This window comes from Rufibacter radiotolerans (genome assembly GCF_001078055.1).
In the GTDB taxonomy this organism is placed as follows: domain Bacteria; phylum Bacteroidota; class Bacteroidia; order Cytophagales; family Hymenobacteraceae; genus Nibribacter; species Nibribacter radiotolerans.
On the sequence record NZ_CP010777.1, the window covers coordinates 632091 to 862776 of the forward strand.

The following is a 230686-nucleotide window of genomic DNA, read 5'->3' on the forward strand; positions in this document are numbered from 1 at the left end:
AATGCGCTGAGCCCCCCACTCGGCACTAATCTGGTTGCAGGGCACGCCCCAAACCTTCTCCGTGTAAGCCTTGAAAAAAGTGCGGTACAGGTGTTCGCCAAAGCGGTTTATGAAAAAATCCTCCAGGTTTTTCTCATGTTTGATAGGCTTTACTACCTGTTTCAGGTAACTCAGAACGGCCTTCGTAGACCACCCCAGCCCTAATTGGGTAAGGGTGCCCACCGTGAAAGAAAGCGGGTAGTCAAAGAATTTCCGCCGGAAGAAGATGCGGGACCGTCGCTGACGTAGTAACATGACATCATCAGAGGCAGGAGAAGCTGTGGGGGAGGTGGCCGGGACCGTCCGGATTTTGCCCTGATACGCTAAGTTGCCCACTGTTTGCCCTGGCTCCAACTGCAGCGGAAGAATAGAAAGCCACCATTCCATTACCCTGTCTGATTTGGAAAAGAACCTATGGCCCCCAATGTCCATGCGGTTGCCTTTGTAGTTAATGGTAGCCGAGATGCCGCCAATGCGGTCAGTGGCTTCCACCACATAGGGGTGCACCTGGGTTTGCTGCAAAAATTCAAAAGCGGCCGTAAGGCCAGCCGGACCAGCCCCAATAATGAGAGCCGTGGAGGGTGAAGACATAGTGGCCAGTAAAGTCGTACTCCAAAGATAGCAGGAGAATACTGATTTTCCATTGGATCAAGCCTTTAAACACCGCCCTTCTGGCAATAAGGCCAATTTCATGGCTGGCAGAAATGACTGGAACAGAGAAAGGTTGGCTACTAGATGGGTGGCTTTTCTGGCTAATAAACCAGGAAGCCGTTTTAGGGTCGTTTTCAGGAAAACAGCTCTAAAACAGTTAATGCTTAAAGCAGAGGCAGGTCAGCAAGCTTTCAGCGTCTGGCAATCTGGTTTAATGTCCACGCTGATGAGTTTTCCTTGCCGGTCCATTTCAAAGTCGCAGCACTCCAGGAAAACAGCCTTCAGCTTCTCCCGGCCGCGCTGAATGCGAGATTTTGCCCCCGAAAGGGAAAGGCCAAGTTTGGTGGCAATTTCCTGCTGGGGTAAGCCTTCCAGGTCGCTTAACCTTAGAGGTTCTGCATATTCAGGAGGCAGTAACTGGAGTAGGGGCCCCACGCAGTTCTCCAACTCCTGCAGTGGGCTCTGCTCAGCAGGGGCCATGGCCAAGTCAGTGTCTTCCGTTAAGTAGGTTTCACGCTGGCGGGAGCGGTGAAAATCATTGACTACGTTCCGGGAGATCTCATACAGCCAGGCTTTCACGTTTTTTACCTGCGGAAGGGACTCACAATGGCGGTGTACCTTCAGCAATACCTGCTGCGACAGGTCTTCGGCGTCTGCCTGGTTAAGTACCCGCTTCCTGATAAAACCCTGCAGGGCATCCTGGTAAGAAAGAAATACGGGTGCCACTGCTTCGCAAGGATTGGCGGAATCATCCTTGGGGCTGCAGGTCGCTTTAGAAGAGCAGGAAGAAGTTTCTCCAGACATAGGTAAAAGCATTTTTAACTATAACGCGTTTCAGGCCTGTTTTTACAAAAACAGGCCTGAAACGCAAACTGTATTTTAAAACTCACACACCTACCACCGCACTGCGGCGCTCTAAAAGATAGGTGTCTCGCCACTGGCCGTTCAACTGCCCTATTCGCTCCCGAAGGCCCACTAACCTAAAGCCACATTTTTGGTGCAAGGCCACACTGGCCTCATTCTCCTTTAGAATGCCTGCCTGCAGGGTCCAGATTCCGTTTGCTTCAGAGGCAGTGATCAATGCCTCCAGCAGCGCTTTTCCTATCCCTCTGCCTTGGTAGGCAGGGTCCAGGTACACGCTTACCTCGGCCACCCCGCCATAGACGCACCGCCCGGAGACCGCGCTTAAGGCGGCCCAGCCTACCACTTCGCCCTCCGGGGAAACGGCCACTAAGCGGCTGTGGGATAGGTGTCCCTGGTCCCATTTGGCCCAGTCTGGGGCAGTAGTTTCTAAGGTCGCATTTTGGGTAGCAATTCCTTGCTCATAGATAGCTTTTACCCTTGGGTAATGGGTGGCTAAAAGCGGTACCAGATCAATGGAAGTAAGTGTTTCCATGGGTGGTTGAATTAATTTGCTTAAACAATGGCAGTGGCAGGAGCGCAGCAGGCTGGGCTGCAGCAGGCAGTTTCCTCCTGTTTGCCGTAAAAGGTGTCTGCCTCTCCAAATGTATAAAATGTTTCCCATTCTACGCCCTGTGGGTCTTGTATCCAGGCTTTGTTGGATTGGGCGTAGCAGCAGGTCGTGTTTCCTTCCTGCCGGATGGTCCCTTTGGCTTTCTCCAGGCGGGCGTACACTTCCTGCAGTTCTTCCGGGGTCTCGGCCTGAATGCCCAAATGCTCAATACCGTTGGTGGCACCGTTGGTGGAAATAGCGAAATTTACCCGCGGGTCTTCCAGCATCCATTTGGCGTAATCTGGTTTGAGCACGGTAGGATCCTGGGCAAAAAGGGCTGAATAAAAAGCAACAGACTCTGAGAGGTTGCTGACTCTGATGTTTACATGGAAATTTTTCATGGCCTTGGTCTTTAATTGGTTTCTGTACCGAAGACGGCCAGACCCGGGAAAAGACGCAGCATTTTAGAAATTTTCTCTTTCTTTTAAAAATAGGCTGGAATCTAACCCAATCTTTAAATCTAATTTCAGTGTAGACCGTTTTTTGGTACCTTGCTACCTAACGCCAATACCGTAGAAAAAGCAAGCGAAGCAGTAATGATGGTTGGTAAACAAGACCCTGCAGGAGAGATGCCTTATTTGATTGATTTCCCTGTTATTGGTGAACCCGAGGTAGGCTATATCTCCGTGGCAGAGAACAGCAACCATATTCCGTTTGAGGTAAAGCGGGTATTCTGGACCTACGGCACGCCTGAAAGCATAGTGCGGGGCCGCCATGCCCATTATACCACCCAACAAGTCATTGTTGCTGTAGCCGGCCGTATTCTAGTCACCACTGAAATGGCAAATGGCACCATTCAGTTATTTGTGTTGGAAGAGCCAGGCAAAGGGGTTTACATACCCCCTAATGTTTGGCATACCATGCAGTATTCTGCCAATGCTGTTCAGCTGGTGATGGCGTCTACTGGCTATACAGAAGAGGATTATATTAGAGACTACGCCCAATTCAGAAAAACATGGCACCGGGCATAGAGGGTTTACTGGATTACCGTAAAAGCCAATTGGTCTATTACAGCCCCTATGTCTTCGCGAAAGAGGTAAGCCTGGAGGAGCAGTATGAAGAAGTACTTGTGCCAAGGATTGCCCAATACGGGGCAGAAGAAAATAAATTCAAACGCGAGGTGTCTATTCAGGGGGAGGACTTTGTGTTCCTATACGAATTCCTGCCCTGGGACAGTCACTATTTTAGCCGTACCAGTTACCGCTTGTTTACAGTGTTATACCGCCTTGAGAATGCCCCTGCGCTGATAGAAGCCATTCAGGCTTTCAGGCAGGAGGTATTAGGTGCGGGTAATTGCTACTGCACCGCTGAAATTCCAGCAGAAGATATTTTTCTGATTCAGTGTCTGAATGTGGCGGGATTTAAAATGGTAGAAACCAGGCTGCATTACTATAAAACAGACTTGCAGGATTTTACGGGGGAGCGCTTTGCGGTGCGACCTGCTACTTCGGCAGATATACCGGTTCTTTCCAGTGTAGCGGCCACCTGCCGAAACAATTTTGACCGCTTGCATGCAGATTATGCTTTCTCAGGACAGGAGGCAGATAAGTACCTGGCTACCTATGCGGCATCGGCGGTAAACGGGTATTGTGACCAAGTGTTGGTGCCTGATCAAAAGGGGCTGCCGGTCTCCTCCTTCATTGCCATTAACCTGACCCCTGCCGTTTTTACAAAAGAAACCCTGACCTTTGCCAAAATAGGCTTGGCGGCCGTAGGCGAGGAGAATAGAGGCTGGTTAGTGAAGTTGCTCTCTGAGGCAATCTGGTTTGCGAAGGAAAACCAAGTCGCCTATCTCATCTATCCTACCCAAGCCACTAACAAAGCGGCCATTAGAACCTGTGAGAAATTGAACTTCCGGTTTGGGCAGGCCTATCACCTGCTGGCTTTTAGTTCTCATTAGCCTCCATTCCGTTTATGGCAAGGATTTTTAGCTGAGGAGTGAGCGAATGGGTTGCCTATGCTTTGCTATGCCGATTCCCATGCAGTATTAAAAAATTTGTAAAAGACCTTTAAATACAATGCCAACCCTTTCCGTCATAATTCCCTGTTATTTTAATGAGCAGAATATTCCTGTGACCATTCGGGAATTAACGGCCAATGAAACACTCTTCCCCCCAGAGGTGCAGTTTGAATACGTGTTTGTGGATGATGGCTCTAAAGACAATACCTTCCAGGAGCTCCTTAAAGCCAAGGAATTATACCCAGATAAAGTGAAAGTAGTGAAATTGGCTGGTAATGTCGGCTCCTACAACGCCATTATTGCTGGAATGGAATATGCCACCGGCGACTGCTCCGTTATCATATCCGCAGATCTGCAGGACCCCCCAGAGCTCATGGTTAAGATGCTGAGCTACTGGCGGCAGGGTTTCAAACTGGTAATTGGTAGCCGGCAGGAAAGGGATGAGCCCGTTTTGAAGAAGTTTTTATCCAGGGTTTTTCATTCCCTTATGAGAAAAATGGCTTTCCAGAACCTCCCCAAAGGAGGATTTGATTATGTATTATTTGACAGGGCGGTAAGAGAAGAAGTTCTAAAACTGAAAGAAGGAAACAGTAATGTGATGTACCTTATGGCCTGGTTAGGGTATGAATACGTGAATATCCCTTATAGCAGGGGCAGAAGAACCGTTGGTACCTCAAAATGGACCTTCTGGAAAAAGGTGAAGCTTTTCCTGGACTCTGTTTTAGCTTTTTCTTTTTATCCCATCAGGGCCATCTCGGTTACAGGCTTAGTAATGGGTTTGATCGCTTTTCTATATGGGGTTTTCGTTTTATTGGCGAAAGCAACAGGTCAGGTTGCAGTGGAGGGTTGGACAGCTTTAATGGTTGTCTTATTATTCGTCTCTTCTTTCCAAATGATTGCTCTGGGAGTAATAGGGGAGTATGTCTGGCGAACCTTAGAAGCCTCCAGGAAGAGACCTATGTATATAGTAGAAAGTGTTTCTTAAGCCCTTCTACTCTATTTATCCTAACCCTGGTGTTGCCCTAAAGTCATTCTCATGTATGCTATTCTTTTAATAGGGGTAATTCTTTCCTTAGCTTTTTACCTGGTTGGTTCTGTGTTCATAGAGGGCCGGCTTACCAGAGGTATCGGATTTTTACAAAATGTTATCAACCTCTGGGTTGGAATTCTTTTAGCGGTCTCGGTTTATGCTATAATCAAAACCGCCATGATCACCATCCTGGTCTTGCTTTTACTGGTCATTGTTTTTTTTAGGAAAAAATTCACTCTGGAGAAGGCCCAAAACCCATTTGGCAAACTACGTTTTGGGTTGGTATTGGCAGGTACCTATGTTTTGGTATTCTTCATTCAGGTCAATTTTCAACTGGATGTGTTTGCACATCCTTTGGACTACCTAAAACACCTGCATGGAGACGACGGTGAAAGGTACATATACAGCCATATAGTTAGTTTATTGTACTATGAAGGAGTAGAGACAATCAGTGTAGAAGCGGTTCTGAAAGGCTTTACAGGGGTTTCGCTTTACCATTTCGCAGAATTCTGGTTAGCCAGTCTCTTCAAGACAGTGCACAATGCCAACAGTGACCTGGTGCTGTTTTATTTTGTCTTCCCCTTATTGAAAACACTATGTGTTTTAACCATCTATTCTATCTACGCTGATAAACTAGATACCTATAAGAGAAAACTGCTGGGCGTTTTTATAGTCTTTGGTTTTTTGGTGCTGGGCTTAAGATGGATTTTTCCTCCACATGCCGTCGCAGACCTGCGGGCCATAGTTTTATTGCCTTTTCTGATCCTGATCGCAAAGCTTCTCTATGATAAACAATATGATGCAGCCTGTGGCTTCCTATTAATTGCAGGTATAGAGAATGTGTTATTTCTTCCGGCGGCAGGCCTGTATTTGCTTTTGTTTTTTGATAAGATAGAAAAGCGGACTCTCTATTTGTTTGGGGCTTATGTAGTTGCCTACCCCTTGTTCTTTCTTCTTTTTAAGGAAAGGGTAATGGACAAGTATATGACTTTGAGTCTGCTAGAGACATTTCAAACGATAATAGGTGACGCACCGGCTAAAAGGATTTTCAGAATTTTCTTAATAGCCTTTTTGTCGTACCAATTTAAGGTGCTTCTATCTTTTCTACTTTTAAACAATTATCCCGCTCTTACAAAAAGATTGTGGGTAAGGGATGTAGGATATTGGTTGCTCCTTTGCTTTGTAGTTTATCATGTGCTTTTCGGGGTTTTTCAAAACCTTTCAGTAGATGCGTACCAGTTCACGAGCGTAGGGGTAGGCTTGGCAGCAGTTAGCTTCTTTTTTGTATTAGCTCGTTTGATTGATCAAGGCAAATACATAGTTAGTTTAGTGATCATGTTACTGGTCACTGACTATACCTATCCATTTGGGCAAATAAAGACTTCTAGAGCGTATGAGGGTGTATTGGAAGAAAAGTTAAAGAAGATAGGGGAGGGAAAAGTTTTGAAAGGACTGTTTGTAGATGAGAATAGTAGTTTAAAAGATCAATTTTTCTTGTTCTTCTACCCAACTCATGTAACTGAGTACGCCAGGGCGAATGACTACCGTACGTACCTCTTTATCTATGATGTAACAGGGCAAAGAAAATCTCTTGACAAAATAGAGCCCGGGCCCCGCAAAATAGTTTCAAGGATAGTGCAGCCACTGTTTCCGGTTGACAGACCCATCCTGGAGAATATTCAAAAATATGGGATATCTGTGGTGTGGATTAGCAAAACCTCTAAATACCTGACCTCCTTTCAAGGGAAAAAACCGCTTTATGTCTTGCCAGACTTCTTGGTCTATTATTTGGAACCAGCCAATTAAAAAAGAATAAAATAGCACTTTTTCTGGCTGTCTGGGTATCCATAGGGAATACGCTGGCAGGGATGGCTGACATTTCTTCAGGGATTGGTAGTAGACTTATCCTGCATAATTTCTATATAATCCTAATAAGAATTGAAAAATGGGAAGGAGTTAGAATGTAATTTACTGGATTGGGTCTATTTTTAGGAAAATGGCCTTAATACCCGGCAATACATAATGGCCTTTTCACATGCTAAAAATTGGTTAGTTTGTTTTGTTAAACCATAATAAACGGGGAAGTTTTTTTGATAAGGTGTAAGTAGTCAATGAGTTATTTCTGTAGAAATACTGCTAAAAATTGAGGTTTTTATAGTCCTTTTAGACGTATGTTTAGTAATATCCTAAAACCATATCGGGGATAAAGCGTATCTTTGCGGCAATATGTGCGGAATATCAGGAATCTACGCTTTTAGCCCAGAAGGACGAGAGTCTATTCAAAACTTACCTAAATCTACGGAGGCCCTTAAGTTACGCGGTCCCGACTCGGGTGGCCATTTTACCCATGGAGCGGTAGGATTGGGGCACCGGAGGCTTTCTATTATAGACGTAAGTGAGGTGGCCTGTCAGCCCATGTTTGACGAGGCGCAACGGTATACCATTGTCTTCAACGGCGAGATCTTTAATTACCAGGAGCTCAAAAAGCAACTGCAGGAGAAAGGTTATTCCTTTTTCTCTACCTCTGATACCGAGGTGTTGCTGAAGCTGTACATAGAAGAAGGGCCATCTTTCCTGAAGAAGCTAAACGGCTTCTTTGCCTTTGCTATTTATGACAAAGAGGAAGAGACGCTCTTTGTGGCCCGCGACCGATATGGAGTGAAACCATTGTTGGTATTTCAGGATGAAGACAAATTGGTATTTGCCTCTGAGATGAAGTCCCTGCTTGCCTTCGGGATTCCCCGCAAACTAGACTATGCCTCTTTGTATGAATACCTGCAACTGAACTATATTCCGGGTCCGGCCTCTATTTTCAAAGGGGTGAAGAAACTGATGCCCGGCCATTACCTTCTGATCAATAAAAAAGGAAAAGTAGATAACAAGCGTTGGTACAGAATCCCCTACGACGAGAAAAAGGTTAAGAACAACCCCCTCTCTTATGAGGCGCAGCAGAAAAAGCTGGTAGAGTTGCTGGACGGGGCCGTGCAACGCCGCATGATAGCCGATGTGCCCTTGGGGTCTTTCCTGAGCGGTGGTATTGATTCCTCCGCTATTGTGGCCCTGGCCTCCCGCCATACAGATCAACTCAACACGTTCTCTATCGGGTATAAAGACGAACCGTTCTTTGACGAGACCAAATACGCCAAGCTGGTGGCCGAGAAGTACAAAACCAACCACACGGTTTTCTCACTTACCAACAATGACCTTTATGAGCACCTTTTTCGGGCGCTTGATTACATAGACGAGCCTTTCGCTGATTCCTCGGCCCTGGCCGTCAATATCCTGAGCTATTACACCCGCCAGAAAGTGACCGTAGCCTTGTCGGGCGACGGGGCCGATGAACTCTTCGCCGGCTATAACAAACACATGGCCGAATATAAGGTGCGGCAGGGGGGCTTTGTAGCCGAGACTGTGGCCGCGTTGTTGCCGCTTTGGGAAATGATGCCCAAATCACGTAATTCCGCCTTGGGCAACCGGGTTAGGCAGTTCCAGCGCTTCGGGGAGGGCATGAACCTCTCGGCCAAAGACCGGTATTGGCGCTGGGCCTCCTTCGCCACCGAGGAAGATGCCCGGTCCCTGCTTAGCGGAAAATCCAAACGTAATCTTTCCAAAGACGTTTACAAGAAACGCCGCCAGAAGATCCTAAGCCACCTGTCACAGAAAGGTGATATTAACGAGGTGCTGCTCACCGATATGCAGTTGGTATTACCCAATGACATGCTAACTAAAGTGGACCTTATGTCCATGGCAAACAGCCTGGAGGTACGTACCCCATTCCTGGACTATAAGGTGGTGAACTTCGCCTTCTCCCTACCTCAGTCTTCCAAGATTGACGGCGGCATGAAGAAGAAGATCGTGCAGGACGCCTTTAGGGGAATGCTCCCTCCGGAATTGTACAAACGCCCCAAGCATGGCTTTGAAGTGCCACTCCTGAAATGGTTCCAGAACGAGCTGCGGCCCATGATCATGGATGACCTGTTATCAGATGCCTTCGTGGAAGCACAGGGAATTTTCAGTGTAAAGGAAATCCAGAGACTGAAAGCGCAACTGTTCTCTAAGAACCCCGGCGACGTGCATGCCCGCATCTGGGCTCTGGTCGTGTTCCAGCACTGGTGGAAGAAGTGGATGGCCTAAGACGGCCGAATATAATCAGAGAAATCAAATAGAAACAGATCATCTTTTAGGTAAGAAGACTATATGAAAATTGCCGTTGTAGGAACAGGATATGTAGGCCTGGTAACCGGTACCTGCTTTGCTGAGGTGGGTATTGACGTAACATGTATAGATGTAAACGTCAAAAAAATTGAAGACCTGAAACAAGGAATTCTGCCTATTTACGAGCCTGGCCTTGAAGAAATGGTACTCAGAAATGTATCCAAAGAGCGCCTTCAGTTCTCTACAGATTTAGCTACTGCTATTCAGGGATGCGATGCCGCCTTTATAGCCGTGGGAACTCCTCCGGGCGAAGATGGTAGTGCAGACCTTAAATATGTATTGGGAGTTGCCCGTGAAATTGGGCAACACATGAACGATTACCTGGTAGTAGTAACCAAAAGCACTGTGCCGGTAGGTACTGCCAAAAAAGTAAAGCAGGCAATTACAGAAGAGCTGAAAAAGAGAAATTCAGACCTTCAATTTGATGTAGCCTCCAATCCGGAGTTTTTGAAGGAGGGCGCTGCCATTGAAGACTTCCTGAAGCCAGACCGCATTGTGATTGGGGTTGAGTCTGAGCAGGCAGAAGAGGTGATGCGCAAACTCTACAAACCATTCCTGCTGAATGGACACCCCATTATTTTTATGGACGTTCCTTCTGCAGAAATGACTAAATACGCCGCCAATTCTATGCTGGCCACTAAGATCAGCTTCATGAACGATATCGCTAACCTCTGTGAGATCATGGGAGCAGACGTGAACATGGTGCGCCGAGGCATAGGCAGTGATTCCCGGATTGGGAACAAATTCATCTACCCAGGCATAGGCTACGGTGGATCCTGCTTCCCGAAAGATGTAAAGGCCCTGATAAAGACTGCTGCAGAGAATGGCTACCAGATGCAAATCTTGAAGGCTGTTGAATCTGTGAACGAGAATCAGAAGGAGGTACTCTTTAATAAAGTTAAGAAACATTTTAACGGTGAACTGGCAGGTAAAACCTTCGCTTTATGGGGCTTATCTTTTAAGCCTAAAACGGATGACATGCGCGAAGCCCCTTCTTTGGTGATCATTGAAAAGCTTCTGGCGGAGGGTGCCAAGGTAAAAGCCTATGACCCGGTAGCCATCAAAGAAGCGAAGCATATGATTGGCGAGAATGAAAGAGTAGAATATTCCAAAGATGAATATGAAGCTCTGATTGATGCAGATGCCTTGCTTATCGTCACGGAATGGCCGGAGTTTAGATCTCCTAATTTCCAGGTGATGGGCAAACTGCTGAAGAATAAAGTCATCATAGACGGCCGTAACATCTATGAAGCAAGGGAGCTTTGTGACCTGGGCTTCGCTTACTACGGAATAGGAGTGCAGGAAGTGCTTCCGGTTATTGAAACCACAAACTAAGAAATGGCAAAAGATAGAAAACGCGTATTAATTACTGGCGGCGCCGGATTTTTGGGCTCGCACCTTTGCGACCGCTTTATAAAGGAAGGATACCATGTCATTGCCATGGATAACCTTATTACGGGTGACCTCAAAAACATTGAGCACCTGTTTAAGCTGAAGCATTTTGAATTTTATCACCATGATGTCTCTAAGTTCGTGCACGTGCCCGGGCATCTGGACTATATACTGCATTTCGCTTCCCCTGCTTCGCCTATTGATTACCTGAAGATTCCCATCCAGACCTTAAAGGTAGGTTCTTTAGGAACTCATAATCTTTTAGGGCTTGCCAAAAATAAAAGAGCAAGGATGCTGATCGCCTCCACTTCAGAAGTATACGGAGATCCGGAAGTACACCCGCAGGTGGAAGAATACTGGGGTCATGTGAACCCTGTAGGGCCCCGGGGCTGCTATGACGAAGCCAAGCGCTTCCAGGAGGCCATCACCATGGCCTACCACATGCACCATGGGTTAGAGACGCGCATAGTCCGTATTTTCAACACCTATGGCCCACGTATGCGCCTTAATGATGGTAGAGTGTTGCCAGCCTTTATGGGCCAAGCCTTACGGGGAGAGGAACTTTCCTTATTTGGTGATGGTTCACAAACACGCTCCTTTTGCTATGTAGATGACCTTATTGAGGGAATTTACCGGTTGTTGCTAAGTGATTATGCTCTGCCTGTTAACATTGGAAACCCATCTGAGGTGACTATTAAGGAGTTTGCTGAAGAAATCTGCAAACTGACAGGGGTGGAACTGAAGCTTGGGTACCAGCCATTGCCTGAAAATGACCCGCAGAAACGGAGGCCCGATATTTCCAAAGCCAAAGAAATTCTTGGGTGGGAGCCCCAGGTTTCCAGAGAAGAAGGCTTAAAGCGGACATTGGAATATTTTAAAGAGCATGTAGATACTGCACCAGTAGAGGCCAGAACTTTTTGAATTATTTAGTATTTAAAAACATAAAAGAATTTTAAAGAGTAAGATTCTTAAAATATAATCTATTAGAATTTTACATGATAGGTATAGTAAACGAGGTTAAGAGCCTGAATTAATTATTTAGCCAATTTAGGACAGGCTTTTATCTATCTTCTTACTGTCCTTTTAATATTTTATACTAAATGACAAGAGCCATTAGTAATAGTGCCGCCTCAAGCATTGAAATATCTTAAAAATCATAATACTACTTGCTAGCCAAAATTTGTAGCTTTGCAGGTCATTCCTTTAAAATGGCTAATTTTAAAGTGAATTTTCACTAAGAGTTTGGAGAAACTGATAAGTTTGGCCTGCCTTTTTAATTTTGTACAATTTTATACTTAGTTATACTACTTAGAAGTCAACAGAAAATGAGTCTAGATTTAAATAATAAATCAATCCTGGTTACCGGTGGAACGGGTTCATTCGGAAAGAAATTTGTGGAAACAGTTCTTACAAGATTTCCGGATATTAAACGCCTGGTTATTTATTCGCGGGATGAGCAGAAGCAGTTCCAAATGGCTTTTGATTTTCCAGAAAGCAAATATCCTGGAATCCGTTACTTTATTGGTGACGTAAGAGATTTTGAACGTCTTAAAAGAGCCTGTAACGGGATAGACTATGTTATTCATGCCGCTGCAATGAAACATGTGCATATAGCAGAATATAACCCTGATGAGTGCGTTAAGACCAATATTGGGGGTGCTGATAATGTAATTAGGGCTGCGCTGGAAACAGGAATCAAAAAGGTAGTAGCGCTTTCCACGGATAAAGCCTGTGCCCCAATAAACCTGTATGGTGCTACTAAACTTACCTCAGATAAACTTTTTATTGCAGCCAACAACATAAAGGGTAACAAAGACCTTATTTTCTCAGTGGTTCGCTATGGAAATGTAATGGGCTCAAATGGCTCGGTAATGCCTTTCTTCATGAAGAAGAAACAAGAAGGTGTATTACCAATTACCGATCCCAATATGACGCGATTCAATATTTCTTTGGAAGAAGGAGTAGATATGGTGCTCCATTCCCTGGAAACGGCTTGGGGTGGCGAGTTATTCGTGCCTAAAATCCCATCTTACCGAATCATGGATGTGGCAGAAGCTATTGGTCCTGATTGTGAGAAAAAGATTGTTGGTATCAGACCAGGAGAAAAAGTGCATGAAGAAATGATCACAAGCTCTGACTCCTTTACCACTTATGATTTGGGGAAATATTATGCCATTCTTCCTCAAACCCCAGCATGGGAGCTTCAAGACTTTATTAAACATTTTGGAGCCGTAAAAGTACCAGAAGGATTTAACTATAGTTCTGGCCAAAATTCTGATTGGCTTTCAGTAGAAGATTTGAGAGCCCTCATTAAGGACTATGTTGACCCTTATTTTGAAATAAAATAGGAATGATGCAGGAATAATGAAGATCAGCATTGTTGTACCTGTTTATAAAACAGAAATTTATTTAAGAAGGTGCATTGAAAGCCTGATAAATCAGACTATAGTAGAAAAGGAAATTATTTTAGTGAATGATGCTTCTCCTGATAATTCTTTGGAGATATTATTAGAATATAAAAATAATTATCCCGATTTAATTACTGTAATAGATTTGCCTGAAAATAGGTGTTTAGGTGGAGCAAGAAATGCTGGTATTAAAGCTAGTACAGGTAAGTTTATCGGGTTTGTTGATTCTGATGATTTTGTACATAAAGAAATGTATGAAGCTTTGGTTAACAAAGCCTTGCTTGAAGATGCAGATATTGTTGATTGCGATGCGTTAGTTTTAAATGAGAACGGAAAAGAAATTTCTGTTGAAATTTCTAATACAAAGGAACAAGTAGGTCTGCTGGATAAAGCGAAGCGTAAAAGTCTCATTCTGAATACCGGAAGAGTTTTTACAAAGGTCTTCAGAAGAGAACTGTTTTTTTCTAATAATCTTTTTTTTCAGGAGAAGGTATTGTTTGACGAAAATAACCTGATTCCTATTTTGCTGGTTTTTGCTAAAAAAATAGAAAAGGTTGATTATCCGTATTATAATTATGTGCTAAGTTCAAATTCTACCTGCAGGGGAAAAGTTGAAAAATATTCTCCTGAAGATAGATATTTTAATGAGCGTTTACTTTCCACTTCCTTTGTTAAACAAAGATTTATAGATAATGGGCTATATAGTGAATTTCAGGAAGAAGTTGACTTTGTAGTATTTAAATTATATTTAAGTACTTTATATGGTACATATGAAAGGTATAAAGTTTTACCTTATCATAGATTAAAAGAGCTTAAAAAGGTGAAAGATGTCCTGTCTAATTTGCATAATAATAGTTATTATAAAAATTTAGACTGGAAAAGTTTGATTTGGTTTCGGATAAATTCTATCCACCCAAAGATGTTTTCAATGCTTTATTCTTTAAACAAAAAAATAAATGATACCATACGGTAAGCAATATATAAATAATGAAGATTTAAAAGCAGTTACCGATGCTTTGCAATCAGACTTTCTAACTCAAGGGCCAAGAATTGCGGAGTTTGAGCAGAAGTTTTCAGAATATATAGATGTAAAACATTCTTTGGCTGTAAGCAATGGAACGGCTGCTTTACACTTAGCAGCATTAGCGCTTGGGGTAAATGAAAAGTCAAATGTAATTACCACGCCCATTACGTTCGCGGCTTCAGCAAATTGCATCCGGTATTGCGGCGGAAATGTTTACTTTGCTGATATAGATGAAGAATCTTATCTGCTTGATCTAAATAAAGTAGAGGACCTGATTAAGTCCAAACCTGCCGGATTCTTTTCAGGAATTATTCCGGTTGACTTTGCTGGTAGGGCAGTAAATCTGGAGAAATTCAGAACCTTGGCAGATAAGTATAACCTATGGATAATTGAGGATGCCTGTCACGCTCCCGGAGGATATTTTGTAGACTCTAAGGGCCAAAAGCAATTTTGTGGAAACAGCCAGTTTGCTGAAGCAGCTATATTTTCATTTCATCCGGTAAAGCATATCGCTTGCGGCGAAGGAGGCATGATAAGCTGTAATGATGACGATCTTTATAATAAGTTGCTGCTATTAAGAACCCATGGTATTACTAAAGATTCAAATCTACTAAAGGAAAACCATGGTGGCTGGTACTATGAAATGCAGGAATTAGGGTACAATTACCGGCTAACCGATTTCCAGGCTGCTTTAGGAACTTCTCAGTTAAAAAGAGCTGATGCAGGGCTTGAAAAAAGAAGAGAAATAGCTAGAAAGTATAACGAGGCCTTTACAGGAAATGAAAGAATTCTTGGTCACTCCGGTGTGGTGGAAGGTCATGCGTATCATTTGTACATTATTGAAGTAGCAGACCGGCTTGGATTATACAATTATCTGCGGTCCAAAAACATTTTCACTCAAGTGCATTATATCCCTGTCCATACCATGCCTTATTACCAAGGCCTTGGCTGGAAGAAAGGAGACTTTCCTGCAGCGGAGTTATACTATGAAAGGTGCCTTAGCTTACCAATGTTCCCTACATTAGAAAATGAAGAAATAGAATATGTAGTAAGCAGCATCAATGAATTCTTTGCAAAATAAGACCTATATTCTTAAGAATAAGTTTGAACTCACCATTCAGGAAGAAGAGCTAGATGTATCTAACCTTCTGGATAATGAAATTGTAGGTCAGACTATTTATTCCTGCGTTTCACCGGGAACGGAGTTAGCTGCTTACCAAGGCTTCCCTCCTTTGCGTCCAGGAATGCAGTATCCCAGATTAATGGGGTATTGCAATGTTGGAAAAGTTATTAAAGTTGGCAGTACCAGTACAGGAGTTAGCGAAGGTGATGTGATACTTACTTTTACTTCACATCAAAAGTACTTCAAAATTAAAGCCAACGAAGTAATTGCTGTTTTGGGAAGAAACATCGATTATAAACTTGCCAGTGCTGTTTACCTTTTCCATTTAGGGTATATGGCTACAATAGAAAGTGGTGCCCAGCCCGGAATGAAGGTGGGCGTAATGGGCACAGGTACATTAGGGTATGGCACCGCTTTGCTGTGCAACCAGTTCGGATTTAAAACCCACGTATTTTCAAATCAAGTCTATTTGCAGGATGAATTAAAGGCAGATGGTATTTCATTTTCTGCTAAAGAGAGAATTGAAACTCAATCTTACTTTAATTCCTTTGACATTATTATCAATACCAGCAATAGTTGGGAAGACTGGTTTTTGTCAATGGAACTCTTAAGAAAGAAAGGAACAATGGTTAATCTAGGTTTTCCAGGCAGAGGCCTGGCCTTACCTGAAATTAATCCACTTGACTCCCGGTTTTTCTATGATAAACAATTAACCCTTAAGTCTGCGGGCTATGTTTATGATGGTGAAGCTACAGTGTCAGATGTTCAATTCTCGCTAAAGCGGAATATAAACTATTTGCTAGGGCTAATTGCTGCCGGCAGACTTGATCCAAAAAGGCTAATTTCTAAGGAAGTTAAATGGGAGCAGTTAAGTGAGCTTTATGATTTCTTACTTATTAGAGGCACCAGAAAGTTTACAGGGATTTTAAATTGGACTGAGAATGCTTAAAGCTGGAATAATAGGTTTAGGAAGAATAGGTGCAGAGCCTAGTACCCGGTTAGCAGGACAGGTTCCTAATGGATGGCTGCCAATTTCTCATATTGAAGCCTTGCTGGCAACAGAGAACATTGAACTGAAGCATATCAGTGATGTGAATTTGGAACGGGTTAAATGGGTATCTGATTATTATAATTTAAGTGCAAAGGAACATCCTGATCCAAATACACTTCTGAAGGAGCAGCCAGATATTCTAACCATTGCTACCCGTACCCCAGAGCGGTACGATCTGATCATGCAGGCCCTCGATAATAATATAAAGGCGATTGTGGTTGAAAAGCCGTTAGCAAATAGTCTTAAAAGAACATCTGAGATAATTGAAAAGGTGGTGGGTAATGACTGCATATTAGGATATGGTGCAGCCAGAAGGGCAATGGGGATCTATCAGCAGGCAAAGGAAATATTGAATTCTGGTGAAATGGGAGAGTTGAAGAGTATTACCGCAGAATTCGGTTATACAAAGTTGTTATGGACCCTACCACATGCAGTTGATCTTTTCCTGTTTTTTGCAGGTTCTTCGGAGGTAGAGTATATCAGCGGGCATTGTGACTTGGAAGAGGGCCAATTGATAGCCCCGAATAATTTTGATGGCGACCCATTGGTTGAAACAGCAACAATTAAATTTAAGAATGGAGTGATTGGCAATATTTTGCCATGTGGTGGTTGGAATATAAGATTAGGATGTACTAAAGGATTTATTACTATTCATGGTGATGGAGACTATATAGAACTAAATTATTCTGGCAAGTACAATGCGTACTTTACTAGTTCAAAAAGAATTGAAAACAATTTCAAAGAAAGCGGAATATGTAATATTTATTCTTCTATTTCAAAGAGCTTGGGCAGTAATGTCCACTTTTCCCTCATCACACCTGCTGAAATTGAAATGAATCAAAATATTTTGTTTGGGATATTTCAATCCTCTTTAGAAGGAGGTAAAAGATTGTCAGTATCCTCGTTAAATGCAAATCTATATATTTCTGGAAGGACTGGAAATCTATATGCTTAGTTAAATAAAACTATTGTTGAACCGAAATTTTGAAATGATTACTAAGAAAAAGATTTTCTTCAGAGCTGATGGAAGCAGTGATATAGGTCTTGGTCACCTAGTTAGATCATCAGCTCTTGCAGATATGTTGAAAGAAAAGTTCGATTGCGTACTTGCTACGAGATGTGAGATATATACTGTAATCGAAACATTAAAATCTTCTTTTTCTGAAATCATTTCTCTGCCTGAACAGGAATATAGTTTGGAGGCAAAGTTAATGGCTGATATGATTCCTTCACAGAGTCTTATTGTCCTTGATGGATATAATTTCGATTCAACTTATCAGGAATTGTTAGTCAACAATGGATTTGATCTCTTTAGTATTGATGATATTCATGCTTTCCAATTTCATTCTAAAGTCATTATAAACCATGCAGGAGGCATTGATCCTCTTGATTATCGGGCTTTACCAACAACGCAATTCTTTTTGGGACCTCGCTATTCCTTATTGCGAGAACCTTTTTTAAAGGCTGCGAAGCAGAGAAGAAACTCTATAACAAATAAGAATTGTTTTGTTTGTTTTGGAGGTGCAGACCCTGATAATAAAACCTTAGAAATATTAAAGAATAAAAATATACGGGAGTCAGCTTACTTTGATAATTTTCATGTAGTTGTTGGTGGTGCATTCAAACATAAGGAAGCTTTAGAATCTTATATTCAGAACCAAGATATAACACTTTACTATGCCCTCACCTCTGAGGAAATGGTTAGTCTCATGCAACACTGTAGCTATGCTATCTGCTCACCCAGTTCAATAGTTTATGAATATATGTCAGTAGGTGGAATTGTCTTTTTAGAGCAAATAGCTGACAACCAATCTGATATTATTAAGTTTTTTCTTACCGAGGAAATGGCTTTTAGAATAAATGATTTAGAGTCACTTAGTACTGAAAAAATAGAAAATGCATTCAAGAAGCAAAGTTATTATTTTGATGGAAGCTCAGATGACCGGTTAAGAAGCGTTTTTCAGCAATACTATGATTCTAAAAAACTTTCCATACGAAGAGTGAATAAAAATGATTTGGATATTTGTTTTAGTTGGGCGAATGATGTTGAGGTAAGAGGTCAATCATATAACCAATCTGCAATCGATTTGCAAAGCCATATAATCTGGTTTAATAAAAAATTAAATGACCTCGATGTCTTTTTTTATATACTTGAAAAAGATGAGAAGCCAGTTGCACAAATTCGTTTCCAAAAAACAAATAAGAAAGCTGTTCTTAGTTTTTTAGCTGATAAATCAATTCGGCATAAAGGTTTAGGTTCAAGCATATTGAGTAAAGGAATTAATGCTTTTTTGCAAGAGGTTAAAGCTCCTATTGAGATAGTAGGATTTGTAAAAAAATCTAATGTAGCTTCTCAACGTTCTTTTGAGAAATTATCCTTTGTGAAGGAAGAAAGTGGAGAGTATGCAGAATCATATAAATATAGTTTGCATTGCTCGAATTAAGTGAATCTCAGGAATAAAATTATTATTTGGAATGGATATCTGTTTACTTGTTTCAGGTAATTTGGGTTATAAGATCTTGTTGGAGGTTTGTTTAGCATATAATGTTAGATGTGTTTTGACAGATAGGCAGTCTGAGGAAATTATTTCCTTCTGTAAATTAAAAGATATTGTTTTTTTTGCTGGAAACCCACGGAATGGAAAAATTAGCGACCTAATTAATAAGGTAAAGATTGATGTTATTCTATCAATTAATTACCTTTTTCTTATTGATCATCAAATTATACATTGGCCTAGAAAGTATGCCATAAACATTCACGGCTCCTTGTTGCCTAAATTCAGAGGCCGTACACCCCATGTTTGGGCTATCATTAACAACGAAAAGGAAACAGGTATAACTGCTCACTTGATAGATGAAGGTTGTGATACTGGTCCAATCATTAGTCAGCTTAGAATTAGCATAGAAGACAATGATACGGGTGCGTCCTTGTTGGAAAAATATAAGGAAAAATACCCTGAACTGGTTAGAAGGGTTCTAGAAGGTGCTTCAAATGGCACATTGGAGCTAAAGGCTCAAGATCATTCCAAAGCTACTTACTTTAGCAAACGTACTCCCGAAGACGGTGAAATAAACTGGAATTGGCAGAAGGAACGCATTTTTAATTGGGTAAGGGCTCTGGCTCATCCGTATCCGGGCGCTTTTACTTATTTTAATGAAAAAAGAATTAGAATTAACAAAGTAGTTTTCTCAAATATCGGTTATTCGGATAATGTTGATAACGGTTCTATCTTAATGATTGAGGATGGAAACCCAATTGTGAAAACTCAGAACGGAGCAATAAAAATTGTAAATTTCGACCTGGATCCGGGCTTTAAAGTAAACGGTAAATTTTATGGAAAATATTAAGATTGGAAATGTTACAATAGGTAAGGGTTCTACGCCTTTTATTATTGCGGAGATGTCTGGTAACCACAACCAGTCATTGGACCGGGCGCTGGCTATTGTTAATGCAGCAGCCGACGCAGGGGCACATGCTATCAAGTTACAGACCTATACCGCAGATACCATGACCATGCCTGGGGTATATACCATCCAGGATGAAGGTTCTCTCTGGAAAGGAAGGGAGCTTTATGATCTTTACACAGAAGCGTATACTCCATGGGAGTGGCATAAGCCTATTTTTGATTTGGCGAAACAAAGAGGTATTATTGCCTTTAGCTCTCCTTTTGATGAGACTGCTGTTGACTTCCTGGAGGAACTGGGTGCTCCGTTATACAAAATAGCTTCTTTCGAAAACACAGATTGGCCTCTGTTAAAAAAAGTGGCAGCTACCGGTAAGCCAGTCATAATGTCTACTGGGGTTACATCACTTAGTGACTTAGATGAATCCGTTAAGATACTTCGTGATAATGGCTGTACCCAACTTATTCTGCTAAAGTGCACCAGCACTTATCCCTCAAGCCCAGCAAACACAAATATTAGTACTATCCCTCACATGGAGGCATTGTTTAATTGCCCTATTGGCCTTTCTGACCACACAATGGGTGTAGGTGTAGCTGTAGCTGCTGTGGCATTAGGTGCTTGTGTGGTTGAAAAACACTTTACTTTAAGTCGGGCAGAAGGGGGAGTTGATTCTGCCTTTTCTTTAGAACCTGCAGAACTAAATGCCTTGGTCATTGAAACAGAACGGGCTTGGCAGGGGTTAGGTAAAGTTCAGTACGGAATTCAAAAGGCTGAGGAAAAAAGTAAATTCTTTAAGCGGTCCATATATGTAAGTAAAGATGTAGAAGCCGGAGATTTACTTACTGAAGATAATTTAAGGGTGATAAGACCCGGAAATGGAATGGCACCCAAACATCTTGACCAGGTAATAGGAAAAATCGCTAAGGTTCAGATAAAGGCTGGCACCCCCCTGTCATTTGATATGATTTAAATATGAAAAAAGCAATTGCCATTATTACAGCCCGGGGTGGAAGCAAGCGGATTCCTAAGAAAAACATAAAACCTTTCCATGGGAAACCCATTATTGCCTACAGTATTGAAGAAGCTCTGAAATCTTGTGTATTTGATGAAGTGATGGTTTCAACGGATGATGAGGAGATTGCTGCGGTTGCAATACAATACGGCGCTGTGGTTCCCTTTAAACGGTCAGCCAAAGCTTCTGATGATTATGCTTCTACAGCTGACGTAATTTCAGAAGTTCTAGAAGCATATAAGGGGCTGGGGCAGGATTTTGAATATGCCTGTTGTATCTATCCCACAGCTCCGTTCGTTTCTGCTGAAAAATTAAAAAATGCCTTACAGTTATTGATTGAAAAAAATGCTGACTCTCTGATCCCGGTCACTAAGTTTAGTTTTCCAATCTGGCGTTCATTTAAAATGGAAGGAGAAAACATTTCCTATAACTGGCCGGAGTTTGCACCTAAGAGATCACAGGATCTTCCGCCGGCTTACCATGACTGTGGCCAGTTTTATTTTTTTAAAGCAAACACATTCCTGACAACCAAAAAGCTGGTTACAGAGAATACAATTGGGCTAGAAGTTCCTGAAACAGAAGTGCAGGATATTGATAATGAAGAAGACTGGAAAATAGCAGAAATTAAATATGGTTTTATGCATAATATCGGAAGATAAGAATGCAGATTAATGCTTTATTAATTGGTTGTGGAAATATAGGCGCAGGGTATGATTTAGATACTCCTGAAAGGGTATGGACTCACGCCAAAGCTTTTTCACTTGACAAAAGAGTTAAGCTTTGTATTTATGATCAGGATACAGAAAATGCAACAAGAATTGCGTCAATTTATAGGGCTAACCATTTACAATCATTATCCGAAATAACTTTCAGTGATTTTGATATAATCAGCATTACCACTCCAACCCCCACTCATTTCTCATATCTTAAGCAATTACTTGAACAGGAAGTTCCAGTAATAATCTGTGAGAAACCGGTTGTAAATTCTTTAAGTCAGATAGAAGAGTTAATGGGGTTGTATAAAAATTCACGCTCTAAAGTTTTAGTAAACTACATCAGAAGGTTTCAACCAGCATTTATAGAGGCCAGGAACAAAATTAGGCAGTTTACAGATAATGGTTTGTTTAAAGGTTTAATTATAAAATATAACCGGGGGTTTTTGAATAATGCCAGTCATGCTTTTGATTTATTAGAATTTCTGTTTGGAGTACCTGTAACATTTAGCAGCTTTTATAGTGCCTCTGCTGTATATGATGCTTTTGAGTATGATCCTACTATTACCGGAACTTGTACTTATTTAAATCAGGCTTTAAATTTTGTAGGCTTAACCGGCACTCAGTATCCTATTTTTGAATTAGAGATATTTTTTGACAAGTATAAGCTCACGATAAGTAATAGCGGTAATGAGATCCGGTATTACTATTTGCGGGAAGGTAAGTTGCAGGAAAATAGAGAAGAGAGGCAGGTAAATATTTTAGATACGTATATGGTGCCAGTGCTAGAGGAGGCAATTAGGCTGCAATACAGAAAGAAGTCAGAAGATAACTTTCTTTCTTCATTGCAGTTAAACAAGCGAATATTAGAGATCATTGAACCTTAATTAGAAATTATTATGCCACACTTAGCCATCAAAGGCGGCGAGCCAATAAGAAAAGAGTTATTCCCTGCCTATAATACCATAGGGAAAGAAGAAAAGGAGGCTGTACAAAAAGTGCTTGACACAGGTAATCTTTCCCAGTTCCTGGGCGCCTGGACACCAGATTTCTTTGGAGGTCCAACGGTAAGAAAGCTGGAAGAAGACTGGTGCCAGGCACTCAGTGTTGGGTATGCAATCAGCGTGAACTCCAATACTTCTGGCTTATTCGCTGCTGTGGGTGCCTGTGGCATTCAGCCAGGCGATGAGGTAATTGTTTCACCCTACACCATGTCGGCGAGTGCTATCGCGCCTATAGTTTATGGAGGTGTTCCCATATTCGCAGATATTGACCCAGACACGTTTTGCATGGACCCCAAGAGTATAGAGGCTAAGATAACACCTCGTACCAAAGCAATTCTGGTAGTGCATATTTTTGGTCATCCTGCAGATATGGATACTATTATGCAATTGGCTAAAAAGCATAATTTAAAGGTGATAGAAGATTGTGCTCAGGCACCAATGGGTATGTACAAAGGAAAGTATGTAGGAACCATTGGCGATCTGGGAGTATTCAGCCTAAACTATCACAAACATATACATACTGGTGAAGGAGGAATTGTTGTGACCAACGATCCTATTCTGGCAGAAAGGATCCAGTTGATCCGAAACCATGGTGAAAATATTGTAGAAGCCAAAGGCATAACCGACCTTACCAATATGATAGGCTTTAATTACCGCATGACGGAAATTGAGGCAGCTATTGGAATAGAACAGTTAAAGAAGCTGCCTGCCTTGTTAGAGGAGCGCCTAAAGAATGCCGCTTTTCTACATGAGGCCATTGGGTCAATTAATGGTTTGGTTTCTCCTCCAAAAGTTAAAAGTCCATCTGTTCATACTTATTACGTTCAGCCAGTTAAGTATAATCAATCAGTTTTTGAAGTTCATCGGAACGACTTTGTAAATGCTGTGAAAGCTGAAATTCCCTCTGCGGTATTGAGAGAAACCGCCCCTCTAATTGGCGCTGGTTATGTTAGGCCTTTGTATCTACAACCTATCTATCAGCAAAGAGCAGCATTTGCTTTTAATAATGAAAAGTTCAAGAGTGATGTTAATTATAGCAAAGGCCTTTGTCCGGTCACGGAACAAATGCACTACTCTGAATTAATTACACATGAATACATGCGTCCGGGCATGAGCCGAAAAGATATGGAAGATGTGGTGCGGGCATTTGAAAAAGTGGCTAAACATATAGACGAATTAAAAATAAATGCTGCAGTTGCCGGGTAAGCATATCGGTTTTGTGTTCAGCGACCCGGCAGGTGCAAACGCCTGCCTGGCCCTGGCAGATATATGGCAACAGGAAACAGGTACTGAGCCGCTGCTATTTTCAAATAAAGAATTGGGTGTAAAACGAAACGGCCGATTTTATTTATCGGCAGATACTCCTGCATTTAAACAGTTTAAGATAGACTGTATTTTTACCGGTACATCTCACCCGGTTTCTTCAAAGTACTTTGAGATCAATTGTATTATAAAAGCAACAGAGGAGGGGATTTACACCATAGCCTTTATTGACCATTGGGTTAACTTTAAGTTGCGTTTTACAGGAAAAGATGGCCTGCAACATTATCCGGATGAGATTTGGGTATTAGATGAAACTGCCAGAAATTTAGCCATTGCTGAAGGTTTGCCGGTAGAAAAGCTTTTTATTCATGAGAACCCATATCATGTTTTCCTGAAAAACAATTGGCAACCTGAGTATGAGGAGAAGGCCTACCTGAAAGAGTTAGGCATCAGGCAAGACGGCTGTCATGTTTTGTTTGCCCCGGATCCGTTATCGCTGCGGAATGGAAAAGAGATTCAGGGTTTTACTGAAGATGAGGCACTGGATGATCTGCTGGCAGTTGCTGGGGGGGTGAAAACGGATTTAAGTCTAATTATCAAAATGCATCCGCTTCAGCCGCTGGGAATCCTTGAGGAAAAAGTAAAGGTAGTGCCAGGACTTGAGGTGTTTTTTATTAAGGATGCTAATACCCTGGAACTAATAATGGCATGTGATGTTGTAATAGGATTTTACTCCAACCTTTTGTTAGAGGCTGCCACCTTGGGTAAAAAAGTAATCAGGTATTTTCCTGGGAAAAATGAAGCAGACCTGCTCAAGCATAATAGTTCGCTTATCAAAGTGGTTGAGCGGCAGGAACTACGAAGAGAATTAAAAAAAGCTATAAATGAGTGAGATTGTTTTTTTACAAGGAAGCAGAATTCATCTGCGGGCTTTGATGGAGAAAGACTTAAGTCCAGACTACCTGCAGTGGCTAAATGATGAAGAAGTATGCCGGTTTAATTCTCATGCGACCCTTCCTAATACGGAGTATAAAATGAGAACTTATTTTGAAGCTTTAAAGAATAGCCAGAGCAATATAGTTCTGGCTATTATTCATTCTGAAACCAACACGCATATAGGTAATGTTTCCTTGCAGGGCATTAATTGGATTTCAAGGAATGCTGAATTTGCCATTCTTCTGGGTAATAAAGAATTCTGGAAAGGTGGCTATGGAGAGGAAGCAGCAAGGCTTATCATAGCCTATGGTTTTGAAAGGTTAAACCTACACCGAATTTATTGCGGGACCTTAGAAGGTAACGTAGGGATGAAAAAGCTAGCTGCAAAATTAAACATGAAAGAAGAAGGTGTAAGAAGGGAAGCAGTTTATAAAAATGGTTCTTATTATAGCATTCTAGAATATGGAGTGTTAAAAAGTGAATTTAATAACTAATGAAATACTGTAAAAATTGTTTGCAGCCGGATACCAGGCCTGGGACAAAGTTTGACGAAAAGGGCGTTTGCCCTGCCTGCAACTATTTTGAAACACTTCAGGCTGTTGATTGGGAGGAACGCAGGGAAGAATTAAAAGATATAGTTGCGTTTGGTAAAGCTAATAATCATTCTGGTTATGATTGTATTATTGGTGTGAGTGGAGGAAAGGATTCTCTCCGGCAGGCTGTTTTTGTGAAGGAGGTGCTGGGAATGAATCCTTTGCTGGTTTGTTTGAGCTATCCACCTGAACAGGTAACACAGCGGGGAGTTGACAATATTTCCAATCTCATAAAACTAGGTTTTGATTGTATAACCATTAATCCTGCTCCCGATACCTGGAGGGACTTGATGCGGAAAGCTTTTCTGGAACATGTGAATTGGTGCAGGTCTACTGAAATGGCACTTTTTAGCTCCGTTCCCCGGCTGGCAATTGCTTACCAGATTCCGCTTATCTGGTGGGGTGAAAATACCGCTCTTCAACTAGGTGACTTGAATGTTATGGGAAAGACTGGTAGTGATGGAAATAGGCTAAAACATATGAATACCCTGGCTGGTGGTGACGTCACTTGGTTGTTAGGCGAGGAGATAAAAAAGAATGATATCCTACAGTATTGCTACCCATCTGATAGAGAGATGGAGAATGCTGGGCTTAGAATCGTATTTTTAGGCTACTTTTGGAAGGACTGGTCCCTATTAAACAATGGTATATTTGCAGCTTTACGAGGATTAGATGTCAGGGAAGAACCACCAGAAAATATTGGGGACTACATGGGGATAACCTCTCTGGATGAAGATTGGGTGACATTTAACCAGATGATCAAATACCTTAAGTTTGGATTTGGCCGGATTACAGATTATGTAAATGAAGATATCCGGTGGAAACGTCTGACCCGAGAAGAAGGTATTGAACTTGTAGAAAAATATGATGGCAAATGTTCACCCCAATATATAGAATCTTTTTGCCGGTATATAAATATCAGTGTAGAAGAATTCTGGAGAATAGTAGATCAGGGGGTTAATAAAAAACTCTTCACAAAAAATGAATCAGGAGAGTGGATGCCAACATTTGAGGTAGGTAAGTATGAAGAAGAGTATAGCAATAATTGATTACGGCGTCGGGAATATCCAGTCAGTAAAAGAGGCCATAGGATCTTTGGGATATAATTTGTTTGTTTCTAATGATACAAATAAACTGGCCAAGGCAGATGGACTGATTTTGCCAGGTGTAGGAGCCTTTGGTGCCGCTATGGAAAGCTTACACGAGCGGCGGTTGATTGTTCCATTAAATGAACTGGTGTTGGAGCAGAAAAAGCCCATCTTAGGTATTTGCCTTGGTATGCAGCTTCTGGCTGATTTTTCTGAAGAAAATGGATACCATAATGGGCTTGGTTGGATAAGTGGCGGAGTAATCAGGATAGAAGGGGGCCAGAATCTTAGGGTTCCTCACGTAGGTTGGAACGATGTGGATATTAGGCAGAAGGAGCCCTTGTTTGATCGTATGCAAGGGACATCTAACTTCTATTTTGACCACAGCTACCATTTTGATGCCAAGAATGAAGAAGATGTGGCAGCAAGAGTAAACTATGGACTAGGGTTGGTGGCGGCTGTAAAAAGGGGAAATATTCATGGGGTGCAGTTTCACCCGGAAAAAAGTCAGATCACCGGACTCAGGTTATTAAAAGGGTTCTTAAATTCCATTGGGTAAAATGTTAAAGAAAAGAATAGGTGCAGCCTTAATTATAAAAGATAACTGGGTTGTGCAGAGTATTGGTTTTAATAAATACCTGCCTGTAGGAAAGCCCGAAATTGCAGTTGAATTTTTGAATAAATGGGGTATTGATGAGATATTTCTAATCGATATTTCAGCTACAAAGAACAAATCAACCATCTCCCCTGATTTGGTAATGAAGAGTTCAAAATATTGTCGCGTTCCGCTTGCGGTAGGTGGTGGCATAACTTCCGTGGAGCAAATGGAAATTATGCTTCAATCAGGAGCTGATAAAATTTGCCTTAATCAGGCTTTACATAAAAATCTGAATTTACTGACCCAGGGGGCAAATAAATTTGGAGATCAGTTTATGGTAGCGGTGGTTGACTTTGTGAAAGGACAGGACGGTTATGAAGTCTATGATTATATAAGAAAGCAGACTACAGGCAAAAAGGTCATTGATTTTGTAAAAGAACTGGAAGTTGCCGGGGCAGGAGAGGTGGTCCTGCAGTCAGTGGAAAGGGATGGACGATATAATGGTTTTGAAACCGACTTATATGAGCAGGCCTGTCAGGAAGTAACCATTCCAGTTATTGCTCTTGGGGGAGCAGGTAAAGCTTCGCACTTTATTAATCTGCTACAACAAACGCAGGTATCTGCTGCCTGCGCCGGAAATATTTTTCATTTCGCGGAACATAGTGTTAATATGCTTAAGGCACAATTGGTGGAAGCCAAAAGTACAGTCAGGCTGGAAACATTTGCTAATTACGATCACAGTCAGTTTGATGAGAGGGGCAGGCTTTTAAAAGCAGATGACCAGTATCTGGATGACTTATTATTTATACGTATTGAAAAAGAAGTAATATGAAGATTTGTAAGCGTTGCCTCTATTCATCAAAACACCCGCTAGGGCTTACTTTTGATGATGAAGGCATCTGTAGCGGCTGTAGAGTACATGAAGAAAAAGATCAGTTAAACTGGGAAGAAAGAGGAGAGAAGTTACGGTCCATTTTAGAACAGTATAAGAATAAAAGCGGCAATAACTATGATTGCATAATTCCTGTAAGCGGAGCCAGAGATTCATATTTTATTGTGCATACCGTAAAAAATGTATATGGTATGAACCCCTTACTGGTTACTTATAATAAACAGTATAATACGGAAATAGGTATCCGAAATCTGGCAAATCTGCGGATCAAATTCAACTGCGATATTATGACGCTCACGGTTGATCCTGAAAAGGTTAAGAAAATAACCAGGGCAACTCTGGGCAAAAAAGGCAGCATGTATTGGCATTGCCTGGCCGGTCAAACTGTTTTTCCTGTTCAGATGGCTGTTAAATTCAAAATTCCTTTAATTATCTGGGGTGCCCACCAGGGAGTAGATCAGGTTGGGATGTTTTCGCACCTTGATGAGGTGGAAATGACCCGAAAGTATAGGAAGGAGCACGATCTGATGGGGCTTGAAGCCGAAGATCTTGTTAGTGATTTCGATAATATTTCCCTTGATGATGTCAGGTCCTTTGTTTATCCGGATGACAAAGAATTGGAGCGGGTAGGGATAAGGGGTATTTACCTCAATAACTATATCAGATGGGACTCTAAGTCGCAGCACGAACAAATGATTGCGCAGTACGGATACGAGTCTAACTATCAAACCCGTACCTTTGATACCTATAATGATATTGATTGCTTTAATTATTCTGATGTACATGATTACATAAAATTCTTAAAGCATGGGTATGGTAAAGTAACAGATCATGCTAGCCGGGAAATACGCCTTAAAAGGTTAACCCGGGAAGAAGGAGCGGAGCTTGTTAAGCAGTATGTTTATAAAGAGCCGCAGAACCTGGGCCTTTTTCTGGATTGGATTGGAATGAAAGAGTCCGGGTTTAATTTTATTATTGATCTGCACCGGAGCCCGGACATCTGGGGCCGAAATAATAAATGGGAATGGGAGCTAAAAACGGATCTCTTGCCCGAAAAAGAAAGTGCTGAAGATATAGATCCTTACAGATTAGAGAAAGTTGATAGTTGTGATTTTATAATTACCGACCACGAGGCTGCTTATAAAGAAGACCATTATATTCTGATTGGAAAAGGTTATTACAAATAATACACGGAAACAATCATGAGGGTTTTGTTAATCGTTCAGCCAGAGAGGTTTGATTTTTATTCATTTTTAGCAGCAGGAAAAGATATTGAATGGGTGCTTTTATGGTATGAAAAGCCATCGCAAATGGTATTATCTCCTGTAGATCTTCCTTTGGATTTTAGTTCCGTTAGATATTGGAATGAGTTTACAACTCCTCAAATGCTATTAGATACGATTAAACCCGATCGAATTATTTTTTATGAAATAATTGACCTGCGTCAAATTGCTCTGAATGTTACAGCTTTAAAGAATAAAGTTCCTACCTTCTTTATGGAGCATGGAGCTGCCGGAGATAAGGATGCAGCTGCAGAAAGGATAGAGGTATCAAAATTTGATAAAAGCAAATTAATTTATTTGCTTACTAGATTCAGAAGTTCCTTTAGTGATATAATTCGTTCTAAGGTTTTTTATTATTCCGCCTTAAGTGGATTAGGTTCTTTAAATTCATTTGTAAAATATTCTTTTTTGCCCTTAAAAATGTTAAAGGGGTATCCTAATAAAACCCTGAGTCAAAATATTTTTGAAGAACGCATTCCATTAAGATCAATAGTATTTAATAAAGCAAACTTTGAAGAGTATGCCTTATATAGTGGTGCAAGTACTGAGAATGCGGTATTTGGAGGTGTTCCTTTTTTTGATAAATATTATAATAATTCAACTGCGGAAAAAGACTACATTATTTATAATGAAGCGTGTTATTTAGAAGAAGGGTTAGCAGGTTGGACGAAAGAACATCATAAAGAAGTTGCGCAAGCACTTTTTGATTTTGCTGAAAAAAATAAAATTACACTATATGTTAAGCTTCATCCTAGGTCAAACCCTGTATTATGGGAGAGCTATGAATTTAATAAAGATTACGTAACCATACTCCACTCAGGTGATTTTACTGATCTGTATTTACAGTCAAAGCTTATTCTTAGCTATAGTTCCAGTATGCTAAATGGATGCTTATGCGCTAGGAAAAATATTGTTTTACTTGGTTGGCATCCAGTGCCACATATATTTGGGGCTGATTTTTCTGACTATGGGTTATGCCATGTTTCGTTGTCCCCAACAGAATTATTAACAAATTTTGATTATTGGGTTAATAATAATTTATCGTATTTGAACGAAGGAGCATATAATGCTTTTTTAGATAGATTTAATACCCCATTTGACGGGAAGGCTAGTGAAAGGATTTTAGAACGAATTAAAAATTGTTAACAGTTTCTGAATTATATTTTTTTTCTGAATTGATTACTCAGGTACAACTGTAATTGCCAACTTCCTTTTCAAAAGTAAATTTACTGCTTTTTATTTTAGGGATAATTGTAGCCTTTTTACTTAACAAATTTTAAACTGAAGATTTATTTTGAAGATTTTGTTAATTGTTCAGCCTGACAGGTTCGATTTCTATTCGTATTTGCAAAAAGCTGAAAATGTTGAATGGGTTCTGCTTTGGTATGAGAAACCTGCGCAAATGAAACTGTCAGTGAAAGAGCTTCCTCTTAATTTCAGTGAAGTTTATTCCTGGCAAGAATTTGCAACGCCTAAAGAATTGATTCAGAGAATAGCTCCGGATAAAATTATTTTTTTTGAAATAATAGACCTGCGTCAGATAGCTCTCATTGTAACAGCAAATAATCTTAAGATTCCTACTTTTTACCTGGAACATGGTGCAGCGGGTGATAAAGGCACTGCTATTGAACGTTGGAAAGAGGTTGAATTTAGCAGGCATAAATTGCCTTACCTAATAAAACGGTTCAGAGAATCATTTTTTGACGTTCTGAAGTCGAAGTTCTTTTATTATTCCGTCACCAGTGGCTTCCATTCTGCTGATTCGTTAAAGAAGTATGCTATGCTGCCTTTCAGGATGATGCAGGATGGTCCAAATAAGGTATTAGCGCATAACCATTTCAAAGAAAGGGTACCTGCAAAATCAATTGTATTTAATAGAGCCAACTTAGAAGAGTATTCAGTTTATACGGGTACTCAACCAGAGGATGCCTTGTTTACGGGGGTACCCTTTTTTGATAAGTATTTTAAAGAAAGAAATGTAGTAAAAGATCACATCGTTTATATTGAACATCCACATTTAGAGGAAGGATCTGTAGGCTGGACCAAAGAGCACCATAAAAACGTGGCGGAGGCTCTCTTTGACTTTGCCGAGAAGCGAAACCTGCATCTTTATATAAAGCTTCACCCCAAGTCCAACCTCTCTTACTGGAATAGTTACAAATATAATAAAGACTTGGTAAAGGTAATACAAGCCGGTGATTACACCGACCTTTACCTAGAATCTAAGCTTATCCTAAGCTATAGTTCAAGTTTATTGACAGGGTGCTTGTGTGCCCGAAAGAACATCGTTTTGCTGGGTTGGCATCCGGAACCAAGGGTTTTTGGTGCTGACTTCTCAGCATTTGGTTTATGTCATGTCTCTTTGTCACCTTCTGAGTTACATGAGAAGTTTGACTACTGGATTGATAATAATCTAACCCTTGAGAGTGAGGATTCGTACAATGCTTTTTTAGAGCGGTTTAATGTCCCTTTTGATGGTCAGGCCACATCAAGGGTGTTGGAGGTAATAAGTACTTAATGAAGTTAATAAAGTCTTTTTCTGCCTATACCTTAGCAGGTGTTTATGGGGCAGCAGCAAGTTTTTTTGTTTTACCTATTTTATCTCATTATCTATCTACGGCAGATTATGGTATTTTATCAATATTTAACTCTTATGTTTTAATTATAATGCCGCTAATTGGCCTCGTGGCCTCGGGAATAATAAGTGTCGAATTTTTTAAAATCCAGGATAAAAAGGAGTTTGCTTCTTTTTTTACTTCTGTTCAGTTAATCCCGATTATTCCATTTGTCTTTTTTCTTGTTATTTCTTTTCTATTCGGGGGGTATTTGAGTAGGCTTTTAGAGATTCCAACTGAATTCTCTAATTATCTATTTCTAATTCCTTTAATTGCTATTCTGACAATTTATATAGAATCTTATTTAGCATATCTGGTTGTAAAGAAAAGTGCTTACCATTATCTGGTGGTCAATATAGTTAAATCATCTGTAGAAATTGGTTTGACTTTGTTATTTGTTGTCTACTTTGACATGGGTTGGTTTGGACGAATACTATCCTGGCTTATTGCGTCTTTGCTATTTACCTTTGTGGCTTCAATTTATTTTTATAAAGAAGATTTATTTTCATTAAAAGTAACTAAAAAGTATGTCATGGCAGGGGTGTGGTTTGGATTACCTTTGATACTACACACGTTAGGTAAATTTGTGATAAACCAATCTGATAGGATTTTTATTGCCAAAATGGTGAATGTTGATGAGGTAGGCGTGTATAATATTGCCTATCAGCTGGCAAGTATATTGCTAATTTTTGTTTCTGCCTTTAGCAATCTGTATGTGCCTTACTTGTATGAAAGATTAGCTGATTTTAATAAAAAGACTGAAAAAGAAATATTGCAAATTAGCTACTTATATACGGTGATATTAATAGCCGGGACTGTTATTATTACCTTTGGTAGTCGGTTTCTATTTGGGTGGTTTATTGATGTTAAGTTTATTGGTGCAATACCTTACATCTTCTGGATTAGTTTTAGTTATTTTTTGTGGGGAATGTATGCCTTGTTCTCTGCATATATTTATTATTTTAATAAGAATAAGTATTTAGCTTATCTTTCTTTTATTAATGTAATTACAAATATTGCATTTAATTATATATTTATAAAACAATTTGGGGCGCTTGGAGCTGCATATGCCACTTGTTTGTCATATTTTATAACATTGGTTATGATAATATTTTTTGCCACTCGGCTTGTTTCTATTTCGTGGTTTAATGTAGGCTTTGTTTTTAATGGTTTTTTTAAAGTGAAGGACGGTAAATAGAGTAAGTGTATTTTTTGCTATTGATCTAGAGTTTGTTTGATTAAATTAGGAGTGGTATGGAAAGATGCCCTATTATGAGCTCATAGAGATTTGAGAAAAATAAAGGTTAGAAAAATGTATTTAAATTTTAGACACATCCCTTTTTTAAAATTATACATGGGAATGAAACCTTTTCTAACCCAACTATAGAGGAGAAATTAAATTTAAATTAGTCTAATGCTATATTCTTTAGGTTTCCTTGTTGCTGTTTAATATAAGTTTGTAGTATGATATAAGTTTGTAGTATGACTAAAAAGAACGTTTTATGTTTGATTGGTAGTTTGGGTGTAGGAGGGGCTGAGGTTCTACTTGTTAATACTATTAAATTACTTAATGCTAAATATAACTTTATAGTTGTTTACCTCAATAACCCAGATACTCTTCTTGCGCAATTATCTGGGGTTGAAGCTATCAATCTTAATTTTAAAGGGAAATTAGATATATTCTCTTCCTCACAAAGATTGAAGAAAATTATTTCTGATAGAAAGGTAGATATTGTTCATGCTCATTTGTATTGGCCTACTCTGATTGGTAGGCTTGGTACCCCTAAAAAAGTTAAATTCGTTTTTACAGTACATAGCATATTAAGTCAAGATGCGTTTTCAGCTAATAAGTTAAGTTTACTAGCTGAAAAACTAACTTATTCACAGAACCAGGTTGCTGTTTTTGTATCAAATGCAGCAAGGGAAGATTATAGGAAGTATGTAGGCTTAAAAGGAGCAAACTATGTGGTAAATAACTTTATTGCAGATGATTTCTACCTGCCTGAAAATAAAAGAGGACCGGAATTTTTGCCTCAATCCCTTAAATTGGTTTCTGTAGGAAACTTAAAAGAAGCAAAGAACTTTCCATTTTTGCTTGCTGCTTTTGAAAAATTAAAGGAGTACAAAATTACTTTAGATATTTATGGAGAGGGGCACCTGCGGGATGAGCTTCAACGGCAGATTAATGAAAAGGGATTGCATAATGTACGGCTTTGTGGAAGCGCCAACAATGTTCCGGAGATATTAAAGAACTATGATATGTTTATCATAAGTTCAATATATGAGGGTTTTGCTCTAGCTCCTTTAGAGGCAATGGCCGTGGGCCTTCCATGCATGCTTTCAGATATTCCTTCACTTCATGAGGTTGCCGGCACATCTGCCTTATTTTTTGATTTGAAAGATGATACTGAATTTAATGAAAAGGTTCTGGAAGTTTATAACAATCCTGAAAGGCTGGCCTTTCTTTCCAAGGAAGGATATGAAAAAGCTAAGAAATACCGAAAAGTGGTTTTTGAAGAAGCACTTTCTAATGTTTATAATAATTGTTTTTTATAATAGAGTGAATAAGCGCCTTAAGGGAATAAATAAATTTTATATTATTTGTATAGGTGGTCATGTTGGATTATTTATGACATTATAAATTCTATTTTAGAAATTATTGATTAGTATTATTAAGTAAGTTTTTGTAAAAAAATCATTGAATTAATATTCTTGCAAAAACAACTATCTTTGTGCTGGTTAAAAGTAGTTGCTTGAAAAGCTGTTTTTTGGTTGGTTTGATTTTGTGATTTTGCTGGCCTTATAGTTTTTTAGTGTATTTGTTAAATTGTAGATTGTAATATAAGATTCATTTTTATTAATTTCTTGATTATGAGTTAGGCTTTAATTTTATGTAAAAGCTATAAATTAGTTCAAGGAGATATTAAAAGAATCAAAATTTAAAATAGGTGCCAGATGTGCGGTATAGCAGGTTTTGTTGATTTTAATAATAATAGCAATGAGCAAACCTTGGCTTCAATGGCTCAATGTGTTTCTCATCGCGGTCCTGACGGCCAGGGTATTTTTTTTCGGCAGGCAGCTTCTGCTCAGGTAGGTCTTGGCCATCGGCGATTATCTATCATAGATTTGAGCACCTCGGCTAATCAGCCCATGTCTTATCAGGATCTGCATGTGGTGTTTAACGGGGAAATCTACAATTATAATGAGATCCGGGAGGACCTGATATTAAAGGGCCACCAATTCCAAACTCATTCTGATACGGAAGTTATATTGCACGCCTGGAAAGAATGGGGGGAAACATCCATTCATCACTGGCGGGGCATGTTTGCCATTGTGCTATTTGATGAAACAGCGCAGGAAATTATTTGCATCCGTGATCGGGCAGGTGTAAAACCTTTTAATTATGCCTGGCAGAATGGGGCTTTCATTTTCGGGTCTGAGTTAAAGTCGATCATGTCATATCCCAGGTTTGAAAAAATGATCGATCAAGATGCCTTGGGTTCGTTTATGCAATATGGGTATGTTTCTCATCCACATACCATCTTAAAAGATACCTATAAACTTTCACCAGGGCATTTGCTCAGGATAGATCTCAAAACCCGCGAAATCAAAATCAAGCAGTATTGGAATGTATATGACTATTACAACAAGCCAAAACTAAAAATTGATCTTCCGGAAGCCATCTTAGAAACTGAAAAGATTCTAACAGAATCATTTCAGTACCGTATGGTGGCTGATGTTCCGGTTGGGGTGTTTCTTAGCGGAGGTTATGACAGTTCCTGCGTTACAGCCCTGTTGCAAAAGAACAATACTGAAAAGATAAAAACCTTTACCATTGGGTCTACCGATAGCAAATTAAATGAGGCCCCCTTTGCAAAACAGATTGCTGAGTTCCTAGGTACTGACCATACAGAATATTACTGTACTCCTCAAGAAGCCCTTGATATTATCCCAGAGCTACCATATTTCTTTGATGAGCCTTTTGCTGATAGTAGTGCCATCCCTACTATTTTGGTGAGCCGTTTAGCAAAAAAACAGGTAACGGTAGCCTTATCAGCTGATGGAGGAGACGAGATCTTTGCCGGTTATAACCGGTATGACTATATTTCAAGGTATAGTAAGAAGATTAGCTCTATTCCTGGTCCTTTCCGGAAATTGGCCGTTTTGGCTATGGATACCATTCCCGCGGAACATGTGCCCTTCTTAAACCAGAAAGCAAATTTTCAATCACGCTATGCAAAATTAAGAAACCTTCTGGCTGATCCTTCGCCTCTGGAGTTGTTGAATAACCTCAGCCAGGTATTTACCAGAAATGAAGTTAATCAGTTGCTAAAAGAGAAATTCTCAGATCTGAAGACAGCCCATTTAAGCAGAGAATTAGAAGGTGGGTATGAAGATGCTATGGCTTTTATGATGGCCATAGATTATCAAACTTATTTGGTAGATGATATCCTGCAAAAGGTGGACAGAGCTGCTATGTCTGTGAGTCTGGAAGGCCGAGAGCCTTTTCTGGATCAGAAAATCATTGAATGGGCAGCACAACTACCAGGCGATTTTAAGTACCGAAACGGTGATAAAAAATTTATTCTCAAGCAAATTGTTCATAAACATATTCCCAAGGAGATAATGGAAAGACCCAAAATGGGCTTTGGTATTCCTTTGGCAGAATGGCTTACAAATGAACTGAAGGGACTGGTCCTGGATTATTTAAGCCCTGAAAAAATAAGTGCCCATTCCTTATTCAACGAGGAGGCTGTCAGGAGAATAGTAGATGAGTTTTACAAGGGCAGAAGGGAACATCACTTAAAAATATGGCATTTGCTTATGTTTCAGATGTGGTATGAGAAATGGATGAAATCCCTTTAACAAGGCCTTGAAGTAAATCAGGAAGCGAACCATGGTTCGCTTCTTTATTATAAGAAAGCGAGAACGTAATTATATGAAAATAGCTGTATTTGGGGCAAATGGTTACATGGGCCAGCATATAGTACATTACCTGATAGAGGAAAAACAGGTCCTTCCCTTGTGCTTTGATATTCAGGGTGATTTCATGGGGAAGCATCAGGTGAAGTACCAACAGATGGATATTTCAGATAAGGCTCAGGTGCAGCGCCTGGATCAGGATTTTGATTATATCTACTTCTTCTCAGGACTAACCGGCACAGATATTTCCATTGACAGGTATGAAGCCTATATAAAGGTCAATGAAATAGGGTTTTTAAACCTGTTGGATTTCCTGAAAAACCTTGACCAGAAGCCAAAATTGATTTTCCCTTCTACCCGCCTGGTGTACAAGGGGGTAGAAAACTCACCTTTGCCAGAAGAGGCAGAAAAAGAATTCAGGACTATATATGCCTCTTCTAAATATAACGGAGAGATGTACCTGGAAATGTTCCGTAATTTATATGGTATTGAATATACCATTTTTAGAATCTGTGTCCCTTACGGGAATATAGTGGGCGGCCAACTGTCTTACGGGACCATTAGCTTTTTTCTTGGGAGAGCTATGAAAAAGGAACCCATTGTATTATTTGGTGACGGAAACCTAAAAAGAACCTTTACTCATGTAATGGATGTTTGCCGACAAATAATTGAAGTATCTGAGATGCCTGAAAGTAATGGACATTGTTACAATATTGATGGTGAAACATTTTCCTTGAAAGGTATTGCCTCTATTATTGGAGAAAAATATGACGTGCCGGTGCAATATTCCCAATGGCCAGAGAAAGCATTAAAACTAGAATCAGGAGATACTATTTTTAATGCTTCTAAAATAATAAAAATATTCCCCCACACACTTAACTTCTCTCTACAGGAATGGATAAACGGTTAATACGTCAAAATACCAAAGGAAAGGATCAAAACATTGAGTTAGCGTTTTTGAAATCTGCCTTGACTTTCCATAATCCATTTAACTCTACAGAAAAGGTTCTGGAGTGGGTACAGGAAAGAAACAGACAGGTACATGTTAACATTGAACAGATCCGGTTTGATGAAATGCGTAATTGGTTTATAGATAAAGACAGGGTAAAACTTCAACACAGTTCCGGTAGTTTTTTCTCCATTGAAGGGATAAACGTAAAAACCAATAGGGGAGCCGTGACAGATTGGGACCAACCTATCATTAACCAGCCTGAGATTGGTTTCCTGGGAATTATCACGAAAGAGGTAAATGGGGTTCTGTATTTTTTGTTGCAGGCAAAAATTGAGCCCGGCAACGTGAACAATGTTCAACTTTCGCCCACCTTACAGGCGACCAAAAGTAATTATACTAAGGTACATAAGGGGAAAGCGCCAGATTACCTGGAGTATTTTACCAACCATACCAAAAGTGAGGTGCTGTTGGATCAGTTACAATCTGAGCAGGGCGCCAGATTCATGAAGAAAAGAAACCGGAACATCATTATAAAAGTTCAGGAGGATATTAAGGTTCTGGAGGATTTTTGTTGGTTAACACTTGGCCAGATAAAAGATCTGATGCTGCTGGACAACGTGGTCAACATGGACACCAGGACGGTTATTTCAGGTATTTCATTTGGAAATCATTCTGAAGAAACGGTAAGCTTTTTTAATCTGATAAATGACGGTCTATCAGGCCTTGGCTCTAAGTTCCTGGCCTCTGATTTAAACAGTGAAGTTTCGTTGTACAGTTTTGATGAAATTATTCATTGGTTTACAGAACTTAAAACCAAATATGACTTGAATGTTGAGTCAATTCCCCTGCACACCGTGCGAGATTGGATTATTGAGGAAAGTTCTATCCGGCATATTGATAACAAGTTCTTCAAGGTAATAGGGGTGCACGTTGAAATTGATAACCGGGAAGTTACCAGCTGGGACCAGCCATTAATTGCTCCGTTACAGGAAGGCATTTGTGCTTTTATTGTCAAAGAGATTGACGGTATTCTGCATTTTCTGGTGCAGGCAAAGCTGGAAAGCGGTAATTTTGATATTCTGGAAATGGCGCCTACTGTCCAGTGCCTTACAGGTAGTTACCTGAATGAAAATAGTTTGCAGACTCTACCTTTCCTTGACTACGTTTTGAATGCAAAAGAAGAGGAGATAATTTTTGATACCCTGCAGTCTGAGGAGGGTGGAAGATTTTACAGAGAGCAAAACCGCAATATGCTTTTATTGGTAGGGGAAGAGTTCTCTATTGATGTGCCAGAGAATTACACCTGGATGACTTTAAACCAGTTGAAAATATTTATAAAGTTCAATAACTACCTGAACATCCAGTCCAGGAGTCTGATTTCTGCTATTTCATTTAAATAATATCTCATGAATTGGGGCGTGTTGGGTTGCGCAGGTATTGCTCAAAAATCTGTAATACCTGCCATTTTATCTATAGGTGAAAATAAGTTGGTTGCAGTTAGCAGCCGAACTAAAAAGAATGCTGATGATTTTGCTCAGCAGTTTGATTGTGTAGCTGTACAGGGGTATGAAGAACTCCTGAAGCGGGACGATTTGGATGCTGTCTATATTCCTTTGCCAAACGGCCTTCATTATGAATGGATAATGAAGGCCTTGGAATATAACAAGCATGTGCTGGTAGAAAAGGCAGCCTTTATTTCTTTGGCCCAGGCACAGGAGGCGGTAGAAGTCGCCAGAAAGAAAGGGCTTGCCATTGTGGAGAACTTCCAGTTTCAACACCACGCTCAAAACAGTTTTGTTAAGAGGTTGCTCAAGGATAAGGAGATTGGAGAAATCAGGTGCTTCAGAAGCTCTTTTGGTTTTCCTCCTTTTGACCCAGAAACAAATATAAGGTACAAGCCAGAGTTAGGAGGAGGAGCTTTACTGGATAGTGGTGCGTATGTGCTAAAGGCAACCAGTTTCTTTTTTGGAAACGGATTTGAGGTGAAAGCAGCCCGTTTGAACTATCATGAAGAATACGGGGTAGACTGGTATGGAGGTGCCTTTTTGTTACATGAAGAAAGCGGCATATTTTCTGAGGTAGCCTTCGGTTTTGAAAACTACTACCAGTGTAACTATGAGATATGGGGAAGCACAGGAAAGATTACATCTACCAGGGCTTTCACTGCAAAAGCGGATTTCGCACCAACCATCATCCTTGAGAAAAATGGAGTAAGTGAACAAATAGTAATAGAGCCAGATGATCATTTCAGGAATATGCTCTTGTATTTCAATGAAATAGTAAAGGAGAAAAATTTTGAACCTGAGTGGACCAATATTTTAACACAAACCAGATTAATTGAGGAAGTAAGAAACCTGGGTGGTAAGCACTAGGTTAAATTAAGATGACGAGAAAAAGAAATGTATTAGTACTAGTAGAGTTTTTTGGGCAGGGCGGAGCAGAAAGAGTTGCTGCCATGGTGGCTAAAATGCTGGCCAGCGATGGGAGTTTCAACGTTTGGTTGTATTCTATTCAAGGGGGCGGAGTAATTCCTCATTTGGAAGGAATCACCTCTGGCTCCTTAAACGTTTCAAATGGGCAAGGTTTAGCTAAGAAAATCAAAAATTACTACCTGAAAGTACATAGGCTAAGCCAACTGAAGAAACAGCTTGCTATTGATGTTTCTATCAGTAGCCTCTGGCCGGTAGACTGGATAAACGCCTTAACTGGTCATGAGAAAAAGGTAGCGGTTATCCAGATCAACATTCTGAACAATGTGCAGAATGAGAAAATGGTAAAACTCAGGAAATTGGTTACTGCTGTTTATTCCCGGTTTGATAAAGTGGTGCTAGGCGGAGGGAATTTAATAGAGGAGATGAACGGGTTTTTCAAAATTGAAAAACAAAAGCTTTTGGTAATTCAGAACCCTGTAGAGACCAAGCGTGTAGCAAAAAACCTGGAACAACCGTTGCCATATAGCTTGCCAGATATTTTTGAGAAATACCAGGTATTGGTGGCTGCCAACCGATTAAGTATCATCAAGAACACGGAGGCTCTTATTCCTATCTACAAGGCACTTCCAAACCAGGAGAAAGTCAAGCTTCTTATTATTGGAGAAGGGGAAGAGAAAGAGAGAATACAACAATTTATTTTGAGTGAGGGTTTGTCTTACTCGCAGGTGGAAGCTGATGTTTTTGAGGAGAAGGCAAATATTTATTTTCTCAATTTTCAGGAGAACATTCATAGTCTTATTAGTAAGTCCAACGTTTTTCTGTTTTCTACCAAAGCAGAAGGCCTTCCTCTTACACTGTTAGAAGCTATGAGTGCCGGCGCACCCATATTGGTAAGCGATTGCCCTAACGGAGGCATAGGGGAAATCATAAAGGGCACCTTTGCCTTTGATTATGAAAATCCCCGGCTTATACCGGAGAAGTTTCAGGGTGGTTATTTAATGCCTATTCCGTTGGTGGATCGCCCGGAGACCATAGAGAAATGGAAAAATAAGATTGAGGAAATTCTGACAGCAGATCAAATGCAGTTAAAAAAAATGACAGCGTCAAATAAAGCGAAGGCAGAAGAGTTTGATATTGAGAACGTGAAAGTCGCGTGGGTAAGCATGATACAGGGGTTATTTGAAAATTAATGATAGCAGGAAATAAAAAGGTACTTTATCTGTCTTATGACGGGATGAGCGATCATATAGGCCAATCGCAGGTGTTGCCTTATTTGATAGCGAGTAGTGAGAAAGGAATGAAATTTCATGTTCTTTCTTTTGAGAAAAAGCAAAATGAACATAAAATTGCTGATATCCAGTCTCTGCTGGATAGAAATGATATTACATGGTTTAAGATAAAGTTTAACCAAGGGGGAGATCTCTCCAAAGTTTATGATTACATAAAGTTTTTTGTCAGCGCATTTTATGTGTGCTTAAAGTACAGGTATGATGTAGTGCATTGCCGCAGTTATACTGCTTCTAATATTGGGTTGCTTTTACACTATATTCTGGGTAGAAAGATCATTTTTGATAAACGGGATTTTTGGATAGATGCCAAGATAGAAACAGGAAGGATAAACCCAGATAGCAGCTTTACTCATAATCTTGTTAATAAATTTTTACGGTTTTTTGAAAGAAGGCTCTTTCTACATGCTAATCATATTGTCTCTCTCACAGAAAGGGCCAAGGAGGTGGTTCTACAGAAGTACCCTTCAAGAAAACCGGAGGATATAACGGTTATTCCTTGTTGTGTAGATCTGAAGTTATTTGACCAGGAAAGGGTAGATCAGGCTAAACTTACCTCTCTCAAATCTGAACTTGGTCTTGATGGAAATTTTGTCCTGGGGTATGTAGGCAGCATTGGGTCTACTTACATGATTCCTAAATTGTTTGAATGCTTTAAGGCCATCCAAAAGGAAGTGCCGCAGGCTAAGTTGCTATTTCTGGTGAATAATGATAAGGAGGAGGTATATAAGGTTGCAGAGGCAAGCCAAGTACCTAAAGAAAGCCTGGTGGTTACTTCAGCCTCGCGCTCAGCCATGCCCTTGCATATTGCTTTGATTGATATGGGTATCTTTTTCATTACCCCAACATTTGCCAAGCAGGCAACGTCACCTACAAAGTTGTTTGAAATGCTGGCCATGAATAAACCTATTATTACCAATACCGGAGTAGGTGATGCCGAAAAGATTTTCAGTGATTTGCAGTGTGGTTACCTGCTTAACAACTTTACTGAAGAAGAATACCAACAGGTAGCAGAGTGGGTGAAAAAGAACATGACGGGCAAACAGTTTAACTTAAGTTGCTACTCATTAGAATTTGGCGCCCAGAAGTATTTTGAAGTTTATCAGAAGGTTTAAGGATGAAGAGGATTTTATTTGTAGCGCCTTATCCAGAGGGGAAGGCACCCAGTCAGCGGCTTAAATATGAGCAATACTATCCTTATTTCAGAGAGGCAGGCTATGAGATAACTACCAGTTCCTTTATAGATGCAGAATTTTGGGAGGTGGTTTATAAGCCAGGAAATACTTTCAGGAAAATCCTCTTTACGATCCAGGCTTATTTTCGCCGTATAGGTGATCTTGTATCATTAGGCAAATATGACATCGTATATGTCCATTTATGGGTAACTCCAATTGGGCCACCTTTATTTGAGTGGCTGTTCCGCAAGTTTTCTAAAAGAATGATTTATGACATTGATGATTTGATTTTCTTGAAACCCAAGAGTAAATCAAATCCATTGATTAATTGGTTGAAATCCAGTAATAAGTCTATCTTCTTGATGAAGAAAGCAGACCATGTCATTACCTGTACGCCTCACCTGGATACCTTTGTAAGGCAGTTCAACCACCGCACTACTGATATATCTTCCACTATTAACACAAAGGTTTACCAACCTAGACAAGATTATTCTGAAAAAGGCAAAATAACGTTGGGGTGGAGCGGTAGTCATAGTACCTCCAAATATGTATACCTGTTAAAAGATGTCTTTCTAAAACTTAAGGAAGAAATGGATTTCAGGCTGCTGGTGATAGGAGACAAAGAGTTTAAAATGGAAGGCATAGACGTAACTGCTATTCCGTGGACGGAAAGTAGTGAAGTAGCGGACTTATCTCAAATTGACATAGGGCTTTATCCATTGCCAAATGAGGAATGGGTATTGGGTAAAAGTGGTTTGAAAGCATTACAATACATGGCGCTTGGCATTCCTACTATTGCTACTGCCATTGGAGCCAATTTTAGGGTTATTGAACAAAATGTGTCAGGGTTTCTTGTAAATGAACATGAAGAATGGCTTCAGGCAATACGAGCTTTGGCAAAGGATGAAACTCTTAGACGTTCTATTGGATCTGCCGCCGCTGAACGCGTAGAAAAACATTATTCAATTAATGCCAATGTGCCTGTTTACTTGAACATTTTAGATAAAGTAGTTAAGAAAAATTCATAGGTTGTCTGACTAAAGAACAGGTCCTATTTGAATGTTATTTAAAGAGTGATCCCCATTTTAATTATTTCATAAAAAAGGATGGGCAAAGAAGCGTCTAAAGCTCCTTTGCCCATCCTTTTTTATGAAATAATATCGTTTAGATTTTGAGGTTTTTATTACTACTCAAGGATGGAAGTTTTGGCTTTCTATCTGCAGCCGAGGTTAGGATTATTCTGCAGCCGAATGATTGTTAAAAGTAGCTGCACGATTTGAAATTGTAAAGGCTTGGGCAGGTCTAACGGTCCTTCTTTGCTTGGCAGCCCTAATCTTTTGCTGAGGTAATAAAAACTTCTCTTTATATAAAATAGCCAGGAATATTAAATAAAATGGCATAAACGGTATCTTATACCTAACCAAGGAGCCAAAGTTGGCTGAAGAGATTCCCACCATGAAAGCAAAGGTGAAGCTAAACAAAAGGCAAAACTGAATCAGAGGAGTATTCCAGATAATTGAAAGTGATTTTCCGAAACCTTTTTTGAAAAGAAGGTAAACAGTGAAATACAAAAAGAGCATACTCTCTGCCGATGCAAAAAGGATAAAAGGTTTTAAGTACTCCCAGGGATAAGGCCGGAACAAGCTTATGTTAATTCCCTGTGGGATGGCTGCTAAAATTCCTAATGGAGATGAATAATCCACCTCTAAAGTGTAGGCAGAACCTGCTACGCTCTCCTGAATATAATAAGAAGTCATAGCTGCCGTTTCCAGGACTTGGTCTACAGAGTATCTCCCAAAAAGTTCATCCGCATTCTGTAAAAACAGACCCATACTACCGGCCCCTAAAATTAAAATAAAAGGAGTGCTTAGATACCGAATAAGAGGGTTTTTGATCCTTTTTTTATTGCTATTTATTACATAGATGATAAAAAAGGGAATAAATGCAGCTACAATATATGACTTTGTGAAATAAATAAGGGGAATAGACAAAAGTATACCTATTACATTCTGAATTAAGTTTCTCTGTTTTACAAGAACATAATGTGAACACATAAACAGCCATAATAATGCTGTAAATGAGATAGTGTCTTTAAAAATACCAGAATCCCAGATTAAGACGGATGGAATGAAAATGGTACAATAAGCGGCAATCTTCATTGGGATCCCAAACTCTTTGATAATAAAGATGAAGAAGCTCCATAGGCCAACAAAGGCTGAAATACAGAAGAAGATAGCGATAGCCAAAAAGGAATCAAAGCAAACGAAATTGAAGATGGCACCCACCTTTGCTACTACAAAAGAAGTGTCTGCAAAAATATGAACGTAATCCCCCTTTAGTCCTGCAAGATTAGTAGCGTTAAAAGTGTTTAAATCTTGGAAAAGAACTGTAAAAACCTCTGATGGATGCTTCATCCAATAGTCTGTTAGCATTACTGCTCCTCTAAAATAATTTACGCCATCATAGGCACCATTATAATAATATTGATAAATCAAGGAAATGGAAAGACATCCAAACAGCTTGAGGTATAATGCCCAGTTAAAATATTTTTTTAGCTTCTTGTTATTTCCGTGCTTAGCCTTAAAATAAAGGTTCATTAGTAAAATAGAACCAAACAGATAGAAAGGCAATAAAAGATAATCGTGTAAAAATATAAACTGGTTTCCCATGTTATTTTTCTTTGAGGATTCTTTCTTGCCAATTACAAGTAAGAATTAATATGTTATATCCTATATCAATAAGAATGATTTCTTTATTGAATAAAGGCAGGAAATATGTTTGGATTTAAGTGCAGGAAAATTACTTTTTCTTAAACCAATTAATTTAATTTACTACACCCTCCTATGCTTCTTCAAATACGCCTTCGCTTCTTTCTCCGCAGATGACTTTGAATCTGCCCATTTCACTACCGTCTCATAGTACTGCTTGGCCTGCTTCACATCCTTCTGCTGGTCACTCATTCTGGCCAGGTTCACGTAAGAAGAAATAAAATAACCGGACTCCCGCTCGCCTGTTTGCTCGGCAAAGGTAATGCATTGCCGGTAATAGGCTTTGGCTTTTGCTAAATCACGGTTACGGTACTGCTGGATGTAGCCCAGGTAAAAGGCGGCATACCGACCACTAATGGCCTCATACCCCGCTTGTTTCTTGTTGATCTTGTCCAGAATGGAAAGCGAAATGCCTTCAGCTATGCCTAACTGCCCTTCGGTGAAGGCCATGCGGGCATAGAAGCGCTGGAAGTAGGGGTTGTTAGGGTAGGTATTCGCCAGGTACTGAGACAAGGACATGGCCGCGGCGCCGTTCTTGTTGTCATTAGCGTAAATCTTCATCAGGAAGTACTTAGCCTCGGTGCCGGTGTAGAACCCGTTGAAGGCTACCTGTTGCAGTTGCTGCAGCCCCAAAGGCTTGTTTCCTTTCGGGAAGAACATGAGAATGGGGCGAAGCAGCTTGTAGTTTTCATGGATCCAGACAGAGTAGTAATTGAATAAGGCTTCCCCAAACAGGAATTCATCACTCAGGCCATTAGCTTTTTTGCTCTTCTGGAGGTAATCCAGGGATTCATTGCTCATAATGGCCGCCTTGCGCCAGCTTTTGCGCTCCGCGTGCAGACGGGCCCCAAAGCCATTGGCCGCGGACAGGAAGAAGGCCGCCTCCAGGTTTTTGTTGTCTTTGTCATACATTTCCTCGGCCAGGATGATGGTCGTATCCATGTAGGCCAGGAAAGGCTCGTCAAAGCTTGGGTCCTGGATGTTGGAGGGAATCATCTTCCACCAGTTGCTGAGCCCGATCAGGAAATAGGGCATGGGATGTTTGGGGTACCGACGACGCAATGATTTGAACTGCTTCTCTGCGGTAGCAAAGTTAAAGTTGTACATGTTGTCCACAGCGCCGCCCAACTCATTCATGATTTCCTCATTGAGAAGAAGCCAGCCTTTGATGTCAAGGGCCTGGGGCATCACGTCTACGGAGTCCAGGTTGACCGTAAGCCGTAGTGAGTCAATAAATTTCTGGTCTAGCTGTTTGGTAGTATCTGGAATCACCTGGGCTTGGGCGCCAGAGAATCCTAATACAAGCAACAGAAACAAGAAGAGAGTCTTACGCATCATAATTAGTAAACCGCCTGCAATTCTTTAATTTTTATGCCGGAGCGGGTGTAAAGGCAGTTTCCCCTCAACAAGCATCCGGGTGGGTAGGTTTCAATTCAGTTAAAATACTGGCTAGCTGCTATTTTCTCTTCATGTTGAAGCAGGAGAGGTAGCAAAGCAAGCAAAGGTACACGGTTGAAATAAGATACCCTTAGTTGCTTTGGTGTTTTAAGCCTGTTTTTTGAAAAGTAAGTCCAAAACGCAGGTTCTTTTACTGCTTTTCTTTAATTCCTTTGGCTATTTTGGCTTTTCAGAGTATGAACCGTTGCTAAGGTGCAAAGGGAAAATTCCAGACCAATTTTCTGAAAACCTATTTTAGGGCCGTTTTATCAAAAATAGCCCTAAAACAGAATGTATTATGCCACTAGGCAAGAAGCGCCTTGGGACATTTTCTTTACCTTTGATTAAAACGTGAAACCATGGAATTATTGCGTCAGCTCTGCCAAATCCAGGCCCCATCGGGCAATGAAGTGAAAATGAAGGAATACCTGCTGGACTATGTCCTCACCCATCAGAAAGACTGGGCCGTGCAGCCGCAAATTATCCACGGGAAAGGATTTCAAGATTGCCTGCTGCTGGTGTTCGGGGAACCGCGCACCGTCATTTTCGCGCACATGGACTCCATTGGCTTTATGGTGCGCTACGGCAAGCAGTTGATTAGAATAGGCGGGCCGGTCACCGAATCCTGTATCAAGCTGGTAGGTGAAGACAGCCAGGGTGAGATTGAGTGTACGCTACAGGTTGACGAGGAAGAACATCGCCTGAGCTATGACTTCCACCGGGAGATCGACCGCGGCACGGAACTGGTGTTCAAGTGCGATTTCCGGGAAACGGAGGAAGCCGTGCAGAGCTGTTACCTAGACAACCGCCTGGGGGTATGGAGTGCCCTGCAGGTGGCCCAGACACTGGAGCATGGCGTGATTGCCTTCGGGGGGTGGGAAGAGACCGGCGGCGGCTCGGTGGCCTACCTGGCCAAGTTCATCCATGAAACCTACGGCGTCACGCAGGCACTCATTTCAGACATTACCTGGGTCACCGAAGGGGTGGAGGCTGGCAAAGGCGTGGCCATCTCGCTCCGCGATTCCCTTATTCCCCGCCGCAGTTACATCCAGCGCATTGTGAGGCTAGCCAAGGAGGCCGGTATACCTTTCCAGATAGAGGTGGAAGATGCCGGCGGCTCAGACGGCAAAGAGCTTCATTACGGCAACATCCCCTGGGACTGGTGCTTTATCGGGGCACCCGAAGACCATGTGCATTCCCCCAATGAGCTGGTGCACAAGAAAGACATTTACGCCATGGTGGATCTTTATAAAGTGCTGATGCAGAAATTGTAAAATACAGAGCATAGAGTATAAGATATATTTGTTTTTTAGGGTAGAAACGCTAGCTTGCGCTACAGTCATTTGTTCAGAGTCTATTTGAAAATCTGTTTGTAGGCAATTATGGTTGAAAAGCTTCGCGGAAGCATTTTCAATTCCTCGTGGCGTTTTTGCCGAGGATAGAAAAGGCAATGGCAGGCTATTTTGCTGGGGTGCCCCGCACCAAAGAGAAAGTCAAATGCGCTCTTTTGTCCAATTAACCAACAAAAATTTTCTTTATGCAGACCATTCTCTACGCTATTCCTGCCTTTGGTTTAGTGGCCTTGTTGTTTACCGCCATTAAATCTGCCTGGGTGACCAAGCAAGACGCCGGCGATGAAAAGATGAGTACCATTGCCCGTTACATTTCTGAGGGAGCCATGGCCTTCCTCAAGGCCGAGTACAAAGTGCTCACCTATTTTGCCATCATTGCCTCTATTTTCCTTTTCTATCTTGGGTACGTAGGCGAAAAGTCTTCTACCATCATTGTGCTTGCCTTTTTGATTGGCGCTATCTTCTCGGCCCTAGCCGGTTTCATTGGCATGCGCATTGCTACCAAAGCCAACGTGCGTACCGCGCAGGCCGCCAAAACCAGTCTTTCTAAAGCGCTGGAGGTGTCTTTTACCGGAGGTTCTGTGATGGGCATGGGCGTGGCCGGTCTGGCCGTGCTGGGCTTAGGCTCTTTGTTCATCGCCTTCTACTACTGGTTTGTGCACCGGGTAGGCGCCAGTGCCAGCTCAGAGGAAATGGAAATAGCCCTGGAAGTGCTGACCGGTTTCTCCCTGGGCGCTGAAAGTATCGCTCTTTTCGCCCGGGTGGGTGGAGGTATCTACACCAAAGCCGCCGACGTGGGGGCTGACCTGGTAGGTAAAGTGGAAGCCGGAATTCCGGAAGATGACCCTCGTAACCCCGCTACCATTGCTGATAACGTAGGCGACAACGTAGGAGACGTGGCCGGTATGGGCGCCGACTTGTTCGGGTCTTACGTGGCTACCATTCTGGCTACCATGGTACTGGGCCGCGAAATCACGGTACAAGACAACTTTGGCGGCTTGTCGCCCATCATCCTTCCTATGCTCATTGCCGGCCTAGGCATCATCTTCTCCATGATTGGCACCTTTTTCGTGCGCGTGAAAGAAGGCGGCAACGTACAAGCTGCTCTTAACATGGGGAACTACTCTTCGGTGGCTTTGACGGCTATTTCTTCTTACTTCGTGATTGATTGGCTCATGCCGGACACGCTCAAACTGCGGGGTTTTGAATTCACCTCTATGGGAATTTTCTACGCCGTGATCATTGGTCTGGTAGTGGGTACGCTCATCTCCATTATCACCGAATACTACACCGCCATGGGCCGCAAGCCGGTGAACTCCATTGTACAGCAGTCTTCCACCGGCGCCGCAACCAACATTATTGCCGGCCTTAGCGTGGGTATGATGAGTACGGCCCTGCCGATTCTGGTGCTGGCTGCCGGTATTGTGTTCTCCTACGCCGTAGCAGGTATTTACGGGGTGGCCATTGCCGCCGCTGGTATGATGGCTACTACCGCCATGCAGCTGGCCATTGACGCCTTCGGGCCAATTGCCGACAATGCCGGGGGTATCGCGGAGATGAGTGAATTGCCCAAGGAAGTACGCGAGCGCACCGATATTCTGGATGCCGTAGGGAACACCACGGCTGCTACCGGTAAAGGCTTTGCCATCGCCTCAGCTGCGTTGACCTCCCTGGCCCTTTTTGCCGCTTTCGTGGGTATTTCTGGTATCACAACCATTGACTTGTACAAAGCCCCGGTATTGGCCGGTCTGTTCATTGGCGGCATGATCCCGTTTGTATTCTCCGCTCTCGCTATTAGCGCGGTAGGCCGGGCCGCCATGGCCATGGTGCATGAGGTGCGCCGCCAGTTCCGCGAGATCCCGGGCATCATGGAAGGCACGGGCAAGCCCGAGTATGACAAATGCGTGGCCATCTCCACCGAAGCCGCCTTGCGCGAAATGATGTTACCCGGCGCCATCGCCCTTATTGTGCCTCTGATTATAGGGTTCGGGTTGAAAGATGTCTTTGACGAAGTATCCAGCGCCGAGATTCTAGGCGGCGTGCTGGCCGGCGTAACCGTGTCTGGAGTGCTAATGGCTATTTTCCAGTCGAACGCCGGCGGTGCCTGGGATAACGCCAAAAAGTCATTTGAGAAAGGCGTGATGATCAACGGCGTGATGGAGTACAAAGGCTCTGACCCGCACAAGGCCTCTGTGACCGGAGATACCGTGGGTGATCCCTTCAAAGACACCTCGGGACCGTCCATGAACATCCTCATCAAGTTAATGTCTATCGTGTCTTTGGTGATTGCGCCGCACATTGCGGTGCAGGAAACGCCAGCCCCGGCCCCAGAGAACCGTATTGAAGGCGCAGGTGCCTACAAGGCGCCGGCCGCCGCTGCCCCAGTGGCCACGGCCCAATATCCTTCGGCTGCGGGCCAGCAATAGCCGTCACTGTTTCTAACAACTTGCAGGAGAGCCCTTTTCTTAGGAAGAGGGCTTTTCTCTTTTTATTTCAGGCAGTTTTCCCCAATTTTGATGCTTCCTACTTAACAGACCAATGAACCACCCGCCGGTAACCCTCCACGACAAGAAGTTTAAAATCTATATACAGGAACGCAAAATCCTGCACAGCATAGAAGTGGTGGCTGCCCGCCTGAGCCATGAGTATCGCGATAAATGCCCATTGTTCCTGTCGGTGTTGAATGGTTCCTTTATGTTTGCCTCAGACCTCATGAAAGAGATGAGCATAGACTGTGAGATCTCATTTATACGGCTTTCTTCTTACTCAGACATGGGCAGCACCGGGCAGGTGAAGGAGATCATGGGCCTTAAGGAAAGCATTAAATACCGGCACGTGGTGGTGGTGGAAGACATTGTGGACACCGGCCATACCGTGGCTGCGTTGTTGCCCCAATTGCAGAGCCAAGGTCCGGCCTCGGTAGAAGTGGCGGCACTACTGGTGAAACCAGAGGCGCATGAGCACCAACTGGACATCAAGTACCCGGTCATGGAAATTGGCAACGACTTTGTGGTAGGCTACGGGCTGGATTATAATGGCCTGGGCCGAAACCTTAGAGACATCTATAAAGTAATGTAGTTTTTCATTGCACCGTTTTGCGCCTGTTTTACGAAAAATACCCCTAAAACGTAGCAACACAGGACTGTGTAGCGCCTGAAAAGCTGTCATTTCCAAGATATTATTCTTACTTTTGTAATCTCACAACCTCCAAATTCATGCTGAACATCGTTCTCTTTGGTCCTCCAGGGGCAGGTAAAGGCACGCAGAGCCAGAAACTTATTGAAAAATACGGGCTGATTCACCTGTCAACCGGTGATTTGCTGCGTTCAGAGATCACTCAGGGAACGGAACTGGGCCTGAAGGCGAAAGGTCTTATGGATGCTGGCCTTTTGGTGCCAGATGAAGTAGTGATTGGCATGATTGAGTCTAAGATCGCAGACAACCCCAACGCCGCCGGCTTTATCTTTGACGGTTTCCCGCGGACGGTACCCCAGGCCGAAGCCTTGGACAACCTGCTGCAGAAATACGACCAGGGCATCAGCTGCATGATTGCCCTGCAGGTAGACGAAGAGGAGTTGGTGAAGCGCCTGTTGCTGCGTGGCCAGACCTCCGGCAGACCAGATGACGCCGATGAGACCCTGATCCAGAAACGGGTGCAGGAATACAACACCAAGACCAAACAGGTAGCCGACTACTATGCCCAGCAAGGCAAGTTCTACGCCGTAAACGGGATTGGGGAGATTGACGAGATCTTCGCTAAAAACTGTGAAATTATTGGAGCCTGCCTGATGGCATAGCTTCTATTAGATAGCTACTTCTCTAAAAACCATCTGATAAGCTACTTGTCAGATGGTTTTTAGTTGATGAGCCATCCTGAAAGTAAAGGGCCTGAGAGCGTTGGGTCGCAGTTTCGCCTTTGGCGAGGGTAGCTTGCGAGGCCCTCAGAACTAAAAACCGTTTTGGGCCTGTTTTTATGAAAACAGCCTTAAAACAGAATGACTGCTGGCTTTACGGCCGGCAATTAATTTTGATTATTCACTATAGAACCTATAAGCCGTGTCATCATCCAACTTTATTGACTATGTCAAAATCTGCTGCCGTTCCGGGCACGGAGGGGCCGGTTCAGCGCATTTGCACCGCGACAAAAAGACCGCTCACGGTGGTCCGGATGGCGGTGATGGCGGCCGGGGCGGTCATATTATCCTCAAGGGGAATTCCCAGCTCTGGACCCTGCTGCACTTGCAGTTCCAAAAACACGTGATCGCTGAAAACGGCGGAAACGGCGGACCCAGCCACTCCAGCGGCGCATTCGGGAAAGATATTATCCTGGAGGTTCCCATCGGTACCATCGCGCGTGACGCCGAGACCGGGGAGATGAAAGCTGAAATCACCGAAGACGGCCAAACGGCCATCATCACGCCCGGCGGACGCGGCGGTCTGGGCAACTCCCACTTCAAATCACCTACCAACCAGACGCCTACCTATGCCCAACCCGGCGAGGAAGGACGTGAGGAATGGACCGTGCTGGAGCTGAAACTGCTCGCCGACGTGGGTCTGGTGGGCTTCCCGAACGCGGGCAAGTCTACGCTGCTGTCGGTCGTATCGGCGGCCAAGCCGAAGATTGCCAATTACGCGTTCACCACTTTGGTGCCTAACCTGGGCGTAGTGGCCTACCGCGACTACAAATCCTTTGTGATGGCCGACATCCCGGGCATTATAGAGGGCGCCTCAGAAGGGAAGGGGTTGGGAATCCGGTTCCTGAAGCACATTGAGCGGAACTCCATCCTGCTGTTCATGATCTCGGTGGAAAGCCCGGACATTGCCGCGGAGTACGAGATTCTGGTGAACGAGCTGCGCACCTATAACCCCGAGCTCCTGCACAAGCAACGCCTGCTGGCCATCACCAAGGCAGACATGATTGATGATGAGCTGGAGGCCGAGATGCGGGAGACTCTGCCCAAAGACTTGCCTACTGTGTTCATCTCCAGCCTTACCCAGAAGAATATCACCCAACTCAAAGACATGATCTGGAAGGCACTGAACACCGCGTAAGAAAGTAGGGGTCGGGGCTGTCAGTCTTGTCATCCGCCGGCGGCGGAAGTTTGGTTAAAAATGCCAGAATGACAGCAAAAACGGTTTGGCAAAGTAGTTGTCTTGCCTTTAGCACTCAATCAGAAGTAGAATTTAATCTGTAAGGATAAAAGATATATGAGTACATCAGCTGAACAAAACCCACAGGAAGAAGAAGCAAAATTGCCAGAGGCCAACGAAGAGGAAGATGCGGCCGCGGCGGCAGTCCTGCCCCAGGAAGTAGAAGAACCGGGCACCGAAGAAGGAAAATCTGAGGTAGACGAGCTGCGCGACAAGTACCTGCGCCTGCACGCCGAGTTTGACAACTTCAGACGCCGTACCTCCAAAGAACGCCTGGAACTGTTCAAAACCGCCAATCAGGAACTGATGGTGGCCTTGATTCCGGTGCTGGATGACCTGGAGCGCGCCCAAGTGGCCATGAAAGACGCCCAGGACGTGAACGCGGTGCGCGAAGGCGTGGAGTTGGTGTTTGCCAAGTTCCAGAACCTGCTGCAACAGAAGGGTCTCAAAGCCATGGAGGCCGTGGGTCAGCCGTTTGACGCCGAGGTGCATGAAGCTATCACGCAGATTCCGGCCCCTAATGAGGAGATGAAAGGCAAAGTGATTGACCAAGTAGAGAAAGGATATTACCTCAATGACAAAGTGGTTCGCTTTGCCAAGGTGGTAATTGGAGCATAAAAGGAGCCATGGCAACCAAAAGAGATTATTATGAAGTGCTGGGCGTGGCCAAAGGGGCACAGCCGGATGAGATAAAGAAGGCGTACCGCAAGATCGCCATCAAGTTTCACCCGGACAAAAACCCTGATGACCCTACCGCCGAGGACAAGTTTAAGGAAGCAGCCGAGGCCTACGAGGTACTGAGCGACGAGCAGAAGCGGCAACGCTATGACCAGTTCGGGCACCAGGGCGTAAACGGCGGTGGCTATGGCGGCGGCGGTGGCATGAACATGGAAGACATCTTCTCCCAGTTCGGCGACATCTTTGGCGGTGGCGGAGGCGGCGGTTTCGAGAGCTTCTTCGGGGGCGGCGGACAACGTGGCGGACGCCGCGTACGCAAAGGCAGCAACCTGCGCATCAAACTCAAACTCACCCTGGAGGAAGTAGCCAAGGGCGTTGAGAAAAAGATAAAAGTAAAACGCTACGAGTCTTGCCAGGCCTGCGACGGCAACGGTTCTAAGAACGGCACGGCGCTGCAGACCTGCGGTACCTGCCAGGGCTCGGGCCAGACCAAACGCGTGGTGAACACCATGTTGGGCCAGATGGTTTCTGCCAGCACGTGCCCAACCTGCCACGGCGAAGGCAAGATAGTAAGCCAGAAATGCGATGTCTGCCACGGCGAAGGCCGTCAGCTCCGCGAAGAGGTAATCTCCATCAACGTGCCCGCCGGCGTAGCCGATGGCATGCAGCTCTCTATGAGCGGCAAAGGAAACGTGCCAGAAAGAGGCGGTGTCCCCGGTGACTTGCTTATCCAGATTGAGGAGGAGCACCACCCAACCCTGCGGCGTGATGGCAACAACATCATGTTTGAGCAGTACGTGAGCTTCGTGGATGCTACTTTGGGGGCCTCGGTAGAGGTGCCTACCATTGAGGGCAAGGTGAAAATCAAGATTGACCCGGGCACGCAGTCCGGCAAGATCCTTCGCCTCCGCGGAAAAGGTATCCCTGACATCAACGGCTACGGTAAAGGTGATCAACTCATCCACATCAATGTCTGGACGCCTAAGACCGTGAACGCCGAGGAACGCCAGATGCTGGAACGCTTAAGAGAATCACAGAACTTCGCGCCTAACCCCGGCAAAAACGAGAAAGGCTTCTTTGAGAAAATGAAGGAGTACTTTCAGTAGTTAAGAGTTAAAAATTAAGAGTTCAGAGTTAGGGGAATAAACAACGCCCGCTTCCTTTTATGGAAGCGGGCGTTGCTGTTTTTGGGCCATTTTTAGGAAAACAGCCTTAAAACAGGTTTTACTTTCTCTGCCGCAAGTTTAGCGTTAGCGTAACTTGTGGCTTCTTATAAGGCCAGTTTTCAACTGGCATGGTGGTTTATCAGGTAATGTGTTTCGCCAGTTGAAAACTGACAGTCATAGGTACTCCAAGTTACCACTGCGCTCAAACTTGAAGTAGGAAGAGGTTAGTTTATCTTTTGATGGTTAATTCCCTTTTGAGCCTGTTTTAAGGAAAACAGGCTCAAAACGCCTTTTTGCCGCTCTTGCAAAGCGTGCCGGTTTCGCGTAGCTTTATTCGCTACAAACCAACCCCAATTTCCTTGCCACCCATTCTGCAAATACAAGGCGTAAGCAAACGCTATGAGGCCCACCAGGCTTTAGACAAAGTATCTTTTGACGTACCCAAGGGAAGCATCTTCGGACTGCTGGGGCCTAATGGCGCGGGCAAAACGTCCCTTATCAGAATCATTACCCAGATCACGGGCCCGGACGAAGGACAGATTCTGTTTGAGGGCCAGCCGCTGCAGCCGCACCACGTGAAACAGATTGGCTACCTGCCTGAGGAAAGGGGGCTCTACAAGAAAATGAAGGTAGGGGAGCACCTGATTTACCTGGCCCGCCTGCGGGGTTTAACCAAGGAAGAGGCGAAAGTAAGAATCAAGGCCTGGGCTGAACGGCTGGACCTGACGGCCTGGCTGTATAAAAACGTGGAGGACCTCTCCAAAGGCATGCAGCAGAAAGTGCAGTTTATCGCCACGGTCTTGCATGAACCCAAGCTTTTAATCCTGGATGAGCCTTTCTCAGGTTTTGACCCTATCAACGCCAACATCATCCGGGACGAAATCCTGAAACTCCGGGACCAGGGCTGTACCATCATTTTCTCTACCCACCGGATGGAGTCGGTGGAGCAACTCTGTGATGACATTGTGTTAATCCATAAATCCCAGAAAGTACTGTCTGGGCGCGTGCAGGAGGTAAAAGATCGTTTCAGGACCAATACGTTTCTGGTGCAGGGCGTGGGCAAGCTGTTGATTATGTCGCCTGACTTTAAAGTGCTGCAGCAAAGCCAGCAAGGCAATGGATTCACCGCCGAGGTGCAGTTGGAAAACAACACCGGGCCCAATGATTTGCTTAGGTACCTCATTGAGCGGGTAGAGGTACACCTGTTGCAGGAGAAAGTGCCCAGCATCCATGATATTTTCATTAAAACCGTCATGCAGACCCCAACCCATGGATAAGATTTGGTTAGTGTTTCAGCGCGAGTACCTGGTGCGGGTGCGCAAGAAGAGTTTTATTGTCATGACCATTTTGGGCCCGTTGCTTATGGCGCTAGTCATGATAGTGCCGGTGGGCCTTATGATGATGTCTGATGACACCAAGGTGATTCAGGTGCTGGATGAGAGTGGCTTGTTTGCCGGAAAGTTTGAGTCTGGCGAGAAATTCAACTATGTGTCGGTGCCCGGACCCGTAGAAACGGCCAAGGAAAAGTACCTCAACAGTAAAGATGCGGGCTTGCTATATATACCTGCCTTAGACATCAACAAGCCGCAGGGCATTCAATTGTTTTCGCAGAAAAGCCTGAGCCTTTCCGTGATTTCCTCACTGGAGCGGCAAGTGAAGCAGGAGCTGGAAGACATAAAGTTCGCCCGCTCGGGCATTGATCAGAAAGTGCTGGACCAGATCAAGACCAAGGTCAGCATCAACACCATTAACCTGAGTGCCGAAGGGGAGAAGAGCAGCAATGTTGGGGTTACCTCCATTGTGGGGTTCATCGGCGCGTTCCTGATTTACCTGTTCATTTTCATTTATGGCGCGCAGATCATGCGGGGCGTGATTGAGGAGAAGACCAGCCGGATTCTGGAGGTGATGGTGTCCTCGGTGAAGCCGTTCCAACTCATGGCCGGTAAGATCATGGGCATTGCCGCGGTAGGGCTCACGCAGTTCCTGCTCTGGATTGTCTTGTCGTCGGCTATTTACCTGGGCATGGCCTCGGCGCTGGACCTGGACCGGTTCTCCAAGGCGCAGATTTCGCAGACCATGCAGGGCATGGAAAACGAGCGCGATGCCCTGCAGGCGCAAGAAACCTCCCAAATCATTAGTGCCGTGCAAGACCTGAACGTGCCGCTGCTGGTGGGCGGCTTCCTGTTCTATTTCTTGGGTGGCTACCTGCTGTACGGTGCCTTGTTTGGGGCGGTGGGCGCCGCCGTAGACAGCGAGACCGACAGCCAACAGTTCATGCTCCCCATCACGGTACCGCTCATCTTGTCCTTTGTAGTGGCCCAGACCATTATCATGAAAGACCCCAACGGGCCGGTGGCCTTCTGGATGTCCATGATTCCGTTCACCTCGCCGGTGGTCATGATGCTGCGCCTGCCCTTCGGGGTACCCGCCTGGGAACTGGCCTTGTCTATGCTGCTGCTCATCGCAGGGTTTATTGGCACTATCTGGGTGGCCTCGCGTATTTATAGAGTGGGTATTTTGATGTACGGTAAGAAAATCACCTACCGCGAACTTTCTAAATGGCTGTTCTATAAAGGCTGATGCAGGGGATGTTAGATTATAGGCGCTAGACATTAGATTCTATTCCTTGCATTATACCTCTAGTATCTACCCTCTAACATCCAGCGTCTAATAAAAAGGGTCTATGAAAAAACTGCTGCCGCTTTGTTTGACTGTTCTCTTCTTATGTTCTTTCACCATGGATAAACCTGCCTACCGCCTGTTCTCCGGGAAAGGGAAATCAGTGAAGTACAAGAAGGTGCTTAAAGAACTGGCTGCCGCCGATGTGGTCTTTTTTGGGGAGCAGCACAATGACCCCATTGCGCATTGGCTGGAGTTGGAACTTGCCAAGGACCTATATCAAATCCATGGCAAGAACTTGGTGATAGGAATGGAAATGTGGGAAGCTGATACCCAGAGTGAGATTGATTCCTTTCTGATGGGGCAACTGGAAGAGGCCGTTTTCATGGAAAGAAGCAGGGTCTGGCCCAACTATACCACTGATTACCGACCGGTCCTGTTATTCGCGAAGGAGAATGGACTGAAGGTGATCGCCACCAATGTCCCGCGCCGCCATGCCAGAACCGTGGCCCGCGAAAGCCTGAATTCCCTGGATACCCTTTCCCAGCAGGAAAAGGCTTGGCTGGCCCCGTTGCCCATTATGGTAGACATGGAACTGCCTGGCTATAAACGCATGCGCAGCATGTTCGGTGATACCCACGGCGCCTCCGCTGCCTCATCTAAGATGATTGAGGCGCAGGCCCTCAAAGATGCGACCATGGCGCACTACATCCACCAGAACCTCCAACCCGGACAGCATCTCCTCCATCTCAACGGCTCCTACCACTCAGATCACCAGGAAGGTATTATCTGGTATCTCCGCAAGCTCCGCCCGGAGAGCAAGCTGAAGACCATTACTACCGTGGCTCAGCCCAGCCTGGAAGATTTGGGAAAAGACCATTTGCAACGCGCAGATGTGGTGCTCGTGGTGCCGGAGACGATGACGAAGACGTATTAATTTGTAGTTCTTGGTATTAGAGGTTATCCCACTACCTCCTTCAAAGGGGGACGAGGAAGAGTGAAAAAGTAGTTGTTGGTGAGAACACCAACAACGGCGGGCAGTGTTGGGCATAGAAGCAAAAAGAACTTTAGAGCGCTCTTCCGGATTTGCAATCCGGAAGTATCGAAGGGGGATTTGCAATCCCCAGCGGCGGCACCTTTTGAGTCTTAGTTATTAACTCTGCAGATGTTCTCTCCTGTGTAAACACCCCTCTGCGCTCCCCTCAAGGGGAGAGTCTGCGTTGAAAAAGCGGCTTTTCGTTTTGAGGCTGTTTTTCAAAAAAATAGCCTCAAAACGAAAATCTTAAAACACGCATTCCTGCGTATTTCCCGTTTCCAGTCTTTACCTCGAGCGCCTCGCTTGTGGCCCGGCAACAGCTTTAGCTATGAAAAAAACTTCAAGGAGGCCGCAAGGGCAGTGCGAGGGGGAAAGACGGGGCCCCGCGGCCGTGAGCGCTCGGAGGGAAACCATGCAGTAACCAAGCATAAGGACCCAAGCGACAACCGCCACTATGCCAACAATAGCAGAAAAGAACAAAGGTTTTAACAACCAAACTACCGCTTTCAACCTACTGCCAAAACAAAAAGGCCTGCTCTTAGAGCAGGCCTTTCAAATTCTATAAACTTAGTTTAGGTTACGCTGAGAAGGAGCTTCCGCAACCGCAGGTGCTTTTGGCGGTGGGGTTGTTGAAGATAAAGCCACGGGCGTTCAGGCCATCCTGGAAATCTACTTCCATGCCCATCACATACATGCCGTGCTTTTTATCCATCACCAGTTGCACACCTTCCAATTCATATACCTCATCGGCATCCTTGGCTTTGTCAAACCCTAGCAGGTAAGACATGCCGGAGCATCCGCCGCCTTGTACCCCAATGCGCAGGCCATAGTCTGCCGGTACGTTTTTATCTTTCATGATTGCCTTCACCTCGTGCAGGGCACGCTCAGTGATGGTAATAGGAGCTGTTTTTACTTTCGTGCTTTCCATAGTCGTGGCTTTTGCGCTGTAAAGTTACTAAAAACTAGAATGTTTCTAAAGAACAGCGCTATACTATAAGAAACCGAAAAACAGGTAAAATGATTCAGGGAAGGCTACACGATTTTTTTACCGATATTTACCCAAAAATAGGGGAGCCGAAGCGACTGCTACAGGTTTCGTCTTCCTTTATAAACAAGCTCCTAAGACTCCATTGCCGGTAAACTACATGACCACAGATACATCCACCATCATCCTTTTAATCTTACTCAGCACCCTTCCGGCTTTATTAGTAGGAGGGGCCATGTACCTGTTAACACAGAAATACCTGGACCGCGACTACCGGAAAAAGATTCTGGATATACGCCTGAAGAACAGCGAGACCATCCTGCCCATCAGGTTGCAGGCCTATGAGCGCATTATCCTTTTCCTGGAACGCATCACGCCCAGTAACATGCTCATCAGGGTAGGGCCTTCTGGGTTAAGTGCCGGCGCGTACCAGGCAGAACTGCTGCAGGAAATACGGGCCGAATACACCCATAACCTTTCCCAACAGCTGTACATGAGCGAGGCGGCTTGGCAGCAGGTAAAGAAGGCCAAGGAAGACGTGGTGTCCATGATCAACCAGAATTACCAGAACCTGCAGGACAAAAGCAAGGGCACAGATCTAGCCAAACGCATCCTGGAGAACGTGCTGCACCAAGAGGTAGACCCTACGGCGCAGGCGCTTCAGTTCCTGAAACGGGAGCTGCACGAGATCTTCTAAAAGCACGCAAGCGGTGATTATAGCCGGTAGTAGGTTTGGGTATTTCTGAGGTGTTTTCAGGGATACAGGCTCAAAATAGACTGACATATAAAACCCATAGAAGAGGTAGAAAGCTTCTTCTATGGGTTTTGCTTTTTAAAAGGCCGGTTTGGTCATTTTAAGGGAATACATAAGCGGTAACTTTTCTTCCATGCCTTTGATGCGCCAAAATCCGTCTTCGCCCTGGACCATGTTGGCCAAACAGTTATAGTAGGAGTAAGGCAATTCCTGGAAGTCTTGCAGTTGTAATTGCTGCTTTAATAAGGCAGATACTACTTCGCTGAGCGCATGATTCCAGGAGCACTCGGTGTAGGAAATAGGAGCATCGCGGTCGGTGTACGTGCCGGTGGCTTCTTCTATGATAGGGCCGCTGTTGTTAAAGTAGGAGTACTGTACGTGGGTGAACTGGTTATCAAACATCCAGACGGCCGGGTGGAACTCCGCCAGGATAAACGTGCCGCCCGGTTTCAGGAAATGGCCCACCACCCGGGCCCATTTCTCCAGGTCCGGGAGCCAGCCAATGACGCCGTAGGAGGTAAAGACAATATCATACTGGCCCTGCAAGTGCTGCGGAAGGTCATACACGTTGCAGCATATAAACTCGGCGGATAACCCCAGTTCCTGCGTCAGTTGCCGGGCCAGGGCAATGGCGTCATCAGACAGGTCCATGCCCGTTACCTCGGCGCCCAGCCGGGCCCAGGAGAGGGTGTCCTGCCCGAAATGGCACTGAAGGTGCAGCAGCTTTTTGCCTTGTACATCGCCCAACGCGGCAAGTTCCAACGGATTTAAGCTGTTTTTGCCCGCCTTGAAAGAAGCCAGGTCGTAGAAGGCAGAATCTTTGTGCACGCCCGTTCGCAGGTTCCAGGCGTGGCGGTTTAGGGCAACATAATCTACAGATGGCTCCATGGTGGTGTTGGCTGGAAAGATTAGATAAGTGAAAGTACACAAATCTATTCTGTTCTTGAAAGCGCAGAGGCAGCGCTTTTGTCCTTTAGGCAAATGGTTTAAAACGGAAACGACAGCTGCCCGCCCTGGTGCTTACCGTAACTGAGGTTGGAGACGGTAATGCCCAACAACCGGATAGGTTTAGCCGGGAAAGCCGGGGAATGCAGTAATTCAGCGGCAATGTCTAGGAGTACGTCTTCGGTGCGCACGTTGGAGAAGAAGGTTTTGCTACGGGTGTTGAGGGTGAAGTCATGGTACTTGAGCTTGAGCGTGATAGTCTTGCCCGAGGCCTCCAGCCGGTGCAGGTCATAGGCCACTTCCTCGGCCAGGCGCTGTAGTTCGGGCAGCATCTCTTCCTCGGTTTCCAGGTCCTGGCCAAAGGTGCGTTCTGAACCTATGCTTTTGCGTATGCGGTTGGGTTCCACGGGTCGGTCATCCTGGGCGCGGGCAATCTGGTAAAAGTAAGAGCCTGATTTCCCGAAGTGCCGGCGCAGGTCCACCTCAGACCGGGACTTTAGATCGGCGCCGGAGTGGATACCCAGCTGCTTCATCTTTGCTGCGGTCACGTCGCCAATGCCGTAGAATTTCTCAATAGGCAACGCTTCCACAAAGGCCTCGGCCTCATGGGGCAACACTACCGTGAGCCCGTCGGGCTTGTTTTTGCCCGAGGCTACTTTGGCCAGAAACTTATTAAAGGATACCCCCGCCGAGGCCGTTAATTGGGTTTCATTATAGATTTCATTCTTTATCCGCTGCGCGATAAGCATGGCAGACTTGAGCGCAGGCTTGTTCTCGGTGACATCCAGGTAGGCCTCGTCCAGGGAAAGCGGTTCCACCAGGTCTGTGTAGCGCAGGAAAATCTCGCGTATCTGCCGTGACACCTGTTGGTACACCTCAAAGCGGGTGGGCACCATGATCAGGTGCGGGCATTTGCGCAGGGCCACCTGGGCCGGCATAGCTGAGAAAACCCCGAACTGCCGGGCCTCATAGCTGGCCGCCGCTACCACGCCCCGTGCTTTAGTGCCGCCCACCGCCACTGGTTTGCCGCGCAGAGCCGGGTTGTCCCGTTGCTCTACAGAGGCGAAGAAGGCGTCCATGTCTATGTGAATGATTTTGCGCACGGCAGCAATTCCTTTTAATCTTAAGTAGGTGAGGCAGATTATTTTGTTTCGCCTATATTTGACGGCACAGAGGTCCAACTAGATTTTTTATCCCTGATTCTCAGGGGAAAACAATTAGCGGTTTTTCTTTGTAAAATGAATCATGAACTTGTGGCGTTAGAGAACGTACTTGCGAAGTTAACTTATGAAACCCGCATGGACCTTGTAACAACGCAGGTTCTTTTTATTTATGCTTTCAACAAACCCTTTTAAACCCCTTTACCTATGAAAATCAAATCTTTACTGTCTCTTTTAGTTTGCGGTGTGGCTAGCCAGTTCATTATAGGCTGTAGTTCAAGCCAGTACTTTGACTTTAGTACACCAGCAACTACGTACCATAAAGCTGCTCCCGCGCCAGCGGCAGTAAGCCCGGCCACTTCAGTAGAAACAGCGGCACCAGCGGCAGTAGTAGCGCAGGCAGAACCAACCCAGGCGGTTGCCCCTCTGGCTGCCTCAAAAGCGAAAGCAGCACCAGCCCTGGAAGCCAATGCGGCTAAACCGGTTGCCTCCAGAGAAGTAGCCCGTACTGCTCCGTTAACCTCGGCGGCCGTAGCTTCTGCCTTAGAAGCCAACCCTAACGTGACCGAAATGGCCAACAACCTTTCAACTGCCTCCAGCAAAAAAGAGGTGAAAATGGCCACCAAGAAAATCATGCGCGAAGCCAAAGCCGCCAAAAAAGCCAATGCTTTAAACCAATACGTGAAAATTGGTTTGATTCTGTTGGTAGCCGGTGTGATTCTGGGTATTCTACCAGGATTAGGTGTAGTAGGTACCCTGGTTGCCATTGTAGGTCTGGTATTTATCTTACTGGGCGTCCTGGAGATGTAGGGCAAGCTCTACTATCTTTCATCAAACAGAAAGGCATTCCTGCAAAGGAATGCCTTTCTGTTTTTAGGGTGTTTTCGTGAAAACAGGTTTAAAATGCAGGTTCCAGAAAATAGGCCTTTATCCTAGTCATTTATCCACCAAAGCAAAACCAGAGTACCCAAAATTTATAGCCAATCAATAATCTTGGGTAGAGGAAAAAGAAGGCCGGGTGTGTTTTAGGGCTGTTTTTACAAAAACAGCCCTAAAACACACCCGGCCTTGATCTTATGAAAAAAAAGAGTTTTCCAGTAGGTTATTGGTTTCCCGTCATGCCGCCGCCGGTGCCATCCTGTTGCGGCATGCCCATCTTGCGTTCGCGCTGCTGTTGGTACTGCTGAAACTGCGTCACAGATAATACACTACGCAAAGACTCCAGGCGGGTGGCACTGATCTGGTCCATGGTGGCTTTCAGTTTGCGCGGATCACTCTTGTGGTCTTTTTTGGCCTGCTCCAATTGCTTAATGCTGGACAGGTTGATTTCTTTCACTTTGGTGGCCTGGGCCGAGTTCAGTCTAAGCGCCTGGGTCATGGTGGCCGTCATTTTCTGGGCGCGGGCATCTGGGGTGATAGCGGCCGTCTGGGCTTGGCTGGTAAGCGTGATAAAGGCCAGGGCCAGCAGTAAGCTTAATTTTCTCATAGTATTCATGTATTCAGGCATTGAAATAAAAACAGAGGGAAATTGGTTCCAAAATAACAAAGCCATTGGCCTGGGCTTGGAGCCCAAAAGCCAAAGTTACAAAAACCGGGCCAGCCTCCTTACAGGATTTTTGCCGTCAATTGCCGCCCTTGCCTTGAAGGGTTTCACTGAATTTAGCCGTATCTTTGATCTTTAGTATTCTGCTGCCAGAACGCAGCAAAAGGGAAATTAAGTCTTTTTCAGAACGATTATTTTAGCATGCCAGAAAACCATTTCAAGAAGATTGCGGGGGAGCTGCAGGTCAATCAGAAACAAGTAGAAGCCACTGTGGCCCTGCTGGACGAGGGAGCCACCGTGCCCTTTATTGCCCGTTACCGGAAAGAAGTCACCGGAAGCCTGGATGAGGTGTTCATCGCCGCCATCCGCGACCGCGTGGAGCAGCTCCGCGACCTGGACAAGCGCCGCGAGAGCATCCTGAAATCCCTGAAAGACCAGGAAAAACTTACCCCGGAGCTGGAAGCCCAGGTCTTGGCCGCCGAGACCATGGCCGTGCTGGAGGATATTTACCTGCCCTTCAAACCCAAGCGCCGCACCAAAGCCACCATCGCCCGCGAGAAAGGATTGGAGCCACTGGCCCAAACGCTGTTTGAGCAGGCCAACGTGGACGTTGCCGCTGAGGCCGCCAACTTCCTCTCAGAGGAAAAAGAAGTAAAATCTACCGAGGAAGCCTTAGCCGGCGCCCGGGATATCATAGCCGAGTGGGTGAACGAAAACCCGGAGGCCCGCGCCAGCATCAGAAACCTGTTTGAAAAGAAGGGGCAATTCAAAAGCCGCGTCATTCCGGGTAAAGAGGAAGAAGGCCAGAAATACAAAGACTACTTTGAGTGGGACGAAGCCATTGAGAAAGCTCCCAGCCACCGCATTCTGGCCATGCGCCGCGGCGAAAAGGAAATGGTGCTCATGCTGGATGCCCAACCTGAAGAGGAAGCCGCGTTGGCCGTGTTGGAGCGCCAGTTCGTGAAAGGCAATAACGCCGCCGCCGAGCAAGTGAGACAAGCCGTGAAGGACAGCTACAAACGCATGCTGCGCCTGAGCATGGAAACCGAGGTGCGCCTTTCCTCTAAAAAACGCGCCGATGAGGAAGCCATTAGAGTATTCGCCGATAACCTGCGGCCAATGCTTTTGTCTGCGCCATTGGGCCAGAAACGCGTACTGGCCATTGACCCTGGTTTCAGGACCGGTTGTAAAGTAGTAGCCCTGGACGAGCAAGGAAAGCTGTTGCATTACGAGGCCATCTTCCCGCACAACGGCGCGGGCCAGGCCACTACCGCCGGGCATCAGGTAATGGCCATGTGCGCCAAGTACCAGATTGAAGCTATTGCCATTGGTAACGGAACCGCCAGCCGCGAGACCGAGACCTTCGTGCAGAAACTGGGCCTGCCTAAAGAGATTGCCGTAGTGATGGTGAACGAAAGCGGGGCCTCTATTTACTCGGCGTCAGACGTGGCCCGCGAGGAGTTCCCGGACCAGGACATCACTGTAAGGGGAGCCGTTTCCATTGGAAGACGTTTGATGGACCCATTGGCCGAACTGGTGAAACTAGACCCGAAATCCATTGGGGTAGGGCAGTACCAGCATGACGTAGACCAGAACGCTTTGAAACATAGCCTGGATGACGTGGTAATGAGCTGCGTGAACGCCGTGGGCGTGGAGGTGAACACCGCCAGCAAGCAGCTGTTGACCTACGTGTCTGGTCTGGGTCCGCAACTGGCGCAGAACATAGTGGACTACCGCAACCAGAACGGTCCGTTCAAAACCCGCAACGAACTGCGCAAAGTGGCCCGCTTGGGTGACAAAGCCTTTGAACAGGCGGCTGGCTTCCTACGCATACGCGGCGGCAAGCACCCCCTAGACTCCAGCGCCGTGCACCCTGAACGCTATGAACTGGTAGAGCGCATGGCCAAAGACCTGGGCGCCACAGTAGAAGACCTGCTCAAAAACGCTGACCTCCGCAAGCAGATTGACCTGAAGAAGTATGTTTCTGACACGGTGGGTCTGCCTACCTTGCAAGACATCCTGAGCGAACTTTCTAAACCCGGCCGTGACCCGCGCGAAAGCTATGAGGCCTTCAGCTTCACTGAGGGCGTGAACGAGATCAAAGACCTGCGCCAGGGCATGAAACTACCGGGCATCATCACCAACATCACCGCCTTCGGGGCGTTCGTGGACATTGGGGTGCATCAGGACGGTCTGGTACACGTGAGTCATCTCTCAGACCGCTTTGTGAGCAACCCGCATGAGGTGGTGAAAGTGGGCCAGAAGGTAGAGGTAACCGTGCTGGAGGTTGAGGTAAGTCGCAAGCGCATTGCCCTCTCCATGAAAGCAGATCCGCAGGCGGCCGCTAAGCCAAGCCGCGGAAATGACCGCAAGCCGGGCAACACCAACAACACCGCCAAACGCGAGGCGCCGGTAGAGGAAGAAGACATGGCCACCAAACTGAACAAGTTGAAAAACATGTTCCGGTAGAAGTTGCTAAATAAAAGGAGGAAAGGCCGGAGGAAAAATCTTCCGGCCTTTCCTCCTTTCTTCGGCGGTACGCCGTGGGCCTACCTTCTTTTATCCCAAGGGGAAATGCGAAAAGCAGACCCGTTTCCGTTTACTTTCTAAATATGGCAGAAAGAAGCCCTGGGTTTCATGGTTTCTGTTCTTAGTACCATTGAATTATTCGTTCCCTGCAAAACCTATTTCTGCCAAAAAAGTTAATACAATGGGTAAGTATGCCTCCGTATTTACTACATTGTGCAAGAGATTGGTGGGGAGAGCAAGTGCATTTAACTATGGCAGACACAGAATCATTCCTTAGACTGGAGACAGACCGGCCGCACCACCTCCTGGTGTTGCACTGGCAGGACTTTGTGCCCAGTGAAACCTACCGCGAAGGTATGTTGGAGGGAATTCAGATCTCCAGAAGGGAGGGCATGGAGAACTGGATCATGGACATGAAACTCATGAAAGTCATCCGGCAGGCCGACCAGGAATGGACTATTGCCAGCTGGTTTCCGCAGTTTCAGTTATTGGGGGTTAAGCGTCTGGCCTTTGTGGTCTCTGATGATATCTTTAACCAGATGGCCGTGAGTAGCATGATTGCCACCTTGCGCCCCAGGTTCCAGGCCGAGGTAGAGTATTTCCAGGAGTTACCGGCCGCCCTGCGCTGGGCCCAAGAAAATGGCGGCGGAAGCAGCGTTTCCAGCCTGTTTTCCGTAAAGTAGCCCTAAAACAAACTTCCATTACATGAACAGCAATAAGAAAGTTAAGGCTCTTCTTCCCCTGGAGGGCGGGCGCTTTGTGGCCCTGGGCGTTTTTGTGAAAGCCGCCGAGGAGCAGAACTGGTCTGAACGCGCCATCCAGGACGTTATAGATGAAGTAGTGGAAGCTAGCGAGACCGAGGCCCTGGCCCTTTTGCAGTCGTTAACCGAGGCCTGATATACCCTTTTCTATGCCGATAAGCCCCAAACTGGAAGCCAAACTCAGCAAAGTCTATGCCCCAGACAGCCGGATAGAAGATATCTTCGCGGGCAATGACCTCACCTTTATCACCGACAAGCAAGGGCACCCTATCACGCTGTTCATTGGCAAGCGCCGCCCAGACGGGGCCATTACCGGTGAGCGTTACGTGCGCAGAATTCAGTTTGACCAGGACGGCTCTACCATCAAATCCAGCCACTGGGAAGCCAAAGGGAAAGTCACCCGCTCCTGATTTGGCTCTATTTTCCGGAAAATAGGCTGGAAACCTTCGCCTTCAAACCGGCGCCCAAAGGAAACCAAGTCCTTAGGCTGCCCTGAAAATTCCCGCTTCTTTTACGTATTCCCACTTCTTTCCAGATTCTGATTCGTAATTGCGGGGAGACCCCGTGCCTATGAAAATACTAGTGATAGAAGACGAAGCCCAGATGCTGGAGACCCTGGTGCAATCGCTTCAGCAGGAAAAGTATCTGGTAGAAACCGCCACTGACTATGAAAGCGCGCTGGAGAAAGTGGGCGTATACGCCTATGACTGCATTCTACTGGACATTACCCTGCCCGGCGGCAGCGGCCTGGCCATTCTGGAAGAACTCAAGAAACAGCAAAAGACCGAAGGCGTGATCATTGTGTCAGCGAAAGATTCTGTGCAGGATAGGATAGCCGGTTTAGAGCTGGGCGCCGATGATTACCTGTCCAAGCCCTTCCACATGGCCGAACTCCATGCCCGCGTAAAATCTGTGTTGCGCCGCCGGAAATTTGACGGACAACCCCTGGTCCAACTCCACAACCTCACCATTGACCCCGAAAAACACCAGGTATGGGTGCAAGAGGAAGCCGTGGTGCTTAACCGGAAAGAGTTTGATATTCTGCTGTATCTGGTCAGTAACAAAGACCGGCTGGTCAGCAAGACCGCCCTTGCGGAGCACGTCTGGGGCGACTACATAGACCAAGCCGACAACTACGAGTTCATTTATTCCCAGATCAAGAACCTCCGCAAGAAACTGAAAGACCACGGCGCCGGCGTAGAAATACAGGCCATCTATGGCATTGGGTATAAACTGGTGACCCTATGAAACTGCTCAACCATGCCACGGCGTATTTCGCGGGCCTGCTGCTGCTGGTGATTACCCTTTGGGCGGGGCTTTTCTACGTGAACATGCTGGACGAGATCTATGACAGCATGGATGACGGCTTGGAAAACCAGAAGATCCTGGTCATGCAACAGGCCCTGAAAGACAGCACCGTGCTGGCTCAGAAAGAGTTTGACGCCGGGTATTACAAAGTCCAGGAGATCTCGGCGCGGCAGGCGCTTAAGGCCACCGACCTCTACCAGGACACGCTCATGTACATGCAGAACGAGAAAGACTTTGAGCCGGTGCGCATGCTCACCACCGTATTCCAGCGGCAAGGGAAGTACTACCAATTGCGCCTCATCACCTCTATGGTGGAGGAAGATGACCTCATTGAAGATCTGCTGTACTCGCTGCTATGGCTGTATATAGGCTTAATAGCCACGCTGTTGCTGCTTAATAATCTGTTATTGAAGCGCATCTGGCGGCCCTTCAACAACCTGGTGCGCCACCTGCGCACGTTCAAGCTGGAGGATGCCAAGCCCTTGCCGCTGCAGAAAACCTCCATTGAGGAATTCCAGCTCCTGAACCAGACCGTAGACAAACTGCTGCAGAAGAACGTGGCCACGTACCAAAGTCAGAAAAGCTTTATTGAGAACGCATCACATGAGTTGCAGACCCCGCTGGCTATTAGCCTGAACAAGCTGGAACTGCTCGCTGAGACGCAGCCCCTCCAGGAAAACCAACTCCTGAAGATAGGCGACGTCATGGAAAACCTGGAGCGGCTCACCCGCCTGAACAAGTCCCTGTTATTGCTATCCAAGATTGAGAACCAGCAGTTTGTGCAGGAAGAGGAGGTGGCGCTGCCCGAGATCATTCAAAAAGCCGTGTCCGATTTCTCAGACCAGATTGCCTTTAAGCAAATTTCACTGGAACTGCAGTTGTCTGAAGGCGTGACCCGTAAAATGAACCCAGACCTGGCCTTGGTGTTGGTCATGAACCTCCTCAAGAATGCCCTTGTCCATAACGTGCCGGGCGGGTTTATTCAGGTGGACCTCACCAGCCAAGCCCTCTCCATCAAAAACTCCGGACCGGCCGCACCTTTAGACGCCTCCAAAATATTTACCCGCTTTTATAAAGACGCAAACGCCACGGCCTCTACCGGCTTGGGGTTGGCCATTGTGCAGGCCATTTGTGCCCATTACGGGTTTAAGATTCAGTACACCTACCAGCAGGGGCATCTGTTTACCATTTCCTTTCCAAAGAAGGAGCACCCAACTCGCTTTTCAAAACCGGCTTCAAAAAAGTCTTCCTTGTAGGATAATTCCCAATTGTTTCCTGTTTTGGGTCAGAACTTTGGCACATCAACTTGAATGATGCAAAAAGAAAGACCTAAGAAAACGATGTTTTTATCCTTGCTGGTGGTCAGTAGTACCCTTTGGGGCTGCAGCCAGAAAATAACCGTATCCAATTTACCTTCCTTGGTGAAGAACTCACTGCAGGCCAAGTTCCCGGCGGCTACCGCCATTGAGTGGGAGAAGAACGGCGCCAACTACGAGGCAGAATTCCAAATGGCCCAGGTGGAATACACCGCCCTGTATGATTCCACAGGACACCTTATTTCCTACAAGCAGGATATTCTGGCCCCCGAAAAGCCAGAAGCGGTGGCCCTGGCCCTTAAAAAGGAGTTTCCTACTTACCAGTTAGATGACCTGGAGAAACTGGTACAGGGTGATTCTGTCTATTACCAAGTGGAGCTGGAGGAGCATCTGAAAGAAGTGAAACGCGTTTACGCCGCTAACGGGGCCTCGGCCTCCATCCCTTACTGGGATTAAAAGCCCTTTCTGTTTTGGGCCTGTTTTCCTGAAAACAGGCCCAAAACAGGAAAATATCAAACCAGATCAAATCTCCCAAATATAAAGAAGTGCCGGCCCAGAAGTATTCCTGGCCGGCTGTACCCTAAACATTTAAGACTATGAAACGATTGCCTTATATCATGCTCAGTGCAGTGCTGTCATTTTCCCTACTCAGCTGTGAGCAATTAAAGGCCTACGCCACTGAAGACGGAAAACCCAAAAAAGAGAAAAAGAACAAAAGGGTAGAACCGGCCTCGCAGGCAGTGCAGGTGGTGCAGAAATGGGAGGTGCCGCCCATTCTCCAGGAAGTATCCGGTATTGTGTACATGGGCAACGGCCGGTTTGCCTGCGTGCAGGATGAGGCCGGGGTTATTTTTATCTATGACACCAAAACCAGGCAAATTGAGCGGCAGATAACGTTTGGCGCCGCCGGCGACTATGAAGGCCTTACCCTGGTAGATAACACCGCCTATGTGGTACGCAGCGACGGCCGCTTGTTTGAGGTCAGTAACATTCAGGAGGCCAACAGTAAAGTAACCGAGCACGCCACGCCGTTAACCCCAGAACATAACGTGGAGGGCCTGGCCTATGACCCACAGGGGAAACGCCTGCTGCTGGCTATCAAAGGCGAGGAAGCCAACGGCTCCGACTACAAAGGCGTGTATGCCTTCAACCTGGACACCAAGCAACTGGTGGCAGAACCGGTATTCAAACTGAACCTGAACGACCAGTTGCTAGCAAAGCAGAAAGCCAAGACCCTGGCAAAGAACTGGCAGCCCTCAGAGATTGCGGTGCACCCCGTTTCGGGCCAGATCTTCCTGCTGGAGGCCACCAACCCCCAGTTGTTTCTCCTGAACCCAAACGGGAGCATCAAAAACAGGTTTAAGCTAAGTGATGCGGCGTTCTACAAACCCGAAGGGATTGCCTTTAGCCCGACCGGTGACCTGTATATCTCTAACGAAGGGAAAAAGGACCCCGGTAATATTTTGCACGTGAAGGTAGAAGGGGTAGAGTAAGCCTCTGGCCCAAGCAAATAAGTAAAAAGCGTTTAGGGCCTGTTTTCTCAAAAACAGGCCCTAAACGCTTTTTGTCTTTTCCAGAATTTTACCGGAACAGCTCATTCATGGGTTCCCCGTCGCGCTTGGGCATGGGTACCTGCAGTAACTGCGCGATGGTGGCAGTGACGTCTACCTGAGACCTGGATTGAGTGGGTTGCTCCCCGGCTTTCACTTTAGGGCCCAACACCAGCAGACTGATCTTGCGGCAACCCTCGCAGTTGTCTCCGTGGTTTTTAAACCGCATGCCCGCGCCGGTGTGGCGGCCATGGTCATTGGTGATGAAAAGGGTAGTGGTGTTTTTGTAGTGGGGTTGGGTCTGCAGCCATTTCCAGAACTCGGTTACCCGTTTGTCGCTCTGCTGAATGGCGTTAATGTAGCCTTCCCAGTTGCCGGCGTGCCCTTGGGTGTCCGGTTCCCTTAGGTTAATGAGCACCAGGCGCGGTTTGTGTTTGGTTAACAGTTGCCGGGCAACGCGCAGCGTGGTAGTGTCATCGCGGTACCCGGTACCCAGGCCCTTTACCCCGCAGTTTGCGGCCGGGGCGAAACCGGCGGCCGCATCCGTGCTTTTGGTGCGGGCCAGAATCTCCAATTTGTCCTTGCTGGTAATGATCCAGGCATCGGTGGCCGGGGCGCCGGTGTGCTGGCGGTAATAATGGAAAACAGAAGGCAAATCCGGAAGCTCGGTGCCGTCATTGCTCATGTTCTGGTGGTGCCCCGTGGTCAGCGCCACGTGGCCTGGGTTGGTAAGCGTGACGCCCTTGTTGTAAAACGCCGGATAAAAGGCCCCATTGGGTACCAGATCCCGGGCCATGTTGGGCACGTTCTTATGCGTAGGGTCTCCCCAGGAATCTGCATATCGCACGCCGTCTATTACCACCACTACCACATTCTGGGCAGCCGGCCCAGCAAGTGTTGAGGCCGACGCCTGTAAGGTAGGGTAGGAGGAAGACTGGCAAGCGGCCAGGGCCACCACGGCAATAGCCAGCTGCAGAAAAGGTCTCAAAGCGATGCTTCTCATAAGAGTAAGGGAGGTTAGGGGTACAGGAGGTACTTAGACCTAACCTTTTTGAAATAGTTTAATTCATCTGCCCAGGAGGCGATGATGGCTTGCGGGGCATCGCCGGCCTGCAGGCGCTTGCGGGTCACGTCTGTTTTCCAGAGGCCGTCCAGCCGAACGGGTTTCCATTCCAGCTGCGTAGGGTAAAGGGTCTTGAGCGCGTGCATAATGTAGACCGTGGCCTCAGCCGACTCAAACTTGCTGCGGTCGGTGACAATGACCTGGACGGCGGGGCAGGTCTGGCCGACAAACTTGGGCGGGTAAATGCGTATGCCGTCTACTACGCTGTCTGGTTTGAACTGCGCAGCTTTAAAGGTCACCCCGGCCAGTTTATAACTGTTCAACTGGCGGGCCAGTTTCTCACTGTCTACCCAGGGCGCGCCAATAAACTCAAAAGGCTGCATAGTGCCGCGGCCCTCAGAAAGGTTGGTGCCTTCCAGAATACAGGTGGCAGGGTATAGGGTGGCGGTAGTGAGGTTGATCATATTAGGCGAGGGCTTTACCCAGGGCAGGCCGGTCTGGTCAAACCACAGGCTACGCTTGTAATGTTGCATGGGCACCACAATGAGTTCGGCCTTAGGTAGTTTTTTGAGAGCCCGCTCGCCGTTGAACATGCGTGCCAGTTCGCCTATGGTCATTCCGTGGGTGATGGGCAAATAGTTGGGGCCTATCACGGGTTGTTTGGCATTGGTGCCCACGCCCCCGTCCACGTACAGGCCGGTAATGGGGTTGGGCCGGTCCAGGACAATGATCTGCTTTTTGTTTTCGGCGGCCGCCTCTAGTAAGGAAGCCATGGTGGCAATGTAGGTATAGTAGCGGGCGCCCACATCCTGGATATCAAAAATAAGCACATCCACGTCTTTCAGCATCTCAGCCGTAGGCTTGCGCACTTTCCCATACAAGGAGATGACTTTGAGGCCGGTTTTAGGGTCCATATCATCGGCTACGTGCGTGTCTGCCTCACCCCTGATGCCGTGCTCCGGGCTGAAGAGTTTCACCACCTTCATGTCTGAGCGCTGGTGCAGCAGGTCCACAATGTGGCCTTTGTCAGGCATGAGGCCAGTATGGTTGGTAAGGATGGCCAGCCTCTTGTTCTGGATGTACGGGAGGAACTCTGGGGTGATCAGCCGCTCAATGCCAATGACCACGCGGGCAGCAGAAGGGGCGGGTTTGGTTTTATTAGCCTGGGCGAAAGCGTTTAGGCAGAGAACCGAAAAAAGCACCAACAGGAAAAGGGGTCGGAAAGGGGAGGATGTCTTCATGCCTACAATATACACAAGTTGCGAAGCCCCTCTTGTTGTAGACTGCTGTTTTAGGCCAGTTTTTGAAAAAAGAGACTTAGCGCAAGGTATAGCTACAGAGCGTGACAGTAATACCTGGGCTTAGTTACTGTAGAGCAACAGCTTTTCTTTATTGCCCGGGAAGCTGAAGGTTTTTCTGAATACCAAGCCAATTTTCTCTAGCAGTTGGATGGAGTTCTTGTTGTAGGGCATGGTGATGGCTGATATTTTGGTTAGTTTCAACTGGTTTTGGGCATAGGCTAAGGTGGCGCTGGCTATCTCGTAGCCGTAACCTTTGCCCATGAAATCAGGCAGCAACGCAAAGCCAATGTCTGGGGTGTCCAGGTTCTCACGGTTAATGATACCGCACAGCCCTATGGGTTTCTGGTCTTCCTTGCGGGCCACCAATGATGGCCCGTATCCATGCTGCTCGTAGCTTTTCAGGGGGCCATTAGTCAGGTAGAACCTGGCCTGGTCTTGGGTTTGTATGTTTTTGTCGCCAATGTACTGCAACCACCCTGGGCTGTTCACCAACTCTATGATAAAAGGCGCGTCTTCCAAGGAGAATTCTCTTAGGGTCAGGCGGTCGGTTTCCAGGATATAGGTCATAAAGCGCAGAGCAAAATACAAAGTAAGAAAGTTAAGGAAAAAGGATTTTGCTTCTAAGAACTTGTTTAAATTTCTGTTTTGCTCGCGAAAAAGGCCTGAGTAAGGTTCTGCGGAAGCGTTTTTAGAAACGCATAACAGCGCTATGGGGCAATAAAAAGGGGAATGTAGGTTCTTGATATGGAATTTTGCAGCGCAATAGAGAAATTTAAACATGCTCTAAAGCTGAACCTGCAAAGTTTTTAGAAATTAATCCTCGCAATACTTTATGCTTATGGAGTTGTTTGTAAGATTGCCTCTTATAAACCCTCGCCGTAGGCGAAATGCTTGTTGACAGTTACCGGCAGCTTACCCTGGGGCTTGAGGCCACCGGTCACTAACCTGGCCGCGGCCACCTGCACCGCCGACAGTTGCTGGTACCCCACCACCAAAGACGTGGCCTGGTGAATGTCTGGGAATTGGTTCAAGGTGTAGGCATTGTCAAAGAGTACCACCACGCACCGCTTTTTCCGGATGAGCTCGTTGACCAGGGCCCGTTCCTCTGGCGAGAAGCGCAGGTTGTTGCTGGGCCTGATGCTGGGGCCGTAAATACTGATCACGATCAGGTCAAACTTGAGCAGCCGCCTTCTCAGCTTCACCAGATCGCGCTTTACCGTCTTGCGGGGCAGAAAAATGTCAATGGCAGAGAGCTTGGTCTTCAGTCTTTTCTGGAAGGCGGTTTGTTTGGAGGCTCCCACGGCCAGGCTTGCCACCTTGCGGCGTTTACGCTCTTCCACCGGTACCAGGTGATGCTTGTTCTTAAGTAACGTGAGGGAACCCTGGGCCAGGCGCTTGAGCGTTTCATGGGCGTGCGAGGTGTGCAGGTCCTGGTACAGGCTGTCCAGTTTAATGGGCTCATATTTGTTCAACCCCACCCAATGCTTGGCGGCTAAAACCTTCTTGCAGCGCTTGTCAATGTCCTTCTGGCTCAGGCGGCCCTGCCGGATGGCGAGCTTGATGGCGGCCAGGGCCTTGGGCACATTCACCAGGCGCTCCAGCACGTCGTTGCCGGCCTCCAGGGCCATTACCTCGGCCTCGCCAGGCGCGAAATACTTGGTCACGCCCTTCATGACCATGGCATCGGTGAAGATAAGGCCCCTAAACGCAAGCTCCTTTCTGAGCAGACCCGTCACAATGGGTTTAGAAAGCGAAGCCGGGAGGTTAGCTGTGGAATCCAATTTAGGCATGTGTATATGGCCCACCATGATGCCGCCCACGCCACTTTGGATCAGGTGTCGGAAGGGGTAAAGCTCCAGGGAGTCCAGGCGCTCGCGGCCGTAAGGGATCACGGGCAGGTCATAATGGGAATCTACGTTAGTGTCGCCGTGGCCGGGGAAGTGCTTGGCGGTGGCAATGATGCCGTTTTCCTGCATGCCCATCATCTGGGCCAGGCTCTTAGAACTCACGTCGTTTTTGTTCTCCCCGAAGGCCCGGTAGGAGATAATGGGGTTTGCCGGGTTGTTGTTGATGTCTACCACCGGCGCGAAGTTCACATGCATGCCCAGCCGCTTAAACTCAAAGGCCATCTCGGTGCCCATCCGGTAGATAAGGCTGTCATTGTTGATGGCCCCTAGTAGCATGGGAAGCGGGTACTGCATGGCGCTGTCCATGCGCATGCCTACGCCGTTTTCGGCGTCCATACCAATCCAGAGGGGTATTTTAGAGACTGCCTGCAGCCGGTTGGTCATCTTGGCCTGCCGCACGGGCCCGCCCTGGAAAAAGATGATGCCGCCAATCTTGTAGCGCTTGATGAGCCTGATCACATCTGCTTCGTGCTGCGGACCCTGGTTAGAGAACACCTCTACCATCATGAGCTGCGTGATGCGCTCATCTGGGGTCATGCGCTTAAAGACCGAGTCTACCCACTTGTTTTTGCGGTTAAGGGCGGTGATCAGGGCATTGGGGTATTTAATGGTGTCTTCGGGTAAGATGGGCTGGGGTTTGAAGACCACCGTTTCCTCGGCGTGCGGTTTCTTTTCTTTACAGGAAGCAAAAGAAAGAGCAGCCAGCAGCGCGGCAAGGCAATAAACGAGAAAGGTATTTTTGTTAACCGAATCAGGAATCATGTGAACAGGCAAGAAACGCTTCTTTGAGCAACCACCCAAGATGGGCCATGGAGCAAGAGCCTTTCCCTTACGCGGGAAAATGCGGCAGGGTTAGGTAAATCTATCTGAATAGACTACGCCCACACCCTGCCGTTATTGCCTTGTTTTTTAGAAAACAGCCAGAAAACAGAATATTACTTGAATATCTCCGCAAAGAAAGTTTTCATGGCCTCCCAGGACCGGCGGTCGGCGGTGGCGTTGTAGGCGGCGCCTTTGCTGTTGTCATTCCCGGACTCCGGGTTGGTGAAGGAGTGCACCGCGTTGCTGTAGGCAATGAACTGATAGTCTACCTTGGCCTCGTTCATTTCTTTGAAGAAAGCGTCTACCTCTTTCTGGGGCACATAGGGGTCAATGGCGCCGTGGGCGACCAATACCTTTGCCTTCATTTTGCCGGCTGTCACCGGTACCGTGGTGCCCAGGTTGCCATGGAAACTCACTACCCCGGCCAGGTCGGCGCCGCTGCGGGCCAGCTCCAGGGCAGTGTACCCGCCAAAACAATAGCCAATGGCAGCCACCTTGGCAGGATTCACCGTGGGTTGCTTCTTGAGTTGGGCCAGGCCTGCGGTCACGCGTTGGCGCAGCAGGGGATTGTTGCTTTTGTATTTTCCGGCCTCGGCACCAGATTCCTGCGGCGACTTGGGCCTGATACCTTTGCCGTAGATATCAGCGGCAAAGGCCACGTAGCCCATTTTGGCCAGTTGCTCGCACCGTTTTTTGGTGTAATCATTAATGCCGTTCCACTCGTGCACTACCAGCACGCCCGGGCGCTTGCCTTTCAAAGAGGCGTCATAGGCCAGATAGCCCTCCAGGGTAGTGGAGCCGTCTTTGTATTCTACCAGTTGGGTTTTGATCTGCTGTTTCTGGGCCGAAAGCTGGTTCATAAAAAAAAAGGAAAACAGTAAAAACGCATAGAAGGACTTTGCCATAGCGAATGTTGGGTTAGGTTAAGGTTAGAAAAGAAGTCTGCACCAGAAAAAGAATGGGGTAGGCTTAGATTACTTTAAACTAGCCCTGTTCCTAAATGTTTTGTCGGGTGGCTTTCTTCCGGGATACCAAAGACGGAAAATGTTTATCCTGGGAGCAAAGCGGGCTACTGGCACTAAAATCGTACAAATGCCGCCATGCCAGGGCTTCCGTTTTGCCATGCCGGCGTGAGCTGAATCCTTGGCCCAGAAAGGTGCCCTTTTAACCGCTGATATCCCCAGTAGGTGGCCTTTCCGGTCAGGTACCCAATGGTGGCGCCGGCCAGCACATCTGAGGCCCAGTGCTTGTTGTCATTGATCCTGGACAGGCCTACCAGCGTGGCCACACCGTAGGCTACGGGCGGCACCCACTCGCTGTCATGGTACACGGACGAGATCACCGAGGCCGCCGCAAACGCATTGGAGGTATGCGACGAGGGAAGCGACGTGTTTTGGCCGGCCCCCGAGGCGCCGTCAAACAAATGGCTGTCCTGGGTGACGCAGGGCCGGTACCGCTGGAAATTTTTCTTGAGTTGGTCGGTGACCAGGGCATTGACATAGAAGCTGGCCAGCCCCACCACGGCTGCTTCCCTCAGTTTTGGCCGCCTGGCCACTGCCCCAATGGTGAACATGGTGGCAAAAGTGGCGTGCAGGGGCAGGGCCGTGCCCAGAGGCTGCACCAGGCGGGCGGTTTCATTGGTGAAGGCGTTGCGGTGCTGCTGCGCGAAGGTCATAATAGGCCGGTCATACTGCTGGTAAGATCCAATAAAAAAGCCGGTCACCGCAATGGCAGAGGCCGCCCCTACCAGCAGGGTGTGGTGCTTCTTCACCCAGGTTCTATTGGGGGCAAGTTGGTGAAGGGTGGTGTCAGAGACTTCCGGCGGCGAGGTGGGTAAAAAGGGAACAGAGGCATGGGTAGCGCTCACAGTAAAGAGCAAGGCAAACAGCAGCAGCAAAGGCCTCATAGATTCTTCTGAAAATAAATAGCGTGGTTAAAATTTGGTTTCCAGTTACTCATGAAAGGCCGCTTTGGTCTGGGCCGAAGTTGTGTCTGCTTAACAATAATGCTCCTTTCCCGCTTTGGCAGACAGGGAAACTGCCTGGCTGTTTTAGGCCTGTTTTCTGCAAAACGGCCCTAAAACAGAACGCCCAACCAAAAAAAGGATGGGCGATCATATCAAGGGCTATGCCTCATGGGTTTGAAAGTAATTAAGTTAGTTGTTGTCCTGCATTTTCTGTTGGATGGCCTGCTGTAACTCCATCATGTGCGGTTCTACCTTGGCCTGGCCAATCTGGGTGCTTTTCAGGTTAAGGGTGCCTTGGCGCATGGCCAGTTTCTTGCCGGTGGGGGTGCGGTAGAACAGGTTCATGTCCTTCAGTTCCTTCTCCGTGAACTCCGTCATATACAGCTGGATCATGTCTTCTTTTACCGCCTCCCAGTTCATATATTTAGAGAAGAAGGAGCGTACTTCCATCTCGGCCACTTTCATGGCTGGCACCTGTTCCATTTGCAAGGTAAGCATTTGTTGCAGGTTATCGTCAAGGGTTTTAGGAGTGCCCATGGTCAGGAGCAGGGTTTCGGCAGCCTTGTAGTGGCTGCTTTGGGTTTGCGCCATAGCACTGCCCACTGAAACCAACAGCAGGGCAACCCAAAGGGTAAAGTGTTTTTTCATCAGAAAGAAATATTTGTAATTAGATACGTAATAGAGGGGGCGAAAGCCGATATCTTAACGAATTCTTGAGAATAATCGCCGGTCTCAACCACCACGCCGCTCTACCGTAAGAGCGGGAAGAACTCGGCCAAAGCAGGCTTATCCCGTGAATAAAAAACCGTCCTATGAAAATCGTTAAAAAAGAGACCGCCTACCAGGGGCATTACCGGTTGCAGGTATATACCATCCAGGACCAGGGCAAAGAGTATGAGCGGGAGGTGTTCCAGACGGGGCAAGCCGCGGCGGCCCTGGTGTATAATACCAAGCGGCAGAAGTTCATCCTGGCCAAACAGTACCGCCCTGCCATAGAGCAGGAAATGGTGGAGGCCGTGGCCGGGATGCTGGACAGCCCCGATGAGAAACCCGAAGAGGCCATCATCCGCGAGATTGAGGAGGAGATAGGCTACGCCGTAGACAAACTGGAGCGCATTAGCGAGTTCTACCCGTCACCAGGGGCCTTCTCAGAGAAGATCTACCTGTTCTATGCCCAGGTCAGCAAGAAGACAAGCGAGGGCGGCGGAAAAGACGAGGAGCATGAAAACATAGAGACCCTGGAGCTGGACGCCCAGGAACTGGCAGAATACACTTTCTTGGATGGCAAAACCCTGCTGGCGGTAGAATGGGCCAAGAATAAAATCCTGCCCTCTTTGCAAAATGCAAAAGCCAAAAAGTAACTATAGCCCGGTTATTTCAACTCTGAGCCTACTCTCCCGTAAACAGGTACTCAAGTTTATACCTAACCTATAACCTGACGATACAATGGAAGAGCAAAATAAAAACCAGGGAGCCGCCAACCAAGGCGGAAACGATGCTAACCAAGACGCAAACCAAGCCGGTGGCGGTTTCGCAGACCATAACTACGGCACCAAGGCAGAAGACGGCAACACCGCCAACTATGACGCCGAAGGTAACCTTGACGTGAACGACGCAGGGGGCAACCTGGACAAAGGACAGGCCAAAGACGACATAAACGGCGGCGGTGATATCCTGGGCCGCCAGGGCGGAGGCACCGGCGAAAGAAACCTGCACTTAGGCACCGAGGCTAACAAAACTGAGAAACACCCCCAACATGGCGCCGAGAGCGATAAAGATACCGGTTACGGGACCCATGCCGGCGGCTTAGGCGATAGCCACAGCGGCTTCAAGGGCAACCATAACGGCAACGACGGAACCGGCGGCGGACGCAGCAGCGGACACGCAGGCCACGGAGGCGACCCTAAAGACCATAAATACTCGCCTAACAAAGGCGGCAAAGACGAGAACGCTGACCCTAACGTAGCGGGTAGAGGCGCCAGAAAAGACTAACAATACCTATAAGAAAGAAAGGCCTGTTTTCAGTTAATGGAAGCAGGCCTTTCTGTTTTGGGCCCGTTTTTCTTAAAATGGGCCCAAAACAGAAAGGCCTGCCAGATTTCAGGCTATAAAAAAGTATCTTCTATGAAAATAAGCAGGTAAGGAATTAAATCGCTCTGCGGCAGGTTATGGTGAAGATTTAAAAGAAAAATCATCTTTTAACTTGAAATTATTATTAAGTTGAGTAACTTAACCTTCCCCTCTGTATAATGTGTTGGCCCTCATACGTATTCTATGGTTTTTAAAAGCCCATATTTCAGTGTGGTGATTCCGCTTTACAACAAAGGCAGGTACGTGGCCGCCACGTTGGCGTCTGTCCTGCAACAAACCTTCACCGACTTTGAGGTAATTGTGGTAGATGACGGCTCTACAGACAATGGCCTGGAGGTGGTCCGGTCTTGCCCAGACCCCAGGGTGAGCGTGGTAGTGCAGGAGAATATGGGCGTGTCGGCGGCCCGTAACCACGGCATTAGAAGGGCTAAAAGCGACTACATTGCCTTTTTAGACGCAGACGACCTGTGGGAGCCTACTTACCTGGGAGAAATGAAGCAGCTGATGGATAGCTACCCGGGGGCAGGTTTCTATGTCTCGGCCCATAAGATTGTAAAGAAGAGCAGGGTCTTTGACTTGCCCTACACCCTGGCAGAGGGAGCTATAGAAAACTACTTTAAAACCGAACTGGAGGAAAGTATCACCCGTCTTTCGGCCACGGTAGTGCCACGCGCCATCTGTGAACAGGTAGGTGGTTTCCCTCAGGGCATGGTAAGTGGCGAGGACAGTTATTTCTGCGGCAGCATTGCCATTAGGCACCCGGTAGTGTTTACGCCTAAAGTGCTGGCGGTCTATAACCAGCAATACAGTGGCATAAAGGACCGGCACTTTAGAGGAGACTCCTGCTCAGAGAAATGGTTTGATCTGGTGGAAGCCGGAGATTTCTACCGCAATGAGTTTATTGCCAGCAAGGTGATTAAGGCCGGGATCAGGAGTGCGCTGTCGCTGCAAAAAGAGAAAAGCCGTGAAATTGAGGCGAAGTCTTCTTTCACCACGCTGTTCAGGAAGAAATGGAATTACCTGTACTTCTTAAACCGGATGCCGTCCTCTACCATTAACCTATACAAAGAGATAAAGCCGTACTTGAGTTTTTAAGTCTCTTTATACTATTTTAAAAAATATACGTATAGTACCAAGTTGTCTTGATTTTTTGTAGATCTCAGGACCTTCCTGCTCTCCCCGGCAATCAATACTAATGCAGGCCAAATGCAGCTATTGCTATTGTAGGCACCCTGACGCTTGAAACTACCGCCACCACCAACCTCTTCTCTATGCCAGCCGCTTCTTCTAAATGGGATTGGGAGATCAACAACAAAACCACGTTCTGGAGCCATAGCGCGCAGGAACTGTGGGCCTACCGGCATTTGCTGGCGGGGTTGGTGAAGCGCTACTTCCTGCTCCATTACAACCAAACCGTGCTGGGGCCGCTCTGGATCCTTTTCCAACCCATTCTTACCCTGGTCACCTATGTATTGGTGTTCAATAAACTGGTAGGCATCTCTACCGGTGGCTTACCGCCCGTGGTTTTCTATGCCTCCGGCATTGTGCTCTGGAATTTCTTCAGCGACGGTTTTACGGGTACCTCCAACACCTTCAGGGAGAACATTCAACTCTTCAGTAAGGTGTATTTCCCCAGAATCATTATGCCGCTTTCTGTGGTGAGCACGCAGTTCCTGCGCTTTTTGCTGCAATTGGTGATGTTTCTGGGAGTGCTAGTCTATTACAGCGTTGTGGTGGGGTTTGACTTCGGGGTCACCTGGAACATTGTTTGGTTGCCCTTGGCGGTGGCCCTCATTGGGCTGTTTGCATTGGGCCTGGGCCTGCTGTTTTCAGTGCTTACAGCCAAGTACCGTGATATCACCAACCTGGTTACCCTGGGCGTACGGCTGCTCATGTTTGTCACGCCGGTCATTTACCCCGTGGAAACCATACCTGAAAAGCTTAGATGGATAGTGCAGCTGAACCCGCTTACCTCTTTGTTTGAATTGTTCAGGCTGTCTTTGTTAGGGCAGGGGGTGGTTACGCCGTTGCAATTGCTTTACAGTTTTACCGTAACTGGGCTGGTCTTGCTGGGGGCGCTGCTGTTCTTTAATAAACAGGGGGATAGGTTGATAGATGTAGTATAAGCCAGAAAAGAGCCATGCCGGAAACCGTGATCAAAGTAGAGCATCTGTACAAGATGTACCGCCTGGGTACTATTGGCACAGGTACGTTCCGGCGCGACGTGCATCGGTGGTTTTCTACGGTCCTGTTAAAAAAAGAAGATCCGTTCAATCCTTTGGCGGACACCGGCGGACCCGCCTCCAATGCTTCTATTCTAGCCCTGCAAGACATCAACTTTGAGGTAAAGCACGGGGAAGTCATTGGCATCATTGGCAGCAATGGCTCCGGGAAATCTACCTTACTTAAAATTATTTCACGTATTGTACGCCCTACCCAGGGTACCGTGAAAGGCAAAGGCAAAGTAAGCAGCCTGCTGGAGGTGGGCACCGGTTTCCACCAGGACCTGACCGGCCGGGAGAACATCTACATAAGTGGGTACATCCTGGGTATGAGTAAGGAGGAGATCAGACGCAAATTTGATGAGATTGTCGCCTTCTCTGGGGTAGAGCAGTTTATAGACACGCCCGTGAAACGGTATTCTTCCGGCATGTATGTGCGCCTGGCCTTTGCCGTGGCCGCCCACCTGGAGCCAGACATTCTTATTGTAGATGAGGTACTGGCCGTAGGTGACGCCGATTTCCAGAAAAAGTGCCTGGGCAAGATGCGGGAGGTGTCTCAGGCCGAAGGCCGCACCATCTTATTTGTAAGCCACAGCATGCAAGCCATCAAAAACCTATGTGACAAGGCGCTTTGGCTTAATAAGGGGCAATTGCAGGCGTTTGGCGGCGTAGGGACCGTGGTCAATAAATACCTGACCAACTCCCAACACACCAATTTTAAACAATACTGGCCAACGCCAGAGGAGGCTCCCGGCAACGGGTGGGTACGGATAAAGTCAGTGGAGTTGGTTCCGCAGTTGGCGCACCCTGAAGATCCCTTAGACATCAGGGTTCCGCTCACGGTCAGGTTTCAATTCTGGTGCCTGAAGGAAAACGTGGTGCTCAGCGCAGGGCTCCTTCTTTTTACCTCCGCCGGCGAATGCGTGTTTGACGTGCCGTCTCCTACCACCCTTAGCCAGGTAGGCCTCATGGAGGGAGAGTGCACCATTCCCGGAGATTTTTTGAATGACGGCTCTTATTATATCTCCCTCAATTTTGTGAAAGACACCTCGGTGCCCTTGTTTGATTTTGAGGAGTGCCTCTCTTTTGACCTGGAAGATTACCGGGGCAACATACAATGGTATGGCAAATGGTGGGGATCGGTGCGGCCCAAACTCCCGTTTCTGTTAAAGCAATCTGAAATGGTCCTGGAATAAATCTAACGCCTATGGAAACGCAGTACACCTATCAGATCCGGCATATTCAGTTGCAGCAGCCTTTGTCTCTTCCTGCGCTGGAGGAAGACCGGGGAGGGCAATACCTGGTGTACTGGTGGCAGTCCATCCCGTTGGGCCACTTGTTCCTGGAGCCAGGTACCGTGCTTTCTTTTCAGGAGTACCAGGAGCGGGTCTTATACGCGGTCAGGCCTTCCCTGGAATTTTATGCCCAGCGGAGTCTGGTTTCTGTACCTGAAAAACCAAATGGATTGCCCTTGCAACCCCTGACAGACTGGGTTAATGACCTGGAGGTCGTCTTGCAAGATTTCTTGCCAGAGACGCTGCCTGACCAGGTACCTGTTTCAGTGGTGATCTGCACCTGTAACAGGCCTCAGCAATTGGCGCAGTGCCTGGAGCGTTTTACGCACTTAGCGTGCCTGCCCCAGGAGTTACTAGTGGTAGACAATGCCCCAAAAGATGACGCAACCAAAGAAGTGGTCCGGCAATTTGCGGGGGTACGGTACGTGCGGGAGCCCCAGGTAGGATTAGATGTGGCCAGAAATACCGGGGCGCGGCTGGCCCATTACCCGGTGGTGGCCTTTGTAGATGATGATGTGACCATCCATGAGGCGTGGCTGTACCAGGTCTGGGAAACCTTTCAGGACCCTAAGGTAGCAGCCATGACAGGCCTTGTCTTAGCCGCCGAGTTAAAGTCTGAGGCCCAGTGCATCTTTGAGAAGCACTGGAGCTTTAACCGCGGTTTTCTGGATAAAACGTTTGAGGCAGAGTTCTTCCGGTCTACTTTCAGGAAGGGCCCGCCGGTCTGGAAAATTGGGGCCGGGGCTAATATGGCCTTCCGGAAGTCTGTGTTTGAAGACGTAGGGTATTTTGATGAATTACTGGATGCCGGGGCGGCCGGCTGTAACGGCGATTCTGAGATGTGGTACCGTATTCTGGCCAAAGGACACACCATTCACTATAACCCCAGAGCCGTGGTTTTCCATGCGCACCGTGAAGGGGTTCAGGAGTTAAAGAGACAGATTTTTAACTACATGCGGGGCCATACGGTGGCTGCCCTGGTGCAACGCCAGCACCAACGGGCCGGCTACCTGAAATACCTTATCAAGTTGTTTGTGGTTTCCTACAGCCGGTCTGCCGTTAAGGGTTTCCCTGCATATAATTTTAGATACAGAACCCTTTGGGCTCAGATTACCGGGGTAGTGGCGGGCTTTGGGTTTTACCTTAAGCACAAAGTAAGCCAGGGAAAAATCACCATGAAGTAAGATGCCGGAAGAAACTACACTCTCGGGTCAGCCTTTGGTATCGGTTATTATTCCGTGCTATAACCAGGGCCGGTTCCTGCCCAAGGCCATTGAGAGTGTGCTGCGGCAGAGTTACCGGCGTACAGAGGTTGTGGTGGTGAATGACGGGTCTTCTGACCAAACGGAGGAAATAGCAAAGGCATACCCTGGCGTAACGTATGTCTACCAGAAAAACCAGGGCTTGCCCAGCGCCAGGAATACGGGCATAGTCAACAGCAAAGGAGAGTTTCTGCTGTTCTTGGACTCAGACGACTGGCTTTATCCCAAAGGGATTGAAGCCAGTGTGCAGGCCTTGTTAGCGCAACCGGAAGCAGCGTTTGTGTCTGGTACGTTTGATGCTTTTTACATGGACGAGCATGCAATAAAGGAAGGAATGGTGCCGGTAACAGACAATCATTACTGCCAGTTGCTGCAAGGAAACTACATAGGCATGGTGGCAACGGTCCTTTTCCGGAGGAAGGTATTGGAGGAGTTTTGGTTTAACCCGGCCTTAAAGAACTGCGAGGATTATGACCTCTACCTTAGAATTGCCAGGGAATACCCGGTCTATCATCACTTGCAGAAAATAGCAGTGTATAGGTTTCATTCCGCCAACATGTCATCTAACATCCCTAAAATGCTGCAAGGGGCTTTAGATACTATAAAACGGCAAAAGGCCGGGCTAAGAACTGTTCAAGAAAAGAAGGCTTATAACAAGGGACGGCTGTCCTGGAAGAAATATTATTGCAAAGAACTATATGAATACCTTAAAAAAACGAAAACGCCGGCCACCGCCGAAATGCTTTCTGCTTTTTTAAGACATAGACCTCAATATCTCCTACAATATTCTATTAAAGCCAACAAAGCCATGCTAAGGACTCAAGTAAAGAAATTGGTGCCAGCCTCCTGGTTACGGTACTTATACAGAGGAAACCTTTTGAAAAACTACCTTCCTCCGGTTGGGCATGTAGATTTTGGTGATTTCGCCCTGACCAGGCCCTTCAGCAGGCAATTTGGCTATGATAGAGGCGGGCCTATTGACCGGTATTACATTGAGCGTTTTCTGGAGCAGGAGTCAGCGGGTATAACCGGACGGGTTCTGGAAATAGGCGACAATGAATATACCTTGCGGTTTGGTGGCACGCGAGTTACCCAGAGTGATATCCTGCATGTAGATGAAACCAATCCAAAGGCCACCTTCATCGCAGACATCAGCCATGCCCCGCAAATCCCGGATAACAGCTTTGATTGTATTCTGCTCACGCAAACCCTGCACCTGATCTATGACTTTATGGGCGCGCTAAAAACGTGTCACCGTATCTTGAAACCAGGCGGGAAACTGCTCATGACGGTGCCCGGTATTACACCCATAGACCATGGGGAATGGAAGGAGATCTGGTACTGGGCCTTCACAGATAAATCTGTAAAACGAATGATGGCAGACTCCTTCCCGAACGGGGGTGTTCATATTTCTACCTATGGCAACGTGTTTGCGGCCAGCGCCTTTCTGTATGGCATGGGTCTGCCCGAAGTGCCGGTAGAGAAACTGGAGGTTCAGGATCCTCAGTTTCAGGTAACCGTGGCGGTAAAGGCAGTGAAGGCGGCTCTATGATTACAGCCAGGCTAAAGAGGTTTGCTAATGAGCTATTCAACCCCAGCGCTGTGGTGCTGATGTACCATAGAGTTGTAGAACCTGACCAGGATGTCTGGAATATCCAGGTCAGCCCCGAAAGGTTTGAACAGCAACTGAAATTCCTGAAGTCAAAATATAGGGTGTTACCGGTAGCAGAGGTGGTAGAAAACGTGCAGAAGAAAACCCTGAAAAGAAGAACCATCGCCATCACTTTTGACGATGGGTATATTGATAATTATCTGGTGGCCAAACCATTGTTGGAGAAATACGGGTTGCCGGCTACTTTTTTTGTGACCTCCGGGAATATTGGGAAAGAAGAAGAATTCTGGTGGGATTCGCTGCAGCAGTTGATTCTGAATAGCCCGCATTTGCCTTCCCTATTTTCCATGCATTTTGGCGAAAACAGGCTGGAAACGGATTTAAGAGGCGAAGAGCATTTAACACAGGCTTTGCAAGAAAAGCACCAGGGCTGGAAGGCCTACCTGGAAACTCCGGTAAGCAGAAGGTCTCACCTTTTTCTGCAGCTCTGGGAACAGTTGCGGCCGCTACAGCCGGAAGAACAGCAGGCACGGTTGCAGGAAATTAGATCCTGGGCCGGGGTAGAGCAGCATGACAGGCAAGAAAACCGGAGCATGAATAGGGCGCAGCTCCAGGATTTAGCCCGCCACCGACTTTTTGAAGTTGGCGGCCACACTGTTGCCCATGCGTTTCTGCCTGCCCACCCAAAAGAAAGGCAACTGCAGGAGCTTCAGGCAAACAAGGAATTCTTGGCTCAGGTACAAGGGTACTCTGTAGACGTTTTTTCCTACCCGTACGGCGGGGTAAACGAAGAGACAGAGCAAGCAGTGCGGGAGGCTGGCTTTAAAGCAGCTTTCACTACCCATGAGAGGGCTCTCACCAACCACACAACAAACCCGTTCCTACTGGGGCGGGTCCAGGTAAAGAATCTGGGGGGAAAGGAATTCAACTGGTTATTGGAGTATCCTAGGTAAGCAAAAGGAGCTGGTTATGGAAAACAGTCATCAACCCCTGGTCTCAGTCATCATTCCGTTTTATAATGATGAAAGATTTATAAGAGAAGCCATTGAAAGTGTGCTTAACCAAACCTATACCCAATGGGAAATACTGTTGGTAGACGATGGCTCTACCCAAAACAGTATAGATATAGCCCAAGGATATGCGGACAGGTTCCCAGCTAAAATAAAGTATTTGGAACATGAGGGGCACAAGAATAAAGGGGTGTCCGCGAGCAGAAACTTGGGTATGCGGCAGGCCATGGGAGAACTATTTGCCTTTTTAGACGCAGACGATGTCTGGTTACCGCAGAAGCTGGCAAACGGAGTTGCCATTTTTCAGGAACACCCAGAAATCGGCTTGCTCGGGGAGGCATCAGAATACTGGTATAACTGGGAGGACAATGGAAAAGAGAATAAAGTGGTACCTGTGGGAGTATCGGCGGATAGGGTTTTCCAGCCCTATGAACTTTCTCGGGTCCTTTACCCTCTTCTCCCTAACCCTTCTCCCTGCCCCTCGGCGTTAATGATCTCCAGGGAAGCATTTATCCGGTCAGGGGGCTTTGAAGAATCTTTCACCAAGGAAAACCAGTTGTATGAAGATCAGGCCTTTTTAAGTAAAATCTACCTGCAGGAAAGGGTCTATATTTCATCTTGCTGTTTTAACCTCTACCGGAAGCGTGTTGGGTCTATAGAGGAAAGTGTGAAGGCCACGGGGAAATACCACCAGGTGCGGCAATATTTCCTGGAATGGTTTGAGGGCTATTTACAGAAAAAGCATATCCAAGACCCCACCATCACTGCCTTATTGGAGACAGCCCTCATGCCTTACCGTCACCCGGGTAAGTATTTTTTAACCCATACGCTGCCCAAAGGAGTAAGAAAAGCCGTCAAGAGAGGCATGCGTAAACTTAGTATAACCTGATGGCGGCGATTACTGTCTTGATGCCGGTCTACAATGCTGAAAAATTCCTGGCTGCCGCCATGGAAAGCATTTTGCAGCAGACGTTGCCTGATTTTGAATTCCTGATCATTGATGACGGGTCTACAGACAGGAGCGTGGCCATTATTGAGTCTTTTACTGATCCCCGCATCCGGTTTTACCAGAATGAGCAGAACCTGGGCATTACCGCCACCCTCAACAAAGGCATTGACCTGGCCACCACCCAACTCATTGCCCGCATGGATGCCGATGATGTAAGTTCCCCATACCGGTTGCAGAAACAATATGAGTACCTAACGGCGAACCCAGACTGCGCCATGGTCTCTTCCCTGGTGCGGGTAATCACCGAAGACGGAAAGTTGGTGAGGCAGGACAAATTCAAGAGCGAGCACTTTTACTATAACCTCACCTTTATCTGCTGGATCTATCACCCCACGGTCATGTACCGCAAGCAAGCTGTGCAGACAGTAGGCAAATACTCCGCGCCCTACGCAGAAGACTATGAGTTGTTCTGGCAACTCTCCCGCCAATTTAAGATATACAACCTGCCTGAGGTGCTGCTGGATTACCGGGTAACCTCTCAAAGTCTGCACCAGGTCTTGAAAAAGCAGGAATACCAACAGGCACAACGGCAGCAAATTCTCCGTAACCTAAGGTACTACGTGGGGGAAACGTACAACCTGCCGGCCAGTTTCTTAGAATGCCTGCAGCACAATTTCCTGCCCCTTGAAAAAGAAAATAAGGTAATGAGCATCACGGCCTGCGTCAAGGAACTGGATTTCATTACCTCATGCATTCTGGCCAAGGAGAATGTGAACCGGCAACCGGAAGACATTCAAAAAGCTGCCATCTACAAAAAACGGTTCATGGTGGCACACTTCCTGAAACGGCTGCCCTGGTATAAAAGCCTCTACCTGTTATTGAGAGCGTTTACGCTAAAAGGCCTGCTGCAATTCTTCAGGACCATCTGGCGCGAGAACCGGGAAGCCAAACGCGCAATGTCTGCTCCTTTGCAGGAAGCCGAAATGCAGCAAAGGGTACACCTTCCCTTCCCGGAAAAGCAAAACGCCTCTGTCTGATTTCTACCAGCCGCTCTATGACCAGAATCCCTTCCTCACCGCCCACTATCGCACCTTTGCCTCCGGCAACGGCAAGGCCGCTGTGGTCGGTGATGATACCGGTGTACAACTGCGGGCAGTTCCTGAAAGAGACCCTGAAAAGTGTGCTGGCACAGGCTTTGCCGGAAGAACAGATGCAGATAGAAGTGGTAGATGACGCCAGCTCTGACATTGACGTGGCAGCGCTGGTGCACCAGGTAGGGAAGGGGCGGATTCACTACTTCCGGCAGCCCCAGAACATGGGCAGCCTCCGGAATTTTGAGACCTGCCTGAACCGCTCCCGGGGGCAGTTAGTGCACCTGCTACACGGAGATGATACCGTGGCCCCCGGCTACTACCGCCAGATAGGCCAGTTGTTTACCCAATACCCCCAGGCAGGGGCCGCTTTCTGCCGGTACCAGTGCATTGATGAAGCCGGGGAAAAAGTCTATGAAAAAACCCCTGAACAGCCATACGACGGCCTTTTAGACAACTGGCTCCTGCGCATAGGCACCCGCCAGCAGATCCAGTACGTGGCCATGACCGTCAGGCGCGAGGTGTATGAAAAGCTGGGCAGTTTCTATGGTATCACCTACGGGGAAGATTGGGAGATGTGGGTCAGGATAGCGCGGCATTACCCCGTGGCGTATACGCCCCAGATCCTGGCCTTTTACCGGGAGCATTCCATTTCCATCTCGGGCAACAAGTTTCTCAATGGAGAACACCTGCAGGACCTGGCCCAAGCCATGGAGATGATCCAGGAACATCTGCCCGAGGAACAGAAACGCCAAATCCTGAAAGAGTCCCGCCAATATTATGCGGGCTATGGGTTGCAGGTGGCCCACAAACTCTGGGATCAGTTACATAACCAACAAGTGGTGCAGGCCCAGATAAAACAGGCGTTTCTGCTCTATAAAAGCCCCCGGTTGTACCTGACCAGTTTAAAATTAAAGGCAATCCTTACGCTTCACAAGGTATGGAACAGGGTGTCTCCGTAGTCATCTGCACCTATAATGGCGCGTTGCTCTTGCCTGAAACCCTTCGGCATCTGGCCCGGCAGCAGGTACGGCCTGGCATTGCCTGGGAGGTAATAGTAGTAGACAACGCCTCTACAGACAACACCCAGGCGGTGATTGAGGCTGAGTGGGCTAGGTCTGGGAGCAACACCCAATTCAGGGTTCTATATCAGCCAAAACCAGGCTTAACTTTTGCCCGGGAAATGGCGCTGGCCACCGCCCAATATGAATTCGTGTTGTTCTGTGATGATGATAACTGGCTGGCCCCCAATTACCTCACCATTGCCTATGACCTTATGCAGAAGCACCCTCAGATTGGGGTCCTGGGCGGGCGCGGCGAGTTGGTGTTTGAGAGCCCGGCGCCGCTGTGGGCCAGAGGGCACGGCATGTTTGCCAACGGTCCGCAGGCGGCTTCGTCTGGCCGGGTCAAAAACAATGTGGTGTACGGGGCGGGCAGCGTCATCAGGAAAGCGGCCATAGAGGCTATTGCACAAACCAATTTCACTCCTTTGCTCACCGATAGGCTAGGGGCTAAACTAACCGCCGGCGGAGATTATGAACTCTGCTATACAGTGGCCATGGCGGGGTATGAGATCTGGTATGAAGACCAGCTCAGGTTCCGGCATTTCATGCCGAACGGCCGTCTGGGGTGGGAGTATACCACCAGGCTGGTGAAAGAAGGGGCCAGGAGTTTTGAGGTGCTTGTGCCCTACCGCATTTTCCTGAACAAAGGCAGCCGAAACAGGCTCTCCTTTTATTTTTATTTATCCTTGACTGCGGCCTCTTATGCCGCCAAATGGGGGAGAGCTTTCTTTAACCAACTCGCAAATGGCAATAACAAGGAGGTAGCGGACTTCTATAAAGTGAAAACCATTTCTGCCCATGCCAAACTTGCCGCCCTGGCGCATCCGCAGATCCTTTACCGTAATTTTCTAAAAATCAAAGAATTCGACCGGTACTTAGGGCGCACAGCTGTCACTTCCAAAAATACAGCCACTTCAGAGCCACTCTACCAATAAGCCTGAGGCAGTTGGCTGGTTTAAATACGGTAAAAGGCTGCCTCATCTTTCTAAGGAGGGCCTGTTTTCTTAAAGGAAGTCAGGCCTTTCCGTTTTGGGCCTGTTTTTAGGAAAACAGGCCCAAAACGGAAGAGGGCAAACCACGACGGTAAGTTAAAATTCTCCGTAAAAAGCTGGGGCCAACCACCACGTTTCTTTCTGCTTGCCAGCAAGACCAAGAAGCTGAAGGACGGCTGTAACCTGACCTACCAAACGATGAGCTTAAAAGAATATAACCAGAAACGGCACTTCAACCAGACTCCTGAGCCCGAAGGCAAAGGGGCAAAAAACAAAGGCGACCTCAAATTTGTGGTACAGCGGCACCAGGCTTCTACGCTACATTATGATTTCCGGCTGGAGCTGGACGGCGTGCTTAAGAGCTGGGCTGTGCCCAAAGGCCCCTCGCTTAACCCCGCAGACAAACGGCTGGCCATGGAAGTGGAAGACCACCCCTTCAGTTACCGCACATTTGAGGGAGACATCCCCGAAGGGAACTATGGCGCCGGCCACGTGGACATCTGGGACGAAGGCACCTTCCATGCCGTAGACAACCCTTCCCGCGCGGAAGGTGAAAAATTAATGCTACAGGAGCTAGAGGCCGGGAGCCTGCACTTTGTGCTGGAAGGCAAGAAGCTGAAAGGCGAGTTCGCGCTGGTGAAAATGAAAGGCCGCCAGAAAAACGCCTGGCTGCTCCTCAAAAAGCAGGACGAATTTGCCACGGATGCCTATGACGCCGAGGATTTCGCCAGGGGCGGAGGGGCTGTAAAACCCGGAAAAGTGCCGGCAAAAAAAGCGTCTACGGCTAAAGAAAAAGCTTCTCCAGCCAAAGCCCAGACAGGCAAAGGTAAAAAAGGCGAGATGCCCCATGACATTGTGCCCATGACCGCCAAACTCACCGACGGCCCTTTTGATGACGAGAACTGGCTGTTTGAGATGAAATGGGATGGTTACCGGGCAGTGGCAGAGGTAGACAACGGGCAGGTGAGACTCTATTCCCGCAATGGCAAGTCCTTTAAGCAGAAGTACGCCCCCGTGGTCCAGGTACTGGAAGGGCTTAAGCACCAGGCCATTTTTGACGGCGAACTGGTGGTGCTGGGCGCCAATGGCCGCGCCGATTTTCAGGCTTTGCAGAATTATCAGAATACTCCCTCAGAGCACCTGTATTACTACATTTTTGATTTGCTGTACCTCAACGGGCAAGACCTTACCAAAGTACCGCTGTTACGGCGCAAGGAGTTGTTGGCAGAGGTTCTCAAGGGGGCCAAAGAGCCTTTGCGCTATAGTGAGCATAGGGTAGGCAAGGGTATAGCTTTCTTCAAAGAGGCCCAGCAGCACCATTGGGAAGGCATTATGGCCAAAGCGGCAGACAGCAAATACCATATAGGTAAGCGGTCTCAGGAGTGGCTGAAGATCAAAACCCACCTGCGCCAGGAGGCTGTGATAGCCGGTTTCACCGAGCCCAAGGGCAGCCGCATCCATATTGGGGCGCTGGTTCTGGGCGTATATGAGGGCAAGGAATTGAAATACGTGGGCCAGAGCGGCAGCGGGTTCAACAAAGAAAGCCTGGAAGACCTGAAGGCCAGACTAGCACCGCTGGTGCAGGAAAAATCGCCGTTCAAAGTCAAGGTAGGCCTTTCCCGTGACGTGACCTGGGTGAAACCCGAACTGGTCTGCGAACTCTCCTTCGCGGAATGGACCACGGACGGACAGATGCGCCAAGCCATTTTTGAGGGCCTGCGGGTAGATAAGAAAGCCAAAGATGTGGTGCATGAGCACGCCATTGCCACTCCCCCGGAGGCAGATGCAAAAGAGGAATCCTCAAAAGGGGCTAAAAAAACCAAAACAATGTCAAAACAGGAAGAAGAGAAAGAAGGCCTGGTACTGCACCTGGACGGGAAAGACGTTGCCATCAGCAGCCCCGATAAACTGTATTGGCCCGAGGAAGGCATTACCAAAAAGGATTTGGTAGAGTATTACCAGTCCATGGCCGAGGTACTGCTGCCTTACCTGAAAGACCGCCCCGAAAGTCTGCTGCGCCACCCCAACGGCATCACCAAACCGGGCTTCTTCCAGAAAGACGCCGGTGACCACGCCCCAGATTGGGTACAGAAAGAAAGCATTAGGGCAGAGTCTACGGGCCAGGATGTCAATTATGTGGTTTGTCAGGATAAGGCCACGCTGGCGTACCTCAACAACCTGGGCTGTATTCAGCTCAACCCCTGGAACTCGCGCCTGCAACACCTTGAGCACCCAGATTATTTGGTGCTGGACCTGGACCCCGGCGAGAATACTTATGATGAGGTGGTGGAAACTGCCCTGGTAGCCAAGCAGGTGCTGGATGAACTGGAGATACCGGTGTATGCCAAAACCTCAGGTGCCACGGGCATGCACCTGTACGTGCCGCTGGCTGCCAAATTCCCGTTTGAGCAGGTCAAGGAACTGGCCTATGCCCTAGCGCAACGGGTGCACGCCCGCCTGCCAAAGCTTACCAGCCTGGAGCGCAGCCCCAAAGAGCGTCGCAACCAGATTTACATTGATTTTCTGCAGAACGCCATTGCCCAGACCATTGCGGCCCCTTACTGCGTCCGGCCCAAGGCCGGGGCTACCGTCTCCACGCCCCTGCAATGGAAAGAAGTGAAAACCGGATTGCACCCTTCGCAGTTTACTATAAAGAACGTGCCCCAACGCGTCAAAAAGCTAGGCGATATTTTCATGCCCGTGCTGGGCGAAGGCATTGATGTGGCCACGTACCTGAAAAGACTGAAACAAGAAGACCATGGAAAAAAATAAGAAAACCTCCCTTTTGCTGGCCGGTGCCGGTGTGGGGGCCTTGCTGGCCCTAAGGGCTTTGCGCAGGAACAAACGCGAGTTCTCCTTTAAAGACCGCACCGTGCTCATTACGGGTGGCACGCGGGGCCTGGGCCTGGTGTTGGCCCGCATGCTGGCCGAGCAAGGCGCCAAGCTGGCCATCTGCTCCCGCACCAAAGACCAACTGGAGGCCGCCCGCGCAGAATTGGCCTCCGGCGGCGCAACCGTACTGGCCTTTGACTGTGATGTAAGCGACCAGCAACAGGTCAAGACCATGGTAGCTGAAATAAAGGAAAAGCTGGGTCCGGTAGAGGTGCTGATCAATAATGCCGGGGTTATCTCGGCGGGGCCACTGGACAACCTGAACCTGGCAGACTTTGAAGAGGCAATGAAAATCCATTATTGGGCGCCGCTGTATACCATGCTGGAGGTAATCCCAGACATGAAAGCCCGCGGCGAAGGCCGTATTGTGAACATCGCGTCTATTGGCGGAAAAATAAGTGTGCCCCATCTGTTGCCCTATAGCGGCAGCAAGTTTGCGCTGGTAGGCCTGTCTGAAGGGTTCAGGTCTGAATTACTACAGCACGGGGTCTACGTCACCACCATCAACCCGGGGTTGATGCGCACCGGCAGCGCCCGCAATGCGTTTGTAAAAGGGCAGAAAGAGAAGGAATATACCTGGTTTGCCCTGGCAGACGCTAATCCTATCCTTTCGCTCAAGGCAGAAACCGCGGCCCGGCAAATCATAGACGCCTGCCGGTACGGCGAGGCCGAAGCTACCCTAGGCTTCAACGCCAAATTCATCAGCGGGCTGCACGGCCTCTTCCCGGGCATGGTCACCGACCTGATGGGCTTGGTGAACCAGTTGCTGCCCGGACCCGGAGTAGGTGATGACCGGGTTCGTGGCTACCAGGCCGAGACGCCCCTAACCCAATCGCCGCTCACGGCCCCACTGCAGGAGGCCGCCGCCAAAAACAATGAGCTGTAGGTGGCAAGACTAGTAATATAAAGGGTATTTCCGTTTTGGGGCTGTTTTTCAAGAAACAGCCCCAAAACGGAATTCTGCTTTCCGGGCGGTAGATTTTTCCAACCTAAAAGACATAAATTGTAAACTTTTGTCTTCTATTTTGACTTATAAAGTCAGGTATGGTTAGAAGTACAGCCCTTAGAGAAACACGCAACTTTGAAAGAAAGCAAACTATATTTTGAAAGCATTGGTACCCTGGACTTTGAACAGGCGCGCATCAAGCACGTCTTGTTCAAATCAAAACTCAGGGCCATGTTGTATGGGGCCGATATTGACGTAGAGCCGGTTATCTCGGTCACGGCCTGTTCTCTGGGTAAATGGATCTATTCTACTGCCGTGCCCCGTATTGGCCACCTGGAGGAGGTGAAGGAACTGGAGCGGGTACACAAAGACATGCACGTGCTGGCCCGCCGCCTCTGGAAAGAATATCAGGCCGGGCAACAGGACCTGGCCCTGCAGGGATTAGCCGAGGTAGATGCCATCGCCACAAAACTCCTGCACCTGCTGGACGTCATTGAACGGAAAGCAGTATCCTGATCCTGGGGAAAAATTAACGCATCACCAGCACCGCCTTTGAGAAAACATCAGGCGGTTTTTTTGTGCTCCAACCCCAAAGCGGAAGAACATTTTTGGCAAGGCGGTAGTACAAGAGGAGGGACCCAGCTAACCACTGGGCTCACTTTTTACTAACCAAAGCCACAAGAATATGCCAGATAAAAACAATAATCCAGCCCAGGGCGCCGGCCAGGGAAACCAGTCAGAACGGGAGAAGGAAACCACCAGCGACAAAGACCTGTACAAGCGCTCCATGACAGGGTATGACGCCTCTAAGCAAGATGAGAACTTTACCGGCACAGACAAAAGCATGGGTGCCAGCCTGGACGAGCGTGACACTAATGACGGTGATGCCAACAGTGAGAACAACTAAGTAAGAAAGATCCCTATTGCCAGAAAGCCCTTAGATTAATTTTTAAGGGCTTTTCTATTCCCTACCAGGAACTAAAAGAATATTTTAGGCATAGCACCTTGCTAGTTGCGTTTAAAGGCCGTTTTTTCAAAACTGGCAGAAAACTTGCTATTAGAAAGGTACGCAATGAATTTACAGATCTATCGTTGAATTTCAAGGCGTGTTCTATTGTTGAAAATCTACAGGATAAAGCATATGAAAAAGGTTCTTTTATCAGTACTCGCCGGGTTGCTGCTCACCGGGGTGGTGGTGGAAATACCAGCCGCGGCTGAAGCAAGAAAGGGAACTGCCGCTACCTACGGTACGCTCACTTCGGGCGGCGCCCGTGATATTATTGGGGAAATCATTGACGTGGTAGGCCTTAAGGCTAGGTTTGAGGTGCGTGCCGCCAACGTGCCCAACGCCGCCGCGGTCATCATGAACGGGCAGCGCTACATTCTCTACAATGAGAACTTTGTGAACTCCCTGAACAACGCCGTTAGAACCGACTGGGCCGGGGTAAGCATTCTGGCCCACGAGATTGGGCACCACCTTAACGGGCATACGCTCTCCAAAGGAGGCAGCAACCACCGTGACGAACTGGAAGCCGATGAATTCTCTGGCTTTGTGCTCCGCAAGATGGGCGCCAGCCTAAGCGAGGCCCAGGTTGCCATTGGCGTGCTGGCAGATGAGGAGGAGTCCTATACCCACCCCGGTAAAAGTGCCCGCTTATCGGCTATTAGTAAAGGCTGGCGGCGCGCCGAAAGCCAGATTGTAGCCAGCTCTAAAGCGGGAACGCCCAACCGGTCGGTCACTTTGCCTAAGGGTTCTATGTCTTCGGTGACGGCCCCGGCCATGGCTTCTACCGCCTCTTCCAGACGCACCTCCACCAGAATGCCTTCTCAGCGGGTATTGCGTCAGGTGAAACTGGCCTCTGCCCCGCAGGAACGCATCTTTGTGACTACCGCCTATAAAGTGGTAAGAGAGACCTCAGAAGGATTCCAGGTGATAGGTACCTTACAGAAAACCAACAACCGTAACTTCCCTTATGTATTGGAAAGCCCCTTGTTCTCCATGCTGCTTGTAAGCACAGACGGGGTCTTGATGGACGAAGACGGCAGACGGGTAGGGGTGCTCACCACCACCTAAGGCTTCTATAGATTACCCAAAAAGCGGCACCTTCTCCTATAGAAGGTGCCGCTTTTGTTTTGTCCGTTTTAGGACCGTTTTGCGGAAAACAGGCCCAAAACGCAGGTTCCAGAGCGGGTAGGGTAGAGGATTGCTTTTTTTGCCTTATCTTTTGGCTATGAACCGTTTTTTCCGTTTGCCCACTCTTGTGCTGGGTTGCTTTGGCCTTTGCGCCCTCAGTTTTACTTCCTGCGCTCAGAAAACCTATACGCCACAACAGGTTTTAAAAGACGTTGAAATCCTGGCCGCCGATTCCATGGGCGGACGCCTGCCCAACACGCCCGGCCATGCCAAGGCGCAGCAATACCTGTTACAGCGGTTCAAAAAGATTGGCCTAAACCCCATTCTGCAGCCCTTCCAGTTTACCGCCAGGGCTACCAAAGAACAGGTAACGGGAACGAACATCATAGGGACCATTGCCGGTAAATCTGAGAAAGTGATTGTGATCACGGCGCACTATGACCACGTGGGCACCCGTAACGGGAAGATCTTTAACGGCGCCGATGATGACGCCTCCGGCATTGGCGCCATGCTGGCCCTGGCCACCTATTTCCAGAAACACCAGCCCCAGCACACGCTCTACTTTGTCGCCTTTGACGCCGAGGAGCAAGGCCTTTCCGGGTCAAAAGCCTTTGTGGAGAAGCCGCCCATCGCCAAGGAGAACATTCTTTTCAATGTGAACATGGACATGGTGAGTATCTCTGCCAAGAATGAGCTGTATGCCTCGGGTACCTACCATTACCCCTGGGTGAAGCCTATCATAGAAAAAGTGGCTCTGCCAGAGCAGTTTAAGCTGAGCTTTGGGCATGACCGCCCAGAGCAGGGCCATGACGACTGGACCCAACAATCTGACCACGGCAGTTTCCACAAAGCCAAGATTCCGTATCTGTATTTTGGGGTAGAAGACCACCCACATTACCACCAGGAGACCGACGAATTCAAGAATATTCACCAGACTTTTTACTTGAAAGCGGTGGAAATCATCCTGCGCGCTGTGCAAGCCCTGGACAAACAACTGCCTTTGTAAGGAAGTAAAACCTTTGGCGTACGGGTCGTAAAGTAAGATTTCAAGCCTATCCATTCTTTTATATCCGCCGGCCCACTCCCTGGGGGCACGGGACTACTGTGTTTTTACCAAATAGGTTTCATGGCAGAAAAGCCGCGCAGTGGGGCATCCACTCAGGCCTAAAGTGTTAAAATGTAATTATTTTAACATAAGTAACCCTATAAAATATAAACCGTTTAAGACTTAGTGCCTAACCTGATGTTCCACCAACAACGAAAGCATGGTCAAGAACCAAACGTATGGACTACTTCTACTTATTATTTTCCCATTCCTGAAAGAGATTACAGGATCTACCACCCCTGCCCCAGCCATGACAACGGCTGCTACTACCATAGGCAGTTTGGTAATTCCGGCGCCCCCCAAACCGGCAGAAGAGCCCAACCATATCAATGTCAATGCATCGGTCTACTTCCCGGAGGAAGCGCAGACAGACGCTGATCCCCTCATCACCGCAGACGGCTCCCGCATAAATGAGCGCAACCCACGCAAGCACCGGTGGCTGGCTTTGTCCAGAAACCTGCTGGCCCGCTGGGGCGGTGAAATAGACTACGGAGACTCTGTGAAAGTGGAGGGCATCTCCCAGCAACTAGACGGGGTGTACGTGGTAAGAGATGCCATGCACCGCCGCATTAGAAACCGGGTAGATATTCTGGTAGGCCCCAATGACAAGATCATGGGCTACTGGGAAGACGTAAAGCTTACGAAACTTTAGACAACGACTAAACAAGAACAAAGGAACGCCCCATCTGGAAACAGGTGGGGCGTTCCTGTTTTAGGCCACCAGGTGAAATTATTTACAATTTTAAATTATTGGTAATCAATTATTTGATAATTTATTTTATGAGAATGCTGGTTTCTTTGACTTCTTAAAGATTCAATTTGGCACGGTTTTTCCATTTGGGAAGTCACAGGCCCACACCGGGCCGGGCACAGAAAATCCAAAGGAAATGAGAAAGATTTTACTAGTAATGACGGTGCTGATGGTGGGGCTTCTGCACAACACCTACGCCCAGCACGGAGGCGTGAAAGTAGGGTTCAAAGGCGGGTACAGCGTGTTTGGCTGGCAGGGTGAAACCGTGAAAAGCTTTAAGAACCTGTTGGAATATACTAACGGGAACGTGACCACTAGGATGCGCCAAGGCTTTCACGCGGGCGGTTACCTGAGCATACCCTTAGGCAGCGGGTTTGAGTTTGAGCCCGGGGTACAGTACTCCCAGAAAGGGATGGTGCTGGAAGGCAGGGTACCCGGTGACGCCGCCGAGTTTGCCAATGCCAAAGTAACCCTTACCAACAAAGGAGAATATATTGATGTGCCCTTGCTGGCCAAAGTATACGTAGCCGAAGGCTTTAACTTATTTGCCGGGCCGCAGGTGTCTTTCCTGCTGTCTAACAAAGTGAACGTGAATGCTGGGGCCTTTGGGTTCTCTGCCTACAACAATGATTTTGAGTGGCAGGAAAGCCAGCGCAAGGTAGACCTGGGGTTCTCTGCGGGAGCCGGTTACCAGCTGCAGAATGGCCTGAATGTGGGAGGCAGCTATGACATGGGCTTAACCACCCTGGACGGTACCTCAGATTATAAAACCTTTAACCACGGCTTTAAAGCCTCTGTGGGGTTCAGGTTCTAAGAGATTTTTAGTTGTAGTGAATGTGTTATAGGATGAGAAAAAAAGCGGCGGACATTGTCCGCCGCTTTTTTTGTTACTGAGTTTTAGTTTTGTTCTTTTTCTTGGTCTTGTCCTTATTTTTTTTGGTCCTGGTAGCCATTTGCCCGTTATCACCGCTTTTGTCCTTGGTGATGTTGGAAATAGTGGACATTAATTTGTCTGTGGGGATTCTCTTGGAGAGCAAGCCGTAAACCAGCGCGGCCCCGGCAGCGGCGCCGGCGGCTATCAGGGCGGTTTTCAGGGTCACGTTGCCGCCAGTGCTAGTGCCAGCAGAAGAAGTGGCCCCCGTAGTGGCTCTGCCTCTGCCTGATGGCGCTTTGGTGGCGTCTGTAGAGCCTTCGCGCAGTTGGTGCAGGCGTTGTAACACATCTGTAGAGGCTTCACGCTGGCGCAGAAGCACTCCGCGTACTTCGGCAGGGAGTTCCTGGTCCAGGGCATCGCGGTAGGCTTTCTGGGCCCACTCCTCGCCGTAGATGCTGGAACCCAGAATGGCTTCTTCATCGCGGCCCGTGAGGGCGGCTTTAAAGTCCATCCACTGGCGGTACAGTTTTCCTTTGGTGGTGGTGTCACGCTCCGGGCTTCCGCCGTGGCGCTGTATGATCATGTTCAGTTCATTGGCGAAGGCCAGGCGCTGCTGGGAGAATTTGCGGTAGATATCCTGGCGCAGCTGGTCTTTGCTTTCCTGGGCGGCGCGCTCGTAACCTTCCAGGCCATCATGTACAAACTCGTTCAGTTCCTTCAGAACTTCCACGACTTTTTTGTTCTCGTTTGCTGACATACGTTCGGTTATGGTTTATGAACTTTTATCAACGTGAACCGGCAGTACAGGTTTAGGAAAAAATGGGTTGGGCTATAAAAGAAGCGAAAGGGAAGGGCTTGGCAGGAGTTTTATCTGCCACTGAAGTAGGCCAGTAAACCCAACGGGAAGTTATACCTCTCTGGTTTTACTCACAGTTGGCAAAAAACTGCAACATGCCTTTGCGGCCGCTCTCCAATAGGGTCTGTTTGTCTTTCTCAGACAATCGCTTGATTTTGGGGCCGTAACCGGCAGTACTCACAGACACTGTCCGGTCCCAGTCGGCCGGGGTGAGTTCATGGCGGTTCAGGTTTTCTGCCACTATGCGGTAAAAGGCGTTTATATAGTCCGTGAAAGATTCAATGGAGTTGGGTGCCAGGCCTTTCCGCTCCAGATCATAGGCAATTTGCTCCTCATGGTCCAGGCGTATACCAATGGTCTCTGGGTTGATGAACCTGGTCTTGGGCATTTCCGCCGGAGCTGAGGAAGAGAAATATTTGGAGTGGTCAAACACCATCAACGGGAAATCCATCAGCACGCCGCCGTCCACCATCACGTCTGTGGTGTGGTTGGGCTGCGGTGTTGGGTACACTTTGCCTTTCCTATCCATAAACACGGCCTGAAAAAACATTGGCACTGACATAGAAATGCGCACCGCGTCCTTCACCCGCATGTTAGGATAGGTCTCATGGCTGAAAATCTCAGTGCGTTGCCTGGACAAGTTAGTACCCGTGATGTATAAATCTCTATAGCCGTTTTTGCCAGCTAGCGCATGCAATTCCTGAAAGGTGAGGTCTGCATTGCCGGTTCGTTTCTCAATGAGCCCAGAAATCCATTGCGTGAATTTCTCGCCGCGATACCAGCCATAGCGATTAGCCATGCGGGTGAAGCCGCCAATGAACAGAAACCGTCCATCAGCGAACTTCTGGATGGGCGTCTCAAAGGTAACATATGTGATCTCCTGCGGCGAATACCCCACCGCTAACAGGCAGGCCTGAATAGCTCCCGCCGAGGTTCCGGCGATGCGTTCAATAGGCTGTAGCAGTCCGCGCTTGTCCAGTTCTGCCAAGGCACCGCCATACGCAATGCCCCTGATGCCACCGCCTTCTAACGCCAGGTTTTTGTACACGTGCGTGGGCGAAGCAGTTTGGGCAAAGGTGATGGAGGGTAAAAGGCTAAGGGAGAGGAGTAGGCTGAAGGAAATGCGTTTTAGCGCTACTTTCCGGGAATCAGGGCAAAAACAGAGTGGCATACAAGCTGGCAAAAGTATGAAGGCAAGATACTCAATTGCTTAGGTATTTAAGTGTTGTCATTTCAGGTGATTGTTTTTATATGAGAGGATCGGCTGAAAGCAGAGATTCCCATTTTTAGCCTGTTTCCTGGGAAACAGGCTAAAAATGGGAATCTCTCTAGTATTTAAAGTCTAAAATCTGGCGTCTATACCTCAATCCACCTCAAACTGCATGGGCAGGTTAAAGGACAGGGAGCGGCGCTTGCTGCGGCCGTTCAGGTCATCCAGAAAGGCATTGAGCGCGTCCTGGTACTCCAGGTGGTAATCTTCATGCAGGTGCTTTTTGATAAGCGTCATGGTACGCAGCACCAGCCGGGCGGTGGCCACGTAAAAGCCTTTGTAGATGCTCTCAAACTGGCCCGTGAAGTTGTCAAAGATGAGCTGCAGCAGGTAGATGGTGAGCTCTACCTCGCCTTTGCGGTCTTTGGTGATGCGGTAATAGCGGGCAATTTCCTGGGTGGCTTTTTTGAGGCCCCGGCTCAGGGCCTTGCTCAGGGAGCGGCCCGAAACGGTGAACATAATGTCATGAATGGTCTCTGCGCTGCGCGCGAAAAGCGATTCCAGGGTGACGTCTTCCAGCAGCTCAAAGGCCAGGGCGTCATAGGCCTCGCCGTCTTTTCTGACCAACCGCAGAATAAGGGCTTCCTTCTCTTTCTCACTCAGTTTTTTCAACGCCTGCTTGAAGTCAGCGGAGGGTACGGGCATTTTTTTATGTTAAGTATGACGTATCAGGAACGGCTAAAGGCCGGTGGGCACTTTGGTTAGCGCCTTCAAAATTAAGGCTTTACCGCCGGAAATAAAAGAAGCCCGCTTTGGGCCAGTTTTCAGGAAAATGGGCTTGAAACAGAAGACGCCTTAAAAGCAGAAGAGCCACACAGGCGGGTGCGGCTCTTCTGCTTTCAAGAATGGTGTGGTTTACTGCTTGGGCATGTATTTATCGCGCACGGCCTTGAACTCAGAGCCGGCCTTCCACTGGGGCCACTCATTGGAGAATGCCAGCCGTTTGCCCACCTGGTAAAGCAACTGCAGATCTGCCACGGCGCCGTCCATTTTAAAGGCTTCGTTTACCTGGTCGCTGGGTTTATGGTAGATGTTGGCGGTGAAGTTGTCCAGCAGCTTTTTGCCTTCGGCCTTGCCGAGTTTGATATGGTCTGTGCCCATGCCCACAAACAAGGCGGGAACGCCCATTCTGGCGAAGTTGAAATGGTCTGAGCGGTAATACAAACCAGCTTCGGGCTTAGGGTCACGGGCCAGGTAACGGCCGGCCTTCTTCGCCTCTTCGGCTAAGATGTCTTCCAGTTCAGACTGCCCCATGCCAATGAGCACAATGTCTTTGGTGGCGCCAAAAGGGTTGAGCATGTCCATGTTGAGGTTGGCCACGGTCTTCTCTTTAGAAACAGTGGGGTTCTCTGCATAGTACGCTGAGCCCAGCAGGCCCTGCTCCTCAGCGGTCACCGAAAGGAAGACCACGGTTCTGTCTGGCGCTTGCCCAGAAGCCTTGAAAGCCTTGGCGACGGCCAGCAGCCCGGCGGTACCGCTGGCGTTGTCGGCGGCCCCGTTGTAGATACTGTCATTCTGCTCGTTTTTCTTGCCAATGCCCAAGTGGTCCCAGTGCGCGGAATAGATGATGGCCTCCTGTGGGCGCTTGCTGCCGGTGATCTGGGCAATGAAGTTGTACGACTTGTCACGCTTTACCTTGGCTTTCACAGACGTGCTCACGGTTAAGCCCAGAGGGCTGCCTTTGAACCCGGGTTTGGCGGCGCGTTGCAGCTCGTTCTGGTAATTCTTACCGGCGGCGGCAAACAGTTTCTCTGCCGTAGGAGTGGTTACCCAGCCTTCAATAGCATTGCGGTGCACGTCCTGGCCTTTGGGCGCGAGGTAGAATTTAGAGCTGTTCCAGTTGTTCTGCACAATCTTGAAGCCGTAGCCGGCGGGTTCATCGGCGTGAACAATCAGACAGCCTTTGGCCCCCTGGCGGGCGGCTTCTTCCAGCTTGTAGGTCCAGCGGCCGTAATAGGTCATGGTCTTGCCTTTGAAGAAGGTAGTGTCAGCAGAATAGAAGCCGGGGTCACTCACAATCACCACCGCAATTTTGTCTTTCACATCTAGCCCGGCGTAGTCGTTCCACTTATATTCCGGGGCCACAATGCCAAAGCCCGCGAACACCAGTTCCGCGTCTTTGATGGTGGTGTTTTCCTCGGGGCGTCTGGCCCAGAGCACATAGTCTTCCAGGCCTTTCAAGGTCATGGTCTGTTTGCCTTTCACGGTCATGGTAGGCGCTGCCGAGGAGGTGATTTCCACCATGGGTACTTCCTGCAAGAAGCTGTCGCCGTTGCCTGGTTCCAGGCCCAGGGCTTTGGCTTCTTTCTCCAGATAGGCCAACGTTTTCTTCTCGCCGGCGGTGAACGGTTGGCGGCCCTCCATGTCATCTGCGGCCAGGGCGGTCACATAAGTGCGATAGCTTTCCAAAGTCACCGAATCTGCCCCGGTAGAAGTAGTGGTAGTAGTGGTGGTAGTGGTTTCTTTGGTGCCCGATGACTGGCAGCCAGCCAAGAGCGTTATACTGAGCGGAAAGGCCCAGAAGTGAATGCGTTTGAACATTGTTGGTTAGTTAGGTGCGTAGTGGCTATTTAAGTTGAAACGTTACTTTAACGGTGGCAGATACAGAGATATTCTGCGGTATTTCTATCAAATTCTCTTCTTCTCTATCAGCAGAAGCTCCAGCAACAGCATATGACTCGTTATTTGAATAATTGTTAAACATGGGGTCACTATCATCTGTGTCTGCAATCTTGACAATGCGTCTGATTTTTCTGTTTCCGGCTTTGGCTAAGGTCTCTGCTTTTTCAGAAGCTACTTTAACGGCTTTGGCTAATACCTCTTTTTTCATTGCTTCTACTTTTGAAGAAGTGAAAGCGCTACCAAAAGTGATCACCCCCTCTCTGATTAGTCTGTCTCTAATGGCTGGGTAAGATTTCAGAGAATCAAGGGTAAAGGAAATTTCCTGAGTTCCTTCAAAATACCAAACCCTGTCTTCGTCTTTGTCTGCATAAGAAGGTCGTTTGCCAACAGAAAATAAAGAGTATGAAATCTTGTTAGAGGGGATTTTCAAGTCTTTCAAAATCCTGACAATTTTAGCCTCCATGGCCTTGTGCTTTGCATACATTTTATCAAGGCTCAAGGTGTCTGTGGAGGTCAGGTTGATGTTGAAGCTTACCTGGTCGGCTGGAACTTCAATGGTAGCCTCACCCATCACCACTATCCTGTTTTCAGGAGCAATCATTTGCGCAGAGGCAATAGTAGAAGCAAAGAGCAGGAGGGCGAATAGTAATCTTTTCATGGAAGGGGATAAGGATCTGTTCACCAAAGATAGAAATTGCCAGGTAAACAGAAAGGGCGCCTCTGCTTTAGAAGCGCCCTTTCTGTTTTGGGCCTGTTTTGGCCAAAACAGGCCTAAAACGATTCCCTATTTCAGGTTCTCGTCAAAGTACTGCGTCACTTTTTTGTAGAGGTGCACGCGGTCTTTACCGCCTACGTTGTGCGGGTGTCCGGGGTACACGAAATAGTCTACCAAAATGCCTTCATCTACCGCCTTTTTCAGGAAGTTGAGGCTGTGCTGCCACACCACCACGTCATCTACGGTGCCATGGATCATGAGCAGTTTGCCTTTCAGGTTTTTCACGTGGTTCAATAGGTTGGCCTGCTCATAGCCTTGCGGGTTTTCCTGGGGCGTGTCCATGTAGCGCTCGGTGTACATGATCTCATACAGGCGCCAGTCAATTACGGGACCGCCAGCTACGGCTACCTTGAACACGTCTGGGTGCTTAAGCATAAGCGAAGTGGTCATGAAGCCGCCGTAGCTCCAGCCGTGCACGCCCAAGCGGTTGGCATCTACGTAGGGCAGGCTCTTCAGGTACTCCACGCCTTTGAGTTGGTCACTTACTTCGGCTACGCCAGCCTGCCGGAAAATGGCTTGCTCAAACGCCCGGCCTCTATCGGCGGAGCCGCGGTTATCCAGAGAGAAGACAATGTAACCTTTCTGGGCCATGAGCTGCATCCAGAGGTTGGAACCGCCTAGCCAGCTGCTGTTGATCATCTGCAGGTGCGGCCCGCCGTACACGTACACTACCACCGGATATTTCTTTTTCTCGTCAAAATTGGGCGGCGTGATCATGCGGCAATAAAGATCAGTAGTTCCGTCTTCGGCTTTGATAGGGAAGAGGCGGGTTTCGCCTAGGGCGTAGCCTTCCAGCGGGTTCTTGGCGATGAGTAAGGTCCTTCTCACCTTGGCCTCATCTGTATCCAGGAGCCGGATGGTGCGTGGGGTCACGGGGCTGCTGTAGTTGTCAATGAAATGCTCGCCGTTAGGGTTGAGGGTGATGTTGTGCACCCCGCTGCCCTGGGTCAATCTTTTGGTGCGGCCCGAGCTTAGGTTTACGGCGTAGAGGTGGCGCTCCAGCGGGCTTTCGGCGGTGGAGGTATAGTAGGCTTCCTTGCCGCTTTTGTCAAAGCCTGCCAGGGTTTTTACAATCCAGTCGCCTTTGGTGAGTTGTTTGATCAGTTGGCCGTTGGTGTTGTAGAGGTACAGGTGGTCATAGCCATCGCGCTCGCTTATCCAGACAAACTGGTTGGGTTTGCCGGGCACAAAATACATGCCGCGCTCGGGCTCAATCCATTTGTCGTCTTTCTCCTCAAACAGGGTTTTGATGAAAGCGCCGGTGCTGGCGTCATACTGGTTCAGCCACATGTGGTTCTGGGCGCGGTTGACCACGGCCAGGTAAATGGATTTCTCGTCTGGGCTCCAGGTGAGGTTGGTCAGGTATTGCTCTGCAGGTTCGCCGGTCTGCAGGAAAACGGTTTTGCCGGAGGCCACGTTGTACACGCCCACGGTCACATGGTGGCTTTTGCCGCCGGCCATGGGGTATTTGATGTTGTTGAGCTTGGCCGGCGTCTCATTCAGCTGCACCAGCGGATAGTCGGTGACCATGGTCTGGTCCATGCGGTAAAAGGCCAGTTTGTCGCTGCTGGGGCTCCAGAAGGTGCCTTTGCTGATCCCAAACTCAGAGCGGTGCGCCGCCTGCCCGTTCACGATGCCCTCGTTGGTTTCATTAGTGATCTGCTTGTTGTCACTGCCAGGTTGCGAAATAAACAGGTTGTTGCCCTTGGTATAGGCGGCGCGCTGGCAGTTTGGGGCGAATTCGGTGTTCTCGGCGGCGGGGTCCAGCTTGTAAGTCAGCTGGCCGCCTTTGGTTTTGAGGTTGTAGCGGTACACGTTGCCGCGCTGGTTCAGGAACAATTCATTGCTGTTGAGCCACTGCAGCCCGTTGACTGTGGCTACTTTGCTGGCGCCTGCTTTCTCTAGGGCCGCGCTTAGGTCTGTAGCGGTCAGGATCACCTTAGGGGCATCTTGCACGCTGCCCCGCAGGAGCTGGTCTCCTTTGTCTGCCGCATAGCTAAAGTAATTGGTGCCGGGTACCCAGGTAAGCTGGCGCAGGTTGGCCGGGCTGAGGGCGGGGTTGATAAAGGCGTCCTCCATGGTGAGCAGCTTCTGCTGCGCCTGCGCCGGAAGGGCCAGCAACACAGAAAGGCAGAAAAGCGTTAAATGTACTAGCGGGTGATTACGCATGTTAGTTAGGTTAATTTGAAACAGAAAAGGCCCAGGAAAGAGTAGTCTCCGCCGCGGTTTGGTTTAGGGCCGATTCCCCAAAAATAAGCCAAAAACATTCTATTCTTCCGGAACAAGGGGTCTTTTTTAGCTGTTTTATTTACGCTGAGCCCTATACGGCAGATGGTTTCTTTAACTCGTGCATATTGCGTAATTTTGTGCCATGGACATTTTAACCGAAATTCTGGAGCAGGAAGATGTGCTGGTGTTGGAAGACACCACGGACATGCGCGAACTGGTGGTGTACAATGATGACGTGAACACGTTTGAACACGTGATTAATACACTGGTGCAGGTATGCCGGCATACGCAGGAACAAGCGGAGCAGTGTACCATGCTTATCCATTACAAAGGGAAGTGCACCGTTAAACTGGGCACGTTCACCGAGCTGGAAACAATGTGTACCGCCATCCATGACCGGGGTATCTCAGCAGATATACTATAACCCTGACCTAAAGGATGAATTTTCCTTCTAAACTGATTGAAAACGCGGTAGAAGAGCTGGCCAAATTACCGGGTGTGGGCAAGAAGACCGCCCTGCGCCTGGTGTTGCACCTGCTCAAAGCCGAAACCGAAGATACCAAACAACTTTCTGAGGCCCTGGTGCGCATGCGCACCAACATAAGGTACTGCAAAACCTGCCATAACATCTCAGATATGGAAGTGTGCAGCATCTGCACCAACCCGCTCAGAGACCGCACTTTGCTATGCGTGGTAAGTGACATGCGCGATGTGATTGCCATTGAGAACACATCCCAGTACAAAGGGGTGTACCACGTGCTGGGCGGGGTGATTTCCCCGCTGGAAGGCATTGGACCTTCAGACCTTCACATTCAGTCCCTGGTGGAGCGTTTGCCTACGTCTGGGGTAAAGGAGATCATCCTGGCCCTTAGCCCTACCATGGAAGGCGATACCACCGCTTTTTACCTCACCCGCAAGCTTAAGGATTTCCCGGCCCGCATTTCCTCCATTGCGCGGGGCGTGCCGGTGGGGGGCGAGCTGGAGTATACAGATGAAATTACATTGGGCCGAAGCATCATTGACCGCACGGCCTATAGCCAGAGTTAACGTTTCAGGCCCGTTTTTGCGAAAACAGGCCTGAAATAGCGGAAGAAGCAGGGACAAACGTTCCTGCTTTTTTTATGTTTGTAGTTCTTTCGCCTATCTTACCTCCCCAATATTTATAGTCCCCAACCGTACCCGCTTGAAAGACCTTTCCGTCCTTATTGTCAACTACAACGTCAGCTATTTTCTGGAGCAGTGCCTGCTTTCCGTGCGGAAGGCGGTGCGTGGGCTGCAGGTAGAGGTCTTTGTGGTAGACAATAATTCGGTAGACGGGTCGGTGGAGATGGTGCGGCGGCGGTTCCCCGAAGTCATTCTGCTGGCCAACAAAGAGAACCTGGGCTTCTCCAAGGCCAATAACCAGGCCATCAGGCAATCGCAGGGCAAGTATGTGCTGCTGCTCAACCCAGATACGGTGGTGGAGGAAGATACCTTCCGGAAATGCTTTGAGTACATGGAAGACCACCCCAAGGCCGGGGCCCTGGGCGTAAAGATGATGGACGGGGCCGGCAAATTCCTGCCGGAATCCAAACGAGGGCTGCCTACGCCCTGGGTGGCCTTTTGCAAAGTCTTCGGCCTGGCCGCCCTTTTTCCCACCTCCGGACTTTTCAACCGCTACCACCTGGGGCACCTCTCCAGTGAGCAGGTGCACAAAGTGGATATTCTGGCGGGCGCCTTCATGTTCATGCGGGCCGAGGCCCTGGACAAGGTGGGGCTGTTGGACGAGGATTTCTTCATGTACGGCGAAGACATAGACCTATCCTTCCGGATAAAGGAAGGCGGCTATGACGTGGTCTATTTCCCCGAGACCCGCATTATCCATTACAAAGGCGAAAGTACCCGCAAGACCAGCGTGAACTACGTGTTCATGTTCTACAGGGCCATGATGGTGTTCGCAGAGAAGCATTTCAGCGGCAGGCAGGCCCGTATGTACTCGTTCCTGATCAGGCTGGCCATTTACCTGCGGGCTGGTTTGGCTATTGTGGCAAGAGCATTGCAATGGCTTTTTCCTATTTTCCTGGATGGGCTTTGCCTGATGGTAGGCGTTTTGGTAGGGGAGAGGCTGGTGCCCGACCCGCTGTCTTTGGAGTTTTCCACCATGTGGGCCACGTATTTTGTGGTTTGGCTAGGCGCGGCCTTTTTTAGTGGGGCCTATGACAAACCTACCCGATTGTACCGGCTGGTAAGGGGCATGCTTTGGGGCAGTATCTTGCTTATGGCGCTTTCCAGTTTCTCCGGCATGGTGGGGCAGGTAAACAAAAAGCACTTGTTGGTAGCCGTGTTAGTGGGGCTGGTGGGCATGGCTGCCTGGCGGTTGCTGCACCATTTTAAACTGTATGGCCATTGGCGCTTCGGGGAGCCCAAGGCCAAGCGCATTGCCGTGATAGGCAGCCAGAATGAGGTGAAACGGGCATCTACGCTGCTGCGGCAGGCCGGGGCCCAGGAACCGCTGGCCCAGTTCGCGCCCCAATTTCCTGCCTCAGATTTAATTCAGATAAAGGAGATCATCGAGATCTATAAAATCAATGAACTCATCTTCTGCGGCAAGGACCTGGCAGTTTCCCAGATCATTGAGTGGATGGTGCAGATCCATAAAAGCGCCATTGAATTCAAGATCCTGCCCGAAAACAGTACCTACATCATCGGCTCGTCGTCTAAAAACACCCGCGGCGACTATTACGCCCTGCACATTGAGGTGAACCTGTTGAACCCCTACCACCGGCGCAACAAGGTGGTGCTCAACTCCCTGGTAAGTGCCGTGTTGCTAATCTTGTCTCCGGTTTTGATCTGGGGTATGAAAGGCAAGAAGCAGTTTTTTAAGAATTGCCTGGGTAATCTAATCGGGTTGTACCAGTGGGTGGGCCTGAAGGCCACGGCTACGCCGGAGTCCAAACCATCTATCTTGTCGCCGGCAGATAAAGAGTCTAACCAGAGAATCAGCCCAGCTGCGGCCCGCCAGATTGAAGTGGTCTACGCCAAGGAGTACACGCCTTACTCAGACCTGGTGATTATCTCCCGTAACCTCTCCCAGTTGGGGCGGCCTGCTTAGTCTCATTGTAGAGCTTAGGTTTCCTGGCCAAACACCTAGGTGGGAGCTTCTCCTCACAGGAAAGTAGGAAAGCGTTTTGAGCCCGTTTTCCTGAAAACAGGGGTAAAACAAGATGCACCATCCAGTGGACCGGTGGTTAAAGAAAGAGGAAGTATTTTGCGGGTGGCAGGTTACTTCTCAAGCAACACCGCGTAAAAGCATCATTGCCTCACCCTAGGCATAAATTCATAATAAATCTAGTACATTAGAAGTTATAACAGGAAAGGTGTTCATTGTTTTGATAGCAATGAGGCTGATTTCATGTGATTTTAATTAAATTTTCTTCAAAATACTGTAAAAACGGTAAAAGGCCCTATTTTTGGGTCTGTACCTTTATGTCTGCGTAAGATGATAACCACCCAACAAACACCACTATCAGATAGAATCACTTCTCTTGCTGAGTCTCAGACCATTGCCATGGCCAAAAAAGCCCGTGAACTGGCGGCTAAAGGAGTAGACGTTATAAATTTAAGCTTCGGGGAACCTGACTTCCAGACCCCCCAGTATATTAAAGACGCGGCCAAGAAAGCCATTGATGACGGCTACACCTTTTACACGCCCGTGGCCGGTTACCCAGAGCTGCGCAAAGCCATTGCCGAGAAACTGAAACGCGACAACGGCCTCACCTATGGCCCTGAGAACATTGTGGTCTCTACCGGCGCCAAGCAATCCATTGCCAATGCCGTTATGTGCCTGGTAAACCCCGGGGATGAGGTAGTGATCTTCGCGCCGTACTGGGTGAGCTATGAAGAGGTGGTGAAACTGGCCGAGGGGATTCCCGTGCCGGTGATGGGTTCCATTGAAAACGACTACAAGGTGACGGCCCAGCAGTTTGAAGATGCCATTACCTCCAATACCAAATTGGTCATGTATTCTTCGCCCTGCAACCCAACGGGGTCTGTGTTCACCCAGGAAGAGCTGGCCGAGTTTGCCGCCGTTCTGGAGAGACACCCGCAGGTGTACGTGATTGCTGATGAGATCTATGAGTACATCACGTTCACCGGGGAACCGTATAGCCTGGCCCGCTTTGACGCCATCAAAGACCGCGTGGTCACTGTGAACGGATTCTCCAAAGGCTATGCCATGACCGGCTGGCGCGTGGGTTACATTGCCGCCCACAAAGACATAGCTGATGCCTGCGACAAAATGCAGAGCCAGATCACCAGCGGAACCTGCTCCATTGCCCAGAAGGCGGCCCAGGCGGCCCTGGAAGGCGGAAAGGCATCGGCTAAAGAGATGAGTGAGTCCTACCTGCGCCGCCGCGACCTGGTGCTGGGGCTGATGAACCAGATACCCGGCTTTAAGACCTATGTGCCGCAGGGCGCGTTTTACATCTTCCCAGACGTGAGTTATTACTTCGGGAAGTCCGGCGGTGACTATGAGATCCAGGATGCGAATGACCTGGCCATGTACCTGCTCAATGACGCGCACGTGTCACTGGTAGACGGTGCCGCCTTTGGCGCTCCCCAGTGCATCAGGTTCTCCTTTGCGGCCTCAGACGCCAAGTTGATTGAAGCCCTAGACCGGATCAAGGCCAGCCTGGCGAAACTAAGCTAACCCCTCAAATCCGTTTTTCTTACTACCTTTGCCCCAGACATTGGATAAGGCGCCCCGGACTAATGAGGCGCTTTATCCAATGTTTTGTTTCTAACCAATTATCTTTTTGGATGCCCATTCAGCGCACAGTTTCCGCTTTGTTCCACCGCTTTAGTCAGTTGCGGGTTCTGGTAGTAGGTGATGTGATGATTGATGCCTACCTCTGGGGAAAATCCTCACGCTTGTCGCCGGAGGCGCCGGTGCCCATTGTGAACCGCCTCAAGGTGGAGCAACGCCTGGGCGGGGCCGCCAACGTGGCCCTGAACGTGCAGAGCCTGGGCGCCACGCCGCTGCTGTGCTCGGTGGTGGGCGATGACCAGGACGGTGCGGTTCTTTTGAGGCTTCTGCAGGAGCAGGGCCAGACCAACGAAGGCATTGTCCTGAGTCCAGAGCGCCCCACCACGGTCAAGCAACGCATTATCTCGGGCGGCCAGCAGCTCCTGCGCATTGACTCAGAGGTGGAAACCGATCTGACCGAATTTGAACGCCGGGCCCTGGTACAGCGCTTTTCCTACCTGCTCAAGAAAGCCGATGTGGTCATTTTTGAGGACTATGACAAAGGTGTGCTGAGCGAGGAAGTGATCAAGGAACTGCTGGCGCTGGCCAAAGATGCCCAAGTGCCCACCGTGGTAGACCCTAAAAAGAAGAATTTCCTTTCTTATAAAGGCAGCACGCTTTTTAAACCCAATCTCAAAGAACTCAAGGAAGGCCTGAAAGTAGATTTCTCCGATGCCAACCTGGAGGCCTTTGAGGCTGCCGTGCACCAATTACAAGAAAAAATGGCGCTGGAGAATGTGCTGGTAACCTTGTCTGAGCGGGGCGTTTTCTGCCAGTCAGCCAATGGGGAGAAAACCTATTTAGATGCCCACGTGCGGTCTATCTCAGACGTTTCTGGGGCCGGTGACACCGTGGTGAGCATTGCCGCCCTAAGCCTGGCCGCCGGGCTTCCGCTGCCGGCCTTAGCCGAATTGGCTAACCTGGGCGGCGGCCTGGTTTGCGAGCACGTAGGCGTGGTACCTATTGACAAAGACCAATTACAGCACGAGGCGCAGGCCTCAGCCGTCCTGAAAAACGCGTTGGCTTCTTTTGAGGTGAAAGCGGTGTAAACGAAATGGCGTTTTAAGTCCGTTTTCCGGAAAACACCTTCAAAACAGATTTTCAATACCTTATAAAAAAGCCTTCCGCAGATAATGCAGAAGGCTTTTTTGTTGGTGTTCTATTTCCGGTTTTACCGCTGGCTATACTCTTTCACCGTCTGGATAAAGCATTTCACCTTCTCCGGGTTAGTGTCTGGGTACACGCCGTGGCCAAGGTTGGCAATATGGCGGGTGGGCCCGAAGGCGTCCAACATCTTTTTCGTTTCCTGCTTGATGCCTTCAAAAGAGTTGTAAAGCGCACACGGGTCTAAATTGCCTTGCAGGGTTTTGTTGGGGCCTACGGCGGCGCGGGCCTGCTTGATGTCCATGTTCCAGTCCAGCCCAATCACCTGGCAGTCCAGTTGCCCAAATTCCTCCAGGGAGAAGAAAGCGCCCTTGGCGAAGACCGTCACCGGAACCTCGGTAATGGCCTGGCAGATCTCAGAGATGTAGCGGTAAGAGAACTCACGGTAATGCGCAGGGGGCAAGATACCGGCCCAGGAATCAAACACTTGGATGAGGTCAGCTCCGGCTTCTACCTGCGCCTTTAGGTAGGCAATAGTAGTGTCTGTGATTTTACGCAATAACTGGTGGGCCAGCTCCGGCTCGGCGTAGAGCATTTTACGGGCTTTAGAAAAAGTCTTGGAGCCGCTACCTTCCACCATGTAGGCTAAAATAGTCCAGGGCGCGCCGGCAAACCCAATCAGGGGCACGCGGCCGTTTAGTTCTCTTTTGGTGACTTTAATGGCATCCAGCACATAGCCCAAATGCTCATGAGGGTCGGCTACCCGCACCCGCTCCACATCGGCGGCGGTTTTAATGGTAGTAGGGAAGATGGGGCCCCGGCTCTCCACCATTTCATAGGTACAGCCCATGGCCTCAGGTACCACCAGAATGTCTGAGAAGATAATGGCGGCGTCCACGTCCAGCAGGTCTACCGGCTGAATGGTCACCTCGGCGGCCAGTTCAGGCGTTTCCACCAGTTCCTTGAAACCGGAAAGGCGGCTCCGGACGGCGCGGTATTCCGGTAAAATTCGGCCGGCCTGGCGCATCAGCCAGACAGGGGTTCTTTCAGTAGGCTGGCCCAGGGCGGCACGCAGCAGCAGGTCATTCTTTAATTGCATGGCGCAAAGATAAAGGAAAAGAGGCTCTTTGAAGAATGATGTTTCTATTTAAGCAAAGTGACGAAAGTCGTTTTAGGCCCGTTTTCCGGAAAACGGGCCCAAAACGCCCACCTGGCCGTTACTTGAACAAGGCCAGTAACGCGGTCACGATAAAGCTCACCCCCAGAGACAGGACAATAAAGCCCATGATCTTTGACAAAGCGGCCAGACCGGCCTTACCTAAGAAAATCATCAGTTTAGGAGAGAAAAGCAGGATAATGTAACTCACCGCGCCCATCATGATAATGGCCAGAATGGTGAGCCCCATATCAATAATGGTAAGCGACTTGGTGAAAAGACTGATGACCACCGCAATGGAGCCGGGCCCCGAGAGCAGGGGCATGGCCAGGGGCGTAAAGGAGATATCGTCCTTTTCTACGCCTTCGGCCACTACGTCCTTGGAGATTTTTTTGCTTTCTTCGGGCTTGGCGTTGAGTAGGTCAAACCCGGCCCGCATGATCATGATACCGCCCGCAATGCGCAGGTCATGGATCCTGAGCCCGAAAAAGTCCAGCACGGCCTGCCCGGCCAGAAAGAAGACGGTCAAGATAAGCACCATGTAGATACAGGCACGCAAGGCCTGTTCGCCCCGCCGGGTGGGCGTGTCATCATGGGTGAGGGTCAGGAACACAGGCATGGCGCCAAACGGGTTCACCACCGAAAACAGGGCAGAAAATGTAGCAAGCAGAATTTCCATTGAGGCCAAAATACGTATTTTACCAGGAATGTCAACGGGCATACGCAGAAACGGGAAAGGGAGGACCAGTAAGTCCTCCCTTTCCCGTTTATATAACGTTATGCGAACCTGAGGTTACGCGAAAAAGCTGAAAAGCATGGTTCTGAATTGCCCCATGAAACTGGGATTAGGGCGGGAAGCGGAGCGGGCGGGAGCGCTGGATCTGGCCTGCTGCCGTAATTGAATGCGTTTTAAAGAATCAAACAGCCTTTTCTTGGCAGACTCGCCGCGTTCTACTACCCCAGACATGCCAGGCTGCCACAGAGACAAAACTTCTCGGCCGTCTACAGAGGGGGTTAAGGCGAAATAATGGCACCGCTCCTTTTGCCCCAGGAACTGCTTCAGTAACGGAAGGTCGGGGCTGAAGCCCAGGTCTTCTCTGCCGCCAAAGACTAAAATCTCACGGCTGGAGTTACGCGCAGGATTGATCTGGTTTTTGAATTCGGCATACGTAAACGTCCGGATCTCAATAGGGAGGGTGTAGAGATGCTGCTTGTTTAAGGCCAGATAAAGAGACCCAGCATAGGCTGCGTCGTCTTCTATGAGTATCAAGCGATATATATTCTGCATATGAAAGCAAATATAGGATAATAATGTTATTTAAATAAAATATTAAGTAAATATTAAAAAAATATTGTTGGCAAAGTCTAACTCTATTGATTTTCTGGGTAGTAAGGTAATTAGGCGCAAATGCGTAGTTTTGTTTTTTCATCGGCCCACGCTTTTGAGACTAGATATCAGCTACAATACTTACGAGCATAGAATGGTTCTTGGATTGGATATTTTATTGTAAATGAGGGTATTAAAGAGTGGCCTGCAGACGATTTAAGTATATTTTAAATGAATAACATACGACTAGGCATTCTGGGGGGCGGACAGTTGGGCAGGATGCTACTTCAGGCCGGCCTTGATTTTAACCTGTACACGCTGGTGCTAGACCCAGATGAGTTTGCCCCTTGCCGGCACCTGTGCGAGGAGTTTGTGCACGGTGACTTCAAAGACTATGATACCGTCTACGCCTTCGGCAAGCGCTGTAACCTGCTCACCATTGAAATTGAGCACGTAAACGTAGACGCGCTTTTCCAGCTGGAAAAGGAAGGCCTGGCCATTTACCCGAAGCCCGCGTCCTTGCAAACTATTCAGGACAAGGGCCTTCAGAAAGAGTTCTTCCAGAAACACGCCATTCCTACGGCCCCGTTCAGGTTGCTGCAGGAGGCCGCTGAGCTAGACGCCCACCAGGATTTTCTGCCCGCGTTCCATAAGCTGCGCCGCGGCGGGTATGATGGCAACGGGGTACGGCGGTTAGACAGCCCCGCAGATTTTGGTAAGGCGTTTCAGGCCCCCGGCGTGCTGGAGAAACTGGTGGACTTTGAGCTGGAGATATCGGTGATCTGTGCCCGCAATGTGCAGGGCGAGGTGAAAGCCTACCCCGTGGTGGAACAGGTCATGCATGATGAACATAATCTGGTAGATTACCTGCTGGCACCGTCTCAGATTGCGTATAAGTTACAGCGCATGGCCATTGAGATTGCCACCCACGTGACCACTACTTTGGATATTGTAGGGCTACTGGCCGTAGAGATGTTTGTGACCAGAGACGGTCAGATACTGGTGAACGAAGTGGCGCCCCGCCCGCACAACAGCGGCCACCATACCATGAAAGCCAACGCCACCTCACAGTTTGAGCAGCACCTGCGGGCTATCCTGGGCTTGCCTCTAGGGGACACTGAACCGCATTGCCCCGCCATTTTGCTTAACCTGCTGGGCGAGGCCGGGTACTCCGGGGAGGCGGTGTATGAGGGTCTGGAGGAAACCCTGCGGGAGCCGGGCGTGCACATTCACCTGTACGGGAAGAAGTTCACCCGGCCGTTCCGGAAAATGGGCCACCTGACCGTGTTGGCGCCTACCGTAGAAGAAGTGAAAACGAAAGCAGAAAGCGTAAAGAACCGTTTAAGAATTATTGCATGAGCCAAACGCCAGAAAAAGCCGCGCCCGTAGTGGGCATTATCATGGGTAGCCAGTCAGACCTGAAAGTGATGTCTGCCGCCGCCGATGTATTGGAACAACTCCGGATCCCCTATGAATTGACCATCGTTTCGGCGCACCGCACGCCCCACCGCATGATGGAATACGCCGAGGCTGCCCGCAAACGGGGCCTGAAGGTGATCATTGCCGGGGCCGGGGGCGCCGCCCACTTACCCGGTATGGTGGCCGCTTTGACTACCCTGCCCGTGATTGGGGTGCCCGTGAAATCCAGCAACTCCATTGATGGCTGGGACTCTATCCTGTCCATCCTGCAAATGCCTAGTGGCGTACCGGTAGCCACGGTAGCGTTGAACGGTGCGGCAAACGCCGGAATTCTGGCCGCCCAGATTCTGGGTACCACTAACGCCGTTGTGGCCGACAACCTGGAGAAACACCGGGCCATCCAAAAAGACAAGGTCATGCGCTCCGTGGAACAGTTAAACCGGGGTGAATTTGACGTAGACTAGCGCCTTGCTTACTTTACTTCCCATCCATACAACTGCCACGCCCGAATTCCTTCTGGCGTGGCAGTTGTATGAAGAGGCCTTCCCCGCTGAGGAGCGTAGGAATCTGGGGCAACAGAAGGAGCTCCTCTCCCATAGCCATTACCGTTTCATGTCGGTTCAAAAAGAGGGGGAAACGGTGGGGGTAGTGGGCCTTTGGGAGTTCACTGATTTCTTGTTTCTGGAGCATCTGGCCATGACTCCGCAGCAGCGGGGCCTGGGCTGGGGCAAGCAGGTGCTGGACCTCCTGAAAGACGCTTCTCCGTCACCTATGATGATTCTGGAGGTAGAACCGCCCCTTACCTCCCTTGCCCAGCGCCGCATTGGTTTCTACGCACGCTCTGGCTTTCACCTCAATGCCTATCCTTACCGGCAGCCGGCCTACAGCCCTGAGAAACCATGGGTGCCGCTGCAGCTTATGTCTTTTCCAGGGCTGCTGGCAGATGAAGAGTACCAGAAAATAAAGACGCTCCTTTATAAAACCGTGTACGGGACAGAGGAAACCATCTGAAAATTAGTGATTTAGGGAGGATGGGTGCCGAGGCGGAGATTAGTAGGGAAGCCTTCAAAGGAATTCCGCTGAGCCTTGAAGTTTAAAGGGCAGCGGGGAAGGAGCCGTACACCTTAGATTACCCAAAACCCGTTTTGAGCCTGTTTTCCCGAAAATAGTCTCAAAACGAATCCTTACCCTTGTGAAGAGAATTCCGTTTAGGGGCCGTTTTTATGAAAACAGCCCCTAAACGGAATTCTGGGTTAATACGCCTTTCTATTTTTCCTGCCTAACAATTCATGGATACCAAGCAAGACCAGGAGGTTGGCCGCTGATGTTGGTATCTTCTGAAAACCCGGTGCTTAGCTCTTATCCTGCTTCCAGCGATTATTTGAGTCTCCCAAGGGTGCCGAGCCCGGCAAGCGACCGTATAAAGGGGCAAAGACAAAACATTTTCTAGTTGGCACCCATGTCAGAGAACGCTCCCCATATCTATCTTATCCGGCATGCCCGGCCTATTATTAACCGGTCGGGGCTGTTTAGCAAGGCGGCGGCGGCCCAGTACATTCAGGACTACAATGTGGCGGAGGTGGAAGAGATCATAGAAAAAAGCGAGCACCTGCCCATGGACCGCATCAAGAAAGTCTTTTGCAGTACCCTGCCCCGAGCCAAGGCTACTGCCAAAATGCTGTTTGGGGAAGGGGTGGAACTGATTGAGGATGCCACGTTCCGGGAGTTTGAGAACCGCATCTGGGGCTTGCCGCTGGGCAAGTTTCCCTTGATCTGGTGGCAGGTGACGTCCAGGGCCTTGTGGCTGCTAGGGCTCAACCAGAAAGACATTGAAAGCTTTAAACAGGCCAAGGCCCGGGCCGCCCAGGCCGCCCAGCATTTAGCCACCGAAGCTGAGGCCCACGGGCTGGCCGTGCTGGTGGCGCACGGGTTCTTAAATGAGTTCGTGAAACGCGCCCTCAGGAGGCAAGGCTGGAAAGTTCTGCGCGACGGTGGACGGGGCTATGTGGGCGTGACCCAACTGGGCAAATAAGGTCTTCTGTTTTAGCCCCGTTTTTCCAAAAACAGCCGTAAAACAGAAAGAGGCCGGTAAACCCCTGTAGCTTCCCCTGCTATTCAACCTGTGCCTTTAAAGCAGGAAGCACTGCTAACCTGTTTCTTGTCTCTGAACAAGTCATTTAAATAGAAAGAATATGGCGCACGAACACAGAATCTTGAAAGCAATGTATGCAGTAGTAAAAGACCACGAGTCAAAGACCACCTGGCCCATTGACGCAGCGGCCATCTCCGCTAAAACGCCCGGGCTTTCCCTGGGCGAAATTGAACAGGAAATGCGGGACCTTGAAATAAAGAAGCTGGTACAGATAGACCACGCCCCAGACATGACCCTGTTCTGCCACCTCACCGCGGCCGGACTGCAGCAAGCCGAGAAAGCTGCCCGGGATTGAGGTTGGTCCTTGAAAAGCTGCCGGAGGATCTTCTGGCAGAGCAATTTCCACCTCAACCCAAATGCCCCACCTATACATAGGTGGGGCATTTGGGTTTCAGGCCGGTAGATTCAGCGGCTTACGTTCTGTTTACTTCATCCAGGGTATTGGTGCGGCGTTGCTCTACTTTCTGCCCTTTGCTGAATTTGTAGCGCAAGGTCACGCCAATGTTTCTAGGGTACAGGTACTGGTCAAAGTTGTTGATGTTCTCGCCAATGGTGGTGTTAAAGCGCAGGCGGTAGCTCCGGAAGATATCGTTCACGTTCACGCTCAGGTCCAGTTTCTTGTCAAGGAAGCTTTTCTTCAACCCGGCATGCACCCACCACATTGCCTCAATCTTATACAAGCCAGACACCGCTGGCCCTCTTCCCACCGCGTTCACCTCCATCTGGAAACCGTAGGGCAACAAGATATTATGGCTGGACTGCAGCATGTACAGGAACTGCGCATTGGTTACCCGCTGCGTGTTGTTATTGGAGTTCAGCTCCCCGTTCACATTGGTCATCATGGTGTATTCATTGTAAGAGAAGGTAAGCGTATTATTAGTGTCCCAGTTCTTCATGATTTTGACCGGCGCAAGGGCCGTCATGCTCACGTTCTGGAGGTCGTCCACGTTGCCGGTAGTATAGATAGTGGTGGCGTTCTCCACATCCAGGTAAGGCAACTCAGACATCACATCTTTCACGTACTGGTAGTTGAGGGTTAAGATATAGTCTTTCATGAACGTCTGGGTAACTCCTACCGAGTGCGTGTATTGCGGGCGCAACTGTGGGTTGCCTGTGGTGTAGGTGAATGGGTCACGGTAGCTGATGAACGGGTTCAGATTGCCGTAATTGGGCCGCTGGATGCGGCGGCTGTAATTGTAACCTATCTGGTAGTTCTCGCTTACCTTCTGCTGGACAAATACACTGGGGAATAGATTGAAATAGCTTCTGTCATTCACCTGCTTTGTGGTCACAGACTCACCAGTGGATTCTGTTTTCTCTCCTCTTAAGCCGGTCTGTACTAAGAATTTATCGCCAAACTTGGTGTTGAAGTTGATATAGGCGGCGTAAATGTTTTCGTCATAGATAAAGTGGTTGGTTCTTCTTGGGTCTAGCACTAACCCGTTGCTGTTGAAATAAAACCGTGAATCGTTGTCAGACACCACCCGGCTCGCTTTGGCACCTACTTCCAGCTTGCTCACCTTGTTCAAGGGCTTGGCAAAGTCAATCTTTCCAGAGTAAATGTCAAAGCCGTTGTCGGTGTCGGTATACAAAAAATCCTGGGTGGTGGGGCGGTTCTCTGCGGTTAAGTCTGTATAGTAATTGTAGAAGTTGGAGTGCCCGGCGTTGGAGATTTTTACAAAGTCCAGGTCTGCGGAAAGCGTGGTGCCCAGCGTGTCTAGTTTACCGTTGTAGTGTACGTTGTTGGTGGAGCTTCTAAACCGGTTGGTCAGGAAGTTGTTGGCATTGATGAATGTCTCAGGATTCTGCCGGTCAAGCCCCATGTAGGAGTCTGAAATAAAGTCTACCCAGACCGTATTCTGGTTGAAGCTGGTCATGGCGCCCACGCTGTGCTTGTCGGTGAGGCTGTAATCAGTACCTAATCTGAAGGTGGGCGGACCCTGGTTTTTGTGCTTCCCGTTTGCGGTCTGGTTAAAATAGATAAGGCCTTCTTTGGCGTCATACACCCGCTCAAAGGTTCCTTCCCGGTTGCCTACTCGTTGCATCTGATCAATACTGGCAAAAGAATTCCACTTGCCGCTTTTAATGTTTAGGTTACCCCCGGTAGAATACCCGCTCTGTTTAAAGTTGGTGTTATAGGTGCCGTACACACTTCCGTTCAGGCCTTGCAGTTCATTCTTCTTGAGGTTGATGTTCAGGATGCCGGAGGTGCCCTCTGCGTCATACTTAGCCGATGGGTTGGCGATGATTTCAATGTTCTTGATGTTCTCCGCAGACATGCCTTCCAGCATAGTGCGCAAATCTGACGCAGAGAGGTAAGTCAGCTTGCCGTCCAGCATCACGGTCACCCCGCCTCGGCCATTCAGTTGGATGTTGCCGTCTTGGTCTACAAATACCCCCGGCGACTTGGCCAGCACGTCATACGCCGTTCGGCCCGCGGCAAGGGCGGTGCCCTCAATGCTCACCACAATCTTGTCTGCCTCTTGCGTGATGGTGGGCCGCAGCGCTTCTACTTTTACTTCTTTCAGTTGAGTGGCAGAGCTTGCTAATTTCACCGTGCCTACTTCCATCTCGGGCTTTTGTTCCGTCACAGAAACTTGTGGCAGCACTTTGGTCATATACCCTATAAAACTGAAAGAAAGCCTGTACTCTCCGGTAGGAATGCCTGTGAAGGCATAGCGCCCCTGGGCATCGGTCACAGTGCCGTCCATAGCTTTGTTTGTGCCATTCTGAAGCAAGGCCACCGTAGCAAACTCAATTGGCTTACCGGTTAAGGAGTCCGTCAAAACCCCGGCAATCTTACCGCGGGGTGCCGCCTGGGCGAGGGCAGATGCCGGTGGTGCTACCTGTGCCCAACCCATTCCAGGAGAAGAAAGGCAAAAGCATAGCATCCCTACAAAAAAGAGGGTAGATTTTTTCATAGCAAAAAGGGTAGAGGTGGTTAGCTTTTTTTTAGAGTCTACTACTGTATGCTAGAAAGACTTAGCGAAGGGGAAACCGTTGCACAGTCTGGCATTTTTATTTTTCCAGAAGCTTCCATTGGCCTTAAATGGAAAAGCAGCCTTTGGGAAGCCATGTTTCAGGCCTGAATTTCTAAAAACAGGCCTGAAATGGAGCAAAGCAGGAATGACCAGCAATTATTTTCTTTTTAAAGCCATCCTTTATAAGGGGTTGAACAAGCTACCCTTAAGCCATTTGGGTAGGGTGAGGCGGAGTGGTATGGGCCGTTTTCTTTTCTAAAGCCGCTTTTCTTAAGGAGAAGAAGTGCAGGGTATAGGCCAGAGGCACCAGAAAGGTGGGCAGCACCATGAAAGGAAACGTGACCAGGATGTCGGCCCCCGGCTTGTCAAAAAACTGCTGAAAGGGCGTAGGCAGTGACAGCACGCTCATCACCACAATATTTAGCAGCAACGCCAACCCTACCAAATGGTATAAGGACGCCAATAAATGGTTACGGCGGCCATTGCCGTAGCAGAGCACCGCAAACACGGGGCCCGCCAACCCAGAGAGCACATCCCAGTTATGGCCTTCAAACGTCAGGCGCTCCGGTAAGGCATTGGCCAGGAACAGGCACCAAAGGAAAATCTCCACCGGTATCCGGAAGGCCTGAAGCGCCAAAAGCCCTTTAGCCGGCAGGTGCCGGATAAAATCCTGGGTGCGCGGGTGAAAGGTAAGCACCAGCACCGCCAGCAGGGGCGGAAGCAGGGCCGGCAGCATGTTGACGGGGGCACGGGAAAAGTTGCCCATAAAGCCAGACAAAGCCATAAAGCTGGTCACAGCCAGCCAACCTGTAAGGACAGCGCCTACCACCCAGGTTCTTTTAGCCGCCGCCTGGGCAGAGAGCCCCATCCGTAAAAACGTCTGGCGCGTGCCCGCCACTATCAGGTACAGGCAAAGCAAGGTGAGTGCGGCAAAGCCGACCTTGGCAAGGAGTAGGTAATTGTGAGCCATAGGATAAGGAATGAAGTGAAGTTCTGCCGTTGCAGCCATTGGAAAAGGCGTTGCCTACGGGCAATCGCTTGCCAAAGGGGTGCTGCAAGAGTGAAAGGATCAACAAGTAACTTCCAAATGCTGCTGTTTTGGGCCTGTTTTCATAAAAATGGGCCCAAAACAGGGGAGGTCCCGGGCATCGGCTTTAGCCGATGACCTTCTTTATTTAAACAACAAGGTAAAGGCCGTGCCGGCGCCCTCAGTAGATTGAACCTGAATGGCGCCTTTGTGCAGCATCATGATCTGCTTACATAAACTCAGGCCAATACCGCTGCCGCTTTTCTTGCTGCTGAAAAAAGGGATGAAGATCTTTTCCTGCACCTCTTTAGACATTCCGGTGCCGTTGTCGGCCACTTTCACCACCACGTTTCCGTTGGCGCCCGCGTAGGCAGACAGGGTGATCTCAGGGTGGGGCTGCTCCTTGACCGCGTCTATGGCGTTAACCAGCAGGTTGATCAACACCTGGTCCAACAGGTTGCCATCTGCCTGCAGCGTGAGGTTCTTGTCTTCCAGGAGCAGGTTCAGGTGAATGTTTTTCTGCGCCATTGTGGGCTCCATGAGCCGCCTGAGGTTCAGGAACAGGTCCTGCAGGTAAATTTTCTCCAGGTTCAGCTTGGTGATCTTGCTTAGGTTGCGGTAGGTCTCCGCGAACTTGAGCAAGCCCTGGCTCCGGTATTTAATGGTACTGATGCCTTCCTCCAGGTCTTCCAGGTCATCTTGGGTAACCCCGTTGGCCATAGTATCCTGCAGGCGGTTCTTGAGGGTGTCGGCCAGGGAGGAGATAGGCGCAATGGAGTTCATGATTTCATGGGTCATCACGTTCAGCAGTTTTTGCCAGGCCAGAGATTCGGTTTCTTCCAGGGCATCATTCACGTTCTGGAACGCCACCAATTTGTACCGTCTGCCCTCGTTCTGGAAAACGGTGGCAGACAACATGAATTTATACGTGCCCCGTTCTAAACTAGGGAACTGGATAAGGGCAATTTTATGCTGGGTCGCCGACAGGGTAGTCACTTCTTTATACAGCGTGGGGTCCCTTTTCTCCAAAGAATGCACGGTCCTGAGAAAAGGCAGCTGGAGGAGTTTTTTCAGGGCCTCGTTCATCAACACCACCTCGCCGCTGTCTAGGTCATAAGACATGATACCGGTATCTACCAGTTCCAGAATACGCTGCAGGTGCTGGTGCTGGGTCTCTTTTTCCTGGTTTATATTCTTGAAGGTGGTATTGATCTGGTTAAACCCCTTGCGTAGGTGCACCAACTGCGGCGAGGAAGACTTTTCATTGAAGTACCTGGAGAAATCGCGGTACTGGATGGCCTCAATAAATAGGTTCAGTTCCTCCTGGGCCCGTTTAAGGAACCGGATTAGCTCATAAACCTGGAACAGAAGCACCGGAATAAGAAACACTAGCAGTTCGGCCCAGCCTTTCAACAGCAGCAGAGACGGGGCGCTTAAGGAGAGAAGCAGCAGAAACACCCGCAAAAGCAGCTTCCCTTCAAAGTTCTTAAAGCTCATATTTGCCCAGTCTTCGGTACAGCGCGGTGCGGGTAATGCCCAACTCCTTGGCTGCTTTGGTCATGACCCCGTTGTGCTTTTCCAGCACCCGTATGATGGTGGCTTTCTCCAGTTCCTCCAGGTTGGTAGCGTTGGGCAGGGCAGCCGGGGCCGGGGCCGCCTCAATAGGCGAGAAGAGAATGTCTTTAGCGTCCAGGGCCTTGTCTTCGGCCATGATCACGGCCCGCTCAATGGCATACTGCAGCTCCCGTACGTTGCCCGGAAAAGCATAATTTTTAAGCTTTTCTATTGCTTTGGCGGTAAGGTCCAGCTGGGGTTTGAGGTATTTGTTGGCGTACACCTGTATGTAGTGGCGAGCCAGCAAAATCACGTCATTGCCCCGCCGCCGCAGCGGCGGCACCACAATCTCCACGGTATTGATGCGGTAAATCAAATCCTTCCGGAAACGGGCGTCACTGGCCAAGTCTGCCAGAGAGACGTTGGTGGCGCAGAGCAGGCGCACGTCTATGTCTATGGCCGTGTTGGAACCCACCCTGATCACCTGCCGGTTCTGGAGAACGCTAAGTAATTTTGCCTGTTGCTGGAGCGAGATGTTGCCAATCTCATCCAGGAAGATGGTGCCTTTGTGGGCCGCCTCAAACCGCCCCATGCGCTCCTCGCGCGCATCTGTAAAGGCCCCTTTCTTGTGCCCGAAGAGCTCACTCTCAAACAAGGATTCTGTCAGGGCCCCCACGTCTACCTTAATGAACGGCTGATTTGCCCGCAGCGAGTGCTGGTGGATCGCCTTGGCGATGAGTTCTTTCCCGGTGCCGTTTTCGCCTAGAATAAGAATGTTGGCGTCAGTAGGAGCTACTTTCTTGATTTTGTAGAAAATGTCCTGCATGGGCCCAGATTCACCAATCAACTCTGGGCCCATGCCAGCAACGTTTTGGCCAGAGGCCGAGGCAGGGCTTTCTTTGCCTTTCTCGCTGATTGCCTCCTGCAGGGTGGCCAGCAGTTTTTCATTGTGCCAGGGCTTCACCACAAAATCATAGGCGCCCTCCTTCAGGGATCTTATGGCCAGGTCAATGTCGCCGTAGGCGGTGATCATGACCACGGCGGCCTCAGATTTCAGGCGTTTGATCTCCTTCAGCCAGAAAATACCCTCGTTGCCCGTGTTAATGGAGGAAGCGAAATTCATGTCCAGCAGGATAAGGTCAAACGCCTGCCGCTTGAGGTGGGCCGGAATGCTGTCTGGGTTTTTCTCCACCACTATCTCCTTCACCTGCGGCCTTAGCAGCAAACGTACCGCCGTGAGCACATCAGGGTCATCATCAATCACCAGAATGGAAGCCTTCTTCAGTTGCATAGGAGTTTCTTGAATGCGGGTAGATTATCAGTCTGCGGTGTACGTCTTGAATATGGATTTCCGTTTTGGGCCTGTTTTCCGGAAAACAGGCCCAAAACGGCGGGTGCCCTTTTTCAGTTCCAGCCCTGCCAAAGTTATTATAATAGGCTGCACGTGTTTTCCCTTCCTAAAAAACGATAATTATGCCATACCTGCAACTTCTTGATTGTGAATGGTTTTGCTATAATTATCAGATGGGATAGGAGCGAAATCGCACACCTGGGGTGCGGATTTGCACGGATGCGCCTGCTTTGTAAAAGCTAACCCATTGATAATGAATACGAAGGGTTTTTGGCATATGGTGTGCATTCTGGGGAGAGACATTCCTTAGATACTTAAACGTAACCCTATGATACAGATTACCAACCTGGAGAAAGTGTACCGCTCAGATGAAATGCATACCACCGCCCTTAACAAAGTGAGCCTGCACGTGCAGGAGGGCGAGTTTGTGGCGGTGATGGGGCCTTCGGGCTGCGGCAAGTCCACTTTACTGAACCTGCTGGGCCTGCTGGATGACCCAGACGGCGGCAGTTTCCTGTTTAACGGCATGGAGGTGGCCAACGCCACAGAGAAGCAGCGGGCCGAGGCGCGCAAGCGCAACATTGGGTTTGTGTTCCAGAGCTTCAACCTGATTGATGAACTGACTGTGTTTGAAAACGTGGAACTGCCCCTTATCTATATGGGCGTGAACAACCCGGAGCGCCGGCAACGGGTGGAGGAGGTGCTGGAAAAGGTGCAGATAAAGCACCGGCAGAACCATTTCCCGCAGCAGCTTTCAGGCGGGCAGCAGCAACGGGTGGCCGTGGCCCGCGCCGTGGTTAACAACCCCAAACTCCTGCTGGCAGATGAGCCTACCGGTAACCTTGACTCCAGCAACGGCAACGAGGTCATGGAACTGCTCAGCGAGTTGAACACGCAAGGCGCCACTATTGTCATGGTAACCCACTCTGAACATGACGCCCGCTACAGCCACCGTATTGTGCGCATGCTGGACGGCCAGACCGTCATGGCCGAACAGATGGCCTAACCATTTACCAGGCACAGCAGAACCCCCTATCTTTAGACAGTTTTAAGCTTGTAGTATGTTTAAGAACTATTTCAAAGTTGCGTACCGCAACTTAATCCGTCACAAAGGCTTCTCCATTATTAACATTGCGGGGTTGACGCTGGGAGTAACCGCCTGCCTCCTCATTGGGCTCTTTGTCTATGATGAACTGCAGTATGACAAATTCCTGCCGGAAGGGGACCAGGTGTACCGGGTGTACAATGACCAGTCTGCGGAGGAAAGCGCCGGAATGGTGTCCCCAGTGCCGCCCATGTTTGGGGCCACGCTGGAGCAGAGCATCCCGGAGGTTGACAAAGTGGCCCGCATCCTCATGCTGCAGTATGACGCCAACAACCTGGTGGAGGCCAGTGACAAGAAAATCTACGAGAATGGCCGTTTCTTCGCTGATCCGAGCTTTTTTGAGGTGTTCCAACTGCCGTTTGTGTACGGCTCCCCTGAAAAAGCCCTGGCAGACCCTACGTCCATCGTTATCTCAGATAAATTCGCGCAACGGGTGTTTGGAAAGGCAGACCCAGTGGGCAAGAAAGTGGCGGTAAACCAGACCCAGTACCTGGTGAAGGGGGTGTTCAGTACCGCTGAACGGTTCCACTTGCCGGTAAACTTTGTGTTACCCATGGCAGCAGCTGAAATACCACCGGAGCGCATGCAGAACTGGGGTTGGCAGCAGTTTTACACGTACGTAAAGTTGAAAAAAGGAGCCAATGCCCAGGCGGCCCAGACCAAACTGCGGGAAATTGTTAGCAAGCAGATTGACCCCGATAAAAATGCGCCTTTCAGGTACCGGCCGATGCTGCAGCCCCTCCATGAGGTGTACCTGTACTCAGCAGGTTTTAAGTATGACCAGAATGCCAAGGGGAACATCACGTATGTAAAAGCCCTAAGCGTTATTGCGGTGTTTATCCTGCTCATTGCCTGTTTCAACTTCGTGAACCTGGCCACGGCCAAGTCTTTGCAGCGGGCCAAAGAGGTGGGCGTTAGAAAAGCCATAGGGGCCAGCCGGGGCCAGCTCATGCTGCAGTTCCTGAGTGAAACAGTCATGCTTACCCTCATCAGCGTCATTTTCTCGGCGGCGCTTACCTCTTTGCTGCTCCCGTCTTTGAACGCCTTCACAGACAAGCAAATGACGTTCAACGTGTTCACCAATTTTAACATTCTGCTGCTTCTATTGGTCCTCACGCTGGTGGTAGGAGTGCTGGCGGGGCTTTATCCGGCCATGGTGCTGTCTGGGTTTAAGCCGGTAAAGGTACTCAAAAGCGCTGTGGTGGTAGACAGCAAGGTCGGGAAGATCCAGTGGCTCCGGCATGGGCTTATTGTGGTACAGTTGGCCCTGTCCATTTTCCTGATCATCAGCGCCAGCATTGTGTACAAGCAGGTGGGCTACTTGCACAACAAAGACCTGGGCTTTAACAAAGACCAGATCATGTTTTTCCAGATGAGAGGGCAGAACATGTTTGAGAACCATGAGACCTTTAAATCTGAATTGCGCAAAGCGACTGGCGTGAAAGACGTGTCCATTGGCTACGGGTTTCCGGGCGATGCGACCGCCGGCGACCGCGTAATTGTACCCAGGAACGGGGAGAAGGAATACTACGGGGCCACCTTGCTGATGGTGGACTTTAACTACATCAACACCCTGGATGTACAGGTTTTGGCCGGTCGGCCATTTTCAAAGGAGTACCCCACAGATGCCGACCACGCCTATATGATCAATGAGACGGCGGTGCGGGAGCTAGGGTATGGAACCCCTGAGAAAGCCCTGGGCCAACCCCTGCTATGGCCCACCTGGGATAAGCAAGACTCTTTGAAAGAAGGCAAAATTATTGGGGTGGTGAAAGATTTCCACTACAAAAGTCTGTATGACAAGATGGAGCCGGTGGTGATGCAGATTTACCCCAATGCGGCGGTAAAGGTGGCGGTGAAAGTAGAGCCAGAGAATGTGGCCGGAACCATCAGTCAGGTGAAAACGGTTTGGGACAAGTTTTCGCCGGAATACCCGCTGGAGTATATGTTCATGGATGATAACTTTGAGAAGATGTACAAAGCCGAAGACAAGCTGAAGTCGCTTCTGACCATTTTTACGGGCATTGCTATTTTCATAGGCAGCCTGGGGTTGTTCGGGTTGGCGGCCTATGCCGCTGAGCGCCGCAAGAAAGAAATTGGTATCAGGAAAATACTGGGTGCGGAAACCTCGTCTATTGTGGCCTTGCTGTCAAAGGATTTTATGAAACTGGTGCTCCTAGCGGCCTTTATTGCCATTCCGGTGGCGTGGTATGCCATGAATAAATGGCTGGAGGACTTTGCCTACCGCATTGAGATTCCGCTGTGGGTGTTTGGGGCGGCCCTGCTGCTGGCCGGATTAGTAGCCTTCCTGACCGTTAGCTTCCAGGCGCTCAAGGCTGCCACGGCCAACCCGGTTAAAAACCTGAGAATGGATTAAGCCAAAGAGTAAAGATTGACGCTTGTAAAATGAGAAACGGTTGGAGTGGCATAGAAATATATGCCACTCCAACCGTTCTGGTTAAATACAGCTCTTGACTTCGCTTTTCTGTTTTGGGCCTGTTTTCTTGAAAACAGGCCCAAAACGCAATTCTAACTTCAATTAAAACGGAAACGCCTTGCGGGGCTTTGGTGCTTTCTTCACCGAGGAGGCCGTGTATCCGCCTTCAAACAACCTTCCGAAGTTAACCTTGAGTTTCTCCGGGAAATCTTCCAGGCAGCTGCAGGCCATCTTTTCCAAAGCCCTTAAGGTTAGCTCGGCGCAGGCGTAGGAGTCTGCGGCGGCACGGTGGTGCTTGAACTGGATGCCATGCCGGTTACAAAGCGACTTGAGGTCATACTGCGGCAAACCCTGCCAAACCTGCTTGGAGAACTGCACACTGCAGGCATACTGCAGTTCAGGAAACGGCAGGCGGTAGGTATTCAAAGTGGCCCGCAGCACGCTCATGTCAAAGCTGGCGTTGTGGGCAATGACCAATTGGTTTTCCAGCAAAGGCTTCAACTCCTGCCAGACGGTGTCAAACGTAGGGCTGTTCTTCACGTCCTGGGGCTTGATGCCATGAATGCTGATGTTCATGCCATTGAAGTACGGATACGATTTGGGTTTAATGAGCCAGGACTGGGTACCCATGATTTGTCCGTTCTGCACAAAAGTTAGTCCAATCTCACACGGGCTGTCCCGCTCAGGGGTAGCCGTCTCAAAGTCAAGGGTGATGAAGTTCATGGGGCAAAGTTACGCAGCATTTTTGTCTGAATGCGGGGTAATATCGGCTACCAATATTTCTAGCGGAAAACCTAAACCTTTGTGCAGGTTCCTGATCATCTCCAAAGAAAGAGATCGCTTCCGGTTCAAGACTTTTGAGACATTGCCCTTATTGCCCATATAGGGAACTAAATCTGCCTGGGTAAGCCCTAATTCTTCCATGCGGATTTTGATATACTCTATAGGGTCTGGTTCCTCTATGGCAAAGTGCTCTTCTTCATATTTATTTAAGATAAGCATGAGCAATTGGAGTTCTTTTGATTCTTCGCTATCTGGTTTGGCGTCAAACAGTTCGTCAATACGGGCTAACATTCGCTCATATTCTGCTTCTGTCTCTATTAATTTTAGGTGTTCCGTTTCCATAATCTTTCCTCTTTAAATGGTGCCAGCGTCTATTTTGTCATACTCAGCGTGGGTACCAATCCACTTCACCATGATGCTTTTATATTGAAAGCTCACTCTAGCCACTAACCTGTAATGGTTACCTTTAATATTGAATACCACTCTACCATCCTTTACCAAATCAGCGCTAGGGAAGTCTTTCTTTAAAGCGTTTAAGTCTTTCCATTCAGCATGTTTGGTTGTTTTATACCATGAGGTTAAAGGTAGTTTGGCACCAGCGTTTTGAGTGTAATACTCCTTTATTTTCTTTAGGCTGATGACATTCATAAGAAGTTTACTGCTGTTCCTATTACTTACTACAAAGGTAAACATATGTTGTCTATTTGACAACATGATTGTATTAAGTAAAAAAAAAGCCCCAACGCAACGCGGTGGGGCTTTTTCAACTAAACCTAATTTTTAAATTACTTTACTTCTTCGTAGTCCACATCAGTCACGGTGTCGCTGCCAGAGGTCTGGCCGGCGCTTCCGTCTGGGCCTGGCTGCTGCTGTCCTCCACCGAATCCGGCGTCAGGACCAGGTTGGCCCGCTCCGCCGGTGGCGGCGTACATCTCCTGAGAGGCGGCCTGCCAGGCATTGTTGATGTTGGTCATGGCGCTGTCAATCGCGGCTAAGTCCTTAGACTCGTGTGCTTTCTTCAGGTCAGCCAGAGCACCTTCAATGGCGGTTTTGTTGCCGGCAGAAAGTTTCTCGCCGTACTCGCTCAACTGTTTCTCCGTCTGGAAAATCATAGAGTCAGCCTGGTTTACTTTTTCTACCTGCTCCTTAGCAGCGCGGTCCGTCTCGGCGTTAGCCTCAGCTTCCTTGCGCATTCTCTCGATTTCCTCTTCAGTCAAGCCAGAAGAAGCCTCGATGCGGATTTTTTGCTCTTTGCCGGTGCCTTTGTCTTTGGCAGACACGTGCAAGATACCGTTGGCGTCAATGTCAAACGTCACCTCAATCTGCGGAACGCCGCGTTGCGCTGGAGGCAGATCTGACAAGTGGAAACGACCGATAGTACGGTTGTCTCTGGCCATAGGGCGCTCACCTTGCAACACGTGAATCTCTACGCTTGGCTGGTTGTCAGAAGCGGTGGAGAATACCTCAGATTTCTTGGTAGGGATGGTGGTATTAGACTCAATCAATTTAGTCATCACGCCGCCCATGGTCTCAATACCCAAAGAAAGAGGAGTTACGTCTAGCAATAGAACGTCTTTCACTTCACCGGTCAAGACACCACCCTGGATAGCGGCACCAATGGCTACTACCTCATCTGGGTTCACACCCTTAGATGGCTTCTTCCCGAAGAACTTCTCTACTTCCTCCTGGATTCTTGGAATACGGGTAGAACCACCTACCAGGATCACTTCGTCAATGTCAGATGGCTGAAGACCAGCATCTTTCAAGGCCTTTCTAACCGGCTCCATAGATCTGCGGATCAAGGAATCTGCTAACTGCTCAAACTTAGCGCGGGTCAGTTTACGCACCAAGTGCTTAGGACCTGTCTGCGTAGCCGTGATGTATGGCAAGTTAATCTCCGTCTCAGAAGAAGAGGAAAGCTCAATCTTGGCTTTCTCAGCGGCTTCTTTCAAACGCTGTAAGGCCATTGGGTCTGTGCGCAGGTCCATGTTCTCTTCAGACTTGAACTCGTCTGCCAACCAGGCAATGATTACCTGGTCAAAGTCGTCACCACCTAAGTGGGTGTCACCGTTGGTAGACAATACTTCAAACACACCGTCGCCTAGTTCCAGCACCGAGATATCAAAAGTACCACCACCAAGGTCATACACGGCAATCTTCTGATCAGCGTGCTTTTTATCCAGACCGTAGGCCAAAGCGGCGGCGGTAGGCTCGTTAATGATCCGCTTCACGTCCAGACCGGCAATCTGTCCGGCTTCCTTAGTGGCCTGACGTTGCGCGTCATTGAAGTACGCAGGAACCGTAATCACTGCCTCGGTCACTGTGGTGCCCAGATAGTCTTCGGCGGTCTGCTTCATTTTCTGCAGCACCATGGCAGAGATCTCTTGCGGCGTGAACTCACGGTCGCCAATCTTCACGCGTACGGTGTTGTTGGCGCCGGCCACCACGTTGTATGACACGTGCTGGATTTCATCTTTCACTTCAGAGAAGCTGCGGCCCATGAAACGCTTGATGGATGCGATGGTATTTTGGGGGTTTGTGATAGCTTGACGCTTGGCAGGGTCACCCACTTTACGCTCACCGTTCCCGTTGTCCAGGAATGCCACGATGGACGGAGTAGTCCGGCGGCCTTCGCTGTTCGGAATTACCACTGGTTCGTTACCCTCCATTACGGCCACGCAAGAGTTGGTAGTTCCTAAGTCAATGCCTATTATTTTTCCCATTGTCTATAGTTTTATATGGTAGTTTCTGATTTAACTCGTTTGCTTCTTAGTAACAAGACATGTGCCAAGGCCGATTTTCCGGTTTTTTGTGACACAATGTCATTTGAAGCCTGCCCGGTTTTGTAAGCTATACGAACATTCGGCAGGAGGTGTCAGGGGAGAATGCGTTTTTGGCTTGTTTTTACTTTCGCTTTTCTGATTAGTTGTTGGCGGCGGGGTGGCCGAGTGCTTCTGGATTTTCTTCCTCGCCGTTGTTGGTGTTCTCACCGACGACTAAGACTGCCTTTCCAACTGCCGACTGAATTGTGCACGCATTCCGCTTTTGCCTTGTAGTTTGCGTATACGCCTAAGTCCTTATATTTTATTGTTTCATCTTCGCCCTCCGAGCGCTCACGGCCGCGGGGCCCCGTCTTTCCCTCTCGCACTGCCCTTGCGGCCTCCTTGCCTTCTTCTCTTAATAAAGCTACTTCAGGGCCACAAGCGAGGCGCTCGAGGGAAAGACTGGAAACGGGGAAATGCGCGGGGAAAATGAGTATCTTAAGATTTACGTTTTGAGGCCGTTTTCCGGAAAACAGGCGCAAAACGCTGTCCCGCTTCTTCAACGGAGACTCCCCCCTTGAGGGGGGCGAAGGGGGGTGTTTACACAGGAGGGCACGCATTCCGTCCCCCTTTGAAGGCCCGGGATGACGCACTCCTGCAGATCAAACAACGTTTCCCGAAAACAGCCCCAAACAAGCCTTACCTTTTTTTATAAGGCCTTTGAAACGTATTTACCGGCTTGGCCAGCCCTTTTAACACTTTCACTTCCTCTACAGTCAACTCCCTGAACTCCCCAGGTTGCAATTCGCCTAATTCCAAAGGCCCGATGGCTACGCGCACTAACCGCAGGGTAGGATACCCCACGGCGGCGGTCATTTTGCGGACCTGGCGGTTCATGCCCTGGCTGATCTTGACTTCTACCCAGGAAGTGGGAATGTTGGCCCGGAACCGGATGGGCTTGGATCGTTCCCAGAAATGCACGTCTTCCAGCAGGCGGGTTTTGGCGGGGGAGGTTTTCTTGCCTTGCAGCACTACGCCGCGGTCCAGTTGTTCCAGGGCTTCTTCCGTGGGAATTCCTTCTACTTGTACCCAGTAGGTTTTCTCTACTTTGAATTTAGGATCAGAGAGGCGGTGCTGCAGTTGCTTGTCATCGGTGAGTAAAACCAGGCCCTCAGAATCATAGTCCAGGCGGCCTACGGGGTACACGCCAGGCACGGTCACGTAGTCTTTCAGGGTCTGGCGGCCCGCCTCATCGGTGAACTGGGTGAGTACTTCAAAAGGCTTATTGAGGAGCAGGTAACGCACGGGAAAGAAGGGCTAGTGAAACAATAGAAGGGGGGCAAAGATAAAGCGTTAGATTTCTGTTTTACGCCTGTTTTACCAAAAAGGGGCGTAAAACAGAAAACGGTTAGGATTGGTCTTTCTGAAATTCCAGGCCGCATTGCCCGCATTTGTATTTGTCTTTAGACAAGAGCGGCAGACTGAAGGTAATCAGGCCCAACAGAAAGCCCCCAATGTTTTTAAGATTGCTTCGGGAGTCATAGGCGTAGGAGATATCTTCTGAGCCGCAGCGCGGACAGGCCACGGGTACATCCTGCTCATTGGTGTAGGGCAGGGCGTTCATGCCGTTTAAAATCTCCAGGGCTTTTTCTGCGTCGCTGGCCAGGGTTTTCAGTTTGATGCCGCCAATGGAGATGTTATACAGCGGGTTAAGCGATACCATGTTCTCATCAAACAGGAACGCCATCACGCCCTCACTTTCCAGTTTGTTCTTGGCCATATGCGCATCAATTGACCCGGAGTAAGTGGCAATGGTAACTAAGGTGTCTTTGGTCAAGGGCATAAGGCGAAGGAATTAAAGGCTGCCATAGAAGCGGCGGAGGGCCCACTCGGCGCAGGCCAGGCCCAGGAGCAGGAAGTAATACCAGTACTGTTCCAGGAGGTCTTTCTCTTCCTGGTGGCTCCGGAGAATGGTTTTGAAATTGGCCTCCAGCAGGGCTTTCTCTAATTGGGTCAGTTGGTTGGGGTAGAAGAGACGGGTCTCTGAGCGTTCTGCTAGCTGTTGGAGCAGACTATGGTCTGCCAGGGCTATCAAAGATTCCAGGTTTTGTTCCTGCACCAGAAACTCGCCGGTGTCTTTAAAGGTCTGGCCTTCCACGTTGGCCGTGGCGGTATAGCGGTAAAGGCCCACGGGCAAATTGCCCAGACGAAGGCCTTCGCCACCTTGTTCATGGCGGAACCGATGCTGGGTCTGTTTGCTGCCTTCGTGGGTAAGCGTGACGGCAATCTGCTGCCCGAAAATCTCTTCCTGCACGGCATTAAAGACATCGGCCTGCAAGGCCACCGCTTCAGAGACCTCAAAGGCATCTTTCACCGGGAACACGTGCAGGCGTTTCTCGTTTCGGCGGTTGGCCAGCAGTTGCACTAGGTGGGTCATTAAGGCGTCATATATTTGGGCCGAGCCATGGTCTGAGGCCTCGGTGAGGCGCCATTGCCAACTGCCATCTGTGAGCAGCACTGCCGACGGGACCGGCATAGACGACTTGTACAGCAACAATGGTTTGGAACTGCTCACGGCCCCCACCTGCTGGCGGAGAATCACCTCGGTGCCCGGGGCCACCCGCCAATCCCCGAAAGTGACGGCCGTGGGAGGCCAGGCTTTGATGCGGCCCAGCGCCAGTGGCTCTGTAGAAAAGCGCTGGAAGGCATTGTTGAGAACGGGCTGCACCTCATCAAACTGGGGCGACGGATTGTTTAACTGAACCCCAGCCTGCAATTGGTTAAAGGCAGAAAAATCTGTCTGCGCCCCTAGGATATAGAACGTAGGCACCTTAGCCGACCGCAACCGCCTGAGCCAGTCGGTACCCACGTTACCTGTATTTGGGATCTGGTGCAGAATGGCGGCATCATAAGGCGTTTTAAAGGCCGGGCTCTGGAAAGGCCCCAACACTATTTCCACATCTAGCAGCGGGTTAGTGCGCAGAGCACTGCGTAGGGCTTTAATATCGGGGTGGGGCGCGGCGGCGGCCAGCAGGACTTTTAGCTTGCCCTTGATGACATCTAAGTACACATGCCGGCGGTTATTGACGGCGGTAAATTCTTTGGGCAGCGGCTGCACCACTACCTCATAATGTTTTTTGCCCGGCTGGGCGGCGCTCACCTGGAAAGGTACCTCAACGGTCGCTTTACGCGGAAGGCTAAGGGTGCGGCGCTGAATGGTCTTTCCGTTTTCCTGCAACAACACCTGCACGGAACTGCCGGTAAAACCAGCCTGGCGGATGGTGGCCACCAGCGGAAAAGACGTGCCGCTGTAATTGATCTTGTTGTATTGTACCTCTTCCAACACTATGTCTGGCTTAGGAATGGTGTCGCCTAGAGCTACCGGATAGACCGGCGCATCATACAGCTGGAAAGTAGGAGTAGGGCCCTGGTTATGGATTCCGTCTGAGAGCAACACCACGGCCGCCAGGTTCTGGTCCCGGTACGGGGTGATTCCCTTTTCTAGCAGGGCATGTAGGTTAGAGGTCTGGGCCGTAAACGGAATATTGCTGAAGGTCTGCAGGCTGGAGTCCCCGGCTTGAAAAGACGTGCGTTTTACCTCCAGACCTTTGGCTGTTAACCTTTCGGCCATCTGGTCAAGGGCCTGCAGGGTGGCCGTGATCTGGGGTTTTGGGGTAAACAGGCCCACCGATTGGGAGTTGTCCAGGGCCAGCACCACCTTAGGTTTGATCTCTTCCTGCCGTATGCGCCGGGTATAGGGCTCCAGCAGCAGGAACAAGACCAACGCCACCAACAGCGCCCTAAGCGAGGCCAGCAACCACCGCAGCCCGGTAGGCCAGGGACCACCCCGCCGGTACATCAGCCAGGCTACCCCAATGCCCGCGGCCAGACACAGCAACGCAAACCAGGGAGAATGGACAGTGTGGATTTGGAGTGATTGCACAGAAGGTGAGGTTAGACCCAGGTTATCAGGAAGCAAGATAAAGACACGAGCCCCAAGACCCAAGACTTTTATTCTCAACTGTCACATTCTATACTTATTGCCCGACAAACAGTTTCAGAGACGGTTTTTTGAAAATAGGGGAGAAGTAGGATTGTCCGCAAAACCCATCATCCCCCTACCTCCTTCAAAGGGGGACGAAGAAGAGGGCAGGAATGGAGGTTACGATGGGCGTAATGTAGGGGCAATCCCTTGTGGTTGCCCTAACGCGGTAGCTAATGTGCAAGGGCAACCACAAGGGATTGCCCTTACAAAGAAAAAGCCGATGAAGGTCTGCACCCACATCGGCTTTGAAGAAATAATTCTTAATTACTAAGTCAGCATTCCGCCGTCTACCTGCAGGGTTTGGCCGGTGATGTAGGAAGACAAGTCAGAGGCCAGGAACACGCAGGCGTTGGCTACGTCTTCGGGGGCACCGCCGCGTTTCAAGGGAATAGCTTTGCGCCATTCGGCTACGGTGGCAGCATCCAGCTCGTCGGTCATGTCGGTTTCAATGAAGCCGGGGGCGATGGCGTTGCTGCGGATGTTTCTGGAACCCAGTTCCAAGGCTACTGATTTTGTGAACCCGATGATACCGGCTTTAGAGGCGGCGTAGTTGGCCTGACCGGCATTGCCTTTAATGCCTACCACGCTGGTCATGTTAATGATAGATCCGCTTTTGGCGCGCATCATGTGCTTGGTGGCCGCCTTGGTGAGGTTGAAGACCGACTTCAGGTTGGTGTTGATCACCGCATCCCACTGCTCTTCACTCATACGCATGAGAAGTCCGTCTTTGGTAATGCCGGCGTTATTTACCAGCACATCGAGCTTCCCGAAATCCTTCACCACGTTCTCTACCAATTGCTCGGCCTGGGCGTAGTCTGAGGCGTCTGAGCGGTAGCCTTTGGCCTGAATGCCGTATTCGGCTAGTTCCTGCTCCAGTTGCTGGCCTTTCTCCACGCTGGAGAGATAGGTGAACGCCACGCTGGCGCCTTGTTCGGCATATTTTTTGGCAATGGCCCGGCCAATGCCTTTGGAGGCGCCGGTTACTAAGGCAATCTTTCCTTCCAATAATTTCATAGTGCTTGCTTAAAGGGCCTGGCCCGAAACGGAGGACACACACCCATTGTCTAGCCCCAAATATACTAATTGCCCGCGGGAGCCAAAGAACTCCGGCGGGCAATTTGAGAGGAACCTTCGTTTTGAGGCCGTTTTCAGGAAAACAGGGCCAAAATAGAAAAGCTATGGGCTTATTTGCAGTACCGTTTCAAGAGGGCAGCCGTTTGGGTAATGCCCAGGTCAGATGCCTTTTGCCAGTCTTCGCAGGCGCCTTTGCGGTTTTTGCGGGTGTGCTTTAATACGCCCCGGTTGTAATACGCCTGGGCCAGGTTGGCGTCATAAGAAATGGCCTTGTCATAGTCTTCCATGGCGGGGTTGTATTTTTTCTGACGCATATACAAGTTGGCGCGGTTCAGGTAAGCCACGGCATAGTCTTCCTGCAAGGTAATGGCCTGGCTGAAATCCAGCAGCGCGCCCTTGAGGTCTTTTAATTTGGCCCGGTTCAGGCCCCGGTTATTGTAGGCCTTGGCGTAGTTGGGTTGGTGGGTAATGGCCTGGTTATAGTCTTCTATGGCCTCTTTATACTGCAACCGGTTCTGCTTGATATCTCCTCTGAATTTGTAAGACTCCGCGTCTTTGGGTTCCAGCGAAATGGCCTGGGTGAAATCAGTAAAAGCGCCGTCAAAATCTTCCATCTCGTATTTGGCCACCCCGCGCAGGCGGTACAGGCTGCCGTCATTGGGGCGTTTGGCAATGGCAGCGTCATATTCGCGCACGGCCCCGCTGTAATCGTTTTTGCTGGCGCGCTCCATGCCCTCTTTGTAATGGGTGCGGGCGGTGTTGCAGGCGCTGACAGCCCCGGTGAGCAGCAGCACCATCAAAAGGAATCGGCTGTGCCGAAGGAAGGAGGAAGTGAGTAACATAAAAAAGGGAATAATTGAGGCTACATACTGACTTTGGGGGAATATAGTTATACGTCAATATTCCTGCGACGGGTAGAAAAGCAGGTTGGGAGGGAAGATTCCCTGAAAAATAACCTAACCCACGGCTTTAACGTCCGCGTTTTTAAAGGATTGCCCAAGAATTATTACCTTTCCTTCTCTAAATCTTTTTCTACCTATGAAACAGAAACTTACCTTCCTGCTTTTTCTTAGCTGGTGCTGCCTTACCGCTACTTTCCTGCTGGGCTGTACCCAAAACAATACCGCCACCGGTACCACAGGCACCAACGCCACCGCCAAAAAAGAAACGGTGGTGTACCTGGTTCGGCACGCCGAAAAAGACACCTCTGACCCCAAGAACGAAGACCCCAACCTGACTCCCGCCGGACAGCAGCGGGCCGAGGCCCTGAAAACCCTGTTGGCTCAGGAACCGGTGGCTGCCTTGTATGCCACCAAGTACGTGCGTACCCGGCAAACCCTGCAACCTATTGCGCAAAGCAAGTCATTGCCCATTGCCACCTATGAGGCGCATAATTTCAAGGGCTTAGCCCAAACCATCAAAGAAAAGCACCCCGGCCAGACCGTAGTAGTGGCCGGACACTCCAATACGCTGCTTCCCCTGGTAGAAGCCCTGGGCGGTAAAAAGCCCTTCGCGGAGATCACCGATGCCCAATATGATTACCTGTTCAAACTCACGCTGGAAAGCGGCCAGGAAACCAGGGTGGAGGTGCTGCAAGTAGGCGAGGCCAACGTGGCGCCAGTTAAGTAATTTATGAGTAGAAATCGGAAATTCAGACTTATCTAAAACCTCTGTACATGAACTTAGTGCTTTTTGTAGGAGGCTTCATTATAATCTTCGGGTTAATCCTATACTCTAGCAAATTAGGACAATCAATCAACTCAGGTGGATATCTAAACTCTGGGAGCGACGGTGTTTATGATTCTGATTCTGGTAGTGGGGACTGTGGTGGAGATGGAGGTGACTGCGGCGGTGGGGACTAGCATTCCAAATTTTAGCTTGGAACTAAATAAGGAGCGTTTTGAGACTGTTTTCTGAAAAACAGCCCCGAAACGCTTCTTGGGTTTTCAGGGTTTTTGGTTCTGCATTCTAAGGGGAAAAAAAGGAAATAGGGGCGTTCGTCCTTAGCAAATGCCCGTTGGTGTAGAAGTTTTTCAGAGGCGTGGGAGTTGGGATAAGTTTGACTATTCCTTAACCAAAAGACCTATGAAAACTTCTACCCTCGCCCAACTCACCCTTGCCTTTCTTTTTAGTGTAAGCGCTTTCCTAACCCAGGCCCAAACCAAGCCCGGCCAATTGGCGGGCACCGTGAAAGACAGCCTTCGGCAGCAGCCTATGCCTTATGCCACCCTGGTGCTTAAGAAATATGAAGATACCTCCTTTCTGCAAGCGGTGGTGACCAATGAGCAGGGCGACTTCCAGTTCAGCAACCTGGGACAGGGACTTTACTTTTTAACGGCAGATTACCTAGGCTACAAGAAAGTGAAAGTAGACTCTTTGCAGGTGGCCGCGATAGGGGAGGGTAAGGCCCTGTCTGTCCTAATGGCGCAAGACGCCAAGCTGCTGAAAGCCGTGACCGTCACCGGCTATAAACCGTTTATTGAGCAGCAGAATGACAAGCTGGTGTTGAACGTGGCAAACAGCCCGCTAGCCGCCGGCGGCACCACCGATGAAGTGATTGCCCGGGCCCCGGGTGTGGTGGAAGCCAACGGCGGATTTCAGGTGCGCGGTAAAACGGCCATGGTTTTGATTGACGGCAGAAACACCAACCTGAAAGGCGAGGACCTGAAAAACTTCCTGAGTTCTATGCCTACCAACGGTGTGGCCCAGGTAGAGGTGATCGCCAACCCATCGGCTAAATATGACGCGGCGGGCGGCGCGGTGATTAATATAGTAACGGCCAAAAACAAAAACTACGGCACCAACGGAACCGCCACCTTTGGACTGGGCATGGGCGAGAAAGCCCGCTACAACGCTGGCCTCAGCCTGAACCACCGCAGCCAGAAACTGAACCTGTACGGCAGCCTGGACCGTAACCACAGCCAGCCCTTCACCACCATCACCTCAGACCGCATGCTCACGGCAGAGAGCCGCGTACAGGAGCACACCTATGAGTTGAGAACCCAAGACAACAACTCGTTTAAGGTCGGCCTGGACTATGAGATCAGTAAGAAAGCCTCGGCTGGGATTCTGGTGAGAGGCATGGTAAACCAACGCAGCCGCGCCGGCGAAACCAACTCCCTGGTCACCCAGGCCAGTGCGCCCTTTGTTTCTTCTCAGGTAATGACCAACGGCAAAAGCCTGGTGGTAAGCCCATCCATCAGCGTATTCTACCGCACGGTCCTGGATTCTGCGGGCACTGAATTGCGCCTGGGCACGGATTATTTCAGCTACGGGAAAGACCTGGAGAACCAATTCACGACCCGTTTTTTCCAGGCCAATGGCCAGCAAAACCAACCTACGGCTTACCTGAGAGACAACTCGCCGGCGGGCAACTCCATCCAGACCACCACGGCAGACATCACGCACCCCCTCAAGAAAGGAACCCTGGAGGCCGGGCTTAAAGCCACTTTCACCCAAACCGACAATGATATTTTCTGGGAAGGCCGTACCGGCGAAGAAAACTGGGCCGTAGATGCTGGCAAGACCAACCACTTTGTCTACCATGAGAACATCAATGCCGCCTATACCAGCTACAGCACCAAGGTTAAGGAATGGAGCGTGCAGGTAGGGCTCAGGGCCGAGCAAACCAATACCAAAGGCACCTCGCTTACCTTAGCGCAAACCAACAGAAACAGCTACTTTCACTTGTTTCCCAGCGTGTCTGGCCAGTACAACGTCTCTAAAAAACAGCAGCTGGGTTTGTCTTACCGCAAGAAGATTGACCGTTTCCGATTTGATATTGTCAACCCCTTCGTGACCTATATCAGTCAATATTCCTATGCCCAGGGCAACCCAAACGTGCAGCCTTCCATCTCGCACAATTTTGAACTGTCACATACCTTCAACCAGGAGTGGTTTTCTTCTTTGAGCTACGGCCGGCATTTGAACGTGCTTTCTGAGGTGGTGAAGCGCCTGGAAGGTAGCCCGGCCGTGATCCACTCCTTTGCTAACTTCAGCAGTGCCAACCAGTGGAGCGGTTCTGTGACGCACGCTAAAGGCCTTTACTCTGGTAAATGGAATACCTCCAACACGGTAGGGTTCATCTCTGCGCAGGTAAACGGCCCGTCGGCTCGGTTCAGCAAGGCCAATGTCGCGTTTATGGTATCCAGCAACAATACGTTGCAGCTAGGCAAAGGCTTTAAAGCCGAATTATTCGCTTCTTACACGTCTCCGCTTACGTTTGGGGCCTTCGCGTTCAAAGCCAATTACAGCGGCAACCTGGGGCTTTCTAAAAGCGTGCTGGACAACCAGGGCACCCTTACTCTGAACCTGGCAGATGTGTTCAACACCCGTTCCCAGCGCTACAGCATCCACTCTTATGGGGTGAATGCGGAGACGGAAAACAAAACCGAAAGCCGCGTGGTCCGTCTAAACTTCTCTTACCGCTTCGGGAACAAGAACGTGAAAGCCAGCAAGGCCCGCAGATCTGGTAGTGAAGAAGAGAAATTCAGGATGGAAAGTAATCTGTAATCAGTAAGGCACTGGATTTTAGATCCTGGAGGTTAGACTCAGAAGTATAAGGTAGAAGACTTCCGTTTTAGAGCTGATTTCTGGAAAACAGCCCCAAAACGGAAGTCTTCTTTAGAAGTGATTTGGCGCTGATAGTCAACTGATATTCCCTTTCAAACGCTGAAATTTCCTTTCTGTTAACAAACAGGCCTTTCTGCTTTACTCCTGAATTTTCCACTTCCGCTCACCCTTGTTGGTGTTCTTACACCAAGCACAACCAACACTACCTCCTCAACTCACTTTTTCACTTGCAAACTAGCTCTGCTATGAAAACCGCCTTCATCTCCTCTGCCAAAAGAGAAAATAGATTTACCAGCCAGAGCTTTCCTTTCTCTAAAATTGGCAATACTTTTAAGGATGGACCTGTGACCGTTCGCGCAGCGTTCTCCTCTTTTCAACAACCAGTAAAAATGGCCCTTTGGCAGTTAATTAAAAAGTACCGGGTGGCTTTGGCCCATGCGGCTGTTTGGGTAAGTTTTCTGTTGCTGTGGGCCGCCACCACCATGTCGGCTAACCCGGGGGCACGGGTGAACGTGCTGCGCATGCTCATCACGTTTTTTCCGGCGGCCTATACCTTCTACGGAAGCAATTTCCTGTTCTTTCGGCTGCTGCCGCGCAGGAAACCTCTGTTGTTTTTGGCCGCTGAGGTAGTGTTCTTCCTGTCTTGCCTGGTAGTGCTGTTGTTGACGGTGGGCACCCTTAGACCCATGGCCGACGGAGCGCCGGCAGATTGGCCGTCATTGAGTTCTTTCCTGTCTACGCCTTTGTGGCGCGATACCTTTTGGCTTTACGTGATGCTTACCGCCCTTTCCTTGGGCTACTATTACCTGAGGCAAAGCGGCAAGCGCTCCCAGGAACTTAAACTGACGTTGGCCCAGAAGCTGGAAGCCGAGAAAGGAAAACTGGAGGCCGAATACGCCTTCCTGAGGGCTCAGATCAACCCGCACTTTCTGCACAACACGCTCAACTTTTTCTATGCCAAATCGCTGGGCCACTCAGAAGAGCTCTCAGACGGTATTCTCACGCTTTGTGACATTATGCGGTATTCTCTGGAGAGCGAGGAAGACGCCCAAGGCACCGTGCTGCTCACCAAGGAGGTAGAGCACCTGCACAATGTTATCAAGATCAACCAGCTCAGGTTCAGCCACCGGTTGCAGATAGATTTCCAGATTTCCGGCGACCTGCACGGCCTCCGGATAATTCCCTTGGTTTTAATTACCTTGGTGGAGAACGCGTTCAAGCACGGTGAAATGAATGACGCGGAGCACCCAATAACTATTCAATTAGCGGTGCAGAAGCAAGGGCAGCTTTCTTTTACAGTGGCCAACAAAAAACGGAAGGGCCCTAAAGAGACCTCGCACGGCATTGGCCTGGACAATACCCGCAAGCGCCTGGCCGCGGCCTACCAAGACCACTATGCGCTGGAGGTGCAGGAAAACGAGGCCTTTTATGCCATCGCGCTCAAGGTGCAGGTACCGCAACCTGTTGGCCTTAAATCTCCGGCTGCCACGCTGGCCTTTTCTTAATTCCTAATTCTTAATTCCACCTATGAACTGTCTCCTGGTAGACGATGAAGAACACGCGCTGGAGGTCCTTCGGCACCACTTGAAGCAGGTACCAGCCTTAACGGTGGCGGGCGCCACCACAAATCCGCTGGAAGCGCTACGGTTACTTAACAGCCAACCTATTGACCTGGTGTTTCTGGATATTCAGATGCCTGAGCTGTCGGGGTTAGATGTGGTGCGGGCCATCAATGGCAAATGCAAAGTCATTCTCACCACCGCCTACAGTGAGTTTGCCGCCGAAGGGTTTGACCTGGAAGTGGTGGATTACCTGCTCAAGCCCATCTCCTTGCCCCGGTTTCTGAAGGCCGTGCAACGGGCTATGCGCACCACAGAGGTCACCGCGCCAGCACCCGCCCCAGAGCCCCTGGAGCATGAATACATCTTTGTCAAGACCGAGCTCAAAGGCAAGATGCTCAAGATCAATCTGGTAGACATTGATTACGTGGAAGGTATGAAGAACTATGTGGCCATTCACCACAACGGGTTGCGCACCCTAGCGCTCCTGAATATGAAAGCCCTGGAAGACCGGCTCCCCTCCAGACAGTTCATGCGGGTACACAAGTCCTTCATTATTGCGCTCTCTAAAATTACCGCCATTGAAGGCAACCAGATCCAGCTCAAGAACATTAAAGCTGACATTGCCCTGGGCGACACCTACCGCCAGGCCTTTCATGAGATTATGCGCAAAAAGTTGATGCAGTAAGGGCAAGCCAGGCGAAGGCGTTTTGGGCCTGTTTTCAGAAAATCGGGCTCAAAACGCCAGGATGGGAAGCTGGTTAGAGAAAGTAATATCTGGAGAGGAGCGCAATAGCGCTGGTTGGTTGAGACTTGGGCAAGCAACGGGTAGGCAGAGAAGCTTTATTGCTTACATTTAGTTTTTTAAAGGAATATGTTTCGTCATAGGGGCAAGAGCAGAACCTTCACGCACAATCTTAAACTGGCTTCTTTGCTGTCATTTGTTGCTGGCATTGTGAATGTAAGCGGGCTTTTTGCCGTGCAAAGACTAACCACCCACGTAACAGGGCACTTTGCCTTTTTTGCCGACGAACTGGTTAAAAAGAATTATGGACAGGGCCTGGTTTACCTGCTTTTTATCCTTGCTTTTTTTCTGGGTGCTTTTTGCTCCAATCTAATAATAGAGCTTATTTCTAGAAGGGATGACCGCTTTATCAACTCCATACCCGTTGGAATAGAAATTCTCCTTCTGTCCTTTGTGGCTTTTCTTGACCCGCCAACCATTCTGGCTCAGGTAAATACCGTGGCTTGTCTGCTGTTGTTTGCCATGGGCCTGCAAAATGCCTTGGTGACCTCTATCTCCAATTCCATTGTAAGAACCACCCACTTAACCGGGCTCTTCACAGATCTAGGTATTGAGCTCTCCCAGCTCTTCTTTTACAAACGGAAGGACCAACAAAAAAAGCTTCGCTCCTCTATAAAACTACGCCTTACCATTATTTTCTTCTTCTTCTTTGGAGGCGTGACCGGAGGCTATGGGTATTTACTAATTGGAATTAAAATCTTGTTGCTGACGGTTTGCCTATTGACTAGTGCGCTCATTTATGACAGCATCAAGTTCAAGATTGTAAGCATTAAAAGAAAATACCTTCGGTAGGTCCTGGGTTTACGCCTAACGGGTTGTATAAGCGTCGGCCGTAGCATGGTGTTTATATTTTGTTGGCAGGAGTTTTAATTTTCCTGCCGAATGCATTGGCGTATACTTCAAAATAATCAAAGCCTTCCTTACCTAGTTTTTTTGTTTTCTTTTTAAGTTCCGCTATAACTAAATCAAAATCTTTACAGAAGAATTCTGAGATCTCCACCTTCCTGTTTCCATTAGCATAAAGACAAATAACTTTTCTTTCTGAAAATTTTGTGGGTTCTCTTATAATTGTAAAGCCATCTATGCATTCTAAAGGAATTATCTCAGAATTTAAAATACCTAATATAGGTTTAATAACAATCGAATCTCGATTAATTTGAACTGCATTCCACTTAACTTTAATTTCTCTTAAAAGAATAATATCCAGTAAAATAGCGAACAAGGATAACCAAAACTTTATGTAAAAATTGAATTTGTCATCTAGAAGAATATTTAGTGTTAGTTTATACTGAAAGTATCCAAGCAATAGTAAGATGCTTAGAGCTATAATTATATTAAACTTCTTGAATTGAATTTCCACTTATCTTTTAATTAATGCCAACGTAGGCTACGGCATGTTTTAATGCGCTATAGGGGTTGTTACCTGTGGTGCTTTTTAGTTAAGGCTATTAAAATATTCCTGCGTAGAGACTATTATCTTAATATCAGGAGATAAAGACTTTTTTACTATTTCAAAATCAGCCTTACTTAGTTTGACATCTACAATTTTCAGGACTTTAAGATTGGGTAGCGCTTTGATTTTATCTAACTCACTTATTATATCGAGTTCAGGGTTTATTGATAAGTCTAATACTTCTAACTGACTCAACTTTGTGATTGAATGTGGTAGAGTAGTTAACTTATTTGTATTCAGGATAAGTGTTTTTAATTTGGTGAGATTGCCGATTCTTTCAGGCAAGTTAGTCAAACTGTTAGCTTTACTATGGTCCACTTTCGACAGTGGAGGATAAAACGTTATCTCACGACTGCCTAAGTCTAAAGAGGTGACGTTGGTGTTTTTTAGAACTTTTTCTGGGACAGCAGTCAATTTTTTCCCTCTTAAATCTATATAGATCTCCGATTGGTTAGTTGGTGGACTAGAGCAGGAAATGAGCAGGAAAAGGATGTAAGCAAAAATATTTCTCATTTGTATTGCAGGTAACGGCTGGATAAACGCACCAGTGCGTTTATTTCAAATATAGTCACTGATTTGAAGAGGTGCGTTTATTTCTTGTAAATGGTATTTAACCCGCTATGAATCATTGTTTTTCAAACTTTTTTGAATTTAAACAGCTGGGTGGACTTTTTCTAAATGGTCAAGCGGGCTTTTAGTATTCTCCATCCTTTTCTGGTGATGTGGGTGTTAATCGACTAGTCAGACATTGATTACATGGAGGCTTAAATAACCGCGTGGCTATTCACCACAGTGGTCAGTTGAAAGCAACCAGCAGATCCAACTCAAAAACATAAAAGCAAACATAGCTTTGGGAGACACGTACCGCAGCACTTTTCATGCCTTCAGGCGCAAGAAGTTTATGGAATAAAGAAAGTAGGAGCGAAGGCGTTTTGGGCCTGTTTTTCAGGAAAACAGGCCCAAAACGGATATCCAAGAGTAACCGCAAAAAAAATTGGGGCTGTTTAGTAGAAGTGGACCAGTGTGTCCTAAGAGTAGTTTATCTCCTGTTACTGCCATTTCTAAATGCCATGGAAGCGGAAGTTGTTCTTTTTAGGAAGAGCTCCATCCCAACTAATGCCAGCACTAAAAGAGCTACGGCTGGCAGAATGGTGGCCCAATCAAGGTCTGGAGAATTTGTAGTTGCCGCCTGTGTCTGCTTAACCGTCCATATACTGACGGTGCTAGTTGCGTCTCCAAAGGCAGAGGTGGTCAAATTAGCGGCGTAATGGATTCCGGTGGGCATAGAAATACCTTTAGAATAAACGGCCGCCAGCCCAAAGATCAACCCCCAGATGGCAGGTCCATAAAAGGAGCTGGCCACAGACCACCCGTTGGCAATATGGTACAGGGCAAAAAGGATTGAGGTAATGAGGATAGCCCACCGGGTTCCTATTCTGTCTTTCAGTATTTCCAGGGGGTATGCCCTAAACCCTAACTCCTCCATAAAGGCCAGCGGAAGTAAGGGCAAGGTCATGAGAAGAAAATTTAACAGATCACTTTTAGGGTTGGCCTCCAGTTTAACATGGCTGAAAAATAGAACCCCCGCTGCCAAAAGCCCCATTAATGCAAGGCCTATTACAACCCCGGTAAAGAAGTTTGGGATGGTCTTTCTATCAAACGTTAACCCAATAGTGGAAAACTGTTTTCTGTCAATTTTTAAAAATATGACTGTTGTCAGGAAAGCAGCCAGGATACCTATGACTCCGTGGGCAACTCTTTCATAGGTGGCGGGAATGAAGCCCTTCACGAAAGAAAAAACCACGAAGATGCCGGTGAAAGCAACACAAAATAAAACAGACTTTATAAGGTATTTCATTCTGAGGTTTCTTGGAGTGGCGGCTTGACAGCGAAGCGATTTTCTGGAATACTTTCCAATAGGTAACGTGTAGCGTAAAGTGGGAGTCAGGTTGCTAATCAGAGCACAGAACCCTTTTTAGGGAAGAGACACTTTCCTGTAAAGCTGAAGTGGCTAATTAGTCTTCCCTTTTTCCTCAGTCCTCAATCGCCTCAATGCCCATCTGCTTCAGGCGCTCCAGGTTCTCTTTCATGGCCTGGAGCTGCTCCGGGGAATGTCCCTGCCAATCTAATACTTCGCCAACCACCCTAAGCGCATGCCGGGTCCGGTACGACCTGGTGGGGTTGCCCGGGAATTTCTTGTCCGTGAGATTGGGGTCGTCTTCTATGGGGCCGGTAGGCTCCACTAGGTAAATTCTTCCGGGTCCTTGGCCCAGGGCCAGTTCTGCGCCCCAGACCGCGGCATCTAAGGTGGCGGTGAGGTAGACAAAGGCCGCCTTCTTCCGGCTTCCGTAGTTGGAGGTAAAGCCGGGCTCCATCAGGTCTCCCGGTTTCAGATCGGCCTTGGTGCCATGGTAGAACGGCAGGACCTTCAGGTCTTGGGTGGGTTCTGGCTGGTCCTCACTTTTGTTAGTGCTCATGGTGGGTGAAAGCTTGAAGTTACGGTTTAGTTGTTTACTTTATTGCTGTTAGGAGAGGGGCTGTGCCAACGTTAGATGATTTTTTTGCTGTCAGTATTGTGTGAATGTCGTTTTCTTTTTCTGTCTTCTTATACTCTACTTTAAATACTTTTATTTCATTAAAGTTATTTCTGGAAAGGTCTTCTATAAGTTGGTCTAACTGGTGAAAATGAAAGTATACTCTGTCACCGCTGCTACTAGTTTGGAAATCAGACTTGGCTGGGTCTCCTTCCACGAAACTTAGGTATAGGAGTCCATTATCATTTAGCAAGTTATAACTGTCAGAAATCAGCTTTACGCATTCTGTTTGGGATAAATAGGGGATACAGAATCCACATATAATTCCATCATATTTTGTTGTTAGGCTGCTAATGAACCTGCTATCCAGTATGGCAAAACTTGCTGACGGATTGTTCTCTTTGGCCAACTCTATCATATTTGGGGCAATGTCAATTCCAAGTATTTGGAACTCTGGCCGTTTAGAAAGGAGATACTTGGTGATGTTCCCAGGCCCACACCCTATTTCTAATAGTTTGGCTTTTTCTTTACTTATTGTTTCACAGGTAAAATCATAGGTGAAATTATAGAGATCTAAATCCATGAACTTAGCTTGATACAATAAAGCAACTTTATTCCAGGTTTCATGGGTCTCTCTATATCTGTCCATTATTGTATTGTTATTTGTGGTGCCGGATAACGTACTAGGGTAAACGGCGGGCAAGGCCGTCGGCTGAAGGCTAACGTTTAGGTGATGTTGGCAAAGTGATTCTTCAATTTACCATTATATTGTAGGTATGCTCCCACTGGTTCTTTCCGAAAGGAAAACCGTTGATGATTGGAATCAGAAAGGGCTTGATGGATTTGTCACAGGTGAAGCTAACTTGGATGGCGATGTCTCTTAGCTCGCTAGTAGATTTTATCCCCTCCATTGACAAGAGCTGATAAGCGCCCGTATAGCTGTCTCTTTCCGTGATCTCCTTGCCACCCGAAAGAAGGGCCAGCTCTGGGTTTTTATAAGGGCAGGTTTCCACGTGAAAGGGTTTGCCATCTATTAATTCCACAGAGTCCCCTAGAACCTTGTCAGATAGCAGGTGTATGTCATACCGCCGACCGCTCCCGTAGGAGATGGTGATCTTACCGAGGGACTTAGGACGGCTGTCGATATCACTGAAGGCGAAGTAGAACTTAACCTCATTGTTGGGGACTGTGACGGTAGTGACCCCGCCAGAGCCCGCTATTATCTCCTTGTTATGGTAATCAAACAGCTTGATTTTGTCCAGGTCTAGGCAACACCCGTTCTTGGTGGTTCTGTAGTGGTCATTTAGGAATTCAATCTCATCGCAGGCATGCTTGGCCGTAAGGGCGACCAAAGATGGTTGGCCAAGCGGACTTAAGGCAAATTCTATGGTTCTATCCTTGCCTTCCATGCCCCTGGTGACCGTGGTATTTGTCCTAAGCTTGGCAAGGTACTCCTGGTGCTCGCGGCTGGGAAGCTGGGCGTACTGCACCCTGTATGTGGTCTCCACGGTGCTATAGCCAGATACGCCGTCCTTGTCTCTTACCACCTGCACTGATGCCTCCCCGATGTCCTTATGTAAGTTTCCCTTCTTCTGAGCCAGCCCCAGGTGGCTAAGCGCGAGCAATAAAATGAAGACCAGTTTTCTCATTGTCGTTATTTTGCACAACGCTCTGTGCTATGCGGCGGCGTAGATGTCGTATAGGTGTGGTTAGGTGCTGAAATTATCTAAAAATTCACACAGAATAGTAGAACAAGATAGAGAAACCACCAAGCCAAGTAACAAGGGTTAACGCAGTTAACCAACTCTTACTGTTATCTGAATACGTGCTATACTTATTCATTATCCTTTCCCATCGCCTTCCTCTAACTATAAAAAAATAATTTATCAGCACTGTTATAACCCAAAGGGAAACGACAGGGCCTATATATTCATCCGGGTCATAGTTTGAAGGGATGCGGGTTGGTAAAATATGAGAACATAGGAAGATGCTATAGAGGCCAGAAACCATGTTCATGGTGTAATATGTCCCATCCTCCAGTTGTTCATCCTTTATGTGGGGAAGCAAATTTTTGGCTTTTTTCAGAATAAGGTAAACCAAATAATCATATAATATCATTCGCTTTGTTTTTTTGCACCTAACTAGCGGCTAAACCGAACTATTCCGTTTAGTCATCCAATATATAGAATATAACCTCCTGTTTACACACGTTTTCAGCAGGCAACCAGAATAGCCCCATCCCATTTTCTTAAGTGCCAGCCTACCCCAATTCCAGCCCGTTTTCCCCAAAACACCCCCAAAACGCTTCTCCCTTATAAACTTGGCAAAAGCGTGTTTATGATGTAGCTTTGCCTGAAGTAAAACCTTACATCCAGATACATGGCATCAAAATACGATTTGATAGTGGTGGGCAGCGGCCCAGGGGGCTACGTGGCTGCCATCCGCGCCTCGCAATTGGGTATGAAAGTAGGCGTGGTGGAGAAAGCTGAGTTGGGCGGTATCTGCCTGAACTGGGGCTGTATCCCTACCAAAGCGTTGCTCAAAAGCGCGCAGGTATTTGAATACATCCAGCACGCCAAAGACTACGGCATTAATGTAGACAACGCCAGCGCAGATTTTGGTGCCGTGGTGGCCCGTAGCCGGGGTGTGGCCCAGGGCATGAGCAAAGGCATCCAGTTCCTGTTCCGCAAAAACAAAATTGACCACATAGCCGGGTACGGCAAACTAAAAGGCAAAGGCCAGCTAGAGGTAACTACAGAAGACGGCAAAGCCGAAATCTACGAAGCCGCCCATATCATTCTGGCCACTGGCGCCCGCTCGCGCGAGTTGCCAAACCTGCCCATTGACGGCAAAAAGATCATTGGCTACCGCCAGGCCATGGTGCTGGAAAACCAGCCCAAGCGCATGGTAGTGGTAGGCTCCGGCGCCATTGGCGTTGAGTTCGCGTACTTCTACAAGACCATGGGCACCGAGGTGACGATTGTAGAGTTCCTGCCTAGCATTGTGCCCGTAGAAGACGAAGAAATCTCCAAGCAACTGGAGAAATCGTTCAAGAAAGCCGGCATCAACATCATGACCAGCTCAGAAGTACAGTCGGTAGACACCTCAGGCGAGGCCTGCGTGGTGAAAATTAAAACCGCCAAAGGCGAAGAAACCATTGAGGCCGACGTGGTGCTTTCTGCGGTGGGTATCCAAACCAACCTGGAGAACCTGGGTTTGGAAGAACTGGGCATTGCCGTAGAGCGTGGCCGCGTGACCACAGATGATTTCTACCGCACCAACGTGGAAGGCATCTACGCCATTGGCGACATCGTGAAGGGCCCGGCCCTGGCGCACGTCGCCTCCGCTGAGGGTATTATCTGCGTGGAGGCCATTGCCGGTCATCACCCAGAGCCGCTTGACTACAAAAACATACCGGGCTGTACGTACTGCGTGCCTGAGATCGCCTCTGTGGGTTACACCGAGAAAGAGTGCAAGGAAATGGGCCGCGAGATCAAAGTGGGCAAGTTCCCGTTCTCGGCCTCTGGAAAAGCCTCGGCCGCCGGCGCCAAAGACGGTTTCGTGAAAGTGATCTTTGACGCCAAGTACGGCGAGTTCTTAGGAGCCCACCTGATAGGCGCTAACGTAACTGAGATGATTGCCGAAGTAGTGGTAGCCCGCAAGCTGGAAACCACCGGCCATGAGATCATCAAGTCGGTGCACCCACACCCTACCATGTCTGAGGCCATCATGGAAGCTGCCGCCGCCGCCTACGGCGAGGTGATTCACTTATAGGCTTACCTTTAATAACCTTAAAAATGCCCGGGCCTGTAAAGTCCGGGCATTTCTGTTTTAAGCCCGTTTTTCAGAAAACAGGCCCAAAACGCAGGTACATGGAAGGGATTTTTCGGTATAGCCCTGGTTGTGCTGCTGTAGGAGAGTTGTGTAGGCAAGCACAAGAAAAGACTACCCAGCCGCCCTTGTTGGTGTTCTCCCCAACCATCCAGCTTCATGGGCCTTGGCGCTTGCTGGTGAGAGCACGCCGCAAGGGCAGGAGGGCCTGGCTTTTCCTTTGCCAAGCGGTTGTAAAGGATAAAAAACAGAAAGCCGGTACCTTTTCAGGGGCACCGGCTTTCTGTTTCACAGAGCAAGGAAAGGGTTAATCGTTATGTTTCTTGGCGTAGGTGGTATGCCGTTTGGGGTCTTTCTTTTTGTCTTTTTTCCGCCCTACGGCTCCGCCCGCTACTGTACCGGCTGCGGCTCCAATCACGGCGCCTTTTCCGCCGCCTATCACGGCCCCGGCGGCGGCGCCACCGGCCCCGCCAATTACGGCGCCTTTGGCTTTTTTACTCCAGCCTTTTTTCTCTTTTTTCTGTACCTCCTGTGCTTTTACTTCTTGGGGCATACTGGCGCCCAGCAAAAAAACAGAGCAAAGCATGAGCAGAGATATCTTTAGATTTTTCATAGTCTTACTTTGTAGATGATATTGTATTTTACGAAGCAAGACTGGATGTGTTGTGAATGTATGGCAAGAATGTGATTGCAATAAAGCCGGAAGCGTAAACTTTAACGTTTGCCTTAACTTAAGACCTGGCGTACCAGGTAGCCAGGGATTTGCGCCTGTTTCAGCAGCCTATATCTGCTCCTGCCGTTTTACCCCTGTTCTCAGGAAAACGGCCTCAAAACGCCAAGCCCGGTGCTTATACCTTGGTAAACTTCACCTTAATAATGGTGGTGAGGTAGTCATAGATTTCCGTGACCTCTTTGTCATAGAGGAAGGTATTGTAGCCATCTGCCTCCACCCGGCTCACCCGGCAACCGTTCTCCACCATCTGGAACACCACTTCCCTGATCCGGAGCGGGTGGCCCGCCAAGTTGAGCATACAGGTGGCGTCCTGCGCCTCTACCAGCAGGAAGAGGTGGTGCAGGGTCTCGTGGTCATATGATTGCGCTTCTTCTACCATTTCTGGGGTTGGTTTTTTTGACTTTGAACACCCAAGTAGCAAACCAGGTGCCAAAAGGGGAGAAATTTTTTAGAACGTTAGGCCGGAAGGGCGGGCTTTTTAGGTTTGCTCACCAGGTACACGCCGCCAAAGATCATGGCGGCAAAAAGCGCTTTCTGCCAGGTAAACGTGTCTTTGCCCAGGCTCACGGCAATAAGAATGGCAAAGACGGGTTGCAGGTAAATGTACACGCCCACCAGGGCCGGGCTGGCGTATTTCATGGCCCACACATTGAGCAGGTACGCCAGCATGGTCACGCCAATCACCACAAAGGCAATGGCTGCCCAGATAGAAAGCGGGAACGAGGCGAAATCGGTGGCCGCCACCTGGCCCCAGCCAAACGGAACCACACCCAGGCAGCCCACCAGAAAGACCCGGCTCATGACCGTAATGGCGTTGTATCGCTGCATGAGCGGTTTCACCAGCACCAGGAACACCCCAAACGAGGCCGCATTCAAAAGCACCAGTAAATCCCCTAGCATATGGCCCTCCACGCTATTATTGGCAGAGCCGGAGATGAGCAACATAGCGCCCAGGCCTGCCAGCAGAATACCCACCATGCGGTACACTTTTATGCGCTCTTTGAGGAGAAACGAAGACATCACCAGCACCACCACCGGCGAGATGGTCTGCACCAGCGAGGCATTGATAGGCGAGGTAAGGTTGAGGCCACTGAAAAAGGAAAGCTGGTTAATGGTAATCCCGAAGAGTCCGCACAAGGCAATCCGGCCCCAGTCTTTCCGGCTGGTGACCTTCTCTTTGGTCAACAGCAGGGAAAGGAGGCCGAAGACCAGCGTCGCGCTCACCACCCGTATGGTAATCAGCCCAAACGGAAGTACGTAGTCTGGCATGATCTCTTTGGCGATGCTGTAGTTAGCCCCGTACAGAAGCGCTACCGTAAACAAGGCGCCGTGCACCTGTACTTGTTTGTTCATAGGGCAAAGGTAGGCACCAGCCCCCGGCTTGACCTAACCCTGTGCCGCCGTTTTTGCATTACTTTCCGGAAAACAGGCTCAAAACGGACGGCAGGCTCTAAAAGCCCGGTTTGCCCGTTACCGCGGCATTTACGAACTTAGGCCCTTAAACCCCGGCTATGCTTTCACTGCCTACTCTGCTCTTTTACCTGTTTGCCGCGCTGGCGGTAGGGGCAGGGCTGTGGCTGGTGTTCAGTAAGAACCTGCTGCACATGGCATTCGCGCTGCTGCTTTGCCTGTTGGCGGTGGCGGCCATTTACGTGCTGCTCTTCGCCGATTTTGTGGCCGTGACGCAGTTGATGATTTACGTAGGCGGGGTACTGGTATTGATTGTGTTCGGGTTGATGCTTAGTTCCTCCACAGAAGGTGATTTCCTGCTGTCCGGCAACGCCAACACCGTCTGGGCCGCCGCCGTGGTCATAGGCGTAGTGGCCGGCCTGGGCGGACTGTTACTGAAAACGGCCAGTGCTTTTCCTGCTGCAGATCAACCCTCGGGGTTGGCCCAGACAGCCGCTACCGGTAAGTTTACCACTTTGTATACCGTTGGCCAGGAACTGGTGCTGCGGTACGTGCTGCCTTTTGAGATTGCCTCTGTTTTACTGCTGGTTGCTCTGGTAGGCGCGGCTGCCATTACCAAACAAACCGCCCGTAAATGATGGAAGCCCCGCTGTTACATGTGCTCTTGCTGGCGGCCATTCTGTTTGGTCTGGGTGTGGCAGTGGTGTTGACCAAGCGGCACGCTATAGCGGTCCTCATGGGCATAGAACTCATCTTCAACGCCGCCAACCTGAACCTGGTGGCCTTTAGTAGACATGACCCGAACCTGATCCAGGGGCAGGTGTTTGCCCTTTTTGTGATGCTGATTGCCGCCGTAGAGGCTGCCGTGGCCCTGGCAATTGTGCTGCAGGCGTTCAAGTGGTTCAGGACCGCCCGTTTAGAGAACATTAACCAGTTAAAAGGCTAAGCGTGCAATTTCTCCTTCTTTCCCCCCTGGCCATTCAGGTTCCGTCTACGGCGGAAAAGCTGGCGGTGCTGGGGGTTTTGGGCTTTCCCTTACTGTCTTTCCTGCTCTTGTTTCTGCTGGGCCGCCGGCTTCCCCGCCAAGGCGATTGGCTCTCGGTATCTGCCATGGCTTTATCGGCGGTTGCCGCAGGCTTCCTTTTTTTCCGGGTTTGGGGACATACGCCTTTGCAGGCGCAATTGAAATGGTTTTCGGTGCCTTTGCTGAACGGCGGGGCGCTGGCCTTTAACACCGGTATTTACCTGGATAACCTTACCGTGGCCATGCTGTTGCTGGTCACGTTTATCTCCTTGCTGGTGCAGGTCTTCTCCATGAGCTACATGCACGGCGAGGTCTTGTATGCCCGCTATTTCTCCTACCTGAGTCTGTTCACTACCTGCATGCTGGCGCTGCTGCTGGCTGATAATCTGCTGGTGCTGTTCATGTGCTGGGAACTGGTGGGTTTTCTGTCTTACCTGCTCATTGGCTTCTGGTATCACCGCCGGGCTGCGGCCCAAGCCAGCAACAAAGCATTCCTGATCAACCGCATTGGGGACGTGGGCTTGCTTTGGGGCCTGCTGGCTGTGTTTTTATTGTTCCAGACATTTGACATGCAGACTATCCTGGCTACCGCCGAAGCGGGTGGCGTTTCACGTGATTTACTGCTTCTGGCAGGCTTTGGACTGCTCGCCGGGGCCATGGGCAAGTCGGCGCAATTCCCGTTGCAGGTCTGGCTCCCCGATGCCATGCAGGGGCCCACGCCGGTCTCGGCGCTTATTCATGCGGCGACTATGGTGGCGGCCGGGGTGTATTTATTGGCTAGACTGTTCCCGCTTTTTTTGCCCGAGGTACTCACGACCATGGCATTTGTAGGGGCCATCACCGCCGTGATAGGCGCCTTGGCGGCCACCATGCAGTATGACCTTAAAAAGGTGCTGGCCTTTTCCACCATTTCGCAGTTGGGGTACATGGTCATGGGTATTGGGGTGGGGACTCCGGATGCCGCTTTGTTTCACCTGTTCACCCACGCGTTTTTCAAGGCCTCGCTTTTCCTGAACGCAGGCATCATCATCCACGCCGTGAAGCACGCCTGGGGTCACCATAGCAAACGTATTCTCTTTGAAGCCCCCATTGACCCGCAGGACCTCCGTAACATGGGCGGCCTCCGGAAGGTCATGCCGTTGACCTTTCTCTGTTACCTGGTGGCCTCTGCCGCGTTGGTGGGCCTACCATTTTTCTCTGGCTTTCTGTCTAAAGACGCTTTGTTGCTGGCGAGCTGGCAATGGGCCTTGGCGGCGGACGGAGAGCTTTCTTTTAAGATGCTGGTGCCGCTCATGGTTTTTGCCACGGTGCTTTTTACCGCTTATTATATGCTGCGGCAGATCATTTTCGTGTTTCTGGGCAAGGCCCGGCTAGGGGCGCCCTTACGGTATTTCAGGCAGACAGCCCGCCAGGAAGCACCCTTTCTGATGCTGGGCCCTGTGCTGGTGTTAAGTGGCCTGAGCCTGTGGTTTTTTTATGCGCCGGTGCCTTGGTCTATGGAAGGGAGTTGGTTTCTGCCGGGTCTCACCACGGCCATGGAACGCTTTGTCAGCCTGTCGGTTGTGGACCATTCTTCCTGGGTTGGGCTGGCGGCCTTGATTATGGTAGTGGCGGGCGGGAATCTGGCTTGGTTTACCCAGCGCATTATTGTCAAGAAGAAAGAAGGTCGGGAGCAAACCGGGTGGCGGAAGCTGCTGGCCTGCCAATTCTACCAGGATGATTTCTATAGAAGAGGCATTGTTTTCCTGACTTTAAAGATTGCTTCCCTTGCGCAAGGTACTGACCATAAAATCAATTACCTGCTGCATGGTTGGGGCAAGGGGACGGTGGCGTTTTCCAAACTCACCGCCTGGGGCGATAGATGGGTGGTAGACGGGGCGGTGTATTCAATCGGTTGGTTGTCAAGGGGCGTGGGCTGGCTGGGCAAAAACCTCCAAAATGGAAACATTCAATCTTATTACCTATTTTCGCTGCTGGGCCTGCTGCTGTTGTTTCTCTGGCTGTTGCTGTAGCGTGTACTATCCTTCTGCATGAATTACCTGTTAAGCAGTCTCATCTTCGTTCCGTTGGTTGCCGCCCTGGTGCTGCTGTGCCTGCCTGCGCGCATGCACCGGCTGCTGAAGTCCGTGGCCTTAAGTGCAACGGTGGTAGAATTGCTGCTTTCCCTGTTACTGTTCGCCTCTTTTGAGGGAACGGTTTCTTCAGACCTCGGACAGACCTACCAGTTCCAGGAGAAACTACCCTGGGTCTCTATGTCTCTGGGTGGCTTGGGCAAACTCAAGATTTATTATTTTCTAGGGGTAGACGGGTTGAACGTAGCGCTGGTGCTGCTCACGGGCATTATTGCGGTCATTGGCATGGTTTCCTCTTGGAGCATCCACCAACGGGTGAAAGGCTATTTGAGCCTGTACCTGTTGCTGCTGGGCTGCATTATGGGCTGTTTTGTGGCCTTGGATCTGTTCCTCTTTTACCTTTTCTTTGAATTCATGCTGCTGCCCATGTATTTCCTGATAGGGATGTGGGGCGGCAAGCGGCGCGAATACGCAGCCATCAAGTTCTTTCTATACACCCTGCTGGGCTCGGTGCTCATTCTGGTAGCCTTCATTGCACTTTATGCTTCCGTGATGGACCCGACCGCCACTGCCACACAACTAGGTTTCTCTGGCGCTACCGGCGTGCAACAGGTGCAGGCATTATTAGCTCAAGGACAGTTGACTTCTGCCCAGGTGGTGCATGCCTTCAATATCCCGGATATGCTGCAACCCGCCAACTTCATTCCGGGTACCGTCTTGCACCTTACCTCTGGCGTCACATTCCTGGGGTATCCGGCCCGGGCAGTGGCGTTTCTGCTCTTGTTTTTAGGATTCCTTATAAAACTGCCGGGCGTGCCCCTGCATACCTGGCTCCCCGATGCCCATGTAGAGGCTCCTACGCCCATCTCAGTTCTGCTGGCTAGTATCTTGCTGAAGGTAGGAGGCTACGGCCTATTCCGGATTGCCTTTCCAGTGTTTCCCGAGCAGGCAGTGGAGTTTTCGTGGTTCATTGCTCTTTTAGGCATCATCTCTATTATTTATGCCGCCCTTTGCGCCCTGGCCATGGCTGATCTGAAAAAGCTGATTGCCTATTCCTCGGTTTCACACATGGGTTTTGTGTTGTTAGGGCTGGCTGCGCTCACGCCAGAAGGTTGGAACGGGGCCCTGTACCAGCTGTTTAGCCATGGCCTGATTTCGGCGATGCTGTTCCTGATTGCCGGCGTGATTTATGACCGCATGCATGACCGCAACATTGAGCATTTCAGGGGCCTGGCCATGGTGGCGCCTGTGTTCACGGTTTTTGTGGTGATGGCCTTCTTTGCCTCTTTGGGCCTGCCGGGCTTCTCCGGGTTTATTGCCGAACTGCTGGTGCTGCTAGGAGCCTTCGGGTCGCAGGCCGGGGGCGGATTATTGCCGAAATGGATGGCCATGGCGGCCACGGGTGGCTTGGTACTGGCCGCGGCCTATTATCTCTGGACCCTGCAACGCATGTTCTTCGGGCGATTCTGGGTCACGCCAGGACTGCCTACTTCTTTCCCGGATCTGACGGCCCGCGAGATTCTGATGCTGCTGCCACTGGCGTTGCTTGTCCTGGCCTTTGGCTTGTTCCCGGCACTGTTGCTGGATAAATCTGGTGCCACCGTGGCCGAATACCTACGGCTGATTCTGCTGGTGACAGGTGGAGGTACCTCAATGGTGGCCCCATGATGCTGGCTATTTCTTCTACCCAACCAGCTGCCATCAGGGAAAGCATTCTCCAGACGGTAATGGGGCTTCAGGCTTTGGTGCCTGAAATAATCCTGCTGGCGGGCTTTCTTCTAGTTCTTTTCTTGGATTTGCTCCCTTTCCCAAGGCTTCGCCGAGCTCTCTCCGGTTTTACTTTTGTATTGTTTTTGGCTTGCCTGGTGTGGCAGACCATGCAGGTAATGGGACAGGTGTCTCTTGTAAAGGGCTACTTGTTTCAAAACATGGTTTGGCAGGACGGGCTGGCCCTGGCTGGCGGGGTCTTTTTTAGTGCCTCGGCGCTGTTGTCTATGCTGGTACTCTGGACCAGATCCAACCTGGCGGCTGAGCGAAATCCTACCGCTTCTGAGTTTTATGCTGTCTTGCTAGCGGTGGTGCTGGGTCTGAACCTGCTGCTACGCTCGGCTAATCTGCTTATGCTTTTCCTGTCACTGGAGCTAGTTTCTGTGGGTTCTTACCTGCTGGTATTCTTGTGGCGGAACAGTGCCCGCAAAACCGAAGCGGGCCTCAAATACATTCTGTACGGGATGTTCGCCTCGGGGCTGATGCTGTACGGTATTTCCTTTTTATACGGCCTGAGCGGGACCCTTCAGTTTCTGGAGCCGGGTTTCTGGCAAGCCTTAAGTACAAAGCCACCGCTTATTTTGACGGTGGCCTGGGGACTAGTGGTGGCCGGCTTGCTCTTTAAATTGGCGGGTTTCCCGTTCCAGTTCTGGGCACCCGATGTCTATGAAGCTGCGCCCACCGGGGTAGTGGCCTTTTTCTCCACTGCCCCAAAATTGGCCGCGGCATTAGTGCTGTTACGAGTACTGCAACCTCAGGCAAAGATGCTGCTTACCGTTAATCCCTCACTGCTAGTATTGCTGCAATTCATAACCGGGCTAACCCTCGTTTTGGGCACGTTTACCGCCATTTGGCAAAAAAACGTGAAGCGGCTGATGGCCTATTCCTCGGTGGCGCACGCCGGGTTCCTATTGATGCTGCTTATCTCGGGGCAGCCAGAAGCGGGCGGGAATGTTTTGTTTTACGCCACGGCCTTGCTGTTCGGTAACATGGGATTCTTTCTGGTGATTAGGGTATTAGAGAAAGCGGTGGGCTCTGTGGAGATGGAAGACTGGAGTGGGGTAGGGCGGCAATATCCCTGGCTGGGCGTGGTAGCGGCCGTGTTTCTGCTGAGTTTAATCGGCTTGCCGCCCACGGTGGGTTTTATGGCCAAGCTGTTGCTCTTTACCCAACTGTGGCAGGCCTATGAAGTAACGGGCAATGTGGTCTGGATGGTACTTTTACTAGCAGGATTATTACTGACCGTTGTATCGTTGTTTTACTATGTACGGGTTCTGTTCTTTCTCTTCTTCAAAAGGAATGAAAGCACGCAGAAATTGGTTTTTCCTGTAGCGGGTTACGTGTTTTTACCCTTACTTTGCGTGCCTGTTCTGCTTTTCTTCTTTAAGGCAGACTGGTTGCAGAGAGCCATTGAACACGTGCTTTCGCTTTAAAACCTATTACCATGAGTGATGCGATAAAACACGAGTGCGGTATTGCCCTGGTCCGCCTTCGCAAACCCTTAGAATACTACGCCCAGAAATACGGCACCCCCATGTACGGCGTACAGAAAATGTACCTGCTCATGGAGAAGCAACATAACCGCGGGCAAGACGGCGCCGGTTTTGCCAGCATTAAGATCAACGCCACCCCCGGCACCGAGTACATTGCGCGGTACCGGTCCGTAAAAACCAAAGCGATTGACGCCATTTTCGGGAAAATAAGCGAGAAATACGGCAAGCTCAAGCGAAAGAACCCAGAGAACGCAAAGAATATTGAATGGCTCAGACAGAATCTCCCTTTTTTGGGCGATGTGTATCTGGGCCATTTGCGTTATGGTACCCACGGCGAGAACAGCGTAGACAATTGCCACCCCATGGTGCGCGAGAACAACTGGCGTAACCGCAGCCTGGCCGTGGCCGGAAACTTCAACATGACCAACGTGGACGAACTGTTCCATGTGCTTACTGAGCTGGGCCAGCACCCGCGTCAGAAAATAGATACCGTTACCGTTCTGGAGAAAATTGGCCACTTCCTGGATGAGGAAAACCAGCGCCTCTTTGACTACTTCAAGCCCGACCATGACAATGAACAGATAACGGCCCTTATTGAGGAGAACCTGGATCTGAACCGCGTGCTCCGGAGGGCCTGCAAAGATTTTGATGGCGGCTACGCCATGGTGGGCCTTACGGGCTATGGCGCGGCCTTTGTGGTGCGTGACCCATCGGGCATCAGGCCGGCCTATTATTACATGGATGATGAGGTGATTGTGGTGGCGTCTGAGAAACCGGCCATCAAAACCGCCTTCGGGATTGAGTACGACCAGATCAAGGAGGTTACCCCGGGCCATGCGCTGATCATCCAAAAGAACGGCGAGGCCTCTGAAGGCGAGGTGATTCCGGCGCTGGAGAAGAAGTCCTGCAGTTTTGAGCGTATCTATTTCTCCCGCGGCAATGATCCCGAGATTTACCAGGAACGTAAGATGATGGGCAAGCTGTTGAGCACCAAAGTGCTGGAAGCAGTAGACTATGATCTGGAGAATACCGTGTTCTCTTACATTCCCAATACCGCTGAAACCAGCTTCATGGGCATGATGGAAGGGGTTGAAGACTACCTGCGCGCTTACCGCCATAAAGCTATTTCTGAAGCCAACGGTGACATAGAGAAGCTGGAGACCATTCTCTCGTTTAGGCCCAGAATGGAAAAATTGGTCATTAAAGACGCCAAACTCCGCACCTTCATTACCGACAATGATTCGCGCGATGACCTGGTGGCCCACGTGTATGACACTACCTATGAGGTGGTGAAAAAAGGCGTGGACACGGTGGTGGTGATTGACGACTCCATTGTGCGCGGCACCACCCTGGAAAAAAGCATTATTAAGATGCTGGACCGCCTGGACCCGAAGAAAATCATTATTGTCTCCTGCGCCCCCCAGATCCGCTACCCAGACTGCTACGGCATTGACATGTCTAAAATGAAAGAGTTTGTGGCCTTTAGAGCGATGATGGGACTGTTGAAAGACCATAAAAAGGAAGAACTGGCCCGCGAGGTGTACCAGAAATGCAAGGAAGCCCTGAACTCTGGTGCTGCCAAAGAGAAGAACTTTGTGCAAGAACTCTATGACCAGTTCACGCCCGAGGAAATAAGCGATAAAGTGGCCCAGATAGTGAAGGCCGCCAACGTGCGCGCCGAGGTTCAGGTGATTTTCCAGACCATTGAAGGCTTGCATGAAGCCTGCCCTAACCACACCGGCGACTGGTACTTCACGGGCAATTACCCCACCCCCGGCGGAATGCGGGTAGTGAACCGGGCCTTTGTCAACTTCATGGAAAACAAAGAAGGTAGAGCATACTAAATGAGCTAATTTTTTATTGTGCTGATGTGATAACTGGTACTGCAATATAAAAAAAAGGAAGCCGGCTCCAGTAGGGCCGGCTTCCTTTTTTCTGTTTTGAGGCTGTTTTCAGGAAAACAGGCCTAAAACAGGTTATAGCTTCACAAACCTGAATTGCTGGATTCCCGCCGAGGATTTTACTTGAAGGAGGTAATTGCCAGCCCGTAAGTGCTGAACGTTGATGACCGGATTTGTCCCATTTAAAGCAGTTGATGATAAATCCATCCTTTCCCCTTTGGCATCCAGAATATCTATGGTAGTAGTAGCATCTGGTGTGATATTGGCCAATTGCAGGTAATCATGGCTAGGGTTTGGGTACGCCACGAATTGGGCTAGTGACTTGTTACCGGGTTTTACGGCTATCACTTTGCTGTACTCAGACTTGCCGTCATAATCAACCTGCTTTACGCGGTAATATGTGGTAATTGAGGCAGCTGAAGCATGTTGGAATTGATAGTTCCTGATAACGTTGCTGTTGCCTGCGCCTGCTACCGTCCCTACCGTAGCGAACTGCTTTCCATCTGCAGAATACTCAATGTAAAAGCGTTCATTGTTGATCTCCGTGGCGGTGGACCATTGCAGGTGTACTTGCTGCCCTTTTCGCTCGCCGGTAAAAGACAGCCAGGTAACCGGAAGCACGGTGACCGATTCCATAGTTGCAATACCTAACTGTCCGAAAGGGGTGATGAAGTTGCGTTTGGCATAGCCGCCGGCCACCGTACGGCCTTCTTTGTCTGGGGGGGCTAAGGTACCGCCACCGGTTTCCCAGTCTTTGCCGCTGGTGGAGTTGACCGGCCTGATCAATAAGGCGAATTTGTTGTCTTCCAGATTGGTGAAGCCTTGCAAGGAGGCCATGGCAGTAAAGGTGCCGCTTGCAGGTGTGTTGTTTGGCACTACGTTCCAGACACCTTCGGTGGCTATATGGGTGTAGCTATAGCCTCCTTCCATCAAGGCCAGTTCTGAGTCTTGATGGTTGGTAAGAGGTTTGAAGCTAACTACCACACTTTGGAAACCATTGCCACTTAACCCAATGGACATCAGGTCCAGTTGCCGCTTTCCGGTAACGTTACCTACCGGGAATGAATAAGTGCCGCTACTTCCCACTGAGCGCCTTAGATTGCCCTGTATGTAAAAAGAGGGGTCAACTAATTGCAACGCATTCGCGTCTTGACGCAACAAAGACAGCTCATGGATATCGGTTTTGAAAACACCACTTTTGAGGGTGAATACTTCGGCCACGTTTACTGTTTTAGAAAGGGTAATAGTACCGCCGGTTTTGGCTATCAGTAAGTTGGTAACAGTGCCAGGAAGACCATCTCCAGAGACCATATCTCCAGTGCCTATAAATCCGTAACTGGCCTGGGTAGAGAAATTTCGCGTCCCGCTGACGCGGATGTTTCCGTCTGACGTTCCTGTTCCTGTAATTTTGATTCCCTGTGCAGAACCATATAGAAGGGTGGCGCCAGCCTCTAATGAGAAATTACCGGTTCCGCCAATAGACCTGTTAGAAGCGATTTGTAATACCGCAGGAGCCATAACGGTTAGAGTACCAGTCACGTCAAAGTTCGCGCTAAGCATATGGTTACCAGCCTCATTTAGCGTGTTGGCCTCTGTGGCGGTTAAGAGAACATGGTGATAGGTTAGTTTCTGGGCATTATTTCCGTAGGTACCCCTTATAGACTGTGACTGCCCATTGATAGACCCATAAAACTCAATGGTACCTCCCGTTAGCTGGTAAGGCTTTGCTATGCCGTTGAGCTCAGGGACGCTGGTTGTGGTTTTATTGGTCCTGAACAGGCCACCGGTCATGGTCAATCCGCCGTCTCCTTTCAAAGTTTTGTTGCTGATGTCTAATATGGCATTGGGCAAAATGGTAAGGTTCTGGTTAATGGTAGTGGTGGAGGAAATGCTTTTTGAGGTAGCGGTGCCAACATTATCTCCGCCTATGGTCACATTATAGTAGGTCTTTCCTCTCAGAATTTGCTCTCCTGATCCTGTTAATTCAATGGTGCCTCCAGTTAATTCATAGACTCCTGTAAGTAAAGGGAACGTGTTGTTCAGCATGTTTATCTGGTAGATTCCGCCCGTCATGACCAATTTCCCGGTGCTGTTAATATCTGCTGTGGCGGTGGCTTTGAAAAGGCCCTGCCTAATTTCCAACCTTCCACCGGAAGGCGAAATGAGGGTACTGCTGGAGATGCCGGTACTGTTGGTGAGAGTCACGGAAGAAGGGTTGTCTATAATTAGAATCTTACCATTGGAAGTAGTGGTAAAAGCGTTGCCCGTTTGCTGAGGAATTTTGCCATTGTAGACAAAGGTAGCTAGTTGGGTAAAGGTGCGCCGGTTATCTGTGACAACTACGTTTCCAGTAACGCCTGAAGTATTGATTCCCTGGGCACTGGTAATATACAAGGTGCCGCCCTGGTCCAGTTTAAAATAGCCCTGGCCTTGTATTTGGTACCCATTATTGTCGGCATCTGCGCTAAAGTCAAGTGTGGCCCCGTTCTCCACGGTGAAGGTACCCGCATAAACAGAGTTGGAAGGGTTTAGCCTGAGGTGCTGGCCTAACCTCACCATAGCGCCTGGTTTTATAGCCAGGGAAACATGGTTGATTATTCCCGCCACCTGGACCGCTTGCCATGTGGTGCCACTAAACCGCAAGCCGCTACCGGTAGTGGTTACGGTGCTGCTGTTATTAATGATAGAGGTAGCATCTGTTACCAGGTTTCCTTTCAGATCTACTGTAGTGATGGCCGTGGAACTGGACGTTTGGTTGAGCGTGAAAGTGGAGTTTTTCAAGGTGAAATGGCCAGGGACCAAAAGAGATGCTGTGCTATTGGCTTGATTCTGAAGATAATACGTGCCACCATTCAATAAAACGTCCTGGCCAAAGGATAGCGAAAGGTTACTGCCGTCTAGCAAAAGAAGTGAGGAACCGGCGGGAACTACAGCAGTAAAGGTCTGGGCAGTCAGGGGTGCCGAGGCATCTGTTAACCTCCATTGGCTGTTGGTAAGAGTAGGGGCAAAGGTCAATCGGCCCAGCCAGTAGCCATGAGGTTGAGCTGTAAGTTGGCTGCTGCTAAATAACAGTGAATTGGGAGCGGCAGCTTCAATTCTGATTTCTGCGGAGGCGTCAATTTCTTCGGTGCCCGCCCAAAGCGGGTCAGAGGCCTGGTAGGTGGGAGATTTGATAGTAAGTTTTGAAGAAGCCTGCAGTTGGAGGAGGCCCCTGTTTTCCAGGTCACCGGTCAGGAGAAGCTCTGCCGATGAAGTCACCGCCAGTTTGGAGGTAGTGGTGAGTTTAGAACCAGACGGAATGGTAAAGGTACTTTGGGCGGAGATTTGTAAAGCGGCAAGTTGTAAGACGCCCGAAAGCTGAGTGGGGTGCCCTACATATAAGGTGCCAGTAGTAGGCAGGGGATAGGAAGCGGAAACCCAGGTGCCCTGGCTGGTAAATTGTTCCAGCAAGGCAGTACCCTCGTTTTGGGCAAGGCTACCGGAGGAAGCGGTTCTATAATCGCCGGTCTGGTAAGAGGTTTGGGCCTGGAGGGGGCTACACCAGAAAATAGCAAAAGCCCAGACCAGCATCCAGGCCCCAAACCCTTTTTTGCCTTTACAGGCAATCCAACTATTTGTCATAACTAAAATATGGAATTCGTTCTTTTATAAAATGTTAAATGCTGTATTTTAGAGCGTTAACTTTCTTGCTTTTGAATAAGTTCTTAAGCGTCAATCAATTAGATAGATAAGCAAGTTTGGCCGGTGAATGTGACGTTTCACCCGATGAATGAGAGTAGAAGATCTCCGGTTTTGGGCCTGTTTTTGAGATAACAGGCTTAAAATGAAAGGACTAGAAGAAGGTTGTTGGAAGGGAAAAGGAGAAGTGAAATTTAGATAAATTAGGGTAGGGGCAATCCCTTGTGGTTGCCCTTACACGTTTGCCGGCGTGAAAGGGCAACCACAAGGGATTTCCCCTACAAGGACTTTTTGATCAGCTTAAAAAGCGCAGCCACACCGGCAAGGGTATTTACCCGCCTCGGGTCCAGGTAAGAATAAGATAGCGTTGGTGGCAGCTTAGGTATGGAAAGATATGCCAGGGTACTAAAGAAATCAGAGATTCTTGCAGCGTTTTACCGGGCACAAACGCTGCAAGGAGTACGGCCCTGGCGTTTGGCCTGTGCCAGGGTGGTAGTTAAGATGCCTTTTTTGCAGGTCTGCAGGCGATAGCAGTTAGCTCTTATATGATAAGTAGTAGCGGCCTTGCTTTGGCAAAGGTAGACGGTACTGTTTTTATTGGTAATGGTAGCCGTAGTGGTGGTAGCCCGCTTGGCCGCAGTAGAGGCGCCTGCCGGAATGTTTGGCTTGGTGTTTTTCCGCTGCTTCCGGAAGTCCCAGGGGGCCTGGGGCACAGGGTCCACCCATAGGCCAAGTTTCTGGGCGCGGGCCTCCATTTCCAGGCGGTCCAGCTCCGGGTCTTTGGAGTAAGCTCTATAGTGCCAGGCAAACCCGTATTTCACCAGTTCATAGTTCAGGTTGCGGCCATCCGGTAAAATGATTTCTCCCACCGTACGGCCGTACCGGTCAATGTCCCGCACCACCAGCTGCACAAATTTGCCGAAGGCCTGGTCTGAGGTGAACTGACGGGCCCTTTCGCCAAACGCCTGATTCTTTTCGGGGCAATCAATGCCCTGTAGCCGTACGCGCAACGGCTTGCCGTCTTTCAGCAGTTCAATGGTGTCGCCGTCTTTAATGGCAATGACCCGATAATGGCCTTCCTTTTGCTGCTCTGCCTGTTGTTCCTGTTTCTTCTGGCATCCTAACAAAAGCAATAGGCATAAAAGCCAAAAAGTAGAAGGCGTAATAGCAGGGAAACGGCGCATAGGTCAAAGGTTGGTAAGGCTTTAAAGTCTTACGTGATTATTGTTAAAAGTTAGCCGACACTGGTCTCTCCAGGCAAAAAATCAACAGATACAGGACATTTTCTTGCCAAACTTTGGGGTAAAGGCAGCAGCAAGGGCTACACCTCCATTCCTGCGGTGCTTACCACTTTAATGGCACTTCGGCCCCAGGCCTGTTTCTCTACCACAATCTGCGTACTGATGCGTTCTTTTAAGGCTTCTACGTGGGAGATAATGCCTATCATCTTGCCGCTGGCCTGCAGGCTCTCCAGAGCATCCATGGCAATATCCAGGGTCTCCGCATCCAGGGTCCCGAAGCCCTCATCAATAAACAGCGAATGAATCTGGGCTTTGTGGCTGGCTAGATCAGAGAGGCCTAAGGCCAGTGCCAGGCTCACCAAAAAGCTTTCGCCGCCGGAAAGCGAGTTCACAGACCGGACGGCATCGCCTTGGTACGTGTCCAGGATCTGCAGTTCCAGTTCCTCTTCCTTGCTTTTTAAAATGCGGTAGCGGTCATTGAGCCGAAGCAAATGGCGGTTGCCCAGTTCTACCAGCCGGGCCAGCGTTAGGCTTTGCGCGTACTTGCTGAACTTCTTGCCGTCGGCGGAGCCGATGAGGCGAGTAAGGCGGTCCCAACGCTCGGCCTCGCCTTTCTGCAGGTCTAATTGCTGGGTGAGTTGCTGGTGCTTTTCGCGCAGGGCGGCGTCTTGCTGCAATTGCATTTCCAGGCGGGCAATCTGGGCCAGGTGCTGGTTTTTCTCTTCTTCCAGCGCCAGAATGAGCGGTTGCAACTCTTCCAGGGTCAGCTCCGTGAGGTGACGCTCTTTTTCTGAGGCGTACTCTAGCAGCGTCTGCTGCAGGCTATGCGCCAGCTCATTGACAGTCTTCTGCAGCTGCTCCTGTTGCTGGCGCAGTTGGCGCGCCTCATCTTCTGATAAAAGCAGGGCCTGTAGCTGGGCCAGGGATGTATAGCCAAAGGGTTGAATCTTCTGCAAAAGCAAAGTCTCTAACTCGCTTTGGGTGTATTGGTTCTCCTGCTGCTCCTGGTGCTTGACGGTTGCCTGGTGCTGCAGAAGGTTGAGTTTTTCCTGCTCCCGTTGGAAGGACGCCTCGGCAGATTGCAGCGCCTGGGCGGCCTGCTGCAACGCTTGTTGCAACCGCTGTTTCTCTATCTGCGGTTGCAGGCCTTCAGGAAGGAGTTTATAGCGTTGGGCCCTGAGTTCCTGCAGGTGGGTTTGGGCAGTGGTCAGTTGTTGCTGGCGCTGATTGAGTTCCTGTTGTTTTTCCTCCAGGGTTTTCTTGCCATTCTCCGCGTCAGATCTAGCCTGCTGGTATTTCTCGCGCAGGTCGGGCAGTTGGGCCTTCTTTTGCTCATACGCTGTTTTGCGCTGCTCCAACTGGGCAAGCAGCACGGGCCCATTGGTGCCGGAATAGGAAAGGCCATAGGTACTGAAAAATGACTGCAGCGTACCTGTGATCACTTTCTCCTGTTCCGCCAGATCTTCCAGCTCAGCCTGCAGGCGCTGTAACTGGGTTTGGGCATAACTGCGTTTTTCGGCTGTTTTCTCAATTTCGTGCCTAAAACCCTGCTGCGCTGAAAGCAGCTTCTGCTCGGTTTGGTGGGCCGCTTCTATGCGGGAGCGCAGACCTCTTAAGCTTTGCAAAGAAGCCGTGGCCTGTTGCAGCTCGCCTTTGCGGGCATTCCAGGATTGGTCAATGGTAGCAGAGGCGGCAATCTCATGGGCCAGGTTCAGCGCCGAATTAAGTTGCGTGAACTGCTGGCTCAGGGTTTGGGTCTGGGCTGCGGTTTCCTGCACCTGCTCCTGTAAATGCTTTTCGGCTAGTTCCAGTTTCTGGATGGCCGCTACCAACGCACGTTCCTCCTGGTCAAGTTGTTGCACGCGTTGTTGCTGCTGTTGCAGGTTTTGCTGCGCCTGGGTAAGGGTCTGCGGTTGGTGCTCTTCTACAAAGGGGTGATGAGTAGAGCCGCAGAGCGGGCACGGCTGCTCTGGCTGCAGTTGGGTGCGCGCCTCTTCATATTGCTGTATCTGCCGCTGCAGGTCTACAATCTGCTGCAGGTCTTTGAGCTTATCCTGGGCCTGGCCCAGATCCGTAGCGGTTTGGGTATGCGCGGTGCGCTGCAGGTGCAGGTCCTGCAGGGTGTGGGTGAGTTGTTGTTGCAGGGTCTGCCGGCGGGCTTCCTGCTGCAGGTACAGCTTGCTCAGGTCCAGTTGCTTTTCCAGCTGGCTGCAGACCTGCGGCAATCGGTGGCATAGCTGCTCCAGCGCCTCGGGCTCCTGGCCCTGCAGGGTGGTGCGGGTCTGGTCCTTTAAAGACGCCAGCTGGGTTTGCTGCTCTTTCAGTTCCTGTTCCGTAGATGCCAGTTTTGCTTTAAACGCGTTTATGTTTTGGGCCTCTTTTTCCAAAAACAGGCTCAAATCAGCTTGCTCAATTTGGAACTTGGCCTGCTGTTTTCTAACCTCTTCCAGGTTTTTAACCTCGGCTTTGCCGTCGTGCAGGGTTTGTACCAGTTCCTCGTCCTGGGCATGTTCTTTCAGCCAGTCGTTGAGTTGCTTGCCCTCATTAATGAGTTTTTGCTGCTGAGTTTGCTGCTGTTCCAGGGCGGCGGCCAGCTGCCTTACCTGGGTCTGCAGTTGCGCCGTAGCTTGTTCGTCTTTGGTGTATTGGGCTTGTTGGGCGGCCAGGTGCGTGTCTTGCTGCAGCACCTGGTCCAGGCGCGGCTCTGCCTCTGTGAGCGTCTGTTGGGCCTGCGCATGGGCCGTGCGGGCTGCGGTAGTGGTTTGAAGGTTGGTTGCTACCTGCTTTTCCTGCGTAGGTATCTGCTGCTGTAAGGCCGTAACGGCTTGCGCCACGGCTTGTCCCTGCCGCTGCACCTGATCCAGACGCGCCAGTTCACTCTGGAATGGCTGGGCCTGTTCATGGCGCTGCAATTTTTCCTGCTGTGGTTGCCAGGCCTGTTGGGCGGTGTGCGCCGATGTGAGTTGGGCACTCAGGCTGCTTTCTTTCTGGGTTAGCTTGCTCAGGTGGTCCAGCCAGGTCTGCTGGTGCAGGTGCTGCTGAATTTGCTGATTGGCCAAACGGGCTGCGGCTTTCAGGTCAGTGACTTCCTGGGCCAGGGCGGCGCGGGCTTCCTCGGGCAGAAGCTGGTCCAGCTGCAGCAGGCGCTCCAGGTCCTGAAGTTTCTGTTTCTCCGCTTTGGCCTTTTCATAGGCGGCAATGGAGATCTGGGAGTAAATGCGGGTATCGGTGAGTTTCTCCAGTAGTTCACTGCGCTCGCTTTCGCTGGCTTTCAGGAACCGCGTAAAATCTCCTTGGGAGAGCATCACCGACCGTAGGAACTGCTGAAAGTCCAGGCCGCACAGGTCTATGATCCGCTGCCGGGTCTCCGAAAGCCTTGACTCCAGAATCTCGTGGGTGTCTGCGTCCATGAGTTCCATGACCGGGCTCTGCAGTTTCCCATCGGCTTTGCCGCGGCTGCGCCGAAGAATCCATTTGGCACGGTAGAATTTCCCCTGGGCCTCAAACTCCACCTCAGACCAACACTCGCCGGTGTGGCGGGTCATGATCTCGGCTACGTCGCGTCCGTGGCGCGGCACCTGTCCGTACAAGGCCACCGTAATGGCATCTAAGATAGTAGTCTTGCCCGCGCCCGTGGGGCCGGTAATGGCAAACAGGCCAGACTCGCTCAAAGGCGGCTCATTGAACCTGATGTGGTGTTCGCCCTGCAGCGAATTAAGGTTAAGAAAACGAACGGAGGCTATCTTCACGGGAATAGGAGAAATTCAGGTTAGTAAAGATAACAGATTCTTAAGTTGAACAGGAAAGGAATTAAGGCGGAAGTGATCTTATATATAAGAGTAGGGTTTATTTTATTCTCCCCTTATATAAGGTGCTTGATTTTTTGTTTTAGGCCTGTTTTCCGGAAAACAGGCCTAAAACAAAAAATCTCCCTATAAAATAAGAATGGCGGGTTTAATGAAAAAATAGAGGAGGAAAACATCCTATGGAGCGCTGGCCGCTTTTAAGGAATTATTTAGATGTTAAATATTGTTGAAAATCAATCAGTTGCGGAATAGCTCTAAGAAGATGGGAATGAAAGGGTAATAAAAAGAGGCATTTCTGAGACTTTTGGGGCAAGTTGGCAAAGTGTTTGTATCTAAATATTCCAGAATGCGTTCAAGCACCTAAATTCATTGCCAAGGCTTAGAAGAGCGGTATTCAGATTTTTTTACTTAGTCAAACAAAAAAATCTGAGCGGAATTTAAAAGTTGGCACGGGACTTGCAAGATGCACAGTACATGAGTAAAAATTTACAAACTCTAAAAAACAGTTTTATGAAAAAGCTAAGTTTAATATTCAGCCTGATTTTCTTAGTGTCTGTTGCTTTCAATAACGCTCAGGCTCAAGATAGAAAGTGGAGCCCTCAAGCTAAAGGTGCGGTGATTGGAGCCGGTACCGGAGCTGCTGCAGGTGCCATTATCCATAAAAGAAACCGTGTAGTAGGTGGTGTGGTAGGTGGAGTTGTTGGTGGAGCCGCCGGTTACGGTGTTGGTAAAATCATTGACAACAAACAGAAAAGAGCCGCCGCTGAACGCGAAGCTGAATTCAACAGAACTGTAGCGGCTAACAGAGCCTATGCTTATAACTCATCTTCCAGAAAATCTTCTGGTTCATCCAGAAAATCTTCTTCCTCAGCGGCCAAAACTGCTGCGGTAGCTGCTCCGGCCACAATGGCTTACACTGGGTATACTGCTGGTCAGCCCCAGATCATGAGCATGTCTAACCTGTCTTTCTTGCCCAACGAAGACTACGGTGACTATTCAAAACCGTACGCTGACTCTGAGTACAGAAGAAAAAGCTGGTAAGCTGAAGGCATAAGCCTGATATATATGAAAGCCCAAGCCCTGTGCTTGGGCTTTTTTTATAAGAAAAGTAAAATATTTGAAACTCCTAATATTCAAAGGGAGTATGTGGTTTAGTTATTCACCAAACTCATTTTTATGAAATCATACCTGTTTGTATTCGTATTTGCTGCCTTGCTCTCTTCCTGCTCTAAGATGGAGGATAAAAAGGAGCCGGTGAACGTGCAGCAATTAAACCAACAATTTGTAGGGGCTTGGAACAGCAGAAACTCAGCCCAATTAGATACACTCCTGGCCGAAGACGTGCACTTTGTACAAGGCGAGGTTCATTACAGCGGTAAATCTGAGGTTTCTCAGAAATGGGTACGCGAAACTATGGGTACCATTGAAAACCTGAAGACGTTTCCGGTAAGCTCTGGCGCCGATGAGAACATTGCCTATGAAGGCGGTACCTTCTCTGTAGACGTGATCCCCAACGACCGCAACCTGCCAAGAGGCGAAGGAAAAGGAAACTTCCTGCTGCTCTGGAAGAAAAACGACAAAGGCGCCTGGAAACTACACTATGCCCAGTTGGAAGACCATCCGGTGCAGGTAAGACGCTAGTCAATAACCGTATTTAGTAGAAAAGGCCTGGAGGGAAACCTCTAGGCCTTTTTGTTTGATAGTAAAGTTGGTAGATATTGAGAAAGCTGGAGGAGGAAAGTAGCTGAAGTAACTGAAGCTGGATAGGTTTACCTTTGAGGGTGGCCAGTTGGAGGTTGAGTGGCTATGACGTTACCGTGTAACTTTGCTACAAAATTTAAATTAGCTAACAGTCGTAATTAGCCTTTCCCTAGGCTTGTCCCCTGACAAGCCAATCGGTTTTGGTTGATGTGGTAGGAGTTAATTTCGGCCTGTCAGGGGACAGGCCGAGGAGGAAAGAATAGGAGTAAGGCGCTTCCCATTGGTTCTGTAGGGACAGGTCTCAACCTGTCCAGATCTGCCCGGAAAGAGTCAGTAACTACATCATAAAAGCGGAAGTTCGTTTTGAGCCCGTTTTGCCCAAAACAGCCTCAAAACAGATTGATCTGCGCTAGCTCACCATTTTTAAACTATAAGAGGCCGCAGTAAGGGAAAAGTAATGGAGTGATTTGCCCTTATTACATGACCTATTCCCCCACCTGGTTTACACTTGTTTTCTCAAAAACAGCCTATAAACAGCAAAGGCCCCGCATGCGGGGCCTTTGCTGTTTATAGTAGTGCACTAAATTACACTGAGAAGCTATCGCCGCAGCCGCAGGTACGGCTAGCGTTGGGGTTATTGAAGTAGAAGCCTTTGCCGTTCAGGCCATCAGAGAAATCCAATTCAGTACCGGCCAGGTAAAGGAAGCTTTTCATGTCTACCACTACCCGTACGCCTTTGTCTTCAAACTCCTGGTCCATGGGCTTTACTTCGTCATCAAAGTCAAGCTGGTAAGACAGGCCTGAGCAGCCGCCTCCGGCTACAGAGGCTCTCAAACGGAAGCTGTCATCTATGTTAGAATCCTTCTTCAGCTTCTCTACTTTTTCTTTCGCTTTTTCAGAAACGGTAATCATACGCGTATCCTCCTTTCTTTTATCTAAGAGACGGGGTTAAGCACCACACTAAAAACGGTAATGGTGTTAATGTCCCGGCCATAATATAGTTTATCCAATGCATCATACATGTTGGTCGCCCGGAAGTAGGAGGTGTTCAGTTCCCGCTCCCCCTTGGCCATCCACTGGATGGTAAAGGAGCTTTCCTGATCCCTTGCCTGCCGAACGTAGTCCAACATTTTCCGGAGCGCATCTATCCGGTCATACCCCGTTTCTGTATGGAACAGAAACGATTGGTGGTGACGCGGGTTCACCGTGATAAGATCTAGCCGCATCTTGTCGTCCATGGGCCGGAAGTCAAACAACAATTGGCTTCCCTCCATGCCCAGATGGTCTTCTATCTGCTTCTGGATCCGTGCGCTCTCCACGTGCACATTGGTGTTTACCTCCATTGCGCTCGTGTAGGTCTTAGTGGTGTGACTTGGCTTCTACCAATGGCTCCATTCCGTTTTTCACGCGGTAGTCATTGATGGCAGATTTGATGGCGTCTTCGGCAAGCACAGAGCAGTGAATTTTCACCGGCGGTAAAGCCAGCTCTTCCACAATCTCCATGTTGTCAATAGCCAGAGCCTCATCTACGGTCTTTCCTTTCAACCACTCAGTAGCCAAAGAAGAAGACGCGATAGCAGAACCACAACCGAAGGTTTTGAACTTGGCATCTGTGATCACCTGGTTCTCATCTACCTCAATCTGCAGACGCATAACGTCACCACACTCAGGGGCACCTACTAAACCGGTACCCACGTTTGATTTTGATTTGTCTAGCGTACCTACGTTACGTGGGTTGCTGTAATGATCTATTACTTTATCTGAATAAGCCATGGCTTTTTTAAATTACGAATTAATAATTATGAATTAAGAATCAGGGGTAAATAACTAATATATACGCTTTTATGGTGCCAGCGATAATTCTTATTTATTAATTCCCCATTCTTAATTAAGTCTTAGTGTTCTGCCCACTCTACTGAGTCAAGGTCGATGCCTTCTTTGAACATTTCCCACAGCGGGCTAAGTTCACGCAGTTTGGTCACGGCCTCTTTCACGTGATTGATGGCAAAATCCACTTCTTCCTGAGTAGTGAAACGACTCAAGCCGAAGCGCAGGGAAGAGTGTGCCAGGTCATCGCTCATGCCCATGGCCTTCAATACATAAGAAGGCTCCAGGGAAGCAGACGTACAGGCAGAACCAGAAGAAACGGCAATGTCTTTCACGCCCATCATCAAGCCTTCACCCTCAACGTATTTGAAAGAGATGTTGCTCACGTGCGGAAGGCGGTGCTCTTTATTACCGTTCAGGTAAGACTCTTCCATTTGCAGAAGTTCGGTCTCCAGGTAGTCACGCATGGCTTTGATCCGCTTGGTATCAGATTCCATGTCCAGACGAGCCACCTCGGCGGCCTTGCCTAAACCTACAATACCAGGCACGTTTAGTGTACCGGAACGCATGCCGCGCTCGTGTCCGCCGCCGTCCATCTGGGCGGTAACTTTTACCCGTGGGTTCTTGCGACGCACGTACAAAGCGCCAACGCCTTTAGGTCCGTACATTTTGTGGCCAGAGAAGGCCATCAGGTCAATACCGTCGGCTTCTACGTCTACTGGAATCTTGCCTACGGCTTGAGTAGCATCTGAGAAGAACAGCACGCCGTGTTTCTTGGCAATCTGCCCAATCTCTCTGATCGGCTGGATCACGCCCACCTCGTTGTTGCCGTACATGATGGCAATCAAGATAGTCTTGTCTGTGATGGCAGCTTCCAATTCTTTCAGGTCTATGAGGCCTTCGCTGTTCACAGGCAGATAGGTTACCTGTCCGCCCAGTTTCTCAATGTGCTTGCAGGTATCCAGCACGGCCTTGTGCTCAGTGGTGGCCGTAATGATATGGTTCCCTTTGGAGGAGTACATCTCAAACACGCCTTTAATGGCAAGGTTGTCAGACTCAGTAGCCCCAGAGGTGAAAATAAGTTCTTTTGGATTACAGTTGATCAGCGCCGCAATCTGCTCACGGGCATAGTCTACCGCTTCTTCGGCGGCCCAACCAAAAGGGTGGTTACGGGAAGCAGCGTTCCCGAAATGGTTGGTGAAATACGGCAACATGGCCTCCAACACACGCGGATCCATGGGCGTGGTGGCATTATTATCTAAATAAATCGGAAATTTCAGCATCTTCGTCAGTAGTTTTCCTTGGTTTCGCTTATCAGAAAAACAGATTTAGTGGTCAGTTAGTTTGATACGCATGCAAAATTACACAAAAATCATCACTTAGAATAAGTTTAAATAAGCGGTATGAAGGTAGAGCACATAGGAATTGCGGTAAAAAATTTTCAGGATGCGAATCAATTGTTTGCAAAATTGCTGGGCGCCGAGCCATATAAAGAGGAAAAAGTGGAAAGCGAGGCCGTAAATACCTCTTTCTTTCACGTGGGTAACACCAAGATTGAGCTCCTGGAGGCCACCGCCGACCATAGCGCCATTGCCAGGTTCATTGAGAAGAAAGGGGAGGGCATTCACCACATCGCGTTTGAAGTGGAAGACATTGTAGCCGAAATGGAGCGCCTGAAAGCCGAAGGTTTCCAACTCCTAAATGAGACCCCAAAACGCGGCGCCGACAATAAACTCGTGTGCTTTGTGCACCCAAAATCGGCCAACGGCGTGCTGGTGGAATTGTGCCAGGAGATTAAGAAATAGCGGTTTATGTCTGTTTGGGGCTCGTTTTGAGAAAAACAGCCTCAAAACGGGAAGAGAACAGATTGAGGTAAAAGCAGGATGGAAACACTCGTAGGAGCTGCGCGCACTACGAGGTCAGGGCGGATTATAAACGCTTCAGGTAAGGTTTGATTAGCCTACAGGTACCTGCTTATGGTGCTTTCCTAAAGGATACCAGGTAAAGGCCGGTTCCATGCAGGAAACTGCTCGGGAAAATCGCTTGGAGGGGAGATTCACGGCCGGAAGAAAAGCAAAGCCGCCAACTCAGAAGACCTCGTAGTGCGCGAAGCTCCTACGAGTGTCTATGCCATTGACTTTAAAAGCCCAACAGTTTCCTAAGCCTGGGAGGTTTGAAGGTGTAAACCGTTTTAGGCCTGTTTTCTCAAAAATGGCAGTAATACGGAAATAACTGCAAGTTTGTCTAAGGCGGTGCGTTCCCGTACCTTTGCAGACCCAAGGCAGTAGTTCACCTTCAAGGTAGGCTGCGTTCGGGGTTAATAACAAATTGGCCATGACCACGGATATCACGCTTCCAGACCACCCCATCTTTGCAACCATTGCCCATGCCGCCCATGAATTGAAGGTGGAGGCGTACGTGATTGGGGGTTTTGTGCGGGATCTGGTGCTAAAGCGTCCGTCCAAAGACATAGACGTGGTGTGCATAGGCAGTGGCATTGACCTGGCGCATGCCGTGTCTAAGCAACTGCCCCATACGCCCAAAGTGGTGGTATTCAAGAATTTCGGGACGGCCATGCTGCGCACCGAGGACGGCTGGGAGGTGGAGTTTGTGGGCGCCCGCAAGGAATCTTACAGCAGCCATTCGCGCAAGCCCGAGGTGGAGCAGGGAACGCTGGAAGACGACCTGGCCCGGCGTGATTTTACCATTAATGCCTTGGGGATCAGCTTGAACGAGGAGACCTACGGCCAGGTGATTGACCGGTTTGAGGGCCTCAAGGACATCAGGCGCAAGAACATCAAGACCCCGCTGGCGCCGGGCATCACCTTCTCAGATGACCCTTTGCGCATGATGCGCGCCATCCGGTTCGCCAGCCAATTGAACTTTGACATTGACCCCGACACCTTTGACGCCATTGGTGAGAACAAGGAGCGGATCAAAATTGTGTCGCAGGAGCGCATCACCGATGAACTCAACAAAATCATCCTTTCCAAAACGCCTTCGTACGGGTTTAAGCTGTTGTTCCAGACGGGGCTCTTGCACCTGATCTTCCCAAAGATGGTGAAGCTGCACGGCGTGGAGACCATCAACAAGAACTCGCACAAAGATAATTTCTACCACACCCTACAGGTGCTAGACAACGTGGCCGAAGTGTCTGATGATCTCTGGCTGCGCTGGGCCGCTATTCTGCATGACATTGCCAAGCCCGAGACCAAGCGCTACAATGAGAAAGTAGGCTGGACCTTTCATGGCCACGAAGACCGCGGCGCCCGCCAGGTACCCAAAATCTTCGCCGATCTGCGCCTCCCTCTGAATGAGCACATGAAACAGGTGCAAAAACTGGTACGCCTCCATCTCAGGCCCATTGCCCTGGTAAAGGAAACCGTCACAGACTCAGCGGTGCGACGGCTCTTGTTTGAGGCCGGCGATGACATTGACCTGCTCATGCAGCTTTGCAAGGCCGATATTACCTCTAAAAATAATGACAAGGTGAAGCGGTACCTGCAGAACTTTGAGCGGGTAGAGATGAAACTGAAAGAGGTGGAAGAGAAGGACAGCCTCCGCAATTTCCAGCCGGTCATCACCGGAGACCTCATTATGCAGACCTTCGGGATTGCGCCCTCTAAGGAAGTGGGCATCTTGAAAAATGCCATCACGGAGGCCATTCTGGAAGGCGAAATCCGGAACGAGTATGAGGAAGCGTTCCCTTTATTATTAGAGAGAGGCAGGAAGTTGGGCCTTACCCCTGTGGCTTCTTAAGGCTTAAGGGAAAGAAAATTTCAGGAATGAAGAATCCCGTTTTGGGTCTGTTTTTAAGAAAACAGGCCCAAAACGGGATTTGATTTTTAGGGTTGTTACTTGCCCAAGGCGCATTTTAGGGCATCTGCCTGCATGGGGACGTGGTTGCGCCCCACCACGGCCAAAACCTTTTCTCCTTTAAGCACTGCCTGCGAAAGAAGACGGTACATATAGCGGTCCCGGTTTTCGCTGTTCAAGCGGTTAATTTCATTGGTGAATTTCCCGCCGGTTTTTTCGCCTTCCCCGCCGGGGGTAAACCACACGGCCGGGGCTTGCCACCAAGTGGCCGGGGCACTCCAATATTTCTGGTAGGCCACCTGGAGCGCTGACACATCTGGAATCACTTCATCAAAGCCTTTTATGACGGTATTAGCCTTGGCAAGCAGTTGCGCTATGGCAGCTTGCAGTTGCTCGTCTTTAAGGCCCTTGCGGTCACGTAGGCGGCTGGCTTCGCGAAGCACAAAAAACAGTTTTATCTGTTCTTTACTGAACTTGCCGGTGCTTAGCAGTTGGTCCACTTCCTCCTGCGGTGACATTTCCAGAGATTGGGTTTTCACGCCATCGGTCTGGGCCAGGAACCGCACATAGCCAGATTCCCCTAGCTGCTGGATGGTTTCATCTGCTGTAGCGGTCGTGCCTCTGTTAGGGCCCTCAAAGAAAACCAGGGTAGGTTTCTGGGTTTGCCAGGCCTGCCTGATTTGGGCAAATTGAGGGTGCGCGGGGTCTGTGGAATGGTGGGCGCCAATATAAGCCAGGCTCCCTCCGGCGGGGCTGGATAAGAACAAGCTCCATTGGGTGTTGGGGGATTCTTTCCAGTTTTTGTATGATTTCAGTTTCTGCTCACATTCCTGTGATTTGCCTGGAAAAGGCAGAAAAGCAAGGGTGAGCAAAAACGGGAAGGGAAACAGAGTATGGAAGAGAGTCTTCATAGTGCTTACCAATAATCTGAAGTTGAAAGGAGGGAGGAGAAACCTATGACAGGCCCCTGGGCCTGATGTTTGCGACTTGGTGCGAAGAAAGAAAATACCTTGTCTACCCTTCCTGTTTCAGGCTAGAATGGAGAGGGTGAACAGAAAGAGGAGAGGGAGGGAAAGGCTTCTGCGTTTGGGAGAAGAAAAGAGGCCGCCAGTGAGGAAGGAGGCCAAGCCTGCCTTGGTGCCCTGGGGCGCTGCCGGCAGACCTGGTACTTCCACAACCACTACAACTAAAAAGAGGGGAAAGAAAGGAGGACTTTGCCAGAAGCGCGTCCTCCTTATACAAAGAGCCTCTTAAGAAATCCAAGAAAGAGGTCCTTTGCTTTCTTTGTTTTGGGCCTTTTTTTAGGGAAATTGCCTTAAAACAGGAATACTTATTTTTTGCGGCTCACGCGGGACCCGCCTGATTGGTCGGTTTCTACCTGCTTCACCTCACCGGTGTACTGAATGTTGCTGGCGCCGCTGGCTTCGGCTCTTAGGTAGTCCTGCACGTTCACCACGGTTTGGCTGGCGCCGCTCAGGTCTACGGTAGCGCGTTGGGCCACCAATTTGGCAGCCTCCACGTTGCTGGCGCCGCTTCCTTCAATGGAAAGGTCATCTGAATGGCCTTTCAGGATGGTTTTGGCGGCTCCGCTCAGGTCAAGTTCCAGGCGGCCGGTGCTAATGTTAATGGCCACCTCGCTGGCGCCTGATTGTTTTATGGTAAAGTTTTCGGGGGCAAACCCGATGATCTCGGCTTTAGCCGCCCCACTGATGTCTACCAAAGACAGGTCTGGGGTTTCTACCTCAATAAGCACCGGGCGGGTGTTCATCTGCCACAGTTTCAGGAACTCGCTGTCACGGTTGATCTTGAGTACGCCGTTCTGTACGCGCAGCTGCAGCTTGTCCAGTTCTTTCTCTGAGCCCGTTACCCGTACGTGGGTACGGTAAGACTGCCTCACCCGTATGTGGTAGGCGCCACCGGCCTCAATCTCTGTGAAGTCACGCACGTTGTATATTTTAGAGATGCCCTCGTAGTCATCTTCCAGAATGGCCAGGTCATCATCCATGCTCGCGGCAGCAGCTGTTCTGTTGGCGGTTGTTCTGGCGGTAGAGTCCACCACGCTGCAGGTAAGGCAAACCAGACGGCCTTCTTTCATCTGCCAGGTGTTGCTGGACAGGTCATCTGAATTGTACTCGCCGTCGGTGATGTCGTCACTGAAGTGGTTGGCAAAGCCTTCTGAGAAGCGCAGTTTCTTTCCTTCAGGGATCAGGATCTTCAGGTTCATGTTCTGGTCCCTGAAAATGGCGTCCTGCTTGAAGGTGAACGCGTCATCGAACCGTAAAACAGAATCCTGCTGTACCATTTTATAGGTGATCATCTGGGCGTTCTTGATGGCCTCTTCTTCGTTCAGCCCTTGGGCGGAGTAGGTCTGGATCACCTTCATGTCGGTGCCGTTATAGCCTTCCATGGTCAGGTTCATGCGGTGACCGTATTGGTGAGATGTGTCTCTGATGTTAAAGACCAACGTACCATAGGCGGCTGCAGGGAAGACCTGCTCTTTGGAGACTTCGCCAGACTCCTGGAAGTTGCGGGAAGTAAGGATGATACCGGTGATGAGGGCTGCCACGGCTAAAAGCCAAACACCTAACATTGACCAACCTACCGAAGGGCGCAGGTAGAATCTTTTGGCCAGCAGCCCAATGCCCAGCAAAAAGAGAAAGAGCGCAGGGATAATACCAGCAAAGAAGCCGGCCCATACCAACCACGCAGGAACAGCATTAAAGAACGCTGAAGCCGGGATGTTGCCCATCTGGATGTAGTCTGGCTGGTCAAAGAAGCCTAATCCCACCATTAACCCTACCATAAGGGCAATCATGAAACTACCGGCAATCACCATCATAAGCAGCCCGGCGAAAATACGCACCAGGTTAGCCACGCCTGACAAGACAGGTTTCAGGACTCTGGACAAGGCCTGAATGATCTGGGCCACCAACCGAACCGGAAACAGAAGGACTTTGGCTAAGGTGCTCTCCTGGCCGTTAGCGTCCTGCATGTTCAGGTTGTTTTTAACAGATTCTTCTATACTGGAGAGCGTAACGGGGTTTCCCTGCATTTGCACCCGCTCTGTAATGGTTTTGGCCTCTGGTACGGCAATCCATAAGACAATGTAGGCGATCAGGCCTATCCCGAAGAAGAAAAGGATCAGGAACAGCAGCCTGATAATGGCCACGTCTGCCCCAAAGTAGATAGCGATACCGCTGGCCACGCCCCCCAGTTTCTTGTCTATTGGGTCTCTGAACAGCTTGCGCACCGGAATATCCGGTAGCGCCTCATTCTTGGGCAAGGCAATCCAGCAGATGGCGTACACAATCACCCCAAACAGGGTGAAGCCGCCCGTGAAAGGCACTCCCAATACCATTAAGACAAACGCTAGCCTTATCCAGAGCGGATCAATCTGCAGGTAGTTGGCAATACCCGACGCTACCCCGGCCACTACCTTACGGTTCACGTCGCGGTACAGGCGCTTTTGCTCTATAGGCGCGGGCTCAATAGGCGGAGGCGTGCCGTAGGCGTTGTTTCCAACTCCTGGTTCAGCTTGTTCAGCCTCTACGGTCTCAAAGTCGGCAATGGTTCCCATTTGGGCGGTAAGCGCCTGAACGTCGTCCAGGGTGATTACCTGTTTGCCCGGGTTGAGGCGGGAGAAGAAGATCTCGGCAATACGTGACTCAATGTCTGCCACAATCTCTTCATGGCCCTCATATGAGGAGAAGTAACCCTTGATGGCGGCAAGGTATTGGCTCAACATCTCATAGCCGTCTTCCTCTACATGGAAGATCATGCCTTGCAGGTTGACACTTATGTTCTTTTTCATGGCTAGTTGGATTTCTTGCGGTTGATGATGAAGGTGGTGGAGTCTACCAGTTCCAGCCAGGTGAGGCGGAGCTGCTCTAGAAACTCGGTGCCGGTGGCGGTGAGTTTGTAGTATTTGCGTGGCGGCCCTGAGGTGGATTCCACCCAGGAATAGTCCAGGAGTCCGGCGTTCTTCAGTCTGGTCAGCAGTGGGTAGAGCGTCCCCTCCACTACTATCATTTTGGCGGCAGTGAGTTCCTCTAACATATCAGAGGCATATACTTCGCCGCGGGCGATGATCTCCAGAATGCAGTACTCCAGAATCCCTTTTCGCATCTGCACTTGTGTGTTTTCTACTTTCATGGTCTGTGAGTCTGAATTATTGATACAAATATATTAGAAGGTACTATGTAAAACAAGGTACTGGTGAAATTTATTTTTTGTTTCAGTTTTGGGCGCATTTTTCCATTTTGAGACGAAAAGAGGTGGCTTGGAGAATAGAAAGGGAGGGAGGGGAAAGAATTTTGGGCAGGAGTGGAACAGAGAAGGGCAATTGGGTGTATTAGGCGTGAGCAGGAATGCGTTATAATATAATCCTAGAAAGCTATCTTTGTATGCTATTCCCTTTTGGACTTATCATCTGATTTTTATGGTAAAAAAACTATTACCACTTATATCTCTTCTTTTTCTTTTGTTACTGCCTGGCCTCACCTGGGCCCAGGATATCTCTGCGCCCAAGTACAGTAATGAATTCCTCAATATAGGGGTAGGGGCAAGGGCTTTGGGAATGGGCGGCGTGCAGTCAGCTATTGTGCGGGACGCTACGGCCGGCTTCTGGAACCCTGCCGGTTTGGTAGGTTTGCCTAAACGCCATAATGCGGTGTATATGCACTCTGAGCTGTTTGCGGGCATCATCAAGAATGACTACGGTTCCTACGCCACCAATCTTGACTCTGCCAGCGCCCTGTCTTTCTCGGTAATACGGATTGGGGTAGATGACATAGCGGATACCCGCCGGCTCCAGAATGAGTACGGTGCCATCCAATATGACAGCATTGAATTTTTCTCCGTGGCAGATTATGCTTTCCTGGCCTCCTATGCCAGGCAAAGCAATTTACTCAAAGGCCTGACCCTAGGGGCTAACGCGAAGATCATTTACCGCAACGTAGGTAAGTTCGCCAACGCCTGGGGCTTTGGCATTGACGCCGGCGCCCAGTTACGGCGAGGGAACTGGCAGTTTGGCGCCATGGCCCGCGATATCACCACCACCTTTACCGCCTGGAAACTGAACGCCGAAGAGCTGGAAGATGCTTACCTGCAGGAGGAGACTTCCTTTAATGCTAATAGCATTGAAATAACCTTACCCCGCCTGATCCTGGGTGCCGGTCGGTCCTTTCAATTTGCCAACCGCTTCTCGGCCTTAGTGGCCACAGACCTGGATATTACCTTTGACGGCAAACGGAATACGCTTATTTCTTCTGGCTTGGTTTCTATTGACCCAAGGGTAGGACTGGAAATTGGCTATGCCAACGCGGTTTATCTGCGTGGTGGCCTTAATAACGTGCAGCAGATAGAAGACCTGAATGGGAAGAGCAGTTGGAAAATACAACCTAACTTCGGGATTGGGGTAGCCACGCATGGCTTAAACCTGGACCTGGCCTTGTCCAAAGTATCTGATAACTCCCAGGTCTCCTCCGTGATTGTTTCTTTAGCCTATAGTTTTGATTGATTTTTGTGTGCGAGGTATTAATATGAAGACACCCTACTATTTTAAAAGCTTTTTCCTGCCGCTTGTTGCTTCTTTAGCCCTTTTAGCTTATGGGCAGGTTTCATATGCGCAACAGGTGACCTATGGCAACGAGTGGATCAACTATAGCCAAAAATACTACAAGATCAAGGTTCCGGCTACCGGTATCTATAAATTAGACCAAGCTTATCTGCAGGCTGCCGGAATCACAGGGGTAGACCCGCGCAATTTCCAGCTTTACCGCAGAGGGGAGGAAGTGTCCATCTACGTGCAAGGGGAGGGCGATGGGTCCCTTGATGCCGGGGACTTTATTGAATTCTACGGTGAGAAGAACGACGGTGCATTGGACCGGGAACTGTACAAAGATCCTAATGCCAACCATATAAGCACCTACTACAGTTTATACACAGATACCGCCGCCTATTTCCTGACTTGGTCTGCGAGGCCTGGAAAGCGAATGGTAATGGCTAACCAGGATGCTGCGGGCTTAACCGCTGAGCCCTGGCACTGGCAGGAAAATATTCTGCTTGACAATTTTGAGTACGCCTTAGGCAAAAGATACGGGGAGAATTATATGTCCTGGATGGATGCCGGTGAAGGGTTTTCCGGAGGACTTACCTCTTCCTTTACCTATAACCTTCCGGGTATGGCTTCTAATCTGTTCACTGGGGGACCTACGCCAAAGGTGGAAATAGCGTTCATAGGGGCAAATGACAATAACCATGAGGTGGAAGTTTTTGCCGTTCCACCAGGGGGCGCTGAAAGGTTACTTGGTTCGGTTAAAATGAATGGGTATGGGGCTGTAAAACAACAGTTCAATATCGCTACTTCTGATTTTGGGGCCAGCGGAAATTTAGTGTTACGCATTACGGCTAAAACAACGGGGTCCAGATTCAGGACGGTTTACTTTAAGACTATTTATCCGCAGCGAAATACTGTAACCACGGCAAGTTTACCATTACAAAACCTTACGCCATCTAATTCGCCACAGTATTACCTTTTTGATGGAAGCGGAGCAGCCAATGCCATTGGGTATGATATTTCCTCCACAGATAATATCAAACGGCTGGCAGGGACAGTAACCGGGGCGCAAAAAGGATTTGTATTCCCTGCTGGGTTTAGCAAAGGCATTTTATGGACCGGGGCGAACTTGGTTCCGCTTGCGGCCAGGGAGGTGAAGTTCAGATCTATGGCGGGCAATAAAGCGTCTTACGTGATCATCTCTCACCGGATCCTGATGCAGCCCGTAGGCTCATCCACTAATCCAGTGCGTGATTATGCGGCTTACCGCGCCTCAGCGGCCGGAGGGAAATATGATACGCTGGTGATGGAGGTGGGTCAAGTATATGACCAGTTTTTTTACGGGGATAAGTCATCAGCCGCCATCAGGCGCTTTATGAAGTTTCTGATAGCCAATGGAGAACCGAAGCATTTGTTCTTGATTGGCAAGGCCTTAGAAGCTGCCGAAACTTCCACTGTGCGGAAAAACCCTTCGGCCTTAGCTGTTAAGGATTTGGTGCCTACAGGCGGATTCCCTGGTTCTGATATCTTATTCACTTCAGATTGGGAGATTGATAGTTACACCCCTAAGGTGGCTACCGGGCGCATTCCGGCAAACAACCCACAGGAAGTGTTGAACTACCTGAACAAAGTGCAGCTTCATGAATCATTGCCCCAAAACCTGGAGTGGCGTAAAAATGTCCTGCATTTGGGTGGCGGTATTGAAGGGGCAGAACGCAATACACTGGCTTCTTACTTAAGGAGCTATGAAAGAATTGCCGAGGGCAAATGGTGGGGCGCTAATGTGATTTCCAAGTTTAGAAGCTCAACAGCTGGGCTGGATACCATCAACGTGGCAAAGGAAGTAAATGCGGGCCTTAGTTTGATCACTTTCTTTGGTCACAGTTCTACTACCACCTCAGATTTGGATATAGGACTGGTATCTAACGTATTATCCGGTTATAAGAACCAAGGAAAGTACCCACTCATCTTAATGAATGGCTGTAACGTTGGGAACAGCTTTATACCCGGCAGGTCGTTTGGAGAAGATTGGCTGTTGACCCCAGACAAAGGCGCCATTGCCTTTATAGGCCAGGACAGTTATGGGTATTCCTCTCTGCTGAATATATTCAGTACCTACTTTTATAGAACCGCATTTGCAGATGCTGAATACTTTGGCAAACCCTTGGGCGTGCAGCAAAAACAGGTTATTAGTACCCTCTCTTCTACTATTAGCGGAGAATTTGCCGTTGCTATGATGATGCAGATGATCTTGCAATCTGACCCTGCTCTATTGTTAGTTTCTCCCCCCAATGCTGATTATGCCATTGAAAAAGGCGGGCTGAAGGTAACGGCAGTGGATGGCGGGAAAATAACGGCAAACTCTGAAAGCTTCCTGTTAGCTATTGATGCCAGAAACCTGGGTAAGGTGAATGACTCTCCTTTCTACGTTTCTGTTACCAGAACCCTGGAGAATGGAACCGAGATTCTGTATGATTCTATAAAAGTGCCACCCATTTACTACCGTGATACACTTAAGCTGGAGTTGGCCGCTAACACGCCAGACGGTTCAGGGGTAAACACATTCAAAGTAAAACTAGACCATACAGACACTATTCCGGAAATAGATGAGACCAATAATGAAGCAACGTTTGAGGTATTTATCTCCAGAAGTGGCGTTGTGGCCTTAACCCCTTATGAGTACGGGATAGTATCAGGACCAAAAGTGAACCTGGTGGGGCAGTCTACAGATCTGCTTTCCGCGCCCCGTGATTATTATTTTGAGATTGATACCACGGCCACCTTTAAAAGTGCATGGAAAAAGACCCGCACGGTAAGGGCCGGCCTTCTGCCTTCCTGGGAAGTACCACTCCCTACCACCGGAATGCCGAAGGATAGTATGGTGTATTTCTGGCGCTTTAGGTATAACACCTTTGCTGCGGGCGAAGACACTGTTTGGGCCGCAAGCTCGTTCAGGCATATCCCTCAGAGCGCGCCTGGTTGGTCCCAGGCCCATATAGGGCAATTGGCAAAAGCTGGTTTGCAAAGGGTGGAAGTAAATACCAGTTCTGGTAAAGTTGAATTCGCCCCGCTCTATAAAACGCTTCTTTTAAAAGGCGGCGGCGGCGGGTTGCCAATGTCCAGAAGCGCGCCTTTTGGGATCTTTATTGATAACAATGCCTTCTTCTGGGATAACTGCGGCTATACTACCCCCAATATATTAGCCATGGTATTCAATAATGTTACGCTGGAGCCCTATACCGGCATGCCGACTAATACCGGTTGGCGCTGTGGTTTGTCTGGGCAATTTGTGTATCAGTTCGGGGATTTGACCTATGCGGCATACCAAGACAGGCTGGAAGCATTTTTAAGGCAAGTTCCAGAAGGGTACCACGTGGCTATGATTGGTATCAACTCTATTCCTTATGAGAGCTTTAAGCCGTCCTTGAGAGAAGCCTTCAAAGGGATTGGCTCTACCATTATTGACGGCCTTAAAAATGGTGATCCGTTTGTAATTCTTGGCAGAAAAGGAGCCGCAACCGGAACCGCTCAAGAATTGGGAGGTAATAATACAGACACTGCCCCAAGAAACATGCAGGCGGTGCAGGTAGAAAAAGTGTTGCAGGTAAAAGGCGACCAGGGAACCCTTACCTCTTCTCTTATTGGGCCAGCCACTGAATGGACTTCTTTGCATCATCAGGTGCAGTTAGAAAGTTCAGACAGCTACCAGTTAGATGTAATTGGGGTAGACAAAGATGCCAAAGAAACGGTATTGTCTACCAATGTGACCGCCTCTACCTTGAGCCTGAGTAACATCAGCGCCAGCACTTACCCCTACCTGAAACTGAGGCTGGCTTTGAAAGATGAGGTGAACCGTACTGCCCCGCAACTGAAGCAATGGACCGTCTTGTACAAAGGCGTGCCAGAGGGACTTGTGCGCCCAGATTTAGTAGGGGTAGATAAATACAAGAATATCTCTGAGCAGGCCAATTCAGGTCAGGTGGATCTACGGTTTGCCTTCCATAACATCAGTGACATGAACTTCAGTGATTCCTTGACCGTGGAAGCGAATGTGTTTCAGGAAAATGGCGGCAAAAAGCTTTCCACCTTTAAAGTGAAGCCTTTACTGAAAGGGGATACCGTGTATTTCAACCATAAATTCTCTACGGTGAATATGAAGGGCAACAACCGGTTGCGCGTTACGGTCAACCCACGTATTCTTCCGGAGCAGTACTACTTCAACAACACCCTAGAGATTCCTTTCACGGTAGGTTCTTTGGCCGGAATGCCGCCGGTGTTGGATGTGGTGTTTGACGGGGTCCGGATCCTCGACGGGGACATTGTTTCCCCAAGCCCAGTGATCAGTATGTTGCTGAAAGACAACAACCGCAAGATCCCTATCACAGACCCGACTTCCATGAAGGTGTACCTGAAAAAGCCAGGCGCAGACTTTGTGGAGATTGATGTGGCCAGTAACCCCAATGTGCGCTGGTTTGCCGCCGATGATAAAAATGATTTCCGGGTAGAGTATCGACCCGAAGGGTTGGCAGACGGTAAATACACCTTAGAGGTGCAGGGCTTTGATGCCCTGGGCCAACGGGCCGGAAACGAGCGCTACAGCATCAATTTTGAGGTGGTGAACGAGGCGTCCGTTACTAACTTCTATCCGTACCCTAACCCGTTCTCGTCTAAAACTAAGTTTATCTTCACGCTGACCGGAAGCAAAGTGCCGGACAAGATGAAGATCCAGATCATGACCGTAACCGGGAAAGTGATACGCGAGGTGCAGAAGGAAGAGTTAGGGCCCATCCACATAGGCAACAACATAACGGAGTTTGCCTGGGACGGGACCGACGAGTACGGAGACCGGCTCGCCAATGGCGTGTACCTGTACCGGGTAGTCATGGACAACGGTCCTGAGGAGATGAAGCACCGCAATACCGGCGGAGACAAGTCCTTCAAGAAAGGCTACGGAAAGATTTACATCCTTCGGTAAGTCTTGTTTCAGGGCCGTTTTTCAGAAAACGGGTCTAAAACAGAAAGGCCACCGGCATTGCCGGTGGCCTTTCTGTTTTAGTGGATTTTGAAGAGGAGAATTGGCTTATTATTTTGAAGCTGTTTTGACCAAAACGGCCTCAAAACAGAAATACGTTCAGCTAGTGTGTACTTATGGTTAATTCTGGCTGAACCCCGCTTTTCTTCGGAAGGTAAAGAAGGTGAAAGGATAGGCGTGTTTCTCATCTGCCAAGTGTTCTTCCTGATCAGTGACTTCCCATACCTCGGTGTCTAGTTCTGGGAAAAACACGTCGCCGTCAAAAGACTCATGGACCAGTGTGAGGTACACTACCTCGGCCAGGGGTAATGCCTGTTGGTAAATCTCCCCGCCGCCAATCACCAGTACCTGTTCGTCCAGGGCCAGGCTTTGCTGCAGGGCTTCTTCCAGGGAAGTAGCGACTAAACCCCCCTCGGGGGCTTGGTACTCTGGCTGGCGGGTCACAATGACGGTAGTACGGCCGGGCAAGGGTTTGCCAATGGCCTCAAAGGTTTTGCGGCCCATGATCATGGGGTGGCCCATGGTCAGTTTCTTGAAATGTTTGAGGTCTTCGGGCAGGTGCCAGATCAATTGATTGTCTTTGCCAATGACCCGGTTCTCAGAAATGGCTACTACTATGCCTATCATATGGTGTGGTGAAACGTGTAGCCCCGTAAAAATTCTTTAATGGTCATGCGTTTTTTGCCCTCCATCTGCAATTCCTCCACGGCATAGGCCGTGTCATCTGCGCACTGGAGGTAGAGGTAATTCTTCCCGTCCGTGGTGTACAGGCCGGGCGAAGAATGCATTGGAAAATCCAGCGGGTGACCCGAGAAGATTTTGAATTGCTTGTCGTCCAGGATGGTCCATGCGGCGGGGTAGGGCGATAGGCCTCTGATGAAATTATGTACTTCCTGGGCCGGACACTGCCAGTCTATCTGACAGGTCTGCTTGAAGATCTTGGGGGCCATCTTGAGCGGTTCCTGCAGACTTGGCTGCGGATAAGGCTGTACGCGCTCCTCCACAATGGCCTGCACCGTCTCCAAAAGTAGTTCTGCCCCGGCGTGTTTCAGTTTCTCATATAAAGAGCCGAAGTTGTCTTTGGGGTCAATGGCTACCTTTTTCTGAAGGATGATATCGCCGGTGTCAATTTCATGCTGCAGGAAAAAGGACGTGACGCCGGTATCCTTATCGCCGTGGATGAGGGCCCAGTTAATAGGAGCCGCGCCGCGGTAATGCGGCAGCAAGGAGGCATGGATGTTCAAAGACCCCAACTTCGGCATGTTCCAGACGGCCTCGGGCAGCATCCGGAAGGCGACAATGACCTGCAGGCTGGCCTCATAGCTCTTGAGTTCCTCCTGGAAGGCAGGGTCTTTGAGGTTGGTGGGCTGCAGCACGGGAATATCAAACTGCAGGGCTGCTTCCTTTACCGGCGAGGGCACCAATTTAAGGCCCCGCCCGGCGGGTTTGTCTGGCGCGGTAATCACGGCTACCACGTTCCAACCGTTTTCCACCAAGGCCTGGAGGGCGGGCACCGCAAAATCTGGGGTGCCCATAAAAATAATCCGGAGGTCTTCTTTCCGCATGATGTTATTCAAAGTCTGGGTACAGCAGATATTGTTTCCGCATTTTCTTATACGCGTCCAGGCCGGGTTTCCACGAGTCACGGATCTCTTTTTCGGTCTTGCCGGCTATGATCTGTTTCTGCAGCTCATCTGTACCGGCCAGGCTCTTGAAGAAGTTATTAAAGAACTTCTCTTTCTGACCAGATTTCTGGTAGAAGTCCAGAAGATAGCTAAGGGTAAAGTTTTCCTTCAGTTTTAGGTTACGCAGGTCTTTTCCGTAGCACACCTGGTTTTTGTAAGGCGGGTCCATGGACATGCCGGGGATGGGCACCGGGGTGAAAGAGAAGGTTTTGTCAGGATAATACGGCGCCCCTATCACCTGAAACGGCATCTGGGTGCCGCGGCCCTGGCTTACCGTGGTGCCTTCAAACAGACACAGGAACGGGTACAACTTGATAGACTGATCGTTGGGCAGGTTAGGCGATGGTTTAATGGGCAGCGAATAGAACATCTTGTGGTTGTAGTTCTTCACCGGGATGGTTTTTACCTGGGCCTGGACCCCGTTTTTGAGCCATTTCTGGCCGTTGATCATCAAAGCATACTCGCCCAGGGTAAGACCGTGCGCAATAGGAATGGTATTCATGCCCACGAAGGACTTGTACTTGGCATCCAGAACGGGGCCGTCAATCAGGTAACCTATGGGGTTGGGGCGGTCCAGCAGAAGCATGGGTTTGTTCTGCTCGGCGCAGGCCTCCATCACGTAGTGCATGGTGCTGCTGTAGGTATAGAAGCGCACGCCCACGTCCTGTATGTCAAACAGCACCACGTCCACCTCCTTCAACTGCTCCGGAGAGGGTTTTTTGTTGCTGCCGTAGAGCGACAGAATAGGCAGCCCGGTCTTAGAGTCGGTGGTATTGCTTATGTGGGCGCCGGCATCGGCATCACCCCTGAACCCATGCTCCGGCGCAAAGATGATGCTGATTTTCACGCCCCGGCTCAACAGCGTATCCACCAGGTGGGTTTTCCCGACGGTGGACGTTTGGTTGACTACCATACCTACGCGCTTGCCCTGCAGGTAGGGCAGATACAACTCTGTCTGTTGCGCGCCCGTTAGCAGGGAGGTCTGCGGCTTGGCCTGGGCGGCTGGGGCCGAAGGGACAGAACCAGCATTAGCTGAGGTGGAGCTGCTGACCGCGGGCACTGAGGCGGTTTGTTGGCAACTGGCCAGGGTAAGACTAAGCGCCGCGGTGCGGAGGATGGTAGAAAGCATAGGTTTAAATTAAGAACAGAACTATCTTTAAGCACAAAATAGACGAAGTGAATCTTTCCCGTTACATAGCCAGCCGCTTGGCCGGCGCCCGTTCAGACTCTTTTACTGCATCGGTCACAAAAATAGCAAAGTTCAGCGTAGGGCTGGGCATTGCCATCATGATTGTGTCTTTTGCTATTCTGGAAGGTTTCCGGTATGAAATACAGGCCAAGATCTTCAGTTTTGGTGGACATCTGCAAATTAGCAAATTTGACACCAATAATTCGTTTGAGGGTTACCCTATGGGCACCTCCACCGGTCTGGGCGACTACAAAAAGATTCCCGGGGTGGCGCACTTACAGCCCTTCGCCCGCAAGACGGCTATTATTAAAACAGAAGACGAGGTGCTGGGCGTGGTGCTGAAGGGTGTGGATTCTACCTATGATTTCAGGGGGATGAAGGCGAATCTGGTTTCCGGGGAAATTCTGAAATTCACTGATACCGCCGCCTCCAATGAGATCATGATGAGCCAGCTTATGGCAAACAAACTGCACCTGAAGGTGGGGGATAAGGTGTTGTTCTACTTTATCCAGAACCCGCCCCGTATGCGGCGCTTTGAGGTGAAAGGCATCTTTAAGACTGATCTAGAGGAGTTTGACAACGTGTACGTACTGGGCGACCTGCAGCAGATAAGGGACCTGAACCAGTGGGCCGATACCCTGGTGGGAGGCTACGAGATTCTCTTAAACGACTTCACCCAGATTGACACCGTTACCAGCCAGGTCTTTGACAAGATGAACTATGACCTGCAGCTGGAGAAGATCACCGATACCTACGCCCAACTCTTTGACTGGCTGGAACTGCTCAAGCGCAACGTCATCATCTTTTTGGTCTTGATTGTGTTTGTGGCCACGTTCAACATGGTCTCCACACTCTTTATCATGATTTTGGAGCGCACCAATATGATTGGCGCCCTGAAGGCGATGGGGGCGACCAACGGGCAGATACGAGGCATATTCCTGCACCGCGGCCTTCGGCTTACTATTGCCGGTTTGATTGGCGGCAATCTATTGGCGCTGCTCTTCTGCGGTGTGCAGGATTATTTCCACCTCATTCCCCTGGATCCGGAGAACTACTACATGGACACCGTTCCCATCTTCTGGGACTGGCGCATTTGGGTAGGCATCAACGCCGTTACCTTCCTGCTGACCATGATCTCGGTGATGTTGCCCACCTTGCTAATCTCCCGCATTCACCCGGTAAAAGCCATTAAGTTTGATTAAAAGGCAAATCCTGTTTTGGGCCTGTTTTGAGAAAACAGGCCCAAAACAGGATTTGCTGAAATCTTGCCAGATTTTACAGGGGTTTACTTTTTCCTCTTCTCTTTTAGCTGGTAGCTCCGCTTGTCTGGAAAGATCTACTTGAATTCAATTCCTTCCTGATCAAAGGCCTCCTTTACTTTTTCATTCAAAGCCTCAGACACTTCCTGGAAGCGGTAATCGCCACGCTGCACCCACACCTTGAGCGAGAGGGTCATGGTCTGGCCTGCCAGTTTCTCTACCCCCACTGAAAAAGGAGGGTCCTGGAGGATTCGTTTGTCTGTGTCAATGACCTGCTCTAACAAACTGCGCACCTTAGTGAGGGGCACATTGGCGTCAACGGCGTAAGAAATATCCAGCCTGCGGTGACTCTCCACGTCATAGTTCACCACCACTGAGGAGGCCAAAGGGCCGTTGGGCAGGTAAACGGTTTTGTGGTCTTCCGTCCGGATAACCGTGTTAAAGATGTTGATGGTGCACACAGTTCCTTTCTGCCCCTGGGCTTCAATAAAGTTACCTACCCTAAAGGGTTTAATGGTAAGGATAAGCACCCCGCCAGCAAAGTTGGCCAGGCTGCCCTGCAAGGCTAGACCTACGGCCAGACCCGCAGAACCCAGCAAGGCAATGAAAGAAGTAACCTCCAGGCCAACCTGCGCAATCACCATCATGATGAGCAGCACCATCAGCACTATTTTGAGCAGGTTCCTTAAGAAGGGGCGCAGTGAAGGATCCACCTCCTTGCGCTTCATGAGTTGGTAAGTGAAATCGGTTATCCGCCGGATAAACCATAGGCCCACTAATAAAAGAAAGATGGCAATCAGGATTTTGATGCCATAGAGAATTGCGAAGTCCTGGATTTTTTGAAGGGAATAGCTGAAGTCAAACATTGAGAATCTGAATTGGTACTGATAAAGGTTTTTGGTAAATAGGTTTTTCTGTCGGTTTTAGGAGAACGCCTGTTCCTGCATACTTGGCAGGTTGGCTAAGGAACAGGTACTTCAGGGGTTTGCAAAACGCTTTCAGGAGTTTTAGGGAAAAGCCTCTTGATAAAACGATCTCTTATTCGCATGAAAGGCCTTTCAATACCATAAGTAGAGAGCACGGCAAATACCAAGGTCACCAGGCAATACAGTGAAAAGCCTAGCCAGCCCTTTCCAAAATGATATTGGACGGGAATTACAAAAAGGAAATGCCAGAGATAAATGCCATAGCTGAAAAATGCCATTACCCTGAACGGCGCAAAATAACGCGACTGGGTGTGGTAGACGCCCAAAATCACCAAAAACCAGCAAATAGGGCTAACGGTCCGTAATATCAATTCAGGTAGTGGCGCGAAGACGGTAAGGCATAAGATCAGAATACTTCCTCCTATGAGCAACAATCCTTTGTGGTTAAATAACCAAGACTTCTCCTGGCCAGTTTTACTCAAAACGGTTATTAGTATTCCCCATCCAAAGGCATCTAACCGGTTATGGGTATAGGTGGGCCATTCGGCAAAATCTGTGACCAGCGCCTGTGCTTTGAACCCGATTCCAGCTACAAGCAGAACTATTGCCACTGCTAAGAATCGCCGCTCAGGAGCTGAAATCCATAAGGTAAAGAAGGCAATCATAGCGGGGAAAATCCAATAGAACTGCTCTTCCACACACAGGGACCATAAGTGCTCCATGCTCCAGCGTGAAGGGGGGCCACCATAATTCCTGTAGAAAAAGAAATATTGCGGAAACTCCCTTGGGAGAGGAATATCACTTGGGGAGATCTTGGATAGGAGCAGCAGCGCCAACAGATACCCTACTATCAAAAAAGCATAATAGGCCGGAATAATCCGGAAGAGACGCTTCAGTAAGAAGACCAGAAAGCTGCTTTTCTTGCCCTGAGATTTTCTGATGGAAGATAACAGCGACACACTGACCAAATGCCCCGAAAGCACAAAAAACAAATCGACTCCCACGGCCTGCAAATCCAAAACACCGAAATGTGTTAGGAACACAATCAGAATAGCAAAGCCCCGCAAAAAGTCCAGGCTTTGGTACCGGTTAGAGTTGGTTAAGATTTGAGTAAACATGCAAGACAATACTAGGTGAAACAGCCTTTAAAAAGGCTGAAGGGAGTTGCCAGAACCTTTATTCTGGATTGTGGGGAGGAACCACTGTTGTTTACTCAGGCTTTATCACATTAAAAGGTATTTACACCCCAACAACAAATTAGGGTCCAGGCAGATTTTCCGGTAGAACCCCTCCTCAGAAGGGGCACACACTCCCGGGAAATCACCGGACTTGCCCAACAGATCTGTCATGACCTGAAAGTGCAGGTGCGGGGGCCAGTCGCCGTTTTCAGGGTAGGGGCCCATGGTGGCGATCTGCTCTCCGGCGGCCACCTGCTTGCCTGCAAAGAGCCCGTCTAAAGAAATGCGGCTCAGGTGCCCGTAGAGCGTGAAGAATTCCAGGCCTTCCAGTTCATGTTGCAGGATGATGGTAGGCCCGTAATCCCCGAAGTTGGCATTGTCCTGGAAGCTATGCACTTTCCCAGCCAGGGGGCTATAGATGGGGATGCCGGCCGGGGCCCAGATGTCTACGCCCAGGTGCAGCGAACGGGATTCAGCAGTGTTATCAAAATGCTCGCTGCGGCGGTAGATCACCCGGTTTTCAAAATAGCCTCCCACGCCTACCGTGGCGTTTTTCGCCTCCAGCATGTGCTGCACCAACTGCTCAAAGGCGGCTGTGTCTCGTAAATCTGCGTGAAGCAGAGCCGGGTTGGCGGCGGTAAAGTCAAGGCGCGTTACAAGGGGGCCATTCAGGTCCTGGTCCAGGAGGGGGGCAAAGAAGGCTTGGTGCTCGATTAAGGCAGAAATCAGTTTGGAAGAGTTATCCATAAAACGGCTCCGAAACGTATTGGTAAAGAATGAATAGGGCAAGTTACTGGAAAATCCAAACGGGCGACCGCTTTTTTTTCTGTATGTTCGGGTTGGAGAATGAAATGTTGTAACTTTCCTGCTTTATTACATTTACCCAAACCCAAACCGCTTCCGTTTTTCGTACACTAACTATGAGCAACGCCTATTATACCATGAAGGTGGTGGACATCACTCAGGAAACCTCAGACGCCCTCACCCTTCATTTAGACCACCCAGACCGCAAGAATATCCCGTACATCCCTGGCCAGTTCCTAACCCTGATCCTGACCATTGACGGCAAGAAAGTACGCCGGTCTTACTCTTTGTGCAGCACACCAGATGAGCCTTATTTCTCGGTGACCGTTAAGCGCGTAGAAGGCGGCATGGTGTCCAATTTCCTGGCAGACCATGTCTTGATTGGGGATGAAATTGAAGTGATGGCGCCATTGGGTAACTTCGCCCTGAAACCAGATCCTTCGCTTAAAAGGCACCTTTTCTTCTTTGGTGGCGGCAGCGGCATCACCCCGCTAATGTCTATGCTGAAGAACACCCTCAAATACGAGCCGCAGAGCCGCATCACGCTTATTTACGGCAACCGCAACCTGGACTCGATTATTTTCAAAGACCAGCTGAACCAGTTGGAGCAGCAGAACCCAGACCGGCTTAAGATTGTGCATGTGTTCAATGAATCCATGACTGATGCCACCGAGCCGCAGGAGAACATAGGGCTTCTGGACCGTAAGATGGTGCTGCGCCTGCTGGAGAACCTGCGGGTACCTGGCTATGACCAGGAAAGCTATTATATGTGCGGCCCTGAAGGCATGATGAACGAGGTGCGTGATGCCCTGCAGTTCATGAGCGTGCCGGCCACCCAGGTCTTCAAAGAAAGCTTTACGGTGCCTACCACCCTGGAAGACCATGGCGCCGACGTGAAGGCGGCCGTGGAGACCGATGAGATTATTACCCGTACCGTTACCATCTTATATGAAGGCAAAGAGTACCAGGTAGAGGTGTTGCCGCATGAGACTATTCTGGATGCCGGCCTCAAGGCTGATATAGACTTGCCTTACTCGTGCCAGGCCGGTCTGTGTACCGCCTGCATTGGCAAATGCCTGAGCGGCCGCGTGCATTTAGATGAGCGCGAAGGCCTCTCTGATGCCGAGATTGAAAAAGGCTACGTGCTTAACTGCGTGGGCCACCCCCTTACCGCCAATGTAGTGATTGAGATTGGCTAACCGTTTTTGACCTGCTTTATGGAAAATGCCCCCAAAACATTAGTATTGCCAGAGCGGAAACCCCGTACGTACCTGCCCCATGACTTCCAGATATCAGACTGGAACTCCCTGGAGCCGTACTTTGAGGAACTGAAAACCCGGGACCTGCACTCGCAGGAAGAACTGGAAAAGTGGATTGCCGATCGCAGCGAACTGGAAAGCGTGCTTTCTGAGAACCTGGCCTGGCGCTACATCAAGATGACCTGTGACACCCAGGATCAAGAACTTACTGAGGCCTTTCAGTTCTTCGTAACGGAGATTGAGCCGAAGGCCTCCCCCTATGATGACGCCTTTAACCGCAAACTGGTAGAATCACCGTACGTGAACGGGTTGGATGAGCAGCGCTTCCGCATTTACCTGCGGGGCGTGCGCCGGGCCATAGAATTGTTTAGGGAGGAGAACATTCCCTTGCAGACCGAGATCAGTACCAAACAGCAGCAGTACGGAGCCATTGCCGGGGCCATGACCGTGACCCTGGACGGGCAGGAAATGACCCTTCAGCGAGCCGCCGACCGCCTCAAGCAAACGGACCGCGCCGTGCGCGAGGAGGCTTACCTGGCCATCCAGAACCGCCGGCAGCAGGACAAGGAAAAGCTGGATGACCTGTTCACCGAGCTGACCCAGCTACGGCACCAGGTGGCCCTTAATGCCGGCTTTGACAATTTCCGGGACTACATGTTCGCGGCGCTGGGCCGTTTTGACTATGGTCCCCAGGACACGTTCCTTTTCCACCAAGCCATTAAAGAGCAGGTGGTACCCATTACCCGGCAGATTGACCGCGAGCACAAAGAATTGCTGGGCGTAGACACCCTCCGGCCTTGGGACCTGGACGTGGACCCTAGCTTGAAACCGCCCTTAGAACCTTTCCAGACCGGCGAGGAACTGCTGGAGAAAACCATCGCCATTTTCTATAAACTGGATTCCTTCCTGGGTGATTGCCTGGTGACCATGCGCGAGATTGGGCACCTGGACCTGGAGTCCAGGAAAGGGAAAGCCCCGGGCGGGTACAATTACCCACTGGATGAGATTGGCGTACCGTTTATCTTCATGAATGCCACCTCTTCGCTGCGCGATGTGGTGACTTTGCTGCATGAAGGTGGCCACGCCGTGCACTCCTTCCTGACCCGTGACCTACCGCTGAACGCGGCCAAGCACCCACCGTCTGAGGTAGCCGAACTGGCGTCCATGTCTATGGAACTGCTCACCATTGACCACTGGGATATTTTCTTCCCCAACCAGGAAGACCTGGTGCGGGCCAAGCGCCAACATCTGGAGGGCGTACTGGAAACCTTCCCGTGGGTAGCCACCATTGACAAGTTCCAGCACTGGGTCTATGAAAACCCCACTCATACCGTGGAGGAACGGCACCAGAACTGGGTGCGCATTTTTGAGGAATTCAACCAGCAGGAAGTTGACTGGAGTGGGCTTGACCATCTGAAACCCTACATCTGGCAGAAACAACTGCACCTCTATGAAGTGCCTTTCTACTACATAGAATACGCCATGGCCCAACTGGGTGCCGTGGCCGTCTGGAAACGCTATAAATCTGAGCCAGAAGCGGCCCTGGAAGGCTACAAAAAAGCCCTCGGCCTGGGCTACACCGCCACCATAGGCGAAATCTATGAGGCTGCCGGCATCCGGTTTGATTTCTCCAGTGCCTACATCCAGACGCTGGTAGACTTCGTGAAAGAGGAGCTGGAAAAACTGGAAGACTAACCTTCATAGACGACCCATCTACAGAAAAACAGAGAGGCCGCAGATGAAAATCTGCGGCCTCTCTGTTTTTGGGCCGTTTTCCTGAAAACAGGCCTAAAATAGCTAAGTAATTTTAATGATTACTTTATTCCTCGTTCCCCTCTTCCAGCTGCGCGTTTTTATCTACCCATTGGAACAGCGGGAACGGCTGAAGCGTGTCATAAGGTTTACCCAGTTTAGGAACCTGCTTGCGGTATCTCCTGAGCAGAGTATTGATCTCTTTGGCGGTTTTGTCATAGCGGCCCCGGTAGAAAACCACCTCGTTCTGGTGATTACTGATGCTCTCCTGCAGAGAGTCTACCATTTTTACACCCGTAGGCCCATTCTCCGGCAGGAAAGCCCTTAGCGCACTCCAGATGGAGTCATTGGCCGTGTCATAGGCGTCTATCCTATTGGAATCACGCACGGTGTTGCGGTCATACCGCAGGTTGGAGAGTCTCCGGATGGCGTGTTGCAGGCGTACGCGTTGGGTATCGGCCATGGCGGCCGGCGGAATGGCGGCCAGCATCTCTTCCATTTGGCGTTGCTTTACGCTGTCGCTCTGCATCATCACGTTCCACTTGCCGGTAAGGGTGTCGGTGAGGGTAGTGAGTTCTTGCCGAAGCTGATCATCTGAGATGGGGCGGGCCAGCGGGCCAGATTTGCCTGAGTCCTTGGAACACCCAATCATCCCCACTAGTAACGCCAGGGCAATTCCCAGGAAATATTGTTTTTTCATAAATAGGTTGTGTAAACAGGTCAGGCAACGGGCAAGGGCCTTTTCTGGGCCGCCTTTCTGTGGCCTGACACCCTGCAAACGTAATAGCTGCGCTTCCCGTTACAACGCCGGAGGCCCACCCTAGATTGTGCGGGCAAAATAGGGGAGTGTGCAGAGGTGTGGCCATCTGCACCGCCTGGTCTAAAGAGAGGAGAAATAAATTGGGATGCCGGGGCTAGAAGTTTTTTAGGCCGTTCAGGAGCAGATTAGACAAGAACTCGGCAATTTCATCGGGGCTCATCTTTCCTTCAGGCTTGTACCACATGTGCAGCCAGTTTAAGCTGGAGAGTAGGGTCAATACCACAAACTTCTCATCGGTTACCTTAAACTCGCCGCTGGCGATGCCCTCCCGTACAATCTGCCGCAGGCTTTCCTCATAATGGTACCGCATGTCATGGAATTTGCTCAGAGAAGGCTCACTTAAATGGCGCCACTCGTTCAGGAACACCCCGGCGGCCTGCGGGTTCTTGGTGAGCACCCGCACGTGCGCGGCAATGGCCAGCCGAAGTTTCTCGCTGGCAGGTACGTCCTTGTCTTTTACCTCATTGAAGGCGGCGTTGAACTCGTCGGCCATCTTAAAACAAACGCGCTGCAGAATGTCTTCCTTTGATTTGATGTGGGAGTAAAGGCTTCCGGCCTCAATGCCTAGTTCCAGGGCCAGGTCTCGCATGGTGGTGGCGGCAAAACCTCTGGATTTGAAGAGCGAAGTGGCTACTTGGTCTATCTGTTCTTTACGCGACAATGGGGTACTGGACATAGAATTAAGGTTTATCTTCAAAGCTACTCATGTGAACGCGGGTTGGCAAATCAACTTTATCTCCGGCGCCCAGCAGGGGCGAATAGAAGGTGCCCAGGAAAAAGCTATCTTTGCGTTTTCAGCATGATTTTCTAAAAATAAGACGAAAACACGTATATCGTTCATTTTTTGGGAATGCTTTTGCAAAAAATCATAAACAGAGGCTCTTATGTCAGAATATACTCCTTTAGAAAGCTTAGGTGAATTTGGATTGATACGCCGGTTGCAAGAGCAACTGGAAGTGAACAATGCGTCTACCATTGTAGGCATAGGCGATGACGCCGCCGTGCTGGAACCCGGCCAGAAACAGATTGTCATCTCTACCGACATGCTGGTGGAGAACGTGCATTTTGACCTTACCTTCTGTCCGCTCAGGCACCTGGGCTACAAGGCTGTGGCCGTGAACGTTTCTGATATTGCCGCTATGAACGCCATTCCTACCCAGATTGTGGTGAGCCTGGCCATTGGCGCGCGCTACACCGTTGAGGCCATTGAGGAACTCTACGCAGGCATGCGCCTGGCCTGCGAAAATTACAAGGTAGACCTGGTGGGCGGTGATACCACTGCCTCGCGCGGCGGACTGGTGATTAGCGTCACCGCCCTGGGCGAAGTGGAAAAAGGAAAGGCTGTGCTGAGAAGCACGGCCACAATTAATGACCTTATCTGCGTCACCGGCGACTTAGGCGGCGCCTACCTGGGGCTGCAACTGCTGGAGCGCGAAAAACAGGCGTTCCTGGCAGACCCCGATACGCAACCAGAGCTGGAGGGCAAAGATTACGTGGTAGGCCGTCAATTAAGGCCTGAGGCCCGCATGGACGTGATTCATGAACTGAAGGAACTGGGCGTGCACCCTACCTCCATGATCGACATCTCAGACGGGTTAGGTTCTGAGCTGCTGCACATCTGTTCCCAAAGCCGCGTGGGCGCCGCCATCTACCAGGACAAACTCCCCGCCGACCCCCAGACCCTGGAAACCGCCGAGGAATTCAAGCTGGACCCCGTGACCTGCATCCTGAACGGCGGCGAAGACTACGAGCTGCTTTTCACCGTGAAAATGGCCGACTTTGAGAAGATCAAAAATCACCCAGATATATCTATCATTGGCAACATTACAGACGCCGGCGAAGGCGTTCGTCTGGTTACGCCCAGTGGCAATGCATTCCCCATTAAGGCTCAAGGCTGGAACCACTTCGCGTAAATATCAAGGTCATAAAGCTGTATGGGAAACGCACATTTTTAACCTGTTTTCCAGGAAATAGTCTATTAACACGGAGTCACCTATTGGGCAGCTGTTATCTTGCCAGACGGCACATTTTGGGTGCCATGGGGCTATTAAAAGCTATGGAAGAATTATTTGACTATATTTTTTACAGAGTATACAAAGCCTATCAGAAAAGGGACAGTACGCCTGAAATTTATGCTGCAGGAGTATTATCATTAATGCAATTTTTTTTCTTGCTCTGTATACTTGTTTTTATTGGATTATTCGTCGAATTCCCAATCCCTCATAAATATTATGCCCTTCCTTTTATCATTTTGATACTAGGAATAAACTGGTTCAAGTATGAAAGGAATTTTAATGTTAAAGAGCTTGAGTTGAAATGGGGTAAAGAAGATAGAAGTATAAGAAAGCGCAGGGGTTGGCTTCTTGTGTTATGTCTTATAAGCTTAATTCTTTTTCCAATAGTAATTGGGGTGTTAAAGCATAATTTAAATCTCTTGTAAAGCAGAAGCGCCTGGTGTTTTCACGGGCGCTTCTGCTTTACAAGAGATTTCCTTAATAGGTACATTATTGAGCTTACATGCTGGCAAGCAAAATAGGTTTTATGGTCACTTTCAGCATGTCTATCAATTCCTGGTCCATGTAAGCGAACTCATCAGGAATATCCAGGATATGGATTTCTTTGCTGCGGGCTTGCGTACCGTATCTGGAGATGAGCAGTTGCTTGTGTTTTTTCTCCATCACAAAGATCAGGTCAGCCCATTCCATTAGCTTTGTTGAGATTTTGATTCTGGCACTGTCTGATGTGCCGGCAGAGCGGTAATTATGATTTAAATATCCCTGAAAAATTTTCTCAGCGGTGGGGCTCCGCCACTGGTTGCGGCTGCATACAAAAAGGACGTTCATATTGGGCGCTGCTTCATTTGTTAATCCTCCGGATAAGGCACAAACACGAAGTTCATGAAATCGCGGTCTATCACAAACAGGCAGCAGAACTCATCGGCGTCCTTGTAGGCCTGCTGGAACTCCTCTATCTTGTCTTCGCTCACCAATTGGCGGTTCACAAAGTCCTCCAGGTAAGAGGCGTTGATGTGCCATTCCAGGTTACGCTCTTCGGCGGCAATCAATAGGCCTCCGATTTTTGTGATCTCACGGGAGAAAACAAAGATGGGGTACTTAGAGATATCGCGCTTCCGGATGTGGTAAGAGGCTTCTTTGAGGGTATCACACACCTGCACGAAATCTTTGGTGATGGTGCCCAGGTATTTTCCGTTCAGTTCTGGATCGTTCTGCATAATAGTAGCAAGTATCGGGTACGGATATTGAATGGGGAAGTGTTTTGGAGCCGTTTTCAGAAAAACAGCCCCAAAACACGAATTGTTTCTAAACTCACTCCTCGGTTGGCAATGGAATTGACGGCTCCCGTAAAGTTAGCAAAGCCACGCTCTCCACATGATACGTCTGCGGGAACATATCTACCGGCTGAATCTTCACCACGTCATACAGCTCAGAAAGCGCCTCCAGGTCGCGGGCCTGGGTGGCAGGGTTGCAGCTCACGTAGACAATGCGGTCCGCCTTCACCTCCAATAGCTTGGTCACCACATCTGGGTGCATGCCGGCGCGAGGCGGATCGGTGATGATCACCTCGGGGCGGCCGTGGCGGGCGAAAAGCTCGTCGGTGAGCACGTCTTTCATGTCACCGGCGTAGAAATGGGTGTTGGTGATGTCATTGATCTGCGAGTTGACCTTGGCGTCTTCAATGGCACTGGCCACGTACTCCACGCCCACCACCTGCGCCGCCGACCTCGCCACGAAGTTGGCAATGGTGCCAGCGCCCGTATAAAGGTCATAGACGGTTTCGGTGCCTTTGAGCAGGGCGAACTCCCTGGTAAGCTTGTAAAGGTTGTAGGCCTGCTCAGAATTAGTCTGATAGAAGGATTTAGGTCCTACTCTAAAGCGCAGGCCTTCCATCTGCTCATGAATGTACGGCTCGCCGTGGTAGCACACTACCTCCAGGTCATGGAAAGTCTCGTTGCCCTTGTTGTTGACTACGTAGTGCAAAGAGGTGATCTGCGGGAACTGCTGCACCAGATGGTCCAGCAGCGGCAGCAACTGCTCGCGGTTCTCCTGGTACACCTGCAGAATCACCATCAGGTCACCGGTGTTGGCGGTTCTAATGATGAGGTTGCGCAGAAAGCCTTCCTGCTTCACCAGATTGATGAAGGCGAGGTCATTGGCGAGTGCGTAGTCACGTACCGCCAGGCGTATCTCATTAGAGGGCGAGGGCTGCAGGTAACAGTGCTTAATGTCTACGATCTTGTCAAAGCGCAGCGGCACGTGGAAGCCCAGGGCCCGGCGCTCAAACTCGGCACCGGTGTCAATCTGCTCTTTGGTGAGCCAGGCATTGTCTGAGAAAGTGAACTCCAGCTTGTTTCGGTAATAACTGATGCGGTCAGACGGCAGAATAGGCAGCATCTGGTGGCCTTTGATCTTACCTATGCGCTCAATGTTATCATTGACCTGTTTCTGCTTGTAGAACAGCTGCGTTTCATAAGAGATGTGCTGCCATTTGCAGCCTCCACACACGCCAAAATGCTCACAGAAAGGCTGTACCCGCAGCTCAGACCGCTCATGGAAATGCACCGGCACGGCCTCCAGATAATTCTTGCGTTTCTTGGTCACGCGCACGTCCACCACATCGCCAGGGGCGACGTCTGAGATGAAGACCACCAGATTTTCATGGCGGGCAATGCACTTGCCTTCGGCGGCCATTTCCTCCACGCGCAACTGCGCTATGTTCTCGAACTTATGTTTTTTCTTTTTGAATTTTCTCACGATGCCGCAAAAATACGAAGAAATGTAACGCCGATGGATTGAAATTGTAAAGTTGGTTTGGGACTTGTAGAAGGAAGGATTTCGGGAATGGGGGGATTAAAACGGCAGGTGGTATGGGCTTGGCACAAAACGCAAAGCCGGCAGTTCCAAAGACCTCGTAGCGTGCGCAGCTCCTGCGAGCGTCTGTGCCAGTGGATCCTGCAAGTTTGCCCTCCTGTGTAAACACCCCTCTGCAGATCTACGCTCGCTGCCTCAAACTCCCGTTTGGGCAATCCTCAAGGGGAGAGTCTGCGATAAGTGAGCAGATTTGCGTTTTGAGGCTGTTTTCCTCAAAACGGCCTCAAAACGAATAATGCAGTTCCTTCCCACGCTGTTCGGGATTTGCAATCCCGAATAAGTGTAAAGCGGATTTGCAATCCGCCTGGGACTAAGATCGGGAACGCCGCCTCCGCCGGGGATTGCAAATCCCCTTTTCGGAACTTCCGGATTGCAAATCCGGAGGAGCTAAACTATCATTCCCCCGATTCCAGTCTTTACCTCGAGCGCCTCGCTTGTGGCCCTGGACAGACCTTAGCTAAGAGAAGAAGGTAAGGAGGCCGCAAGGGCAGTGCGAGGGGAAAAGACGGGGCCCCGCAGCCGTGAGCGCTCAGAGGGCGAAGATGAAACAACCAAACATAAGGACTCAAGCAAAAGCAGACACCACGCCAGCTGTAGCCAACTGCATGCACAAAGAAGAAACCGGCCTCACCTTTCAACCAAAAACTTCTTGTAGCTTTGTCTACGCAAGAAGACCTGCGGACAAAAAAAGAACATGAAAGACAAAGTCATTATCATAACCGGAGGCTCCTCTGGAATAGGCCGGGCCTGCGCGTTGGCCTTCGGGAAGGCGGGGGGCAAAGTGGTTATTTCCGCTAGAAACGCGCAGAAACTGAACGAGGTAGGGCAGGAGTTGGAAGCGGCGGACATAGAATTCCTGGCTGTTACCGGTGATGTAAGCAAGGAGGAAGATTGCCACCGGCTTATTGAAGAGACGGTGGCGCGCTTTGGGGGCATAGACGTGATGCTCAACAACGCGGGCATCAGCATGCGGGCGCTGTTCCAGGACGTGGACCTGGCGGTGATCCGGCAGCTCATGGATATCAACTTTTGGGGAACCGTGTACTGCACAAAATTCGCCCTGCCGTATATTCAACAGCGCAAAGGATCCATTATTGGCGTTTCTTCCATTGCGGGTTTTCAGGGACTACCTGGCCGTACCGGATATTCGGCCTCTAAGTTTGCCATGCAGGGATTTCTGGGCGCGCTCCGCACCGAGGTCCTGCATCAGGGCGTGCATGTGATGGTGGCCTGCCCGGGTTTCACAGCCTCCAATATCAGAAACACTGCTCTGGCCGCCAACGGCCAGCAGCAGGGAGAGTCGCCCCGGGACGAAGGCAAAATGATGTCTGCCGAGGAGGTGGCCGACAAGATTCTGGAGGGCACCATCAAGCGCCAGCGGGAACTCATCATGACCGGACAAGGAAAACTTACCGTGTTCCTCAGCAAATGGCTGCCTGGCCTCACCGATAAGCTGGTCTATAACCACATGAAAAAAGAGGCTGATTCGCCCTTTAAATAAATCCCGGCTGTGGGGTTATAGGGAATTGCCTGGCTTAAAACGGGCGTTAAAACAATTCCTGACTGCCCAGCGGCTGCGGAAGCAGGAGCAGGTTGTTTTTCCGGATGTAGGCAGTTTGGTCCTGCCACTCAATGCGGTACCAGATATCCTGCTCGCCCAGAACCCGCACTTTATGCCCCATGCCCACCGAGGCTACCAGAGAAGAGCCGGCCGAAGGGGCGGTCATTATGGGCACATTGCCGCTTTGAATGATGCCTTGCTGGCCCAGGGTCAGGAAATTACCGAAGTAGAAAAGGAAACCCAAATAGAGCAGGAACGCAAATTTGGCTTCGGTACTTACGGGGCGCTTTTTCACCCAACGTAAGATAAGCAAGGTCAAGGCTATGGCTGCCCCGGCCAGTAACAGTTCCAGAATCTGGGCGTAGTACTTATAAAATTGGGTTTTGAAGAAGTCCCAGTCGGTGTATTGGTAGCCGAAGAGGTGTTGCTGCAGGCCAACCTCCTCCATCTTGCGCAGCACCGACCTGCTGGGGTGCTTGCTGTAATACAGCTGAAGGTAGTACATAGATTTGGTGTACTGCTGGAGCCCCTCATGGATGTAGGCCATCTTCAGCAGCATTTGTGGGGAGTATACCTGGCCTTGGTTGAGCAATATCTCGTAAATACCCAAAGCTTGCGTATAGCGGTGCTGGGTAAACAAAGAATCTGCGGTGGCAAGGCGTTTGCTAGGTGATTGACCCAGAACAGGTTGAGCGAAAACCAGGAAGGCGGCGCAAAAAAGGTAGTAGAATTTGCGAGAAATGTTTGGCATTTAAGGAAACAGATTTTACTTTTGCATCGCAAATGAGGGTAACGCCCTCCTAAGCAAAGGTAGTAAAAGATTCTGTAGCTCAGCTGGTAGAGCAATACACTTTTAATGTATGGGTCCTGGGTTCGAATCCCAGCGGGATCACTTGATCACCAAAAGCCTTTCCGGTTTACCCCCGGAGAGGCTTTTTTTACCACCTTTCACTATTTCTGATTCTGTAGCTCAGCTGGTAGAGCAATACACTTTTAATGTATGGGTCCTGGGTTCGAATCCCAGCGGGATCACTTTCTAAAGAGGCCACTTCACTTTTTGTGAAGTGGCCTCTTTGCTTTTAACTAATCCCAATTCAAAAGCTTTTAAAAAATCTAAAACATAAAGACAACAGCACCGCCGGGCATGCTACTGCGTAATTGCAAAGTTTAGAAACAAAGCAGGGGACAGGCAGTAAACTGTAAGGAAATACCTTAGACGCAACTAGCCTGTTAGACCCCATGGAAGAATTCCAGATCACCCGCATCTATTCAGATGATAAAGGCGAAAGCCATTTCCAGGACCAGTTGATTCCCTTGATGCTGGCCGGCGAGATTGGTTCTTTGTCTGCGCCCCAGCCGGCCCAGAGCATTATCTTTCGGAAAGTGCTGCCCAGCTATGACTATGATTTCCACCCGGCGCCTGCCCGGCAGTACATTATTCTGTTAGACGGCGAGATAGAAATTGAGACTTCCCTGGGAGAGAAAAGGCAGTTTACCGCTGGGGATATCTTATTGGTGGAAGACACTTCGGGGAAGGGTCACAAAACCCGAAATCTACAGCCGGCCACCCGTAAATCCATCTTCGTTACTTTGGCTTAACTTAACGTACCAAAAAAGGGACAAACCGAGGGGCTAAACAATCAATTGAAGCTATGAACATAGTAGTGATTTCAGGGAGTGCGCGACCGCAGCGGCGTTCCCATCAGGTAGCCTTGGAGGTACAGAGAAGGTTAAGCAACCGGCAGCATTCCTGTAGCTTGCTAGACGTGAAAGCCCTTAATTTGCCTTTGCTGGAGAATACCCTGGCGGAAACGGCCAATCCGTCTGCGGTATTGAAAGAAACCAGCGCGTCTATTGCCGCCTGTGATGCCCTGGTAGTGGTCTCTCCGGAGCATAACGGCAGTTACTCCGGCGCTCTTAAAAACACCATGGACTATTTTTACCAGGAGTATTCCCGGAAAGTGTTTGGGCTGGTGGCGGTTTCTTCGGGCATGCTAGGGGGCGTGAACGCGGCCCGTAACATGCAGCATTATGCACTTCGGTTGCATGGGATTGTGTACCCGGAGTTTCTCCTGACACCCAAGGTACAGACCCTTTTCACCGACGGGCAATTAACCGATGAAGGCTACGGCCAGCGCCTGGATAAATTTCTGGATGGTTTCCTTTGGCTGGCGGAGGCCATAAAAGGCGCGAAAGAGCAAAAAGAAAAATAGAAACTCTTCTTCGGAAAAAAAGCTACCAGAGCCATCATCTAACGGACACACTTCACCTATATGTATACCCATCAGAAAGATATTAAAACAAAAGGCAAACCACTGGCACAGACCAAAAAGGCACTGGTGATGGTGCACGGCAGGGGCGCTACCGCGGCCAGCATTTTAACGCTGGCGCAGCACCTGGCCGTAGAAGACTTTACCCTATATGCCCCTCAGGCCACCAACCAAAGCTGGTATCCCTACAGCTTTATGGCGCCTGTGGTCCAGAACCAGCCCGCTCTTGATTCGGCGCTTGACCTCCTGGACCAGACCGTGCAAGGAATCCTGGCCGAAGGGGTGGCCTCTGACCAGATTTACCTGCTGGGCTTCTCGCAAGGCGCCTGCCTGGCGTCTGAGTACGCTACCCGGCACGCCCAGCACTACGGCGGGCTACTGCTGTTTACCGGCGGACTCATTGGTCAGGACCTTAATCCCGACAATTACCAGGGCGATTTCAAAGGAACCCCCGTCTTAATCACTACCGGCGACCCCGACCCGCACGTGCCGGTGAGCAGGGTGGAGGAAACGGTCTCAATCATGGAAGCCAAAGGTGCGGTGGTTACTAAAAAGATATACAAAGGCCGGCCCCATACCATCCTGCAGGAAGAGCTGGACCTGGCTAACCAGATTCTCTCGGGCGCAATTGGTTCCTCTACATCAGATACTAAGGAATAGGTTTGGTAAAGGCCAGGCGCCCATCTTCTGTAAATCTAAAAAGGACATACCTGCCAGTTTGCTGAAGTTTTTAGTAGCCTTTCCCTGGCTTAGACTTCTTAGATACAACCCGCTGGAAAGCACCTTATAAAAACGCAAAGCTGTTTTAAGGCTGTTTTAGGAAAATCGGCTTAAAAACGAATTTGGGCAAAGTGCGAAGAAAAATTAATAAAAATAATGGATTGTAAGTGATTGATGATAAGTAGATTAATTAGGTTTAGGTTGGCTATTACCTCCTGCTTTGGTTTTTGGCACGTGCTTTGATTATAGGGAAGAGGCTTCGCTTTAAAAGCCTCAGCGGAGTCACTGAAAAAAGCATTTAAACCCTCCAAAAATACGAAGATGAAAAAGTTAGTTGTGATGTTCTCCTTGGGTATGTTAGTAGCCGGAAGCTCCTTTGCCCAGGTAGCCCCCAAGCAAGATAAAAAAGTACGTCAAGAGCGTGCCGGTCAGGAAGTAGCCCGCAGAGAAGCCAAGACCCCTGAGGAAAGAGCCGCCAAGCGGGTAGAAATGCTTACCATGAAATACAACCTCACCCTTGAGCAGCAAGCCAGACTGAAGGAAGTGCACGCACGGCACGAAAATGAGATGGCTGCCATGCACGCCCAACGGGGCACTGGCGCAGAGGTAAGCCAGCAGCAAAAAGATGCCATGAAAGCCAAACACGCCCAATGGGATGCTGAACTGCAGAATATCTTTACCAAAGAGCAATACGCCCAATACCAAGCCGATAAAAAAGCCAAAGGTGGCGAGATGAAACACAAAGCCGGAAAGCCTGGTCACAAAGGCAAAAAAGGCCAGCACCACCAAGGCGAAGCGCAGAAGAAAGAAGTAAAAAGCTAAGCGCTTTAGATAGGTAATTAAAAAGGAGGCCCTCGCAAAGGGCCTCCTTTTTTTATGTTTGTTAGAATGGCTTACCAAGTACTCCTTCCAGGTGGCGAAAGCAAAAGACAATTCTAAAGAAGGTTACCCGCCACCAATAATTCAGTTTGAGCTAGGGTGAATACCCCGGAAGGGAACCTTAGATCACTCTGCAGTTAACTGTCCTGATCTTCTGATCCATTTCAAGGTCAGAGCCTGATCTACCAGAGGTGATACCCTCAAATGCCCTTGCTATTTTAAACAGGCAGCTTCAGGCCCCACAGTTTCCAAAGTCTGTGGGCATTTGCGTTTTGGGGCTGTTTTCCGGAAAACAGCCCCAAAACAAAAACCTAACCCAGCGGGGTTAATGCTTGATGGTCTCCATAAATTTGCCTTCGGCATTGAAGAACTTTTCTTTCTTAAGGCGGCCCTGGGCGTTGTAGTACTGCAAGGTGTTGATGTGGGTCTTTTTTTTCTGGCGCCAGCTGGCCGGGGTATCAAAGTCCTGCACCCAGAACTGTTCAAAGGTTTTTTCGCCGTTCTGGTCATACACCCACACGTTTTCAAGGTGCTGTACCTGGTTTCCATCCTTTACCTGGCTGCTGCTCCATTCCTCCCGGAGGTAGTAACCGCTCTGTTTGTTAGGCTTCTCGTAGACCTTGCGCCGCACAAAGTTGCCCAAGCTGTCAAAGCTGGTCACGGCCCGGGTCTTACCGGTAATCCAGACCTGCGGGTGGTACGTGAGTACCTCCACCCAGTCGCCCACTTCAATGTATTTGTAGTCATCGCCATCGGTTATGATTTTGATGGTGCCCGTGATGGTATCGGTGGGGGAGGTGGCCGAGAACGCCTTGCTTACCTGTCCGGTGGTTTTCAGTTGCTGCATTTCCTGCGGGGTCAGGAATTTCTCATCGGCCCGGTAGGGCACTGTCACAATGTTTTTGGAGAGCGTGCAAGAGGCCAGCAGCAGGCAGGCCAGGTAGAGCAGATATGGTTTCATAGGGCAAGGTATAAACGGGGTTGCTCCCTCTACGGAGAAAACCACCAAGAGGTGCTGCCAACGCCCGGGCAATTGCCTCGTCAAAGGTGGGGGCTTTTTTAATGTAATCTGTTTTAGGCCTATTTTGGCCAAAACAGGCCTAAAAAGCAATGGCTACCTGCTTTTTGGGCACTACCCTTTTTGATTTAGCGCGGTAACCTCTACATTGCCGGCAGGGCCGAAGGTAAAAAGACCTTTTGCCTAGAAAACATGCAGCTAAAACGGTACCCCCTTTTTATAATCACCTATCTGGTCATGACGTTCAATGGGCAGGGGCAGTCTTCACCCAAGGAATTGCTGCGGCAGAAAACGGAGCAGGAGTTACGGGGCATTTTGGAGAAATCTTCGGCCCTTACCGGGCTGGTCGCCATAGACCTTACCTCCGGCGAGGCCTTTCGGTTTAACCAGGATCTGGTGTTTCCGCAGGCCAGCGCCATTAAGGTGCCTATTCTGCTGGAAGTCTACAAGCAGGCCCAGGCCGGGAAATTCGCCCTGACGGATGTGCGCCGCATTGCCCCGGGCCAGGTGGTGGGCGGGACCGGAATCATCAAGGACCTTGAAGACAGTACCAGCTTTAGTATCCGTAACCTGGCGGTGCTCATGATCGCCTTGAGCGACAACACGGCCACCAACGCGCTGCTAGACCTGGTAGGCCTATCCAACATCAATGCCTCATTGCAGGCCATGGGCTTAAAGCAGACGCGGGTGCAACGCAAGATGATTCAGGCGGCGGCTTCGGGCCGAGGGGAAGAGAATATTTCCACGCCTGCAGAGGCGGCGAAAATTCTGCAAATGCTGTACAAAGGCGAATTTCTGAACAAGGCCACCTCAGAGGAGATCATCTCCATTCTCAAGAAAACCAACCGCGAAACCAGTCGCCTGGCGCCGGGTCTCCCGGACCATGTGCCCCTTGCCTTTAAACCCGGTATCTTGAACGGCGTCTCCACGGAGTGGGCGCTGGTGCTGCTGCCCGAACGGCCTTACGCGGTGGCCATCATGGAAAACTTTAAGCCCATGGGCCAGGACGGAATGGTGCTGGAAGACGTGTCAAAGGTGCTGTACCAGTATTTCTGGCGCTTGGGCAATGCCACTCGCTACGGCACCTACGTTGACCCCAAACTGATAAAGTAGCTTCTTATATGAAATACCTTCTCCTATTACTTCTTGGCCTGCTGGCCATCACTACCGGCGCGAATGCCCAGCAGAGGAAAAGCCCGTTGGCCGGGAAAGTGATCTGCCTGGATGCCGGCCACGGCGGCACTGCCCTCACCGACAGTTACCGGGTGGGGCCCACGGGGGAGCGGGAAGAGTGGGTGAACCTGCGGGTAGCCTTGCTGCTGCAGAAACTACTGCAGGAGAAAGGGGCCACCGTGCTCATGACCCGTACCACCGATGACAACGTGCCTTTTGATGACCGCATAAAGCTGGCCCTGGAGAACAAGGCCCAGGTTTTCCTGTCCATCCACCATAACGCCACCGCCGATTCTTCGGTGAACTTTCCCATTATCTATTACCACGGCTACGCCTCAGAGAACACCGCCAGTGTGGCCCTAGCCAAGCATATTGCCAAAGCCCTGCGCAAGCAGCATTACCAGGCCAAAGTGCCGGTCTCCATTGTCTCAGACCATGCTATTTTCCCTACCGCCGGGGCCAAGGTGCTTAGGGGAACATACGGCATACCGGCGGTAATTGCGGAGGCCTCTTTCTTTACCCATGCCCCGGAGGAAGAGCGTTTGAAGAAACCAGACTACAACGGGCAGGAAGCGAAGGCGTACGTGGCGGCGTTGGAAGATTTCTTCAGGAAACCCGCCCCGGTAATTCTACCAAAGAACTCGCTGTTCACGGTTCCGCCTTTCCCGGTGTTCCAGGAGGCGGAGCGTATGGGCAAGATCGCGAAAGGCTGGCACAAGGATTACACGCAGGCCTTGCAGCTCATGAAGCACAAAAAGGACACCATGGCACTGCGGCAGGCCTATGACCTGTTCACGCGCTCGGTTAAATCCTTCCCAGATTCTTACGTGGCAGGAGACTGCCACCGGCGCCGGGCCAAGTTGCTGCAAGCGCTGGGCAAAAAGCCGGAAGCGAAATTGGAGGCCATCAGGGCGAAGGAGTTCTATGTGCGCAAGAAATAGCCGAAGAAAGAGTTGCGCTTCCGTTTTCAACGATTGTTACCATTCCTTTTTCTTTGCGATGACCCGCTCCCGCAATTGCTGGGCTAGCACGGGAGACACGCCCCGCAGCAGGTAAACGGCCGTGCCTTTCTCGCGCGCGAAATCAGAGGTTACCTCACCCACTTTAGAGACGGAATTCACCAGCGGTTTCTCCTCTTCCTGCAATACCTGCTCGCCCAGCGTCTTCACCAGGATAATATGCTGGACGGGTAATTCCAGCGGGTACCAGTGCAGGTAATCGGCGTTAAAGGAAACCGCTGCCGGGAGCTGTTGCCGGCCGTAAAAGTTAATGGCACCGGCCTGGCCGTAGTTGTCGCAGAGCACCAGGGTGTGCGGCTTTTCTGCAGCAGGAATCTGAGCAAAGGCCTTCTGGGTTAGGTGGGTCAATTCGCGCCAGCCCAGCATATCGGCAAAGTCCTGGGGCAGGGCGTGGTCTTTCCCGTCTTCCCATTTGAGCAGGTTGAGTTCCTTGAATTTGGCAGATTTCACCCGTATCTGGGCCGGGGAAAGCAGCGGGAACACCACATCTACCAAAGGGAGAAAAAGCGCCACGTTCAGGCCTATCCAGAACGGGCGGGTCCACCGTTTCCAGCCCTCCCGGAAAAGATGCTCCCAATACACACTTCCAAAGGCCAGCAACACCGGGTATAAACCCAGGGCATAATAATTTTTGGCTTGCAAGTACGTGAACAGCGCCATAGTAGCCACATATGCTAGCCCCACAAACCGGAACGGCCGGAAAGGCGCATAGACTACAAACGCCACCAGCGCCCCAATCACCAGGTAAATAGACCCAATGAAAAACAGCACCTGGTCCTGCCAGAAATCAAGCCGGTTTACGTGCAGCAATTGCGTCTGCTGGAGTTCTGCCATGTGGTACACCACCGGCCACCCATGCGTGAATTGCCAGACAAGGTTGGGCAGGAAAAGCAACGTGGCAATAAGGAGGGCTCCATAAAAAGCGGGTCGTTTGAAAAGACTCCCGTGACCCGTGAGCAAAAGGGCCGGCAACAGCCCCACGAGCAAAAACACCAGGTTGTATTTGTTCAAGAGCCCAAGGCCCACTACCACCCCAAGCCACAACAAAATTTTTCCTTCCTGAAAGCGCACATACCGCACCAGTAGGTAGAATACCAGCGTCCAGCAAAGAATGTCAAATGAGTTAGGCTGAAACAGCATGTTCACCCGCAAGAGGGCAGACAAGAGCACGGCCATGCCCGCCAGCAGTTTGGCGTAGTAGCCCCCGCCAATGAGGTCTACCGTTTTCCAGACCGTGACCAGCGTGAGCGCCCCAAACAGCGCCGGGAAAAACCGCACCCAAAACACCGTGTTGCCCAGAGCCTTTATCACCCACGCCACCCAAGCCGTGAACGGCGGCACGGAGAGGTAGCCAAATGCCATGTGGTTGGCTTGGTCCAGGTGCAGGTACTCGTCGCGCTGCAGGTCATAGGAACTATCTACCAAAAAGTCCTGCAGCAAGAACTTCAATAGTACCAGCGTCAGCAAAGAAGCGGTTTCAAGGATAGGTGTTTTCCGGGTCACAGAATTGGCGTTTAGCAAGCAGATAAGGTGAAGTTGACAGGCTTAAAGGGCCGGAAATTCTCTTGATTCCCGGTTCAAGTTTAAAGATAGAGAAGTATCTATATAAGTCTATGGGGTGGCCCACCAGAAAGACCGCTTTGGCGAAGGCATCTGGTAAGCAACTATGGGTAGGATGTAGGCGTGGTGGCCTGAAGAACCAAGTGAAAATAAACAGGACCGGTGGGGTAGGGGTACCATCTGGGTTCGTTCCGTTTCAGGCCTGTTTTTCAGAAAACAGGCCTGAAACGGAAGCGCCCTTCACTCTGGTTTTTCAGCCTTGACAATACCAGCGTAGACAAAACTTGGATAACAGCCCGGGAAATCGATTTCCGAAAATGAAGCCGTAAAGTTTTGAGAATGAGGCGTGGACATTGATTTTTTATTTTCGTAACTAACAGATGTTAGCCAAGCTGTAGGGAAAGAAACAAGAAGAAAAAGAAGGGATAGTCTGGCTGTTTTTGCTCCTCCCATCCTAATCCTTTTTTATGAACATCCAGAAACTCCTGGTCGCTAACCGGGGCGAAATCGCTATTAGGGTATTACGGGCCTGCAATGAGTTGGGCATTAAAACCGTGGCCATCTATACCTATGAAGACCGCTACTCTTTGCACCGCTACAAGGCAGATGAGGCGTACCAGGTAGGCAAAGACAACCAACCCCTCCAGCCGTACCTTAACATAGAGGAAATCATCCAGATTGCCAGGGAGAACGAGGTGGACGCCATTCACCCGGGCTACGGGTTCCTCTCAGAGAACAAAGACTTTTCCCAGGCCTGCCTGGACAACGGTATCCTGTTCATCGGGCCCAAGCCCGAGGCCATGGCCGCACTGGGTGATAAAATAGCCGCCAAGAAAGTGGCCCAGGCCAACGGCGTGCCGCTCATCCAAAGCAACCAGCAGGAACTCACTGATGTCAGCGTGGCCCTGGAAGAGGCGCACCGCATTGGCTACCCCATCATGCTTAAAGCCGCCGCCGGGGGCGGAGGCCGAGGCATGCGCGTGCTCCGCGACGACGAGCAACTGGAGAAAGGCTTTTTTGAGGCCAGGAACGAAGCAGCCAAAGCCTTCGGGGATGATACGCTGTTCCTGGAGAAGTTCGTGGAGCGGCCCAAGCACATAGAGGTGCAGGTGGTGGCCGATAACCATGGCCACATCACCCACCTGTTTGAGCGTGACTGCTCGGTGCAGCGAAGGTTCCAGAAGGTGGTGGAAGTGGCCCCGGCCCTGGGCTTGTCTGAGCGCGTGAAAGAGGAGCTGTATGACTACGCACTGCGCATTTGTAGGGCCGTGAACTACAATAACGTGGGCACCGTGGAGTTTCTGGTGAACCCGGTCACGGAGGAAATCTACTTCATTGAGGTGAACCCGCGCATACAGGTGGAACACACGGTCACCGAGATGGTGACGGGCGTGGACCTGATCAAAACCCAGGTTTACATTGCGGCGGGCTATGACCTCTCGGCACCGGAGATTAACCTGGGGCCAGACCGTAAGATTGTTCCCTCGGGCTTTGCCATCCAGTGCCGCATTACCACGGAGGACCCCGAGAACGATTTCAAGCCCGACTATGGCACCATCATTGCCTACCGCAGCGCCGGGGGCTTTGGCATACGCCTGGACCAGGGCAGCGTGTACCAGGGTGCCAAGGTAAGTCCGTTCTTTGATTCGCTGCTTGTGAAGGTGCTGGCCCATGACAATACGCTGGCGGGCGCGGCCGTGAAAATGCAACGGACCCTGGACGAGTTCAGATTGCGCGGCGTACGCCACAACATGCCGTTCCTGCACAACATCGTGAGCCACCCCGAATTCATCAAGGGCAACGCCACCGTAGATTTTGTGAAGGACCACCCCGAGCTGTTCTTCTTCCAGAAACGGAAAGACCGGGCCACGCGCTTCCTCAACTTCATTGCCGAGATCATTGTCAACGGCAACCCTGATATCAAGGTCAAGAAACCGTACCGTCTGCAGGACAAACCCCGTATTCCGGCTTTCCCCAAGCACGCAGCATACCCCAAAGGTACCAAAGACCTGCTCACGGAGCTGGGGCCCGAAGGCTTCTCCCAATGGCTGCGCCAGGAAAAGCAGATCCATTACACCGACACCACCTTCCGGGACGCCCACCAAAGCCTGCTGGCCACCCGCGTGCGCACCTTCGACCTGGTAAAAGTGGCCGAGGGCTATGCCAAGATGCACCCGCAGACCTTCAGCATGGAAGTGTGGGGCGGCGCCACCTTTGACGTGTGCCTGCGCTTTCTGCACGAAGACCCCTGGGACCGCCTGGCGCAACTCCGGCAGGCCATGCCCAACATTCTACTACAGATGCTCATCAGAGGCGCCAATGGCGTGGGCTACAAGGCCTATCCAGACAACTTGATTGAGGCCTTCGTGGAGAAGTCCTGGGAGACTGGGGTAGATATCTTCCGGATCTTTGACTCGCTCAACTGGATGAAGGGCATGGATTCCTGTCTCAACTTTGTGCGCAAAAGAACGGGCGGCCTCGCCGAAGGCTCTATCTGCTACACCGGTGATATCCTGGACCCCTCCAAAACCAAATACACCCTGGACTATTACCTGCGTTTGGGCAAGCAATTGGAAGACGCGGGTGCCCACATCATCGCTATTAAAGACATGGCCGGGCTGCTCAAACCGTACGCCGCGCAGGTGCTGGTAGAGGCGCTGCGCGATACCGTGAAACTGCCCATCCATCTGCACACCCATGACACGGCCGGCATTCAGGCTGCTACCTACCTCAAAGCTGTAGAGGCCGGGGTAGACGTGATTGATGTGTGTTTGGGGTCTATGTCGGGGCTCACATCGCAGCCTAATTTCAACTCCGTGGTGGAGATGCTGCGGTTCCAGGAGCGGCACCGGGAGTTTGATTTGAAAAGCCTGAACGAGTTCTCCAACTACTGGGAAACCGTGCGCGAGTACTATTATCCGTTTGAGAGCGGCCTTAAGGCCAGCACTGCCGAGGTGTATCAGCACGAGATTCCGGGCGGGCAATACTCCAACCTTCGGCCGCAGGCCCAGGCTTTGGGCTTGGGAGATAAATGGGAGCAGATCAAGCAGACCTTTGCCGAGGTAAACCAACTCTTCGGTGATGTGATCAAGGTGACGCCCAGCTCCAAGGTGGTGGGCGACATGGCGCTGTACCTGGTGTCCAACAACCTGACCACGGTAGACGTGCTGGAGCGCGGCGAGCAGATCTCGTTCCCTGAGAGTGTGCAGAGTTTCTTCCGGGGAGACATAGGGCAGCCCGAAGGCGGTTTCCCGAAGAAGCTGCAGAAGCTGGTGCTCAAAGAAGAACAGCCTTACACTGACCGGCCTAACGAGCACCTGCCACCCGTGGATCTGGAAGGTGGTTTTGCCCGGTTTCAGGAAAAACAGGGCGAAAACAGAACCTTCACCGATTTCCTTTCTTACCAGCTGTACCCCAAGGTGTGGGAAGAATACCGCCAGCACCAAATTCATTTTGGCGATGTGTCCAAAATCCCGACCCGTATCTTCTTCTTTGGCATGCGGCCCGGCGAGGAGTACATCATTGACATGGCTAAGGGCAAGTCCATTATTGTGCAGTACATGTCCATGACCGAGCCAGATGAGGACGGCCTGCGCACCGTTTTCTTCAAACTCAACGGCCAGACCCGCAACATTGAGGTGCGCGACAAGACCGTAAAAGTGGAGAAAGTCTCTAACCGCAAAGCAGAGGCCGGCAACGCCAAGCAACTGGGCGCCCCGCTGCAGGGCATGCTCTCCAAGGTACTGGTTCAGAAAGACCAGGCCGTCAAGAAAAACACGCCGCTTTTCATCATTGAAGCCATGAAAATGGAGACGACCGTCACCGCCCCAGAAGACATGGTCATAGCCGATGTGCACCTGCCCGACGGTACCCTGGTGCACGCCGATGACCTGGTGCTGAGTTTGAATTAAAACTGCTTCAATAAAAAAAAGCCCTTTCCGTCAAAAGGCAGAAAGGGCTTTTACTTGTATAGTGGCTGATTCTTACTGCAGCCAATCTGGTTTAGTGGTGGTGATGTTGGCTTTGAGCTGGTTCAGTAAACTGTAAAGGCCAAAGTAGGTCCTATTCACAAATAAGCCGTGCCGGGAGCCGCGGGCCTGGCGGGAGTTCCGGAACATCTTGTCGCGGGCCACCCGGTCGCCCAGGTCATAGATCTGCTTGAAATAGGCATCATCCCCAAAGTCAAAGGTTTGGCTATGGAAGGGTTTACCCAGCAAGGCGATCATTTCCCTGAAAACCGTTTTGAAGTACGTTTGCTCCACCGGGGTGTCCTGGGAGCTGATAAATTCAAGGTCAAAAAAGATCTGGTTCAGTTCTTCTTCCTGCAGCAGGCTTTCCTTTTTGATGAGCGAGAAATAGCCCTGGTAAAAATCCTGGGGGATCACCTTCACGCAGCCAAAGTCAATAATGGCAAGCGTGGGGCCTTCCTGGATGATGAAATTACCGGGGTGCGGGTCGGCGTGCACCTGTTTTAGGTGGTGCACCTGGTAGTGGTAGAAATCCCAGAGGGCTTGGCCCATCTTGTTACGGTCTGCCTGACTGGGGTTGGTTTTCAGCCAATCTGTAATGTGCGCGCCTTCCAGCCAGTCCATGGTAATAATGCGGGCGCTGCTGAGTTGCGGGTAATAGGTAGGGAAGTTCAGGTGAGGCAGGTGGCGGCAGGCCTGGGAGATTTCCTGCGACCGCTGCACCTCTAACAGGTAATCGGTCTCTTCCAGCAGTTTTTGCTCCACCTCATCCATGTAATGGTCCATCTCCTTTTCGTTCAGGTTGAGTAAGCGGTAGGCAATGGGCCGCACCATTCTCAGGTCTGAACTCACACTGTCGGCTACGCCGGGGTACTGCACCTTTACGGCGTAGGTTTTTCCGTCTTTGGTGGCCTTGTGCACCTGCCCAATAGAGGCGGCATTGACCGCCGAGTGGGTGAAGGTGTCAAATAGGGTGTCTGGGGCGGCCCCGAAAGACTTCTGGAAGGTTCTCACCACCAACGGGTAAGACAGTGGCGGCGCGCTGTACTGGGCCATCATGAACTTTTGCTGGTAGGCGTTGGGCAGCAGGTTTTTGTCCATGGACATCATCTGCGCCATTTTCAGGGCACTGCCTTTCAACTGGCCCAGCGAGGCGTAAATGTCCTCGGCGTTGCTGGTGTGTAGCTCCTCTTTGCTGAGCGAGGGGTTCACCATTTTCTTGGCGTAGTGCTTTATGTAATTGCCGCCCACCTTGGCGCCGGTACTTATGAATTTGGAGGCACGCTGTACTTTGGAGGTGGGAATATGATCCTGCTCCTGCGGGGTATCTTTCATGGGTTCTTATCTGGACTGGTAAAGGAATTTGGCGAAATCAAGGAGGGAGTCTATCGCGTTTCGGCCAATGAGGTCAAACGCCAGCGCCACCGACTTTTCAATGGCCGCATCTGTTTTCTCAAAGCCCGGCGAGGTGTCCCGAAGCCAGAACTGGAAAATGAACATGGTCTCGGCCCACATTCCTTCCTCATAGCCGTCTGAAAAGAACTTCCTGTCCACAATTTCACCGGTGGCCTTGCCTTCGTGCACAATCTCTTTGGCAAAGGCCTTGAATTTTCTTTTGAAGCTCATTACCTCGCTGGGCAGCACTTTCGCGAAACCCGCCTGGTGCTCATATAGAGAGAGAAAATAGCTTCTGTTTTTCTTGAGTTCCTCTATCCAGGTAAAGTAGAAAGAGAGCAGCTTCTCCTGGGCCGCGTAGGAGGGGTACACTTCCTGGGCGTACATCACGGCCAGGGTCTGGTCAAAGATCTGGTCCCACACCTCGCTTTTAATGCTTTTAAAGGAGTTGTAGTACTGAAAAAACTCTTCCTGCCGCAGGTTCAGGGTCTGGGCAAACTTGAAGACCGAAGCCGGCTCATGGCCAGTCTCCAGCACGTGCTGGATAAAGGCGTTTTTTATTCTGGCTTTCTCTTCTGGTTCTCTATGTTGGATGGGTGCTGTGTTTTCCATTGTCTTGCTGTTGTCTGCCAGGATAACAAGCAACACAGGGGAGAGGTTTAAATAATGAGAAGATAGTATTCAATGGATTGGCTCCTGGAAGGCGCGTGCCGTAAAACCGTTGGAAGCAGCCATCCTTGCCTTGCTGGCAGGGTCTTAAGGAACTTCCTGTTTTGGGCCTGTTTTTCTAAAAACAGGCCCAAAACAGGAAGTTTGCTTTTACTCCTTGCTCATGTACAACACCGGATTATTCTTGGCGGCGAAGGGGTCTATGACAATATTATGCCCGGCCGTGATCAGCCATTTCCCTTTTTGCTTTACCATGACCAGGGTCGCCAACTCTTCATCATCGCCCATTTTGTTATGGCCATTGTCTATGCCGTCTGGTGGGTAAAAAGCGCCTACTCCCCAAAGAAGGTGCACAAGGGCAACGTCATCGGTCAGGAACCTGATGTGCGTTTTTGTTTTGGTCTGGGGAGTGTTTTTGAAGAATGTCTTGTGGTAGGTCTCCAGGCCGTGCCGGTTTTCTTTCTGGCCTTTCCACCACATGCCCACAATGTTCACCCAGTCAAAGTCTGGGGTGGTATAGGTCTCCATTTTGTCAAAATTGTGCCGGTTCCAGTCGGCAATCATGGCGTCAATCTGGGCATTGATGGCGGTTTGGTCTTTCTCTCTTTGCTGGGCAAAACCTGTTACCCATAGCAGGCAAATACAACCGGTAAGCAGCATCTTTTTCATGGCTATTTCTCCTTTCTGTTTAGTGAAGTAATACCCCAAAACTAGGGGTTGCCACTACCAGTAAATAGTATAAAAAAGACATTCTACACCAGTATATTAGACTGCAGCCGGTAAGGCGTCTGCACCAGGTCTTTGGCGATGATTCCAGGAGTTACGCCGGCAAATTCTTTAAAGTCTCTGATGAGGTGCATCTGGTCAAAATACCCCGAGGCATAGGAAATATGGGTCCAGCTAAGGTCTGGGCGCGTTTCACGTAGGCGGTAGGCGTTAGAGAAACGAATAAGGCGGGCAAAGACTTTGGGCGAGAGGCCTATTCTCTCGCGGCACTTCCGTTCAAACTGTTTCAGGCTCAGGCACCCCAGGTCGGCTACCTGCTCAATTGGCATATTGCCCGTTGCGCCCACCAGCTGCTCTAAAGCCTTGTCAAAGGGTAGAGGAGGGGCGCTTTCTTTTAATTTCTTCCACAAAAAAGCCTCTACCTGTTTCACCATCTGGTCCTGGGTAGGGGTGTTGCGCAGCTGCTCCATAAGTTGGGACACCTCTGAGCCTAAGACATCAGAGGCGTCATAGCCCTGGTCTAAAAGCAGATGCATGGGTACGCCAGTGAGTTTATGCAAGCCGCCGGTTTTAAAGCCTACATGCACCATTAAATGGTCATGGCCCATTTTTATGTTGACGCGGGTCAGCTGAGGCCCTACCAGCAGACAGTCGGGACTACTGACCAGCGTTTCTGACCCAAAAACCTGGGTTTGCACCGGATCATTGACATAAAAGAACAAACTGTGCTGGGGCGTAGGAGGAAAGGGATTAAGGGGCATAGCACTGCCGCTATCAGATTTCAAGCTGAAAATCATGATAGACTGCACATATTCCCGCAGACCAGGCGCCGGTAAGTAAACCTGTATGTTCAACTAGAGGAAGGTGTTTTTTTACTTGTACGGAGGGTATATGGGAAGGTAACCTTTCTATTTCTTCCCTGAGTTCTCTTTGTTTTCCTGCGCCCTAAAGGCCACCATTCTGGAGATGAGGTCATAGGGCACGGGCTGGTCCAGGGGAAACTGGACAGACCCTTTTCCTTGTTTGTAAGCGGCCAGTTCTGCGGCAAAGGCCGAGTGGCCGGTAGGGGTGGCGTAAAAGCCGATGTGGTGTTTGAAGCCGGCAAAATACACCAGGGCCTTGCCTTCGGTTTTGTAGGCAGGCATTCCGTAGCTTATGCTTTCCTGGGCCTGGGGTGCGGCCGCTACAATAGTCGCCCTTATCTGGAGCAGGAGCGTTTGAACTTCCGCCGGAAAGGTATTAATATACGTTTCTACCGGGTCCATCTAAAGCGATTTTTTGAGCAGTTTGCCATTATCAAAATCCTCCTGGTACTCTACCTGGTCATTTCTATCATAGCGTACAAAGGAGCCGTGTTTCTGGTTGTCCTTAAAATGGCCTACCTGCCAAAGCTGCCCGGTTTCGCGGTAAAACGTCCATTCTCCCTGCATCTGGTTGTCTGTGAAAGGCCCTGTGGCTTTTACCTTCCCGTTTTTGAAAAAGTAAGTTAGGGTGTCTTCGGTTTGTTCATGGACTTTCTGGCCGTTGGCATAGTTCTTTTTGGCTAGCATAAGCAAGGGGCTGGGCGAGTAATGGGGTAATTTAAAAGACTACTCTTGTAAAGGCAAATCTGTAGTAGGGTTATAAGGCAGCTACTACTGTTCCTCGGTTCGTTTCAGGAGGAGAGTCAATATGCGTGGAAGGGTGGTCCGGTCATCGTTATCAAAGTATTCCTGCACCATGATCAAGGAGAAACCATTCTGGAGGGCCGCCTGCGTAAAATCAGAGAAGTGGTGCGTGAAGCAGGGAACCACCTGGGTACCAGCCGGGGTGTCAAAGCGGGCCTTGGAGCCGGTGTATTGTTTGAAAGGATGCAACTCACCAATGTACACGTAGCTGCCAGCCTGCGTCACCGCTTTCACTTTCTGGAAGATGGTTTGCAGGTCTTCTATATGCTCCAGCACCAGACTGAACGTCACCAGGTCATAAGGTCCCTGGGCAAAGGTCCAGTCCTGGGTAATGTCTGCCTGAATAAAATGAACAAATCCCGTTTTAATTTTCTGCCGGGCTTTTTGCAGCATTTCCTCAGATAGGTCAATGGCGGTTACCTCTGTCACGTGCTCTGCCAGCCAGACCGTATTTTTGCCGGTACCGCAGCCTACTTCCAGGCACCTGTTAAAAGCAAGCCCGTGCAGCGTTTCCCGTAAGGAGACCGCTTCCAGGTCACGGGTGCGATTCTTATTGGTGTCATATTGCTCTGCCCAGAGGTTGTAAGCCTGGCGTGTGTCCATAAGGTATTTCGTTCTTGTTATTGGCTTTAGGAAAAGGGTTTCTTTTAAAAAGAGGAAAGGGTAAGAAAGAACCTCCGGGAATGATGGTAAACCCAATTAATAATCGGTTCTCCTTCTGGCCCCAGGTTTGGGTTAAGGGTAAATCATCAGGAATATAAAGGCAAACAGGTTCACCAGCAGCACTACCCCATACACTATATTGGTCTTGCCGCTGCTTAAAGAAAGCATGACAGTAAATACAGAAAGGCCCAGCAGGATAATGGATTTTATATCAAGCCCTAGAATGATTTTAAAATCATAGAGAATACAGACAATGGCCACACTGGGAATGGTTAAGCCAATACTGGCCAGGGCCGATCCCAGCGAAAGGTTCAGGCTGGTCTGTAGCTTGTTGTTTCTGGCCGCAATAATAGCCGCCGCGCCCTCTGCTAAAAGGATGATGGCCGCAATGATCACCCCCACCAGTGTCTTAGGCAGGTTATAGCCCGTAATGATGCTTTCAATGGTAGGGGAAAGGGTTTTGGCCAACAAAACCACAATCCCTAAGCAAAGGATAAGGAATAATAGGCTGGTGAAAAACAGGCGGTTGCTGATAGGCAGCGGCTCAGATTCCTCCTCTTCATTATCACCACCCACTGTAAGAAAATAGCTCCGGTGCCTTTTGGTTTGCGCGAATAAAAAGCAGGAGTAGATGACCAGACAGGCAATGGAGGCAAAGATCAACTGCGGGTTGGAGTAATAAGACCCCGAGACACTTTCTGTGAAGGTGGGAAAAACCAGGGCAAACCCAATAATGGACACCAACGACACCAGGGCAATGGTCACCGATGGTTTGGAAAAATCCTGTTCATAATGTTTCAGGCTCCCTATCAATAGGCAAAGGCCCACAATGCCGTTCAAGATGAGCATGGTGGCAGAATAGACCGTGTCACGGGCCAGTGAAGCCGCCTCTTTTCCTTCGGCCATCATGAGAGAGATGATAATGGAGACCTCAATGACCGTAATGGAAATGGCCAGGATGATGGTGCCGTATGGCTCGCCCACTTTCTGGGCAATGATCTCAGAATAATGCACGGCTGCCATCACACTGAAAATAAGCAGTACGCTGGCGGCTACCTGAAAGAACGTGCTATCATGGATAAGCCCCGAGAAATAGAGGACCCAGGCCAGTATAGGAATAACAACCGTCCATTGTAGAAATGACTTCATAAGTTTTAGGTAAGATTAGCGGGAGTACTTTATTCTTTAACTCAGCCAACTATATGTAATCATTGACCCTTTTTATGTTTTGCTATAACCATCATTATGGAGTAAGCCGGCAGAAAGGATTCAGGGTTTGTCAATTTCCGCTAACAGGTCTCCCAGGTCCAGAGGCCTGGTGTACATATCCAGGGAGCCGTCTGGTTTTGCGGGCCACTGCTCTTTGGGCCGGTCCCAGTAAAGCTCCACGCCGTTGCCGTCCGGGTCGTCCAGATACAAGGCCTCAGACACCCCGTGGTCGCTGGCGCCGGTGATGGGGTAATGTGCCCTCTGCAGCCGGTTAAAAATAAAGGCCAGGTCTTTTCTGGTGGGGTACAGGATTGCGGTGTGGAATAATCCTACGCTTTCCTGCTCAGCGGGGGGAGCATCTTTGCTGTACCAGGTATTCAGGCCAATATGGTGGTGGTAGCCCCCGGCAGAAATAAAAGCGGCCTGGCTGCCATACATGGTGGTGACTTCAAACCCCAGCAAGTCACGGTAAAACGCCAGCGCCCGGTCCAGGTCGGCTACTTTCAGGTGCACATGTCCTATGCGGGTTTGGGCCGGGACAACGTATTTATCTTCCATTTTACCAATTTTAAAGGAGTGGTAGTAATGGTTATTCTTACTCTATTAGGAGATAAAAGGGTTGATTTATGCCTGCCAAATATTGCTCAACCTTCAACCGTCTTTGCAGTGGCTGCAAGTTTAGGTTATTGGGGGTATGGGAGGATAGGAGGTGGATTTGGGAAAGTTTGTTGTAAGGTGATTACATTACCACGCTTAAAGCCTCGTTTAATAGATTATATAAAGTCCTCAAGAGATATGTTTAATTTTTTATATGACTGGTAACGGACTCGTATAAACAGCGAGCAAGGCCGTCGGCCTTAGCTTGATGTATATACAATGTTAGCAGCTTTATTTATTTAGTTCTATATAATTAAATCCTAAAAATGATTCATAGAAGCAAAGGTTAATTTCATCACCAATTTTTGGATTTAACCATAAGTTGTAATTAGTGACAACAGTTTCTTGTTTATTTCCTAGGTTAACAACTAAAGTATTAATTTCAGGTTTTCTAAACCCACTTTCTTGTCTATACTTGTTTACAACAAAAAAGGAGTCGCAACCTGTTTTGTATGATAAAGAAATGTTTAGTTCGTTTATAGCAAACAATAAGGCTCCAATTACTGTCATTATCACTAAAGCACTCATTGTTCCGTCATCATACTTTTTTAAACTATATCGCAGAATTATGGGTTTTACTTTTTTCCAAATTGAATAACCTATAGCTAATCCGATGACAATTATAATAGCAGTAAACAAATATGGTTCATTGTATTTAGATATATCTTTAAATGCATTTATTGCTAAAATCATACTGCCTAATAATGAAGACATTACTATAAGAGCAAGTATTAATGCATTCCTTTTTGATTTTTTTTCTTTCATTATATATTGCTGCTAACGAACTGGTGTAAACGACGGCGAGGCCGTCGGCCGCTGCTGGCGTTTACACGTGGTTAGGTAAAGGCGTTTTTCTATTTTACTAGCATTTTCACTTTATCCTCTAATTCTTTACTATTATAGAAGTCCATACATTTCATAATATCTAATCTTTTGTCAAGCTTGCTTGAATACTTTTTCTTACTAATTTCGAGTGCCATGCTGTCGATTGTTTCCATAGCGTCTATACCGAAATTCCCTGTTTCAAAATATCCTGCGGCACTTCCTTCATTTTCCCAAAAGTCCGACTTTGGATTCGATTTATATAGGCATGAGCAAAAAGCCACCCTCTTTAATTTTTCTCTATCCTCGTTTGATTTTCGTCGCTCCTTAATTGTAAACCCAGCTACAAAAAGTAATATAATTGCAAAGAAGAAAAATGTCAGCTTTTTCATAATCTTCAATTTTACCTAACGTCTTTGCTAAACGACGGGCGAGGCCGTCGGCCGAAGACTGACGTTTAGGGTTTGTTAGGCAAAGATGTTTTTTAATAATATACTTTTTTGGAATAACAACCCTTATTCTCCCATTGGCCATTTTCTGCTTTTTTGTATAACTCTACACACGACCAGCCACATAGATTACCGCAATATAATTCAGTCTTCATTAATGCGTAATTCCTGTCTTTGCTAAACAGAGGTACTGAATATATATAGTACTCGTCCGTATTGTGCTCTGAATTCTTTACTTTTGGGAATTCTTTTACCGTTTGCCATTCTTTAATCTTTAATCCAGAAATCTGTTCTTTGATGAACTCAAAGTCGGGTTTAGTTAAGAAATCAGCGAGAAGTGGGGCTTCACCATAATTAAAGCTATAATTCCTTTTTTCTCCAGGTGTTAAAGTTTTCCAACTTTTTAGTTTTTTTAGAACGGAGTCGGGCTGGTATACTTCTTCCAATTTCCAGCTATTTATCTTCTTACTATATTTTCCTTTTGCTTGGTTTTGGATAAAGGTTACTATTTCTATGTCATCAATAATTGATGAGTAAGTTTGGCCAAATGTCGATAGGCATGTTATGAAAAGGAGAAATTGAGTAAGTATCAGATTTTTCATTTTTACATTTTTGCCTAACGGTTAGTATAAACGACGCGCATGGCCGTCGGCCGTAGCGTGACGTTTATGCAGTGTTAGGGCACGTAATTTTTTTGGTATTTTACTCTATGCAAAAACCCCAATTAATCTTGAAGCAAATATTACAAGGTTAATTGTTATGATAATTAATAAAGAAGCTCTTAGATATTTGTTCTTGTATTTAAGTCCTTTGTAAGGAATCAATGCGACAAGTCCACCAATAATGAATCCGATTATCGGTATGCTTATAAGCATTGTAATAAGAATCGCTCT

203 protein-coding genes and 2 tRNA genes (2 of these 205 only partly in view) are annotated in these 230686 nt (G+C 49.2%); 120 read left to right on the plus strand and 85 right to left on the minus strand.

Annotated features, from left to right (window positions below; translation table 11 throughout):
• The 4 genes from TH63_RS02655 to TH63_RS02670 form a co-directional block, all read right to left on the minus strand.
• Positions 1-630, minus strand: partial view of an NAD(P)/FAD-dependent oxidoreductase gene (locus TH63_RS02655; RefSeq protein WP_048919566.1) — the 5' end (the start) only. The gene continues 951 nt to the left of window position 1, outside the view; 630 of the gene's 1581 nt are visible here — the first part of the coding sequence; the start codon lies at positions 628-630; its stop codon lies off the left edge, out of view.
• Positions 631-870: 240 nt separating this feature from the next.
• On the minus strand, positions 871-1494 hold the full coding sequence (sigZ, locus tag TH63_RS02660) for an RNA polymerase sigma factor SigZ (protein ID WP_048919567.1): 624 nt from the start codon (positions 1492-1494) through the stop codon (positions 871-873).
• 82 nt (positions 1495-1576) lie between these two features.
• Positions 1577-2086, minus strand: a complete 510-nt coding sequence (locus TH63_RS02665) for a GNAT family N-acetyltransferase (protein ID WP_048919568.1) — start codon at positions 2084-2086, stop codon at positions 1577-1579.
• Between the two features lie 20 nt (positions 2087-2106).
• Entirely contained in the window at positions 2107-2544 is a 438-nt protein-coding gene (locus tag TH63_RS02670; protein WP_048919569.1) for an ArsI/CadI family heavy metal resistance metalloenzyme, read from the minus strand.
• A gap of 195 nt (positions 2545-2739) precedes the next feature.
• Between TH63_RS02670 and TH63_RS02675 the strand changes: the two genes are divergently transcribed.
• The 35 genes from TH63_RS02675 to TH63_RS02845 all read left to right on the plus strand — a co-directional run bounded on the left by TH63_RS02675 (position 2740) and on the right by TH63_RS02845 (position 43604).
• Positions 2740-3174 (plus strand): sugar 3,4-ketoisomerase, encoded by a 435-nt coding sequence (locus tag TH63_RS02675; protein WP_197088625.1) that lies wholly within the window; start codon positions 2740-2742, stop codon positions 3172-3174.
• Complete coding sequence (locus TH63_RS02680; RefSeq protein WP_048919570.1) at positions 3159-4103, plus strand: GNAT family protein; 945 nt, start codon at positions 3159-3161, stop codon at positions 4101-4103. Before TH63_RS02675 ends, TH63_RS02680 begins: the two co-directional genes overlap by 16 nt.
• Positions 4104-4221: 118 nt before the next feature.
• Positions 4222-5148 carry a glycosyltransferase family 2 protein gene (locus tag TH63_RS02685; protein ID WP_048919571.1) on the plus strand — a complete coding sequence of 309 codons (927 nt, stop codon included), beginning with the start codon at positions 4222-4224 and terminating at the stop codon, positions 5146-5148.
• Between the two features lie 51 nt (positions 5149-5199).
• The gene (locus tag TH63_RS02690) at positions 5200-6999 is read left to right on the plus strand and encodes a hypothetical protein (protein ID WP_048919572.1); all 1800 of its coding nucleotides are present in this window, start codon (positions 5200-5202) and stop codon (positions 6997-6999) included.
• A gap of 420 nt (positions 7000-7419) precedes the next feature.
• Positions 7420-9327 carry an asparagine synthase (glutamine-hydrolyzing) gene (gene asnB / locus TH63_RS02695; protein ID WP_048919573.1) on the plus strand — a complete coding sequence of 636 codons (1908 nt, stop codon included), beginning with the start codon at positions 7420-7422 and terminating at the stop codon, positions 9325-9327.
• Positions 9328-9390: 63 nt separating this feature from the next.
• On the plus strand, positions 9391-10743 hold the full coding sequence (locus TH63_RS02700) for a UDP-glucose dehydrogenase family protein (RefSeq protein WP_048919574.1): 1353 nt from the start codon (positions 9391-9393) through the stop codon (positions 10741-10743).
• Between the two features lie 3 nt (positions 10744-10746).
• Positions 10747-11721 (plus strand): UDP-glucuronic acid decarboxylase family protein, encoded by a 975-nt coding sequence (locus TH63_RS02705; RefSeq protein WP_048919575.1) that lies wholly within the window; start codon positions 10747-10749, stop codon positions 11719-11721.
• 404 nt (positions 11722-12125) lie between these two features.
• Entirely contained in the window at positions 12126-13148 is a 1023-nt protein-coding gene (gene pseB / locus TH63_RS02710) for a UDP-N-acetylglucosamine 4,6-dehydratase (inverting) (RefSeq protein WP_048919576.1), read from the plus strand.
• A 16-nt stretch (positions 13149-13164) separates the two neighbouring features.
• Positions 13165-14181: a glycosyltransferase family 2 protein gene (locus TH63_RS02715; protein WP_048919577.1), complete on the plus strand. Its 1017-nt coding sequence runs from the start codon at positions 13165-13167 to the stop codon at positions 14179-14181.
• Complete coding sequence (gene pseC / locus TH63_RS02720; protein ID WP_048919578.1) at positions 14165-15313, plus strand: UDP-4-amino-4,6-dideoxy-N-acetyl-beta-L-altrosamine transaminase; 1149 nt, start codon at positions 14165-14167, stop codon at positions 15311-15313. The genes TH63_RS02715 and pseC overlap by 17 nt, the downstream gene beginning before the upstream one ends.
• On the plus strand, positions 15303-16304 hold the full coding sequence (locus tag TH63_RS02725) for an MDR/zinc-dependent alcohol dehydrogenase-like family protein (RefSeq protein ID WP_197088626.1): 1002 nt from the start codon (positions 15303-15305) through the stop codon (positions 16302-16304). Before pseC ends, TH63_RS02725 begins: the two co-directional genes overlap by 11 nt.
• On the plus strand, positions 16297-17361 hold the full coding sequence (locus TH63_RS02730; RefSeq protein WP_048919580.1) for a Gfo/Idh/MocA family protein: 1065 nt from the start codon (positions 16297-16299) through the stop codon (positions 17359-17361). The genes TH63_RS02725 and TH63_RS02730 overlap by 8 nt, the downstream gene beginning before the upstream one ends.
• 34 nt (positions 17362-17395) lie before the next feature.
• Positions 17396-18850 (plus strand): UDP-2,4-diacetamido-2,4,6-trideoxy-beta-L-altropyranose hydrolase, encoded by a 1455-nt coding sequence (gene pseG, locus TH63_RS02735; RefSeq protein WP_048919581.1) that lies wholly within the window; start codon positions 17396-17398, stop codon positions 18848-18850.
• A gap of 31 nt (positions 18851-18881) precedes the next feature.
• Positions 18882-19754, plus strand: a complete 873-nt coding sequence (locus TH63_RS02740; RefSeq protein ID WP_048919582.1) for a methionyl-tRNA formyltransferase — start codon at positions 18882-18884, stop codon at positions 19752-19754.
• Positions 19741-20781 (plus strand): pseudaminic acid synthase, encoded by a 1041-nt coding sequence (gene pseI, locus TH63_RS02745; RefSeq protein WP_048919583.1) that lies wholly within the window; start codon positions 19741-19743, stop codon positions 20779-20781. The genes TH63_RS02740 and pseI overlap by 14 nt, the downstream gene beginning before the upstream one ends.
• Before the next feature lie 2 nt (positions 20782-20783).
• Positions 20784-21482 carry a pseudaminic acid cytidylyltransferase gene (gene pseF, locus TH63_RS02750; RefSeq protein WP_048919584.1) on the plus strand — a complete coding sequence of 233 codons (699 nt, stop codon included), beginning with the start codon at positions 20784-20786 and terminating at the stop codon, positions 21480-21482.
• A 2-nt stretch (positions 21483-21484) separates the two neighbouring features.
• Positions 21485-22423 carry a Gfo/Idh/MocA family protein gene (locus TH63_RS02755; protein ID WP_048919585.1) on the plus strand — a complete coding sequence of 313 codons (939 nt, stop codon included), beginning with the start codon at positions 21485-21487 and terminating at the stop codon, positions 22421-22423.
• Positions 22424-22435: 12 nt separating this feature from the next.
• Positions 22436-23746 carry a DegT/DnrJ/EryC1/StrS family aminotransferase gene (locus TH63_RS02760; protein ID WP_048919586.1) on the plus strand — a complete coding sequence of 437 codons (1311 nt, stop codon included), beginning with the start codon at positions 22436-22438 and terminating at the stop codon, positions 23744-23746.
• On the plus strand, positions 23727-24695 hold the full coding sequence (locus TH63_RS02765; protein WP_048919587.1) for a hypothetical protein: 969 nt from the start codon (positions 23727-23729) through the stop codon (positions 24693-24695). The genes TH63_RS02760 and TH63_RS02765 overlap by 20 nt, the downstream gene beginning before the upstream one ends.
• Positions 24688-25233, plus strand: coding sequence for a GNAT family N-acetyltransferase (locus tag TH63_RS02770; protein ID WP_048919588.1), 546 nt, complete (start codon positions 24688-24690; stop codon positions 25231-25233). The genes TH63_RS02765 and TH63_RS02770 overlap by 8 nt, the downstream gene beginning before the upstream one ends.
• Complete coding sequence (locus TH63_RS02775; RefSeq protein ID WP_048919589.1) at positions 25233-26381, plus strand: N-acetyl sugar amidotransferase; 1149 nt, start codon at positions 25233-25235, stop codon at positions 26379-26381. The genes TH63_RS02770 and TH63_RS02775 overlap by 1 nt, the downstream gene beginning before the upstream one ends.
• Positions 26356-26979, plus strand: a complete 624-nt coding sequence (gene hisH, locus TH63_RS02780) for an imidazole glycerol phosphate synthase subunit HisH (RefSeq protein WP_048919590.1) — start codon at positions 26356-26358, stop codon at positions 26977-26979. Before TH63_RS02775 ends, hisH begins: the two co-directional genes overlap by 26 nt.
• A 1-nt stretch (position 26980) precedes the next feature.
• Complete coding sequence (hisF, locus tag TH63_RS02785) at positions 26981-27850, plus strand: imidazole glycerol phosphate synthase subunit HisF (protein WP_048919591.1); 870 nt, start codon at positions 26981-26983, stop codon at positions 27848-27850.
• Complete coding sequence (locus TH63_RS02790; RefSeq protein ID WP_048919592.1) at positions 27847-29097, plus strand: N-acetyl sugar amidotransferase; 1251 nt, start codon at positions 27847-27849, stop codon at positions 29095-29097. The genes hisF and TH63_RS02790 overlap by 4 nt, the downstream gene beginning before the upstream one ends.
• 15 nt (positions 29098-29112) lie before the next feature.
• Entirely contained in the window at positions 29113-30339 is a 1227-nt protein-coding gene (locus TH63_RS02795) for a polysialyltransferase family glycosyltransferase (RefSeq protein ID WP_048919593.1), read from the plus strand.
• 148 nt (positions 30340-30487) lie between these two features.
• On the plus strand, positions 30488-31711 hold the full coding sequence (locus tag TH63_RS02800) for a CDP-glycerol glycerophosphotransferase family protein (protein WP_048919594.1): 1224 nt from the start codon (positions 30488-30490) through the stop codon (positions 31709-31711).
• Entirely contained in the window at positions 31711-33006 is a 1296-nt protein-coding gene (locus TH63_RS02805; protein WP_076606387.1) for a lipopolysaccharide biosynthesis protein, read from the plus strand. The genes TH63_RS02800 and TH63_RS02805 overlap by 1 nt, the downstream gene beginning before the upstream one ends.
• Before the next feature lie 284 nt (positions 33007-33290).
• Entirely contained in the window at positions 33291-34364 is a 1074-nt protein-coding gene (locus TH63_RS02810; protein ID WP_048919596.1) for a glycosyltransferase, read from the plus strand.
• A 399-nt stretch (positions 34365-34763) separates the two neighbouring features.
• Entirely contained in the window at positions 34764-36674 is a 1911-nt protein-coding gene (asnB, locus tag TH63_RS02815) for an asparagine synthase (glutamine-hydrolyzing) (protein WP_048919597.1), read from the plus strand.
• 73 nt (positions 36675-36747) lie between these two features.
• Entirely contained in the window at positions 36748-37641 is an 894-nt protein-coding gene (locus tag TH63_RS02820) for an NAD-dependent epimerase/dehydratase family protein (RefSeq protein ID WP_076606585.1), read from the plus strand.
• Entirely contained in the window at positions 37626-39083 is a 1458-nt protein-coding gene (locus TH63_RS02825; protein ID WP_048919599.1) for an NDP-hexose 2,3-dehydratase family protein, read from the plus strand. The genes TH63_RS02820 and TH63_RS02825 overlap by 16 nt, the downstream gene beginning before the upstream one ends.
• A gap of 6 nt (positions 39084-39089) precedes the next feature.
• Positions 39090-40055, plus strand: a complete 966-nt coding sequence (locus TH63_RS02830) for a Gfo/Idh/MocA family protein (RefSeq protein ID WP_048919600.1) — start codon at positions 39090-39092, stop codon at positions 40053-40055.
• Positions 40056-40066: 11 nt separating this feature from the next.
• Positions 40067-41305 carry a glycosyltransferase gene (locus tag TH63_RS02835; protein WP_082161531.1) on the plus strand — a complete coding sequence of 413 codons (1239 nt, stop codon included), beginning with the start codon at positions 40067-40069 and terminating at the stop codon, positions 41303-41305.
• Positions 41305-42516, plus strand: coding sequence for a glycosyltransferase (locus tag TH63_RS02840; protein ID WP_048919602.1), 1212 nt, complete (start codon positions 41305-41307; stop codon positions 42514-42516). The genes TH63_RS02835 and TH63_RS02840 overlap by 1 nt, the downstream gene beginning before the upstream one ends.
• 2 nt (positions 42517-42518) lie before the next feature.
• The gene (locus tag TH63_RS02845) at positions 42519-43604 is read left to right on the plus strand and encodes a glycosyltransferase family 4 protein (RefSeq protein ID WP_048919603.1); all 1086 of its coding nucleotides are present in this window, start codon (positions 42519-42521) and stop codon (positions 43602-43604) included.
• Between the two features lie 207 nt (positions 43605-43811).
• On the opposite strand, the gene TH63_RS02850 is transcribed toward TH63_RS02845, so the two are convergent.
• Both TH63_RS02850 and TH63_RS02855 read right to left on the minus strand, forming a co-directional pair.
• Entirely contained in the window at positions 43812-45245 is a 1434-nt protein-coding gene (locus tag TH63_RS02850) for a hypothetical protein (protein WP_156180331.1), read from the minus strand.
• A gap of 162 nt (positions 45246-45407) precedes the next feature.
• The gene (locus TH63_RS02855) at positions 45408-46682 is read right to left on the minus strand and encodes a tetratricopeptide repeat protein (protein ID WP_231583537.1); all 1275 of its coding nucleotides are present in this window, start codon (positions 46680-46682) and stop codon (positions 45408-45410) included.
• 458 nt (positions 46683-47140) lie between these two features.
• Between TH63_RS02855 and TH63_RS02860 the strand changes: the two genes are divergently transcribed.
• From TH63_RS02860 to TH63_RS02905, 10 genes are all read left to right on the plus strand, one after another.
• Positions 47141-48055 (plus strand): aminopeptidase, encoded by a 915-nt coding sequence (locus TH63_RS02860; RefSeq protein WP_048919605.1) that lies wholly within the window; start codon positions 47141-47143, stop codon positions 48053-48055.
• Between the two features lie 263 nt (positions 48056-48318).
• Complete coding sequence (locus tag TH63_RS02865) at positions 48319-50559, plus strand: sodium-translocating pyrophosphatase (protein WP_082161532.1); 2241 nt, start codon at positions 48319-48321, stop codon at positions 50557-50559.
• A gap of 112 nt (positions 50560-50671) precedes the next feature.
• The gene (gene hpt, locus TH63_RS02870) at positions 50672-51211 is read left to right on the plus strand and encodes a hypoxanthine phosphoribosyltransferase (RefSeq protein WP_048919606.1); all 540 of its coding nucleotides are present in this window, start codon (positions 50672-50674) and stop codon (positions 51209-51211) included.
• A gap of 137 nt (positions 51212-51348) precedes the next feature.
• Positions 51349-51930 (plus strand): adenylate kinase, encoded by a 582-nt coding sequence (locus TH63_RS02875; RefSeq protein ID WP_048919607.1) that lies wholly within the window; start codon positions 51349-51351, stop codon positions 51928-51930.
• A 259-nt stretch (positions 51931-52189) separates the two neighbouring features.
• Positions 52190-53185, plus strand: coding sequence for a GTPase ObgE (gene obgE / locus TH63_RS02880; protein WP_048919608.1), 996 nt, complete (start codon positions 52190-52192; stop codon positions 53183-53185).
• Between the two features lie 156 nt (positions 53186-53341).
• Entirely contained in the window at positions 53342-53902 is a 561-nt protein-coding gene (locus tag TH63_RS02885; RefSeq protein ID WP_048919609.1) for a nucleotide exchange factor GrpE, read from the plus strand.
• A gap of 8 nt (positions 53903-53910) precedes the next feature.
• Complete coding sequence (gene dnaJ / locus TH63_RS02890; protein ID WP_048919610.1) at positions 53911-55068, plus strand: molecular chaperone DnaJ; 1158 nt, start codon at positions 53911-53913, stop codon at positions 55066-55068.
• A gap of 419 nt (positions 55069-55487) precedes the next feature.
• Entirely contained in the window at positions 55488-56405 is a 918-nt protein-coding gene (locus TH63_RS02895; RefSeq protein WP_048919611.1) for an ABC transporter ATP-binding protein, read from the plus strand.
• Positions 56398-57708 (plus strand): ABC transporter permease, encoded by a 1311-nt coding sequence (locus tag TH63_RS02900; protein ID WP_048919612.1) that lies wholly within the window; start codon positions 56398-56400, stop codon positions 57706-57708. Before TH63_RS02895 ends, TH63_RS02900 begins: the two co-directional genes overlap by 8 nt.
• Before the next feature lie 157 nt (positions 57709-57865).
• Complete coding sequence (locus tag TH63_RS02905; protein WP_231583538.1) at positions 57866-58684, plus strand: ChaN family lipoprotein; 819 nt, start codon at positions 57866-57868, stop codon at positions 58682-58684.
• A 676-nt stretch (positions 58685-59360) separates the two neighbouring features.
• Here the strand turns inward: TH63_RS02905 and TH63_RS02915 are convergent.
• Positions 59361-59711: a HesB/IscA family protein gene (locus TH63_RS02915; RefSeq protein ID WP_048919615.1), complete on the minus strand. Its 351-nt coding sequence runs from the start codon at positions 59709-59711 to the stop codon at positions 59361-59363.
• A gap of 217 nt (positions 59712-59928) precedes the next feature.
• Here TH63_RS02915 and TH63_RS02920 point away from each other — a divergent pair, with 217 nt between their 5' ends.
• Positions 59929-60465, plus strand: a complete 537-nt coding sequence (locus TH63_RS02920; protein WP_048922546.1) for a DUF7935 family protein — start codon at positions 59929-59931, stop codon at positions 60463-60465.
• A gap of 135 nt (positions 60466-60600) precedes the next feature.
• Here the strand turns inward: TH63_RS02920 and TH63_RS02925 are convergent, their stop codons facing one another.
• Together TH63_RS02925 and dinB are read right to left on the minus strand one after the other, a co-directional pair.
• Positions 60601-61410, minus strand: a complete 810-nt coding sequence (locus TH63_RS02925) for a class I SAM-dependent methyltransferase (protein WP_048922547.1) — start codon at positions 61408-61410, stop codon at positions 60601-60603.
• A gap of 98 nt (positions 61411-61508) precedes the next feature.
• On the minus strand, positions 61509-62570 hold the full coding sequence (gene dinB / locus TH63_RS02930) for a DNA polymerase IV (protein WP_076606388.1): 1062 nt from the start codon (positions 62568-62570) through the stop codon (positions 61509-61511).
• A gap of 264 nt (positions 62571-62834) precedes the next feature.
• On the opposite strand from dinB, the gene TH63_RS20215 reads away from it, so the two are divergent.
• Complete coding sequence (locus TH63_RS20215; RefSeq protein WP_156180333.1) at positions 62835-63437, plus strand: hypothetical protein; 603 nt, start codon at positions 62835-62837, stop codon at positions 63435-63437.
• A 292-nt stretch (positions 63438-63729) separates the two neighbouring features.
• Here the strand turns inward: TH63_RS20215 and TH63_RS02945 are convergent, their stop codons facing one another.
• Positions 63730-64113, minus strand: a complete 384-nt coding sequence (locus tag TH63_RS02945) for a hypothetical protein (RefSeq protein ID WP_076606586.1) — start codon at positions 64111-64113, stop codon at positions 63730-63732.
• Between the two features lie 258 nt (positions 64114-64371).
• Between TH63_RS02945 and TH63_RS02955 the strand changes: the two genes are divergently transcribed.
• From TH63_RS02955 to TH63_RS02990, 8 genes are all read left to right on the plus strand, one after another.
• Positions 64372-66639: a Tex family protein gene (locus tag TH63_RS02955; RefSeq protein ID WP_048919620.1), complete on the plus strand. Its 2268-nt coding sequence runs from the start codon at positions 64372-64374 to the stop codon at positions 66637-66639.
• Between the two features lie 311 nt (positions 66640-66950).
• Positions 66951-67382 carry a hypothetical protein gene (locus tag TH63_RS02960; RefSeq protein WP_048919621.1) on the plus strand — a complete coding sequence of 144 codons (432 nt, stop codon included), beginning with the start codon at positions 66951-66953 and terminating at the stop codon, positions 67380-67382.
• Positions 67383-67404: 22 nt separating this feature from the next.
• Positions 67405-67596: a hypothetical protein gene (locus TH63_RS02965; protein ID WP_048919622.1), complete on the plus strand. Its 192-nt coding sequence runs from the start codon at positions 67405-67407 to the stop codon at positions 67594-67596.
• A gap of 13 nt (positions 67597-67609) precedes the next feature.
• On the plus strand, positions 67610-67870 hold the full coding sequence (locus tag TH63_RS02970; protein ID WP_048919623.1) for a hypothetical protein: 261 nt from the start codon (positions 67610-67612) through the stop codon (positions 67868-67870).
• A 160-nt stretch (positions 67871-68030) separates the two neighbouring features.
• Positions 68031-68708 (plus strand): response regulator transcription factor, encoded by a 678-nt coding sequence (locus TH63_RS02975; protein WP_048922549.1) that lies wholly within the window; start codon positions 68031-68033, stop codon positions 68706-68708.
• Entirely contained in the window at positions 68705-70024 is a 1320-nt protein-coding gene (locus TH63_RS02980; RefSeq protein WP_048919624.1) for a sensor histidine kinase, read from the plus strand. The genes TH63_RS02975 and TH63_RS02980 overlap by 4 nt, the downstream gene beginning before the upstream one ends.
• 84 nt (positions 70025-70108) lie before the next feature.
• Complete coding sequence (locus TH63_RS02985; RefSeq protein WP_076606587.1) at positions 70109-70540, plus strand: hypothetical protein; 432 nt, start codon at positions 70109-70111, stop codon at positions 70538-70540.
• A 140-nt stretch (positions 70541-70680) separates the two neighbouring features.
• On the plus strand, positions 70681-71577 hold the full coding sequence (locus TH63_RS02990) for an SdiA-regulated domain-containing protein (protein WP_082161533.1): 897 nt from the start codon (positions 70681-70683) through the stop codon (positions 71575-71577).
• Between the two features lie 88 nt (positions 71578-71665).
• Here the strand turns inward: TH63_RS02990 and TH63_RS02995 are convergent, their stop codons facing one another.
• From TH63_RS02995 to TH63_RS03025, 7 genes are all read right to left on the minus strand, one after another.
• Positions 71666-72637, minus strand: coding sequence for a sulfatase-like hydrolase/transferase (locus tag TH63_RS02995; RefSeq protein ID WP_048919627.1), 972 nt, complete (start codon positions 72635-72637; stop codon positions 71666-71668).
• A gap of 14 nt (positions 72638-72651) precedes the next feature.
• Positions 72652-73938 (minus strand): exo-beta-N-acetylmuramidase NamZ family protein, encoded by a 1287-nt coding sequence (locus TH63_RS03000; protein WP_076606389.1) that lies wholly within the window; start codon positions 73936-73938, stop codon positions 72652-72654.
• Positions 73939-74058: 120 nt separating this feature from the next.
• A complete protein-coding gene (locus tag TH63_RS03005) occupies positions 74059-74565 on the minus strand; it encodes a GNAT family N-acetyltransferase (RefSeq protein ID WP_048922550.1) in 507 nt (168 codons plus the stop codon).
• Positions 74566-74861: 296 nt separating this feature from the next.
• Positions 74862-76667: a glycoside hydrolase family 3 protein gene (locus TH63_RS03010; protein ID WP_053093724.1), complete on the minus strand. Its 1806-nt coding sequence runs from the start codon at positions 76665-76667 to the stop codon at positions 74862-74864.
• 173 nt (positions 76668-76840) lie between these two features.
• Positions 76841-77632 carry a dienelactone hydrolase family protein gene (locus tag TH63_RS03015; RefSeq protein WP_082161534.1) on the minus strand — a complete coding sequence of 264 codons (792 nt, stop codon included), beginning with the start codon at positions 77630-77632 and terminating at the stop codon, positions 76841-76843.
• 173 nt (positions 77633-77805) lie between these two features.
• Entirely contained in the window at positions 77806-78633 is an 828-nt protein-coding gene (locus TH63_RS03020; protein WP_048919629.1) for a phosphatase PAP2 family protein, read from the minus strand.
• Between the two features lie 249 nt (positions 78634-78882).
• Positions 78883-79341: a DUF2059 domain-containing protein gene (locus TH63_RS03025; RefSeq protein WP_048919630.1), complete on the minus strand. Its 459-nt coding sequence runs from the start codon at positions 79339-79341 to the stop codon at positions 78883-78885.
• A gap of 164 nt (positions 79342-79505) precedes the next feature.
• Between TH63_RS03025 and TH63_RS03030 the strand changes: the two genes are divergently transcribed.
• From TH63_RS03030 to TH63_RS03125, 20 genes are all read left to right on the plus strand, one after another.
• Positions 79506-80054, plus strand: coding sequence for an NUDIX domain-containing protein (locus tag TH63_RS03030; protein WP_048919631.1), 549 nt, complete (start codon positions 79506-79508; stop codon positions 80052-80054).
• An 85-nt stretch (positions 80055-80139) separates the two neighbouring features.
• Positions 80140-80685 carry a hypothetical protein gene (locus TH63_RS03035; RefSeq protein ID WP_048919632.1) on the plus strand — a complete coding sequence of 182 codons (546 nt, stop codon included), beginning with the start codon at positions 80140-80142 and terminating at the stop codon, positions 80683-80685.
• 282 nt (positions 80686-80967) lie between these two features.
• Complete coding sequence (locus TH63_RS03040; RefSeq protein ID WP_048919633.1) at positions 80968-81879, plus strand: glycosyltransferase family 2 protein; 912 nt, start codon at positions 80968-80970, stop codon at positions 81877-81879.
• Between the two features lie 176 nt (positions 81880-82055).
• Entirely contained in the window at positions 82056-82910 is an 855-nt protein-coding gene (locus tag TH63_RS03045; RefSeq protein ID WP_076606390.1) for an ABC transporter permease, read from the plus strand.
• A gap of 14 nt (positions 82911-82924) precedes the next feature.
• The gene (locus tag TH63_RS03050; protein ID WP_048919634.1) at positions 82925-84202 is read left to right on the plus strand and encodes an ABC transporter ATP-binding protein; all 1278 of its coding nucleotides are present in this window, start codon (positions 82925-82927) and stop codon (positions 84200-84202) included.
• An 11-nt stretch (positions 84203-84213) separates the two neighbouring features.
• Entirely contained in the window at positions 84214-85485 is a 1272-nt protein-coding gene (locus TH63_RS03055) for a glycosyltransferase family 2 protein (protein ID WP_048919635.1), read from the plus strand.
• 1 nt (position 85486) lies between these two features.
• Positions 85487-87115, plus strand: a complete 1629-nt coding sequence (locus TH63_RS19900; RefSeq protein ID WP_076606391.1) for a glycosyltransferase — start codon at positions 85487-85489, stop codon at positions 87113-87115.
• Between the two features lie 59 nt (positions 87116-87174).
• Positions 87175-88128: a polysaccharide deacetylase family protein gene (locus tag TH63_RS03065; RefSeq protein WP_048919636.1), complete on the plus strand. Its 954-nt coding sequence runs from the start codon at positions 87175-87177 to the stop codon at positions 88126-88128.
• 16 nt (positions 88129-88144) lie between these two features.
• The gene (locus TH63_RS03070; RefSeq protein ID WP_048919637.1) at positions 88145-89074 is read left to right on the plus strand and encodes a glycosyltransferase family 2 protein; all 930 of its coding nucleotides are present in this window, start codon (positions 88145-88147) and stop codon (positions 89072-89074) included.
• Positions 89074-90171 (plus strand): glycosyltransferase family 2 protein, encoded by a 1098-nt coding sequence (locus TH63_RS03075; RefSeq protein ID WP_082161536.1) that lies wholly within the window; start codon positions 89074-89076, stop codon positions 90169-90171. Before TH63_RS03070 ends, TH63_RS03075 begins: the two co-directional genes overlap by 1 nt.
• A gap of 17 nt (positions 90172-90188) precedes the next feature.
• Positions 90189-91187, plus strand: a complete 999-nt coding sequence (locus TH63_RS03080; protein ID WP_048919639.1) for a glycosyltransferase family 2 protein — start codon at positions 90189-90191, stop codon at positions 91185-91187.
• Positions 91166-92224, plus strand: coding sequence for a glycosyltransferase (locus TH63_RS03085; protein ID WP_048919640.1), 1059 nt, complete (start codon positions 91166-91168; stop codon positions 92222-92224). Before TH63_RS03080 ends, TH63_RS03085 begins: the two co-directional genes overlap by 22 nt.
• A gap of 255 nt (positions 92225-92479) precedes the next feature.
• Positions 92480-95053, plus strand: a complete 2574-nt coding sequence (gene ligD / locus TH63_RS03090; RefSeq protein ID WP_048919641.1) for a DNA ligase D — start codon at positions 92480-92482, stop codon at positions 95051-95053.
• Positions 95040-96059 carry an SDR family NAD(P)-dependent oxidoreductase gene (locus TH63_RS03095; protein ID WP_048919642.1) on the plus strand — a complete coding sequence of 340 codons (1020 nt, stop codon included), beginning with the start codon at positions 95040-95042 and terminating at the stop codon, positions 96057-96059. Before ligD ends, TH63_RS03095 begins: the two co-directional genes overlap by 14 nt.
• 195 nt (positions 96060-96254) lie before the next feature.
• Positions 96255-96635, plus strand: coding sequence for a CZB domain-containing protein (locus TH63_RS03100; RefSeq protein WP_048919643.1), 381 nt, complete (start codon positions 96255-96257; stop codon positions 96633-96635).
• Between the two features lie 169 nt (positions 96636-96804).
• Positions 96805-97026, plus strand: a complete 222-nt coding sequence (locus TH63_RS03105) for a hypothetical protein (protein WP_048919644.1) — start codon at positions 96805-96807, stop codon at positions 97024-97026.
• 234 nt (positions 97027-97260) lie between these two features.
• Positions 97261-98193, plus strand: coding sequence for a M48 family metalloprotease (locus TH63_RS03110; RefSeq protein WP_048919645.1), 933 nt, complete (start codon positions 97261-97263; stop codon positions 98191-98193).
• Between the two features lie 157 nt (positions 98194-98350).
• Positions 98351-99259, plus strand: a complete 909-nt coding sequence (locus TH63_RS03115) for a M20/M25/M40 family metallo-hydrolase (RefSeq protein WP_048919646.1) — start codon at positions 98351-98353, stop codon at positions 99257-99259.
• 259 nt (positions 99260-99518) lie between these two features.
• The gene (locus TH63_RS03120; protein ID WP_053093726.1) at positions 99519-100010 is read left to right on the plus strand and encodes an RlpA-like double-psi beta-barrel domain-containing protein; all 492 of its coding nucleotides are present in this window, start codon (positions 99519-99521) and stop codon (positions 100008-100010) included.
• A gap of 235 nt (positions 100011-100245) precedes the next feature.
• Positions 100246-100923 carry a porin family protein gene (locus tag TH63_RS03125; protein ID WP_231583539.1) on the plus strand — a complete coding sequence of 226 codons (678 nt, stop codon included), beginning with the start codon at positions 100246-100248 and terminating at the stop codon, positions 100921-100923.
• Between the two features lie 73 nt (positions 100924-100996).
• On the opposite strand, the gene TH63_RS03130 is transcribed toward TH63_RS03125, so the two are convergent.
• The 6 genes from TH63_RS03130 to TH63_RS03155 form a co-directional block, all read right to left on the minus strand.
• Positions 100997-101740 (minus strand): ferritin-like domain-containing protein, encoded by a 744-nt coding sequence (locus tag TH63_RS03130; RefSeq protein ID WP_048919647.1) that lies wholly within the window; start codon positions 101738-101740, stop codon positions 100997-100999.
• 166 nt (positions 101741-101906) lie between these two features.
• A complete protein-coding gene (locus TH63_RS03135) occupies positions 101907-103010 on the minus strand; it encodes a patatin-like phospholipase family protein (RefSeq protein WP_076606392.1) in 1104 nt (367 codons plus the stop codon).
• Positions 103011-103202: 192 nt separating this feature from the next.
• Entirely contained in the window at positions 103203-103754 is a 552-nt protein-coding gene (locus tag TH63_RS03140; RefSeq protein ID WP_048919649.1) for a hypothetical protein, read from the minus strand.
• Positions 103755-103964: 210 nt separating this feature from the next.
• Positions 103965-105650, minus strand: a complete 1686-nt coding sequence (locus TH63_RS03145; RefSeq protein ID WP_048919650.1) for a M28 family metallopeptidase — start codon at positions 105648-105650, stop codon at positions 103965-103967.
• A gap of 25 nt (positions 105651-105675) precedes the next feature.
• Positions 105676-106389 carry an SIMPL domain-containing protein gene (locus TH63_RS03150; protein ID WP_048919651.1) on the minus strand — a complete coding sequence of 238 codons (714 nt, stop codon included), beginning with the start codon at positions 106387-106389 and terminating at the stop codon, positions 105676-105678.
• Between the two features lie 126 nt (positions 106390-106515).
• A complete protein-coding gene (locus TH63_RS03155) occupies positions 106516-108675 on the minus strand; it encodes a S9 family peptidase (RefSeq protein ID WP_048919652.1) in 2160 nt (719 codons plus the stop codon).
• A 202-nt stretch (positions 108676-108877) separates the two neighbouring features.
• On the opposite strand from TH63_RS03155, the gene TH63_RS03160 reads away from it, so the two are divergent.
• The 5 genes from TH63_RS03160 to TH63_RS03180 all read left to right on the plus strand — a co-directional run bounded on the left by TH63_RS03160 (position 108878) and on the right by TH63_RS03180 (position 114567).
• A complete protein-coding gene (locus TH63_RS03160) occupies positions 108878-109159 on the plus strand; it encodes an ATP-dependent Clp protease adaptor ClpS (protein WP_048919653.1) in 282 nt (93 codons plus the stop codon).
• Positions 109160-109173: 14 nt separating this feature from the next.
• A complete protein-coding gene (recR, locus tag TH63_RS03165) occupies positions 109174-109782 on the plus strand; it encodes a recombination mediator RecR (protein ID WP_048919654.1) in 609 nt (202 codons plus the stop codon).
• Positions 109783-109918: 136 nt separating this feature from the next.
• Positions 109919-111826: a glycosyltransferase family 2 protein gene (locus TH63_RS03170; RefSeq protein ID WP_048919655.1), complete on the plus strand. Its 1908-nt coding sequence runs from the start codon at positions 109919-109921 to the stop codon at positions 111824-111826.
• A 387-nt stretch (positions 111827-112213) separates the two neighbouring features.
• Positions 112214-113422 (plus strand): pyridoxal phosphate-dependent aminotransferase, encoded by a 1209-nt coding sequence (locus tag TH63_RS03175; RefSeq protein WP_048919656.1) that lies wholly within the window; start codon positions 112214-112216, stop codon positions 113420-113422.
• Positions 113423-113532: 110 nt separating this feature from the next.
• Positions 113533-114567 (plus strand): bifunctional heptose 7-phosphate kinase/heptose 1-phosphate adenyltransferase, encoded by a 1035-nt coding sequence (locus tag TH63_RS03180; RefSeq protein WP_048919657.1) that lies wholly within the window; start codon positions 113533-113535, stop codon positions 114565-114567.
• A gap of 122 nt (positions 114568-114689) precedes the next feature.
• Here TH63_RS03180 and hemE read toward each other — a convergent pair whose 3' ends face one another.
• From hemE to TH63_RS03195, 3 genes are all read right to left on the minus strand, one after another.
• Positions 114690-115721 carry a uroporphyrinogen decarboxylase gene (hemE, locus tag TH63_RS03185; RefSeq protein WP_048919658.1) on the minus strand — a complete coding sequence of 344 codons (1032 nt, stop codon included), beginning with the start codon at positions 115719-115721 and terminating at the stop codon, positions 114690-114692.
• Positions 115722-115839: 118 nt separating this feature from the next.
• On the minus strand, positions 115840-116457 hold the full coding sequence (locus TH63_RS03190; protein WP_048922557.1) for a MarC family protein: 618 nt from the start codon (positions 116455-116457) through the stop codon (positions 115840-115842).
• 114 nt (positions 116458-116571) lie between these two features.
• Positions 116572-117066: a hypothetical protein gene (locus TH63_RS03195; RefSeq protein WP_197088628.1), complete on the minus strand. Its 495-nt coding sequence runs from the start codon at positions 117064-117066 to the stop codon at positions 116572-116574.
• A gap of 270 nt (positions 117067-117336) precedes the next feature.
• Here TH63_RS03195 and TH63_RS03200 point away from each other — a divergent pair, with 270 nt between their 5' ends.
• The 5 genes from TH63_RS03200 (at position 117337) to TH63_RS03220 (ending at position 120971) form a co-directional block, all read left to right on the plus strand.
• Positions 117337-118464 carry a 5-(carboxyamino)imidazole ribonucleotide synthase gene (locus TH63_RS03200; RefSeq protein ID WP_048919660.1) on the plus strand — a complete coding sequence of 376 codons (1128 nt, stop codon included), beginning with the start codon at positions 117337-117339 and terminating at the stop codon, positions 118462-118464.
• The gene (purE, locus tag TH63_RS03205) at positions 118461-118988 is read left to right on the plus strand and encodes a 5-(carboxyamino)imidazole ribonucleotide mutase (protein ID WP_048919661.1); all 528 of its coding nucleotides are present in this window, start codon (positions 118461-118463) and stop codon (positions 118986-118988) included. Before TH63_RS03200 ends, purE begins: the two co-directional genes overlap by 4 nt.
• A gap of 4 nt (positions 118989-118992) precedes the next feature.
• Positions 118993-119535, plus strand: coding sequence for a GNAT family N-acetyltransferase (locus TH63_RS03210; RefSeq protein WP_082161537.1), 543 nt, complete (start codon positions 118993-118995; stop codon positions 119533-119535).
• Between the two features lie 448 nt (positions 119536-119983).
• Positions 119984-120556, plus strand: coding sequence for a histidine phosphatase family protein (locus TH63_RS03215; RefSeq protein WP_048919663.1), 573 nt, complete (start codon positions 119984-119986; stop codon positions 120554-120556).
• A 160-nt stretch (positions 120557-120716) separates the two neighbouring features.
• Complete coding sequence (locus tag TH63_RS03220) at positions 120717-120971, plus strand: hypothetical protein (RefSeq protein ID WP_048919664.1); 255 nt, start codon at positions 120717-120719, stop codon at positions 120969-120971.
• Between the two features lie 118 nt (positions 120972-121089).
• On the opposite strand, the gene TH63_RS03225 is transcribed toward TH63_RS03220, so the two are convergent.
• The 4 genes from TH63_RS03225 to TH63_RS03240 all read right to left on the minus strand — a co-directional run bounded on the left by TH63_RS03225 (position 121090) and on the right by TH63_RS03240 (position 127529).
• The gene (locus TH63_RS03225) at positions 121090-123597 is read right to left on the minus strand and encodes an outer membrane beta-barrel family protein (RefSeq protein WP_082161538.1); all 2508 of its coding nucleotides are present in this window, start codon (positions 123595-123597) and stop codon (positions 121090-121092) included.
• Positions 123598-123862: 265 nt separating this feature from the next.
• Entirely contained in the window at positions 123863-124627 is a 765-nt protein-coding gene (locus tag TH63_RS03230) for a hypothetical protein (protein WP_156180335.1), read from the minus strand.
• Positions 124628-124828: 201 nt separating this feature from the next.
• Positions 124829-126181 carry a sensor histidine kinase gene (locus tag TH63_RS03235; protein WP_048919667.1) on the minus strand — a complete coding sequence of 451 codons (1353 nt, stop codon included), beginning with the start codon at positions 126179-126181 and terminating at the stop codon, positions 124829-124831.
• Positions 126171-127529, minus strand: a complete 1359-nt coding sequence (locus tag TH63_RS03240) for a sigma-54-dependent transcriptional regulator (RefSeq protein WP_048919668.1) — start codon at positions 127527-127529, stop codon at positions 126171-126173. The genes TH63_RS03235 and TH63_RS03240 overlap by 11 nt, the downstream gene beginning before the upstream one ends.
• Before the next feature lie 388 nt (positions 127530-127917).
• On the opposite strand from TH63_RS03240, the gene TH63_RS03245 reads away from it, so the two are divergent.
• Positions 127918-128595 (plus strand): ABC transporter ATP-binding protein, encoded by a 678-nt coding sequence (locus TH63_RS03245; RefSeq protein ID WP_048919669.1) that lies wholly within the window; start codon positions 127918-127920, stop codon positions 128593-128595.
• Positions 128596-128650: 55 nt separating this feature from the next.
• The gene (locus TH63_RS03250; RefSeq protein ID WP_048919670.1) at positions 128651-131071 is read left to right on the plus strand and encodes an ABC transporter permease; all 2421 of its coding nucleotides are present in this window, start codon (positions 128651-128653) and stop codon (positions 131069-131071) included.
• A gap of 162 nt (positions 131072-131233) precedes the next feature.
• Here TH63_RS03250 and TH63_RS03255 read toward each other — a convergent pair whose 3' ends face one another.
• From TH63_RS03255 to TH63_RS03305, 9 genes are all read right to left on the minus strand, one after another.
• Positions 131234-131854, minus strand: a complete 621-nt coding sequence (locus TH63_RS03255) for a 3'-5' exonuclease (protein WP_048919671.1) — start codon at positions 131852-131854, stop codon at positions 131234-131236.
• A 9-nt stretch (positions 131855-131863) separates the two neighbouring features.
• Entirely contained in the window at positions 131864-132256 is a 393-nt protein-coding gene (locus TH63_RS03260) for a helix-turn-helix domain-containing protein (RefSeq protein ID WP_048919672.1), read from the minus strand.
• 12 nt (positions 132257-132268) lie between these two features.
• Entirely contained in the window at positions 132269-132562 is a 294-nt protein-coding gene (locus TH63_RS03265) for a type II toxin-antitoxin system HigB family toxin (RefSeq protein ID WP_048922558.1), read from the minus strand.
• Between the two features lie 137 nt (positions 132563-132699).
• Positions 132700-134637: a molecular chaperone DnaK gene (gene dnaK, locus TH63_RS03270; protein WP_048919673.1), complete on the minus strand. Its 1938-nt coding sequence runs from the start codon at positions 134635-134637 to the stop codon at positions 132700-132702.
• A 738-nt stretch (positions 134638-135375) separates the two neighbouring features.
• Positions 135376-135981 (minus strand): pseudouridine synthase, encoded by a 606-nt coding sequence (locus tag TH63_RS03280; RefSeq protein WP_048919675.1) that lies wholly within the window; start codon positions 135979-135981, stop codon positions 135376-135378.
• 103 nt (positions 135982-136084) lie between these two features.
• Positions 136085-136519 (minus strand): putative signal transducing protein, encoded by a 435-nt coding sequence (locus TH63_RS03285; RefSeq protein WP_048919676.1) that lies wholly within the window; start codon positions 136517-136519, stop codon positions 136085-136087.
• 12 nt (positions 136520-136531) lie between these two features.
• Entirely contained in the window at positions 136532-138619 is a 2088-nt protein-coding gene (locus TH63_RS03290; protein ID WP_156180337.1) for a vWA domain-containing protein, read from the minus strand.
• A gap of 369 nt (positions 138620-138988) precedes the next feature.
• Complete coding sequence (gene fabG / locus TH63_RS03300) at positions 138989-139735, minus strand: 3-oxoacyl-[acyl-carrier-protein] reductase (RefSeq protein WP_048919679.1); 747 nt, start codon at positions 139733-139735, stop codon at positions 138989-138991.
• Between the two features lie 170 nt (positions 139736-139905).
• Complete coding sequence (locus TH63_RS03305) at positions 139906-140637, minus strand: tetratricopeptide repeat protein (RefSeq protein WP_082161539.1); 732 nt, start codon at positions 140635-140637, stop codon at positions 139906-139908.
• A gap of 196 nt (positions 140638-140833) precedes the next feature.
• Between TH63_RS03305 and TH63_RS03310 the strand changes: the two genes are divergently transcribed.
• From TH63_RS03310 to TH63_RS03330, 5 genes are all read left to right on the plus strand, one after another.
• Positions 140834-141424, plus strand: coding sequence for a SixA phosphatase family protein (locus TH63_RS03310; RefSeq protein WP_053093728.1), 591 nt, complete (start codon positions 140834-140836; stop codon positions 141422-141424).
• A 456-nt stretch (positions 141425-141880) separates the two neighbouring features.
• On the plus strand, positions 141881-144307 hold the full coding sequence (locus tag TH63_RS03315; RefSeq protein ID WP_048919681.1) for an outer membrane beta-barrel family protein: 2427 nt from the start codon (positions 141881-141883) through the stop codon (positions 144305-144307).
• Positions 144308-144612: 305 nt separating this feature from the next.
• Positions 144613-145872 (plus strand): sensor histidine kinase, encoded by a 1260-nt coding sequence (locus tag TH63_RS03320; protein WP_048919682.1) that lies wholly within the window; start codon positions 144613-144615, stop codon positions 145870-145872.
• Between the two features lie 22 nt (positions 145873-145894).
• On the plus strand, positions 145895-146614 hold the full coding sequence (locus TH63_RS03325; protein ID WP_048919683.1) for a LytR/AlgR family response regulator transcription factor: 720 nt from the start codon (positions 145895-145897) through the stop codon (positions 146612-146614).
• Positions 146615-146800: 186 nt separating this feature from the next.
• On the plus strand, positions 146801-147523 hold the full coding sequence (locus TH63_RS03330; RefSeq protein WP_048919684.1) for a YoaK family protein: 723 nt from the start codon (positions 146801-146803) through the stop codon (positions 147521-147523).
• Between the two features lie 52 nt (positions 147524-147575).
• Here TH63_RS03330 and TH63_RS03335 read toward each other — a convergent pair whose 3' ends face one another.
• The 6 genes from TH63_RS03335 to TH63_RS03360 all read right to left on the minus strand — a co-directional run bounded on the left by TH63_RS03335 (position 147576) and on the right by TH63_RS03360 (position 152367).
• On the minus strand, positions 147576-148091 hold the full coding sequence (locus TH63_RS03335) for a hypothetical protein (RefSeq protein WP_048919685.1): 516 nt from the start codon (positions 148089-148091) through the stop codon (positions 147576-147578).
• 75 nt (positions 148092-148166) lie between these two features.
• Positions 148167-148697 (minus strand): leucine-rich repeat domain-containing protein, encoded by a 531-nt coding sequence (locus TH63_RS03340; protein WP_048919686.1) that lies wholly within the window; start codon positions 148695-148697, stop codon positions 148167-148169.
• Between the two features lie 526 nt (positions 148698-149223).
• The gene (locus TH63_RS03345; RefSeq protein WP_048919687.1) at positions 149224-150042 is read right to left on the minus strand and encodes a CPBP family intramembrane glutamic endopeptidase; all 819 of its coding nucleotides are present in this window, start codon (positions 150040-150042) and stop codon (positions 149224-149226) included.
• Positions 150043-150217: 175 nt separating this feature from the next.
• A complete protein-coding gene (arr, locus tag TH63_RS03350) occupies positions 150218-150661 on the minus strand; it encodes an NAD(+)--rifampin ADP-ribosyltransferase (RefSeq protein WP_048919688.1) in 444 nt (147 codons plus the stop codon).
• Between the two features lie 34 nt (positions 150662-150695).
• On the minus strand, positions 150696-151367 hold the full coding sequence (locus tag TH63_RS03355) for a class I SAM-dependent methyltransferase (RefSeq protein ID WP_048919689.1): 672 nt from the start codon (positions 151365-151367) through the stop codon (positions 150696-150698).
• A gap of 103 nt (positions 151368-151470) precedes the next feature.
• Complete coding sequence (locus tag TH63_RS03360; RefSeq protein WP_156180343.1) at positions 151471-152367, minus strand: hypothetical protein; 897 nt, start codon at positions 152365-152367, stop codon at positions 151471-151473.
• Between the two features lie 730 nt (positions 152368-153097).
• Between TH63_RS03360 and lpdA the strand changes: the two genes are divergently transcribed.
• Entirely contained in the window at positions 153098-154492 is a 1395-nt protein-coding gene (gene lpdA, locus TH63_RS03370; protein ID WP_048919692.1) for a dihydrolipoyl dehydrogenase, read from the plus strand.
• Between the two features lie 364 nt (positions 154493-154856).
• Here the strand turns inward: lpdA and TH63_RS03380 are convergent, their stop codons facing one another.
• The 3 genes from TH63_RS03380 to TH63_RS03390 form a co-directional block, all read right to left on the minus strand.
• A complete protein-coding gene (locus TH63_RS03380; RefSeq protein ID WP_082161541.1) occupies positions 154857-155162 on the minus strand; it encodes a YMGG-like glycine zipper-containing protein in 306 nt (101 codons plus the stop codon).
• A gap of 235 nt (positions 155163-155397) precedes the next feature.
• Positions 155398-155661, minus strand: coding sequence for a hypothetical protein (locus TH63_RS03385; protein ID WP_048919694.1), 264 nt, complete (start codon positions 155659-155661; stop codon positions 155398-155400).
• Positions 155662-155738: 77 nt separating this feature from the next.
• On the minus strand, positions 155739-156635 hold the full coding sequence (locus TH63_RS03390; protein ID WP_048919695.1) for a DMT family transporter: 897 nt from the start codon (positions 156633-156635) through the stop codon (positions 155739-155741).
• 158 nt (positions 156636-156793) lie between these two features.
• On the opposite strand from TH63_RS03390, the gene TH63_RS03395 reads away from it, so the two are divergent.
• From TH63_RS03395 to TH63_RS03420, 6 genes are read left to right on the plus strand one after another with little or no spacing between them, the layout of a single operon-like run.
• Positions 156794-157330: an NADH-quinone oxidoreductase subunit J family protein gene (locus TH63_RS03395; protein WP_048919696.1), complete on the plus strand. Its 537-nt coding sequence runs from the start codon at positions 156794-156796 to the stop codon at positions 157328-157330.
• Positions 157327-157638 carry an NADH-quinone oxidoreductase subunit NuoK gene (gene nuoK / locus TH63_RS03400; RefSeq protein WP_156180345.1) on the plus strand — a complete coding sequence of 104 codons (312 nt, stop codon included), beginning with the start codon at positions 157327-157329 and terminating at the stop codon, positions 157636-157638. The genes TH63_RS03395 and nuoK overlap by 4 nt, the downstream gene beginning before the upstream one ends.
• 2 nt (positions 157639-157640) lie before the next feature.
• Positions 157641-159728 (plus strand): NADH-quinone oxidoreductase subunit 5 family protein, encoded by a 2088-nt coding sequence (locus TH63_RS03405; protein WP_048919697.1) that lies wholly within the window; start codon positions 157641-157643, stop codon positions 159726-159728.
• Between the two features lie 18 nt (positions 159729-159746).
• Positions 159747-161456, plus strand: a complete 1710-nt coding sequence (locus TH63_RS03410) for a complex I subunit 4 family protein (RefSeq protein WP_048919698.1) — start codon at positions 159747-159749, stop codon at positions 161454-161456.
• Complete coding sequence (locus tag TH63_RS03415) at positions 161453-162988, plus strand: NADH-quinone oxidoreductase subunit N (protein ID WP_048919699.1); 1536 nt, start codon at positions 161453-161455, stop codon at positions 162986-162988. The genes TH63_RS03410 and TH63_RS03415 overlap by 4 nt, the downstream gene beginning before the upstream one ends.
• Positions 162989-162999: 11 nt before the next feature.
• Positions 163000-164892 carry an amidophosphoribosyltransferase gene (locus TH63_RS03420; RefSeq protein ID WP_048919700.1) on the plus strand — a complete coding sequence of 631 codons (1893 nt, stop codon included), beginning with the start codon at positions 163000-163002 and terminating at the stop codon, positions 164890-164892.
• Between the two features lie 132 nt (positions 164893-165024).
• On the opposite strand, the gene TH63_RS03425 is transcribed toward TH63_RS03420, so the two are convergent.
• From TH63_RS03425 to TH63_RS03435, 3 genes are all read right to left on the minus strand, one after another.
• Entirely contained in the window at positions 165025-168570 is a 3546-nt protein-coding gene (locus TH63_RS03425) for a T9SS type A sorting domain-containing protein (RefSeq protein ID WP_048919701.1), read from the minus strand.
• A gap of 491 nt (positions 168571-169061) precedes the next feature.
• Positions 169062-169811 (minus strand): thermonuclease family protein, encoded by a 750-nt coding sequence (locus tag TH63_RS03430; protein WP_076606394.1) that lies wholly within the window; start codon positions 169809-169811, stop codon positions 169062-169064.
• Between the two features lie 137 nt (positions 169812-169948).
• Positions 169949-173617, minus strand: coding sequence for an AAA family ATPase (locus TH63_RS03435; protein WP_048919703.1), 3669 nt, complete (start codon positions 173615-173617; stop codon positions 169949-169951).
• A 531-nt stretch (positions 173618-174148) separates the two neighbouring features.
• On the opposite strand from TH63_RS03435, the gene TH63_RS03440 reads away from it, so the two are divergent.
• Together TH63_RS03440 and TH63_RS03445 are read left to right on the plus strand one after the other, a co-directional pair.
• On the plus strand, positions 174149-174715 hold the full coding sequence (locus tag TH63_RS03440) for a glycine zipper domain-containing protein (protein ID WP_231583540.1): 567 nt from the start codon (positions 174149-174151) through the stop codon (positions 174713-174715).
• A gap of 135 nt (positions 174716-174850) precedes the next feature.
• Positions 174851-175315 carry a YybH family protein gene (locus tag TH63_RS03445; protein WP_048919704.1) on the plus strand — a complete coding sequence of 155 codons (465 nt, stop codon included), beginning with the start codon at positions 174851-174853 and terminating at the stop codon, positions 175313-175315.
• 645 nt (positions 175316-175960) lie between these two features.
• Here the strand turns inward: TH63_RS03445 and TH63_RS03450 are convergent.
• The 4 genes from TH63_RS03450 to TH63_RS03465 form a co-directional block, all read right to left on the minus strand.
• Positions 175961-176287 carry a HesB/IscA family protein gene (locus TH63_RS03450; RefSeq protein WP_048919705.1) on the minus strand — a complete coding sequence of 109 codons (327 nt, stop codon included), beginning with the start codon at positions 176285-176287 and terminating at the stop codon, positions 175961-175963.
• Between the two features lie 23 nt (positions 176288-176310).
• Positions 176311-176718: a hypothetical protein gene (locus tag TH63_RS03455; RefSeq protein ID WP_048919706.1), complete on the minus strand. Its 408-nt coding sequence runs from the start codon at positions 176716-176718 to the stop codon at positions 176311-176313.
• Positions 176719-176734: 16 nt separating this feature from the next.
• Positions 176735-177148 (minus strand): Fe-S cluster assembly scaffold IscU, encoded by a 414-nt coding sequence (gene iscU, locus TH63_RS03460; RefSeq protein WP_048919707.1) that lies wholly within the window; start codon positions 177146-177148, stop codon positions 176735-176737.
• A 122-nt stretch (positions 177149-177270) separates the two neighbouring features.
• The gene (locus tag TH63_RS03465; protein WP_316931943.1) at positions 177271-178485 is read right to left on the minus strand and encodes an IscS subfamily cysteine desulfurase; all 1215 of its coding nucleotides are present in this window, start codon (positions 178483-178485) and stop codon (positions 177271-177273) included.
• Positions 178486-178605: 120 nt separating this feature from the next.
• On the opposite strand from TH63_RS03465, the gene mce reads away from it, so the two are divergent.
• Both mce and TH63_RS03475 read left to right on the plus strand, forming a co-directional pair.
• Complete coding sequence (gene mce / locus TH63_RS03470) at positions 178606-179007, plus strand: methylmalonyl-CoA epimerase (RefSeq protein WP_048919708.1); 402 nt, start codon at positions 178606-178608, stop codon at positions 179005-179007.
• A gap of 529 nt (positions 179008-179536) precedes the next feature.
• Positions 179537-180961, plus strand: coding sequence for a CCA tRNA nucleotidyltransferase (locus tag TH63_RS03475; protein ID WP_048922564.1), 1425 nt, complete (start codon positions 179537-179539; stop codon positions 180959-180961).
• Positions 180962-181056: 95 nt separating this feature from the next.
• On the opposite strand, the gene TH63_RS03480 is transcribed toward TH63_RS03475, so the two are convergent.
• From TH63_RS03480 to TH63_RS03490, 3 genes are all read right to left on the minus strand, one after another.
• Positions 181057-181929 (minus strand): hypothetical protein, encoded by an 873-nt coding sequence (locus TH63_RS03480; RefSeq protein WP_048919709.1) that lies wholly within the window; start codon positions 181927-181929, stop codon positions 181057-181059.
• 419 nt (positions 181930-182348) lie between these two features.
• Positions 182349-184829, minus strand: coding sequence for a PspC domain-containing protein (locus TH63_RS03485; RefSeq protein ID WP_048919710.1), 2481 nt, complete (start codon positions 184827-184829; stop codon positions 182349-182351).
• A gap of 2 nt (positions 184830-184831) precedes the next feature.
• Complete coding sequence (locus TH63_RS03490) at positions 184832-185170, minus strand: PadR family transcriptional regulator (RefSeq protein ID WP_048919711.1); 339 nt, start codon at positions 185168-185170, stop codon at positions 184832-184834.
• Between the two features lie 286 nt (positions 185171-185456).
• Between TH63_RS03490 and TH63_RS03495 the strand changes: the two genes are divergently transcribed.
• Both TH63_RS03495 and porU2 read left to right on the plus strand, forming a co-directional pair.
• Complete coding sequence (locus TH63_RS03495; RefSeq protein WP_053093730.1) at positions 185457-186536, plus strand: putative type IX sorting system protein PorV2; 1080 nt, start codon at positions 185457-185459, stop codon at positions 186534-186536.
• Between the two features lie 22 nt (positions 186537-186558).
• The gene (gene porU2, locus TH63_RS03500; RefSeq protein ID WP_048919713.1) at positions 186559-191550 is read left to right on the plus strand and encodes a putative type IX secretion system sortase PorU2; all 4992 of its coding nucleotides are present in this window, start codon (positions 186559-186561) and stop codon (positions 191548-191550) included.
• A gap of 177 nt (positions 191551-191727) precedes the next feature.
• On the opposite strand, the gene TH63_RS03505 is transcribed toward porU2, so the two are convergent.
• From TH63_RS03505 to TH63_RS03515, 3 genes are read right to left on the minus strand one after another with little or no spacing between them, the layout of a single operon-like run.
• Positions 191728-192234 carry a dihydrofolate reductase gene (locus TH63_RS03505; protein ID WP_048919714.1) on the minus strand — a complete coding sequence of 169 codons (507 nt, stop codon included), beginning with the start codon at positions 192232-192234 and terminating at the stop codon, positions 191728-191730.
• Positions 192231-193172 carry a methionyl-tRNA formyltransferase gene (fmt, locus tag TH63_RS03510; RefSeq protein ID WP_048919715.1) on the minus strand — a complete coding sequence of 314 codons (942 nt, stop codon included), beginning with the start codon at positions 193170-193172 and terminating at the stop codon, positions 192231-192233. Before fmt ends, TH63_RS03505 begins: the two co-directional genes overlap by 4 nt.
• A 4-nt stretch (positions 193173-193176) precedes the next feature.
• Positions 193177-194421, minus strand: coding sequence for an exo-beta-N-acetylmuramidase NamZ family protein (locus tag TH63_RS03515; RefSeq protein WP_048919716.1), 1245 nt, complete (start codon positions 194419-194421; stop codon positions 193177-193179).
• Positions 194422-194468: 47 nt separating this feature from the next.
• On the opposite strand from TH63_RS03515, the gene TH63_RS03520 reads away from it, so the two are divergent.
• On the plus strand, positions 194469-195683 hold the full coding sequence (locus tag TH63_RS03520; RefSeq protein WP_048919717.1) for an ABC transporter permease: 1215 nt from the start codon (positions 194469-194471) through the stop codon (positions 195681-195683).
• Between the two features lie 134 nt (positions 195684-195817).
• Here the strand turns inward: TH63_RS03520 and TH63_RS03525 are convergent, their stop codons facing one another.
• From TH63_RS03525 to TH63_RS03535, 3 genes are all read right to left on the minus strand, one after another.
• Complete coding sequence (locus TH63_RS03525) at positions 195818-196606, minus strand: mechanosensitive ion channel family protein (protein WP_048919718.1); 789 nt, start codon at positions 196604-196606, stop codon at positions 195818-195820.
• A gap of 95 nt (positions 196607-196701) precedes the next feature.
• The gene (locus TH63_RS03530; RefSeq protein WP_048919719.1) at positions 196702-197784 is read right to left on the minus strand and encodes an acyltransferase family protein; all 1083 of its coding nucleotides are present in this window, start codon (positions 197782-197784) and stop codon (positions 196702-196704) included.
• A 105-nt stretch (positions 197785-197889) separates the two neighbouring features.
• A complete protein-coding gene (locus tag TH63_RS03535; RefSeq protein WP_048919720.1) occupies positions 197890-198591 on the minus strand; it encodes a peptidoglycan DD-metalloendopeptidase family protein in 702 nt (233 codons plus the stop codon).
• 173 nt (positions 198592-198764) lie between these two features.
• Between TH63_RS03535 and TH63_RS03540 the strand changes: the two genes are divergently transcribed.
• Together TH63_RS03540 and TH63_RS03545 are read left to right on the plus strand one after the other, a co-directional pair.
• Entirely contained in the window at positions 198765-199847 is a 1083-nt protein-coding gene (locus TH63_RS03540) for a ferredoxin--NADP reductase (protein ID WP_048919721.1), read from the plus strand.
• Positions 199848-199865: 18 nt separating this feature from the next.
• Positions 199866-201602, plus strand: coding sequence for a M3 family oligoendopeptidase (locus TH63_RS03545; protein ID WP_048919722.1), 1737 nt, complete (start codon positions 199866-199868; stop codon positions 201600-201602).
• Positions 201603-201726: 124 nt separating this feature from the next.
• Here TH63_RS03545 and TH63_RS03550 read toward each other — a convergent pair whose 3' ends face one another.
• Both TH63_RS03550 and TH63_RS03555 read right to left on the minus strand, forming a co-directional pair.
• Positions 201727-202359, minus strand: a complete 633-nt coding sequence (locus TH63_RS03550; protein ID WP_048919723.1) for a hypothetical protein — start codon at positions 202357-202359, stop codon at positions 201727-201729.
• A gap of 214 nt (positions 202360-202573) precedes the next feature.
• On the minus strand, positions 202574-203155 hold the full coding sequence (locus TH63_RS03555) for a TetR/AcrR family transcriptional regulator (protein ID WP_048919724.1): 582 nt from the start codon (positions 203153-203155) through the stop codon (positions 202574-202576).
• 208 nt (positions 203156-203363) lie between these two features.
• Here TH63_RS03555 and thiL point away from each other — a divergent pair, with 208 nt between their 5' ends.
• On the plus strand, positions 203364-204392 hold the full coding sequence (thiL, locus tag TH63_RS03560; RefSeq protein WP_048919725.1) for a thiamine-phosphate kinase: 1029 nt from the start codon (positions 203364-203366) through the stop codon (positions 204390-204392).
• Between the two features lie 143 nt (positions 204393-204535).
• Positions 204536-204919, plus strand: coding sequence for a hypothetical protein (locus TH63_RS03565; RefSeq protein WP_076606593.1), 384 nt, complete (start codon positions 204536-204538; stop codon positions 204917-204919).
• A gap of 73 nt (positions 204920-204992) precedes the next feature.
• Here TH63_RS03565 and TH63_RS20630 read toward each other — a convergent pair whose 3' ends face one another.
• The 3 genes from TH63_RS20630 to rlmD form a co-directional block, all read right to left on the minus strand.
• On the minus strand, positions 204993-205184 hold the full coding sequence (locus tag TH63_RS20630; protein WP_231583541.1) for a hypothetical protein: 192 nt from the start codon (positions 205182-205184) through the stop codon (positions 204993-204995).
• 158 nt (positions 205185-205342) lie between these two features.
• Entirely contained in the window at positions 205343-205711 is a 369-nt protein-coding gene (locus TH63_RS03575) for a hypothetical protein (RefSeq protein WP_048919728.1), read from the minus strand.
• 94 nt (positions 205712-205805) lie between these two features.
• Complete coding sequence (gene rlmD, locus TH63_RS03580) at positions 205806-207251, minus strand: 23S rRNA (uracil(1939)-C(5))-methyltransferase RlmD (RefSeq protein ID WP_048919729.1); 1446 nt, start codon at positions 207249-207251, stop codon at positions 205806-205808.
• 811 nt (positions 207252-208062) lie between these two features.
• Here rlmD and TH63_RS03585 point away from each other — a divergent pair.
• Positions 208063-208869 (plus strand): SDR family oxidoreductase, encoded by an 807-nt coding sequence (locus tag TH63_RS03585; protein WP_048919730.1) that lies wholly within the window; start codon positions 208063-208065, stop codon positions 208867-208869.
• A gap of 46 nt (positions 208870-208915) precedes the next feature.
• Here TH63_RS03585 and TH63_RS03590 read toward each other — a convergent pair whose 3' ends face one another.
• Positions 208916-209680: an SH3 domain-containing protein gene (locus TH63_RS03590; protein ID WP_048919731.1), complete on the minus strand. Its 765-nt coding sequence runs from the start codon at positions 209678-209680 to the stop codon at positions 208916-208918.
• A 68-nt stretch (positions 209681-209748) separates the two neighbouring features.
• Between TH63_RS03590 and TH63_RS03595 the strand changes: the two genes are divergently transcribed.
• From TH63_RS03595 to TH63_RS03625, 6 genes are all read left to right on the plus strand, one after another.
• Positions 209749-209821 (plus strand) — tRNA-Lys (locus TH63_RS03595).
• A 67-nt stretch (positions 209822-209888) separates the two neighbouring features.
• Positions 209889-209961 (plus strand) — tRNA-Lys (locus TH63_RS03600).
• Positions 209962-210168: 207 nt separating this feature from the next.
• Positions 210169-210528: a cupin domain-containing protein gene (locus TH63_RS03605; protein ID WP_048919732.1), complete on the plus strand. Its 360-nt coding sequence runs from the start codon at positions 210169-210171 to the stop codon at positions 210526-210528.
• A 53-nt stretch (positions 210529-210581) separates the two neighbouring features.
• The gene (locus tag TH63_RS03610) at positions 210582-211142 is read left to right on the plus strand and encodes an NADPH-dependent FMN reductase (RefSeq protein WP_076606395.1); all 561 of its coding nucleotides are present in this window, start codon (positions 210582-210584) and stop codon (positions 211140-211142) included.
• Between the two features lie 60 nt (positions 211143-211202).
• Positions 211203-211859 carry an alpha/beta hydrolase gene (locus tag TH63_RS03615; protein ID WP_048919734.1) on the plus strand — a complete coding sequence of 219 codons (657 nt, stop codon included), beginning with the start codon at positions 211203-211205 and terminating at the stop codon, positions 211857-211859.
• A 381-nt stretch (positions 211860-212240) separates the two neighbouring features.
• Positions 212241-212741 (plus strand): hypothetical protein, encoded by a 501-nt coding sequence (locus TH63_RS03625; RefSeq protein WP_048919736.1) that lies wholly within the window; start codon positions 212241-212243, stop codon positions 212739-212741.
• Positions 212742-213123: 382 nt separating this feature from the next.
• Here the strand turns inward: TH63_RS03625 and TH63_RS03630 are convergent, their stop codons facing one another.
• Complete coding sequence (locus TH63_RS03630) at positions 213124-213759, minus strand: hypothetical protein (RefSeq protein ID WP_048919737.1); 636 nt, start codon at positions 213757-213759, stop codon at positions 213124-213126.
• A gap of 249 nt (positions 213760-214008) precedes the next feature.
• On the opposite strand from TH63_RS03630, the gene TH63_RS03635 reads away from it, so the two are divergent.
• Positions 214009-214929: a serine hydrolase gene (locus TH63_RS03635; protein ID WP_048919738.1), complete on the plus strand. Its 921-nt coding sequence runs from the start codon at positions 214009-214011 to the stop codon at positions 214927-214929.
• 8 nt (positions 214930-214937) lie between these two features.
• Positions 214938-215930 carry an N-acetylmuramoyl-L-alanine amidase family protein gene (locus TH63_RS03640; RefSeq protein ID WP_048919739.1) on the plus strand — a complete coding sequence of 331 codons (993 nt, stop codon included), beginning with the start codon at positions 214938-214940 and terminating at the stop codon, positions 215928-215930.
• 36 nt (positions 215931-215966) lie between these two features.
• Here TH63_RS03640 and TH63_RS03645 read toward each other — a convergent pair whose 3' ends face one another.
• Entirely contained in the window at positions 215967-217511 is a 1545-nt protein-coding gene (locus TH63_RS03645) for a glycosyltransferase family 39 protein (protein WP_048922565.1), read from the minus strand.
• 524 nt (positions 217512-218035) lie between these two features.
• On the opposite strand from TH63_RS03645, the gene TH63_RS03650 reads away from it, so the two are divergent.
• Positions 218036-221479, plus strand: coding sequence for a pyruvate carboxylase (locus tag TH63_RS03650; RefSeq protein WP_048919740.1), 3444 nt, complete (start codon positions 218036-218038; stop codon positions 221477-221479).
• Between the two features lie 72 nt (positions 221480-221551).
• Here TH63_RS03650 and TH63_RS03655 read toward each other — a convergent pair whose 3' ends face one another.
• The 13 genes from TH63_RS03655 to TH63_RS03715 all read right to left on the minus strand — a co-directional run.
• Entirely contained in the window at positions 221552-222871 is a 1320-nt protein-coding gene (locus TH63_RS03655; RefSeq protein ID WP_048919741.1) for an ABC1 kinase family protein, read from the minus strand.
• 6 nt (positions 222872-222877) lie between these two features.
• Positions 222878-223543 (minus strand): TetR family transcriptional regulator C-terminal domain-containing protein, encoded by a 666-nt coding sequence (locus TH63_RS03660; protein ID WP_048919742.1) that lies wholly within the window; start codon positions 223541-223543, stop codon positions 222878-222880.
• 207 nt (positions 223544-223750) lie between these two features.
• The gene (locus TH63_RS03665) at positions 223751-224269 is read right to left on the minus strand and encodes an SgcJ/EcaC family oxidoreductase (protein WP_076606594.1); all 519 of its coding nucleotides are present in this window, start codon (positions 224267-224269) and stop codon (positions 223751-223753) included.
• An 83-nt stretch (positions 224270-224352) separates the two neighbouring features.
• Positions 224353-225180, minus strand: a complete 828-nt coding sequence (locus TH63_RS03670) for a helix-turn-helix domain-containing protein (RefSeq protein WP_048919744.1) — start codon at positions 225178-225180, stop codon at positions 224353-224355.
• Between the two features lie 54 nt (positions 225181-225234).
• Positions 225235-225591 carry an iron chaperone gene (locus tag TH63_RS03675; RefSeq protein ID WP_048919745.1) on the minus strand — a complete coding sequence of 119 codons (357 nt, stop codon included), beginning with the start codon at positions 225589-225591 and terminating at the stop codon, positions 225235-225237.
• Positions 225592-225876, minus strand: coding sequence for a toxin-antitoxin system YwqK family antitoxin (locus TH63_RS20460; RefSeq protein ID WP_048919746.1), 285 nt, complete (start codon positions 225874-225876; stop codon positions 225592-225594).
• Positions 225877-225960: 84 nt separating this feature from the next.
• Positions 225961-226692: a class I SAM-dependent methyltransferase gene (locus TH63_RS03685; RefSeq protein WP_262506184.1), complete on the minus strand. Its 732-nt coding sequence runs from the start codon at positions 226690-226692 to the stop codon at positions 225961-225963.
• A 36-nt stretch (positions 226693-226728) separates the two neighbouring features.
• The gene (locus TH63_RS03690; protein WP_048919748.1) at positions 226729-227805 is read right to left on the minus strand and encodes a calcium:proton antiporter; all 1077 of its coding nucleotides are present in this window, start codon (positions 227803-227805) and stop codon (positions 226729-226731) included.
• 120 nt (positions 227806-227925) lie between these two features.
• Entirely contained in the window at positions 227926-228423 is a 498-nt protein-coding gene (locus tag TH63_RS03695; RefSeq protein ID WP_048919749.1) for a VOC family protein, read from the minus strand.
• A 330-nt stretch (positions 228424-228753) separates the two neighbouring features.
• Positions 228754-229287, minus strand: coding sequence for a hypothetical protein (locus TH63_RS03700; RefSeq protein ID WP_048919750.1), 534 nt, complete (start codon positions 229285-229287; stop codon positions 228754-228756).
• Between the two features lie 89 nt (positions 229288-229376).
• Entirely contained in the window at positions 229377-229736 is a 360-nt protein-coding gene (locus TH63_RS03705; protein WP_048919751.1) for a hypothetical protein, read from the minus strand.
• Between the two features lie 92 nt (positions 229737-229828).
• Positions 229829-230395, minus strand: coding sequence for a hypothetical protein (locus TH63_RS03710; protein ID WP_048919752.1), 567 nt, complete (start codon positions 230393-230395; stop codon positions 229829-229831).
• A gap of 105 nt (positions 230396-230500) precedes the next feature.
• Positions 230501-230686: the 3' portion of a hypothetical protein gene (locus TH63_RS03715; RefSeq protein WP_048919753.1), read on the minus strand. 144 nt of this gene lie beyond the right edge of the window; only the last 186 of its 330 coding nucleotides appear in the window; its start codon lies off the right edge, out of view — the gene reads right to left on this strand; the stop codon is at positions 230501-230503.

What these genes read in the sequence shown, in the direction of transcription:
- sigZ (WP_048919567.1), bottom strand. Translation starts at nt 1,494, where the DNA reads ATGTCTGGAGAAACTTCTTCCTGCTCTTCTAAAGCGACCTGCAGCCCC.
- TH63_RS02665 (WP_048919568.1), bottom strand. Translation starts at nt 2,086, where the DNA reads ATGGAAACACTTACTTCCATTGATCTGGTACCGCTTTTAGCCACCCAT.
- TH63_RS02670 (WP_048919569.1), bottom strand. Translation starts at nt 2,544, where the DNA reads ATGAAAAATTTCCATGTAAACATCAGAGTCAGCAACCTCTCAGAGTCT.
- TH63_RS02675 (WP_197088625.1), top strand. Translation starts at nt 2,740, where the DNA reads ATGATGGTTGGTAAACAAGACCCTGCAGGAGAGATGCCTTATTTGATT.
- TH63_RS02680 (WP_048919570.1), top strand. Translation starts at nt 3,159, where the DNA reads ATGGCACCGGGCATAGAGGGTTTACTGGATTACCGTAAAAGCCAATTG.
- TH63_RS02685 (WP_048919571.1), top strand. Translation starts at nt 4,222, where the DNA reads ATGCCAACCCTTTCCGTCATAATTCCCTGTTATTTTAATGAGCAGAAT.
- TH63_RS02690 (WP_048919572.1), top strand. Translation starts at nt 5,200, where the DNA reads ATGTATGCTATTCTTTTAATAGGGGTAATTCTTTCCTTAGCTTTTTAC.
- asnB (WP_048919573.1), top strand. Translation starts at nt 7,420, where the DNA reads ATGTGCGGAATATCAGGAATCTACGCTTTTAGCCCAGAAGGACGAGAG.
- TH63_RS02700 (WP_048919574.1), top strand. Translation starts at nt 9,391, where the DNA reads ATGAAAATTGCCGTTGTAGGAACAGGATATGTAGGCCTGGTAACCGGT.
- TH63_RS02705 (WP_048919575.1), top strand. Translation starts at nt 10,747, where the DNA reads ATGGCAAAAGATAGAAAACGCGTATTAATTACTGGCGGCGCCGGATTT.
- pseB (WP_048919576.1), top strand. Translation starts at nt 12,126, where the DNA reads ATGAGTCTAGATTTAAATAATAAATCAATCCTGGTTACCGGTGGAACG.
- TH63_RS02715 (WP_048919577.1), top strand. Translation starts at nt 13,165, where the DNA reads ATGAAGATCAGCATTGTTGTACCTGTTTATAAAACAGAAATTTATTTA.
- pseC (WP_048919578.1), top strand. Translation starts at nt 14,165, where the DNA reads ATGATACCATACGGTAAGCAATATATAAATAATGAAGATTTAAAAGCA.
- TH63_RS02730 (WP_048919580.1), top strand. Translation starts at nt 16,297, where the DNA reads ATGCTTAAAGCTGGAATAATAGGTTTAGGAAGAATAGGTGCAGAGCCT.
- pseG (WP_048919581.1), top strand. Translation starts at nt 17,396, where the DNA reads ATGATTACTAAGAAAAAGATTTTCTTCAGAGCTGATGGAAGCAGTGAT.
- TH63_RS02740 (WP_048919582.1), top strand. Translation starts at nt 18,882, where the DNA reads ATGGATATCTGTTTACTTGTTTCAGGTAATTTGGGTTATAAGATCTTG.
- pseI (WP_048919583.1), top strand. Translation starts at nt 19,741, where the DNA reads ATGGAAAATATTAAGATTGGAAATGTTACAATAGGTAAGGGTTCTACG.
- pseF (WP_048919584.1), top strand. Translation starts at nt 20,784, where the DNA reads ATGAAAAAAGCAATTGCCATTATTACAGCCCGGGGTGGAAGCAAGCGG.
- TH63_RS02755 (WP_048919585.1), top strand. Translation starts at nt 21,485, where the DNA reads ATGCAGATTAATGCTTTATTAATTGGTTGTGGAAATATAGGCGCAGGG.
- TH63_RS02760 (WP_048919586.1), top strand. Translation starts at nt 22,436, where the DNA reads ATGCCACACTTAGCCATCAAAGGCGGCGAGCCAATAAGAAAAGAGTTA.
- TH63_RS02765 (WP_048919587.1), top strand. Translation starts at nt 23,727, where the DNA reads ATGCTGCAGTTGCCGGGTAAGCATATCGGTTTTGTGTTCAGCGACCCG.
- TH63_RS02770 (WP_048919588.1), top strand. Translation starts at nt 24,688, where the DNA reads ATGAGTGAGATTGTTTTTTTACAAGGAAGCAGAATTCATCTGCGGGCT.
- TH63_RS02775 (WP_048919589.1), top strand. Translation starts at nt 25,233, where the DNA reads ATGAAATACTGTAAAAATTGTTTGCAGCCGGATACCAGGCCTGGGACA.
- hisH (WP_048919590.1), top strand. Translation starts at nt 26,356, where the DNA reads ATGAAGAAGAGTATAGCAATAATTGATTACGGCGTCGGGAATATCCAG.
- hisF (WP_048919591.1), top strand. Translation starts at nt 26,981, where the DNA reads ATGTTAAAGAAAAGAATAGGTGCAGCCTTAATTATAAAAGATAACTGG.
- TH63_RS02790 (WP_048919592.1), top strand. Translation starts at nt 27,847, where the DNA reads ATGAAGATTTGTAAGCGTTGCCTCTATTCATCAAAACACCCGCTAGGG.
- TH63_RS02795 (WP_048919593.1), top strand. Translation starts at nt 29,113, where the DNA reads ATGAGGGTTTTGTTAATCGTTCAGCCAGAGAGGTTTGATTTTTATTCA.
- TH63_RS02805 (WP_076606387.1), top strand. Translation starts at nt 31,711, where the DNA reads ATGAAGTTAATAAAGTCTTTTTCTGCCTATACCTTAGCAGGTGTTTAT.
- TH63_RS02810 (WP_048919596.1), top strand. Translation starts at nt 33,291, where the DNA reads ATGACTAAAAAGAACGTTTTATGTTTGATTGGTAGTTTGGGTGTAGGA.
- asnB (WP_048919597.1), top strand. Translation starts at nt 34,764, where the DNA reads ATGTGCGGTATAGCAGGTTTTGTTGATTTTAATAATAATAGCAATGAG.
- TH63_RS02820 (WP_076606585.1), top strand. Translation starts at nt 36,748, where the DNA reads ATGAAAATAGCTGTATTTGGGGCAAATGGTTACATGGGCCAGCATATA.
- TH63_RS02825 (WP_048919599.1), top strand. Translation starts at nt 37,626, where the DNA reads ATGGATAAACGGTTAATACGTCAAAATACCAAAGGAAAGGATCAAAAC.
- TH63_RS02830 (WP_048919600.1), top strand. Translation starts at nt 39,090, where the DNA reads ATGAATTGGGGCGTGTTGGGTTGCGCAGGTATTGCTCAAAAATCTGTA.
- TH63_RS02835 (WP_082161531.1), top strand. Translation starts at nt 40,067, where the DNA reads ATGACGAGAAAAAGAAATGTATTAGTACTAGTAGAGTTTTTTGGGCAG.
- TH63_RS02840 (WP_048919602.1), top strand. Translation starts at nt 41,305, where the DNA reads ATGATAGCAGGAAATAAAAAGGTACTTTATCTGTCTTATGACGGGATG.
- TH63_RS02845 (WP_048919603.1), top strand. Translation starts at nt 42,519, where the DNA reads ATGAAGAGGATTTTATTTGTAGCGCCTTATCCAGAGGGGAAGGCACCC.
- TH63_RS02850 (WP_156180331.1), bottom strand. Translation starts at nt 45,245, where the DNA reads ATGGGAAACCAGTTTATATTTTTACACGATTATCTTTTATTGCCTTTC.
- TH63_RS02855 (WP_231583537.1), bottom strand. Translation starts at nt 46,682, where the DNA reads ATGATGCGTAAGACTCTCTTCTTGTTTCTGTTGCTTGTATTAGGATTC.
- TH63_RS02860 (WP_048919605.1), top strand. Translation starts at nt 47,141, where the DNA reads ATGGAATTATTGCGTCAGCTCTGCCAAATCCAGGCCCCATCGGGCAAT.
- TH63_RS02865 (WP_082161532.1), top strand. Translation starts at nt 48,319, where the DNA reads ATGCAGACCATTCTCTACGCTATTCCTGCCTTTGGTTTAGTGGCCTTG.
- hpt (WP_048919606.1), top strand. Translation starts at nt 50,672, where the DNA reads ATGAACCACCCGCCGGTAACCCTCCACGACAAGAAGTTTAAAATCTAT.
- TH63_RS02875 (WP_048919607.1), top strand. Translation starts at nt 51,349, where the DNA reads ATGCTGAACATCGTTCTCTTTGGTCCTCCAGGGGCAGGTAAAGGCACG.
- TH63_RS02885 (WP_048919609.1), top strand. Translation starts at nt 53,342, where the DNA reads ATGAGTACATCAGCTGAACAAAACCCACAGGAAGAAGAAGCAAAATTG.
- dnaJ (WP_048919610.1), top strand. Translation starts at nt 53,911, where the DNA reads ATGGCAACCAAAAGAGATTATTATGAAGTGCTGGGCGTGGCCAAAGGG.
- TH63_RS02900 (WP_048919612.1), top strand. Translation starts at nt 56,398, where the DNA reads ATGGATAAGATTTGGTTAGTGTTTCAGCGCGAGTACCTGGTGCGGGTG.
- TH63_RS02905 (WP_231583538.1), top strand. Translation starts at nt 57,866, where the DNA reads ATGGATAAACCTGCCTACCGCCTGTTCTCCGGGAAAGGGAAATCAGTG.
- TH63_RS02915 (WP_048919615.1), bottom strand. Translation starts at nt 59,711, where the DNA reads ATGGAAAGCACGAAAGTAAAAACAGCTCCTATTACCATCACTGAGCGT.
- TH63_RS02920 (WP_048922546.1), top strand. Translation starts at nt 59,929, where the DNA reads ATGACCACAGATACATCCACCATCATCCTTTTAATCTTACTCAGCACC.
- TH63_RS02925 (WP_048922547.1), bottom strand. Translation starts at nt 61,410, where the DNA reads ATGGAGCCATCTGTAGATTATGTTGCCCTAAACCGCCACGCCTGGAAC.
- TH63_RS20215 (WP_156180333.1), top strand. Translation starts at nt 62,835, where the DNA reads ATGAAAATCAAATCTTTACTGTCTCTTTTAGTTTGCGGTGTGGCTAGC.
- TH63_RS02945 (WP_076606586.1), bottom strand. Translation starts at nt 64,113, where the DNA reads ATGAGAAAATTAAGCTTACTGCTGGCCCTGGCCTTTATCACGCTTACC.
- TH63_RS02955 (WP_048919620.1), top strand. Translation starts at nt 64,372, where the DNA reads ATGCCAGAAAACCATTTCAAGAAGATTGCGGGGGAGCTGCAGGTCAAT.
- TH63_RS02960 (WP_048919621.1), top strand. Translation starts at nt 66,951, where the DNA reads ATGGCAGACACAGAATCATTCCTTAGACTGGAGACAGACCGGCCGCAC.
- TH63_RS02965 (WP_048919622.1), top strand. Translation starts at nt 67,405, where the DNA reads ATGAACAGCAATAAGAAAGTTAAGGCTCTTCTTCCCCTGGAGGGCGGG.
- TH63_RS02970 (WP_048919623.1), top strand. Translation starts at nt 67,610, where the DNA reads ATGCCGATAAGCCCCAAACTGGAAGCCAAACTCAGCAAAGTCTATGCC.
- TH63_RS02975 (WP_048922549.1), top strand. Translation starts at nt 68,031, where the DNA reads ATGAAAATACTAGTGATAGAAGACGAAGCCCAGATGCTGGAGACCCTG.
- TH63_RS02980 (WP_048919624.1), top strand. Translation starts at nt 68,705, where the DNA reads ATGAAACTGCTCAACCATGCCACGGCGTATTTCGCGGGCCTGCTGCTG.
- TH63_RS02985 (WP_076606587.1), top strand. Translation starts at nt 70,109, where the DNA reads ATGTTTTTATCCTTGCTGGTGGTCAGTAGTACCCTTTGGGGCTGCAGC.
- TH63_RS02990 (WP_082161533.1), top strand. Translation starts at nt 70,681, where the DNA reads ATGAAACGATTGCCTTATATCATGCTCAGTGCAGTGCTGTCATTTTCC.
- TH63_RS02995 (WP_048919627.1), bottom strand. Translation starts at nt 72,637, where the DNA reads ATGAGAAGCATCGCTTTGAGACCTTTTCTGCAGCTGGCTATTGCCGTG.
- TH63_RS03000 (WP_076606389.1), bottom strand. Translation starts at nt 73,938, where the DNA reads ATGAAGACATCCTCCCCTTTCCGACCCCTTTTCCTGTTGGTGCTTTTT.
- TH63_RS03005 (WP_048922550.1), bottom strand. Translation starts at nt 74,565, where the DNA reads ATGACCTATATCCTGGAAACCGACCGCCTGACCCTAAGAGAATTCTCC.
- TH63_RS03010 (WP_053093724.1), bottom strand. Translation starts at nt 76,667, where the DNA reads ATGATTCCTGATTCGGTTAACAAAAATACCTTTCTCGTTTATTGCCTT.
- TH63_RS03015 (WP_082161534.1), bottom strand. Translation starts at nt 77,632, where the DNA reads ATGGCAAAGTCCTTCTATGCGTTTTTACTGTTTTCCTTTTTTTTTATG.
- TH63_RS03020 (WP_048919629.1), bottom strand. Translation starts at nt 78,633, where the DNA reads ATGAGGCCTTTGCTGCTGCTGTTTGCCTTGCTCTTTACTGTGAGCGCT.
- TH63_RS03025 (WP_048919630.1), bottom strand. Translation starts at nt 79,341, where the DNA reads ATGAAAAAACACTTTACCCTTTGGGTTGCCCTGCTGTTGGTTTCAGTG.
- TH63_RS03030 (WP_048919631.1), top strand. Translation starts at nt 79,506, where the DNA reads ATGAAAATCGTTAAAAAAGAGACCGCCTACCAGGGGCATTACCGGTTG.
- TH63_RS03035 (WP_048919632.1), top strand. Translation starts at nt 80,140, where the DNA reads ATGGAAGAGCAAAATAAAAACCAGGGAGCCGCCAACCAAGGCGGAAAC.
- TH63_RS03040 (WP_048919633.1), top strand. Translation starts at nt 80,968, where the DNA reads ATGGTTTTTAAAAGCCCATATTTCAGTGTGGTGATTCCGCTTTACAAC.
- TH63_RS03045 (WP_076606390.1), top strand. Translation starts at nt 82,056, where the DNA reads ATGCCAGCCGCTTCTTCTAAATGGGATTGGGAGATCAACAACAAAACC.
- TH63_RS03050 (WP_048919634.1), top strand. Translation starts at nt 82,925, where the DNA reads ATGCCGGAAACCGTGATCAAAGTAGAGCATCTGTACAAGATGTACCGC.
- TH63_RS03055 (WP_048919635.1), top strand. Translation starts at nt 84,214, where the DNA reads ATGGAAACGCAGTACACCTATCAGATCCGGCATATTCAGTTGCAGCAG.
- TH63_RS19900 (WP_076606391.1), top strand. Translation starts at nt 85,487, where the DNA reads ATGCCGGAAGAAACTACACTCTCGGGTCAGCCTTTGGTATCGGTTATT.
- TH63_RS03065 (WP_048919636.1), top strand. Translation starts at nt 87,175, where the DNA reads ATGTACCATAGAGTTGTAGAACCTGACCAGGATGTCTGGAATATCCAG.
- TH63_RS03070 (WP_048919637.1), top strand. Translation starts at nt 88,145, where the DNA reads ATGGAAAACAGTCATCAACCCCTGGTCTCAGTCATCATTCCGTTTTAT.
- TH63_RS03075 (WP_082161536.1), top strand. Translation starts at nt 89,074, where the DNA reads ATGGCGGCGATTACTGTCTTGATGCCGGTCTACAATGCTGAAAAATTC.
- TH63_RS03080 (WP_048919639.1), top strand. Translation starts at nt 90,189, where the DNA reads ATGACCAGAATCCCTTCCTCACCGCCCACTATCGCACCTTTGCCTCCG.
- TH63_RS03085 (WP_048919640.1), top strand. Translation starts at nt 91,166, where the DNA reads ATGGAACAGGGTGTCTCCGTAGTCATCTGCACCTATAATGGCGCGTTG.
- ligD (WP_048919641.1), top strand. Translation starts at nt 92,480, where the DNA reads ATGAGCTTAAAAGAATATAACCAGAAACGGCACTTCAACCAGACTCCT.
- TH63_RS03095 (WP_048919642.1), top strand. Translation starts at nt 95,040, where the DNA reads ATGGAAAAAAATAAGAAAACCTCCCTTTTGCTGGCCGGTGCCGGTGTG.
- TH63_RS03105 (WP_048919644.1), top strand. Translation starts at nt 96,805, where the DNA reads ATGCCAGATAAAAACAATAATCCAGCCCAGGGCGCCGGCCAGGGAAAC.
- TH63_RS03110 (WP_048919645.1), top strand. Translation starts at nt 97,261, where the DNA reads ATGAAAAAGGTTCTTTTATCAGTACTCGCCGGGTTGCTGCTCACCGGG.
- TH63_RS03115 (WP_048919646.1), top strand. Translation starts at nt 98,351, where the DNA reads ATGAACCGTTTTTTCCGTTTGCCCACTCTTGTGCTGGGTTGCTTTGGC.
- TH63_RS03120 (WP_053093726.1), top strand. Translation starts at nt 99,519, where the DNA reads ATGGTCAAGAACCAAACGTATGGACTACTTCTACTTATTATTTTCCCA.
- TH63_RS03125 (WP_231583539.1), top strand. Translation starts at nt 100,246, where the DNA reads ATGAGAAAGATTTTACTAGTAATGACGGTGCTGATGGTGGGGCTTCTG.
- TH63_RS03130 (WP_048919647.1), bottom strand. Translation starts at nt 101,740, where the DNA reads ATGTCAGCAAACGAGAACAAAAAAGTCGTGGAAGTTCTGAAGGAACTG.
- TH63_RS03135 (WP_076606392.1), bottom strand. Translation starts at nt 103,010, where the DNA reads ATGCCACTCTGTTTTTGCCCTGATTCCCGGAAAGTAGCGCTAAAACGC.
- TH63_RS03140 (WP_048919649.1), bottom strand. Translation starts at nt 103,754, where the DNA reads ATGCCCGTACCCTCCGCTGACTTCAAGCAGGCGTTGAAAAAACTGAGT.
- TH63_RS03145 (WP_048919650.1), bottom strand. Translation starts at nt 105,650, where the DNA reads ATGTTCAAACGCATTCACTTCTGGGCCTTTCCGCTCAGTATAACGCTC.
- TH63_RS03150 (WP_048919651.1), bottom strand. Translation starts at nt 106,389, where the DNA reads ATGAAAAGATTACTATTCGCCCTCCTGCTCTTTGCTTCTACTATTGCC.
- TH63_RS03155 (WP_048919652.1), bottom strand. Translation starts at nt 108,675, where the DNA reads ATGCGTAATCACCCGCTAGTACATTTAACGCTTTTCTGCCTTTCTGTG.
- TH63_RS03160 (WP_048919653.1), top strand. Translation starts at nt 108,878, where the DNA reads ATGGACATTTTAACCGAAATTCTGGAGCAGGAAGATGTGCTGGTGTTG.
- recR (WP_048919654.1), top strand. Translation starts at nt 109,174, where the DNA reads ATGAATTTTCCTTCTAAACTGATTGAAAACGCGGTAGAAGAGCTGGCC.
- TH63_RS03175 (WP_048919656.1), top strand. Translation starts at nt 112,214, where the DNA reads ATGATAACCACCCAACAAACACCACTATCAGATAGAATCACTTCTCTT.
- TH63_RS03180 (WP_048919657.1), top strand. Translation starts at nt 113,533, where the DNA reads ATGCCCATTCAGCGCACAGTTTCCGCTTTGTTCCACCGCTTTAGTCAG.
- hemE (WP_048919658.1), bottom strand. Translation starts at nt 115,721, where the DNA reads ATGCAATTAAAGAATGACCTGCTGCTGCGTGCCGCCCTGGGCCAGCCT.
- TH63_RS03190 (WP_048922557.1), bottom strand. Translation starts at nt 116,457, where the DNA reads ATGGAAATTCTGCTTGCTACATTTTCTGCCCTGTTTTCGGTGGTGAAC.
- TH63_RS03195 (WP_197088628.1), bottom strand. Translation starts at nt 117,066, where the DNA reads ATGCAGAATATATATCGCTTGATACTCATAGAAGACGACGCAGCCTAT.
- TH63_RS03200 (WP_048919660.1), top strand. Translation starts at nt 117,337, where the DNA reads ATGAATAACATACGACTAGGCATTCTGGGGGGCGGACAGTTGGGCAGG.
- purE (WP_048919661.1), top strand. Translation starts at nt 118,461, where the DNA reads ATGAGCCAAACGCCAGAAAAAGCCGCGCCCGTAGTGGGCATTATCATG.
- TH63_RS03215 (WP_048919663.1), top strand. Translation starts at nt 119,984, where the DNA reads ATGTCAGAGAACGCTCCCCATATCTATCTTATCCGGCATGCCCGGCCT.
- TH63_RS03220 (WP_048919664.1), top strand. Translation starts at nt 120,717, where the DNA reads ATGGCGCACGAACACAGAATCTTGAAAGCAATGTATGCAGTAGTAAAA.
- TH63_RS03225 (WP_082161538.1), bottom strand. Translation starts at nt 123,597, where the DNA reads ATGAAAAAATCTACCCTCTTTTTTGTAGGGATGCTATGCTTTTGCCTT.
- TH63_RS03230 (WP_156180335.1), bottom strand. Translation starts at nt 124,627, where the DNA reads ATGGCTCACAATTACCTACTCCTTGCCAAGGTCGGCTTTGCCGCACTC.
- TH63_RS03235 (WP_048919667.1), bottom strand. Translation starts at nt 126,181, where the DNA reads ATGAGCTTTAAGAACTTTGAAGGGAAGCTGCTTTTGCGGGTGTTTCTG.
- TH63_RS03240 (WP_048919668.1), bottom strand. Translation starts at nt 127,529, where the DNA reads ATGCAACTGAAGAAGGCTTCCATTCTGGTGATTGATGATGACCCTGAT.
- TH63_RS03245 (WP_048919669.1), top strand. Translation starts at nt 127,918, where the DNA reads ATGATACAGATTACCAACCTGGAGAAAGTGTACCGCTCAGATGAAATG.
- TH63_RS03250 (WP_048919670.1), top strand. Translation starts at nt 128,651, where the DNA reads ATGTTTAAGAACTATTTCAAAGTTGCGTACCGCAACTTAATCCGTCAC.
- TH63_RS03255 (WP_048919671.1), bottom strand. Translation starts at nt 131,854, where the DNA reads ATGAACTTCATCACCCTTGACTTTGAGACGGCTACCCCTGAGCGGGAC.
- TH63_RS03260 (WP_048919672.1), bottom strand. Translation starts at nt 132,256, where the DNA reads ATGGAAACGGAACACCTAAAATTAATAGAGACAGAAGCAGAATATGAG.
- TH63_RS03265 (WP_048922558.1), bottom strand. Translation starts at nt 132,562, where the DNA reads ATGAATGTCATCAGCCTAAAGAAAATAAAGGAGTATTACACTCAAAAC.
- dnaK (WP_048919673.1), bottom strand. Translation starts at nt 134,637, where the DNA reads ATGGGAAAAATAATAGGCATTGACTTAGGAACTACCAACTCTTGCGTG.
- TH63_RS03285 (WP_048919676.1), bottom strand. Translation starts at nt 136,519, where the DNA reads ATGCCCTTGACCAAAGACACCTTAGTTACCATTGCCACTTACTCCGGG.
- fabG (WP_048919679.1), bottom strand. Translation starts at nt 139,735, where the DNA reads ATGAAATTATTGGAAGGAAAGATTGCCTTAGTAACCGGCGCCTCCAAA.
- TH63_RS03305 (WP_082161539.1), bottom strand. Translation starts at nt 140,637, where the DNA reads ATGTTACTCACTTCCTCCTTCCTTCGGCACAGCCGATTCCTTTTGATG.
- TH63_RS03310 (WP_053093728.1), top strand. Translation starts at nt 140,834, where the DNA reads ATGAAACAGAAACTTACCTTCCTGCTTTTTCTTAGCTGGTGCTGCCTT.
- TH63_RS03315 (WP_048919681.1), top strand. Translation starts at nt 141,881, where the DNA reads ATGAAAACTTCTACCCTCGCCCAACTCACCCTTGCCTTTCTTTTTAGT.
- TH63_RS03320 (WP_048919682.1), top strand. Translation starts at nt 144,613, where the DNA reads ATGAAAACCGCCTTCATCTCCTCTGCCAAAAGAGAAAATAGATTTACC.
- TH63_RS03325 (WP_048919683.1), top strand. Translation starts at nt 145,895, where the DNA reads ATGAACTGTCTCCTGGTAGACGATGAAGAACACGCGCTGGAGGTCCTT.
- TH63_RS03330 (WP_048919684.1), top strand. Translation starts at nt 146,801, where the DNA reads ATGTTTCGTCATAGGGGCAAGAGCAGAACCTTCACGCACAATCTTAAA.
- TH63_RS03340 (WP_048919686.1), bottom strand. Translation starts at nt 148,697, where the DNA reads ATGAGAAATATTTTTGCTTACATCCTTTTCCTGCTCATTTCCTGCTCT.
- TH63_RS03345 (WP_048919687.1), bottom strand. Translation starts at nt 150,042, where the DNA reads ATGAAATACCTTATAAAGTCTGTTTTATTTTGTGTTGCTTTCACCGGC.
- arr (WP_048919688.1), bottom strand. Translation starts at nt 150,661, where the DNA reads ATGAGCACTAACAAAAGTGAGGACCAGCCAGAACCCACCCAAGACCTG.
- TH63_RS03355 (WP_048919689.1), bottom strand. Translation starts at nt 151,367, where the DNA reads ATGGACAGATATAGAGAGACCCATGAAACCTGGAATAAAGTTGCTTTA.
- TH63_RS03360 (WP_156180343.1), bottom strand. Translation starts at nt 152,367, where the DNA reads ATGAGAAAACTGGTCTTCATTTTATTGCTCGCGCTTAGCCACCTGGGG.
- lpdA (WP_048919692.1), top strand. Translation starts at nt 153,098, where the DNA reads ATGGCATCAAAATACGATTTGATAGTGGTGGGCAGCGGCCCAGGGGGC.
- TH63_RS03380 (WP_082161541.1), bottom strand. Translation starts at nt 155,162, where the DNA reads ATGAAAAATCTAAAGATATCTCTGCTCATGCTTTGCTCTGTTTTTTTG.
- TH63_RS03385 (WP_048919694.1), bottom strand. Translation starts at nt 155,661, where the DNA reads ATGGTAGAAGAAGCGCAATCATATGACCACGAGACCCTGCACCACCTC.
- TH63_RS03390 (WP_048919695.1), bottom strand. Translation starts at nt 156,635, where the DNA reads ATGAACAAACAAGTACAGGTGCACGGCGCCTTGTTTACGGTAGCGCTT.
- TH63_RS03395 (WP_048919696.1), top strand. Translation starts at nt 156,794, where the DNA reads ATGCTTTCACTGCCTACTCTGCTCTTTTACCTGTTTGCCGCGCTGGCG.
- nuoK (WP_156180345.1), top strand. Translation starts at nt 157,327, where the DNA reads ATGATGGAAGCCCCGCTGTTACATGTGCTCTTGCTGGCGGCCATTCTG.
- TH63_RS03410 (WP_048919698.1), top strand. Translation starts at nt 159,747, where the DNA reads ATGAATTACCTGTTAAGCAGTCTCATCTTCGTTCCGTTGGTTGCCGCC.
- TH63_RS03415 (WP_048919699.1), top strand. Translation starts at nt 161,453, where the DNA reads ATGATGCTGGCTATTTCTTCTACCCAACCAGCTGCCATCAGGGAAAGC.
- TH63_RS03420 (WP_048919700.1), top strand. Translation starts at nt 163,000, where the DNA reads ATGAGTGATGCGATAAAACACGAGTGCGGTATTGCCCTGGTCCGCCTT.
- TH63_RS03425 (WP_048919701.1), bottom strand. Translation starts at nt 168,570, where the DNA reads ATGACAAATAGTTGGATTGCCTGTAAAGGCAAAAAAGGGTTTGGGGCC.
- TH63_RS03430 (WP_076606394.1), bottom strand. Translation starts at nt 169,811, where the DNA reads ATGCGCCGTTTCCCTGCTATTACGCCTTCTACTTTTTGGCTTTTATGC.
- TH63_RS03440 (WP_231583540.1), top strand. Translation starts at nt 174,149, where the DNA reads ATGAGTAAAAATTTACAAACTCTAAAAAACAGTTTTATGAAAAAGCTA.
- TH63_RS03445 (WP_048919704.1), top strand. Translation starts at nt 174,851, where the DNA reads ATGAAATCATACCTGTTTGTATTCGTATTTGCTGCCTTGCTCTCTTCC.
- TH63_RS03450 (WP_048919705.1), bottom strand. Translation starts at nt 176,287, where the DNA reads ATGATTACCGTTTCTGAAAAAGCGAAAGAAAAAGTAGAGAAGCTGAAG.
- TH63_RS03455 (WP_048919706.1), bottom strand. Translation starts at nt 176,718, where the DNA reads ATGGAGGTAAACACCAATGTGCACGTGGAGAGCGCACGGATCCAGAAG.
- iscU (WP_048919707.1), bottom strand. Translation starts at nt 177,148, where the DNA reads ATGGCTTATTCAGATAAAGTAATAGATCATTACAGCAACCCACGTAAC.
- TH63_RS03465 (WP_316931943.1), bottom strand. Translation starts at nt 178,485, where the DNA reads ATGCTGAAATTTCCGATTTATTTAGATAATAATGCCACCACGCCCATG.
- mce (WP_048919708.1), top strand. Translation starts at nt 178,606, where the DNA reads ATGAAGGTAGAGCACATAGGAATTGCGGTAAAAAATTTTCAGGATGCG.
- TH63_RS03475 (WP_048922564.1), top strand. Translation starts at nt 179,537, where the DNA reads ATGACCACGGATATCACGCTTCCAGACCACCCCATCTTTGCAACCATT.
- TH63_RS03480 (WP_048919709.1), bottom strand. Translation starts at nt 181,929, where the DNA reads ATGAAGACTCTCTTCCATACTCTGTTTCCCTTCCCGTTTTTGCTCACC.
- TH63_RS03485 (WP_048919710.1), bottom strand. Translation starts at nt 184,829, where the DNA reads ATGAAAAAGAACATAAGTGTCAACCTGCAAGGCATGATCTTCCATGTA.
- TH63_RS03490 (WP_048919711.1), bottom strand. Translation starts at nt 185,170, where the DNA reads ATGAAAGTAGAAAACACACAAGTGCAGATGCGAAAAGGGATTCTGGAG.
- TH63_RS03495 (WP_053093730.1), top strand. Translation starts at nt 185,457, where the DNA reads ATGGTAAAAAAACTATTACCACTTATATCTCTTCTTTTTCTTTTGTTA.
- porU2 (WP_048919713.1), top strand. Translation starts at nt 186,559, where the DNA reads ATGAAGACACCCTACTATTTTAAAAGCTTTTTCCTGCCGCTTGTTGCT.
- TH63_RS03505 (WP_048919714.1), bottom strand. Translation starts at nt 192,234, where the DNA reads ATGATAGGCATAGTAGTAGCCATTTCTGAGAACCGGGTCATTGGCAAA.
- fmt (WP_048919715.1), bottom strand. Translation starts at nt 193,172, where the DNA reads ATGCGGAAAGAAGACCTCCGGATTATTTTTATGGGCACCCCAGATTTT.
- TH63_RS03515 (WP_048919716.1), bottom strand. Translation starts at nt 194,421, where the DNA reads ATGCTTTCTACCATCCTCCGCACCGCGGCGCTTAGTCTTACCCTGGCC.
- TH63_RS03525 (WP_048919718.1), bottom strand. Translation starts at nt 196,606, where the DNA reads ATGTTTGACTTCAGCTATTCCCTTCAAAAAATCCAGGACTTCGCAATT.
- TH63_RS03530 (WP_048919719.1), bottom strand. Translation starts at nt 197,784, where the DNA reads ATGTTTACTCAAATCTTAACCAACTCTAACCGGTACCAAAGCCTGGAC.
- TH63_RS03535 (WP_048919720.1), bottom strand. Translation starts at nt 198,591, where the DNA reads ATGGATAACTCTTCCAAACTGATTTCTGCCTTAATCGAGCACCAAGCC.
- TH63_RS03540 (WP_048919721.1), top strand. Translation starts at nt 198,765, where the DNA reads ATGAGCAACGCCTATTATACCATGAAGGTGGTGGACATCACTCAGGAA.
- TH63_RS03545 (WP_048919722.1), top strand. Translation starts at nt 199,866, where the DNA reads ATGGAAAATGCCCCCAAAACATTAGTATTGCCAGAGCGGAAACCCCGT.
- TH63_RS03550 (WP_048919723.1), bottom strand. Translation starts at nt 202,359, where the DNA reads ATGAAAAAACAATATTTCCTGGGAATTGCCCTGGCGTTACTAGTGGGG.
- TH63_RS03555 (WP_048919724.1), bottom strand. Translation starts at nt 203,155, where the DNA reads ATGTCCAGTACCCCATTGTCGCGTAAAGAACAGATAGACCAAGTAGCC.
- thiL (WP_048919725.1), top strand. Translation starts at nt 203,364, where the DNA reads ATGTCAGAATATACTCCTTTAGAAAGCTTAGGTGAATTTGGATTGATA.
- TH63_RS03565 (WP_076606593.1), top strand. Translation starts at nt 204,536, where the DNA reads ATGGAAGAATTATTTGACTATATTTTTTACAGAGTATACAAAGCCTAT.
- TH63_RS20630 (WP_231583541.1), bottom strand. Translation starts at nt 205,184, where the DNA reads ATGGAATGGGCTGACCTGATCTTTGTGATGGAGAAAAAACACAAGCAA.
- TH63_RS03575 (WP_048919728.1), bottom strand. Translation starts at nt 205,711, where the DNA reads ATGCAGAACGATCCAGAACTGAACGGAAAATACCTGGGCACCATCACC.
- TH63_RS03585 (WP_048919730.1), top strand. Translation starts at nt 208,063, where the DNA reads ATGAAAGACAAAGTCATTATCATAACCGGAGGCTCCTCTGGAATAGGC.
- TH63_RS03590 (WP_048919731.1), bottom strand. Translation starts at nt 209,680, where the DNA reads ATGCCAAACATTTCTCGCAAATTCTACTACCTTTTTTGCGCCGCCTTC.
- TH63_RS03605 (WP_048919732.1), top strand. Translation starts at nt 210,169, where the DNA reads ATGGAAGAATTCCAGATCACCCGCATCTATTCAGATGATAAAGGCGAA.
- TH63_RS03610 (WP_076606395.1), top strand. Translation starts at nt 210,582, where the DNA reads ATGAACATAGTAGTGATTTCAGGGAGTGCGCGACCGCAGCGGCGTTCC.
- TH63_RS03615 (WP_048919734.1), top strand. Translation starts at nt 211,203, where the DNA reads ATGTATACCCATCAGAAAGATATTAAAACAAAAGGCAAACCACTGGCA.
- TH63_RS03625 (WP_048919736.1), top strand. Translation starts at nt 212,241, where the DNA reads ATGAAAAAGTTAGTTGTGATGTTCTCCTTGGGTATGTTAGTAGCCGGA.
- TH63_RS03630 (WP_048919737.1), bottom strand. Translation starts at nt 213,759, where the DNA reads ATGAAACCATATCTGCTCTACCTGGCCTGCCTGCTGCTGGCCTCTTGC.
- TH63_RS03635 (WP_048919738.1), top strand. Translation starts at nt 214,009, where the DNA reads ATGCAGCTAAAACGGTACCCCCTTTTTATAATCACCTATCTGGTCATG.
- TH63_RS03640 (WP_048919739.1), top strand. Translation starts at nt 214,938, where the DNA reads ATGAAATACCTTCTCCTATTACTTCTTGGCCTGCTGGCCATCACTACC.
- TH63_RS03650 (WP_048919740.1), top strand. Translation starts at nt 218,036, where the DNA reads ATGAACATCCAGAAACTCCTGGTCGCTAACCGGGGCGAAATCGCTATT.
- TH63_RS03655 (WP_048919741.1), bottom strand. Translation starts at nt 222,871, where the DNA reads ATGAAAGATACCCCGCAGGAGCAGGATCATATTCCCACCTCCAAAGTA.
- TH63_RS03660 (WP_048919742.1), bottom strand. Translation starts at nt 223,543, where the DNA reads ATGGAAAACACAGCACCCATCCAACATAGAGAACCAGAAGAGAAAGCC.
- TH63_RS03665 (WP_076606594.1), bottom strand. Translation starts at nt 224,269, where the DNA reads ATGAAAAAGATGCTGCTTACCGGTTGTATTTGCCTGCTATGGGTAACA.
- TH63_RS03675 (WP_048919745.1), bottom strand. Translation starts at nt 225,591, where the DNA reads ATGGACCCGGTAGAAACGTATATTAATACCTTTCCGGCGGAAGTTCAA.
- TH63_RS20460 (WP_048919746.1), bottom strand. Translation starts at nt 225,876, where the DNA reads ATGCTAGCCAAAAAGAACTATGCCAACGGCCAGAAAGTCCATGAACAA.
- TH63_RS03690 (WP_048919748.1), bottom strand. Translation starts at nt 227,805, where the DNA reads ATGAAGTCATTTCTACAATGGACGGTTGTTATTCCTATACTGGCCTGG.
- TH63_RS03695 (WP_048919749.1), bottom strand. Translation starts at nt 228,423, where the DNA reads ATGGAAGATAAATACGTTGTCCCGGCCCAAACCCGCATAGGACATGTG.
- TH63_RS03700 (WP_048919750.1), bottom strand. Translation starts at nt 229,287, where the DNA reads ATGAAAGAAAAAAAATCAAAAAGGAATGCATTAATACTTGCTCTTATA.
- TH63_RS03705 (WP_048919751.1), bottom strand. Translation starts at nt 229,736, where the DNA reads ATGAAAAAGCTGACATTTTTCTTCTTTGCAATTATATTACTTTTTGTA.
- TH63_RS03710 (WP_048919752.1), bottom strand. Translation starts at nt 230,395, where the DNA reads ATGAAAAATCTGATACTTACTCAATTTCTCCTTTTCATAACATGCCTA.